General features: G+C 71.7%; 199 protein-coding genes, 15 tRNA genes, 1 other RNA gene, 1 pseudogene and 1 riboswitch (1 of these 217 cut by a window edge). Of the genes and pseudogenes, 110 read left to right on the forward strand and 106 right to left on the reverse strand.

Annotated elements, in window-relative coordinates; all coding sequences use genetic code 11:
- Positions 1–365: 365 nt before the first annotated feature.
- A complete protein-coding gene (locus IE177_RS15185; RefSeq protein ID WP_190015869.1) occupies positions 366–914 on the reverse strand; it encodes a MarR family winged helix-turn-helix transcriptional regulator in 549 nt (182 codons plus the stop codon).
- A gap of 122 nt (positions 915–1,036) precedes the next feature.
- On the opposite strand from IE177_RS15185, the gene IE177_RS15190 reads away from it, so the two are divergent.
- Positions 1,037–2,308 carry an MFS transporter gene (locus tag IE177_RS15190; RefSeq protein ID WP_190016208.1) on the forward strand — a complete coding sequence of 424 codons (1,272 nt, stop codon included), beginning with the start codon at positions 1,037–1,039 and terminating at the stop codon, positions 2,306–2,308.
- A 95-nt stretch (positions 2,309–2,403) separates the two neighbouring features.
- On the opposite strand, the gene IE177_RS15195 is transcribed toward IE177_RS15190, so the two are convergent.
- A complete protein-coding gene (locus IE177_RS15195; RefSeq protein ID WP_190015870.1) occupies positions 2,404–4,050 on the reverse strand; it encodes an ATP-binding SpoIIE family protein phosphatase in 1,647 nt (548 codons plus the stop codon).
- Between the two features lie 134 nt (positions 4,051–4,184).
- The gene (locus IE177_RS15200) at positions 4,185–5,564 is read right to left on the reverse strand and encodes an NAD(P)/FAD-dependent oxidoreductase (protein WP_190015871.1); all 1,380 of its coding nucleotides are present in this window, start codon (positions 5,562–5,564) and stop codon (positions 4,185–4,187) included.
- A 375-nt stretch (positions 5,565–5,939) separates the two neighbouring features.
- Between IE177_RS15200 and IE177_RS15205 the strand changes: the two genes are divergently transcribed.
- Both IE177_RS15205 and IE177_RS15210 read left to right on the forward strand, forming a co-directional pair.
- Positions 5,940–6,746 (forward strand): TetR/AcrR family transcriptional regulator, encoded by an 807-nt coding sequence (locus tag IE177_RS15205; protein WP_190015872.1) that lies wholly within the window; start codon positions 5,940–5,942, stop codon positions 6,744–6,746.
- A gap of 487 nt (positions 6,747–7,233) precedes the next feature.
- Entirely contained in the window at positions 7,234–9,219 is a 1,986-nt protein-coding gene (locus tag IE177_RS15210; RefSeq protein ID WP_190015873.1) for a sigma-70 family RNA polymerase sigma factor, read from the forward strand.
- 54 nt (positions 9,220–9,273) lie between these two features.
- Here the strand turns inward: IE177_RS15210 and IE177_RS15215 are convergent, their stop codons facing one another.
- Entirely contained in the window at positions 9,274–12,645 is a 3,372-nt protein-coding gene (locus IE177_RS15215; RefSeq protein WP_190015874.1) for an AfsR/SARP family transcriptional regulator, read from the reverse strand.
- A 424-nt stretch (positions 12,646–13,069) separates the two neighbouring features.
- Complete coding sequence (locus tag IE177_RS15220) at positions 13,070–15,148, reverse strand: asparagine synthase-related protein (RefSeq protein ID WP_190015875.1); 2,079 nt, start codon at positions 15,146–15,148, stop codon at positions 13,070–13,072.
- Between the two features lie 702 nt (positions 15,149–15,850).
- On the opposite strand from IE177_RS15220, the gene IE177_RS15225 reads away from it, so the two are divergent.
- The 4 genes from IE177_RS15225 (at position 15,851) to IE177_RS15240 (ending at position 20,815) form a co-directional block, all read left to right on the forward strand.
- A complete protein-coding gene (locus IE177_RS15225) occupies positions 15,851–17,275 on the forward strand; it encodes an NsdA family TPR-like regulatory protein (protein WP_190015876.1) in 1,425 nt (474 codons plus the stop codon).
- A gap of 82 nt (positions 17,276–17,357) precedes the next feature.
- Complete coding sequence (gene lhgD / locus IE177_RS15230; RefSeq protein WP_190015877.1) at positions 17,358–18,566, forward strand: L-2-hydroxyglutarate dehydrogenase; 1,209 nt, start codon at positions 17,358–17,360, stop codon at positions 18,564–18,566.
- A 37-nt stretch (positions 18,567–18,603) separates the two neighbouring features.
- Complete coding sequence (gene trmB / locus IE177_RS15235; protein ID WP_190015878.1) at positions 18,604–19,431, forward strand: tRNA (guanosine(46)-N7)-methyltransferase TrmB; 828 nt, start codon at positions 18,604–18,606, stop codon at positions 19,429–19,431.
- A gap of 79 nt (positions 19,432–19,510) precedes the next feature.
- Entirely contained in the window at positions 19,511–20,815 is a 1,305-nt protein-coding gene (locus IE177_RS15240; protein WP_190015879.1) for a PrsW family intramembrane metalloprotease, read from the forward strand.
- Between the two features lie 139 nt (positions 20,816–20,954).
- On the opposite strand, the gene IE177_RS15245 is transcribed toward IE177_RS15240, so the two are convergent.
- The 4 genes from IE177_RS15245 to IE177_RS15260 form a co-directional block, all read right to left on the reverse strand.
- Entirely contained in the window at positions 20,955–21,899 is a 945-nt protein-coding gene (locus tag IE177_RS15245) for an aldo/keto reductase (protein WP_190015880.1), read from the reverse strand.
- Between the two features lie 95 nt (positions 21,900–21,994).
- A complete protein-coding gene (locus tag IE177_RS15250; protein WP_190015881.1) occupies positions 21,995–23,029 on the reverse strand; it encodes a M23 family metallopeptidase in 1,035 nt (344 codons plus the stop codon).
- Positions 23,030–23,038: 9 nt separating this feature from the next.
- Positions 23,039–23,205, reverse strand: a riboswitch (cyclic di-AMP (ydaO/yuaA leader).
- Between the two features lie 323 nt (positions 23,206–23,528).
- Positions 23,529–23,602: transfer RNA gene (locus IE177_RS15255), tRNA-Met, on the reverse strand.
- A 90-nt stretch (positions 23,603–23,692) separates the two neighbouring features.
- Positions 23,693–24,826: a dihydrofolate reductase family protein gene (locus IE177_RS15260; RefSeq protein WP_190015882.1), complete on the reverse strand. Its 1,134-nt coding sequence runs from the start codon at positions 24,824–24,826 to the stop codon at positions 23,693–23,695.
- 76 nt (positions 24,827–24,902) lie between these two features.
- Between IE177_RS15260 and IE177_RS15265 the strand changes: the two genes are divergently transcribed.
- Both IE177_RS15265 and IE177_RS15270 read left to right on the forward strand, forming a co-directional pair.
- Positions 24,903–25,433 carry a MarR family winged helix-turn-helix transcriptional regulator gene (locus IE177_RS15265; RefSeq protein ID WP_190015883.1) on the forward strand — a complete coding sequence of 177 codons (531 nt, stop codon included), beginning with the start codon at positions 24,903–24,905 and terminating at the stop codon, positions 25,431–25,433.
- A 136-nt stretch (positions 25,434–25,569) separates the two neighbouring features.
- On the forward strand, positions 25,570–26,223 hold the full coding sequence (locus IE177_RS15270; RefSeq protein ID WP_190015884.1) for a GTP cyclohydrolase II: 654 nt from the start codon (positions 25,570–25,572) through the stop codon (positions 26,221–26,223).
- A 13-nt stretch (positions 26,224–26,236) separates the two neighbouring features.
- Here the strand turns inward: IE177_RS15270 and IE177_RS15275 are convergent, their stop codons facing one another.
- A complete protein-coding gene (locus IE177_RS15275) occupies positions 26,237–27,769 on the reverse strand; it encodes a DHA2 family efflux MFS transporter permease subunit (RefSeq protein ID WP_229816045.1) in 1,533 nt (510 codons plus the stop codon).
- 13 nt (positions 27,770–27,782) lie between these two features.
- Complete coding sequence (locus IE177_RS15280) at positions 27,783–28,415, reverse strand: NADPH-dependent FMN reductase (RefSeq protein ID WP_190016210.1); 633 nt, start codon at positions 28,413–28,415, stop codon at positions 27,783–27,785.
- A gap of 190 nt (positions 28,416–28,605) precedes the next feature.
- On the opposite strand from IE177_RS15280, the gene IE177_RS15285 reads away from it, so the two are divergent.
- Positions 28,606–29,301, forward strand: coding sequence for a TetR/AcrR family transcriptional regulator (locus IE177_RS15285; protein WP_190015885.1), 696 nt, complete (start codon positions 28,606–28,608; stop codon positions 29,299–29,301).
- Positions 29,302–29,396: 95 nt separating this feature from the next.
- Here the strand turns inward: IE177_RS15285 and IE177_RS15290 are convergent.
- The 4 genes from IE177_RS15290 to IE177_RS15305 all read right to left on the reverse strand — a co-directional run bounded on the left by IE177_RS15290 (position 29,397) and on the right by IE177_RS15305 (position 36,646).
- Positions 29,397–29,469: transfer RNA gene (locus IE177_RS15290), tRNA-Lys, on the reverse strand.
- Positions 29,470–29,568: 99 nt separating this feature from the next.
- Positions 29,569–31,083 carry an amino acid permease gene (locus IE177_RS15295; RefSeq protein ID WP_190015886.1) on the reverse strand — a complete coding sequence of 505 codons (1,515 nt, stop codon included), beginning with the start codon at positions 31,081–31,083 and terminating at the stop codon, positions 29,569–29,571.
- A 58-nt stretch (positions 31,084–31,141) separates the two neighbouring features.
- Positions 31,142–34,267 (reverse strand): FG-GAP repeat domain-containing protein, encoded by a 3,126-nt coding sequence (locus IE177_RS15300; RefSeq protein WP_229816046.1) that lies wholly within the window; start codon positions 34,265–34,267, stop codon positions 31,142–31,144.
- Between the two features lie 204 nt (positions 34,268–34,471).
- Positions 34,472–36,646 carry a DEAD/DEAH box helicase gene (locus IE177_RS15305; RefSeq protein WP_190015888.1) on the reverse strand — a complete coding sequence of 725 codons (2,175 nt, stop codon included), beginning with the start codon at positions 36,644–36,646 and terminating at the stop codon, positions 34,472–34,474.
- A 137-nt stretch (positions 36,647–36,783) separates the two neighbouring features.
- Here IE177_RS15305 and IE177_RS35580 point away from each other — a divergent pair, with 137 nt between their 5' ends.
- The gene (locus IE177_RS35580; protein WP_190015889.1) at positions 36,784–37,179 is read left to right on the forward strand and encodes a hypothetical protein; all 396 of its coding nucleotides are present in this window, start codon (positions 36,784–36,786) and stop codon (positions 37,177–37,179) included.
- A gap of 305 nt (positions 37,180–37,484) precedes the next feature.
- On the opposite strand, the gene IE177_RS15315 is transcribed toward IE177_RS35580, so the two are convergent.
- Positions 37,485–37,835, reverse strand: coding sequence for a metallopeptidase family protein (locus IE177_RS15315; RefSeq protein WP_190015890.1), 351 nt, complete (start codon positions 37,833–37,835; stop codon positions 37,485–37,487).
- 119 nt (positions 37,836–37,954) lie between these two features.
- Here IE177_RS15315 and IE177_RS15320 point away from each other — a divergent pair, with 119 nt between their 5' ends.
- The 9 genes from IE177_RS15320 to IE177_RS15360 all read left to right on the forward strand — a co-directional run bounded on the left by IE177_RS15320 (position 37,955) and on the right by IE177_RS15360 (position 46,067).
- Positions 37,955–39,538, forward strand: coding sequence for a metallophosphoesterase family protein (locus tag IE177_RS15320; RefSeq protein ID WP_190015891.1), 1,584 nt, complete (start codon positions 37,955–37,957; stop codon positions 39,536–39,538).
- Positions 39,539–39,618: 80 nt separating this feature from the next.
- Positions 39,619–39,691 (forward strand) — tRNA-Glu (locus IE177_RS15325).
- 37 nt (positions 39,692–39,728) lie between these two features.
- Positions 39,729–39,803 (forward strand) — tRNA-Asp (locus IE177_RS15330).
- Positions 39,804–39,827: 24 nt separating this feature from the next.
- Positions 39,828–39,901: transfer RNA gene (locus IE177_RS15335), tRNA-Phe, on the forward strand.
- A 328-nt stretch (positions 39,902–40,229) separates the two neighbouring features.
- On the forward strand, positions 40,230–40,655 hold the full coding sequence (locus IE177_RS15340) for a VOC family protein (protein ID WP_190015892.1): 426 nt from the start codon (positions 40,230–40,232) through the stop codon (positions 40,653–40,655).
- A 109-nt stretch (positions 40,656–40,764) separates the two neighbouring features.
- Positions 40,765–41,073, forward strand: a complete 309-nt coding sequence (locus tag IE177_RS15345; protein WP_190015893.1) for a hypothetical protein — start codon at positions 40,765–40,767, stop codon at positions 41,071–41,073.
- Between the two features lie 96 nt (positions 41,074–41,169).
- Positions 41,170–45,138 carry an ATP-dependent RNA helicase HrpA gene (gene hrpA, locus IE177_RS15350; RefSeq protein WP_190015894.1) on the forward strand — a complete coding sequence of 1,323 codons (3,969 nt, stop codon included), beginning with the start codon at positions 41,170–41,172 and terminating at the stop codon, positions 45,136–45,138.
- Between the two features lie 96 nt (positions 45,139–45,234).
- Positions 45,235–45,309: transfer RNA gene (locus IE177_RS15355), tRNA-Asp, on the forward strand.
- 554 nt (positions 45,310–45,863) lie between these two features.
- Positions 45,864–46,067, forward strand: a complete 204-nt coding sequence (locus tag IE177_RS15360) for a DUF6274 family protein (RefSeq protein WP_190015895.1) — start codon at positions 45,864–45,866, stop codon at positions 46,065–46,067.
- Positions 46,068–46,480: 413 nt separating this feature from the next.
- Here the strand turns inward: IE177_RS15360 and bldC are convergent, their stop codons facing one another.
- Positions 46,481–46,687, reverse strand: a complete 207-nt coding sequence (gene bldC / locus IE177_RS15365; protein ID WP_003949541.1) for a developmental transcriptional regulator BldC — start codon at positions 46,685–46,687, stop codon at positions 46,481–46,483.
- 518 nt (positions 46,688–47,205) lie between these two features.
- The gene (locus IE177_RS15370; RefSeq protein WP_190015896.1) at positions 47,206–48,048 is read right to left on the reverse strand and encodes a DUF8083 family protein; all 843 of its coding nucleotides are present in this window, start codon (positions 48,046–48,048) and stop codon (positions 47,206–47,208) included.
- A gap of 199 nt (positions 48,049–48,247) precedes the next feature.
- Between IE177_RS15370 and IE177_RS15375 the strand changes: the two genes are divergently transcribed.
- Both IE177_RS15375 and IE177_RS15380 read left to right on the forward strand, forming a co-directional pair.
- Positions 48,248–49,345, forward strand: a complete 1,098-nt coding sequence (locus IE177_RS15375; protein WP_190015897.1) for a Leu/Phe/Val dehydrogenase — start codon at positions 48,248–48,250, stop codon at positions 49,343–49,345.
- Positions 49,346–49,664: 319 nt separating this feature from the next.
- Entirely contained in the window at positions 49,665–49,913 is a 249-nt protein-coding gene (locus IE177_RS15380) for a DUF3073 domain-containing protein (protein WP_190015898.1), read from the forward strand.
- Between the two features lie 66 nt (positions 49,914–49,979).
- Here the strand turns inward: IE177_RS15380 and purM are convergent, their stop codons facing one another.
- The 7 genes from purM to purS all read right to left on the reverse strand — a co-directional run bounded on the left by purM (position 49,980) and on the right by purS (position 57,841).
- On the reverse strand, positions 49,980–51,047 hold the full coding sequence (gene purM / locus IE177_RS15385; RefSeq protein WP_190015899.1) for a phosphoribosylformylglycinamidine cyclo-ligase: 1,068 nt from the start codon (positions 51,045–51,047) through the stop codon (positions 49,980–49,982).
- Between the two features lie 35 nt (positions 51,048–51,082).
- Positions 51,083–52,612, reverse strand: a complete 1,530-nt coding sequence (gene purF, locus IE177_RS15390; RefSeq protein WP_190015900.1) for an amidophosphoribosyltransferase — start codon at positions 52,610–52,612, stop codon at positions 51,083–51,085.
- 201 nt (positions 52,613–52,813) lie between these two features.
- Complete coding sequence (locus IE177_RS15395) at positions 52,814–53,248, reverse strand: META domain-containing protein (protein WP_229816047.1); 435 nt, start codon at positions 53,246–53,248, stop codon at positions 52,814–52,816.
- 69 nt (positions 53,249–53,317) lie between these two features.
- Complete coding sequence (locus IE177_RS15400) at positions 53,318–54,115, reverse strand: maleylpyruvate isomerase family mycothiol-dependent enzyme (protein ID WP_190015902.1); 798 nt, start codon at positions 54,113–54,115, stop codon at positions 53,318–53,320.
- A gap of 521 nt (positions 54,116–54,636) precedes the next feature.
- Positions 54,637–56,895: a phosphoribosylformylglycinamidine synthase subunit PurL gene (gene purL, locus IE177_RS15405; RefSeq protein ID WP_190015903.1), complete on the reverse strand. Its 2,259-nt coding sequence runs from the start codon at positions 56,893–56,895 to the stop codon at positions 54,637–54,639.
- On the reverse strand, positions 56,892–57,572 hold the full coding sequence (gene purQ / locus IE177_RS15410) for a phosphoribosylformylglycinamidine synthase subunit PurQ (protein WP_190015904.1): 681 nt from the start codon (positions 57,570–57,572) through the stop codon (positions 56,892–56,894). Before purQ ends, purL begins: the two co-directional genes overlap by 4 nt.
- Positions 57,569–57,841 (reverse strand): phosphoribosylformylglycinamidine synthase subunit PurS, encoded by a 273-nt coding sequence (gene purS / locus IE177_RS15415; RefSeq protein ID WP_190015905.1) that lies wholly within the window; start codon positions 57,839–57,841, stop codon positions 57,569–57,571. Before purS ends, purQ begins: the two co-directional genes overlap by 4 nt.
- Before the next feature lie 310 nt (positions 57,842–58,151).
- Between purS and IE177_RS15420 the strand changes: the two genes are divergently transcribed.
- From IE177_RS15420 to IE177_RS15455, 8 genes are all read left to right on the forward strand, one after another.
- Positions 58,152–58,469: a histone-like nucleoid-structuring protein Lsr2 gene (locus tag IE177_RS15420; protein WP_190015906.1), complete on the forward strand. Its 318-nt coding sequence runs from the start codon at positions 58,152–58,154 to the stop codon at positions 58,467–58,469.
- Positions 58,470–58,637: 168 nt separating this feature from the next.
- A tRNA-Gly gene (locus tag IE177_RS15425) sits at positions 58,638–58,709 on the forward strand.
- Positions 58,710–58,791: 82 nt separating this feature from the next.
- A tRNA-Gly gene (locus IE177_RS15430) sits at positions 58,792–58,864 on the forward strand.
- A 142-nt stretch (positions 58,865–59,006) separates the two neighbouring features.
- A complete protein-coding gene (locus IE177_RS15435; RefSeq protein WP_190015907.1) occupies positions 59,007–59,945 on the forward strand; it encodes an ABC transporter ATP-binding protein in 939 nt (312 codons plus the stop codon).
- A gap of 319 nt (positions 59,946–60,264) precedes the next feature.
- On the forward strand, positions 60,265–61,065 hold the full coding sequence (locus tag IE177_RS15440) for an ABC transporter permease (RefSeq protein ID WP_229816048.1): 801 nt from the start codon (positions 60,265–60,267) through the stop codon (positions 61,063–61,065).
- Positions 61,066–61,093: 28 nt separating this feature from the next.
- The gene (locus IE177_RS15445) at positions 61,094–62,395 is read left to right on the forward strand and encodes a sensor histidine kinase (protein ID WP_229816049.1); all 1,302 of its coding nucleotides are present in this window, start codon (positions 61,094–61,096) and stop codon (positions 62,393–62,395) included.
- A complete protein-coding gene (locus tag IE177_RS15450; protein WP_190015910.1) occupies positions 62,392–63,006 on the forward strand; it encodes a response regulator transcription factor in 615 nt (204 codons plus the stop codon). Before IE177_RS15445 ends, IE177_RS15450 begins: the two co-directional genes overlap by 4 nt.
- A 23-nt stretch (positions 63,007–63,029) precedes the next feature.
- Positions 63,030–63,105: transfer RNA gene (locus IE177_RS15455), tRNA-Gly, on the forward strand.
- A gap of 67 nt (positions 63,106–63,172) precedes the next feature.
- Here the strand turns inward: IE177_RS15455 and IE177_RS15460 are convergent.
- The 6 genes from IE177_RS15460 to ffs form a co-directional block, all read right to left on the reverse strand.
- Positions 63,173–64,072, reverse strand: coding sequence for a phosphoribosylaminoimidazolesuccinocarboxamide synthase (locus IE177_RS15460; protein WP_190015911.1), 900 nt, complete (start codon positions 64,070–64,072; stop codon positions 63,173–63,175).
- A 137-nt stretch (positions 64,073–64,209) separates the two neighbouring features.
- A complete protein-coding gene (locus IE177_RS15465; protein ID WP_190015912.1) occupies positions 64,210–65,709 on the reverse strand; it encodes a N,N-dimethylformamidase beta subunit family domain-containing protein in 1,500 nt (499 codons plus the stop codon).
- A gap of 260 nt (positions 65,710–65,969) precedes the next feature.
- Complete coding sequence (locus IE177_RS15470; RefSeq protein WP_444545620.1) at positions 65,970–68,060, reverse strand: hypothetical protein; 2,091 nt, start codon at positions 68,058–68,060, stop codon at positions 65,970–65,972.
- 319 nt (positions 68,061–68,379) lie between these two features.
- On the reverse strand, positions 68,380–69,630 hold the full coding sequence (purD, locus tag IE177_RS15475) for a phosphoribosylamine--glycine ligase (RefSeq protein ID WP_190015914.1): 1,251 nt from the start codon (positions 69,628–69,630) through the stop codon (positions 68,380–68,382).
- A gap of 94 nt (positions 69,631–69,724) precedes the next feature.
- Positions 69,725–72,094 carry a DNA polymerase III subunit gamma and tau gene (locus IE177_RS15480; RefSeq protein WP_190015915.1) on the reverse strand — a complete coding sequence of 790 codons (2,370 nt, stop codon included), beginning with the start codon at positions 72,092–72,094 and terminating at the stop codon, positions 69,725–69,727.
- A 58-nt stretch (positions 72,095–72,152) separates the two neighbouring features.
- An RNA gene (gene ffs, locus IE177_RS15485) (signal recognition particle sRNA small type) lies at positions 72,153–72,247 on the reverse strand.
- A gap of 73 nt (positions 72,248–72,320) precedes the next feature.
- Here ffs and IE177_RS15490 point away from each other — a divergent pair.
- The 5 genes from IE177_RS15490 (at position 72,321) to IE177_RS15505 (ending at position 76,343) form a co-directional block, all read left to right on the forward strand.
- Positions 72,321–72,408, forward strand: a tRNA-Ser gene (locus IE177_RS15490).
- A gap of 1,273 nt (positions 72,409–73,681) precedes the next feature.
- Positions 73,682–73,921 carry a hypothetical protein gene (locus IE177_RS34795; RefSeq protein WP_373305092.1) on the forward strand — a complete coding sequence of 80 codons (240 nt, stop codon included), beginning with the start codon at positions 73,682–73,684 and terminating at the stop codon, positions 73,919–73,921.
- A gap of 882 nt (positions 73,922–74,803) precedes the next feature.
- On the forward strand, positions 74,804–75,211 hold the full coding sequence (locus IE177_RS15495) for a hypothetical protein (protein WP_190015916.1): 408 nt from the start codon (positions 74,804–74,806) through the stop codon (positions 75,209–75,211).
- Positions 75,212–75,371: 160 nt separating this feature from the next.
- Positions 75,372–76,049 carry a DUF6313 family protein gene (locus IE177_RS15500; RefSeq protein WP_229816051.1) on the forward strand — a complete coding sequence of 226 codons (678 nt, stop codon included), beginning with the start codon at positions 75,372–75,374 and terminating at the stop codon, positions 76,047–76,049.
- Positions 76,050–76,070: 21 nt separating this feature from the next.
- Entirely contained in the window at positions 76,071–76,343 is a 273-nt protein-coding gene (locus IE177_RS15505) for a hypothetical protein (RefSeq protein ID WP_190015917.1), read from the forward strand.
- 131 nt (positions 76,344–76,474) lie between these two features.
- Here the strand turns inward: IE177_RS15505 and IE177_RS15510 are convergent.
- Positions 76,475–76,636: pseudogene (locus tag IE177_RS15510) on the reverse strand (GNAT family N-acetyltransferase); the annotation flags it as partial.
- Positions 76,637–76,687: 51 nt separating this feature from the next.
- Here IE177_RS15510 and IE177_RS15515 point away from each other — a divergent pair.
- A complete protein-coding gene (locus IE177_RS15515) occupies positions 76,688–77,242 on the forward strand; it encodes an SMI1/KNR4 family protein (RefSeq protein WP_190015918.1) in 555 nt (184 codons plus the stop codon).
- 48 nt (positions 77,243–77,290) lie between these two features.
- Here IE177_RS15515 and IE177_RS15520 read toward each other — a convergent pair whose 3' ends face one another.
- Together IE177_RS15520 and IE177_RS15525 are read right to left on the reverse strand one after the other, a co-directional pair.
- Entirely contained in the window at positions 77,291–77,644 is a 354-nt protein-coding gene (locus tag IE177_RS15520; protein WP_190015919.1) for a transcriptional regulator, read from the reverse strand.
- The gene (locus tag IE177_RS15525) at positions 77,641–78,003 is read right to left on the reverse strand and encodes a hypothetical protein (protein ID WP_190015920.1); all 363 of its coding nucleotides are present in this window, start codon (positions 78,001–78,003) and stop codon (positions 77,641–77,643) included. The genes IE177_RS15520 and IE177_RS15525 overlap by 4 nt, the downstream gene beginning before the upstream one ends.
- A 463-nt stretch (positions 78,004–78,466) precedes the next feature.
- On the opposite strand from IE177_RS15525, the gene IE177_RS15530 reads away from it, so the two are divergent.
- Positions 78,467–79,231, forward strand: a complete 765-nt coding sequence (locus tag IE177_RS15530; RefSeq protein ID WP_190015921.1) for a dienelactone hydrolase family protein — start codon at positions 78,467–78,469, stop codon at positions 79,229–79,231.
- A 76-nt stretch (positions 79,232–79,307) separates the two neighbouring features.
- Here IE177_RS15530 and IE177_RS15535 read toward each other — a convergent pair whose 3' ends face one another.
- The 4 genes from IE177_RS15535 to IE177_RS15550 all read right to left on the reverse strand — a co-directional run bounded on the left by IE177_RS15535 (position 79,308) and on the right by IE177_RS15550 (position 85,411).
- Positions 79,308–80,186 (reverse strand): DUF2637 domain-containing protein, encoded by an 879-nt coding sequence (locus tag IE177_RS15535; RefSeq protein WP_190015922.1) that lies wholly within the window; start codon positions 80,184–80,186, stop codon positions 79,308–79,310.
- 394 nt (positions 80,187–80,580) lie between these two features.
- Complete coding sequence (locus IE177_RS15540) at positions 80,581–82,371, reverse strand: copper resistance CopC/CopD family protein (protein ID WP_229816052.1); 1,791 nt, start codon at positions 82,369–82,371, stop codon at positions 80,581–80,583.
- 336 nt (positions 82,372–82,707) lie between these two features.
- Positions 82,708–83,295 carry a GNAT family N-acetyltransferase gene (locus IE177_RS15545; protein ID WP_190015924.1) on the reverse strand — a complete coding sequence of 196 codons (588 nt, stop codon included), beginning with the start codon at positions 83,293–83,295 and terminating at the stop codon, positions 82,708–82,710.
- Positions 83,288–85,411 carry a penicillin acylase family protein gene (locus IE177_RS15550; RefSeq protein WP_190015925.1) on the reverse strand — a complete coding sequence of 708 codons (2,124 nt, stop codon included), beginning with the start codon at positions 85,409–85,411 and terminating at the stop codon, positions 83,288–83,290. Before IE177_RS15550 ends, IE177_RS15545 begins: the two co-directional genes overlap by 8 nt.
- A gap of 109 nt (positions 85,412–85,520) precedes the next feature.
- Here IE177_RS15550 and IE177_RS15555 point away from each other — a divergent pair, with 109 nt between their 5' ends.
- The 4 genes from IE177_RS15555 (at position 85,521) to IE177_RS35410 (ending at position 87,453) form a co-directional block, all read left to right on the forward strand.
- Positions 85,521–86,114, forward strand: coding sequence for an HhH-GPD-type base excision DNA repair protein (locus IE177_RS15555; RefSeq protein ID WP_190015926.1), 594 nt, complete (start codon positions 85,521–85,523; stop codon positions 86,112–86,114).
- Positions 86,115–86,204: 90 nt separating this feature from the next.
- A complete protein-coding gene (locus IE177_RS15560) occupies positions 86,205–86,873 on the forward strand; it encodes an HdeD family acid-resistance protein (RefSeq protein WP_190015927.1) in 669 nt (222 codons plus the stop codon).
- Positions 86,874–86,950: 77 nt separating this feature from the next.
- Positions 86,951–87,277 carry a hypothetical protein gene (locus tag IE177_RS15565; protein WP_190015928.1) on the forward strand — a complete coding sequence of 109 codons (327 nt, stop codon included), beginning with the start codon at positions 86,951–86,953 and terminating at the stop codon, positions 87,275–87,277.
- A 50-nt stretch (positions 87,278–87,327) separates the two neighbouring features.
- Positions 87,328–87,453, forward strand: coding sequence for a hypothetical protein (locus IE177_RS35410; RefSeq protein ID WP_268253163.1), 126 nt, complete (start codon positions 87,328–87,330; stop codon positions 87,451–87,453).
- Between the two features lie 20 nt (positions 87,454–87,473).
- On the opposite strand, the gene IE177_RS15570 is transcribed toward IE177_RS35410, so the two are convergent.
- Entirely contained in the window at positions 87,474–89,069 is a 1,596-nt protein-coding gene (locus IE177_RS15570; RefSeq protein ID WP_190015929.1) for a helicase HerA-like domain-containing protein, read from the reverse strand.
- A 114-nt stretch (positions 89,070–89,183) separates the two neighbouring features.
- Here IE177_RS15570 and IE177_RS15575 point away from each other — a divergent pair, with 114 nt between their 5' ends.
- Both IE177_RS15575 and IE177_RS15580 read left to right on the forward strand, forming a co-directional pair.
- Positions 89,184–89,480: a type II toxin-antitoxin system VapB family antitoxin gene (locus tag IE177_RS15575; RefSeq protein WP_004943146.1), complete on the forward strand. Its 297-nt coding sequence runs from the start codon at positions 89,184–89,186 to the stop codon at positions 89,478–89,480.
- A gap of 98 nt (positions 89,481–89,578) precedes the next feature.
- Positions 89,579–90,229, forward strand: a complete 651-nt coding sequence (locus IE177_RS15580; protein WP_229816053.1) for a LytR C-terminal domain-containing protein — start codon at positions 89,579–89,581, stop codon at positions 90,227–90,229.
- Positions 90,230–90,614: 385 nt separating this feature from the next.
- Here the strand turns inward: IE177_RS15580 and upp are convergent, their stop codons facing one another.
- Positions 90,615–91,250 (reverse strand): uracil phosphoribosyltransferase, encoded by a 636-nt coding sequence (upp, locus tag IE177_RS15585; protein WP_190015930.1) that lies wholly within the window; start codon positions 91,248–91,250, stop codon positions 90,615–90,617.
- Positions 91,251–91,354: 104 nt separating this feature from the next.
- On the opposite strand from upp, the gene IE177_RS15590 reads away from it, so the two are divergent.
- From IE177_RS15590 to IE177_RS15605, 4 genes are all read left to right on the forward strand, one after another.
- Positions 91,355–91,594 carry a hypothetical protein gene (locus IE177_RS15590; protein ID WP_373305103.1) on the forward strand — a complete coding sequence of 80 codons (240 nt, stop codon included), beginning with the start codon at positions 91,355–91,357 and terminating at the stop codon, positions 91,592–91,594.
- Positions 91,595–91,918: 324 nt separating this feature from the next.
- Complete coding sequence (locus tag IE177_RS15595; protein ID WP_190016213.1) at positions 91,919–92,452, forward strand: tRNA adenosine deaminase-associated protein; 534 nt, start codon at positions 91,919–91,921, stop codon at positions 92,450–92,452.
- Positions 92,453–92,511: 59 nt separating this feature from the next.
- On the forward strand, positions 92,512–92,943 hold the full coding sequence (tadA, locus tag IE177_RS15600; RefSeq protein ID WP_229816076.1) for a tRNA adenosine(34) deaminase TadA: 432 nt from the start codon (positions 92,512–92,514) through the stop codon (positions 92,941–92,943).
- A gap of 45 nt (positions 92,944–92,988) precedes the next feature.
- Positions 92,989–93,073: transfer RNA gene (locus IE177_RS15605), tRNA-Ser, on the forward strand.
- Positions 93,074–93,239: 166 nt separating this feature from the next.
- On the opposite strand, the gene IE177_RS15610 is transcribed toward IE177_RS15605, so the two are convergent.
- The 15 genes from IE177_RS15610 to IE177_RS15680 all read right to left on the reverse strand — a co-directional run bounded on the left by IE177_RS15610 (position 93,240) and on the right by IE177_RS15680 (position 104,099).
- The gene (locus IE177_RS15610; RefSeq protein ID WP_190015933.1) at positions 93,240–93,839 is read right to left on the reverse strand and encodes a beta/gamma crystallin domain-containing protein; all 600 of its coding nucleotides are present in this window, start codon (positions 93,837–93,839) and stop codon (positions 93,240–93,242) included.
- Positions 93,840–94,240: 401 nt separating this feature from the next.
- Positions 94,241–95,503 (reverse strand): tyrosine-type recombinase/integrase, encoded by a 1,263-nt coding sequence (locus tag IE177_RS15615; protein WP_190015934.1) that lies wholly within the window; start codon positions 95,501–95,503, stop codon positions 94,241–94,243.
- 83 nt (positions 95,504–95,586) lie between these two features.
- Positions 95,587–95,820, reverse strand: coding sequence for an excisionase family DNA-binding protein (locus IE177_RS15620; protein WP_190015935.1), 234 nt, complete (start codon positions 95,818–95,820; stop codon positions 95,587–95,589).
- Positions 95,821–96,000: 180 nt separating this feature from the next.
- Positions 96,001–97,149: a DUF3631 domain-containing protein gene (locus IE177_RS15625; protein ID WP_190015936.1), complete on the reverse strand. Its 1,149-nt coding sequence runs from the start codon at positions 97,147–97,149 to the stop codon at positions 96,001–96,003.
- Positions 97,146–97,574, reverse strand: a complete 429-nt coding sequence (locus IE177_RS15630) for a hypothetical protein (protein WP_229816054.1) — start codon at positions 97,572–97,574, stop codon at positions 97,146–97,148. Before IE177_RS15630 ends, IE177_RS15625 begins: the two co-directional genes overlap by 4 nt.
- The gene (locus IE177_RS15635) at positions 97,571–98,476 is read right to left on the reverse strand and encodes a bifunctional DNA primase/polymerase (RefSeq protein ID WP_190015937.1); all 906 of its coding nucleotides are present in this window, start codon (positions 98,474–98,476) and stop codon (positions 97,571–97,573) included. The genes IE177_RS15630 and IE177_RS15635 overlap by 4 nt, the downstream gene beginning before the upstream one ends.
- A gap of 91 nt (positions 98,477–98,567) precedes the next feature.
- Positions 98,568–98,741 carry a hypothetical protein gene (locus tag IE177_RS15640; protein ID WP_229816055.1) on the reverse strand — a complete coding sequence of 58 codons (174 nt, stop codon included), beginning with the start codon at positions 98,739–98,741 and terminating at the stop codon, positions 98,568–98,570.
- Positions 98,742–98,767: 26 nt separating this feature from the next.
- The gene (locus tag IE177_RS15645; protein WP_190015939.1) at positions 98,768–98,956 is read right to left on the reverse strand and encodes a hypothetical protein; all 189 of its coding nucleotides are present in this window, start codon (positions 98,954–98,956) and stop codon (positions 98,768–98,770) included.
- A gap of 410 nt (positions 98,957–99,366) precedes the next feature.
- Complete coding sequence (locus IE177_RS15650) at positions 99,367–101,445, reverse strand: cell division protein FtsK (protein ID WP_190015940.1); 2,079 nt, start codon at positions 101,443–101,445, stop codon at positions 99,367–99,369.
- Positions 101,446–101,535: 90 nt separating this feature from the next.
- Complete coding sequence (locus tag IE177_RS15655) at positions 101,536–101,736, reverse strand: DUF6257 family protein (protein ID WP_190015941.1); 201 nt, start codon at positions 101,734–101,736, stop codon at positions 101,536–101,538.
- Positions 101,737–101,817: 81 nt separating this feature from the next.
- Entirely contained in the window at positions 101,818–102,201 is a 384-nt protein-coding gene (locus tag IE177_RS15660) for a DUF6251 family protein (RefSeq protein WP_190015942.1), read from the reverse strand.
- The gene (locus IE177_RS15665; RefSeq protein ID WP_190015943.1) at positions 102,201–102,539 is read right to left on the reverse strand and encodes an RRQRL motif-containing zinc-binding protein; all 339 of its coding nucleotides are present in this window, start codon (positions 102,537–102,539) and stop codon (positions 102,201–102,203) included. The genes IE177_RS15660 and IE177_RS15665 overlap by 1 nt, the downstream gene beginning before the upstream one ends.
- Positions 102,536–103,537, reverse strand: a complete 1,002-nt coding sequence (locus IE177_RS15670) for a DUF2637 domain-containing protein (RefSeq protein WP_190015944.1) — start codon at positions 103,535–103,537, stop codon at positions 102,536–102,538. Before IE177_RS15670 ends, IE177_RS15665 begins: the two co-directional genes overlap by 4 nt.
- On the reverse strand, positions 103,534–103,836 hold the full coding sequence (locus tag IE177_RS15675; RefSeq protein ID WP_229816057.1) for a DUF6303 family protein: 303 nt from the start codon (positions 103,834–103,836) through the stop codon (positions 103,534–103,536). Before IE177_RS15675 ends, IE177_RS15670 begins: the two co-directional genes overlap by 4 nt.
- Positions 103,833–104,099 carry a DUF6284 family protein gene (locus IE177_RS15680; protein ID WP_190015945.1) on the reverse strand — a complete coding sequence of 89 codons (267 nt, stop codon included), beginning with the start codon at positions 104,097–104,099 and terminating at the stop codon, positions 103,833–103,835. The genes IE177_RS15675 and IE177_RS15680 overlap by 4 nt, the downstream gene beginning before the upstream one ends.
- A 458-nt stretch (positions 104,100–104,557) precedes the next feature.
- On the opposite strand from IE177_RS15680, the gene IE177_RS15685 reads away from it, so the two are divergent.
- The 6 genes from IE177_RS15685 to IE177_RS15710 all read left to right on the forward strand — a co-directional run bounded on the left by IE177_RS15685 (position 104,558) and on the right by IE177_RS15710 (position 109,132).
- On the forward strand, positions 104,558–105,316 hold the full coding sequence (locus IE177_RS15685) for a GntR family transcriptional regulator (protein ID WP_190015946.1): 759 nt from the start codon (positions 104,558–104,560) through the stop codon (positions 105,314–105,316).
- Positions 105,313–105,882, forward strand: a complete 570-nt coding sequence (locus tag IE177_RS15690) for a P-loop nucleotide/nucleoside kinase family protein (RefSeq protein ID WP_373305093.1) — start codon at positions 105,313–105,315, stop codon at positions 105,880–105,882. Before IE177_RS15685 ends, IE177_RS15690 begins: the two co-directional genes overlap by 4 nt.
- Before the next feature lie 451 nt (positions 105,883–106,333).
- Positions 106,334–106,513, forward strand: a complete 180-nt coding sequence (locus IE177_RS15695; protein ID WP_190015947.1) for a hypothetical protein — start codon at positions 106,334–106,336, stop codon at positions 106,511–106,513.
- 10 nt (positions 106,514–106,523) lie between these two features.
- Positions 106,524–106,817: a Dabb family protein gene (locus IE177_RS15700; protein WP_190015948.1), complete on the forward strand. Its 294-nt coding sequence runs from the start codon at positions 106,524–106,526 to the stop codon at positions 106,815–106,817.
- Between the two features lie 174 nt (positions 106,818–106,991).
- Entirely contained in the window at positions 106,992–107,828 is an 837-nt protein-coding gene (locus tag IE177_RS15705) for an RNA polymerase sigma factor SigF (RefSeq protein ID WP_308431565.1), read from the forward strand.
- Positions 107,829–108,175: 347 nt separating this feature from the next.
- Positions 108,176–109,132 (forward strand): RNA polymerase sigma factor SigF, encoded by a 957-nt coding sequence (locus IE177_RS15710; RefSeq protein ID WP_190015950.1) that lies wholly within the window; start codon positions 108,176–108,178, stop codon positions 109,130–109,132.
- Positions 109,133–109,327: 195 nt separating this feature from the next.
- Here the strand turns inward: IE177_RS15710 and IE177_RS15715 are convergent, their stop codons facing one another.
- A complete protein-coding gene (locus IE177_RS15715; RefSeq protein WP_190015951.1) occupies positions 109,328–109,525 on the reverse strand; it encodes a hypothetical protein in 198 nt (65 codons plus the stop codon).
- A 204-nt stretch (positions 109,526–109,729) separates the two neighbouring features.
- Between IE177_RS15715 and IE177_RS15720 the strand changes: the two genes are divergently transcribed.
- The 3 genes from IE177_RS15720 (at position 109,730) to IE177_RS15730 (ending at position 113,702) form a co-directional block, all read left to right on the forward strand.
- A complete protein-coding gene (locus IE177_RS15720) occupies positions 109,730–110,233 on the forward strand; it encodes a MarR family winged helix-turn-helix transcriptional regulator (RefSeq protein ID WP_190015952.1) in 504 nt (167 codons plus the stop codon).
- Positions 110,234–110,315: 82 nt separating this feature from the next.
- A complete protein-coding gene (locus IE177_RS15725; protein WP_506005054.1) occupies positions 110,316–112,778 on the forward strand; it encodes an MFS transporter in 2,463 nt (820 codons plus the stop codon).
- Positions 112,779–112,880: 102 nt separating this feature from the next.
- Positions 112,881–113,702, forward strand: a complete 822-nt coding sequence (locus IE177_RS15730) for a YceI family protein (RefSeq protein WP_190015954.1) — start codon at positions 112,881–112,883, stop codon at positions 113,700–113,702.
- 72 nt (positions 113,703–113,774) lie between these two features.
- On the opposite strand, the gene IE177_RS15735 is transcribed toward IE177_RS15730, so the two are convergent.
- Positions 113,775–114,425 carry a GAF and ANTAR domain-containing protein gene (locus IE177_RS15735; protein WP_229816059.1) on the reverse strand — a complete coding sequence of 217 codons (651 nt, stop codon included), beginning with the start codon at positions 114,423–114,425 and terminating at the stop codon, positions 113,775–113,777.
- Between the two features lie 239 nt (positions 114,426–114,664).
- Between IE177_RS15735 and IE177_RS15740 the strand changes: the two genes are divergently transcribed.
- Positions 114,665–115,135, forward strand: a complete 471-nt coding sequence (locus IE177_RS15740) for a PPOX class F420-dependent oxidoreductase (RefSeq protein ID WP_190015956.1) — start codon at positions 114,665–114,667, stop codon at positions 115,133–115,135.
- 22 nt (positions 115,136–115,157) lie between these two features.
- On the opposite strand, the gene IE177_RS15745 is transcribed toward IE177_RS15740, so the two are convergent.
- The 8 genes from IE177_RS15745 to IE177_RS15785 form a co-directional block, all read right to left on the reverse strand.
- On the reverse strand, positions 115,158–115,913 hold the full coding sequence (locus IE177_RS15745) for a TetR/AcrR family transcriptional regulator (protein ID WP_190015957.1): 756 nt from the start codon (positions 115,911–115,913) through the stop codon (positions 115,158–115,160).
- Between the two features lie 148 nt (positions 115,914–116,061).
- Positions 116,062–118,434, reverse strand: a complete 2,373-nt coding sequence (locus tag IE177_RS15750) for an ArnT family glycosyltransferase (protein WP_190015958.1) — start codon at positions 118,432–118,434, stop codon at positions 116,062–116,064.
- Entirely contained in the window at positions 118,431–119,948 is a 1,518-nt protein-coding gene (locus IE177_RS15755) for a bifunctional glycosyltransferase family 2/GtrA family protein (RefSeq protein ID WP_190015959.1), read from the reverse strand. Before IE177_RS15755 ends, IE177_RS15750 begins: the two co-directional genes overlap by 4 nt.
- A 13-nt stretch (positions 119,949–119,961) precedes the next feature.
- Positions 119,962–121,614, reverse strand: coding sequence for a sensor histidine kinase (locus IE177_RS15760; protein WP_190015960.1), 1,653 nt, complete (start codon positions 121,612–121,614; stop codon positions 119,962–119,964).
- Positions 121,611–122,351: a response regulator transcription factor gene (locus tag IE177_RS15765; RefSeq protein WP_190015961.1), complete on the reverse strand. Its 741-nt coding sequence runs from the start codon at positions 122,349–122,351 to the stop codon at positions 121,611–121,613. The genes IE177_RS15760 and IE177_RS15765 overlap by 4 nt, the downstream gene beginning before the upstream one ends.
- Before the next feature lie 101 nt (positions 122,352–122,452).
- Positions 122,453–122,809 carry an antibiotic biosynthesis monooxygenase family protein gene (locus IE177_RS34810; RefSeq protein WP_229816060.1) on the reverse strand — a complete coding sequence of 119 codons (357 nt, stop codon included), beginning with the start codon at positions 122,807–122,809 and terminating at the stop codon, positions 122,453–122,455.
- Between the two features lie 84 nt (positions 122,810–122,893).
- Positions 122,894–123,766, reverse strand: coding sequence for a DUF2797 domain-containing protein (locus tag IE177_RS15780; RefSeq protein WP_190015964.1), 873 nt, complete (start codon positions 123,764–123,766; stop codon positions 122,894–122,896).
- 78 nt (positions 123,767–123,844) lie between these two features.
- A complete protein-coding gene (locus tag IE177_RS15785) occupies positions 123,845–124,195 on the reverse strand; it encodes an HGxxPAAW family protein (RefSeq protein WP_190015965.1) in 351 nt (116 codons plus the stop codon).
- Positions 124,196–124,276: 81 nt separating this feature from the next.
- Between IE177_RS15785 and IE177_RS15790 the strand changes: the two genes are divergently transcribed.
- Positions 124,277–124,768, forward strand: a complete 492-nt coding sequence (locus IE177_RS15790; RefSeq protein WP_190015966.1) for a MarR family transcriptional regulator — start codon at positions 124,277–124,279, stop codon at positions 124,766–124,768.
- 642 nt (positions 124,769–125,410) lie between these two features.
- On the opposite strand, the gene IE177_RS15800 is transcribed toward IE177_RS15790, so the two are convergent.
- Together IE177_RS15800 and IE177_RS15805 are read right to left on the reverse strand one after the other, a co-directional pair.
- Positions 125,411–125,483, reverse strand: a tRNA-Arg gene (locus tag IE177_RS15800).
- A gap of 197 nt (positions 125,484–125,680) precedes the next feature.
- Positions 125,681–125,771: transfer RNA gene (locus tag IE177_RS15805), tRNA-Ser, on the reverse strand.
- A gap of 194 nt (positions 125,772–125,965) precedes the next feature.
- Here IE177_RS15805 and IE177_RS15810 point away from each other — a divergent pair.
- On the forward strand, positions 125,966–126,445 hold the full coding sequence (locus IE177_RS15810) for an SSI family serine proteinase inhibitor (protein ID WP_190015967.1): 480 nt from the start codon (positions 125,966–125,968) through the stop codon (positions 126,443–126,445).
- A 244-nt stretch (positions 126,446–126,689) separates the two neighbouring features.
- The gene (locus IE177_RS15815; protein WP_190015968.1) at positions 126,690–131,402 is read left to right on the forward strand and encodes a PAS domain-containing protein; all 4,713 of its coding nucleotides are present in this window, start codon (positions 126,690–126,692) and stop codon (positions 131,400–131,402) included.
- 96 nt (positions 131,403–131,498) lie between these two features.
- Here IE177_RS15815 and IE177_RS15820 read toward each other — a convergent pair whose 3' ends face one another.
- Entirely contained in the window at positions 131,499–132,080 is a 582-nt protein-coding gene (locus IE177_RS15820; protein WP_190015969.1) for a TetR/AcrR family transcriptional regulator, read from the reverse strand.
- A gap of 133 nt (positions 132,081–132,213) precedes the next feature.
- On the opposite strand from IE177_RS15820, the gene IE177_RS15825 reads away from it, so the two are divergent.
- Positions 132,214–133,473, forward strand: coding sequence for an MFS transporter (locus IE177_RS15825; RefSeq protein WP_190015970.1), 1,260 nt, complete (start codon positions 132,214–132,216; stop codon positions 133,471–133,473).
- A gap of 309 nt (positions 133,474–133,782) precedes the next feature.
- Here the strand turns inward: IE177_RS15825 and IE177_RS15830 are convergent, their stop codons facing one another.
- The 3 genes from IE177_RS15830 to IE177_RS15840 form a co-directional block, all read right to left on the reverse strand.
- The gene (locus IE177_RS15830) at positions 133,783–135,438 is read right to left on the reverse strand and encodes a long-chain fatty acid--CoA ligase (protein ID WP_190015971.1); all 1,656 of its coding nucleotides are present in this window, start codon (positions 135,436–135,438) and stop codon (positions 133,783–133,785) included.
- A 129-nt stretch (positions 135,439–135,567) separates the two neighbouring features.
- Entirely contained in the window at positions 135,568–136,164 is a 597-nt protein-coding gene (locus IE177_RS15835) for a SigE family RNA polymerase sigma factor (RefSeq protein ID WP_190015972.1), read from the reverse strand.
- Between the two features lie 530 nt (positions 136,165–136,694).
- On the reverse strand, positions 136,695–136,919 hold the full coding sequence (locus IE177_RS15840) for a hypothetical protein (protein ID WP_190015973.1): 225 nt from the start codon (positions 136,917–136,919) through the stop codon (positions 136,695–136,697).
- Between the two features lie 347 nt (positions 136,920–137,266).
- On the opposite strand from IE177_RS15840, the gene IE177_RS15845 reads away from it, so the two are divergent.
- Positions 137,267–138,163 (forward strand): bifunctional DNA primase/polymerase, encoded by an 897-nt coding sequence (locus IE177_RS15845; protein WP_190015974.1) that lies wholly within the window; start codon positions 137,267–137,269, stop codon positions 138,161–138,163.
- Between the two features lie 17 nt (positions 138,164–138,180).
- Here the strand turns inward: IE177_RS15845 and IE177_RS15850 are convergent, their stop codons facing one another.
- On the reverse strand, positions 138,181–138,873 hold the full coding sequence (locus IE177_RS15850) for a hypothetical protein (RefSeq protein WP_190015975.1): 693 nt from the start codon (positions 138,871–138,873) through the stop codon (positions 138,181–138,183).
- 400 nt (positions 138,874–139,273) lie between these two features.
- On the opposite strand from IE177_RS15850, the gene IE177_RS15855 reads away from it, so the two are divergent.
- The gene (locus IE177_RS15855) at positions 139,274–139,876 is read left to right on the forward strand and encodes a GNAT family N-acetyltransferase (protein ID WP_190015976.1); all 603 of its coding nucleotides are present in this window, start codon (positions 139,274–139,276) and stop codon (positions 139,874–139,876) included.
- 140 nt (positions 139,877–140,016) lie between these two features.
- Here IE177_RS15855 and IE177_RS15860 read toward each other — a convergent pair.
- Positions 140,017–140,103: transfer RNA gene (locus IE177_RS15860), tRNA-Ser, on the reverse strand.
- 249 nt (positions 140,104–140,352) lie between these two features.
- Here IE177_RS15860 and IE177_RS15865 point away from each other — a divergent pair.
- From IE177_RS15865 to IE177_RS15880, 4 genes are all read left to right on the forward strand, one after another.
- Complete coding sequence (locus tag IE177_RS15865; RefSeq protein WP_229816061.1) at positions 140,353–140,793, forward strand: hypothetical protein; 441 nt, start codon at positions 140,353–140,355, stop codon at positions 140,791–140,793.
- Positions 140,794–140,911: 118 nt separating this feature from the next.
- Positions 140,912–142,204 (forward strand): WXG100 family type VII secretion target, encoded by a 1,293-nt coding sequence (locus IE177_RS15870; protein WP_229816062.1) that lies wholly within the window; start codon positions 140,912–140,914, stop codon positions 142,202–142,204.
- A 29-nt stretch (positions 142,205–142,233) separates the two neighbouring features.
- A complete protein-coding gene (locus tag IE177_RS15875; protein WP_190015978.1) occupies positions 142,234–142,731 on the forward strand; it encodes a hypothetical protein in 498 nt (165 codons plus the stop codon).
- Between the two features lie 2 nt (positions 142,732–142,733).
- A complete protein-coding gene (locus IE177_RS15880; RefSeq protein WP_190015979.1) occupies positions 142,734–143,255 on the forward strand; it encodes a hypothetical protein in 522 nt (173 codons plus the stop codon).
- Between the two features lie 73 nt (positions 143,256–143,328).
- Here IE177_RS15880 and IE177_RS15885 read toward each other — a convergent pair whose 3' ends face one another.
- A complete protein-coding gene (locus IE177_RS15885; protein WP_190015980.1) occupies positions 143,329–144,750 on the reverse strand; it encodes a S1C family serine protease in 1,422 nt (473 codons plus the stop codon).
- A gap of 268 nt (positions 144,751–145,018) precedes the next feature.
- Between IE177_RS15885 and IE177_RS15890 the strand changes: the two genes are divergently transcribed.
- The 3 genes from IE177_RS15890 (at position 145,019) to IE177_RS15900 (ending at position 148,017) form a co-directional block, all read left to right on the forward strand.
- Entirely contained in the window at positions 145,019–145,846 is an 828-nt protein-coding gene (locus IE177_RS15890; protein ID WP_190015981.1) for a glycerophosphodiester phosphodiesterase, read from the forward strand.
- Positions 145,847–146,053: 207 nt separating this feature from the next.
- Positions 146,054–146,692 carry an ATP-binding protein gene (locus IE177_RS15895; protein ID WP_190015982.1) on the forward strand — a complete coding sequence of 213 codons (639 nt, stop codon included), beginning with the start codon at positions 146,054–146,056 and terminating at the stop codon, positions 146,690–146,692.
- A gap of 335 nt (positions 146,693–147,027) precedes the next feature.
- Positions 147,028–148,017, forward strand: a complete 990-nt coding sequence (locus IE177_RS15900; protein WP_190015983.1) for a DUF5926 family protein — start codon at positions 147,028–147,030, stop codon at positions 148,015–148,017.
- A gap of 258 nt (positions 148,018–148,275) precedes the next feature.
- Here IE177_RS15900 and IE177_RS15905 read toward each other — a convergent pair whose 3' ends face one another.
- Together IE177_RS15905 and IE177_RS15910 are read right to left on the reverse strand one after the other, a co-directional pair.
- Positions 148,276–148,911, reverse strand: coding sequence for a hypothetical protein (locus IE177_RS15905; RefSeq protein WP_229816063.1), 636 nt, complete (start codon positions 148,909–148,911; stop codon positions 148,276–148,278).
- A 54-nt stretch (positions 148,912–148,965) separates the two neighbouring features.
- Positions 148,966–149,631: a bifunctional DNA primase/polymerase gene (locus IE177_RS15910; RefSeq protein WP_190015984.1), complete on the reverse strand. Its 666-nt coding sequence runs from the start codon at positions 149,629–149,631 to the stop codon at positions 148,966–148,968.
- Positions 149,632–150,242: 611 nt separating this feature from the next.
- On the opposite strand from IE177_RS15910, the gene IE177_RS15915 reads away from it, so the two are divergent.
- From IE177_RS15915 to pdxR, 3 genes are all read left to right on the forward strand, one after another.
- A complete protein-coding gene (locus tag IE177_RS15915; protein WP_190015985.1) occupies positions 150,243–151,655 on the forward strand; it encodes a SpoIIE family protein phosphatase in 1,413 nt (470 codons plus the stop codon).
- A gap of 147 nt (positions 151,656–151,802) precedes the next feature.
- Positions 151,803–153,287: an aminopeptidase P family protein gene (locus IE177_RS15920; protein ID WP_190015986.1), complete on the forward strand. Its 1,485-nt coding sequence runs from the start codon at positions 151,803–151,805 to the stop codon at positions 153,285–153,287.
- Between the two features lie 95 nt (positions 153,288–153,382).
- Positions 153,383–154,753 (forward strand): MocR-like pyridoxine biosynthesis transcription factor PdxR, encoded by a 1,371-nt coding sequence (gene pdxR, locus IE177_RS15925; protein ID WP_190015987.1) that lies wholly within the window; start codon positions 153,383–153,385, stop codon positions 154,751–154,753.
- Between the two features lie 97 nt (positions 154,754–154,850).
- Here pdxR and IE177_RS15930 read toward each other — a convergent pair whose 3' ends face one another.
- Both IE177_RS15930 and IE177_RS15935 read right to left on the reverse strand, forming a co-directional pair.
- Positions 154,851–155,414 (reverse strand): GNAT family N-acetyltransferase, encoded by a 564-nt coding sequence (locus IE177_RS15930; protein ID WP_190015988.1) that lies wholly within the window; start codon positions 155,412–155,414, stop codon positions 154,851–154,853.
- A gap of 46 nt (positions 155,415–155,460) precedes the next feature.
- Positions 155,461–155,907: an ATP-binding protein gene (locus tag IE177_RS15935; protein WP_190015989.1), complete on the reverse strand. Its 447-nt coding sequence runs from the start codon at positions 155,905–155,907 to the stop codon at positions 155,461–155,463.
- Positions 155,908–156,093: 186 nt separating this feature from the next.
- Between IE177_RS15935 and IE177_RS15940 the strand changes: the two genes are divergently transcribed.
- The 9 genes from IE177_RS15940 (at position 156,094) to IE177_RS15980 (ending at position 166,084) form a co-directional block, all read left to right on the forward strand.
- Positions 156,094–156,936, forward strand: coding sequence for a hypothetical protein (locus IE177_RS15940; protein WP_190015990.1), 843 nt, complete (start codon positions 156,094–156,096; stop codon positions 156,934–156,936).
- Between the two features lie 164 nt (positions 156,937–157,100).
- A complete protein-coding gene (locus tag IE177_RS15945) occupies positions 157,101–157,868 on the forward strand; it encodes a YcnI family copper-binding membrane protein (protein ID WP_190015991.1) in 768 nt (255 codons plus the stop codon).
- Between the two features lie 89 nt (positions 157,869–157,957).
- The gene (locus tag IE177_RS15950) at positions 157,958–158,611 is read left to right on the forward strand and encodes an SCO family protein (RefSeq protein WP_190015992.1); all 654 of its coding nucleotides are present in this window, start codon (positions 157,958–157,960) and stop codon (positions 158,609–158,611) included.
- Positions 158,608–159,093: a copper chaperone PCu(A)C gene (locus tag IE177_RS15955; protein WP_190015993.1), complete on the forward strand. Its 486-nt coding sequence runs from the start codon at positions 158,608–158,610 to the stop codon at positions 159,091–159,093. Before IE177_RS15950 ends, IE177_RS15955 begins: the two co-directional genes overlap by 4 nt.
- Positions 159,094–159,106: 13 nt before the next feature.
- Entirely contained in the window at positions 159,107–161,149 is a 2,043-nt protein-coding gene (locus IE177_RS15960) for a copper resistance CopC/CopD family protein (protein WP_190015994.1), read from the forward strand.
- 8 nt (positions 161,150–161,157) lie between these two features.
- The gene (gene efeB, locus IE177_RS15965; protein WP_190015995.1) at positions 161,158–162,441 is read left to right on the forward strand and encodes an iron uptake transporter deferrochelatase/peroxidase subunit; all 1,284 of its coding nucleotides are present in this window, start codon (positions 161,158–161,160) and stop codon (positions 162,439–162,441) included.
- A 98-nt stretch (positions 162,442–162,539) separates the two neighbouring features.
- Positions 162,540–163,472 carry a prephenate dehydratase gene (gene pheA, locus IE177_RS15970; protein WP_190015996.1) on the forward strand — a complete coding sequence of 311 codons (933 nt, stop codon included), beginning with the start codon at positions 162,540–162,542 and terminating at the stop codon, positions 163,470–163,472.
- A gap of 540 nt (positions 163,473–164,012) precedes the next feature.
- On the forward strand, positions 164,013–165,290 hold the full coding sequence (gene serS, locus IE177_RS15975; RefSeq protein ID WP_190015997.1) for a serine--tRNA ligase: 1,278 nt from the start codon (positions 164,013–164,015) through the stop codon (positions 165,288–165,290).
- Positions 165,287–166,084, forward strand: a complete 798-nt coding sequence (locus tag IE177_RS15980; RefSeq protein ID WP_190015998.1) for an HAD family hydrolase — start codon at positions 165,287–165,289, stop codon at positions 166,082–166,084. Before serS ends, IE177_RS15980 begins: the two co-directional genes overlap by 4 nt.
- A 273-nt stretch (positions 166,085–166,357) precedes the next feature.
- On the opposite strand, the gene IE177_RS15985 is transcribed toward IE177_RS15980, so the two are convergent.
- The 6 genes from IE177_RS15985 to IE177_RS16010 form a co-directional block, all read right to left on the reverse strand.
- Positions 166,358–166,442, reverse strand: a tRNA-Ser gene (locus IE177_RS15985).
- 262 nt (positions 166,443–166,704) lie between these two features.
- Positions 166,705–166,947 carry an SGM_3592 family protein gene (locus IE177_RS15990; RefSeq protein ID WP_190015999.1) on the reverse strand — a complete coding sequence of 81 codons (243 nt, stop codon included), beginning with the start codon at positions 166,945–166,947 and terminating at the stop codon, positions 166,705–166,707.
- A gap of 100 nt (positions 166,948–167,047) precedes the next feature.
- Entirely contained in the window at positions 167,048–167,767 is a 720-nt protein-coding gene (locus IE177_RS15995; RefSeq protein WP_190016000.1) for an ABC transporter permease subunit, read from the reverse strand.
- An 11-nt stretch (positions 167,768–167,778) separates the two neighbouring features.
- Complete coding sequence (locus IE177_RS16000) at positions 167,779–168,690, reverse strand: ABC transporter ATP-binding protein (RefSeq protein ID WP_190016001.1); 912 nt, start codon at positions 168,688–168,690, stop codon at positions 167,779–167,781.
- 52 nt (positions 168,691–168,742) lie between these two features.
- Entirely contained in the window at positions 168,743–169,654 is a 912-nt protein-coding gene (locus IE177_RS16005; RefSeq protein ID WP_190016002.1) for an ABC transporter permease, read from the reverse strand.
- Entirely contained in the window at positions 169,644–170,609 is a 966-nt protein-coding gene (locus tag IE177_RS16010) for an ABC transporter ATP-binding protein (RefSeq protein WP_190016219.1), read from the reverse strand. The genes IE177_RS16005 and IE177_RS16010 overlap by 11 nt, the downstream gene beginning before the upstream one ends.
- Positions 170,610–170,917: 308 nt before the next feature.
- On the opposite strand from IE177_RS16010, the gene IE177_RS16015 reads away from it, so the two are divergent.
- From IE177_RS16015 to IE177_RS16035, 5 genes are all read left to right on the forward strand, one after another.
- On the forward strand, positions 170,918–172,672 hold the full coding sequence (locus tag IE177_RS16015) for an SDR family oxidoreductase (protein WP_229816064.1): 1,755 nt from the start codon (positions 170,918–170,920) through the stop codon (positions 172,670–172,672).
- A gap of 170 nt (positions 172,673–172,842) precedes the next feature.
- On the forward strand, positions 172,843–173,415 hold the full coding sequence (locus IE177_RS16020; RefSeq protein ID WP_190016003.1) for an RNA 2'-phosphotransferase: 573 nt from the start codon (positions 172,843–172,845) through the stop codon (positions 173,413–173,415).
- Positions 173,412–173,882, forward strand: coding sequence for a hypothetical protein (locus tag IE177_RS16025; RefSeq protein WP_190016004.1), 471 nt, complete (start codon positions 173,412–173,414; stop codon positions 173,880–173,882). The genes IE177_RS16020 and IE177_RS16025 overlap by 4 nt, the downstream gene beginning before the upstream one ends.
- A 42-nt stretch (positions 173,883–173,924) precedes the next feature.
- Positions 173,925–174,827, forward strand: coding sequence for an LLM class flavin-dependent oxidoreductase (locus IE177_RS16030; RefSeq protein ID WP_190016005.1), 903 nt, complete (start codon positions 173,925–173,927; stop codon positions 174,825–174,827).
- Positions 174,828–174,925: 98 nt separating this feature from the next.
- The gene (locus IE177_RS16035) at positions 174,926–175,813 is read left to right on the forward strand and encodes an HAD-IIB family hydrolase (RefSeq protein WP_190016006.1); all 888 of its coding nucleotides are present in this window, start codon (positions 174,926–174,928) and stop codon (positions 175,811–175,813) included.
- A 93-nt stretch (positions 175,814–175,906) separates the two neighbouring features.
- On the opposite strand, the gene cydD is transcribed toward IE177_RS16035, so the two are convergent.
- The 4 genes from cydD to hisC form a co-directional block, all read right to left on the reverse strand.
- A complete protein-coding gene (gene cydD, locus IE177_RS16040; protein ID WP_190016007.1) occupies positions 175,907–179,590 on the reverse strand; it encodes a thiol reductant ABC exporter subunit CydD in 3,684 nt (1,227 codons plus the stop codon).
- Positions 179,591–179,640: 50 nt separating this feature from the next.
- Positions 179,641–180,660: a cytochrome d ubiquinol oxidase subunit II gene (gene cydB, locus IE177_RS16045; protein ID WP_190016008.1), complete on the reverse strand. Its 1,020-nt coding sequence runs from the start codon at positions 180,658–180,660 to the stop codon at positions 179,641–179,643.
- 15 nt (positions 180,661–180,675) lie between these two features.
- Positions 180,676–182,184 carry a cytochrome ubiquinol oxidase subunit I gene (locus IE177_RS16050; RefSeq protein WP_190016009.1) on the reverse strand — a complete coding sequence of 503 codons (1,509 nt, stop codon included), beginning with the start codon at positions 182,182–182,184 and terminating at the stop codon, positions 180,676–180,678.
- A 257-nt stretch (positions 182,185–182,441) separates the two neighbouring features.
- Positions 182,442–183,521 carry a histidinol-phosphate transaminase gene (gene hisC / locus IE177_RS16055; RefSeq protein ID WP_190016010.1) on the reverse strand — a complete coding sequence of 360 codons (1,080 nt, stop codon included), beginning with the start codon at positions 183,519–183,521 and terminating at the stop codon, positions 182,442–182,444.
- Between the two features lie 446 nt (positions 183,522–183,967).
- On the opposite strand from hisC, the gene IE177_RS16060 reads away from it, so the two are divergent.
- The 3 genes from IE177_RS16060 to IE177_RS16070 all read left to right on the forward strand — a co-directional run bounded on the left by IE177_RS16060 (position 183,968) and on the right by IE177_RS16070 (position 187,505).
- Positions 183,968–185,080 carry a LacI family DNA-binding transcriptional regulator gene (locus IE177_RS16060; RefSeq protein ID WP_190016011.1) on the forward strand — a complete coding sequence of 371 codons (1,113 nt, stop codon included), beginning with the start codon at positions 183,968–183,970 and terminating at the stop codon, positions 185,078–185,080.
- Positions 185,081–185,366: 286 nt separating this feature from the next.
- Positions 185,367–186,446, forward strand: a complete 1,080-nt coding sequence (locus IE177_RS16065; protein WP_190016012.1) for a metallophosphoesterase — start codon at positions 185,367–185,369, stop codon at positions 186,444–186,446.
- A 180-nt stretch (positions 186,447–186,626) separates the two neighbouring features.
- Positions 186,627–187,505 (forward strand): hypothetical protein, encoded by an 879-nt coding sequence (locus IE177_RS16070; protein WP_190016013.1) that lies wholly within the window; start codon positions 186,627–186,629, stop codon positions 187,503–187,505.
- Positions 187,506–187,571: 66 nt separating this feature from the next.
- On the opposite strand, the gene thiC is transcribed toward IE177_RS16070, so the two are convergent.
- Entirely contained in the window at positions 187,572–189,374 is a 1,803-nt protein-coding gene (gene thiC, locus IE177_RS16075) for a phosphomethylpyrimidine synthase ThiC (RefSeq protein ID WP_190016014.1), read from the reverse strand.
- A 250-nt stretch (positions 189,375–189,624) separates the two neighbouring features.
- On the opposite strand from thiC, the gene IE177_RS16080 reads away from it, so the two are divergent.
- Positions 189,625–191,052 carry a YibE/F family protein gene (locus IE177_RS16080; RefSeq protein WP_190016221.1) on the forward strand — a complete coding sequence of 476 codons (1,428 nt, stop codon included), beginning with the start codon at positions 189,625–189,627 and terminating at the stop codon, positions 191,050–191,052.
- Between the two features lie 103 nt (positions 191,053–191,155).
- On the opposite strand, the gene IE177_RS16085 is transcribed toward IE177_RS16080, so the two are convergent.
- From IE177_RS16085 to IE177_RS16100, 4 genes are all read right to left on the reverse strand, one after another.
- Complete coding sequence (locus IE177_RS16085) at positions 191,156–191,593, reverse strand: SsgA family sporulation/cell division regulator (RefSeq protein WP_190016015.1); 438 nt, start codon at positions 191,591–191,593, stop codon at positions 191,156–191,158.
- Between the two features lie 99 nt (positions 191,594–191,692).
- Positions 191,693–192,634: an IclR family transcriptional regulator gene (locus IE177_RS16090; RefSeq protein ID WP_308431559.1), complete on the reverse strand. Its 942-nt coding sequence runs from the start codon at positions 192,632–192,634 to the stop codon at positions 191,693–191,695.
- A gap of 197 nt (positions 192,635–192,831) precedes the next feature.
- The gene (locus IE177_RS16095) at positions 192,832–193,044 is read right to left on the reverse strand and encodes a DUF5326 family protein (RefSeq protein ID WP_190016016.1); all 213 of its coding nucleotides are present in this window, start codon (positions 193,042–193,044) and stop codon (positions 192,832–192,834) included.
- 134 nt (positions 193,045–193,178) lie between these two features.
- On the reverse strand, positions 193,179–193,496 hold the full coding sequence (locus IE177_RS16100; protein ID WP_190016017.1) for a cupin domain-containing protein: 318 nt from the start codon (positions 193,494–193,496) through the stop codon (positions 193,179–193,181).
- A 59-nt stretch (positions 193,497–193,555) separates the two neighbouring features.
- Between IE177_RS16100 and IE177_RS16105 the strand changes: the two genes are divergently transcribed.
- The 6 genes from IE177_RS16105 (at position 193,556) to IE177_RS16130 (ending at position 198,257) form a co-directional block, all read left to right on the forward strand.
- On the forward strand, positions 193,556–193,933 hold the full coding sequence (locus IE177_RS16105; protein WP_190016018.1) for a phage holin family protein: 378 nt from the start codon (positions 193,556–193,558) through the stop codon (positions 193,931–193,933).
- Positions 193,934–193,940: 7 nt separating this feature from the next.
- Positions 193,941–194,432 carry a low molecular weight protein-tyrosine-phosphatase gene (locus tag IE177_RS16110; protein ID WP_190016019.1) on the forward strand — a complete coding sequence of 164 codons (492 nt, stop codon included), beginning with the start codon at positions 193,941–193,943 and terminating at the stop codon, positions 194,430–194,432.
- Positions 194,429–195,577 (forward strand): cystathionine gamma-lyase, encoded by a 1,149-nt coding sequence (locus IE177_RS16115; protein ID WP_190016020.1) that lies wholly within the window; start codon positions 194,429–194,431, stop codon positions 195,575–195,577. Before IE177_RS16110 ends, IE177_RS16115 begins: the two co-directional genes overlap by 4 nt.
- Positions 195,578–195,814: 237 nt before the next feature.
- Entirely contained in the window at positions 195,815–196,720 is a 906-nt protein-coding gene (locus tag IE177_RS16120; protein ID WP_190016021.1) for a LysR family transcriptional regulator, read from the forward strand.
- Between the two features lie 77 nt (positions 196,721–196,797).
- Positions 196,798–197,280 carry an NUDIX domain-containing protein gene (locus IE177_RS16125; RefSeq protein WP_190016022.1) on the forward strand — a complete coding sequence of 161 codons (483 nt, stop codon included), beginning with the start codon at positions 196,798–196,800 and terminating at the stop codon, positions 197,278–197,280.
- A 113-nt stretch (positions 197,281–197,393) separates the two neighbouring features.
- Positions 197,394–198,257, forward strand: a complete 864-nt coding sequence (locus tag IE177_RS16130) for a GNAT family N-acetyltransferase (RefSeq protein ID WP_190016023.1) — start codon at positions 197,394–197,396, stop codon at positions 198,255–198,257.
- 74 nt (positions 198,258–198,331) lie between these two features.
- Here the strand turns inward: IE177_RS16130 and IE177_RS16135 are convergent, their stop codons facing one another.
- Both IE177_RS16135 and IE177_RS16140 read right to left on the reverse strand, forming a co-directional pair.
- On the reverse strand, positions 198,332–198,751 hold the full coding sequence (locus tag IE177_RS16135) for a GlcG/HbpS family heme-binding protein (protein ID WP_190016024.1): 420 nt from the start codon (positions 198,749–198,751) through the stop codon (positions 198,332–198,334).
- An 85-nt stretch (positions 198,752–198,836) separates the two neighbouring features.
- A complete protein-coding gene (locus IE177_RS16140) occupies positions 198,837–200,045 on the reverse strand; it encodes an MFS transporter (protein WP_190016025.1) in 1,209 nt (402 codons plus the stop codon).
- 141 nt (positions 200,046–200,186) lie between these two features.
- Between IE177_RS16140 and IE177_RS16145 the strand changes: the two genes are divergently transcribed.
- Complete coding sequence (locus tag IE177_RS16145; protein ID WP_190016026.1) at positions 200,187–200,645, forward strand: MarR family winged helix-turn-helix transcriptional regulator; 459 nt, start codon at positions 200,187–200,189, stop codon at positions 200,643–200,645.
- 10 nt (positions 200,646–200,655) lie between these two features.
- Positions 200,656–201,108 carry a GNAT family N-acetyltransferase gene (locus IE177_RS16150; RefSeq protein WP_190016027.1) on the forward strand — a complete coding sequence of 151 codons (453 nt, stop codon included), beginning with the start codon at positions 200,656–200,658 and terminating at the stop codon, positions 201,106–201,108.
- A 66-nt stretch (positions 201,109–201,174) separates the two neighbouring features.
- On the opposite strand, the gene IE177_RS16155 is transcribed toward IE177_RS16150, so the two are convergent.
- Both IE177_RS16155 and IE177_RS16160 read right to left on the reverse strand, forming a co-directional pair.
- Positions 201,175–202,560, reverse strand: a complete 1,386-nt coding sequence (locus tag IE177_RS16155; protein ID WP_190016028.1) for a serine hydrolase domain-containing protein — start codon at positions 202,558–202,560, stop codon at positions 201,175–201,177.
- Between the two features lie 81 nt (positions 202,561–202,641).
- Positions 202,642–203,346, reverse strand: a complete 705-nt coding sequence (locus IE177_RS16160) for a TetR/AcrR family transcriptional regulator (protein WP_190016029.1) — start codon at positions 203,344–203,346, stop codon at positions 202,642–202,644.
- 70 nt (positions 203,347–203,416) lie between these two features.
- Between IE177_RS16160 and IE177_RS16165 the strand changes: the two genes are divergently transcribed.
- On the forward strand, positions 203,417–204,532 hold the full coding sequence (locus IE177_RS16165; protein ID WP_190016030.1) for an FAD-dependent oxidoreductase: 1,116 nt from the start codon (positions 203,417–203,419) through the stop codon (positions 204,530–204,532).
- Positions 204,533–204,757: 225 nt separating this feature from the next.
- Here IE177_RS16165 and IE177_RS16170 read toward each other — a convergent pair whose 3' ends face one another.
- Together IE177_RS16170 and dnaB are read right to left on the reverse strand one after the other, a co-directional pair.
- Positions 204,758–205,273 carry a GNAT family N-acetyltransferase gene (locus tag IE177_RS16170; RefSeq protein ID WP_190016031.1) on the reverse strand — a complete coding sequence of 172 codons (516 nt, stop codon included), beginning with the start codon at positions 205,271–205,273 and terminating at the stop codon, positions 204,758–204,760.
- A gap of 405 nt (positions 205,274–205,678) precedes the next feature.
- Positions 205,679–207,157, reverse strand: coding sequence for a replicative DNA helicase (dnaB, locus tag IE177_RS16175; protein WP_190016032.1), 1,479 nt, complete (start codon positions 207,155–207,157; stop codon positions 205,679–205,681).
- Between the two features lie 482 nt (positions 207,158–207,639).
- Here dnaB and IE177_RS16180 point away from each other — a divergent pair, with 482 nt between their 5' ends.
- Positions 207,640–208,977 carry an MATE family efflux transporter gene (locus tag IE177_RS16180; RefSeq protein ID WP_190016033.1) on the forward strand — a complete coding sequence of 446 codons (1,338 nt, stop codon included), beginning with the start codon at positions 207,640–207,642 and terminating at the stop codon, positions 208,975–208,977.
- A gap of 114 nt (positions 208,978–209,091) precedes the next feature.
- Here the strand turns inward: IE177_RS16180 and rplI are convergent, their stop codons facing one another.
- The 4 genes from rplI to rpsF all read right to left on the reverse strand — a co-directional run bounded on the left by rplI (position 209,092) and on the right by rpsF (position 210,797).
- Positions 209,092–209,538, reverse strand: a complete 447-nt coding sequence (rplI, locus tag IE177_RS16185; protein WP_190016034.1) for a 50S ribosomal protein L9 — start codon at positions 209,536–209,538, stop codon at positions 209,092–209,094.
- A gap of 18 nt (positions 209,539–209,556) precedes the next feature.
- On the reverse strand, positions 209,557–209,793 hold the full coding sequence (rpsR, locus tag IE177_RS16190) for a 30S ribosomal protein S18 (protein ID WP_003949403.1): 237 nt from the start codon (positions 209,791–209,793) through the stop codon (positions 209,557–209,559).
- A 57-nt stretch (positions 209,794–209,850) separates the two neighbouring features.
- Positions 209,851–210,432: a single-stranded DNA-binding protein gene (locus tag IE177_RS16195; protein WP_190016035.1), complete on the reverse strand. Its 582-nt coding sequence runs from the start codon at positions 210,430–210,432 to the stop codon at positions 209,851–209,853.
- A 74-nt stretch (positions 210,433–210,506) separates the two neighbouring features.
- Complete coding sequence (gene rpsF / locus IE177_RS16200; protein WP_009189556.1) at positions 210,507–210,797, reverse strand: 30S ribosomal protein S6; 291 nt, start codon at positions 210,795–210,797, stop codon at positions 210,507–210,509.
- A 276-nt stretch (positions 210,798–211,073) separates the two neighbouring features.
- Between rpsF and IE177_RS16205 the strand changes: the two genes are divergently transcribed.
- From IE177_RS16205 to IE177_RS16215, 3 genes are all read left to right on the forward strand, one after another.
- A complete protein-coding gene (locus IE177_RS16205) occupies positions 211,074–211,391 on the forward strand; it encodes a hypothetical protein (protein ID WP_190016036.1) in 318 nt (105 codons plus the stop codon).
- Positions 211,392–211,563: 172 nt separating this feature from the next.
- On the forward strand, positions 211,564–212,685 hold the full coding sequence (gene femX, locus IE177_RS16210) for a peptidoglycan bridge formation glycyltransferase FemX (RefSeq protein ID WP_190016037.1): 1,122 nt from the start codon (positions 211,564–211,566) through the stop codon (positions 212,683–212,685).
- Between the two features lie 82 nt (positions 212,686–212,767).
- Entirely contained in the window at positions 212,768–213,799 is a 1,032-nt protein-coding gene (locus tag IE177_RS16215) for an alanine racemase (RefSeq protein ID WP_190016038.1), read from the forward strand.
- Between the two features lie 82 nt (positions 213,800–213,881).
- On the opposite strand, the gene IE177_RS16220 is transcribed toward IE177_RS16215, so the two are convergent.
- On the reverse strand, positions 213,882–215,441 hold the full coding sequence (locus tag IE177_RS16220) for a glycosyltransferase family 87 protein (protein ID WP_373305094.1): 1,560 nt from the start codon (positions 215,439–215,441) through the stop codon (positions 213,882–213,884).
- A gap of 132 nt (positions 215,442–215,573) precedes the next feature.
- Positions 215,574–218,252 carry a transglycosylase domain-containing protein gene (locus IE177_RS16225; RefSeq protein ID WP_190016040.1) on the reverse strand — a complete coding sequence of 893 codons (2,679 nt, stop codon included), beginning with the start codon at positions 218,250–218,252 and terminating at the stop codon, positions 215,574–215,576.
- Between the two features lie 395 nt (positions 218,253–218,647).
- Between IE177_RS16225 and IE177_RS16230 the strand changes: the two genes are divergently transcribed.
- The 3 genes from IE177_RS16230 to IE177_RS16240 all read left to right on the forward strand — a co-directional run bounded on the left by IE177_RS16230 (position 218,648) and on the right by IE177_RS16240 (position 221,838).
- On the forward strand, positions 218,648–219,331 hold the full coding sequence (locus tag IE177_RS16230; protein WP_190016041.1) for a PadR family transcriptional regulator: 684 nt from the start codon (positions 218,648–218,650) through the stop codon (positions 219,329–219,331).
- Between the two features lie 44 nt (positions 219,332–219,375).
- Positions 219,376–220,458: an inositol-3-phosphate synthase gene (locus IE177_RS16235; protein ID WP_190016042.1), complete on the forward strand. Its 1,083-nt coding sequence runs from the start codon at positions 219,376–219,378 to the stop codon at positions 220,456–220,458.
- 102 nt (positions 220,459–220,560) lie between these two features.
- The gene (locus IE177_RS16240) at positions 220,561–221,838 is read left to right on the forward strand and encodes an MFS transporter (RefSeq protein ID WP_190016043.1); all 1,278 of its coding nucleotides are present in this window, start codon (positions 220,561–220,563) and stop codon (positions 221,836–221,838) included.
- Positions 221,839–221,921: 83 nt separating this feature from the next.
- Here IE177_RS16240 and IE177_RS16245 read toward each other — a convergent pair whose 3' ends face one another.
- Positions 221,922–223,364 (reverse strand): CCA tRNA nucleotidyltransferase, encoded by a 1,443-nt coding sequence (locus tag IE177_RS16245; protein ID WP_190016044.1) that lies wholly within the window; start codon positions 223,362–223,364, stop codon positions 221,922–221,924.
- 252 nt (positions 223,365–223,616) lie between these two features.
- Between IE177_RS16245 and IE177_RS16250 the strand changes: the two genes are divergently transcribed.
- The 3 genes from IE177_RS16250 to IE177_RS16260 form a co-directional block, all read left to right on the forward strand.
- Complete coding sequence (locus IE177_RS16250; protein ID WP_190016045.1) at positions 223,617–225,989, forward strand: DUF6049 family protein; 2,373 nt, start codon at positions 223,617–223,619, stop codon at positions 225,987–225,989.
- 45 nt (positions 225,990–226,034) lie between these two features.
- The gene (gene murJ, locus IE177_RS16255) at positions 226,035–228,422 is read left to right on the forward strand and encodes a murein biosynthesis integral membrane protein MurJ (protein ID WP_190016046.1); all 2,388 of its coding nucleotides are present in this window, start codon (positions 226,035–226,037) and stop codon (positions 228,420–228,422) included.
- A 118-nt stretch (positions 228,423–228,540) separates the two neighbouring features.
- Positions 228,541–228,811, forward strand: the beginning of a protein-coding gene (locus tag IE177_RS16260; protein WP_190016047.1) for a protein kinase family protein. The gene runs 1,436 nt beyond the window's last position; the window shows 271 of its 1,707 coding nt (coding positions 1–271); its start codon is at positions 228,541–228,543; its stop codon lies off the right edge, out of view.

The following is a 228,811-nucleotide window of genomic DNA, read 5'->3' on the forward strand; positions in this document are numbered from 1 at the left end:
TTTCCAGGTTCCCGCTTTCGCGTTTCCCTTTCCGGCGGTTCCGACTCTATCAGATCCTTTCGGCGTCTGACTCCCAGTCAGGGGGGTTTGTCCTCGCGGCCGTTGGGCCGTTCCGACGTCTCAAACCTTAGCGGATCCGCTCGGCGATTCCCAATCGGGGCACCGTGTCCCTATTCGAATTGAATTCCGGCATGCCGAAATCAGCCCGTCGGGAGATCCTGCTTTGGTGTGAGGTGCCGCTCGCGGCGGCGGAGTGTCACCGGAGAACCGTTACGGCTCCGTGGCAACCCGAAGAACTTTACGGATCGGACAGGGGGGTGTCAAGCGACCCTGTCAAGATCTTTTCAGCTGGACCCGGGGGTCCTTCAGTCCAGGTCGCTGAGCCGGCCGCCGGCGTCCGGCTGGGCGTGCTCCACCCTGCGCAGGAGCCGGGTCAGCACCTCCCCGAGGACCGTGCGCTCCGCCTGTGTGAGGTCCTGGAGCAGGTCCTCCTCGAAGACGGTCGCGAGCCGCATGGCCTCCAGCCACTTCTCGCGGCCCTCGGGTGTCAGCTCGACGATCACCCGTACGCGGTTCGTCTCGTCGCGCTCCCGGGTGACCAGGCCCTCCGTGACCATGCGGTCGATCCGGTGGGTCATGGCGGCCGGAGTGAGACCGAGCCGCTTGGCGAGCTCGCTGGGCCCCATGCGATAGGGGGCGCCGGAGAGGACCAGCGCCTTGAGCACCTCCCACTCGGCGTTGCTGATGCCGAGGTCGGCCGTCTGGCGGCCGTACGCGACGTTCATACGGCGGTTCAGCCGGGACAGCGCCGACACGATCTTCTCGACCTGGGGGTCGAGGTCCTGGAACTCGCGCTGGTAGGCGGCGATCTGTTCTTCGAGCGTCGGCTCGGTGACGCCGGGAGTGTCGGCCATGGCGGCAGTATCGCACGGCGCTGCTTTGCCTTGAAGTCCTTCACTGTGTACTCTTTAGCTTCGAACTTTAGCTTTGAAGTCTTCAGGTCTAACTAGTGAGAGAGGTGAACGTGACCAGGGCGATGGGCGCAGCGATGCGCCGGATCCACGTGGGCAACGCACTCAGCGCATTCGGGCTCGGTTTCACGGTCCCCTACCTGTACGTCTACGTGGCGCAGGTGCGGGGGCTGGGGGCCATGACGGCGGGAACGGTGCTCGCCGTCTTCGCCGTGGCCGCGCTGATGGTCCTGCCGTTCGCCGGCCGGGCGATCGTGCGGCGCGGCCCGCTGCCGGTCCTGCTCGCCGCCCTGGTGACCGCCGCTCTGGGCGCGCTGGGCCTCGGGCTCGCGGGCGGTGCCGTGAGCGTGCTGCTGGCCGCCGCGACGCTCGGCGCCGGGCAGGCCGTGACGCAGCCGGCGCTGGCGACGATGATCGTGGACTGCTCGTCGGCGGACACGCGCTCGCGGGCGTTCGCGACGCAGTTCTTCCTGCAGAACCTGGGGCTCGGCGTCGGTGGTCTCATCGGCGGTCACCTGGTCGACACCACGCGCGTGTCGTCGTTCACGCTGCTGTTCGCCATCGAGGCGGCGATGTTCCTGCTGCTGGTCGTCGTGATGGCCACGGTGCGCATGCCGTATTCGCCCCGACTGGCGGACGCCCCCGCGGCGTCGGTGAAGGGCGGCTGGAAGCAGTTGCTCGGAAACCGGGCGATGGTGCAGCTGTCCGTGCTGGGCTTCGTGCTGTTCTTCGCCTGCTACGGCCAGTTCGAGTCGGGCCTGAGCGCCTACGGCGTGGAGGCCGCCGGGATATCCACCTCCGCGCTGGGCACCGCGCTGGCGGCGAACACGCTGATGATCGTGGTCGCCCAGTTCGCCGTGCTGAGGTTCGTCGAGCGGCGGCGGCGGTCCCGGGTGATCGCCGGGGTCGGTCTGATCTGGGCGGTGGCCTGGCTGGTCGCCGGGTACGCGGGCCTGGGCCACGGCAGCCAGGAGATGGCCACGGCCGCGTTCGTGTCGACGTACGCCCTGTTCGGGCTGGGCGAGGCGATGCTGTCGCCGACGGTCGCCCCGCTGGTGGCCGATCTGGCGCCGGAGGGCATGGCCGGGCAGTACAACTCGGCTTTCGCGCTGGTCAAGCAGCTGGCGCTGGCGGTGGGTCCGGCGGTCGGCGGACCGCTGGGGGCGTCGCTGCACGCGCCGTACGTCGTGACCTTCCTGCTGTTCTCGCTGGGTATCACCGTGCTGGCGCTGCGGCTGGGCCGCCGGCTCACGGTCGCGCAGGACCAGCCGTGGGTCGCGGCCAGGAGCCGTGTGGTGGCCCGGGGCGGAGCACCCGCGGAGAGCCTGGCCGCGTAGGGGCAGCGCCTCCGGACGGCGCGCACCCCTCCTTCTCGGGCATGCGCGCCCCCAGGGCCTCTGGTTCGGATCAGGCCTGATCCGAACCAGAGGCCCTAACCCTTGGGCAGCAGGAACTCGCACCACACCGCCTTGCCGCCGCCCGGCGTCCTGCGGCAGCCCCAGCTGGAGGCGATCGTCGCCACGATGGCGATGCCCCGGCCCGACTCGTCGCCCGGTTCGGCGCGGCGGCGGCGCGGCAGGTGGTCGTCGCCGTCGGTGACCTCCACGATGAGCCGGCGGTCGGTGCGGCGCAGCCGCAGCCGCATGGGCGGCGTGCCGTGCTGGAGGCTGTTGGCGACCAGTTCGCTGGTGGCGAGGACGCCGAGGTCGTGCAGCTCGGCGGGGAAACGCCAGCTGGTGAGGACGCCGGAGGCGAAGGCACGCGCGCGTGGGGCCGCCTCGACACCGCCGAGGAGTTCCAGGGCCGCGTTGTGGAAGAGCTCGCCGTCGGGGCCCTTGCGGGCCGGGTGCTGGAGGACGAGGACGGCCACGTCGTCGTCGTGGTCGGCGGTGACGCCGGCCGAGCGGACCAGGCGGTCGCAGACGACCTGCGGGGTGCCGGTCGCGCCCGCGAGGGCTCTTTCCAGGGCGGCGATGCCCTCGTCCAGGTCCTCGTCGCGGCGCTCGACCAGACCGTCGGTGTAGAGAACCGCCGTGGCGCCCGGGCCGAGGGCGATGGAGCCGGAGGCGTGCATCCAGCCGCCGGTGCCCAGGGGCGGGCCGGTCGGTTCGTCGGCGCGGGAGACCGTGCCGTTCTCGTCGCGGACCAGGATCGGCAGATGGCCCGCGGAGGCGTACACCAGCCGGCCCTCGTTCGGGTCGTGGACGGCGTAGACGCAGGTGGCGATCTGGTTCGCGTCGATCTCGGTGGCGAGGCCGTCGAGGAGCTGGAGCACCTCGTGCGGGGGAAGGTCGAGGCGGGCGTACGCGCGGACGGCGGTGCGCAGCTGGCCCATGACGGCGGCGGCGCGCACGCCCCGGCCCATGACGTCGCCGATGACCAGGGCGGTGCGCCCGCCGCCGAGCGTGATCACGTCGTACCAGTCGCCGCCGACCGCGGCCTCCGTGCCGCCGGGCTGGTAGGTGGCGGCGATGCGCAGGTCGTCGGGCTGCTCCAGCTCCTGCGGGAGCAGGGAGCGTTGCAGGGTGACGGCGGTCTCGCGCTGGCGCCGCTCGCTGGCGCGCAGGCGTTCGGCGGCCTCCGCGTGGTCGGTGACGTCGGTGGCGAAGACGAGTACGCCGCCGTCGCGGTCGCGGTCCTCGGACACGGGCGTGCAGGTGAAGGTGTAGGAGCGGCCGTCGACGGCCTTGCGGGACTTCAGGGTGCGCGGCCTGCCGCTGCGCAGCACCTGGTCGAGGAGCGGGAGCAGGCCCAGTTCGGCGAGTTCGGGCAGCGCCTCGCGCGCGGGTTCACCCGTGGTCCGGGGGCCGAAGGCCGCCGTGTAGGCGTCGTTGACGTAGGCGATGCGGTGGTCGGGTCCGTGGACCAGGGCGACGAGGGCCGGGACACGGTCGAGGACGTCACGGGTGGGCAGTTCGTCGACCGCGGGCACCGCGGGGGCGTCCCCGGGCCGCTGTGCCGCGCGGGCCGCGGGCACGGAGCCGTCCCCCCGCCGGTCCGGGGGGACCGGGGTGTCGGGCCGCGCTGCGGCGCGGCGCTGCGTTCCGGGGAGCCGGGCGCTCCAGCGCGTGAAGTTCACAGTGGGGCAGGCCTCGTGGGTGCTGAGGGAGGGCGGGCGGGTGACCCGCCCGAGGACGTGGGCAGTCTGGCAGGGAGCGGGCCGTGGCGGCATCCGTCAGACGCCTGTGCGGTCCGTGGAGTTCCTGGGTCCGGTCAGGACGACCCCTTCGGGCCGTCCGAGGGGCCGGGGGAAGGCTTTCCACCGGCCGCCAGTTCGAACTCCGCACGCGGATGTTCGAGTGATCCGAGCGAGACGATCTCCCGTTTGAAGAGCCCTGCGAGGGTCCATTCGGCGAGCACCCGGGCCTTGCGGTTGAAGGTGGGCACGCGGCTGAGGTGGTAGACGCGGTGCATGAACCAGGCAGGGTAGCCCTTCAGCCGGCGCCCGTAGATCTGTGCGACCCCCTTGTGGAGGCCGAGTGCGGCGACGGAGCCGCCGTACTTGTGCGCGTACGTCTCAAGGGGTTCGCCGCGCAGCGCGTGGACGATGTTGTCACCGAGGACCTCGGCCTGGCGGAGGGCGTGCTGGGCGGTGGGGGCGGTCTCGGTGCCGGGTTCGGCCGCGGTGACGTCCGGGACGGCCGCCGCGTCGCCCGCCCCCCAGGCGTGCTCCACGCCGTCGACGGCCAGCCGGGCGGTGCACCTGAGCCGGCCGTGTGCGGTGAGCGGCAGGTCGGTGGCGGCGAGCAGGGGGTGCGGTCTGACGCCGGCCGTCCACACGACCGTACGGGTCGGGAAGCGCTGGCCGTCGCTGAGGACGGCGACGCGGTCGGCGCAGGAGTCCAGGCGGGTCTCCAGCAGCACCTGGATGTTGCGGCGGCGCAGCTGGGTGACGGTGTAGCGGCCCAGCTCCGTGCCGACCTCGGGGAGGATGCGGTCGGATGCCTCGACGAGGATCCACTTCATGTCCTCGGGACGGACGTTGTGGTAGTAGCGCGCGGTGTAGCGGGCCATGTCCTCCAGTTCGCCGAGGGCCTCGACGCCCGCGTAGCCGCCGCCGACGAAGACGAAGGTGAGGGCGGCGTCGCGGACCGCGGGGTCACGGGTGGAGGAGGCGATGTCCATCTGCTCGATGACGTGGTTGCGCAGCCCGATGGCCTCTTCGACGGTCTTGAAGCCGATGCCGTACTCGGCGAGCCCGGGGACGGGCAGGACGCGGGAGACCGAGCCGGGGGCGAGCACCAGCTCGTCGTAGCCGAGGAGTTCGGCAGCCCCGCCCTCCTCCGCGGTGGCGAGCGTGGTGACGGTGGCGGTGCGCGTCGCGTGGTCGACGGCGGTCACCTCGCCGATGACCACGTGGCACCGGTGCAGGACGCGGCGCAGCGGTACGACGACGTGGCGAGGGGAGATGGCGCCGGCGGCCGCCTCCGGGAGGAACGGCTGGTACGTCATGTAGGGGTCGGGGGTGACGACGGTGATGTCGACCTCCCCCCGTCTGAGCTCCCCCTTCAGCCTTCGCTGCAGGCGCAGGGCCGTGTACATCCCGACGTAGCCGCCGCCGACAACGAGAATGCGCGCACGTTCCTTCACCATCCCATGACGCACCCGTCTCTGTTGTTTGTCCACAGCCCCGGCAAATTGTGTGACCGGCGGCCGGAAGTGCGCGGAGGCGGGCGGGCTGTTCGGGCGGGACGAAAGGGGGCAGGTCAGGGGGTGCGGACGACAGGGTACGAAGGTGCGGTATCGGGACGTACATGACCCGTACTCCGATCGGGGGGCGCACTGTGCGGAATCTGCCCCTTCTGAATTGACGCCCTCTCAACTATGTTCATGTGTCGATGGGGTGTAGGGACTGTGATCGAGCGGGGCCACGACGGGTGGGTCCGGTCGGGACCGAAGTCAGTTGCCCGCATTCCGGACTCAGGCGGGGAGAGTCTCCGGGGGGAGACGTCATTACCGGGGGAACACATGCATGTTCAGGACACGCACTGGTCATCCGCAACCGCTGTCGCGCCTCATGGCGGCGCGATGGGCGCGGCGGGCAACGGACGCGCCGACGGGGCGCGTACGACGCCGCTGCGCGTGGACGCACAGCGCAATCTGGAGCACGTGCTGCGTGCGGCACGTGAGGTTTTCGGCGAGCTGGGGTACGGCGCGCCGATGGAGGACGTGGCGCGGCGCGCTCGGGTCGGTGTCGGCACGGTCTACCGGCGCTTCCCGAGCAAGGACGTGCTGGTCCGGCGGATCGCCGAGGAGGAGACGTCGCGGCTGACCGAGCAGGCGCGGACGGCGCTCGGACAGGAGGACGAGCCGTGGTCGGCGCTTTCCCGGTTCCTGCGGACGTCCGTGGCGTCGGGGGCGGGGCGTCTGCTGCCGCCGCAGGTGCTGCGGGTCGGCTCCGCCGGTTCGGCCGAACCGGGGGGCCCGGCCGGCGGCGTCGGCTCCGGGGAGTCCGTGGGCCTGGCCGGCCCGGTCGAGGACGCCCGGGTGCCCCAGCAGCGCACGCAGTCGGGGGCCGGCGAGCTGCGGCTGGTGCCGGAGGAGGCTGCTGGGGTGGCCGACGACGCCGGAGCCGGGGCGCTGCTGGAGGTCGTCGGTCAGTTGGTGGAGCGGGCGCGGGCGGCGGGTGAGCTGCGCGCGGACGTGTCCGTGTCCGACGTGCTGCTCGTCATCGCCACGGCGGCCCCGTCGCTGCCGGATCCGGCGCAGCAGGCGGCGGCGTCCGCCCGGTTGCTGGAGATCCTGCTGGAGGGGCTGCGGTCGCGGCCGGCCTAGGCACCGCCGCTCGCCCCGGATTCGTCCGCGCGGGATGCCGTCACCACCCGCGTCACCCACGCCGCCACCGCGGCCGGGTGGCGCGGGTGGTCCGCGTTCGGGGTCGGGCCCCTTCGCCTTCCCGGCTCCCGGGTGGGGACCGGGGCGCCCGGCGAACCGTGTCAAGCCGCTGATCGCTGACCGCAGTCGCGCGTGGACGGTGGCGCGGGGCGGCGGTGCGGGGCGGTGGCGCGCCCTCGGCGGCGGAAGGCTGTCCATCCCCGGGGGCTCGGCGCCGGTGGCTGTGGGGGAGTTCCCATTCGCCGTCGCCCGGTCGCGTCTGGCCCCGAGTGCTTCCAGTTCACCCGTTCGGGTGCGGCTGTCCGGTGTGCGGCGCGTTCGCCAGGACGAGTGGATGAGGGCGTGAGGGGGGCGTCGGGGACGCGGTTGTGTGTCACGCTGAGCCGGTGACGGAACGGGGTGGGCCTGGCGTAGGGGGCGTTCCGCGATGAGTGTCGACAGGCGGGACGGGCCCCTCGGTGACGGTGAGCCCGACCGGGCCGGCGCGTCCTTACCCCAGGTGCCGGGTCAGCGTGGCCGCGGAGCACGCTCCGGTCGGCTCGGCGACGCGGGCGTGCCCGCGCAGCGCGCCGGAGACGTGCCTCCGCCGGCGCCGGGCGCGCCGCCCGCCGACGGTGAGCTGATCGCTCGGATGCGCGGCGGTGACGACTCCGCGTACGAGGAGCTGTACCGGCGGCACGCGGACGCCGTACGCCGGTACGCGCGAACCTGCTGCCGGGACGCCCACACCGCCGACGACCTGACGGCGGAGGTCTTCGCCCGCACACTGCAGGCCGTCCGCGGCGGTTCGGGACCTGAGCACGCCGTGCGCGCGTATCTGCTGACGTCGGTGCGCCGGGTCGCCGCGCACTGGACCGCTTCCGCCCGGCGCGAGCAACTCGTCGACGACTTCGCCGCCTTCGCCCAGCAGGCCGCGCGGCCCTCCGGGGGAACCGACGGCACCACGGCTGCCGGTTCCCTCGGAGCGGGGCCGGACGCGGGCGCCGACGTGCACGCGATGCACGAGGCCGAGCGGTCCATGGCCATGCGCGCCTTCCGCTCGCTGCCGGAACGCTGGCAGGCCGTGCTGTGGCACACCGAGGTCGAGGACGAGTCGCCGAGCGAGGTGGCCGTCCTGTTCGGGCTGGACGCCAACGGCGCCCGGGTGCTGGCCAGCCGCGCCCGTGAGGGCCTGAAGCAGGCCTACCTCCAGGCCCACGTCAGCGCCGGCCTCGCCGACGGCGGCGAGGAGTGCGCCCGCTACGCCGGCCGGCTCGGCGGCTACGCCCGCCGCAAGCTGCGCATCCGCGCGGAACGGGGTCTGCGCGCGCATCTCGAGCAGTGCGCCCGGTGCCGGCTGGCGGCCGCGCAGATCGAGGAGGTCGCGCACGGTATTCCCGCTGTCGTCCCGGTCGCCGTCATCGGCTGGTTCCCGGCCGCCGGGTACGCCAAGGCGCTCGGGATCGCGGCCGGAGGCGGCGGGGCCGCAGGTGCCGCGGCGGGGGCCGCCGCCGGTGCCGGATCGTCCGGTGGCGCGGGGACCGGCGGCGGGGCGGCCGCCGCTTCGGAAGTACTCGGGGCGCCGGTGAAGGCGGGTATCGCGGCCGGTGTGGTCTCGGTGGCCGTCGCCGTCGTGGCGCTGGCCCTGGCCGGCGGCAGCCATCCGGCCAAGGACGTGGCCGGACCGTCACCGTCCGCCCCGGTCGTGCGGTCGGAGCCACCGCTGTCCGCGCCGACGGTGGCCGATCCGACGGTGGCCGATCCACCGGTGGCCGATCCGACGGTGGCCGATCCACCGAAGAAGAGACCGGCGCCGAAGCCGGTGGAGCTCGCCCCCGAGCGGGCCCGGACGCCGTCACCGTCCCCCACGCCCGCCTCACCCCCCACCGCGCCCCGCACGCCCGCACCCGAGCCCACCCCGCCCCCGACGCGTGCGCCGACGGCCACACCTACGCCGGAGCCCGACCCGGCCCCGACGCCCCCGATCCCGCCGGCCCCGGCCGTCTACGAGTTGGGCGGCCTGCGCTACGACGTCGTCGGGGACGGCACCCGGCCGGAGATCGCACTGCGTGGGAGCAGCTGGGTCTGGCAGCGCCACGGCATGCGGATCGACGGCCGGCGGTACGCGGGCGGGGCGACCGTCCACGGCGAGTCCTCCGTCACCGTCGCCCTCAATCGCCCGTGCACCGCCTACGACGCGCTGGCCGGCGTGGACGACCTGACGCCGGGACCCGGAAAGGTCCTCTTCTCGGTCTACGCGGACGGGGTCCGGCTGTGGCGGTCCGGGACGGTCGGGGCCCGCGACCGGGCCGTCCCCGTCCATCTGGACCTCACCGGGCGCAGCACCGTCCGGCTCGTCGTGGAACCGCACGGCAGCGCCTTCGACCGGGTGGCCCTGGCGGACTGGGCGGAGGCCCGGTTCACCTGCCGGTAGCGGCGGCGAACCCGGACCTGTCCGGCGGACGAGGCCGGAATCGCGGGCCCGGCCCTACCGGCCTTCGGCGGCGGCTGCCGTCCTCGCGCTCAGCTCGCGCAGGACGCCCGCCACGTCGAGGGTCGCCCCTCGCGCCCGCTCGGCGGCGAACCGCTCGGCCGGCAGTGCCGCGCGGGCACCGGCGAGCACCCGTGCGGCCTCGCTGTGCTCCGGCTCGGGGCGCGGATGGCCGTCGCGCCAGCTGTCCGAGGCGGCGTACAGCCGTAGCGCGCCCGGCAGGTCGCCGAGGCGGGCCAGCAGCCCGGCGGCGGTGTCCACGAGCCCCGCCGTGATCGATTCGGCGCACCGCCTGTCGCCGGCCTCGCGCAGCGCCTCGGCGACGACCGGAAGCCCGTGCGCCGGGCCCGACTCGTCGGCGGCGAGGAGCGCCTCGACCCCGCGCAGGGCGGCCAGGAACTGGGGTGGCGGGGTACCCCCGTCCGCCATCGCGCACGTGGCCTCGTACATCTCGCGGGCCTGCGCGGTCCGCCCGTCGTGCAGCGCGATGTGGGCGCGCAGCAGCAGCACGAAGGCCCGGGACTCCAGCACCGCGTACCGGTCGGCGGCCGCCCCGGCCTCGTCCAGGGCGGTCAGCGCGGCGTCCCGGTCGCCGGAGCGGTAGGCGATCTCGGCGAGTCTCGCCATCAGGAACGGCGACTCGGCGTACGCCCCCACCTCGTAGGCGAGGCGCAGTGCCTCCTCGTACTCGGCGCGCGCCTCGTCGAACCGGCCGCGCGCCATGGCCGCCTCGCCGGCCGCGCTGCACACCTGCGCCCGCATCCAGCGGTCCCCGACGCGCCGGCTGAGCGGCCGCAGCTCGGCCAGGGACTCGTCCACGCCCCGCAGGTTGCCCGGGGAGTCGACGGTGACGTGGGTGCGGTACATCAGGCACACCCCGATCTCCCACTCCCCTCCGTACACACGGCAGTTGGCGACGGCCGCGGCCATGTCGGGGCCGCTGTCCGCCGGGTCGCCCAGGTAGTAGGTGGTCATCGGCCAGATGAGGCCCGGGAGCCGGGCGGCCTGCGGACCGCCCCGCTCGTAGGCGGCCCGGATACGCGCGACGTACCGCGGGGCCCGCTCGTCGGACCTCAGGTGTTCGCTGCCCAGCTCCGACGTCAGCAGCAGGTCGAGCATCCGCAGGTCCATGCGCAGCCAGCGCAGTGGATGCCCGCCCTCCCCGTCGGGGGCGGTGAGGAGGGCGTCCACCGGGTCGGCGGACTCCATCCGCTTCTCCAGGGCGTCCGGGGGAGCCCCCGCGGGCAGGCCGTCCAGGGCCACCCCCAGGCGGAGTACCAGCCGGACCCAGGCCACCGCCTCCTGCCGGTAGTTGCGCAGCCACCAGAACCAGCCCATGGCCAGGGCGATCGCGCCCGCCTCCGGCTCGTCACCGGTGCGCACGGCACGGTCGAGGGCCGCGCGGATGTTGTCCAGTTCGGTCTCCAGGCGGGCGATCCAGGGCAGCTGGGCCGCGGAGCGCAACAGCGGATCGGCCTCCTCGACCAGCGCCCGCACCCACGCGCGGTGCCGGCGCTCGGCCGCGGCGCGCAGACCGGGGACCTCGGCCGCACGCTCGGTGGCGTACTCGTGGATGGTCTCCAGCATGCGGTAGCGCATGCCGCTCGCAGCGGCGTAGCCGTCCGGTCCGTGCGAGGCGACCACCAGGGACTTGTCCACGAGGGCCCCGATCAGGTCGGCCGCGGGGCCGGTGCACACGGCCTCGGCCGCCGCTAGGTCCCAGCCGCCGGCGAACACGGACACCTCGCACAGCACCGTGCGTTCCCGCTCGTCGAGCAGCTCCCAGGACCAGTCGACGACCGCGCGCAGGGTCTGCTGGCGGGGCAGGACCGTGCGGCTTCCGGTGGTGAGCAGGCGGAAGCGGTCGTCGAGCCGGTCGGCGATCTGGCGCGGGGTCAGCAGCCTGAGCCGGGCGGCGGCCAGCTCGATGGCGAGCGGCAGACCGTCCAGGCGGCGGCAGATCTCCCCCACGGCCTCGGTGTCGCCGAGCACGGCGCCGGCGTCGGGACGGACGGCCTCGGCGCGCTCGGTGAACAGGCGGTGCGCCTGCTCCGGGACGAGAGGTTCGACCGGGCGCACCGACTCACCGGGGACGCCCAGGGGTTCCCGGCTGGTCGCGAGGATCGTGAGCGCGGGGCAGTGGGTGAGGAGGGTTTCGGCCAGGACGGCGGCCGCATCGATGACGTGCTCGCAGTTGTCGAGGATCAGGAGGTGGTCGCGCGGGGCGCAGTGCTCGATCAGCAGGGCGGTGGGGTCGGTCTGACCGATCGCCATGTCGCTGGTGTGCAGCACCGTCTCGCGCAGGCCGAGCGCGCTGACCACCGCGCCGGGCACCGCCTCCGGGTGGTCGAGCGGGGCCAGTTCGACCAGCCAGGCCTGGGGGAGCCCGGCGGCGGCCTCCTCGGCGAGGCGGGTCTTGCCCGAGCCGCCCGGTCCGGTCAGGGTGACCAGGCGGGACCTGTGCAGGTCGGAGCGTATGGCCTCGAGTTCCGGTTCCCGGCCGACGAAGGACGTCAGGCGGGGGCGGAGGTTGCCGGTGCGCTCGGGGGGCCGGGGGGCGGGAGGCGGCGGCGTCGGTGACTCCGGGGACGTGGGTGTCCGCGGTGTCGGCGGTGTCCTCGGGAGCTGCGGTGTCCGCGGGAGCTGCGGTTCCTCCTGCCGGAGCAGCGAGGTGTGCAGGGACCTCAGTTCCGGGCCCGGGTCGGTGCCGAGGGTGTCGGCCAGGGTGCGGCGGGCCGACTCGTAGGCCGCGAGGGCGTCGGCCGGACGGCCGGTGTCGCGCAGGGCGCGGATGAGGAGGGCGTGCAGGGGTTCGTCGTAGGGGTGGGCCGCGGTCAGCTCCTTCAGCTCCGGTACGGCGTCCTGCGCGCGGCCGAGGTCCAGGGCCGCGGCGGCGCGGGCGCGGGTCGCCTCCAGGCGCAGGGCCTCCGGACGGGCGGCGGCGGTGCGGTCGGGGAGGTCGGCCAGGGCCGGGCCGTGCCAGAGGTGGAGGGCCTCGGTGAGGGTGCGGTGCGCGGTGGCGGGGTCGCCGGCGGCGAGTGCCTTGGTGCCGGTGTGCGTGAGCCGCTCGAAGACGTGCAGGTCGACGTCCTGCTCGGTCGCCTCGAGGCGGTAGCCGCCGGGGGCTGAGGCGATGGCGTGCCTGCCGAGGGCGCGGCGGAGGCGGCCGATCAGGGCCTGGAGGGCGGCGGGGGCGTCCTGGGGCGGGTCGTCCGCCCAGACCTCGTCGATGAGGGTCTCGGGGGTGGTGGTGCGGCCGGGGCGCAGGGCCAGGGCGGCGAGGAGCGTGCGGAGGCGCTGGCCGCCTATGGGGAGGGGGGTGTCCTGGTCGTCTGACGCTCGGGTCGGGCCGAGGATTCTGTACCGCACCGGGTCATTGTCGCGGGGAGGCGGGGGCGGGGGCACGGGGGTTTCGGGGGGCGGTGCGGTTCCGGTGCCCTGTGCTTCGGCCGGGCGGGGGTCAGGTGGCCCGCGCGTGCGGGGTGCCGCCGCGCCCACCCGTGCCGCCCCGGCGGCACGGGTGTCCGCGGCTGGGCCGGCACGGCTGCCGGAAGCTACGGCGGCATACGGACCCCCGTGCCCACAGCCCCCAGGGGCGCGGGAAACTGCGCGACCAGCCACGACGAACCCGCAGGCGAAGCATCACCGATCACGCGCCGAAGACCAGCGCCCGGCTGGGCCGGCACGGCTGCCGGAAGCTACGGCGGCATACGGACCCCCGTGCCCACAGCCCCCGGGGGCGCGGGAAACTGCGCGACCAGCCACGACGGAGCCGCGGGCGTGACGTCGCCGGTCACGCGCCGGAGGCCAGCGCTCCCCTTCTCGGCGGGATGCCGGAGGGCACCGCGCGGGCTCGTGCCGGGGTGCCGGTCCAGCAGGTGCCGCGGCGAGCGAGGAGGCGGCGGAGCCAGAGTTCGAGGGAGATCAGCTCGGCGAGTCCGTCCAGCGGAAGAGGTTCACCGGCGGCCGCCGCACGCACCGCCTTGCGGACGACGCGGGCCTCCACCAGGCCGGCGTCCGCCAGCAGCGGGGTGGAGAACAACTCCAGCAGCGGGTCGGCCGACAGACGCAGGCCGGCGCGCGCGGCGGCCGCCGAGGTGGCGTGCGAGGGTGCGCCCCAGCCGGGCGGCAGATCGGTGACGCCGGCGCCCTCCAGAACCGTACGGAGGATGGCCGCGCGGGCGCCCGGCTGGACGCGCAGGGCCTCCGGCAGGTCACGGCAGGCGCGGACGACCTGGTTGTCGAGGAAGGGCGCGTGCAGGCGCTGGGAGCGGATCTCCGCGGCCTGCTCCAGCACGCGCAGATCGGCGGCGTGCCGGGCGAGGGCCGCACGCGCGCGGTGGTCACCGGGGCGCCGGTCGGGACCGGTGGCGGAGCGGTCCGCCGCGCCCTGCAGCAGAACCGATACTTCAGCCAGTGCCTCCCCCGTCAGCCACCGCGCGGCCGGCCCGGGGCCGGCCCAGGTCAGCGCGGCGAGGGACGCACCGACCGCCCCCTTGGGCTCGTCGAAGCGGCGCCGCATCAGCCCTTCGGCCAGCACCTCCAGACCCGCCCGGTAGGGCATGCGGGCCAGGCGCCGGGCGGCGCCGTACACGCGCGCGGGGACCATCACCGAGCCGTCGGCCCGGGCCAGGGCGGCGACCGGCCGCACCAGATGGCGCCGTCGGCGGTCCATCAGGAGGTCGGCGAGGCGGGCGGGGTGGGCGTCGAGGACCTGGCGGGCGCCGTGGCCGGTGAAGTGGTCGGCGCTGCCGGCGGCGAGCCGGGCACGGTGGCGGGCCGCCGTGACCAGTGAGGGCCCGGGCTCGTCGGTGAGGGGGCCGTCGAGGTCGGCGTAGGGCAGGGTCTCCTCGCCCCCGGTGACGACGACGTGGTGCAGCCGGGGATTGGCGGCGAGGGTGCCGGCGCGTTCGAGTTCGGCCTCGCGGCCGCCCACGGCGAGGTCGTTGAAGGTGACGGCGGAGAGCCGCTCGCCCGCGCCCGTGCCGTGGCCGAGGAGCGTGCCCGGTCTGCCGGGCAGCCCCGCCGCCAGCAGCGCGAGGGTGCCGGAGGCCGGTCCGCCGGACAGGTCGGCGCCGATCCCGGGCACCGGCATCCCACGTGCCGCCCGCCGCTCGGCGGGCCCCATGCCGGGCACCGGCCCGGGGTCGAGGTCGGGTACGTGCCGGGGCGCCGCGAGCCGGGTGCGGACCGCCTCCACCAGGGCGTCCCGTACGGCGTCCACGGCGCGGTCGGGGTCGGCCGGCGGCGCGGCCACGGCGAGGGAGGCGACGGGTTCGTACCCGGCGATCTCCCGGGCCCCGGCGCGCAGCACCAGCGCGTGCCCGGGCGGCACGCGCCGTACGCCGTCGTACGGGGTGGTGTCGCGCAGCGCGGCGGGCACGTCGGGGGCGGCGAGCAGGGCGGCCAGGTGACCGAAGTCCAGGTTGGCCTCGACGAGGTCGGCGAGGGGGAGCGCTGCGGTGGCGTAGGCCGTGCCGCCGGCCCAGGGGGTGTGGAACACCGGGCGGGCGCCCGCCAGATCGCCGCAGACGGTGATGCGGCGGCCCACCTGGACGACGGCCGTGTAGCTGCCGGACCAGGTCGTCAGGTGGCGCAGTGCGCCACCGCGCGCGGTGAACAGGGCGCGGCGCAGCTCCTCGTCGGAGGCGCCGCAGATGCCGAGGACCGCGATCCGGGTCTGTCCGTCGGACCGCACCACGCGCACCTCGTCCGGGCGCCAGTCGCCGACGGCCCACAACGGGTCCGGGTCGCCCCACAGGAGCTGGGAGCCGACCGGCTGCAGGCTCTCGCCGTCGTGGCCCACCGCGCCCGCGGAGCCGGTCCCGGCGGTGCCCGCGGCGGTGCTGCTCCACCCCACCAACCACCGCATCGACGCCTCCACAGGCTGTGGACCACCAGTGCACCGCACGAACAGGGTCCCCATGCTGCCATGAAGGACGCGCTCCCGAGGCTCCGTGGCGCCGCCTTCGATCGAGGGAATGCGCTCACGCGCGCGTGCCCGGCAGTACGCGAACTCCCGTACGATGCAAGGTCGGCGCGACGTGAATGCGCCCCTGAACGCGCCGTTTTGCCGCCCTTCGCGCCCTCAACTGCCGTGGTGAGGCACGGGGTCACCCGCGGGAGGCGGGGTCGATTTTCGGCCAAATCCGTGGCGGAGGGCGGGATGTGCACACGCTCCGTACAGGCTTCGCGTCGAGCGCGGGCGGCGCGTGACGCGCACAGTCCGGGAGGCGGGCCTCGCCTCCCGGACCGGTCCGCCACCCGCGGGGATGAAGGTGGCGGTGTCCCCCAGCCCACTGGATCCAGTACAGCGGGCCGACCCACGCAAGAGCCATGGAATCGCTCCCCCGATGGCCGGAGAAGAGCGCACGGACGGGCGCACGGCCACACGGCCGGGGGCACGTGAAGGCCCGCCGTGCACGGTGCGTACAGGGACGCACTCGCGTACGGACCACAATCCCGCCAACCGGAACAATGCCCCTTAACGCTTGGGATGCGGCGAACTACGCTGGGTTTACGAATGCCGCGTGGTTATGCCAGCGCGGCGGCCGTCTGTGTCGAGGGGTGGCGCATGTCCAGGGAGCAACGCGGGCCGAACGAGAAACTCGGCACCGTTCTCGCCCTCGCGGGAATCAGCAACGCAGGGCTCGCGCGACGCGTCAACGACCTCGGCGCCCAACGCGGATTGACTCTTCGCTACGACAAGACCTCCGTGGCGCGCTGGGTGTCGAAGGGGATGGTGCCGCAGGGTGCGGCCCCTCACCTCATCGCCGCCGCCATCGGGCAGAAGCTCGGCCGCCCGGTACCGCTGCACGAGATAGGACTGGCGGACGCGGACCCCGCGCCCGAAGTGGGCCTCGCCTTCCCCAGGGACGTCGGGCAGGCGGTGAGATCGGCGACGGAGCTGTACCGTCTCGACCTCGCAGGGCGCCGGGCCGGCTCCGGCGGCATCTGGCAGTCCCTCGCCGGATCGTTCGCAGTGAGCGCATACGCAACGCCCGCCTCCCGGTGGCTGATAACCCCCGCCGACAGCTCGGTCGCGCGCGAGACCGGCTCCATGGAGGGCTCGGGCGCACCGCTCAAAGTCGGCCACAGCGATGTGCAGAAACTGCGGGAGGCCGCCGAGGACGCCAGGCGGTGGGACTCCAAGTACGGGGGCGGCGACTGGCGTTCGTCGATGGTGCCGGAGTGCCTGCGGGTCGAGGCGGCGCCGCTGCTGCTCGGCTCCTACTCCGACGAGGTCGGCCGCGCCCTGTTCGGCGCCTCCGCCGAACTCACCCGCCTCGCCGGGTGGATGGCCTTCGACACCGGGCAGCAGGAGGCCGCGCAGCGGTACTACATCCAGGCGCTGCGGCTCGCGCGCGCGGCGGCCGACGTGCCGCTGGGCGGGTACGTGCTGGCCTCCATGTCGCTGCAGGCGACGTACCGGGGCTTCGGCGACGAGGGGGTCGACCTGGCGCAGGCCGCCCTGGAGCGCAACCGGGGACTGGCGACCGCCCGCACCATGAGCTTCTTCCGGCTCGTCGAGGCGCGGGCCCACGCGCGCGCGGGCGACGCGCAGGCCGCCGGCACGGCGCTGAAGGCCGCCGAGGGCTGGCTGGAGCGGTCCAGGGAGGGGGACAACGACCCCACCTGGCTCGGTTTCTACGGCTACGACCGGTTCGCCGCGGACGCAGCGGAGTGCTACCGCGACCTGAAGCTGCCGCGTCAGGTCCGGCGCTTCACCGAGCAGGCGCTGTCGAAGCCGACGGAGGAGTTCGTACGGTCCCACGGGCTGCGGCTGGTGGTCTCCGCGGTCGCCGAGCTGGAGTCCGGGAACCTGGACGCGGCGTGCGAGCAGGGCGTGCGGGCCGTGGAGGTGGCCGGGCGGATCTCGTCGGCGCGGACCGCGGAGTACGTGAAGGACCTCCTGCACCGGCTGGAGCCGTACGGGGACGAGCCGCGGGTCGTGGAACTGCGGGAGCGGGCCCGCCCGCTCCTGATGGCGATGGCGTAGGACCGCGCCCGCGCCGCCCGCCGGGCGGGTTTCCCGGGTTTGAAGCGGTTGTCAGTGGCGCAGTGCACTATCGACGGCGGAGGTGGTGCAGGTGCGGACCGGGGCGTACGACTGTGATGTGCTCGTGATCGGCGGTGGGATCGTCGGGCTGTCGACGGCGCACGCGATCACGCGGTCCAGGCCGGGTACGCGGGTGATCGTGCTGGAGAAGGAGCCGGGGCCGGCCCGGCACCAGACGGGACGCAACAGCGGTGTCATCCACAGCGGCGTCTACTACCGGCCGGGCTCGCTCAAGGCGCGGTACGCGGTGCGGGGCGCCGCCGAGATGGTGAAGTTCTGCGCCGAGTACGGCATCGCGCACGCCGTCACCGGCAAGCTGATCGTCGCCACCGAGCGGGAGGAGCTGCCCCGGCTGCACGCGCTGGTGCAGCGGGGGCGCGAGAACGGCATCCCGGTGCGGGAACTGGGTCCCTCGCAGATCACCGAGTACGAACCGGAGGTGCGGGGCCTCGCCGCCATACACGTCGGGACGACCGGCGTGTGCGACTTCGCGGGGGTCGCCGCGCAGCTGGCGCGGGCGTCCGGGGCGGAGGTCCGCTACGGCGCACAGGTCGTGCGGGTGGACCGGCGGCCGGAGCGGGGCGTGGCGGTGCTCACCGCGGGCGGAGACGTCGTGCGCGCGCGCGTCATGGTGAACTGCGCCGGGCTGCACTGCGACGAGGTGGCGCGGCTGACCGGGGACGAACCCGGGGTGCGCATCGTGCCGTTCCGCGGGGAGTACTACGAGCTGGCGCGGCCGGAGCTGGTGCGGGGGCTGGTGTACCCGGTCCCGGACCCCGCCTTCCCGTTCCTCGGCGTGCATCTGACCCGGGGCGTCGACGGGGGCGTGCACATCGGGCCGAACGCGGTGCCGGCCCTCGCCCGGGAGGGGTACGGCTGGGGGGTCGTGCGGCCCCGGGAGCTGGCCGGGACCATGGCGTGGCCGGGGTCCTGGGCGATCGCCCGGCGGCACTGGCGGTACGGGGCGGGTGAGCTGCGGCGGTCGGTGTCCAAGGGGGCCTTCCTGGAGGCGGTGCGCAGACTGCTGCCCGCGGTGGAGGCCGCCGATCTGGTGCGGGCCCCCGCCGGGGTGCGGGCGCAGGCGGTGCTGCGGGACGGGACGCTGGTGGACGACTTCCTGATCCGGGAGGGGGCGCGGACGGTGCACGTGCTCAACGCGCCGTCCCCGGCCGCGACCGCCTCCCTGCCCATCGGGCGGGAGGTCGCACGGCGGGTGCTCGGTCTGCTGTGAGGGCACCGTCCGGCCGCGCCGTAAAATCTGTCTTACTGTGTCTGACTCCCTGAACACCACCCCCGAAGCCCTGGCCTCGGCACCGCACGTGCCCGGGGTCTCCGTCCGGCACACCCGGGCCAAGGGCGAGCCGCGGTTTCCCGACGGGCCCAAGGCCGATCCGGCCGGATCACACTTCGAGCGGCGGATCCGCAGCTTCCAGCCACGGCGCAGCCGGGTGACGGCCGGGCAGGCCGACGCGCTGCAGCGGCTGTGGCCCCAGTGGGGGCTGGACATCGACGGGCAGCGGGTCATCGATCCGGCGGAGCTGTTCGGGAACGCCAACCCGGTCGTGCTGGAGATCGGCTTCGGGATGGGCGAGGCCACCGCCCGGATGGCCGCCGCCGACCCGGACACCAACATCCTCGCCGTGGACGTGCACACCCCGGGGCAGGGCAACCTGCTCAACCTCGCCGACCGGGACGGTCTGACGAACGTCCGGGTGGGCAACGGGGACGCGATCATCCTGCTCCGGGAGATGCTGCGGCCGGACGCGCTGGACGGACTGCGCGTGTACTTCCCCGACCCCTGGCCCAAGAAGCGGCACCACAAGCGGCGGCTCATCCAGCCCGAGTTCCTGACGCTCGCCGCCACCCGGCTGCGGCCCGGGGCGATCGTGCACTGCGCGACCGACTGGGAGCCCTACGCCGAGCAGATGCTCGAGGTGCTCGACGCGCACCCCGACTTCGAGAACACGCAGGCCGGGGGCGGTTTCGCGCCACGCCCCCAGTTCCGGCCGCTGACCCGTTTCGAAGGTCAGGGACTGGACAAGGGACACCTGGTGAACGATCTGCTCTTCCGGCGCGTACCGCACCAGAGCCGGTAACCGCCGGCAGCCCGGGCCGGCGCCGCGGGTCCCCCCGACCGCTCCAGAACCCCGCACCGTCACCGTTAGGGTCGATGCCGTGGCCACCAGTCTTCCGTACCCTCCTCCGCCCTCCAGCCCCGGTGCGGGGACGCTCCGTCACCCGCGCTGGTGGCAGCGCGGATGGGTGCGGTACGGAGCGCTGATCTCGTTGCTGGCGCTGTCCGGGCTGGTGATCCTCGCCCTCGTGCGGCGGCAGACCGGCACGGAGGGGCTCCTGGTCGGCTTCGGTCTGGCCGTGCTGCCCGTGCCCTGGCTGATGGCCGCCTTCCGGTGGCTGGACCGGGTGGAACCGGGACCCTGGCGCAACCTCGTCTTCGCCTTCGCCTGGGGTGCCTGTGCCGCGGCGCTGATAGCCATCGTCGCCAACAGCTTCGCGACGAAGTGGATCGCCACCGCCACCGCCGACCCGGCCGGCGCGGACACCCTCGGCGCGACGGTGATAGCGCCGATCGTCGAGGAGTCCGCCAAGGCCGCGGCCGTGCTGCTGGTGTTCCTCTTCCGCAGACGTGACTTCACCGGGATCGTGGACGGCGTGGTGATAGCCGGGATCACCGCCACCGGGTTCGCGTTCACCGAGAACATCCTGTACCTCGGCACGGCCTTCGGGGCCGACCAGGTCACCGGTGGCCGCGGCATCGCCTCGGTCACGGCCGCCACGTTCTTCGTGCGCGTCGTGATGTCCCCGTTCGCGCACCCCCTGTTCACCGTCCTCACCGGCATCGGCTTCGGCATCGCCGCGCTGTCGGCGCAGCGGCAGCACGCGCGGCGCGTGCTGCTGCCGTTGTGCGGGCTGCTGCTCGCCATGGGCATGCACGCCTTCTGGAACGGCTCCTCGACCTTCGGCCCGTACGGCTTCTTCGCCGTCTACGGCGGCTTCATGGTGCCCGCGTTCGCGCTGGTGACCTGGCTGGCGATCTGGACGAGGCAGCGCGAGCTGCGGACCGTGCGGGCGGAGCTCCCGGCGTACGTGCTGGCCGGATGGCTGGGACCGGGCGAGCCGTTCGCGCTCGGGTCGATGCGGGCGCGGCGGATGGCCCGGGAGTACGCCCGGCACCACTTCGGGGGCCGGCCGGCGGCCCAGACCGTGGCCCGGTACGAGGCGTGCGCGACCTCGCTGGCGTTCCTGCGGCACCGCGGGCGGCGGGGGCGGGCCGGGGCCGACTTCGTCGTACGCGAGCGGGAGCTGCTGACCGAGCTGTGGGCGCACCGGGCGATGGCGCGGCCGGCCCTGGAGTACGCGGCCAGGGCCTCCGCCCAGATGCCCCTCCACTGGGCGGCGGCACCGCCGGCGTACGGATATCCGGCGGCGCCGTTCCCCGCGTACAACCCCTACCGGACCTAGGGTCTTTCTTTCGGACCAGGCCGGCTCCGGTCGACGGCGGCTTCCGACCGACCCGAGCGGGGTCCGGGGCCGAAGGGGGCCCGGGGCCGCCGGCTCGTGCGCCGTCCCGGAGGCGGCCGGCGGCGCACGCCGGGCGAGGTCAGGCCGACGCCTCCGTCAGCTGCTTCAGTTCCGTGTCCGTCAGGGTCAGCTCCGCCAGGCCCAGCAGGGCCGGGAGCTGACCGGCGGTCCGGGCGGAGGCGATGGGGGCCGTGATCGTCGGCTGCGCGGCGAGCCAGGCCAGGGCGACCGTCGCGACCGGGGCCCCGTGGGCGGCGGCGATCTCGTCCAGGGCCGCCAGCACACGCTGCCCGCGCTCGGAGTCGGCGTGCTTCTGGGCGCTGCCTGCGCGGGCGCTGTCGACGGCCGCACCGGGGCGGTACTTGCCGGTCAGGAAGCCCGAGGCGAGGGAGAAGTACGGGACGGCGGCGAGGCCCTCGCGGGCGGCGAGGTCCTGGAGCGGGCCTTCGTAGGTGTCGCGCGAGACCAGGTTGTAGTGGGGCTGGAGGGCCACGTAGCGGGCGAGACCCTCGCGGTCGGAGAAGTCCAGGGAGGCCCGCAGCCGCTCGGGGGTGATGTTGGAGGCGGCGATGTGCCGGACCTTGCCCGCCTTCACCAGCTCGTCCAGGGCGCCGATGATCTCCTCGACCGGCACCTCGGGCTTGTCGAAGTGGGTGTAGTAGAGGTCGATGTGATCGGTGTCCAGGCGGCGGAGCGAGGCGTCGGCCGCCGCCTTGATGTTGGCCGCGGACAGACCCGGGTACTCCGGGTGCTGGCTGACCTTGGTGGCGATGACGACGTCGTCGCGGTTGCCGCGGGCCTTGACCCACTTGCCGATGATCGTCTCGGACTCGCCGCCCTCGTTGCCCTCGATCCAGGCGGAGTAGGAGTCGGCGGTGTCGACGAAGTTGCCGCCCGCGGCCGCGTAGGCGTCGAGGACGGCGAAGGAGGCCGCCTCGTCGGCGGTCCAGCCGAAGACGTTGCCGCCGAGGCAGAGCGGGAAGACCTGGAGGTCGGAGGAACCGAGTGTGCGCAGAGAGGTCATGCCTGACGTCAACGCCGGCGGTGGATGATCGCATTCCGCCGCCGGCGCCGGGTCTCCCCGCCGGGATGCCGCCCGGGGCTGCCGGGCGGGACGGGTCAGGGGTTGAGGCCCTTGCCGTGCAGCCACGCCATCGGGTCGATGCCGGTGGCGTCGCCGTTCGGGTGGACCTCCAGGTGGAGGTGCGGGCCGGTGACGTTGCCGGTGGCGCCGACACGGCCGATGACCTCGCCGGTGGAGACCTTCTGACCGACGCTGACGCTGATCGAGGACTGGTGGCAGAACCACAGCTCGGTGCCGTCGTCCAGGGTGAGGACCGTGCGGTAGCCGTAGGAGCCGGCCCAGCCCGCCTGGGTGATCGTGCCGCTGTGGATGGCCTTGATGAGGGTGCCGGTGGGAGCGGCGAAGTCCAGGCCGGTGTGGTGGCCGGAGGACCACATCGAGCCGGCCTCGTTGAAGGTCGAGGTGATCGTGTACGCGGACGTCGGCAGCGTGTACTGCTTGGCCAGCTCGGCCAGCCGCTTCTCCTCGGCCGCCTTCTCGGCGGCGGCCTCCGCCTTCTCCTTGGCCGCGGCGGCCTTGGCGGCGGCTTCCTTCTCCGCCTTGGCGGCGGCGGCCGCGGTCTGCTTCTCGGCGGAGGCGAGCGCGGCGGCGGTGGCCTTGCTCTCGGCCTGGCCCTTCTGCTGCTCGGCCTGGGCCATGATCCGGTTGCGCAGGGCCTCACCGGCGTCGGTGTCCTGCTCGCCGTCGGTGGAGGTGACGCCGACGGCGCTGAGCGCGGTGGTGGTGGCCTCGGGCGCCTCGGCGGCGTCGCCGTCGTCGAAGAGGGAGCCGACGGAGGGCAGGTCCGGCAGGGAGATGGAGACCGGGGGCTTGCCGGTGTTGGCGCTGGCCATGCCGCCCGCGCCGACCGCGGCGATCACGCCGACGCCGAGGACGGTGGAGCTGCGGGCGAAGCCGCCGCGCTGCTTGGCGACGCGGTGCCGGCCGCGGACCGGGGCGACGGACTCCTCGGTCGGGTTCCACTCCTCCCAGGGCCCCTCTTCGGCGCGGTAGGAGCCGTAACCGAAGGTGTCGGTCTCGCGCTGCGCGGGTATGAATGGGGCTTCGGGGACAGGCCGGTTGGACGCCACGCGGGCGTACTCCTTTCCTTCCTCCGCCTACCGGGTTAGCTGACGGGTTCGGAGCAGGAAGGTCTCCTACGCGCGTACACCGGCCGTGGACACAAGTGGTTCACGGCGGCGTTCGCGAGATTCACCCCAAGGTGGTGGTTCCCCGGTTCCCTCACGGGATTCGGCGCGTGCGCACGGAGCCGCCTTCGGTGACGGCTGGGACGACCGCGCTGCGTTATCGAACGTTAATAGACTTGCTGGTCACTTTCCAAGCTGTTCGGCTTGATCACTTGGGTTCGGGCGCGGGGACTTAACCGCCAGGAACACCGCGAAGCGGGCGAGTTGGCCGGTATTCAGGAGCCTCGGAAGTTTTGATGGTGACTCAGGTGTGATGCGGGCGGCGGTCGCCCGATCACCGTTCGTGAGGGCGGCGGAGGCGCCCCCCGGCACGAACCGCGCACGAACCGGGGCAACACTCAGGGCCGGAATCCAGTACTGGATTCCGGCCCTGAGCCTTCAGTAGCGGGGACAGGATTTGAACCTGCGACCTCTGGGTTATGAGCCCAGCGAGCTACCGAGCTGCTCCACCCCGCGTCGTTGTGTCTCTACTGTACGCCATGCGCGGCGCCGAATGCACATCGGTTTCCCGCAGGTCCCGTGGGCGGGGTCCCGGAGGGGCGCGGCTCAGCCCGTCAGATGCGCGTTCGGAGCCTTGGCGAGCGCCTCGAACTCCGGCAGGACGACGACCTCGGCTCCCCCGCCGCGCAGCACGCCCGTGCCGTCGGCCGCCGCGACGAAGGTGTCGGGCTCCCGCCAGGCGGTGACCACCCGGCGCGGCCCGGCCCGCAGGATCAGCTCGGCGCAGGGCGCGGGGCGGGAGGCGCGGCGGGCGCACGGCTCCAGGCTGCTGTAGACGGTCGCGCCGGCCAGCCGCGGGTCGGCCGGGTCGGTCTTCGCCAGCGCGGCCTCCTCCGCGTGGACCACGGGGTCGTCGCCCTCCCGGGAGTGGCCGCGGGCCAGCTCGGTGCCGTCGGCGGCGACCACGACGGCGCCGACGCTGAAGGCCGTCGCGGAGGGCGGACACAGGGCGGCGAGCTCACACGCGGCGCGCAGCCAGTGGCGGTCGGCCGCGGTGACGGCCGGGCCTTCGCCGGGTGCCGTGGGCTCGTAGCGCATGAGGACGACGTCCTCGATGCGGCGGGTCTCGGTCAGGCGCAGCCGGCCGCCCTGGTACGGCCCCGGCCCGAACAGCCGCGGGGCCGCCGGATCGCCGACGAACAGCGGGGCCAGGACCAGCTGCAACTCGTCGGCGAGCCCCTGCTGGAGGAGCTGGGTGTGGACGGTCCCCCCGCCCTCGACCATCAGGCGGCCGACCCCGCGCACGTCGTGCAGGTGCTCCAGCAGGGTCCGCCAGTCGAGCACGGGGCCGAGCGGGACGACGTCGGCGGTGGCGCCGAGGAGGCGGGCGGCGCGTTCGGCGCCCTCGTCGGTGGTGCAGACGAGCTTCTCGCCACCGGTGTGCCAGAAGTTGGCGTCGGGGTCGAGGTCGCCGGAGGCGGTGACGGTCACCTTGAGCGGGTACTCCGGCCTGCCCTCCCGGACACGGGCCGCGCGCCGCTCGGCGGAGTTGACCAGCAGGCGCGGATTGTCGGCGCGGATCGTGCCGGCGCCGATCAGGATGGCGTCGACGGAGGCCCGTACCGCGTCGACCCGGTCGAAGTCGGCCGGGCTGGAGAGCAGGAGACGCTCGGGGCCGGTGTCGTCCAGGAAGCCGTCGAGGGAGACGGCGGCGGACAGCAGCACGTACGGCAGGGGCATCGGCGTACTCCCTCGCGGCGAACCGGCGGGCCCGCCGAGTCTTGGTTAAAGTTTTAAACAAACTTACACTGGCAACATGACGACCCGCTGGCTCACCCCCGAGGAGCAGCGCGCCTGGCGCGCCTACATCGCCGCCTCCCGGCTCCTGGAGGACGCGATCGACCGGCAGCTCCAGCAGCAGGGCGGCATGCCCCACCTGTTCTACTCCGTGCTGGCCAACCTCTCCGAGGCGCCCGACCGGCGGCTGCGCATGACCGATCTCGCGGAAACGCTGAAGATCACGCGCAGCAGGCTGACGTACGCGGTGACCCGGCTGGAGCGGGACGGGCTGGTGCGCCGGGAGGACTGCCGCTGGGACAAGCGCAGCAGCCTCGCCGTGCTGACCGACGAGGGCATGACCGTGCTGGAGCGTACGGCACCCGGGCACGTCGAGACGGTGCGCACCACCCTCTTCGACCGGCTCACGCCGGAGCAGGTGGGACAGCTCGAGGAGATCTGCACGGGGATCGCGCGCGGGCTGCAGGGGGAGGACGACGACGAGCGGGCGGCCACGGAGGACGTGCCGTGGCGGCGGCGGTCCTCGTGCTCGGGCTCCGGGCCCGAGTGAGCCGGCCCGTGCGGGCCGCCCGGCCCATAGTTCGTTGCTTTAACTTTGAAGCATGAGATAGGGTCCCGAACCTGACTGACTTCTGCTTCAAATCTGAAGCAGAAAGCCCGGTACGGCCAGGACCCTGGAGACCCGCATGCCCGACACCCCCGCCGCCAGCCCGCGCGCCCGCGTCCGGGTACCGCTGCGTTTCCACGACGGCTACAGCGCCGACGCGGAACTCGTCACCTTCCACGGGCTCACCGACGGCCGGGAGCACGTCGCCGTCGTCCTCGGCGACCCCGGCCCGGTGCCGCTGGTGCGCCTGCACTCCGAGTGCCTGACCGGCGATGTCCTCGGCTCGGCGCGCTGCGACTGCGGGCCCCAGCTGCGCGAGGCGGTCGAGCGCATCGCCGGCCGCGGGGGCGTGCTGCTCTACCTGCGCCAGGAGGGCCGTGGCATCGGCCTCTACAACAAACTCGACGCCTACGCCCTGCAGGACCAGGGCCTCGACACGTACGAGGCGAACGCCGCCCTGGGCCTGCCGGAGGACGCCCGGGACTACACGGCCGCCGCGCAGATGCTCACCGCCCTCGGCATCGGCGAACTGGACCTGCTGTCCAACAACCCCGACAAGGCGGAGCAGTTGCGCGCCCGGGGCGTCGCCGTACGGGACCGGGTGCCGACCGGCGTCTTCACCACGGCCCACAACGTCCGCTACCTGCGCGCCAAGGTCCTCCAGACCCAGCACACCCTGCCCCTGGCCGAGCTGGACGAGCCGGCCGGCCTCGCGGAGGTCTGCGCGGGCTGAACCGGCGGCCGGGTCACGGTTCCCGCCGGCCGGCCGGGAGGCGGAGGGCCGGGAGGATCGCGAGGCTCAGCATGACCGCGGCCAGGGCGTAGGCGATGCGGAAGCCCGCCGGGTCCGCGCCCGCCGAGCCCAGCACCACCGACAGCACGGCCGTGCCGACGGACGCGGCGATCTGCGAGTTGATGCTCAGCGCGGTGCTCGCCCCGGCCAGCCGGTCCACGGGCAGGTCACGGGTCGCCGTGGTCATCGTCGGCATCAGCGTCATGCCGACGCCGGCGCCCATGACCATGCCCGCCGCGACGATCCGCCAGGGCGCCACGGCCGCCGTGCCGGTCTGCCAGGCCGTCAGCGCCATCCCGAGGGCCGCCACCGCGCACCCCACCACGATCACCCCGCGCGGCGACACGCGGTCGATCCGCCGCGCAGCGACCTGCATCGTCGTACCGACCACGAGCCCGACCGGCGCCCCGAGCAGCCCGGCCGCCGTCGCGGTCATGCCCCGCTCCTGCTGCCAGTACAGCGGCCCGAGCAGCATCGCCCCGAAGTAGCCGCAGGTGAACGGGGCGAGGGTGCGAACGGCGGCGCCGAACGTACGGTCCCGCAGCAGCCGCAGGTCCAGCAGCGGGGCGCGGACGGTCAGCGCCCGCCGCACGAAGGCCACCGTGAGGGCGGCGCCGGCGAGCGTCGGTACCAGGACGGCCGGTGCCGCGAAGTCGCCGCGCTCGCCGCCACGGGCGAGGCCGTACAGGAGCAGGGCGAGACCGGGCGAGAGCATCAGCAGGCCCGGGACGTCCAGCCGGGGCGGGTCGGCGCGACGGGTGTCCGGGGCGTCCTCGGGCAGGAGCCGGACGGCGAGGATCAGGGCCAGGACGCCGACGGGCAGGTTGATCAGGAAGATCCAGTGCCAGGAGGCGGCGTCGACCAGCCGGCCGCCGAGCACCGGGCCGGCCACCGGGCCGACCAGGATGGGCAGCCCCAGCAGGGCCATCGCCCGGCCGAACCGTTCCCGGTCGGCGACCCGCATCCCCATCGCCATGCCGACCGGCTGCAGCAGTCCGCCACCCAGCCCCTGCACCGCGCGGAAGGCGATGAGGCTGCCCGCGCTCCAGGCACAGGCGGCCAGGAGGGAGCCCAGCGTGAAGAGGGCGAGGGCGGTCACGTACGTCCGCCTGGCGCCGAGCCGGCCCATCGCCCAGCCGGCGGTCGGGATGACCGCGGCGAGCGCGAGCGTGTACGCGGTGGCCGTCCACTGGATGGTCTCCAGCGGGGCGCCGAAGGACTCCGAGAGGCGGCGCATCGCGACGTTGACGATCGTCATGTCGAGCACCGCCATGACGGTGCCGAGCACGACGACGGTGATGACGCGGTAGAGGACGCCGGGCGGTGCCGCGGGGACGGTGCCGGTGGCCCTTGATCCGGAGGTCTCGGCGGGCTCGGCGGGCTCGGCGGGCTCGGCGGGCTCGGCGGGCTCGGCGGGCTCGGCGGGCTCGGCGGGCTCGGAGAGCCGCGCAGACCGCGCAGACCGCGCGGGTTGAGGGGCGCTCATCGTTCCGTCCCCCTCAGCCCGCGTAGGGGTGCTCGGCGCGGGCGGCTCGCAGAACCCGTCCCCACCAGCCGAGCTGGCCGAGCATGCCCTTAGCGGCGCCGGCGCACAGGGCGGCGTCGCGGGGGATGCCGTCCTTGTCCAGGCCGGACCACGGCCCGTGCAGGCTGACCGAGTCGCGCACGGTCACCGCGTGCATCTCCGCGAAGACGAGCCGGAGCTGCTCGACCGCGCGCAGACCGCCGCCGAGGCCGCCGTACGACACGAAGCCGACCGGCTTGGCCTGCCACTCGGCGCGGTGCCAGTCGACGAGGTTCTTCAGAACGGCCGGGAAGCTGTGGTTGTACTCGGGCGTCACGATGACGAACGCGTCCGCTGCGGCGAGCCGCGGCGAGACCTCCCGCAGCGCCGCGGCGGCCCGCGGATCCGGCGCGCCGCCCCAGCCGGGCATGACCAGCGGCAGGTCCACGTCTGCCAGGTCGATGACGTCGAGGTCGAAGCCCGCCTCCTCACCGGCGGCGGTGAGGAACCAGTCGGTGACGGCCCGGCCCTGCCGGCCCTCACGCACGCTGCCGACGACGACGGCGACGCGCAGCGGGACCTCCTCGGCGCGGGCGGCACCGGTCCCGGCCTCGGTCTCGGCCTGGATCTCGGTCTCGGTCTCGGTCTCGGTCACGGTCACGGAAAAAGTGGACGCAGGAGCGGACACGGGTATCCCCCATCAGTTGGCGGGCGGCCGCTCCCGGCGGTCGCCTCGTCAGCAAACTACAACGCTCGTTGTAAAAGTTACAACGTCCGTTGTAGTTCGGTTAGAGTGGCTGCTCGAGAGGGAGGCGGATGTGGGCGAAACGAACGAGAAGCGACTGGAGCGGGCGCGCCGCGAAGTCTCACCGCGCAAACTGGAGAAGCAGATGGCCATCGCGAGCGCGTCCTGCACGCTCTTCGGCCGTGAGGGCTACGCGCGCGCCTCGGTCGACGCCCTCGCCGCCGAGGCCGGCATCTCCACGCGCACGCTCTACAACCACTTTCCCGGCGGCAAGGCGCAGCTGTTCCAGACCGTGGTGACCTGGACGTCGAACGAGGTCCGCGACGCCCTGCTGTCCCGCCTGCGCGCCGTGCTGGACCCGGAGCGCCCGCCGCGCCCCGACGACCTCGAACGCGACCTGGTCTCCCTGGCCCACGCCTTCGTCGGCGCGATGAGCGACTACCGGGACCACTTCGCGCTCGTCCGCCACATCCACGCGGAGGCGGACCACGTGCCGCCGGAGGTCCTCGACGCCTGGCACGAAGCGGGCCCGGAACCGGTCGCCCGGGCCGTCGCCGCGGCGATGGCGAACCTCGCGGACGCCGGCCTGCTCGACCCCCACGGCGACGCGGAGCTGACGGCCGCTCATTTCATGGCCCTGACCTCACACACCATCGTCCAGTCCACCCACTACGGCGTCCTCCCCCTCCCCCCTGAGCAGACGGACCACCTGCTCAGGGGCGGGGTGAAGGCGTTCCTGCGGGCGTACGGCCCCCCGGGCCGGCCCTGACCACCCTGGTGAAAACGCCGCAGCGCCCGGGCCGACCGAAGTCGGCCCGGGCGCTGCGCAGCAGGTCGGAGGGGGTGCCCCCCGCCTGCGACCCGTAGGCCCTGTGGGACTCGAACCCACAACCAATGGATTAAAAGTCCACTGCTCTGCCAATTGAGCTAAGGGCCCGGGCGATGTTGCCTGTCCGAGCATAGCGGGACGCGGCCGTGTCTCCGATCGGGTATCGGGACCGGCCGCGTCGCGCGGTGCGGACGGCGCGGGTGTTGGTCACTTTTCGACCGGTTCGCGGGTGGGCGCGGGGGCCCGGCCGAGGAACCAGTGGCGGGCCGAGGCCAGCCACCAGGTCGCGGCGAAGCCCAGGACGACCAGGACGGCCACGGGGGCGTAGTTGAAGGTCTTCCAGGTGACCGGGGAGACCTGCGGGAGCATGAAGAGGACCGTGATCAGGCCGACCCAGGCGACCGAGACGACGCCGACCGGCTGCGACCAGCGGCCCAGGTGCCAGGGCCCGCGTTCGAAGGCGGCGCCCTTGCGGACGCGCAGGAACGTCGGGATGACGTACGCGATGTAGAGGCCGATGACCGCGATCGAGGTCACCGCCGCGTAGGCCGTCGAGTTGATGAGGTAGGGCAGGCCCAGCGCGAGGGCGGCCAGCGCGGCCAGCCAGACCGCCGCGACGGGGGTGCGGGTGCGCGGGCTGACGGTGTGCCAGAGGCGGGAGAACGGCAGCGCGCCGTCCCGGGAGAAGGCGTAGATCATACGGCTGTTGGCGGTGACGGACGCCATGCCGCAGAAGAGCTGGGCGCCGATCACCACCAGCAGGAGGAGCTTGCCGGACGTGGCGCCGAGGGCGTCCAGCAGGATCTGGGCGGGCGGCGCGCCCGTGGGGGACGCGAGCTCGTCGTCGTACGACTGGATCGCGAAGGTGAAGCCGAGGAGCAGGACGAAACCCGCGATCCACGAGGTCCAGATCGAGCGGACGATGCCCTTCGGGCCCGCCGTGGCGGCGTCGTGGGTCTCCTCCGTCATGTGGGCGGAGGCGTCGTAACCGGTGAACGTGTACTGGGCCATCAAAAGGCCTAGGAGGACGACATACGCGCCGCTGCCCCAGCCCGTCTCGTTGACGAAGTGCGTGAAGACGAACGACGCCGACCGGTGGTGGTCGGGGACGAGGGCGAGGGCGCCGACGATGACCGCGACGCCGAGGACGTGCCACCACACGCTGACGCTGTTGAGGAAGGCGACGATGCGGACGCCGAAGGTGTTCAGCAGGCCGTGGAGCAGGAGGATCGCCGCGAACAGCAGCACCGTGCGGCCCCGTGTCACCCCGAAGCCGAACTGCAGGTTCAGGTAGGCGCCGAGGAAGGACGCCGCGCCGAAGTCGATGCCCGCGGTCACCGCGACCTGGCCCAGCACGTTGAACCAGCCGGTGAACCACGCCCAGGCCGCCGCCGAGCGCGGTGGCGCGAGGCGGTGGGCCCAGAAGTACAGGCCGGCCGACGTCGGGTAGGCGGAGCAGATCTCGGCCATCGACAGGCCCACGAACAGGGTCATCAGGCCCACCGCGACCCAGCCCCAGGTGATCACCGCGGGGCCGCCGGTGGTCATGCCGAAGAGGTACAGGGTGAGGCAGCCGGACAGCACCGAGATGATCGTGAAGGAGACGGCGTAGTTCGAGAACGCCGACATGCGGCGGGCCAGGACCTGCGTGTAACCGAGCTGGGCCAGCCGTTCCTCGTCCGACAGGCCGGCCGGCCCGCTGGCGCTCGCGTCATCTGTCATGCCCCCAGCAATTCCCCCGCCGGGGGCGTGACATGCGTCACTTCGGCACCGGATGGCGCTAGAACAGGCCCTTGTAACCCTGCCAGCCGCTGCCGATCTTCACCCGGGCCCCGAACGACCCCTTGCCGTCACCGGCGTTGCGGTACAGGTTGCCCGCCGTGTCCCGCTCGACCAGGTCGCTCCTGCCGTCGCCGGTGATGTCGCCGACGCCGACGACCGCGTTGTACGAGGCGCCCCACGCGGAGAACACCTTCACGCGGTCCTTCAGCAGGCCGTTGCCCGCCCCGTTGTAGCGGTACAGCGTCCCCGCCTTGTCCCGCGCGAGGACGTCACCGATGCCGTCGCCGTTCAGGTCCCCGGCGCCGACGAGCTTCGTGTAGCCCGTCCACCCGGACCGGATCTTCTTCGCCGCCGCCAGCGTGCCGTCGCTCTTGGCCGCGAAGAGGTACACGTCACCGGTCGACGCCTTGCGGGCCAGCAGATCGGCCCGCCCGTCACCGGTGAGGTCACCCGGCGAGGTCAGCACGTCGTACGCGTTCCAGCCCGTGCCGAGCTTCTTGTACGGCATCGAAGGCTGCGGCGCCAGACCGCACTTGACCTCATAGCCGCGCAGCGAGCCGTCACTCATGCGCACCAGCACGTCGTTGCAGCGGTCCCGGTCGAGGTCGCCGAACGGCACCGCCAGCGCCTTGGTGGACCAGCCGCCGCCGGACTCCTTGCCGGAGAACGTGCCCTTCCCGGTGCCCTGCTGGAAGGTCAGCGTGCCCGAGGAGTTGAGCGTGAGCAGATCGGCGGCGCCGTCCGGCAGCCCGTCGGAGCCCGCGTGGTCGTGGCGCGCCGGGGCGCCGTGCTGCAGCCGGACCGTGCCGCGCACCTCCAAGGGGGCGCCGGTGCCGTCCGCGGGGGTCACGGTCAGGGTCCAGTCGTAGGAACCGTTCGGCAGGAACGCGTCCCCGGGCTTCGCCGGGTCGAGGCCGTGCCAGCCCACGGTCAGCTCGCCGCGGGCCGGCCCGCCGTCGCGGCCGTCCGTGTAGACCTTGCCGGTCGCGCGGTCGCGGACGGTCAGGTCCCACTTCGAGGACGGCTTGGAGAGCAGCACGGTGGCCAGGGTGTCCGGCACCGTGTCGTACTCGTGCCCCTCGACGGACGACGCCGTCCAGGCCGGCGCGAGCAGCCGCAGCGGCTGCTGCGGCACCCCGGACGGCACGAGGTGCACCCGTTCCTCGCCGTCCACGTACGCGGCGTTGCCGCCGGACTCGTCCACCGTCCAGCGGACGTCCCGCTGGGAGACGCCGGTGTCGGGCAGCGCGCCGATCACCCGGCTCGCCGGGGTGCCGTCGGCGAACGCGGTGAGGACGAGTTCGCCGGCCTGCTTGTCGTGCGTGACGACGTAGCCGTCGCCGAGCTTCGCCTCGCCGGCCGGGACGGACACGGATTCGCCCGCCGTACGGTCGAAGACGCCCGCCTTGCCGCCGTCGCAGGTCCAGTAGATCCAGCGGCCCAGTGCCTGCAGTTCCGTGGGCGCACAGCCGGCGCCGGTGTCGAAGGTCCCGGTGGCCTTCTTCGCGCTCAGGTCGTACGCGGTCACGGTGCCGGGGGCCGAGCCCGCGGTCCACAGCAGGTCACCGGAGAGGGCGGCGGCGCCCGGGGCGCGGGTGACGGCCGGGGTGCCGTAGTCGCCGATCTTGTACACGTACTGCTTGTCGGCGCCCGTGAAGAGGAGGTGGCGGCCCGAGACGTCGGTGATGCGCCCGCCTGTGGGAACGGTCCGCTCCCACAGGCCCCCCGTGGCCGGCCCGTTGACGCGGATGCGGTCCTCCGTGTCCGAGACGTGCTCCAGCCAGGCGATGCGGCCGTCGGCCGTGCCGTAGATCTGCGAGCAGGCCACGTCGGTGGCGTGGCAGCTGCCGATCAGCACGTCGGAGGAGAGCTGGGGCGTGAAGTCGGAACGCTCGCCGTACTCGGGCGTGCCGCCGGCGGCGACCGTCCGTACGTAGTCGTCCCGGCGGCCGCGCCGGCCGGCGTCGGTGACGACGAGCCTGCCCTGCTCCAGGGACAGTCCCTGGATCTGCGCGGGCGGCTTGGGCAGAGCCTTCACCTGGGTGACGACCGGCTTGCCGTCGGAACCGGGCTCGATGCGCTGCAGGCCCCAGTCGTCGGCGGTGGTACGGCCCAGGAAGACGGCGCCGCCGCTCGCCACGGAGATGCCGGGGTCGGACACGGCGAGCTTGACCGAGGGGCCGCCGGTGAGGGGCTCGGCCAGCACGGCGGTACCGCTGCTGGGCCGGTGCACCAGCCATTCGCCGACCACGGCGAGGTTCTGCGCGGGGTTCACGCTGTCACCGCCGGAGAGCGCGACCTCGGTCGCGGGTGCCGACAGGTCGGACCGGTCGAACACCAGGACCTTGGACTCGTTGATGTTGAACAGCACGACGTGGCCGCCGGTGACGTACCCGTTGAGGTACACCTTGCCGCGGGCCGGGGTCCAGCCCAGCGCCTCGCCCGTGCTCCGGTCGACCAGCACCGACACGTACTGCTGCCCCTGCACGGCGCTGAACAGCAGCCCGGAGGCGTCACCGCCCAGGGGCTTGAGCAGCTTCACCCCGTCGGGCAGCCCCGTGACCGGCACGTCGCGGGTGGTGCCGCCCGGCTCCGGGAACAGCAGGTGCATCTCCTTGCCGGCCGTGCCGTCCTCGCCGGTCACATTGCGGTACCCCACCGCGAGGTCGTCGTACGCCGTGTACAGCGCCTGGCCGGCGGGGACCTGGATCGTGCGGGTGGTGCCGTCGGCCGCGTTCCACAGGCCGACCCGGCCGCCCTCGTAGCGGTACGCGAGGACGTCGGCGCCGGTGCCCCAGGTGCCGAGGACGCCCTCGGGCTGCGTCACGGGCACGGACCGCCCGTCCGCGTACCGCGTCCAGACCAGTCCGGAGTGGCCCTCCAGCCGGTGGAAGACGCCCTGGGCCCCGGCGCCGTCGTGACCGCCGTACGTCGACGCGCTGAACAGCGAGGCCGACGTGTACGTGTCGCGCGGCGTGGCCGGCACCACCGTCTCCTGGGGCGCGCCCACCGCCGTGGCGGACGGCGCCAGCGGGCCGAGTCCGGCGGTCAGCGCGGCCGACGCGACGACGGCCAGGGCGGCGCGTCCCGTCCGGGTCGGGCGTCTGAGGGCGTAGCGAGCCAAAGCGGGTCCTCCCCGAGGATCGGTGGAGGGGACGTGCGCCGCTCGCGATCTCCCCGCCCGGCCTGTCATGTCCCCCACGGAAGTCGCCCGATAGTACATGCGTGTCGCGGCTTCCCGACCGGCCCGTCGGGCAGCCGCCGGTCAGGTACGCGGAAGGGCCCGCACGACCGAAGTCGTACGGGCCCTCCATCGCCTCACTCGGCGTCAGCCGTTGCGCTTCCAGCGCGGCTTGTCGTCGCGGCGGCCGAAGGAGCCGGTGCCGCGGTGGTCGTCACGACGGCCGTAGGGGCGCTCGTGGCCACCGGAGCGGAAGCCCGGGCGGTCGTCGCGGCGATCACGGTTGAACGGACGGTCGCTGCCCCGGTGCCCGCCGCGCTCGTCCCGGCGGAAACCGCCACGGTCGTCGCGGCGCTCGAAGGAACGGCCACCGCGGTCGTCACGGCGGTCGGCCCCGCGGTCGCGGTCGAACGGACGGCGCTCGTCACGGCGCTCGAAGGAACGCCCGCCACGGTCACCCCGGTCGTCACGGCGCTCGAACGAACGGCCACCGCGGTCGTCACGGCGGTCGGCCCCGCGGTCGCGGTCGAACGGACGGCGCTCGTCACGGCGCTCGAAGGAACGCCCGCCACGGTCACCCCGGTCGTCCCGGCGCTCGAAACCACGGTCACGGTCACGGTCGAACGGACGGCGGTCGTCACGGCGCTCGAAGGAACGGCCGCCACGGTCACCCCGGTCGTCCCGGCGCTCGAAACCACGGTCACCGCGGTCGTCCCGGCGGTCGTAACCGCGCCGCTCCTTGCGCTCGTAGGGCGCCGAGGCCGCCGGACGCTCCTCGCGCTCGGCCTCGCGCTGCGCCGGCTGCTCGGCGACGGCCGCCTCGCCCACGGCCTCCGCCGCGGCCGCCTGGGCCTGGGCCACCGCCTCCTCCGGGTCCTCACCGCGCTCGCGGGCGACCCGGGCGACCAGCCGGTCGGCCTCCTCGCGCAGCTCGGCCGCGCGACGCTGGGCACGCTCCAGCTGCTTGGTGAGCTGGGCGACGTCCCGCTCGGCCTGCTGGGCGGCGTTGCCCGCCGACTCGGCCTGGACCTCGGTCATGGAACGGGCGCCGGTGATCTCGGCGACCTCCGGGTCGAAGGCGGCACCGCCCTGGATGATGTGACGCGCGGCATCGACGCCCGCGTCCTCCATGAGGCGGAAGATCTGACGCCGCTGGTGCGGCAGGGACAGCGACACGACCGTGCCGGTGCGGCCCGCACGGGCGGTGCGGCCGGCCCGGTGCAGGTAGTCCTTGTGGTCGCCCGCCGGGTCCACGTTCAGTACCAGGTCGATGCCGTCCACGTGGATGCCGCGCGCGGCCACGTCCGTCGCGACCAGGACGTTGACGTAACCGTCCTTGAAGTCGGCCAGCGTGCGGGTGCGGGCGCCCTGGGTCATGCCGCCGTGCAGCGCGTCGGCCTTCACACCGGACTCGCGCAGCTGCTCGGCGACGCGGTCGGCGCCCAGCTGGGTGCGGACGAAGATGATCGTGCGGCCCTTGCGGGAGGCGATCGCGGCCGTGACCGGCGCCTTGTCCTTGGGCTTCACGATGAGGATGTGGTGCGACATGGTCGTCACCGCGCCCTGCGCCGCGTCCACCTCGTGGGAGACCGGGCTGTTCAGGTAGCGGTCCACGAGGGTCTGGATCTCGTTCTCCATCGTCGCGGAGAACAGCATCCGCTGGCCGCCCGCCGGAACCTGGTCGAGCAGCTCCGTGACCTCGGGCAGGAAGCCCAGGTCGGACATCTGGTCGGCCTCGTCGAGAACGGTGATGCGCACGTCGTCCAGGGAGCAGGCTCCGCGGTTGATGATGTCGCGCAGACGGCCCGGGGTGGCGACGAGGATGTCGACGCCACGCTCCAGGGCGTAGATCTGGTTGCCCATCGAGGTGCCGCCGCAGACGACCTTCATCTTCAGGCCGAGGACGTCACCGTACGGCTGGAGGGCGTCGGCGACCTGCATGGCCAGCTCGCGGGTCGGGGTGAGGATGACGGCACGGGGCCGCTTCTTCTCCGTGCGCCCGCCGGCCAGCGTGGCCAGGGTGGGCAGGCCGAAGGAGAGGGTCTTGCCGGAGCCGGTGCGGCCACGGCCGAGGACGTCCTTGCCGGTCAGGGCGTCCGGGATGGTCGCAGCCTGGATCGGGAAGGGGGTGGTGACGCCGTTCTGTGCGAGCTTGCGCACGATGCCCTCGGGAAGACCGAGGTCGGCGAAGGTGGTCTGGGGGGTGTCAGCGGCCTCGGGGGCCTCGGTGACCTCGGTCGTCACGTCGACGAGTTCCTGGTCGAGCTCGTTCTCGAACTCGTTCTCGGACACGACGATCTGGTCAGTACTGGACACGGACATGCGAATGCGAAACCTTCCGGAGTCTCGTCGGCACGCGCCCGTCAACTCCGTGATTCGCTCACGACCGCCTCAATGCGGTCCGCCACGGCAAGGGAGAGTACGCGCCACACGGCGCGCTCTGTGGTGGCGCCGGGCAAATGGGATCAAACGATCTACCACCATACGCACCCACCACCCCCAAAGGCAAACCGGCCGCATGCCCGGAGACCGGCATCACACCCCCGCAAGATCAGACCGGCACCCCCGCCGCGGGCGCCGGCTCGCGCTGGACCAGCTGCGGCCCCGTCTCCTCGTGCGCCGACGAGGACGGCTCCGCCGACGGCGGCTCCGACGCGGGCGGAGGGGTGGTGGAAGCCGGCGGCTCGGGCGGAACGGAGGTGGGCAGCGGCGTCGTCTCCTGCCCGGTCGACGCCGGCCCCCCGGGCTTCACGGTCCTGCCCGGCTTGGCGGGAACCGAGGAAGCACTGCCCTTCTTCCCGGACGGCGTGGCCGACGCGGACGCCGACCCGCCCCGCTTCGCCTTGCCGCCGTGACCATGTCTGCCGTCGGCCGCCGGACCGCCGCCGTACCCGAACCCGCCTCCGCCCCCGCCGCCCAGCGGGCCGCCGTCCGGAACACCACCGCCGTGCTGACCCGCCGAGCGGGAGGGCCTGGCCCGCCCCGCGTCGTCACCCACGTTCACACAGCCGGCGGCCGCGGCGACGGCCAGCACCGTGACAGCCAGACGGACGGGTACGTACAAGGGGCGCACGGCGGCCACCTCCGGGACAAGGAAAGGAGTCAACCTTCCCAACTCCCTTCGCCCGCAAGAGGACACGCGCCCCGTTCGAACCGCCGCTCAGCCGTAACCGAGGGCATGCAGCCGGGCGTCGTCGATGCCGAAGTGGTGAGCGATCTCATGCACCACGGTCACCTCCGCCTCCGCCACGACGTCCTCGCGCGTCTCGCACATCCGCAGCGTCGGCCCCCGGTAGACGGTGATCCGGTCCGGCAGGACACCTGCGTACCACTCACCCCGCTCGGTCAACGGGGTCCCCTCGTACAGGCCGAGCAGCTCTGGATCATCGGCGGGCGGTTCGTCCTCGACGAACACCGCGACGTTGTCCATGAGCCGCGTCAGCTCCGGCGGGATCCGGTCGAGCGCCTCGGCGACCAGCTCCTCGAACTCCTCGCGCGTCATCTCCAGCACACGGTCATTGTCGGGTACGACGGGCCTCAGCGCGGGGCCCCTGCGCACGCGGCCGCCGGCGGCCGCGCGGAGAACGGGACCGCCGCATATCCACACCCGGCCCCGGGCATACGGGACCAATGGCCCGCGCCCCCCTCGCAGCCCTGAACCACATGCTGGACCGGACCGTGCAGCGCAGACACCGCACGCGCACCCGCACCCGCGCAACACCGCGGGCCACACCGGAACTCGCCGCCCGCCCGCGCCCCTGGCTCCACGCCCTCGGACTCACCCTGGTCGTCCTCGCCGGAGCCTGGCTGGGCCTGCTGATCGTCGGCAACGTCCGCGCCCCGGTCGGCCCCATGAACACCACGATGGCGCTGCGCCCCTCCCTCACCGGCGGCACCAAAATCAACATCTCCCCCCTGGGCGCCCTGTCCCTCGACAGCCATGTCGCCCCCGTCCGCCTCGACGTGAACGTCGACCAACTGGACCCGCTGCGCTCCCAGGCCCTGGTCGACCACCCCGAGCGGATCTCCGGGCTCCAGGACGAGGTCGCCCACGACGTCGAGCACGGCACGCTCGACCTGGCCCTGCGCTCCTGCGTCGCCGTGGTCTCCGGCGCCACCGCCCTCGGCCTCGCCGTCTACCGCCGCCCGCGTCCGGCCCTCGCGGCCGGCGGCCTCGCCCTCGCCCTCCTCGCGGCCTCCGGAGCGTCCGCCTACGCCACCTGGAACCCGAAGTCGGTCCTGGAACCCAGGTTCTCCGGACTGCTCAGCTCGGCACCGTCCGTGGTCGGCAACGCGCGCAGCATCGTCACCGAGTTCGACGTCTACCAGCAGGAGCTGGCCCGCCTGGTGACGAACGTGACCAAGCTCTACGACGTCACGTCCACGCTCCCCGCCTACCAGCCCGACCCCTCCACCATCCGCGTCCTGCACGTGTCGGACATCCACCTGAACCCCGCGAGCTGGAAGATCATCGCCTCGCTGGTGAAGCAGTACAGGGTCGACGTGATCGTCGACTCGGGCGACACGATGGACCACGGCACGGCAGCCGAGAACGGCTTCCTCGACCCGATCGAGGACCTGGGCGCGCCGTACGTCTGGGTGCGGGGCAACCACGACTCCAAGAACACCCAGCACTACCTGGAGCGCATGAAGAACGTGCACGTCCTGGACGACGGACGGGCGCAGACGGTCGCGGGCCTGCGCTTCGCCGGGACGGGCGACCCGCAGTTCACCCCCGACCGCTCGGCGGTGCCCGGCGGCAACGCGTCGGAGGAACTGGCCGGCGACCGCCTGGCCAGCGCACTGCGCGATCAGCGCGACGCCGGCACGCCGGTGGACGTGGCGGTCGCCCACGAACCCTCGGCCGCCCGCGAGACCGACGGCGAGGTGCCGCTGGTGCTCTGCGGCCACCTGCACCACCAGGACACCGAGACGCTGAAGTACGGGACCCGGCTGCGCATGGAGGGCTCGACCGGCGGCAGCGGGCTGCGCGCGGTGGAGCGCCAGTACCCCGCCCCGATCGAGGCGTCGATCCTCTACTTCGACCGCGACAACCGGCGCCTGCAGGCCTGGGACGCGATCAAGCTGGGGGGCCTGGGCCTGACAACGGCCGAGGTCAGCCGTCACCTGGCCGACGAGAACCATCCCGAGACGTCCCCGGCCCCGACTGCCTCCACCACCCCGCCGGGGACGCCGTCCCACCGCTCGCCGTAAACCGTTTTGGCGATAGTCCTCGCCATCCCATATGCTTCTCACGTCCCCGACGCGCTGAGAAGCGCCCAGGCGGGCCGATAGCCCTCATCGTCTAGCGGCCTAGGACGCCGCCCTTTCAAGGCGGTAGCACGGGTTCGAATCCCGTTGGGGGCACGCAAGATCGTGTGCGACACTGTTGCACACAGAGCTTGGTCCTGTGGAGCAGTTTGGAGTGCTCGCCACCCTGTCAAGGTGGAGGCCGCGGGTTCAAATCCCGTCAGGACCGCTGAGGTTTCACGTGAAACCTCGTGGCTGGGTAGCTCAGTTGGTACGAGCGATCGCCTGAAAAGCGATAGGTCGCCGGTTCGACCCCGGCCCCAGCCACAAGAGCCCTCATCAGGGCAGGAGCCCCTCTCCGGCGTCAACGGAGAGGGGCTCTTTCGTGTCGCCTGCATCCACCGGCACGCCGACGGCCACGGCAAGGCCTCGGGCCAGCCGCGGACCGCGCTGTCCGGCATTGCCGTGACGCACGGTGAGGCACTAGGTTGATCAGGTGACTGCCGGGTCGGCCATGGGCCATTCAAGAGTGAGGCACCCGGCCTCGGCGTGAGCACGAGGCGGGCAAGAGGCCCGCCGTTTCTCCGTGTCTTCCCTTCCAGCGCCCACGCACGGCGCTCCCCGTCGGATCCAAGACCCGGAGACACGTCCACACATGTCACATGACCAGCAGCACCAGCAGGAATCCGCACTGCCGGCCACCGTCCAGCTGAACCACACCGCCGTCTACGCCACGGACCGGCAGCTGTCGGCCGAGTTCATCGCCGTCATCCTGGGCCTGGAGGTCGGGGCCCCCTTCGGGCCGTTCCTGCCCGTCGACCTGGGCAACGGCGTGACGCTCGACTTCTACGAGAAGCGCGACGCGGCGATCCAGTCGCAGCACTACGCGTTCCTCGTGCCCGACGAGCAGTTCGACACCATGATCACCCGCCTGGAGACGGTCGGGGTCACCTACTACGCCGACCCCGCCCACACCGAGCCCGGCCGGATCAACCGCCTGTTCGGCGGGCGCGGCGCCTACTTCGACGACCCGGACGGCCACAACATGGAGATCATGACGCGGCCGTACGCACGGCCGTAGCAGGCCGCCGGACAGCAGCCGGTCCCCCGCTGCCTCCGGCCGGTGGCACGGAGGGCCGGGCGGCGTTACGTTCTGGTTGCTGGAGCAGTTCTCGGAGGGCGGGGGAGACATGGGGCAGGACGTGGGCAGGGCTGGGCCGGACACTCAGCTGGAGAAGGACCGGGCGCGCTACGGGCTGCTCGCGGTCGTCGTCAGCAATCTGGCGATCGCCGCGGTCGCGATCGTCGGTGTGTGGCGGCTCGACGGCGACAAGGCGGTGGTCGTCGGCGTCCTCACCGCCGCGTTCACCGCGGTCAGCAGCATGACGACCGCCTATCTGGGCATCAAGGCCATCTCCAACACCGCCAGGTCGATCGCCCTCGGCGACGGCGCGGCCCGCAGGCAGTCCGACACCGCGTCGGCCCCGCCCGCTTCCTAGTGCTGTGGCCGGCCACAGCACTAGCCGGTGAACCGCGGGCGGCCGGCGTCAATTCGTTCGCGTGTTTTTCGCGGGGGGTGAGATCCTGGACCGCGTATGTCTACGCATCCCGCCCCCGCCTTCGGCACCCTCGCCCCCCGCCTGACCGAGCTGTCGCTGCGCGACGCGCACCGGATCGGCCGGCGGCTCGAGGGCGCGCGCAAGATCCGTAAGCCCGAGGCCCGTGCCGCCGTCCTCGCCGAGATCGACGGCGAGATCGACAAGGCCTCGGCACGCATGGACGAGCGGCGCTCCCGTGTGCCCGTCGTCGGCTATCCCGAGCAGTTGCCGGTCAGCCAGAAGAAGGACGAGATCGCGGCCGCCATCCGCGATCACCAAGTCGTCATCGTCGCCGGTGAGACCGGTTCCGGCAAGACCACGCAGATCCCGAAGATCTGCCTGGAGCTGGGCCGCGGGGTGCGCGGGATGATCGGGCACACCCAGCCCCGCCGGATCGCCGCCCGCACGGTCGCCGAGCGGGTCGCGGAGGAGCTGCGGACCCCGCTCGGCGAGGCCGTCGGCTGGAAGGTCCGCTTCACCGACCAGGTGAACCCGGACGCGACCTTCATCAAGCTGATGACGGACGGCATCCTGCTCGCCGAGATCCAGACCGACCGCGAGCTGCGCGCCTACGACACGATCATCATCGACGAGGCGCACGAGCGGTCCCTGAACATCGACTTCCTGCTGGGGTACCTGGCCCAGCTGCTGCCGAAGCGCCCGGACCTGAAGGTCGTCATCACGTCGGCGACCATCGACCCCGAGCGCTTCTCCCGGCATTTCGGCGACGCCCCGATCGTCGAGGTCAGCGGGCGGACGTACCCGGTCGAGGTGCGCTACCGGCCCTTGCTGGAGGAGGACGCCGAGGACGCCGACCGGGACCAGATCACGGCCATCACCGACGCCGTCGAGGAGCTGATGGGCGAGGGGCAGGGCGACATCCTCGTCTTCCTCTCCGGTGAGCGGGAGATCCGGGACACGGCGGACGCCCTGGAGAAGAAGAAGTACCGGTTCACGGAGGTGCTGCCGCTCTACGCGCGGCTCTCGCACGCCGAGCAGCACCGCGTCTTCCAGCCGCACACCGGGCGCCGGATCGTGCTCGCGACCAACGTGGCCGAGACCTCCCTGACCGTCCCCGGCATCAAGTACGTCATCGACCCCGGCTTCGCCCGCATCAGCCGCTACAGCCACCGCACCAAGGTGCAGCGGCTGCCGATCGAGCCGGTCTCGCAGGCCAGCGCCAACCAGCGCAAGGGCCGCTGTGGCCGTACGTCGGACGGCATCTGCATCCGGCTGTACAGCGAGGAGGACTTCCTCGGCCGTCCGGAGTTCACGGACGCGGAGATCCTGCGCACGAACCTGGCCTCCGTCATCCTGCAGATGACCGCGGCCGGCCTCGGCGACATCGAGAAGTTCCCCTTCATCGATCCGCCGGACCACCGCAACATCCGCGACGGCGTGCAACTGCTGCAGGAGCTGGGGGCACTGGACCCGGCCGAGAAGGACCCGCGCAAGCGGCTCACGCAGACCGGCCGCAAACTGGCCCAGCTGCCCGTCGACCCGCGTCTGGCCCGCATGGTGCTGCAGGCGGACACGAACGGGTGCGTCCGCGAGGTCATGGTCATCGCGGCCGCGCTGTCCATCCAGGACCCGCGTGAGCGCCCGGCGGAGAAGCAGGCGCAGGCCGACCAGCAGCACGCCCGCTTCAAGGACGAGACCAGCGACTTCCTGGCCTATCTGAACCTGTGGCGGTACATCCGCGAGCAGCAGAAGGAGCGGGGTTCGTCGTCCTTCCGGCGGATGTGCAAGCAGGAGTACCTGAACTTCCTTCGCATCCGCGAATGGCAGGACATCTACACCCAACTGCGGACGGTCGCCAAGCAGATGGGGATCCACCTCAACGAGGAGGACGCCCCCGCCGACCGCGTCCACGTCTCCCTCCTCGCCGGCCTCCTCTCCCACATCGGGATGAAGGATGTGAAGGACGGCAACAAGAACGAGTACCTGGGCGCCCGCAACGCCAAGTTCGCGGTCTTCCCGGGTTCGGCGCTGTTCCGCAAGCAGCCGAGGTTCGTGATGTCGGCCGAGCTGGTGGAGACCAGCCGGCTGTGGGCGCGGGTCAACGCGAAGATCGAGCCGGAGTGGGTCGAACCGCTCGCGGAGCACCTGCTCAAGCGGACGTACAGCGAACCGCGCTGGGAGAAGGACCAGGCCGCGGTGATGGCGTACGAGAAGGTCACGCTGTACGGCGTGCCGATCGTCGCGCAGCGGAAGGTGAACTTCGGCCGCATCGATCCCGAGGTCAGCCGTGAGCTGTTCATCCGCAACGCGCTGGTGGAGGGCGACTGGCGCACGCACCACAAGTTCTTCGCGGACAACCGCAGGCTCCTCAGCGAGGTCGAGGAGCTGGAACACCGGGCCCGGCGCCGGGACATCGTGGTCGACGACGAGACGCTGTTCGACTTCTACGACCAGCGGGTGCCCGAGCACGTCGTGTCCGGTGCCCATTTCGACTCCTGGTGGAAGCGCAAGCGGCACGAGCAGCCCGATTTCCTGGACTTCGAGCGGGAGATGCTCATCCGGGAGTCGGCGGAGGCGGTCACCAAGGCCGACTACCCGGACTCCTGGCGGCAGGGGAACCTGAAGTTCAGGGTCACGTACCAGTTCGAGCCGGGCGCGGACGCGGACGGCGTGACGGTGCACATCCCGCTCCAGGTCCTCAACCAGGTCACGGACGAGGGCTTCGACTGGCAGATCCCGGGCCTGCGCGAGGAGGTGGTCACGGAGCTGATCCGCAGCCTGCCCAAGCCGATCCGCCGCAACTACGTGCCCGCGCCGAACTACGCCAGGACGTTCCTGCAGAGGGCGGTCCCGTCGGCCCCCGGCAGCGCGACGGCACCGCAGGAACCGCTCACCGGGGCCATGGCCCGTGAGCTGAAGCGCATGGTCGGCGTTCCCTTCGAGGCGGACGACTTCGACTGGGCGAAGGTCCCGGAACATCTGAGGATCACCTTCAGGATCGTGGACGAGCGGCGCCGCAAGCTGGCGGAGGACAAGGACCTCGAGGCGCTGAAGCTGCGTCTGAAGCCGAAGGCGCGCAAGGCCCTCTCCCAGGCGGCGGCCGCCACGGCGTCGCGGGAGGGCGGTGAGTCCCTGGAGCGCGAGGGGCTGACCGACTGGACGATCGGCACGCTCACCCGGGTCTTCGAGACCCGCCGGGGCGGCCAGCCGGTGAAGGCGTACCCGGCGCTGGTGGACGACGGCGACACGGTCTCGGTGCGGCTCTTCGACACGGAGGCGGAGCAGGCCGAGGCGATGTGGAAGGGCACGCGCCGCCTCATCCTGCGCAACATCCCGGTGAATCCGGCGAAGTTCGCGAGCGACCGCCTCACGAACGCCCAGAAGCTGGCGCTGTCCGCCAACCCCCACGGCTCCGTCCAGGCGCTCTTCGACGACTGCGCGATGGCCGCGGCGGACAAGCTGATCGGGGACTTCGGCGGGCCGGTGTGGGACGAGGAGTCGTACCGGAAGCTGTTCGACAAGGTGCGGGCGGAGATCGTGGACACAACGGTCCGTGCGGTGGGCCAGACGCAGCAGGTGCTGGCCGCCTGGCAGGCCTGTGAGCGCCGCCTGAAGGCCGTGGGCAGCCCGGCGCTGCTGGCAAACCTGACGGACGTGCGCAAGCAGCTGGACGCCCTGGTGAGGCCCGGTTTCGTGACCTGGGCGGGCATGGGGCGGCTGCCCGACCTCATGCGCTACCTGGTGGCGGCGGACCGGCGCCTGCAGCAGATGCCGACGGGCGTCCAGCGGGACACCACGCGCATGGAGAAGGTGCACGAGATGCAGGACGAGTACGCCTGGTTGCTGGAGCAGCTCCCCAAGGGCCGTCCGGTGCCGCGGCAGGTCCTGGACATCCGCTGGATGATCGAGGAGCTGAGGGTCAGCTATTTCGCCCACGCGCTGGGCACGGCGTACCCCGTCTCGGACAAGCGGATCGTGAAGGCGATCGACGCCGCGGCTCCGTAGCCGTTCGCGTACAGGGGGTGAGTTCGACCAGGCGGCCCACCTCCTGTACAGTCTCTTTTCGCAGCGCAGAACGGCAAGCGAAGCGCCGCGAAACCTGGTCCTGTGGAGCAGTTTGGAGTGCTCGCCACCCTGTCAAGGTGGAGGCCGCGGGTTCAAATCCCGTCAGGACCGCAATGAGAGGCCCGCATCCGGCAACGGACGCGGGCCTCAGTCATGCACGGCACACAGCGCGCACCAACCCGTCGAGGAAGAGGCCGCGCCCGCGGCGGAGCCGCGATCGGGCACAGCAAATCCCGTCAGGACCGCAACGAGAGGCCCGCATCCGGCAACGGACGCGGGCCTCAGTCATGCACGGCACACAGCGCGCACCAACCCGTCGAGGCGGAGACCGCGCCCGCGGCGGAGCCGCGATCGGGCACAGCAAATCCCGTCAGGACCGCAACGAGAGGCCCGCATCCGGCAACGGACGCGGGCCTCAGTCATGCACGGCACACAGCGCGCACCAACCCGTCGAGGAAGAGGCCCGCATCCGGCGACGGACGCGGGCCTCCGTCGTGCGCGGACGCGGCGAGTGCCATCACGGCCGCATGCGGAGAGGCCCTCGGTCCGGGCCCTTCGCCGTTGCCGGTGTCCGGCGGCGCCGCCCGCTCCCTTGACGGCGTCACATTCGGTCGGTACCCAGAGAGCATGGCCCGTTCCTCCTGTGGGGCCTCTGGAGGTGGCGTATGGCGGCATCGGCCAGGCACGAGACGCGGGCGCTGCTGAGGGCGCATCTGTCGGCCGCGTCGTCCTACGGGCACCTCACCCGTCGCTGCGCCGTCTGCCGCCATCTGCAGCGGCTGGCGATGGACGGCGGCCCGGGCCCCCAGCAGGCGGAGGCGGAGGCGGACGACGGGCAGGCCGGGGACGAGCACCCCCGCAGCGCGTGATCAGTCCCACTAGCGCACCACGGCCGCCGGCGACAAGCCGGCTCGCCTGTGACGGGAGTCACCGCATGAGTTTTTGAAAGAGCGGTACTTACCCCCGCCCTACAACTGGTCAATTTTATATGTGCAATTGCACCTCGTTCAGAGGTCTCGCACAGCGCTTCCGACACCCCTCCCCAGACTCCGACAAGGCCGCTCACAGAGCACCGACCGGCCGCTGTCCGCGCACAAAAAAGATCGCACCGGACCCGGCGGAGTCCGGCGCGACCTACGACGCACCCTGTGCTGCTTGCCTACGACGTTCTCTTCGGCTCGGGAGAGGGGCCTGTTGGGGCAGGACCCGCGTCGGTCACAGCTGTGGTTCCGGGCTCGGCGGCCAGTTGGGGGACCGACCGTTTCGCCCGGTATTCAGTTGTTCAGGCCTCGCTGCGCTGCTGCGGGATGCCCGCGAGCAGAGCGCGCACCTCGGCCTCGCGGTAGCGGCGGTGCCCGCCGAGCGTGCGGATGGACGTGAGCTTGCCGGCCTTCGCCCACCGCGTGACCGTCTTGGGGTCGACGCGGAACATGGTGGCGACCTCAGCCGGGGTCAGCAGCGGCTCGGCATCAGGGGTGCGAGCGGTCATGAGCGGCCTCCTCGGGAGAACCGAACCTTCTCGGTTCTTTCCTCTAAATTCTGCACCTTGACCCGCGTTGCCCGAAATGGCGGACGCGAGTCGAGTCGGTTATAGGACGAACGGCTTGTCCTCGGCACTACAACTACACCATCTGTCCAGCCGCGTCGGCCAAACCGATGGAATTGCCCTCCCAGGTGTTCATCAGCGACGGAAGCCGATGGACCATGCCATAGCGGACAGTCACGCCACTGTGACGATCAGTCACAGGACAATCAGGAGCCACCAGACCCCCCAAAGCGTGCAATGCTGAGAATCCACCCACAATGGAGCATAGTTGGGCGGACGGAGCCCTCCCCGGACTCCTTGTCCTATTTTGGCATGAGGGGCGGCAAGAGGCGCAAGGGCCGTGTAAGTGCCGTCCATCACCCTTGAGACAAAAGTCCAGATCGGGGCCAACATCCCGTCAAAGGGTCAAGTGCCGTAGACCGTACGTCGTTCGACGCCGTTCGAGCCGTGATGTACGTCACTCAGTTGGCGGATCGTCGGTCACGTACCGCCCGCCACCGCTCCACGAGGCGCCCGTACGCCTCCGCGGCCGCCGCCCCGTCACCCGTGCGCAGCGCCTCGATCCCCTCGGCTACGTCCGCCGCCGAGCGGTCGCCTTCCAACTCGCCGGCCGGCAGCACGTGCACGAGGCCGCCGTAGTCCAGTTCCACCAGCGAGCGCGGGTGGAACTCCTCCAGCCAGCGGCCGACGTCCACCAGCCCGTCGATCAGCGGGCCCTCCTCGACGGCGTCCTTCAGCGTGCGCAGCGCCCGCGCCACCCTGCGCCGGGCCTGCACCATCGGCGTGCGGTAGCGCAGCGCCGGGGGCTCCTCGGCGGTGCCCTTGCCGTAGTGGCGCTCCTCGTCGGAGACCAGTACGAACCAGTTCAGCGGCACCTGCCACGTCGCCGTGCGGATCCAGGGCCGGGCGTCGGGATTGCCGGCGAGCCAGCGCTCGTAGTCCTTCTCGGCCTGCCGGCGCACGACCGGCGGCAGCGCCGCGTCCAGCACCGGCGGCGGCAGCTCCTCGGCGAGTCCGCCCAGGGCCTGCCAGCCGCGCAGCCGGGTACGCCAGGGGCACACGCAGGTCACCCCCTCGACCTCCAGCACGAAGGCGTCACCGCTCTCGTGCACCGGCACCGCGATCGGCGGAGTGGGCAGCAAGTCGGCCAGGGAACGGCGCAGTTCGTCCTGACAGGAGGGGCGGTCGGGCCGCCGGGCGTAGCGCTCCCAGTGACCGCGCTCCGGCTCCGGGAAGGCGCCCAGCGGCTCGTACACGCGCAGATACACGGCGTAGGGGACGACCACGGAGGACACCTTGGGCACGCCTGCTCCCTCCCCATAGGACCGGGCTCGAAACCACTGCAAATCGTGCCACGGCCATGCGTGCGCGAAGGGCACGCAAGAGTGATCCTTAACACTGCACGGATGGTGGTCGTGCCGAGGCTCTACTCTCATGCCACGGCACCCCGCCATCCGTACGGGGTCCACCCCACTCGCCGCTATTTACACAGGAGTCACCACAGTGACCGAGGTAACCGGCGCACCTGCTGATGTCCTGCACGCCCTGTTCCAGTCGGACCAGGGCGGCCACGAGCAGGTCGTGCTCTGCCAGGACCGCGCGACCGGCCTGAAGGCCGTGATCGCCCTCCACTCCACCGCCCTGGGCCCGGCCCTCGGCGGAACCCGCTTCTACCCGTACGCGACCGAGGCCGAGGCCGTCGCCGACGCCCTGAACCTCGCGCGCGGGATGTCGTACAAGAACGCCATGGCCGGGCTCGACCACGGCGGCGGCAAGGCCGTGATCATCGGCGACCCGGAGCGCGACAAGACCGAGGAACTGCTGCTCGCCTACGGGCGCATGGTCGCCTCGCTCGGCGGGCGCTACGTCACCGCGTGCGACGTCGGCACGTACGTCGCCGACATGGACGTGGTGGCCCGCGAGTGCCGCTGGACGACCGGCCGCTCCCCCGAGAACGGCGGCGCCGGCGACTCCTCGGTGCTGACCGCGTTCGGCGTCTACCAGGGCATGCGCGCCTCCGCCCAGCACGTGTGGGGCGACCCCTCGCTGCGCGGCCGCAAGGTCGGCGTGGCGGGCGTCGGCAAGGTCGGCCACCACCTGGTGAAGCACCTGCGCGACGAGGGCGCCGAGGTCGTCGTCACGGACGTGCGCGCGGACGCCGTCCAGCGGATCGTCGAGCAGTACCCGCAGGGTGTGACGGCCGTCGCCGACACCGAGGCGCTCATCCGGGTGGAGGGGCTCGACATCTTCGCCCCCTGCGCGCTCGGCGGGGCCCTGAACGACGAGTCCGTCCCGGTGCTGACCGCCAAGGTGGTGTGCGGCGCGGCCAACAACCAGCTCGCCCACCCGGGTGTGGAGAAGGACCTCGCCGACCGCGGGATCCTGTACGCGCCGGACTACGTGGTGAACGCGGGCGGGGTCATCCAGGTGGCGGACGAGCTGCACGGGTTCGACTTCGACCGGTGCAAGGCGAAGGCGGCGAAGATCTTCGACACCACGCTGGCCATATTCGCACGTGCGAAGGAAGACGGTATTCCGCCGGCCGCCGCGGCCGACCGGATCGCCGAGCAGCGGATGGCCGAGGCGCGCGCGGCGCGCTGAGCCGGGCCGTGCCGGCACCCCGGCCGGGTGCCCCCTCGCACGGGTGAGCGGTACCCGCCGACGGGAACTTAGAGAGAACTCTCACTTCCGTCGGCGGGTCGTACCCCGATAAGTGGTTAAAATCGCCACTGACCAGCGAGGACGGGGCGCCTCGAGGGTCCTGTGCACACGCGCGTGCTGCGGGCGACGTACCGTATGGGCGCGGGCTCAGGTACCGTGGAAGCCCTACGGACCGGCCTCTCCACGGAGGGCCCGTTCCGATCATGAACGCGTGTCAGACTCTGGGGCCGTCGAGCCCCGTCACCGAGGGGGTCGAGCCATGGGGCGCGGCCGGGCCAAGGCCAAGCAGACGAAGGTCGCCCGCCAGCTGAAGTACAACAGCGGTGGGACTGACCTGTCACGTCTGGCCAGTGAACTGGGCGCATCGACTTCGAGCCAGCCGCCGAACGGCGAGCCGTTCGAGGACGATGAGGACGACGAGGACGACCTGTACTCGCGCTACGCCGACCTCTATGAGGACGACGGGGGCGAGGACGACGGTCCTTCACAACATCGTCGCGGCGCTTGACCTTGCACTGAAGCATTTGTCCGGTCGGTGGCACAGCCACCGACCGGCTTCTGTGCTGTCCGGCGGTCAGACGGCGTAGTCCCCGACCAGCTCGGCGCCGCTCTCCTTGTCGCCGCGGCCGGTGATCTCGCCCGCGACCCACGCGTCGACCCCGCGGTCGGCCAGAGTGGTGAGGGCCACGTCCGCGGACTCCTCGGGGACGATCGCGATCATGCCGACGCCCATGTTGAGGGTCTTCTCCAGCTCCAGGCGCTCGACGCCGCCGGTCCTGCCGACCAGGTCGAAGATCGCGCCGGGGGTCCAGGTGGAGCGGTCGACCACGGCGTGCAGCCCGTCGGGGATGACCCGGGCCAGGTTGGCCGCGAGTCCGCCGCCGGTGACGTGGCTGTAGGCGTGCACCTCGGCGGTGCGGGTCAGCGCCAGGCAGTCCAGCGAGTAGATCTTGGTGGGCTCCAGCAGCTCCTCGCCGAGGGTGCGGCCCAGCTCCGCGATCTCCGTCTCCAGGGCCAGGCCCGCCCGGTCCAGCAGGACGTGGCGGACCAGGGAGTACCCGTTGGAGTGAAGACCGGAGGACGCCATGGCGATGACCGCGTCGCCCTCGCGGATGCGGTCGGCGCCCAGCAGCCGGTCGGCCTCCACGACGCCCGTACCGGCGCCGGCGACGTCGAAGTCGTCCTCGCCGAGCAGCCCGGGGTGCTCGGCCGTCTCACCGCCCACCAGGGCGCATCCGGCCAGCACGCAGCCCTCCGCGATGCCCTTCACGATGGCCGCGACGCGCTCGGGGTGGACCTTGCCGACGCAGATGTAGTCCGTCATGAACAGCGGCTCGGCGCCGCACACCACGATGTCGTCCATCACCATGGCGACGAGGTCGTGGCCGATGGTGTCGTAGACGCCCATGCGGCGCGCGACGTCGACCTTCGTGCCGACGCCGTCGGTGGCGGAGGCGAGGAGGGGACGCTCGTAGCGCTTGAGGGCGGAGGCGTCGAAGAGCCCGGCGAAACCGCCGATGCCGCCCAGCACCTCGGGGCGCCGGGTCTTCTTCACCCACTCCTTCATGAGCTCTACGGCGCGGTCGCCCGCCTCGATGTCGACGCCCGCCGCTGCGTAGCTGGCACCAGTTGTCTCAGACATGACTGTGAGAGCTTTCGTGTCGTACTGCAGGGGTGTTACGGGCGACGGATCGCGTCCGTGGCGGCCGTTGCGGCCGGGCCCGCGGCCAGCTCGGTCTCCAGCAGCTGCTTGCCGAGCAGCTCGGGGTCCGGCAGCTCCATCGGGTACTCGCCGTCGAAGCAGGCGCGGCACAGGTTCGGCTTGGCGATCGTGGTCGCATCGATCATGCCGTCGATGGAGATGTAGGCCAGGGAGTCGGCGCCGAGCGAGGTGCCGATCTCCTCGATGGTCATCCCGTTGGCGATCAGCTCCGCGCGCGTGGCGAAGTCGATGCCGAAGAAGCAGGGCCACTTCACGGGCGGCGAGGAGATCCGGATGTGGACCTCGGCCGCGCCGGCCTCGCGGAGCATGCGCACGAGGGCCCGCTGGGTGTTGCCACGCACGATCGAGTCGTCGACGACGACCAGGCGCTTGCCCTTGATGACTTCCTTCAGCGGGTTCAGCTTCAGGCGGATGCCCAGCTGGCGGATGGTCTGCGAGGGCTGGATGAAGGTGCGGCCCACGTAGGCGTTCTTCACCAGGCCGGCGCCGAAGGGGATGCCGGAGGCCTCCGCGTAGCCGATGGCGGCCGGGGTGCCCGACTCCGGGGTCGCTATGACCAGGTCGGCCTCGACCGGGGCCTCCTTGGCCAGGCGGCGGCCCATCTCCACGCGGGAGAGGTACACGTTCCGGCCGGCGATGTCGGTGTCCGGGCGGGCCAGGTACACGTACTCGAAGACGCAGCCCTTGGGCTTCGCTTCTGCGAATCGGGAGGTGCGCAGGCCGTTCTCGTCGATGGCGACGAACTCGCCCGGCTCGATCTCCCGCACGAAGCTCGCGCCGCAGATGTCCAGGGCGGCGGACTCGGAGGCGACCACCCAGCCGCGCTCAAGACGGCCGAGGACCAGCGGGCGGATGCCCTGCGGGTCACGGCCGGCGTAGAGGGTGTGCTCGTCCATGAAGACGAGCGAGAAGGCGCCCTTGACCTGCGGGAGCACCGCGTGGGCGGCCTCCTCGATGGTCAGCGGCTTGCCGTCCTCGTCGACCTGGGCGGCCAGCAGGGCCGTCAGCAGGTCGGTGTCGTTGGTGGCCGCGACCCGGGTGGAGCGGCCGTTGGTGTCCTTGGGCAGGTCGGCGACCATCTCGGCGAGCTGCGCCGTGTTGACCAGGTTGCCGTTGTGGCCGAGCGCGATCGATCCGTGCGCGGTGGCACGGAACGTCGGCTGGGCGTTCTCCCACACGGACGCGCCGGTGGTCGAGTAGCGGGCGTGTCCGACCGCGATATGACCCTGGAGGGAACCGAGCGAAGTCTCGTCGAAGACCTGGGAGACCAGGCCCATGTCCTTGAAGACGAGGATCTGGGAGCCGTTGCTGACCGCGATTCCCGCGGATTCCTGACCCCGGTGCTGGAGGGCGTAGAGCCCGAAGTACGTGAGCTTTGCGACCTCTTCACCCGGAGCCCAGACACCGAAGACGCCGCAAGCGTCCTGGGGGCCCTTCTCGCCGGGAAGCAGATCGTGATTGAGTCGACCGTCACCACGTGGCACGCCATCGAGTGTAGGCGAGGTCGACCACTGGTCCGAATTGGGGATGCTCGCCGGGGGCGGGCCGCAGTTGGCGATCACCTTGGGCGATTCTGCGTTTCCGCAGTTCAGGGACATTCTCGTGGCACCGGCCCGGGAGCTCGGACGCGTCGTGCGGACCGGTTGCGCACCTCCTGGCCCCATGCGTGAGTGAGGTGTCGCACATCAATCGGGTGCGCGGCGGCTGAGGTGGACACGGTCGCCGTCGCCGTCGGTGAGCGTCAGCCCGGCGCCGTCGGCCTTGGCGACGAGCGTGCCGGTGGTCAGCGTGCGGGCCAGCGCGCGCTCGAAGTCCATCCGCTCCCGGCCGCAGGCCATCCGCGTCGTCCGCAGGTCCCCGAAGGTGATCCGGTCGCCGTGCACGGTGACCCTGGCGCTGAACTGGTTGCAGCCGAGGTTGCCGCCCGCCTTGCCGTCCTCGTCGATGCGCAGGCGGGCGGGGGCGGGTGCCTGGCGGGTCGTACCTCCGACGGTGATGCCGTCGACCCGCCAGTCGATCCCGGTCACCGGTCGCGGGCCGCTCATCGCACCACTGTCCGCCTTCCCGTTCCCACAGGCCACCGCGAACGGGACGACCGCGGCGGCCACCGTCAGGGTCATGCGCTGCTTGTACCGGTTCATACGGGTTCGACGGGCCGTCGGTGCGACCGGTTCCGCCGTTCGCGCCGGCTACGACATCAGCGGCAGCAGGTTCCCGAGGTCCGCCCGCTCCCCGCTGGCGCTCACCTTCGCCTCTTCCAGGGCGTCCGGCCAGGCCAGGCGGCCGGTGGCGAGCCGGATCCAGGTCAGCGGGTCGGTCTCCACCACGTTGGGCGGGGTGCCGCGGGTGTGGCGGGGCCCCTCGACGCACTGCACGACGGCGTAGGGCGGCACGCGCACCTCGGTGGAGCCGCCGGGCGCCTTCACCGCGAGGGCGTCGGCGAGCAGCCGGGTGGCGGCGGCCAGCGCCTGGCGGTCGTACGGCACGTCGAGTCCGTCGACGGCGGCGTTGAGGTCGTCGGTGTGGACGACGAGCTCGACGGTGCGGGTGACGAGGTAGTCGTCCAGCGGCAGGGCGCCCGCGGTGGTCTCCAGCAGCCGGCTGCCGGGGTGCTCGTCGAGCAGGGCGCGCAGGCCCCGGTCGACGTCGGTCAGGTAGGCGTCGAGGTCGGGGTGCTCGATGGCGAGCTTGCGGGTGAACTCGGCGATCGCCGCGGAGCCGGCGGAGGTGGCGAAGGGCCACTCGGCCACCGTGACGTCCTGCCGGGGCGGGGCCGGGCGGTCCAGGGCCCGGTGGACGGCGGTGACCGCCATGCCGATGTGCGCGACCAGCTCCCGTACGGTCCAGTCGCCGAGCCGGGTGGGCAGCGCGAGTTGCCCGGGGGTGAGGCCGCGGACGGCCTCGCTGACGTGGGTGAACTGGGCGAGGACCGCGGCGCGGGTCCTGGCCGGGTCGTAGCTGCGGGCACGCTTCTTGGCCGGTGGCATGCCGGTGAGCCTATGCAGGCCCGCACCCGCACGGCGAGCGAATACGGGCGACGTTCCGGCCGGCGCCGGCGCACACCCCGCGGCCACGGCCCGGGCAGCGGGCACCCGGCCTCCCCGCACCGGCCGACAGCCACAGCCCCGGACACCGGCACCCAGCCACCGACACCCACGGACCACGGCGCGCCTCACCACCGGTCCGGGCCGGGAGTGCGCCAGGCCGCACGAGCGCGTCACGAGGATCCGGCCCTGCGGCAGCACACCCCCGGCGACGCCTAAACCCGCGCACACAGCGCTGAACCACCGCCGACAGCCGCGGGCACCCGGTCGCACCGGAAGGACCCGCGATTCCACGCCTTCACGTCGCCATCCGCCCAGGACCGCGATCCGCAGGCCTGCGCGGGCGGCCGACCGGCCGTCATGGGGGGGACACGCGCCGTGAGCGGCAAGCTGTCACGGACGCCCCTCCGCGCGCCGAAGGCCCTGCCCGCCCAACGGGCAGGGCCTTCGGCGGGGTGGGGCCGCTACGCGAGCAGCGCCGGGATCGTGCCCTCGTGCACCTCGCGCAGGTCGGCCAGGGTGAGGGCGAACTCGCCCTGGACCTCCACGGAGTCGCCGTCCACGACACCGATGCGGGTGGCCGGAAGGCCGCGCGCGCCGCACATGTCGTTGAAGCGGACCTCCTCCGAGCGCGGCACGGCGACGATCGCGCGGCCGGCCGACTCGGAGAACAGGAAGGTGAAGGCGTCCAGGCCGTCCGGGACGACCAGCCGCGCGCCCTTGCCGCCGAGCAGCGCGGACTCCACGACCGCCTGGACCAGGCCGCCGTCGGACAGGTCGTGCGCCGAGTCGATCATGCCGTCGCGGGAGGCGGAGATCAGGATCTCTGCCAGCAGCCGCTCGCGCTCCAGGTCGACCTTCGGGGGCAGGCCGCCGAGGTGGTCGTGCACGACCTGGGACCAGGCCGAGCCGCCGAACTCCTCGCGCGTGTCGCCGAGGAGGTAGAGCAGCTGGCCCTCCTCCTGGAAGGCGACCGGCGTGCGGCGGGCGACGTCGTCGATGACGCCCAGGACCGCGACCACCGGGGTCGGGTGGATGGCCGCCTCGCCCGTCTGGTTGTAGAGCGAGACGTTGCCGCCGGTCACCGGCGTGCCCAGCTGCTGGCAGCCGTCCGCCAGACCGCGCACGGCCTCCGCGAACTGCCACATCACCGCCGGGTCCTCCGGCGAGCCGAAGTTGAGGCAGTCGGAGACGGCGAGCGGCTTGGCGCCGGTGGTCGCCACGTTCCGGTAGGCCTCGGCCAGGGCCAGCTGGGCGCCGGTGTACGGGTCCAGCTTGGCGTAGCGGCCGTTGCCGTCGGTCGCGATCGCGACGCCGAGGCCGGTCTTCTCGTCCACGCGGATCATGCCGGAGTCCTCCGGCTGGGCGAGGACGGTGTTGCCCTGCACGAAGTGGTCGTACTGGGACGTGATCCACTTCTTGGAGGCCTGGTTCGGGGAGCCGACCAGCTTCAGGACCTGGTCCTTCAGCTCCTCGCCGGACGTGGGCCGCGGCAGCTTGTTCGCGTCGTCGGCCTGCAGGGCGTCCTGCCACTCGGGGCGGGCGTAGGGACGCTCGTACGTCGGGCCCTCGTGGGCGACCGTGCGCGGGTCGACGTCCACGATCTTCTCGCCGTGCCAGAAGATCTCCAGCCGGTCGCCGTCGGTCACCTCACCGACGACGGTGGCGATGACGTCCCACTTCTCGCAGATCTCCAGGAAGCGGTCGACCTTGTCCGGCTCCACGACCGCGCACATGCGCTCCTGCGACTCGCTCATGAGGATCTCCTCAGGAGACAGGGTCGAGTCGCGCAGCGGGACGTCGTCCAGGGTGACGCGCATGCCGCCGGAGCCGTTGGAGGCCAGCTCGGAGGTGGCGCAGGACAGGCCGGCCGCGCCGAGGTCCTGGATGCCGACGACCAGCTTCTCCTTGAACGCCTCCAGGGTGCACTCGATGAGCAGCTTCTCCTGGAAGGGGTCGCCGACCTGGACGGCCGGGCGCTTGCTGGGCTTGGCGTCGTCGAAGGTCTCGGAGGCGAGGATGGACGCGCCGCCGATGCCGTCGCCGCCTGTCCGGGCGCCGTAGAGGATGACCTTGTTGCCCGCGCCGGAGGCCTTGGCGAGGTGGATGTCCTCGTGCCGCATCACGCCGATGGCGCCGGCGTTGACCAGCGGGTTGCCCTGGTAGCAGGCGTCGAAGACGACCTCGCCGCCGATGTTGGGCAGGCCCAGGCAGTTGCCGTAGCCGCCGATGCCGGCGACGACGCCGGGCAGGACGCGCTTGGTGTCGGGGTGGTCGGCGGCGCCGAAGCGCAGCGGGTCGACCACGGCCACCGGCCGCGCGCCCATCGCGATGATGTCGCGGACGATGCCGCCGACACCCGTGGCCGCGCCCTGGTAGGGCTCGACGTACGACGGGTGGTTGTGCGACTCGACCTTGAAGGTGACCGCGTAGCCCTGGCCGACGTCCACCACGCCGGCGTTCTCGCCGATGCCGACGAGCATGGCGTCGCTCTGCGGGGCCTTCTCGCCGAACTGGCGCAGGTGGACCTTGGAGGACTTGTACGAGCAGTGCTCGGACCACATGACCGAGTACATGGCGAGTTCGGCGCCGGTGGGGCGGCGGCCGAGAATCTCCACCACCCGCTCGTACTCGTCCTTCTTCAGGCCCAGTTCGGCCCAGGGCAGCTCGACGTCGGGGGTCGCGGCCGCGTGTTCGACCGTGTCCAGAGGCGTCCGGCTCATGCGTTGACCAGCTTCTTGAGGATCGAGGTGAAGAAGGGCAGGCCGTCGGTACGGCCCGTACCGATCAGCGGCTCGACGGCGTGCTCCGGATGCGGCATGAGGCCGACGACGTTCCCAGCCTCGTTGGTGATGCCGGCGATGTCGTTGAGCGAGCCGTTGGGGTTGAAGTCGAGGTACCGGAACGCCACCCGGCCCTCCGCCTCCAGCTTGTCCAGCGTGTACTGGTCGGCGACGTACCGGCCGTCCATGTTCTTCAGCGGAATGTGGATCTCCTGACCCGCGCGGTAGTCGCCGGTCCAGGAGGTCTCCGCGTTCTCCACCCGCAGCTTCTGGTCGCGGCAGATGAAGTGGAGGTGGTCGTTGCCGAGCATCGCGCCCGGGAGGAGGTGGGCCTCGGTGAGGATCTGGAAGCCGTTGCAGATGCCGAGGACCGGCAGTCCGGCCTTCGCCTGCTCGATGAGGGAGTCCATCACGGGCGAGAAACGGGCGATGGCGCCGGCCCGCAGATAGTCGCCGTAGGAGAAGCCGCCGCACAGGACCACGGCGTCGACCTGCTTGAGGTCCTTGTCCTTGTGCCACAGGGCGACGGGTTCGGCGCCCGCGATACGGATCGCACGCTGCGTGTCCCGGTCGTCGAGGCTGCCCGGGAAAGTGACGACGCCAATACGAGCGGTCACTTGGCCGCCTCCGCGACTTCCGCCGGGTCCTCCACCTTGACGACGAAGTCCTCGATCACGGTGTTGGCGAGGAAGGATTCCGCAAGATCGTGGATGCGGGCGAGTGCGGCCTCGTCGACCGGCCCGTCAACTTCCAGTTCGAAACGCTTTCCCTGACGTACGTCCGAGATCCCCTCGAAACCCAGGCGCGGCAGCGCACGCTGGACCGCCTGGCCCTGGGGGTCGAGGATCTCCGGCTTGAGCATGACGTCGACTACGACGCGTGCCACTGGCACTCCCGGTGTGTGGTGCTGAGCAGGTTCCTTCAGACTACCCGCACAAAATTTCTACGCGAGTAGAGTTGTAGGAAACTACGTGAGGCGCATCACGATCGGGTGTCGAAGCCGTGCACCCGTGAAAAGTTCTGGGAAAGTTCGGGAGTCCGTCGGCGGCCCCTATTGTGCTCGGACACGCGGACGGATTTAGTCGGGCTTCACATTGCATTGCCGGGCACTGTACAAATGAATTGGCAATAGCCGATACTCGGCACATCAAGGCCGTTGAGCTGTATCGACGTGCCGCACGAAGGGACCGATATTCGTGGCGCAAAAAGTCGTGGTCACTCTCTTTGACGACATCGACGGCTCGGAAGCGGCCGAGACGATCGCCTTCGGACTCGACGGCAAGTCGTACGAGATCGACCTGAACGAAGCCAATGCCGGGAAACTGCGCGAGGCGCTCGCGCCCTACGTCGAGGCCGGCCGCAAGCGGTCGCGGTCCGGCAAGGCGTACAAGCAGACGGAGGTCGCCCCCGACCCGGCGGCCGTCCGCGCCTGGGCCCAGGCGAACAGGATGGACGTCCCGGCCCGCGGACGCATCCCCAAGAAGGTCTACGAGGCGTTCAGCGCCGCGCAGTGAAGCCCGCGAAGGGGCAGTCCTCAGGGTCCGTCAGCGGGCCCTGGGGGCCGTGCACTTGGGACGGGCGGAGGGCCGCCGGGGGAACCGACTTGCGCTACCCCCCTGCTGATCAGCTAATGTCTGGGACACGCCGAGGGGCGAGGCCGAGAGGCCGGATCCCGAGGACATGCGGGTGTAGTTCAGTAGTAGAACATCCCCCTTCCAGGGGGAAGGCGCAGTGTGCAATTCCTGTCACCCGCTCTGGCGCCGGCCGTCACGACCACTGTTGTGGATCAGGTAGGCTGGTGCTCGCACCGATCGGTGGGAGCCGATCGGAGGCAGTGCGGACGTAGCTCAGTTGGTAGAGCGCAACCTTGCCAAGGTTGAGGTCGCGAGTTCGAGCCTCGTCGTCCGCTCGGGAATCAGACCCCGGTCCACTGGACCGGGGTCTTTTCGTGTGCCCGTGTGCTTCCCCCGCCTCGGGGCTCTGACATTTGTCATGCCCGGCGATGACACCGCGCACTGCCGGGCCGCGCCCGGCGCCGGGACGCTGGTTCCATGGACAAGGACGAACACGAGCCCGTGATCGAGGTCACCGACCTCAGGCGTGTCTACGGGGGCGGGTTCGAGGCGGTACGCGGGATCACCTTCTCCGTGGCACGCGGGGAGATCTTCGCCCTGCTCGGCACCAACGGCGCGGGCAAGACCTCGACGGTGGAACTGCTGGAGGGACTCGCCGCTCCGGCCGGGGGCCGGGTCCGGGTCCTCGGCCACGACCCCTACCGCGAGCGGGCCGCCGTACGCCCCCGCACCGGCGTGATGCTCCAGGAGGGCGGCTTCCCCGCCGAACTCACCGTCGCCGAGACCGCCCGGATGTGGGCGGGGTGCACGAGCGGTGCGCGCCCCGAGCCGGAGGTGCTGGAGCTGGTCGGGCTCGCGGACAAGCACCGGGTGCGGGTCAAGCAGCTCTCCGGCGGTGAGCGGCGCCGCCTGGACCTGGCGCTCGCACTGCTCGGCGAGCCGGAAGTCCTCTTCCTCGACGAGCCGACGACCGGGCTCGACGCCGAGGGCCGCCGGGACACCTGGAAGTTGGTGCGGAACCTGCGCGACGCCGGTACGACCGTGCTGCTCACCACGCACTACCTGGAAGAGGCCGAGGGCCTCGCCGACCGGCTCGCCATCCTGCACGAGGGCCGCATCGCCGCGTCCGGGACCCCGGCGGAGGTCACCGCAGGCCGCCCCTCCCGGATGTCCTTCGAGCTGCCCGAGGGCTATTTCCCGGGGGACTTGCCGCCCCTCGCCGACCTCGGCGTCTGCGACCACGAGAGCGACGGCAGGACGGTGCTGCTGCGCACGGCCGAACTGCAGCGGACCGCCACCGCCGTCCTGGCGTGGGCCGAGCGCGCCGGCGTCGAACTGCGCGGCCTGGACGTGCGCTCGGCCTCACTGGAGGAGGCGTTCCTGGGGATCGCGCGTGAACGGGGGATGACGTCGTGAGCGGGGCTGGCGCGGGAACGGGGCGGCCCGGCGACGCGCCAACGGAGCGGCTCGGCAAGGAGGCTCTCGGCGCGCGAACGGCGGGGGCGGCGGGACCGGCGGCGGAACGGAAGGGCGCGGCATGAACAGGGTCGAGGCGGAACCGGCGGACGGCGGCCCCGGCGCGGAAGGGCCCGGAACGGAAGGGCCCGGAACGGAAGGGCCCGGAACGGAAGGGCCGGGCATGAGCGGGGTCGAGGCGGAATCGGCAGGAGGCGGTGTGAGCGGGACCGGCACGGGGGCGGGACGGGGCGGCGTCAGTGGGGTCCGTCGGCGAGCGGTGAGCGGATGGAAGGGCGGCCCGGGACCGGGGGCGCTCGCCCCCGTGGCGCGGCGGCTGCGGGCGTTGGCACGGGCCGAACTCGCCCTGCTCGGCCGCAACCGGGGAGCCGTCTTCACAGCGCTGGCCATGCCGCTCACGCTGCCGTTCGCCATGCGGCCCGCCCTCGACGATCTGGACCTGAAGAAGGAAGGGCTGGACATCGGCACGGTCCTGCTGACCACCGCGATCGGCTTCTCCTTCCTCTTCGCCGTCTACACCTCCCTGGTCAGCGCCTACGTCGCCCGCCGCGAGGAACTGGTCCTCAAGCGGCTGCGCACCGGGGAACTGTCCGACCCCGAGATCCTCACCGGCACCGCCCTGCCCGCGATCGCCCTCGGTCTGGCCCAGGCCGTCGTGCTGTCCGCCGGCTGCGCCGCTCTGCTGCACACCGGGGCACCGAAGGCGCCGTACCTGCTCCTGCCAGGCCTGCTCGCCGGGCTCGTGGTCAGCGCCGCGCTCGCCGCGCTCACCGCGTCGTTCACCCGGACCGCCGAGAGCGCCCAGGTGACCGCCCTGCCGATGGTGTTCGTGTCCATGGTCGGCTCCGGGATCACGGTGCCCACCGAGGTCATGCCGGAGCGGCTCGCCTCCGTCTGCGAACTCCTCCCGCTGTCCCCGGCGATCCGCCTCATCCGCGCCGGCTGGTCCGGTCAGCTGGGCACGCACGAGACCCTGGGCGCCCTCGCGACCGCGCTGGCCTGGACGATCGTGGCGGTGTTTGCTGTACGACGGTGGTTCCGGTGGGAGCCGCGGCGCTGAGGAGGGGGACGCGCGGATGCTCAGGCGCATGCGGGGATGGCAGCAGCGGCACTGGCGGGCACGGAGCAAGGCCGAACGGGTCGAGCTGTACACGGTCGTCACCTGGTACGTCACCACCTGGTTCTTCTCGCTCTGCTGGATGCTGCTGCCCCTGGTCGGCGGTCTCGACCACCGGCCCGTGGCGCTCGTCCTCGGCGCCTCGCTCGTCCTGGTCGCGGCCCTGCAGTGCGCCGTCTCCAACCGGCTCACCCGGCGCGCGCTCGACCACTACCTGGGACGCACCCGGCTGCCGGCCCGCGCGCACCGCACACCGGCCGTCCTGCTGGCCTCGGCACTGGCGCTGACCGTGGCACTCGCCGCGCTGGACGCGGCCGACCCGGTGACGATCCGGCTGGTGATCGGCGCCGCCCTGCTGCCGTTCGGGCTGCTCCTCGGACTCACGGTCCCGGTCCGGGTGTTCCTGCGCCGCTCGGCGGTGCTCGCGGTGATCCTCATGGGCGCTTTCGGGCTCGCCGACCGCGACGGCCTCGGCATCCTCGTGACCGGCGTGATGGCCGCCTTCCAGACGCTGTTCTCGCTGCTCGCCTGCCGCTGCGGCGCCTGGACCCTGTCCGTGCTCTGGGAGGCGGAACGGGCCCGCGAGACCGAGGCCCGGCTCGCCGTGGCCGAGGAGCGGCTGCGGTTCGGCCGGGACCTGCACGACGTGCTGGGGCGCAACCTGTCCGTGATCGCCCTCAAGAGCGAGCTGGCCGTCCAACTGGCGCGCCGAGGCCGCCCGGAGGCCGTCGAGCAGATGATCGAGGTGCAGCGCATCGCGCAGGAGTCCCAGCGTGAGGTCCGGGACGTCGTACGCGGGTACCGCGAGGCCGACCTCGGTGTCGAACTGCTCGGCGCGCAAGGCGTGCTGAGGGCCGCCGGGATCGACTGCGAGGTCCGCGCGGACGCCGGGCGGCTGCCCGGCGAGGTGCAGTCCGCGCTGGGCTGGGTGGTCCGCGAGGCGGCCACCAACGTGCTGCGGCACGGGGACGCCGGCCACTGTGCGGTGGGATTGCGGGTGCGAGAGGGGCTGGTGGTGCTGACGGTGGAGAACGACGGGGTGACCGATCCGAGTCGCGGCGCCGGCACCGGCGTTGAGCGGCAGGATGGGCCGGGCGGTGGTGGTGGTTCGGGCATCGCCGGGCTGCGGGAAAGGCTGGCCGCGGTGGACGGGACGCTGGAGGCGGGGGTCGTCGGCGAGGGCCGGTTCCGGGTCGTGGCCGAGGTGCCGCTGCGGGACGGTGGGACGTCCACGGCCGTCACGAGCGGGAAAGTGAGCGAAGTCACGTCATGAGCGGTCCGGTACGGCTGTTGCTCGCCGACGACGAACACCTGATCCGGGGGGCGCTGGCCGCCCTGCTCTCGCTGGAGGACGACCTGCTGGTCGTCGCGGAGGCAGCGAGCGGACCCGAGGCGCTGGCGATGGCCCGGGCGCACGCGCCCGACGTGGCCGTGCTCGATCTGCAGATGCCGGGCGCCGACGGTGTGAAGGTCGCCACATCCCTGCGGACCGAACTGCCCGGCTGCCAGGTGCTGATCGTCACCGGGCACGGGCGTCCCGGGCACCTGAAACGGGCGCTCGCGGCCGGTGTGCGCGGATTCGTCCCGAAGACGGTCAGTGCCCAGCGGCTCGCCGAGATCATCCGGACGATCCATGCCGGAAACCGTTACGTCGATCCCGAGTTGGCCGCCGACGCGATCTCCGCCGGGGACTCCCCGCTGACCGCGCGGGAGGCGGAGGTCCTGGAGCTGGCCGCCGACGGCGCGCCGGTCGCGGAGATCGCCGAGCGGGCCGCGCTGTCAGCCGGGACCGTGCGGAACTACCTCTCCTCGGCGGTCACGAAGCTCGGTGCGGAGAACCGCCATGCGGCAGTGCGTCTCGCACGGGAGCGAGGTTGGGTATAGTTGCTCTCGCGCCACGGCGCAGTGCGGACGTAGCTCAGTTGGTAGAGCGCAACCTTGCCAAGGTTGAGGTCGCGAGTTCGAGCCTCGTCGTCCGCTCCACGGAGAAGCCCCCGGTTCCGGCCGGGGGCTTCTCGCGTTCGCCCCGGCTCCCGCCGGGGCTCCCGCATCAGGACCAGCTGACGCCGGTGAGGCGCTCGTACGCCTCCACGTACTTCTGCCGGGTCGCCGCCACGACCTCCTGCGGCAGCGGCGGCGGGGGCTGCTCGCTCGCGCGGTCCCAGCCGGACTCGGCGGAGGTCAGCCAGTCACGGACGAACTGCTTGTCGTACGACGGCTGCGCGCGGCCCGGCTGCCACTGGTCGGCCGGCCAGAAGCGGGAGGAGTCCGGGGTGAGGACCTCGTCGGCGAGGACGAGGTCGTCGCCGACGAAACCGAACTCGAACTTGGTGTCGGCGAGGATGATCCCCCGCTCGCGGGCGATGTCCCGGGCGCGGGAGTACACGGCGAGAGTGGCCTGGCGCAGCTGGGCGGCGGTCTCCGCGCCGACCTGGCGGGCGACCTCCTCGTAGGACACGTTCTCGTCGTGCTCACCCACCTCGGCCTTGGTGGCGGGCGTGAAGATCGGCGCGGGCAGCTCGGAGCCGTCGACCAGGCCTTCGGGGAGGGCGAGGCCGCAGACCGTGCGGGACTCCTTGTACTCGGCCAGACCCGAGCCGGTGAGGTAGCCGCGGGCGACGCACTCCACCGGAACCATCCTCAGCGACTTGCAGACCAGCGTGCGGCCCGCCCAGTCGGCCGGGGCGCCCGCGGGCAGCTCGGTGCTGATGACGTGGTTGGGGGCCAGGTCGCGCAGCTGGTCGAACCACCACAGGGACAGCTGGGTGAGGACCCGGCCCTTGTCGGGGATCTCCGTGGGCAGCACCCAGTCGTAGGCGGACATGCGGTCGCTGGCGACCATCACGAGGTCGCCCGCCTCGTTCCGGTACAGCTCGCGCACCTTTCCGGTGTGCAGGTGCACCAGGCCCGGAACCTGGATCGGCTCGGGCTTTTCTACGAATCCGGACACGGTTCCTCCCCGTGGTTCTGTCCAACGCCTCGATTCTCCCTTATCGGAAGGATCGGTTTCGGTCAGGGGGGTCGGCCGCGGGCCGCCGGGGATCGGCCGGGGGTCGGCCGGGGCCCACCGGGGGGCAGTCGCGTTGGTCAGTCGCGTTTGCAGATGCGGTCCAGGAGGTTCGCCGTGGCGCGCTGGACGCGGGGGTCCACGTGGCCGGGGCGGTCCAGCGCCGGTGACCAGGCGAAGGTGCCGGAGGCGAACACCCAGGCGCCGGACGGTGCCCGGTACAGCGAGGTCTCCTGGTGGCGCAGGGCGCCGTCCCCGTCGGTGTAGGGCGAGTGCGCGAGCAGGATGCGCTCGTCGTGCGGGGGCAGCGGGGTGCGTGGGAAGTAGCGGTCGGCCTCGCCTGCGACGAGGCCCTCGATCTCGTCGCCCTCGTGCGCGCCGGTCGACTCCCACAGCCAGTGGCCGGCGTTGCGGACGATCAGCGGGTGCGGCTCGGGCACCCGGCCCGCGTACTGGATGCCGACCAGCTGCTGCTCGGGCCGGTCGATCTCCCGCCACAGCACCGGCCTGCCGGGGCCCTTGCGCTTGCGGCAGGTCAGCAGCCGGTCCGGGACCCCGGACGGCGACGGCCCCAACTCCACTCGCCAGTACATGGTGTTGGCGGACAGGAAGACCAGCGAGGTGCCGCGGTCGCGGGCGTCCTCGACGGCCCGGCGCATCGGCACCGACCAGTACTCGTCGTGCCCGGGGAAGACCAGGCCCCGGTAGCGGGTGGGGTCGATCCGGCCCGCGTGCAGGTCGCGGGCGTCGGCGTAGGCGAGGTCGTAGCCGTAGCGCTCGGCCCAGCGGATGAAGTCGTAGGCGTGGCCGACGTGCAGCGGCAGGCCCGCGCCCGCGTAAGGGCGGTCGAAGGAGACCGTGGTCGCCGCGTCGGCCTCGCCGAGCAGCCGGCCCTCCTCGTCCCAGGCGTGGTAGAGGCTGGCGCCGGTGTGGCCGTCCTCCGGGTAGAGGTTGTAGGCCTGCCAGGTGATGTCGGGCAGCAGCAGGAGCAGGTCGGCGGGGTGGTCGTCGCGGACCGTGAACGGCACGTGGGAGCGGTAGCCGTCGGCCGTGGTCAGAACGGCCACATAGGCGCCGATGCTCCAGTGCGAGGGCACCTGCAGGCGCCAGGAGAGCCACCAGTGGTGGCAGGAGACCGTCCGGTCGGCGGTGAGCGGCGGGGCCTGGACGATGCCGGACAGGCGCGGGCTGGTGGTGATCTTGGCGGCGCCGTCGCCTCCGTAGTGGCCGATCCGGTAGATGTCGACGCTGAACTCCTGCGGCGGGTCGACCGTGATGTGGAAGTCGATCGCCTCGCCGGGCGTGACGGCGCCGGTCGCGGTGAAACCCTTGATCTGGCGGTGCACGTCGTCAGCCGAGCGGGGCCCGGGACCGGCCGCCCGGGGCGCGGGCACCCGGGCCCCGCCCGCGGGGCCGAGCGGCTGCGGAGTCGGTTCGACGTACCAGGGCACGACGTGTCCCGTGTCGTCGAAGTAGGTCTCACTGCCACGCAGCCAGGGCACCGGGCCCTGGCCGAAGGGGTCCGTGACGGCGTGCGCGAGTGCTCCGGACTCCCAGCGGCGGATGTGGTCCGATGCCATGATCGCTCCCCTCCCTCGTGCCCTCGTGTCGTCTTCGCGGTGCTCGTGGTGCTTCTGATGTTCGCGGTACCGGCGGTGCTCGAGGTGCTCTGTGCTCGGTGTGCCGGGGTATGTCGCCAGCCTTTGCCAAAGGCGTGGGCTGTCCCCAGCACATCACATAACGCACGTGCCCGGTCACTAGTCGTTGCTAATTGACCTGAACTGGAAGTCGTTTTTCCGTTACGCCGGTCCGGGTGGGACGCACGGCGTGGGCGGGAGGGTCAGACGAGCCGTACGGGCTTCTCGGCGCGTATCCCGGACGCGCTCAGCCAGTCGCGCAACGGGCCCGGGTCTCCCTCTTCGATCAGACTGAGCACCCTGGGCGTCAGGTCGGTGGCCCGCTCCCCGCCCAGCAGCAGGGACGGGCCGTCCAGCCAGTCCAGGGCCGGGATCGCGCCGGCGGTGTCGACGGCCGCGCAGCACACCATCGCCTTCACGTGATCGGCGAGCAGTTCGCGGGCGGTGCGCGGGGGCTGCAGGGGGACCAGCGGCAGGCCGCCGTCGTCCCACAGGGCGCTCTCGGGGCTCTGCCCGACGGCACTCGCCCCCCTCGGCACACCGGCCTCCTCCCGGGCCAGCTCGGCGCTCAGCCCGGCGGCGAGAGCGGAACTGCGCTCGGTACCGGGGTCGGCGTCGTCTTCTTCGTCGTGGAAGGCGGAGGGGTCGTCGAAGACGGAGGCGTCGTGATCGGCGAAGGAGCCGTGATCGGCGGCGGTGTCACGATCGGCGGAGGAGCCGTGATCGGTGGAGGAGTCGCGATCGGCGGAGGAGCCGTCGAAGGGGAGGGAGGGGCCGGTAGCGGCGGAGGTGTCCCGGGACTGCGCCGCCTCGTCGGCGTGGGGCGCGGTGGAGGTGCGCGGGGTGTCGGTGTGCGGGGCGTGGGTGTCGCCCGGGCCGACGTTCCCTGAACCGGTGCCTTGAAGGACGGTGCCCTCCAGGCCGGTGTCTCCGAAGCCGGTGTCCCCCGGCCCGGCGTCTTCGAGGCCGGTGTCCTCGATCCCCGTGTCTTCGAGGCCGGATCCTTCTCGCCCGGTGCCGTTCGCCGGGGCCGGTTCGGTCAGGTGGTCCAGGACGCGGGCCAGGGTGGGGCCGCCCGGGTCGGGGGTCCTGGGGTCCAGGGAGGGGCGGACGCCGAGGGCGTCGAGGACGCGGTGCAGGCGGGCCGCGTCGGCGCGCCAGGTGCGGTCCACGACCTCCTCCGGGTACGCCGGCCAGTCCACCGGGGCCCAGTCGGGGCCGCACTCGGCGGGGCCGCCGTGGAAGAGGCGCGCCGCGAGCAGCGAGGCCGCCTCGTCCACCACGCCGGGCTCCTCCAGCAGGTCGCACGCGGGGCGCTCGCCGAGCCGGGAGGTGAAGCCCTCGGCGAGGCGGTCGCGCCGGGACAGTTCCGTGAGCGCCGCCACCACGCCCGCGTCCAGGCGGGACGGCCAGCGGCCCATGCGCCAGGCGGGCAGCGCGACCCGGGTCAGCAGCCGGTCCCAGCCGGCGTAGGCGAGGCCGACCTGCTCCTGGGCGACGATCCGCAGGCCGTAGTCCACCGCCTGCGCCCGCTCGGCTGCCGCCGCGGCGACCCCGCGCTCCATCAGCGCCGCGTGTTCCCGGCAGCCGCTCAGCAGCAGCCGGGCCACCCAGCCGAGGGCCGCGCAGACTCCGCGGGTCAGCGGGCAGCGGCCGGGCGTCGCGGCGACGGCCACCGCCGCGTCCAGCCCGCGCACGAAACGGCGGGCGGCGGCTATGTCCGGGTGCGCGGACGGGCCCGTACCGGCGACGACCGGGGCGAGGACCGCACGCAGTTCGCCGACCCTCATCCACCACAGGAACGGTGAGCCGATGACGAGGACCGGTGCGACGGGGGTGCGTCGGGAGGCGTGCGGGCCCGGGTCCGCCGGCTCGCCGGACGCCGGACCCGGCGGGGGTCCGTGGGCCGAGTGCGCGCGGTCCTCCAGCCAGCTGTCGCAGTCCGGCGTGAGCGCTATGGCCGACGGGGCCGGCACGTCCAGGCGGTCGGCGAGGTCGCGCACCATCCGGTACAGGTCGGGGGCGGACTTCTCCGGGACCGGCACCGTGGGGCTCACCGCCGGACGGGCCCGGGCCACGACCAGGGCGATACCGGTGGCGGCCAGCAGCACCAGTACGGCGAGCACGCTCACGATCCAGCGGGCCGCGTCCCAGCCGGGGCCGACGAGTTTGCCCGTGGAACCGCCGCTCAGCAGGATCACCGCGGCGCCTGCGGGCAGCAGGGCCACCGCCAGCGCCCGGCCCCGGACCCGCAGCACGGCGAGGGCCCTGGAGCGCGCGGCCTGCGCGCCCATCTCCACACCGATTCCGGTCACGTGCCGACCTCACCCCCTCCCTGCCGGTGCCGTGCCGTCCTGGTCTTGCTCACTCCCCCACTGTGGCACCCGCCACCGACATCGCAATGCCGGTGGGCCAAGTGCCGGAACGCTTGCGCGGCACCCTAGTTGGGGCTTCGGCCCACGTCAGCCGGATGGGGGATTGCTCACTCGATGGAATGGCTTTGGTCAGAGCTGGGTGACAGAAAGCAAAGATCGGGCCCCGGATTCGGTTCCGGGGCCCGATGGGGTGCGGGGGCGGGCGTCGTGCCCGCAGGCGTAGCCTCGCGGGTCCGGCCTAGGCCTGCGCCGCCTTCGCCGCGATGTCGGTGCGGTGCTGCGAGCCGTCCAGGTGGATCCTGCCCACCGCCCGGTAGGCCCGCTCGCGTGCCTCCGCGAGGTCCTTGCCGGTGGCCGTGACGGACAGCACGCGCCCGCCGGCGCTGACGACCGCGTCGCCGTCCTGCCTGGTCCCGGCGTGCAGTACGAACGCGTGCGGGGCGTCCTGGGCGGCCACCTCGTCCAGTCCGGTGATCGGGTCGCCGGTACGGGGGGTGCCGGGGTAGTTGTGCGAGGCGACGACGACGGTGACGGCCGCGTCCTCGCTCCAGCGCAGGGGTGCCAGGTCGGCGAGGTTCCCGGTGGCGGCGGCCATCAGGACACCGGCCAGCGGGGTCTGCAGGCGTGCCAGCACGACCTGGGTCTCCGGGTCGCCGAAGCGGGCGTTGAACTCGATGACCCGGACACCGCGCGAGGTGATCGCGAGCCCGGCGTAGAGCAGACCGGAGAAGGGCGTACCGCGACGGCGCATCTCGTCCACGGTGGGCTGCAGCACGGTGTGCAGCACCTCGTCGACCAGCTTGGGGTCGGCCCACGGCAGCGGGGAGTACGCGCCCATGCCGCCGGTGTTGGGGCCCTCGTCGCCGTCCAGGGCGCGCTTGAAGTCCTGGGCGGGCTGCAGCGGGACGACCGTCTCCCCGTCCGTGACGGCGAACAGGGACACCTCGGGGCCGTCGAGGAACTCCTCGATGACCACGCGCTCACAGCCGGCCGCGTGTGCCTTGGCGGCCTCGACGTCGGAGGTCACCACCACGCCCTTGCCCGCGGCGAGCCCGTCGTCCTTGACGACGTAGGGGGCGCCGAAGGCGTCGAGGGCCTCCGCGACCTCCTCGGCGGTGCTGCAGACGTAGGACCGCGCGGTCGGCACCTCGGCCGTCGCCATGACGTCCTTGGCGAAGGCCTTGGAGCCCTCGAGCTGCGCGGCCTCGCCGGACGGGCCGAAGACGGGGACGCCAGCCGCGCGCACGGCGTCGGCCACACCGGCGACCAGCGGGGCCTCCGGGCCGACGACGACCAGGTCGGCACCGAGGCCGGTGGCCAGCCCGGCCACCGCCGCGCCGTCGAGCGCGTCGACCTGGTGCAGCTCGGCGACCTCGGCGATGCCGGCGTTGCCGGGGGCGCAGTGCAGCGCGGTGACGTCGGGGTCGAGGGACAGGGAGCGGCACAGGGCGTGTTCGCGGGCGCCGCTGCCGATGACGAGGACCTTCACGGGGGTCAGCCTATCGGCAAGGTTGCCGAAGGCCGGGCGCCGGGGAAGCCGTACGTTCCTACAAGGGCCCTTCTGGGGCTGCTCGCGGAGCGGGCTACTCGTTGGAGAACTCCTCGACCACCGTCGCCCCCAGTTCCCGCACGATCAGGTCGTGACCGGAGAGGGCCGACTCGTCGAGGTCGGGGTCGTCGTCCTCGGGGATGTCGTCCTCGGGGGCGACCGGAGGCGGCTCGGGGGCGGCCGTGGACCGTGGGGCGGCGGGGGGCGCCGCCAGGGCTGAGGCGGGGCCGCCCTGCGCGGAGGACGGCTGCGCGGAGGCCTGCTGCGGGGAGGACGGGGCGGCCGCGGGCCGGGGCGCGGCCGGGGCGCCGTAGCCACCGCCGCCGGTGGGAGCGCCGCCGTAGCCGCCACCGGCCGGGGCACCGCCGTAACCGCCGCCTCCTCCGAAGCCCGACGAACCGCCGGCCGACGGGGCCGAGCCGCCGCCGGACGGGTCGACGACCGGCTCGATCTTCCACTGCACGCCGAACTGCTCGGCCAGCGCCTGCCGCAGCACGTCCTCGCTGCCGCTGCCCGCGAAGTTGTCGCGGGCTCCGGCGTTGACGAAGCCGATCTGGAGGGTGGTGCCGTCGAAACCGGCCACATGGGCGTTCTGGCTGAGCAGGATCCAGGTGAAGCGGCGGCGGTTCTTGACGGCCTCCAGGATGTTCGGCCAGAGGGCTCGGGGGTCCAGGCCGCCGGCGGGAGCACCCGCGGGCGGGGGCGGAGCGGAGGCTGCCTGGTGCTGCGGCTGCGCGGGGGCCGGGGCAGGGGCCGAGCCGGAGGCAGGAGCGCGGCCGGGGGCCGGGGCCTGCCCCTGCTGGGCACCGGCCGGGGCCGCCGCCGTGGGCCAGCCCCCGGGGCGCCGCCCGCTGCCGGCGGAGGCGGCGGCGGCGGCGGGCCAGGATCCGGGGGCGGCGGCAGGGGCCACGGAGGCCGCTGGAGGCTGCGCTGCGGGTACGGGGGCGGGGGCCGGTGCTTCCCTCTCGGCCGCAGGGGGCACCGCAGTGGGCGCGGGGGCCATGGAGGCGGCCGGAGCGGCGGCAGCGGCCCCGGAGGCGGCCGGAACGGAGGCAGGGGCGTCCGGCGCGGAAGGCGTGGCGGGGCCGCCGGCTCCGCCCGCGGGGCCGCCCGTGCCCCGTACCGCCGCCCGGGCGGCAGCGGGTCCGCCCCCGGCCGGTACGGGTGGTACGGGTGCACCGGCGCCATGGGCCTCGGGACCGGGCACGTACCCCATGGCGGGCGCGCCGGCGCCGCCGGAGAAGTTGACGCCGCGCTCGAGACGGTCGAGGCGGGCCATCACGGACCGCTCGTCGCCGTAGGCGGCGGGGAGCAGCACGCGCGCGCAGATCAGTTCCAGCTGGAGGCGGGGCGAGGTCGCGCCGCGCATCTCGGTGAGGCCCTCGTTGACGAGGTCGGCGGCGCGGCTCAGCTCGGCCGCGCCGAAGGTGGACGCCTGGGCCTGCATGCGCTCCAGGACGTCGGCGGGGGCGTCGAGGAGCCCCTTCCCGACGGCGTCCGGCACGGCGGCGAGGATCACCAGGTCCCGCAACCGCTCCAGCAGGTCGGCGACGAACCGGCGCGGATCGTTGCCGCCCTCGATGATCCGGTCCACGACCTCGAAGGCCGCGGCCCCGTCACCGGTGGCGAAGGCCTCGACGACCGAGTCGAGCAGGGACCCGTCGGTGTACCCGAGCAGGGAGGTCGCCATGGCGTACGTCACGCCCTCCGCGCCCGCGCCGGCGAGGAGCTGGTCCATGACGGACATGGAGTCACGCACCGACCCGGCGCCCGCGCGCACGACGAGCGGCAGCACGCCTTCCTCGACCGGGATGTCCTCCCGTCCGCACACCTCGGCGAGGTAGTCGCGCAGGGTCCCGGGCGGCACGAGCCGGAAGGGGTAGTGATGGGTCCGCGAGCGGATGGTCCCGATGACCTTCTCGGGCTCGGTGGTGGCGAAGATGAACTTGAGGTGCTCCGGGGGCTCCTCCACGACCTTCAGCAGCGCGTTGAAGCCGGCCGAGGTGACCATGTGGGCCTCGTCGATGATGTAGATCTTGTACCGGCTGCTCGCGGGCCCGAAGAAGGCCTTCTCCCGCAGCTCACGGGCGTCGTCGACGCCACCGTGCGAAGCGGCGTCGATCTCGATGACGTCGATCGACCCCGGGCCGTTCCTCGCCAGGTCCCGGCACGACTGGCACTCCCCGCACGGCGTCGGGGTGGGACCCTGCTCACAGTTCAGGCAGCGGGCCAGGATGCGCGCGCTGGTCGTCTTCCCGCACCCACGCGGCCCGCTGAACAGGTACGCGTGATTGACCCGGTTGTTCCGCAGCGCCTGCTGCAGCGGGTCGGTGACATGCTCCTGCCCGATGACCTCGGCAAAGGTCTCCGGGCGATAGCGGCGGTACAGCGCGAGAGACGACACGCATACGAGGTTAATGGCGCCCACCGACAACCGGCCCCGCCCGAGGACGGCCGGGAACGCAAGGGCCCCCCACGCACCCGCCAGAGCCGACCTACCCTTGCTGCCTTCCGGCCCTGGGGGAGTTCAGTCAGATAGCGCCGCGTGAGGGGCTGCGCCCACAGTACCCGATCCGGGCCTGCGGCAACGAGTTCGCGAGCACTCCCCTCGGTCATGTAATGTTTCCGGCGGAGGATTCGCCTAGAGGCCTAGGGCGCACGCTTGGAAAGCGTGTTGGGGGCAACCCCTCACGAGTTCGAATCTCGTATCCTCCGCCAGTGCCTCACCGGGCACGATGTCGAAGGGCCCCACTGTTCGCAGTGGGGCCCTTCGACGTCGTCCGTCTCGGTCTGCGTCTCAGCCGGTCTTTCCCTCGGCCGGGCGGCACCCGGAGCGCGTCGCCGACCTGCTGAGCGACCTTGCGGAGCATGACTCCCGTCACATTCACCCGCATGCACCGGGCTCGCACGCGGGTCACTCCCCCGAGCTCCACGCCCGTGATCGAGTCGATCACGACTTGCGGACACCGAGGATCAGGAGGACGGCCGCGGCGGTGTGCCGAGCGTCGTACAGACGGCCGTCCCGGCCACCACCGTCCCGAAGCAGCCGCTTCCAGGCGTGAAAGTCGGTGTTCGGGCTCGGCGGCCCTGAGGCGAAGACGTACCCCTTGCCCTCCCAGTCGGCGCCGGCCGCGCTCCTGGTGCTGGCACAGGGTCTTGATCAGCGGCCGCGACCGTCGTGGTAAGCGCGTGCGCCGACGTCCTGGGACTCAAGGCCGTGTGCGGGACACCTGCCGACGCAGCCCCCATGCCCTGAACCGGCCGCTCACGAAGATGCCGACGCCGGCGGACAGCGCGATCAGCACGACGGAGGCCCCGCCGTCCACTGTGACGTGGTGACCCCGGGGCGCCGAAGCCGCCAGAAGAGCGCCGCTCCCAGCAAAAGCCACGGCGGCTACGGCAAACCCGATCGCCATTTCAGCCCACCACATTGCCTGCGTCGGTCGATTCGCCATGGCGTGGTTGTACCTCACGCCTTCCCGCGGTACCGCAGCGAGGTACTTTCCCGCTCGCAGGTCCTGCGGAAGCTGACATCAACAGATGGGGACGCGGGCGGTCAGACGCGGTTCTCAGCGGCAGTTCAGCCGAGACCGGCAGCGAGTTGGCCGCTGTCCTCAGCTTCCCCTGATCGACCTGATGAGGATGAGGCAACACCTCCAAGCCGTTCCGCCGACCGCGCTTACACTGCCACTCACAAAGCCGAGGAGCAGAGCATGGAGGACGACAGCATGGCGGATGTGTCCAGGTTCCCTGGGCGAACAGGTCGCGTCGTAGTGCTCGCCTTGGTGTCTTGCGGTTGGGTGGCCGCCCCGATCTCCACATTCATAGAGATGCCCCACATCACTTGGCCCGGATCGGTCCTGTTTCTCGTAGTCGGCGCGTTTCTTGCCCGGGAGTGGCGACGTGTCTGGCGTCGAGAGGCCCCGTACGACGTGCAGCGGCGGGCTCTCAAGTTTCCGAACTGAGACCGGTCACCCGTGGAACCGGGCGGATGAGTCGCCGCAGAGGGAACCGCAGGATCGCCGCAGCCGTGACTGCGTCTGTGCGTGAGTGGAGGGACGAGGAGGGTTGGGGTGTCCTCGATTCGCCTGAGACGCCCGGAGGGTGCCTCGGCCACTACGCCGACGTACAGGCGCCCGGCTTTCCCACACTGCCCACGGCGCGAAGCCTCCTATGGGCTTCCACTGCAGGTCCCACAACCCGTTGGGGCGCAAGAATCGCTATCTGGTAACGAAGTTCAGGTACTCCGCCCTCCCGATACGCCGCGCCGGCGTGGCGAGCACGCTCGTCAGCATCGAGGTCGATTGAGCTGCCGATGTGTTTGAGTTCGTTCCGCGTTCGGGTTAGCGCCGACAGGTAATCCCCGTACAACTGTCGTCTCAGATCGAACAGCCTGGTCGACTGATCGCGCTTCCAGCGAATTCGATCAGCAAGCAGTGTGGAACCGACGCCCATAACCGCGCCGAGGCCGGTCCCCCAGAGCGTCCCCCAATCCATGCAAGCCCCCCGTTCGCCGGTTCCGACGTCTGCCCACCACTTCGCCGGCTCTGTTCACTACGAGGGTGTGAAGCCGGCGGACCGGTCGAGGTGGAACGCGGGGCCCGTAGCCGTCGGAGTCCACCCCTCACACAGGGCAAGCCGAACGGCCGCAGCCACACCAGACGGCAGTACAGGCTCAGCCTCGCGACCGATCCAGTTGCTGGGATGCGGCTGACTGGTGGTGACGACGAGCGTCCTGCCTGGCGTGTCCACGTGCTCGACCGCGAATGTGCACGGCGACCAGGCCAGGCCCTGGTGGTACGTCGGCCTGCCTCGCAGACGCCAGCGGTAGGCCGTGCCATCGACAACGATCTGTCGTGATCCCTTGCCGGCCAACGCCATGACGCCCCCTCCAACAGTGGCGATGCTGGCGAACTCGGCACCACCGTCCGTCTCAGTTTCCGTCTCGTCCAGCGCCGTTCACGGACGTTCAGACGAGACCGGAGGCGGTAGCCGGTCAGACAACCGGCCGCCCATGAACGCGGGTGAACGGCCCCCCCGTCCGGGAGCGAGCCGCGCGGGCATCGCCGCCTGTAGGCTCGCCCACCCGCCGCTGGTGAGGAGCAGGAGTGTCATGGAGCTGGCGCCGTCGACGCTGAACCGTCTCGCGAACAGCGTCCTCGGGGCGGCCCCGGCGGCTGGGGCCATCGCATGCGCGGTGCAGGCCGACGGCGCCCTTTCGCGACTCGCGGCTTGCCTCGGCGCGATCGGGTTCGCGGTGATCGCTGTCAGGGATTACCGGCTCGGCGTGAGCTGCCGGCGCGCGACACTGGTGATCCGCGGATATCTGCGCACACGTGTCATCCCCCGAGAAAGCATCACGGGGATAACGGACTTCCCGGCGGTCAGATGGACGACTCACAGGGGGCGCAAGCGGTGGACCCCCATCACGGCGTTCGTGACGAGTACGGACGAGATCTCGGCAACCCGGCTTCACAAGGAGCGCGCTCTCGGGAAGCTGCAGCGGTGGGCGCGACCGTAGGGGCCTGGCCCCGACAGCCATGAGCCCCTGCGGCCTGGGTGCCCCATCGGCCAGCAGGTCTCGATGTTCCTGCAAGTCCCCGCCGGACGCTGCAACCACGGACCGCATGGGAGCGTCACTTGCGGTGACCGAGCCCTGTCGCCTCCTTGGAGGGCATCCGTTGTCGGTACCGCCTCTGCCGCCGTCCCTGCTCCCGCCGCGTGGGCAGTCCATGGCGGTGTGGATACGGCGCACGTTCCGCTCGCGCAAGGCGTTGTCGGGCGTCACCCAGTGGTTCATCGACTGGGGCATACCGATCTTCCTGGTCATCGGATTCGTCTGGGTGTTCGGCGCCGGCCGCTCCGAGAAGGGCTGGAGCGGCATCTACAGGGTGTTCACGCTCATCGACCGGCCCGTGCACGTATCGTCCTGGGGCGCATCGATACTTGGCTGGCTGCTGGTACCAGCGCTGATCGGTGGAGTGGCAGGTCATGTGATCGCCGCCCGGATGCAGCGGGTCAAAGAGATCGCGACCAACCAGCTGTTCCAACGAAGGGGCCTGAAACGCCGCCTCAAGCCACCGGGCAGGATCACCTTCCTCGAGTCACTGCATCTGAAGAGCGCGGAGGACCAGGAGTTCCTGGACCGCTACGTCAGACGGGCGCACCGGGGAGACTGGAAGAAGGCTCAGGACCACTGGGAGGTCCTCGTCCGAGACGTGCTCTGCACGGTCGAACTGGCGGAACTGGATCGCAACGAGGCGCTCGAATCCGCCGAGAGTGTCGCCCGCGCGGTGATGTGGGTGACCGGCTACCAGGACAAGTGCCTCGTGTGCACCGCACGCGCCCACCAACCATGACCCTCCGGAAGGACCGTTCCGATGCAGACACGAAGCGTCGTGGAGATCGCTCGCGCCGCCCTGCGCGAGATCTTTCCCACCGCTCCCGAGGACGGCCTTGACGAGGGGGCACGTCACCTCGCCCGCTGGGGAGTCGAGGGTCACGGAACCGGGCTGGGCAGCTCGGCGGCTGCGCTCATGTACATGGACCTGGCCGGTGCGGCCCAGGAGAGGCACGTGCCCGACGACGTCATCGCGGCCGGCGAGGTTCGCGCCGGCACCCGGACCTGGCGTGCCCCATCGCAACTGGGCTGACCATGAGAGCCTGATCAGCTGGTCCGGGGGAGGCCGATGGAGCGCCGTCCCGCGCGGGACCCGGCGAGGCCGAGCGCCCGGGTGAGGACCCGTGTGAGGGCCCAGCGCGCACTGTCGTGGTGGACCGGACGTCAGAGGTCGAGCTGGTACTCGAACGTCGTGTGGGTCGGCGCATAGCCGAGCGCGTCGTTGATGCGCGTCATGTGCGGGTTGTTGTCGGCGGTGTCCGTCAGCAGGCCGCCGAGACCGGGGTGCCGTTCCAGGGCGTGCCGGACGGAGACGGCCTTCATCCAGGGTCGGCACGACGACCAGTGCTTAAGGATTGCTCCATGTGGGTTCAGCGAGTGATCGAACTGACCGGGTGGGAACCGCTCGGGATCTCCGTCGACTGGGCGGCGGTCGAGCAGGAGCTGGGGGTTCCGCTGCCGGCGGACTACAAGGAGCTGTACGAGGCGTTCGGCGGCGGCGTCTTCGGTGATTCCGTCTACTTCCTGGGGCGCGACGAAGGCCTCGGGACGTTCGACTTCCTGAGACAGTGGCGGGCCGACCTGTCGGTCGACCGGGACGCCGGGTTCGGGGCCGTCTCCGCCGTCGCGCCCTATGCGATCTACACGCCGGGGGGCAAGGGGCTGGTCGAGTGGGGCTCCACCGAGTGGGCCGACGAGTACTTCTGGCTGCTCGATGCCGAGCGGCCGGGCGATCACCCCATCCTTGCGCGGTCCAACGACGTGGGCGGATGGAATCGGTACGACATGTCGACGTCCGAGTTTCTCTACCGCGTCCTCGCGGAGGCCGATTTCCGGCCTTTCGGGATCGCGCAGTACGACCTCGGCGCGACGTTCGAACCCGGATCCGGCGGTCTTTCCGGGGACGGCCCGACTGAACCGTCAGTCCCGTGAACCGTCAGGCCCGTGCACGGTCGCGCGTCACGCCCCGGACGGTGCCGCTCAGCCGTCGCGACCGCTCGCTTCCGCCTTAGCCCCCGCCCCCGCCCCCGCTTCCTGCGCCGCGTCGGCGATGGCCTGCAGTGCGGCGAGGTGGCGTTTCAGGGCCGTACGGCCGGCCGGCGTCACGGAGAGCCACGTGCGCGGGCGCCGGCCGACCGCTCCCTTGCGGATCTTGAGGTACCCGGCCTCCTCCAGGGCGGTCGCGATGCGGCTGACGCTCGCGTCGGAGACCTGGCAGTAGTCGCGGACGGCGGCGAACTCCGCTTCGGCACAGCCGGCGAGGAAGGCCATCATGGTCAGCCGTGTCGGATGGTGGATGACCTGGTCCAGTGCCGGCGGCACGGCGGGGTTCATGCCGTGCGCTCCGACGCCTCGAGCGTCGCCGCCGCCTCGGAGCGGAGGGCGTTCCTGCGGGACTCCCGCCACCACAGGGAGCCTCCCGCGAGGACGCCCAGCGCGATCGCGCCGACGCTCCGTCCGAACGCGAGGAACGCCAGGCCGGCGACCGCGTAGGCGAGTACCGGCAGTCCTTCGAGGAGGAGACGCTGCCCCTTGCTTCCGCGCGATGGCCACGCGCGCACCCGCATACGCAGCGCGCGCACCGCGCACATGACCGGGAAGGCCGCGAGCGTCGTGATCATGACGACCAGCAGTGCGGGCCGCCACGCCGCACCATTCGCCCCGTACAGGAGCGGGGCGGTGGCCAGGGCCATGCCGATTCCATGGGTGACGCCTGCCAACGGGGCCCACCACGATGCGTAGGGGGGCGGGGTGCTGGCGGTCAGCCTGGCCCGCTGAGCCATCCGTAGATCGGCCGTCGCCCTGAACGCTCCCGTGTACTCATCGCGTGACACGTGTCCCCCATCTCCCCGTGGTCCCGGAGTCGTTCGACTCCTCGGCTCTCATCAGTGTCGCACGTACTTTTGTAATGCAAAAGTACTTACGGACTTACGGACTGGCAGGCTGACGGACCGACAAGCACCAGCCGGCTGAAAAGCGATGGGCCGCAGGCCGGTCCGGCTGGTAGCTTTCGTGCGGCCGTGAACCGCCCGAGGAGGTGAGACCCATGAACGCTGTATCCGTATGGGTGCTCCCCCTGTTCGCCACGGCCGGGCGATCGACATAGGTGTCGCCGGGAGCGCCTCACGAGCAAGGCACTCCCGAAAGGCACTACCTATGCACTCTCTCCGTTTCACGGCCGAGACGTCGTCGGACGGCGTGGTCGAGCGCGACTTCACCGTGGGCGAGGTCCCCGGCGTGCTCTGGTCGCCCGTGTCCGGTCCCGGACGGGCACCCCTGGTGCTGATGGGTCACGGCGGCGGCACGCACAAGAAGTGGCCGGCGATGAGCGGCCGTGCGCACCGCTTCGTGACCGACTGCGGCTTCCACGTCGCCGTCATCGACGCGCCCGGCCACGGCGACCGGCCGCGTACCGCGCACGACGAGGCGGAGATCGCGGCGCTGTACCGGGCGCGGGCGGCGGGCGAACCGGAAGGCCCCGTCGTGGTCCGTTACAACGCCCATCTGGCGGAGCGCGCCGTACCCGAGTGGCAGGCGACCCTGGACGCGCTCCAGGAACTCCCCGAGATCGGCCCGGACGGACCGGTCGGCTACTTCGGCCTGAACATGGCCACCGCGATCGGTGTGCCGCTGACGGCCGCCGACCCCAGGATCCGCGCCGCGGTCTTCGGCCTGCACTGGCCCGATGCCCTGGCCGAGGCGGCGAGCCGGATCACCGTCCCGGTCGAGTTCATGCTCCAGTGGGACGACGAGCACATCCCGCGCGAGTCCGGTCTCGCGCTGTTCGACGCCTTCGCCTCGAAGGAGAAGACGTTGCGGGCCAACGCCGGCCGGCACAAGGAACTGCCCAGGTTCGAGGTCGGCAGCGCGGTCCGGTTCTTCGCCCGGCACCTCGGCCGGGCGGTCGCCCCGGCCGCCTGACAGGAGCGGTGGGACGCCCGGCCTGACGGAAGCGGTACTGGCGCCCGGCCCGCCGGCCGGGCGCCGCCGTCGTGTCTCAGGCCGCTCGGCCAGGCCGCTTCCCGGGTGCCGCCACGGCGGCGGCCGCCTCGGCCACGTGTACCCGGTGCCGGGGCAGCGCCCTCCGGGGCGGCCTGGTCATGGTGATCTGGCGGACCACCTGCTGGAAGCAGGCCAGCGAGGCGAAACTCGGCAGGGCGGCGACCGCCGTGTCGACGACGTTCTTCGGCGCCGGTGCGACGCAGAGCGTCATGGCGATGGCGGAGAAGGCCAGGAGCATGCACCAGGAATGGAAGGCCCGGCGCTGGTGCAGCGCCGCACGGAAAATGGCGAGCGCCGCCACGAGCCAGGGGCCGAACACCAGAATGGGCCACCAGGAAACGACGTCACTGTGCGACTGGGAAACCGCCACGATACGCAATGGGTCGTAAGCGATGAGGCCGCCGAAAATACTCACGGCGGCTGCGACGACGGTCGCCAGTGCGGCGATGCAGTAGCTGATGACCCGGATTCCGCTCGGACGCTGCCGTGCGCGGACCTTGCGATGCCCTCGGCGAGGCCTGTTCACCGGGGGCAGTTCCGCTGTGATTTCCTCGAGGATCTCACGATGGCTTTTCGGGACCGGATCGCCGAGGTGGTCCTCCTTGCGGGCGGAGGGGATCCTGGGCTGCTGCTCCTCGATGGCGTCCCGCAGCATGAAGGCCAGTTCCTCCGCGGGATCCCAGCTCGCTTCCGGCGGGATCAGGGGCGCGTTCGAAGGCGCGCCCAGAGGAGAGTTCAGGGGGGAGCCGAGGGGGGAGTTGAGAGAGTGGTAGAACGTCTCGGTGGGCGTCCAGTGCCCGTCCCCGACGCTCTGGTAGCCGTCCGAGTAGTCGGCGGCCGGATCAGGGTAGTACCCCATTCGTTCGTGATACATGACGCGAATGGTCATTCCGCCCGTGTGCCACTGAACCAGTATTCCGTGCTCGCCCAGCGTCTCGACAGGTCCCTTTCCAAGGCGCTCATGGTATCCATGAATTCCTGAAGAACGTCCTCGGTCACCTCGAGTGTCACGGGGAGGCCACCGTTCGACAAGGTCCCTTTCGCGGCTGCGGGATTGGACGCAGACAGATACGTGTAGGGGCCCAGCCGCCCCCTCATGGCCTTGGTCATATTCGCACTAACGCGGTCGCGTGATGATGGGGTGCGGGCCGAACGGGTGAACAATTAGCAGGACAAGTAACTTCGTCATGTATCGGGTCGTGGGCCTATATGCAGCTGTGGCAGCCGTGGCAACTGTATGGAGACCGAGCCGCGGACCCGGGGCCCGGCTACCGCGTCACCCGCACCGTCCTGGACACCGTCACCTGGTCCACCTCCGACACCCGTACCGTCACCTTCATCGTCCACGTCCCCGGCATGGGCAGGTCGAAGGAGTCGGCGGCCCAGTAGCCGCCGCGGTCGGTGACCTTGGTGTCCAGGGGGCCGACCCGCTGGGCGGGCAGGGTGAGGGAGAGGCGCAGTTCGGGCACCGCGGACAGGCCGCCGTCGGGGCCGTAGACCACCGCCTGGACGGAGTTCCTGCCGACCCGGCCGGGGTCCAGGGTGATCTGGACCGTGCCGCGGCCGCCGGACGCGCCGACGTCGAACGGGACCGTGACGACGGAGGCCGCCGGGACACCGGTCGTCACCGCGTCCTCGGTCGCCGCCTCGGTGGCGGCACGGCCGGGCACCGTACTGGTCAGCAGCGTCGTCAGGACCAGGACCACCACGCCCACGGCCGCCTCGGCCAGCACCGAGCGGCGCAGGAGGTGCACGGAGGCGGCGGGCGCCGGGGCGGGCGGGGACGCCTCCGGTTCCGGAGGGAGCGGCGGGCCGGTGGCCGGCTCGGGGACGCGCGCCGGAGCGGTCGCGCCGGGCGCGGCCGCACGCACCAGGCGGGTCGTCCAGGTGCGGGAGCAGGCCGCCGCCAGCAGCAGCGCGGTCACCGCCGCCAACTTGGCCAGCAGGGTACGGCCGTACGTCGTGCCCGTGAGCGCCTGCCAGGAGCCGAGGCCGCGCCAGGACTGGTAGACGCCGGTCACGACCAGGACCGTCACGGAGGCGAACGCCAGGCGGGAGAAGCGGACCAGGACCGTGGCGGACACCCGTGGGGTGCGGTGCAGGGTGCGCAGCAGCGCGGCCAGGCCGCCGAGCCAGGCGGCCATGGCCAGCAGGTGCAGGGTGGCCGAGGTGATCGCCAGCGGGACCTGGATGCCCGCCGAGGCGTGCTCCGCCGCCGACCAGGTCAGGGACAGCACCACGGAGAAGACCGCCACCGCCGGCAGGACGACCCGGCGGGGGAGCCTCTCGCGGCGGGGTCTGAGCAGCACGGTGACGGTCCCGGCCATCAGCAGCAACACCAGCCGGGCGAGCAGGAGTTCGCCGGGACGGGTGGTCAGGGTGTGGGTGAGGGCGGAGAGCGAGAGGGCGTCCGACGGGGAGGTGCCCTCCTCGTACGGGCCGCGCAGCAGGAGCAGGGCCGCCGTCGCGGCGAGGAGCGTGCCGGTGGCGGCCAGGGCGGGGGCGCGCAGCGGGGCCGACGTGGACGGGCGGCAGTACGCGACGAACGCCGCCGCGCCCAGGAGGAGCGCCGCGGCGAGGTAGGCCAGGTAGCGCGCGATGTTGTACAGGGCCGTCGTGGCCGGGTCGCCGGCGGCGTCCGGTGCCGCGCTCGGCGTCGTCGCCGTGCGGTTGCCGACGGAGAAGGTGAACGCGCCGGACACCGGGTGGCTGTCGGCCGACACCACCCGCCAGGCGACCGTGTACGTGCCCTTGGCCGCTTTGGCGGGCAGGGAGAAACGGGCCGTGTCGGAGCGGCCGGGGGCGTGGTCCGCGGGGCCTGTGCGCACGCGGCGGTTGTCGGGGTCGTAGAGGCGGAAGGAGTCGGTGAGCAGGCCGACCGACTCGGTGAAGGTGAGGGTGACGTGCCGGGGTGCCGTCCTGAGGACCGTGCCGTCGGCCGGGTCGGTCTCGCGCAGTGCCGCGTGGGCCGAGGCGGGGGCCGCCGTGCCGAGCAGCGACAGCAGCAAGCCCGCGCAGAGCAGCGTCAGCCGCCGCACCCATCGGTGTCCGTCGCGCACCTGGACCTCCCCGTCATCCGCCGCCCACGGCCTCCCCATACGTACGGACGGACCGGCCGCCGTGCTCACCACGGCGGCCGGTCGGTCGCGGATCCGGTCGGTCGCGACTCCAGGCGGTCGCGAATCCGGTCGGTCGCAACTCCAGGCGGTCGCGAATCCGGTCGGTCGCGGATCCGGTCGGTCGCCGCGACGGCCGACGCGGCGGGGGCGGACGCGGCAGCCGGAGCGGCGGCGGGCCGAGGCGCGCACAGCCCGGCGGGCCCCGTCGGTCCCCCGTCTCCGGTCCCCCGTTCCCTCGGGCGCCGCATCGGCGGGTGCCTGTCCGTCCGGGCCCCGTCACCCGGGGAAGGCCGTCTCCCGTTCGAGGAAGGCCAGTTGGGCGTGCTTCTCCGGCAGGTACACGTCCGGGACGTCCACCTCGGGGAGGACGACCACCGGCCCGCGCTCGAAGCCCTGGCGGTCGAAGCGGTCGATCGCCCTGGTGTTGCGGACGTCGGGGTCGACGACGATCCGGCGCCGGTCCAGGGTCAGCAGCGCGTACGACGCGATCGCGGTCAGCAGGGTTCCGCTCCAGCCCGGACGCGGGCCGCCCGCGCCCACGGGAGCGAGGAGGAGGTGGATGCCGAGGTCGCCGGGGCGCACGGGGTAGCACTCGCCCACGCGGTCGGCGGCCGGCTCGTACGTCTGGAGCAGGGCGGCCGGTTCGCCGTCCTTGGTGACCAGGTGGGCGTGGTGGGTGTCGAGGGTGGCCATATGGGCGTAGATCTCGGCGACCTGGGGGCGGGTGAGGCCGTTCATCCCCCAGAAGACGGCGCGTTCCTCGCTCACCCAGGCGTGGACCACATCCATGTCGCCGTCCGGGTTGAGGGGGCGGATGCGTACGGTGCCGTAGCCAGGTACGTGCTGTTCGTGCGCGTCAGTCATCGGTTTCCTCGGTGCGGTGGAGAAGGGACCAGTCGGTGACGATCGGGGCCAGTTCCCCCTTGAGCCACAGGGGGAGCTGGTCGTGGTGGTGGACGGCCCCGGGGACGCCGTCGGCGCCGAAGGGCACCACCCAGCGGCTGCCGGCGCGGTCGGCCAGGTCCCAGACGTAGCGGGCGGCCGGACCGCGCGCCGCGCGGTCGGTGAGGCCGGGGACGGCGGAGGTGCACAGCACGCAGTCGTGGTCGCCGGCCAGGCCGGGCCCGTCGTCCGCGCGGTCGGGCAGCGCTCGCCAGGGAGCCAGGCGGTGGGTGTCGGACCAGGTGCCGGCGGGCGGTGCGGCGGCCGTCGCCTCTAGGGCGGCCCGGACGATCGCGGGGCGGTCGATGCCGTACAGCTCCTCGGCCCGTAGAAGGTGTTCGAGGGCGTGGCCGATGCGCGGTACGAGGGCCAGCCACGGGAGCAGGACGTCCGGGTAGGCCGGGGGCTCGGTGAGCGGCGCGAACACCGGGTGTGCGGCGAGGCGGCGGACGACGGCCGTGCGCAGTGCCGCGTAGGCCGCCGCGTCGGCGCTGTCGGCGTCCATGCGGCGGTTCCAGGCGAGCAGGCGGTCGCGCAGGAGGGTGGCCGAGTGGGTGAGGCCGTCCAGGGCGGCGACGTGGTCGAGGAGGGGGCCGGCGGAGGCGAGGTGCGTGTCGGTGTGGATCGCGGACATCCCGTCCGCGCTCCAGGTCCGGCGCGCGTCGAGGAGGGCGCGGATGCGGGCGGCGCGGTGCGGCGGGGCGAACTCGACGCCGAGGGGGCCCGCGGGGCCGCGCTGGTTGGCCATCACCGCGACGCCGTCGGTGAGACCGGCGTACGGCGTCTCGTGCGTGCCGTGCCACTCGTGGCCCGGCTCCCAGGCGGGGACGGGACGGACGCGGTTGGCCTCGGCGCGGAGCGGGACGCGGCCGGCGACGCGGTGCAGGGTGCCGCCGGCGGTGTCGGCGGCGTGGACGACGTTGACGGGCTCGGCCCAGGCGTCGAGGGCGCGGTCGACGTCGGCGACGGTGCGGGCGCGCAGGAGCGGCAGGAGGGCGCCGAAGCCGAGGTCCTCGGTGACGCGGGGCGGGTAGCGCAGGGCGAGGGCCTGGGCGTCGTCCGCGAGGAGGGTGCCGTCCCCGCCCGCGCCGCCCGTGCCGGTGCCCGCCTCCAGGCCCTCCGGGCCGCCCGCGATCACCGGGCCGCGGTCCGTCTCGATCAGTTCGATCAGGACCGGGGTCTCCCCCGCGATCTCCACGGTCTCCGTGTGCCGGGACGCCCGGTGCCAGGCGCCGTCAGGGCCGAGGGCCTCGACGCCGGCGCCGGTGCGGCGCAGCCGCTCCCGGTAGAGGTCCTGGTAGTCGGCCATGGCGTTGGTGATCGCCCAGGCGACCGTGCCGGTGTGGCCGAAGTGGGCGATGCCGGGGACGCCGGGCACGGCGAGGCCGACCACGTCGAACTCGGGGCAGGACAGACGGATCTGCTGGTAGACGCCGGGGTCCTCGATGAACCGGTGTGGGTCGCCCGCGATGAGGGCGTGCCCGGACTCGGTGCGGTCGCCGGAGACGAGCCAGCCGTTGCTCCCGGCGGTGCCCGGGCCGTCGGTGGCGAACAGGCGGACGGCGTCGGCCCCGAGGTGCCGCACCGCCTGCTCGCGCCAGAGCTTGGCGGGGAAACCGGCGAAGAGGATGTGCGTGGCGAGCCAGACGCCGAGGGGGGTCCAGGGCTGCCAGCGGCCCGGGAGGAGGCCGGTGCGGGCGAATTCGGGGGCGCGGCGGGCGCCGGCGCGCAGGCCCGCGTTGACGCCGTCGGCGTACGCCCGGACCCAGTCGGCCGTCTCGGCGTCCCGGCTCTCCAGCGCCGCGAAGCAGCGGCGGGCCGTGTCGTCGAGGCGGGCCCGGCGGGCGAGGACGTCCCAGGGGAGGGCGTCGGCGCCGAGGAAGGAGGCCGAGGTGCCCCGGGCGCGGTGGCGTTCGGTCTCCAGCTGCCAGGCCCGGTCGTGGGCGGTCACCCGGCCCTGTGCGTGAGCGAGTGCACGGGCACTGGACGCCCGCAGGTGGGGAACGCCCCAGGCGTCGCGGTAGGTCTCGACGGTCACCTGACCCCTTTAGGTTAGCCTTGCCTAAGTTCAGTCCAGGGAATCGTACGCGATGTACGCAGCCGTCCACCGGCGCGCGCACCGGGCGGGGGCGCGGGACCATCGACGCATGGACGTCACCGTGCACCTCGCCCAGGACCCGGAGGCCGACGCGCTGCTCGGGCGCTCCCCGCTCGCCGCGCTGGTGGGCATGCTGCTCGACCAGCAGGTGCCGATGGAATGGGCGTTCAAGGGGCCCCGGACCATCGCCGACCGGCTCGGCGCCGAGGATCTGGACGCGCACGAGATCGCCACGATGGATCCGGAGGCCTTCGCGGCGCTGCTCTCCCGGAAGCCCGCCGTGCACCGCTACCCGGGTTCGATGGCCAAGCGCATCCAGCAGCTGTGCCGGTACCTGGTCGACCGGTACGACGGGGACCCGGAGGCCGTGTGGCGGGGCGCCGGCGGCGGGGCCGAGCTGCTGCGGCGGCTGGAGGACCTGCCGGGCTTCGGCAGGCAGAAGGCCCAGATCTTCCTCGCACTGCTCGGCAAGCAGCTCGGGGTCGCGCCCCAGGGCTGGCGGGAGGCGGCGGGCGCGTACGGCGAGGCCGGGTCCTTCCGCTCCGTCGCCGACATCACGGGCCCCGAGTCGCTGGCCAAGGTGCGCGCCCACAAGCAGGAGGTGAAGGCGGCGGCGAAGGCCGCCAAGGCCGCGGGCACGTAGCGGACGCGGCCGGGACGGGCGGCGGCGCCAGGGTCCACCGGCCGGCCCACCCGGGTGGCGCGGCCGTCCCGCGCGTTCCCAGCATGGACCATGACCGAGGCACCGAACAGCGGACCCGCGTGGGGCCACGAGTACGACGACCGGCGCGTCCACTCGGCGCACCCGCCGGGCGGCCACCACGAGCCCGAACCACCGCTCGAGGGCCCCCTGCACGCCCTGTCCCGGGCCGCCTGGCAGGTCGTCCTGATCACCGGCGTCGTCTCGCTGGTCCTCGGTGTCCTGGTGCTGGTCTGGCCCGGCCCCTCCCTGCTCGCGGCCGGCGTGATCTTCGGCCTCTACCTCGTGATCAGCGGCGTCTTCCAGCTGGTGTCGGCGTTCGGCACGCACAAGGCGACCTCACTGCGGGTGCTGGCGTTCATCAGCGGCGCCCTGTCGATCCTGCTCGGACTGTTCTGTTTCCGCGGGCCCATGCAGTCGATCCTGCTGCTCGCCCTGTGGATCGGCATCGGCTGGCTGATCCGCGGGATCACGCAGACCCTGGCCGCTGTACACGACTCCCGGATGCCGGCCCGGGGCTGGCAGATCTTCCTCGGGATCGTCACCTTCGTCGCCGGCATCGTGCTCATCGACTCGCCCCTGGAGTCGGTCGCCGTACTCACCCTCGTGGGCGGCGCCTGGCTGGTCGTGGTGGGGATCGTGGAGATCGTCACCGCCTTCCGCATCCGCGGCCGGGCCGGCCGGGTGCCGCGAACGGTGTGACCCGGCCCGTACGCCGAGTCGGCGAATTCCGTGCCCCGCGTGCTGGGCGTCGCCTCCGCGCCGGGCAGACACCTGCCGTGAGCAGGACCGCGCGCAGCCCCCGGACCCGTACCTGGCCGCGGGTGCTCGTGCTGCTGCTCGTCCTGTGGGTGCCCGGCGCCCACCTGCAGGCCCAGGCGGCCCCCGCGCCCGCCGCGGCCGCCGGGACCACCGAGCACGACGTCCCGGACGCCGCCCTGCGGCCGCCGGCCCGTGCCGCGCACCGGGCCGGCGTACCCGGACTCCGCACGCCCCGGTCCGGTCCCGGCCACGCCCCCGCCCGGCCGGCGGCGCGTACGTGCGCCGGCCCGCCCGGGGTGCCGTACGCCCCGTCGCCGCCGCGCACGGTGGTCCTGCGCTGCTGACAGACCCGTGCCCCGCACAGGTCAGTCGGCTCGACGCAAGGAGCACAGCCATGCCCACGGATCCCTACGCCGTCCTGCGCGCCCTGCTGCGCGCGGAGGCCCGGCGCGCCACGGCGCCCGAGCCGGACCGGCGACAGCCGCAACCGCAGCGGCCGCCCGGGGGACGGGAGCGGTGACGCGGACCCGGCGGAGGCGGCTACCGCCTCCGCCGGGCCGTGCCGAACAGGGAGCGGGTGATCTCGCGGCCGATCTGGGTGCCGACCGAGCGGGCCAGCGACCTGAACATCCCGCTGCTCACGACCTGTTCGACCAGTGACTGCTCCTCCTCGGGCGCCTTCCGGCTTCTGGCGCCCCGGGTGCTCCTGGGCGCCTCGGCCGTCTCCGGCTCCTCCGCCCGCTCGCCCGGCCGCTCGCCCAGCCTCTCGTAAGCCGACTCGCGGTCCACAGCCTGTGCGTAACGCTCGTGGAGCGGGGAGGCGCGGACCGCCTGGTCCAGGCCGTCGGCGTCCAACGGACCCATCAGCGACCGCGGGGCGCGCAGCCGGGTGGCGGCGACCGGGGCCGGCGCGCCGGTCTCGCTGAGCACGGTCACCACCGCCTCACCGGTGCCGAGGCCGGTCAGCACCTCCTCCAGGTCGTACGCCGACCTCGGGAAGGTCCGCACCGTGGCCGTGAGGGCCTTCTGGTCGTCGGGGGTGAACGCGCGCAGGGCGTGCTGTACGCGGTTGCCGAGCTGGCCCAGGACGTCGCCGGGCACGTCCTTCGGGGTCTGGGTGACGAAGAAGACGCCGACGCCCTTGGAGCGGATGAGCCGTACGGTCCGCGTGATCGAGTCCAGGAACGCCTCGGAGGCGTCGTCGAACAGCAGGTGCGCCTCGTCGAAGAAGAAGACCAGCCTGGGCTTGTCCGCGTCGCCGATCTCGGGCAGGTCGTGGAAGAGATCGGCCAGCAGCCACATCAGGAACGTGGAGAACAGCCGCGGCTTGTCCTGCACCGCCGGGAGCTCCAGCACGGAGACGACGCCGCGCCCGTCCTGTGCCGTGCGCAGGAAGCCGGCCGTGTCGAACTCCGGCTCGCCGAAGAAGTCCGTCATGCCCTGCGCCTCGAAGGCCGTGAGGGAGCGCAGGATCACCCCGGCCGTGGCGGCGGACAGCCCGCCGATGCCCTTCAGCTCGGTCTTGCCCTCGGCGGAGGTGAGGAAGGTGACGACCGCGCGCAGGTCCTTGAGGTCGACCAGCTCCAGACCCTTGGTGTCGGCGTAGTGGAAGATCAGGCCGAGCGACTGCTCCTGCGTCGGATTGAGCCGGAGCACCTTGGACAGCAGAACCGGGCCGAAGCTCGTGACGGTGGCGCGCACCGGGATGCCGTGGCCGAGGCCGCCGAGCGCGAAGAACTCCGCCGGGAAGGCGGCCGGCTCCCACTGCTGACCGACCTCGGCGGCCCGCCCGCGCACCCGGTCGTCCGGCCGCCCGGGGCGTGCGATGCCGGACAGGTCGCCCTTGACGTCCGCGAGGAACACCGGCACGCCCTGTGCCGACAGCTGCTCGGCGATCAGCTGCAGGGTCTTGGTCTTGCCGGTGCCGGTGGCACCCGCGATCAGTCCGTGCCGGTTGAGCACGGGGAGCGGCACCCGGACCGGCGCGCCGGGGTGGCAGTGCCCGTCCCACAGGAGGGCGCCGAGGTCGAGGGCGGGGCCCGCGAAGGCGTACCCGGATGCGATCTCCCGCGCTTCGGAGGGGAGCGCGGGGGCGCCTTCGGGGGAGGCGGACGGCGCGGCGCCGCTGTCACTCATCTGGAGCCCCCGTTCCCGGTATCGGACCGTATGACCCTTATGCAGGATCTTTTCAAGCCTCGCACTCGGCCGCCATGGCTGCGCCTGGAACGTCTTGACCGGTAGGCTTTCCGTGTGATCTTCAAGCGCATCGGAAACGGCCGGCCGTACCCCGACCACGGCCGGGAAAGCACCCGGCAGTGGGCGGACGTCGCGCCGCGCCCGGTCCGCCTCGATCAGCTCGTGACCACCAAGCAGCAGCTCGATCTGGAGACTCTGCTGGCGGAGGACTCGACGTTCTACGGCGACCTCTTCGCGCACGTCGTGAAGTGGCAGGGCGATCTGTACCTGGAGGACGGTCTGCACCGAGCGGTCCGTGCGGCCCTCCAGCAGCGCCAGGTGCTGCACGCACGCGTGCTCGAACTCGACTGACCCGGCGCGACACGGTCGTTGACCCTTTCGGGTTCCGCCGGGCGGCATCGACTGATCATCTAATAGGCATCGCCGCCCGGGCGCACTACGCTGCGCCCATGAGCATGCTGACTCCCCCCGGCATGGGCGGCAAGTACCGGATCACGGGGGGCAAATACCCTCGGATGCGCCCGCGCCGGCGCAACGGCAGGCTCGTCGCGGTCGTGGTGGCCTCCTTCGCCGCGCTCGGTCTCATCGGCTGGGGCACCCTGCAGCTCATCGACGTCTTCACCGGCGGCAAGAAGCCGACGGCGGGCGGCGCCGCGGCCCACTGCCGTACCAAGGCGGCGACGGCGGCCCCAGCGGCCCAGGTGAGCGACGTGCCGCGGCCGGGCCGGATCACCGTGAACGTCTACAACGCCACCAAGCGCACCGGGCTCGCCAAGCAGACCGCGGACGAGCTGAAGAAGCGCGGCTTCCGGATCGGTGACGTGGGCAACGCGCCCAAGGAGTTCGACAAGAAGGTCAAGGGCACCGGAGTCCTCCTGGGCCCCGCCGCCGCGCGGAACACCTCGCTGCCGGTGCTCGCCACGCAGCTCACCGGCGCCGAGCTGCGGACGGAGGCCGGCCGCAAGGGGGCCGACCTCGACCTGGTCCTCGGGGACGGGTTCAAGGGACTGGCCAAGCCCGCGGCCGCCGCCGAGGCCCTGACCGCGCTGAGCGCGCCGGCGCCGAAGCCTTCACCGGACGCGCCGAAGAAGGGCTGCTGAGGCCCCGCCCCGCCGAGGGCCGACGCCGCGTGCCGCCCTGCGGGCCGGACACGCGTGCGTCACGCCTGACGCGTTACGCCTTTCGGGTCGGACGCGGGAGCGTCGCACCGGCCTGCGGGTAGGCCCCGGACGCGACACGCCCTGTGCGTCACATCCTGCGCGTCGGACCCGGGCGTTTCATCGCGGCCCGCGGCTCGGCCCCGGACGCGACACGCCCTGTGCGTCACGCCCTGCGGGTCGGAACCGAGTGTGTCGTCGCGGCCCGCGTTCGGGCCGGGTGTCACGGATCGGCGCGCGGTCCCCGCGCCCCTTGCGGGGCGCCGCCCGCCCGGCGCCCAGCCGGCGCTCGCCCGGCGCCCACCCGGGGCCCGGCCGGCCGATCCGTCTATTCGGCCGCGCCGTACAGCCGGTCACCCGCGTCGCCGAGGCCGGGGATGATGTACCCGTGCTCGTTGAGGTGGTCGTCCACCGCCGCCGTCACCACCGTCACCGGGGTGCCCGCCAGCTCGCGCTCCATGACCTCGACGCCCTCGGGGGCGGCCAGCAGGACCACGGCCGTCACGTCGTCGGCACCGCGCTTGATCAGCTCCTGGATCGCCGCGACCAGCGTGCCGCCGGTGGCCAGCATGGGGTCGAGGACGTACACCTGGCGGCCCGAGAGGTCCTCCGGCATCCGGGTGGCGTAGGTGGAGGCCTGCAGGGTCTCCTCGTTACGGATCATGCCGAGGAAGCCCACCTCGGCCGTCGGCAGCAGCCGCACCATGCCGTCCAGCATGCCGAGGCCGGCGCGCAGGATCGGCACGACCAGCGGGCGGGGCCGGGCGAGCTTGACGCCGGTGGTGGTGGCCACCGGCGTCTCGATGTCGACGGCTTCGGTGCGCACGTCCCGGGTCGCCTCGTAGGCGAGCAGGGTGACCAGTTCGTCGGCGAGCCGGCGGAAGGTCGGGGAGTCCGTGCGCCGGTCGCGCAGCGTGGTGAGCTTGTGGGCGACCAGAGGGTGGTCGACGACGTGGAGACGCATGCCCATAACGGTACCTGCGCCCCGCACCGCATCGCGCTGGCGTCAAACCGCCCGTGCGAGGGAAGGTGGGGAGGGACGGACTGGGGTGGTGTGACGTGTCTGACCTGCCTGACCTTCCTGACGACGCGCCCGGAGACGCCGAGAGGCCGGCAAGGCCCTCGGCGCCCGGTCCCACGCGCTCCGGCCGCCCGCACCCCGAGACGGACGCCGAGCGCCGGCGCCGCCGCGCGCAGTTCCTGCGCGACCTGGCCGAGGCCCGCGCGCTGCGCGCCCGGGTCCAGCCGCGACGCGCCAAGGTCGCGCGACTGCGCCACGCGATGCGGATGAGGACGTTCCGCTGGTAGGGAGGGAAGCCGTGAGCACGGCCCGGTGAACGAGTCCGCGGGGCGAAGACTCCGCGCCCGCTTCGGCGTTCGGGTGGCGGGCATGCGTGAGCGCCCGTGAAATCCGCGTACGATCCGCAGGTGGCGGCAATGAGCGTCCTGCTGAGCCGATGCCGGATCCTCGATCGAAACAGCCGGACACAGGGAGCCGAAGACGTCCCCTGAACGCTTTCTTTCTGCCACGATTCCGAGTGGGTGGGGCTCGGAGCCCGAGCTCTCCCCGCCCACGTACCTCCGCCGGGGGGACCCCCAACCGGCACGCCTATGACCAGTGGGAGAGTCACGGTGTACTTCGCCGCACTGCTCGCGCGCACCGAAGACGGGTGGGAAGCGAGCGACACAGAGCTGGACGATGTGGAGACCCTGTCGGATCTCGCCGACCTGGCCCGGGAAGCCTCTCCCGACGAGGACACGGTGCTCGTCCTGATCGAGCAGGAGGACGCCTGGTTCGGCGTCGTCCGCGTGGACGGCGAGGACGACCCTCGCATCTACGTCTCGGACGCCGCGGCGGCCGCCCGCAGCGCCTACGGTGAGCTGCTGCTCACCGACGAGCTGCTCGGCCGGGAACCCGGCGCCGACGACGGCCCCGACCTGGACGCGCTGAACCTCGACGGCACCGAGGACGGCGAGTCCGAGGACGACAAGGAGGAGGAGGGCGCGGCCGCCGACGCGGTGCCGCACAGCCCGGTGGGCGACCGCGAGATCCTCGACGACCTGGGCATCGGCGAGAAGGAACTGCGCGCCCTGGACGCCGACGACGCGCTGAGCTCCATCGCCGAGGCCCTGGGCGCCTCGGAGGTGCTGGAGACCGTCCGCTGACCGCCCACGACACCGCCACCGGCCCGCCGGACCCGGTGCGCGACCCGTGGCGGGCGGCGATGCGGCTCGCCCTGGACGAGGCCGGACGGGCCGTCCGGGGCGGTGACGTCCCCGTCGGCGCCGTCGTGTTGTCCCCGGACGGTACGACGGTGCTCGGCGCCGGGCACAACGAACGCGAGGCCACCGGCGACCCCACGGCGCACGCGGAGGTCCTGGCGATCCGGCGGGCCGCCGCGCGGCTCGGGGAGTGGCGGCTGACCGGCTGCACGCTCGTGGTGACCCTGGAGCCCTGCACCATGTGCGCGGGAGCCATCGTCCAGTCCCGCGTCGACCGGGTGGTCTACGGCGCCCGGGACGACAAGGCGGGCGCGGCCGGCTCCCTGTGGGACGTGATCCGCGACCGCCGCCTCAATCACCGGCCGGAGGTCGTCGAGGGCGTGTCCGCGCCGGAGTGCGCCCGCCTCCTCACCGAGTTCTTCAGAGACCGCTGAATACCGATTTCGGACCATGCCCCACCTTGCTGTAAGGTCTCCCTCGGTAGCGTGTCCGAGCGGCCGAAGGAGCTCGCCTCGAAAGCGAGTGTGGCGCAAGTCACCGAGGGTTCAAATCCCTCCGCTACCGCAGGTAGACGAAGGGCCCGGTCCGATGGACCGGGCCCTTCGTGGTCTTCCGTCTCAGTTTCCGTCTCATTCAGCTGAGTGACGGTCACACGATGAGGTGGATCGTCGCGGTTGCCGTGTTCGGTGCGAAACGCCGGCACCCGGCCGGTCCGGGGATGCTCCGGTCCCTACACCTCGGTGAGCTTGAAGGTGAACTGGTTGCGACCGTCTCGCGAGTAGTCCAGGTTCTCGGGGACGTTCGAGGCGTCGGCGACGTCGATCGACTTGGTCCCCGAGTTCCAGGCGAAGTAGATGGCCCCGAGGGCAACATATTCGCCGGACAGCTCGTTGCGGACGTAGATGGCACTGGTGACCGGCGGGCCGTCCTCGGGCATGACGCCGACGAGCCCGTACTCCGGGTCGCCGGAGCGGACGACGGTGTCCCCGACGTCGTAGGAAGCGACCTTCAGGCTGTACCGCCCGGGCTGAGATCCGGTGAGGTCCTGGAGCCGGACCGCGATGGGCAGCGTGGTGCTCTCGACGACCTTGAACCGGGTCAGCCCGCCGATGTCGGAGATGTCCGGCTGGTCGACCTCCCACTCCCGGTACTTGCCGGTCTGGTTGGCGTGCTGCCATGCCAGGACCTTGGCCTTCCGGCCGACCCTGACGGACCGGAACCTGTCGTTGAGTTCGCCCGGGTGCAGGTTCTCGTTCGCTCCCACCGCGTAGGTGTGGCCGTCCCCCGTGTAGCTGGGCCGGGCGTAGAAGGTGACTTCCTGTTCGCTCATGCGCCTCTCCGCAATTGATCGTTTGGACGGATTGATGACAGATAGTTACCATATAAATACGCTTAGTCACCGCGAGACAGGGTTGTGAAGGGGCACCGCATTGGGGTGTCACGCGCCTGTACGCGCCCTCGTCCGCCGCTCACGAAGCGTTTGTAAACCGCACTCTCAACCCGAGGGAGACAGCCATGACCACGGTTGCGGAACTCCAGCCGGACCCGAACAAGAAAATCCGCATCGTCAGCCACCGCGAGAGCAAGAACGGCGTGTACTACGACGGGATCGTCCGATCCCTCACCAGCGCGAAGCTGCACGAGGGATGTTCGACAGCTAACCGGGCCAATCCGCCACCGCCCTGTGTGTACGAAGGGGCAGCTGTCACGGGCCGCCCCTTCGTCCCGGCTTCAGCCAGTAGGAACAAGCGCGCCGGCGAGACCACCATCGTCGTCATCCGGCTTCCAGATCAGCCCGTCGACCTGTCGGGCGACGTCGCTGCGCACGGAGTCCACCATGTGCTGGTACCGCGCGGCCATGGCAGTCGTGGACCAGCCCATGAGCCCCATGACGGCACGCTCCGAGACCCCGAGGATCAAGAGGACGGTTGCCGCGGTGTGGCGCGCGTCGTGCAGTCGGCCGTCTCGGACTTTCGCGTCGGCAAGCAACTCCTTCCAGTCGTCGTAGTCCGTCCGGGGTGATGTGCCGCGCCCGGTCGGCGTAGCGAAGAGCCATCCTTCGTCCACCCAGTCGCCGCCGGCCGCCGCGCGCTCGGCCTGCTGCTTGGCCTGGTGGGTGCGCAGGAGGTCTACGAGCTGGGAGGGCAACCCCACGGCTCGCCGTCCGGCGCGAGACTTTGTGTCAGCCGTCTCCGGGTTGGTCCGCTGACGCTCCGGGCAATACCCGGCTTTCCTCCCGCAAGTCTCCCCGCATCCGTGGGCGTAGCGCGGCCGACGGCGGCTCCGCCGGACCATCAGGACGCTCCGGTCCAGGTCCACATCCGACCACTTGAGGCCGAGTGCCTCGCCCTGCCTGAGGCCGAGGGCGAGCGCGACCGCCCATCGTGCGGAGTTCCGCCGGTCATCGGCCGCTCGCAACAGCCGTTGCACCTCTTCGACGGTGTAGGGCTCGATCTCCTCTTCGCTGACGCGGGGCGCCTTCGCCAGTTGGACGGGATTCCGGGCGAGGTGGCCACGCCGTACCGCCTCGTTCAGCGCCGTACGGAAGGTCCGGTGAATTTGGTGGATCGTGCCCGCCTTACGACCGTCGGCGACCATGCGCCCGTAGAAATTCTCGATGTACTCCGGCCTCAGCTTGTCCAGCCGATGAGCGCCAAGGGCGGGGATCAAGTGCTTCCGCACGGCGACGCCGTACCCGACCATGGTGTTCTCGTTCACCGCGAGCGGGGCGATGTTCTCGACCCAGTGAGTGAGCCACGTCTTGACGGTCCACGGGCGGCCCGCCTTCCTGATGGCTTTCGCGTCGCGCTGTCGCTCCAACTCACGGACTGCAGCGGTCACCTCAGCGCGGTTCTTGCGTTCGACGTGGCGGCGGTCCGGCTTGCCATCGTCACGGATGCCTACGGTTACGCGGCCGTGCCACTTACCGTCACTGCCCTGGTAGATGGAGCTGCGGCCGTTGGGCTGTCGGGTGCGCTTCTTGTCTTCCGCCACGGGCGGACTCCCTTGAGGTTGAGGCGAGCGAAAACGACCGGAGCGCCACCCCACGTGGGCAGCGCTCCGGTGAGAGGGATAGGTCAGGCCGCCTGCCGCTCAGCGCGACGGCGGGCAAGGTAGGCGGCCGGAGCGTCGGCGGGGACGCGCCTCAGTCCGCCGACCATCAGAGACTCCAGCTCCCCGGTGCGGATGAGGGAGAAGCAGGTGGTCCGACCGATCCGGAGGCAGCGGGCGGCTTCTTCGACGGTCAGGAGAACGGGGGCCGTGTCGTTGGCCTCAGCGAGAGGCGTGGTGTCCACGATGGCGATGCTCACGTGAGGTCTCCTCTGGGTTGGTCCTTCGGGGGGTACCTCTGAGAACCGCTACTTCCGCTACCGCCGCTACCTCGCAGGTCAGGGGCCCTGTTTGAGGTAGCGGGACAGGTAGCGGTAGCGGATGGGTAGCGGCGCGGTAGCGGCTCCGGATGCCCGTTGCCGCTACCGCGTTGTTGCTGGTCAGGCGGCGTTTTCGGTGCCGGGTAGCGGAGGTAGCGGACTTTCCGGGGGCGGGGGGCAGTAGCGGGCCCATGCGTCCCAGAGATCGGCGGCGTAGTAGCCCTTGAGGACGCTTCCGGCGGCCTTGATGTTGCGGGAGGCGATGGGCTCGTTGTCTGCCGTCATGTACTCCGCGAGCATCTTGGACAGGCGCCGGCTGTCGAGCGGTTTACCTCCGAGGTCGGCCCATGGCGCGTCGTCCATGGCGTTGAGTCGGTCAAGGATGGCGACCGTGGGCAGGCGATCGATGCCGACCAGTACCTGGTCGCGCAGGTCGGTGAGCAGGCGAACGCCGATGCTGCCTTTGTCGTTGGCCTTGGACGCGGTGACCAGGGACACGCAGGCGGCGCGGGCCCGCTTGGGCCAGTCCCCTCCGGCGGCGTCGGCGACGGCGAGCAGGGGTTCCCACACGTCCGCCGGCCGGTCGGTCACCCCGTCGGGCATGTTCGGCCACGCGCCCAGCACGGACCCGCGGGCTTGCTCCGCCCACGTGGCGAGCCGGTCACGGAGCTTGTGTCCCTCCGCTTCGTGGATGCGGGCCCGGAAGGGCTCCACCTTTTCGTTCCTGGCGCGGCGCCGCATGCGGATGATGACGGACCGACTCAGGATCGTGTCGGGCAGGGAGCCGAGACCGGCGACCGCGACCGCGCAGTACGACGGGAACGCTTGTACGGTCTGCTGTCCGCCGTCTCCGATGCACCGGTAGGTGACTCCGGTCCGGCGGTGTCCGGCGTTGAGGAACCCGCGCAGCTCCTCGTTGTCCCCCGCCTTGGGGCCGAAGACGGTGTCGATCTCATCGAACAGGATCGTCGGCTTGCCGTTACCGCTGGAGACGGAACGGAACAGTGCGGCGGCGGAGGCGTTCACCGCCGTCATTGGCTGCGGCACAAGGGTTTCCACGATCTCCAGTGCCCGCGTCTTGCCCGACCCCGGTTCGGGGGACAGGAAGGCAATGCGGGGAGTGGAGTCGAAGCAGTCGAGCAGGTGGGCGTGCGCGTCCCACAGCGCGACCGCGACGAACGCGGCATCGGTGGGGAAGACGTTGAAGCGGCGGTGGAAGGCTTCCACCTCGTCCAGCAGCGCGGCCCCGTCGATGGGCGTGGGGGTCATGCGGCGTCCTTCCCTTCCGTGGGTGCGGCGGGCTCTCCGGTACAGGCGGACTTGTGGGCCTCGTACTCAGCGACCAGCGCCGTTACGTCGCGGGTGCCGGTGGCGATGCCGGTCTGTCCGCAGGCGCAGGCGTAGGCGGCGGTGGGGGTGTCGCCGGGCCGTGTGGACCAGCGGGCGCCGTCCCAGTGGTGGCGGTAGACCGGTGGGGCGTAAATGCGGATACCGGGCCGCTCCGCAGTGGGATCCTCCGCGTTGCGGCGTGCCTCGTCGCTCTGGAACCGGTCAGAGCGAAAGGCAGTTACGACGCCCTTGCGGGCGGCGCCCTTCGGCCCGCCCACGGCCGGGCGGGGCGCGGCCGGTTCGGCGGCGGGCGTGGCGGGGGTGGCGGTGATGCTCTTCAGGCGGGGGCGGGGAGGGGTGCTCATGCCGTCTCCCGGTGTACCTGGTTGTGGGCGATGGACCAGTTCAGAGCGCTGCGCAGGGTCGAGCGGCACTCGGCCGGCGACAGTCCCACGGACTCCCCCGCCTCCTGAAGAGCCTGCTCGACCACGTGCCGGGGGAGGTCGCCCCACGCGACGAGCCGCCCCAGAGCGCGCGCGGCACGGAACAACTTGCTTTCACGCTCGCCAACTTGGGCCATAGCCACGTTTCGCGCTTCATTGGCGAGCGCCCTGTCCGCGTATCGGCGGGATTGCCCCACTACAGCCACCGAAGGCGTCTGAGACGCCCTGGGGGCCGGTTGCAGGATGGCTTGCAGCCACGGGGGCAGTACGGCCGTCTCAGGGGCGCTCAGCGCCTCGTACTTTCCGGCGGGGGTGGTGCTGCCGGCGGCTACGACGTATCCGCCCCATGCGCGGGTGTCGACCGAATCGGCGACGGTGCCCGCGGTGTTGCCCAGCCTCACCCCGGCAGGGGCGGTGAAGTACAGGTGCTCACCACCGCTCGCGGTCCGCACCCGGTAGGTGTCGGGGACGGCGTGCCCGGCGCGCTCGCAGAGCGCTGCAAAGGTTGTCGCGCCGCTAGGCGCGTCCGAACTGCTCTTGTCCTTGGGCAGGTCCAGGTCGACCACGACCAACCCCGAAGGGCCCGTGGCGATGCCGACGTTGAACGGCGCCCGGGACCAGGCGGCACGGATGCGGCCGGAGTCGGTGGTCGCCCGCTGTTCCCATTTCACGTGCCCGCGGGCGCACTCGCCCGTGTGGGTGCACGACTTCTCGCCGTGCAGGGCGGGGGGCTTGCTGCCGGGACGGAGGGGGAAGACGTGCCAGCCGCGCTCGGCAGCGGTTAAGGCTGCACGGAACAGCGCGGCTTGGGTGTCATGGGTCATGCTGGATGCCTCCAGTTCGATTTGAGCGGGCTGGGTGACAAGGGCGGCCCCGTTTCTTTGGCGAGAGGGGGGCCGCCCTTGGTCGTGCGGTCTAGTGGTCCGACTGTGCGAGCCGCTGTGTCGGGGTGGGCGCCCGGTCGGTGGCGGTGAGGTAGAGCCGAATGCGTGTGCGGTCCCGGGTCGGATAGGCCCGTGCCGGACCGGTGGTGAACGCGCCGGCGAGGGCGGCCGTGATGCGGTCGATGTCCTCGGGGGCACAGATCACGCGGATTTCGAACGTGCCGGGCGCGGTCACCGGCTGGGGATGGCGTGGACGATGGCGGCGGTCATCTCGTTGATTGGTCCGGCCGCGCCGGAGGAGGCGAGGAAAAAGCCGAACATCACGGCGGCGAACGCCGCGCCCGGGGTGAGGCTGTGGGAGCGCAGCAGAAAGAATAGGACCAGGCCGAACACGGAGACGAGCGAGACGGTCACGGCCATGACGTGAACCCCCTGTCGGAGTTGTGGCGGTGGGTTCGTCGGGTGCCGGCGCGGTGGATGTCGCGTCCGGTGTTGTGCAGGCGGCGGCCGATGCGGAGCCGGTAGCGCTGCCCACGGCAGCGGCGGCACAGCTTGACCGTGCGGCGGGCCTGCCGGACGCCGGTCCCGGAGCACTTCCGGCACGGCGCGAACGGCTTGACCACACATAACACTGCGTAACCGGCGAGGGTTAGCAGGATGGTGAGGCTAGCGAGAGCCACGGGGGCTCACATCCCTTCCCAGGGCAGTTTCGGGGTGTTTTCGCAGGTGGGCCGCTAGGCGCTAGTGCGCTGATCAGTGGCCCGATAGGGCGCTAGTGGGGTTGCTAGACCTAGCGGTGGCGGCTGCTAGGTCTAGCAGCGTTGCTCGGGTTAGGCGGCGGCCCGATCGGCGTTACGCCGTGTAATCGCGGCGGTGATGTCGGCGCGCTTGATGCCGCGCCGGTTGGCGCCCTCGCCGTCGTCGGTCTGCCCCCACACCTGGCCCGGTTTGATGCCCCAGGGCTTGAGTGCGGCGGTGACGTTCTCGCCTTGCCATCCGGCGTAGGTGTCGGGGCGGGCGGCGGTGAGTCGGACGGCGATGCGCTCGCACCACACGGCCTTCTCGTCGTCGGCGATGACGTCCAGGACGTCCGCGAGGATGTCGGACCCGGTCCCGGTGGTCTCCGGGCCCTTGCCGATGGCGTGGCCGGTGACGTTGCCGTAGTCCTCGCGGGCTTTGCGGGCACGGGCGACGATGCGTTCGGCGGCGACCGCGTCCACGAACGCGGACGCGACGATGCGCGGGTCGTCCCCTTCCCCGGCCATCCAGCAGATGCCTCGGTCGGAGCGGGAGAACATCGTCGCCCGGTACCCCGACTTGTACATCGACGTGCCCAGCACCATGTCGTTGGCGGGCTGCCCCATGACCTTCAGGCAGAACCGCAGGACGGCGTTGGCGCTGATCCCTGTCGGGAGGGACTTGGCGTCGGGGCGCTGAGTGCCGAACATGGCCACGATCCCCAGGGCGGGACCGCGCTTGACCAGGTCGGTGCAGATCGCCTCGATCTCCTTGCCGTACTCCTCGTGCTCGAACGGCACCTGGCACTCGTCGAACCCGACCACGATCGGGTGCAGACCGAGACTCTGGTCACCGGCGAGTTCGGGGGTGACCTTCGACTCCGGGCACCGCGTACGGGGCAGTGACTTGATGACCTTCGCCCGGCGTCGCAGTTCCTCTTTCAGCTCCCGCAGCGATTCGAGGACATACTCGATGTCCTCGTCTTCCTCGCCTGCGCGGTAGCGGTGACAGACCGGTTCCAGCGCGCCGAAGTCGCCGGTGCCCTTGAAGTCGAACGCGTGGACTTCGGCGCGCGGGTCGAGTGCGGCGATCAGCAGGAACAGCCGCATGAGGAAGGTCTTGCCCATTCGGGGGATGGAGCCGACGACGACGGACGCGAACATGAGGGTCACGGACACATCCCGCATGCGCTGGTCGTTGCCGAACACCACCGGCCGGAACAGATCCACCGTCCCGGACTTAGCCAGCGGCCAGGCGGGTTTGGTGGTCTCGTTCATCGGCTTGTCCCCCACCCACAGCACCAGGCGCCCCTCATGCTGCTCGGGGTCGGGGGAGGGCCACACGCAGCCGGTCTTACGACGCAGGCCGGACGCCAGCGGCTTGCGGGCCTCCATGATGTCCTCCGGCGTCACGCCGTAGGGAAGGTCCAGGTCGGCGCGGTAGCCGGGCCCGTCCCGGACAATCTCCGAGACGAACCGCAGGCCGTTCATGTCACCGCCCTTCTTAATCGCGGCGGTGATCTTCGCGTTGCCGATGGAGTCCAGGCCGCGCAGGACGATGGAGCCGGTGAGCTTTTGCACCTCGGTCTTCAGCACCGCCGGGCCCACGACCGGGGCGTCAGGCTGCTGTCCACCCATGCCGAGCAGCAGCACCCCGCCGGCCGCGAACGCGTACAGGTAGGCGGGGGCGAGGACGTACAGGTAGAGGGCGAAACCTAGACCGAACACGGTCGCGACCAGTGTGACCAGGCCACGCAGGCGGATGCGGCCCGATCGGAGCCGGGCCAGGCGCATGTACTCCTCAACGTCCTCCGTACGGACGGCGAACTCCCGCAAGGGAGCGGCCTCGCGGTCCCACACCCACCGGTTCGTCGCCGCGACGAACCGGCACGCGCCCCGGGGAGCCATGAGGGCGAGGCGTCCGGCATACACCGGCACGCGGACCCCGTGATAGAGAGCGGCGTATCCGACGTTCGCGCCGGTGTGGCGGGCGGTGGCGAGGAAGTCGCGCCGGTTGGTGAGCCATCCGGCAAGGACCGGCTTGCGCTTTTCCACACGGACCTTCGGGTCCGGCAGTGCCGGGTTATCGACCGCGACCGGAGCCACCGGGACGTCGTCGGGGTCGGTGTCGGGTACGGGCCGCAGGTGCGGGCCCGACGTGCTGTCAGCCATGCTTGGTGCTCCCTGCTGCTCAAAAGAGGGTGGTGGGTGGCCCGGGGGCGGCCTGTTTCCTTGGCCGGGACGACCGCCCCCGGGGCGTTGCTACTTGCCCTTGCGGGCGCGCTCCTCGCGCTTGCGGGCCTGCTCGATGACGCGGTCGAACTTGCGCTGCAGGTCGCTCTGGTCGACCCGGCCGCCGTACTGGCGATCGTCGGCAATTCCGCGCTTGGCCATCCGGGCGACGTACCAGGCGAGCTGAGCCTTTTCACCGGCGGTGAGGCGGGGCTGCTGGTTGCTGCTCACGGCTGCATCTCCGTTCCGGGCCGGGCTGTCCGGCTCCCCACGGCCCCCGGGGACGCGTCTCCCGGGGGCCGCAGGCAAGCGTCAGCGACGACCGCGGGCGCGACGGAGGCTGCTCGCGGCACGCTTGCCGTCCTCGCCGCCCACCGAGCGGACGACGGTGACGACACCCCACGCGCACACGGCCGCGATCAGGGCCAGCAGCGCCAGGTTGGCGGCCATGGCAGTGAGGACACCGACCAGCAGCGGACCGAAGTAGACCCCGGCGGCCACCGTGCCGGCCCCGACCCCGGAGCCGAGCGCGATGCGCTGCACGGTGCGGTCCGGCGGTGCCTGGTGGATGTGTTGCACCACCACAGACGGAACTGCCTGGTGCTGCGGGACGACAGGGGTGGGAGTGTCGTCGTAGACGAATCGGCCGTCCGGTAGGCGGATGACGCCAGGGACGGGAAGGCGCTCGGAGTCCATCAGGAACCTCCCACGGGCGAAGTGTCGGCGCAGGGCACGCAGGTGCCGAGCGCGGCGGGGATGACGTATCCGGCATCGCGCCGGCAGGTGGGGCAGGTGCGTCGTGCGCGGTTGGCCTTGGCCAGTGCCTCCATGCGGGCCGGGGTCATTGGGCGGATGGGTCGGGCGCGGTCGACGCGGTAGAGGTAGGCGACCAGCGGTCCCCGCCCACGGCGAGGCCGCTGAAGTTCGGCGGCCACGTCCTGACCACCGGGCCGCAGCCCCATCGCACGGAGCTGCCGACGAGTGGCCAACCCATCCGGGGCGAGCCGCCACCGGTAGACGGGCAGTGCGCTCACGACGACGCGGTCTCAAGGACGAGTCCAGTGCCGTCGCGGTGCTCGGCGTAGCGGGCGGAGACCCAGCCAACCGACCAGCCGCACAGCTCCGCCGCCGCCCGCACCGGCAGCCCTTCACCGAACGCCGCATGCACCACCATGCGGGCCCGGTCCTCGGGAAGCTTCTCGCTCACCGGCCCGGCGGACAGCAGCGCGGCGCGTTCACGGCGTTCACGCTCGGCCCGCTCCTGCTGCTGCCGGCGCGCTTCCTTCTCGCGCTCCAGCCGCTCACGTTCACGACGCTGAGCGGCCTCCCGCTCGACGCGTTCACGCTCGCGCTGCTGCTGTTCACGCTCTCGCTCACGGCGTTCACGAGCCTCCCGCTCCGCCCGCTCCCGCGCCTCCCGCTCGGCCCGCTCCGCACGGCGGGCGGCTTCCTCACGCTCGGTCTGCTCACGGGCGAGCCGGGCCTCATGCTCACGCTGTTCACGCAGCAACTGCGCCGCGTGCTCGCGTTCCTCCCGGGCCCGCCGGTCCGCCGCCTCACGGTGCTCGACTGCGGCCCGTTCCCGGGCTTCCCGCTCGGCGCGCTGCTCGGCCTCCAGCCGCGTCACGGCGGCGGCGATCGCGCGTCGGTAGGCGAGCCCGGTCTCGGCGGTGACGATGAGCAGGAGCGGCGCGACCGCGTGCACGGCGACGCCTACCAGGTCGTTTTGGAGGGCGGAGTCTGCGACGTTAAGGGCCAGGGTCATGCAGCCGGTCATCCACCGCAGGGCGATGGGCCACCGGCCGCCGTGTCCCCCGAGCCGGGCGAGCACCGCGTCCAGCCGGACCACGATGACCACCGCGGCGTCCACCACCAGCGGCAGGATCGGCGCGGTCCAGTCCCACCGATCCGGGGTGTGCTGGGCCGCGAGCGGGGTCACGGTGAGGACCGAATACAACATCGCTCCCGCCACGATCAGCCACGTCCCGGCCGACAGGGCCCGCTCGGCTGAGCGGACGGGCTCGGCGTTCACGCGACCACCCCCGCCCATGAACGCACCCGGGTGGCGGCGATCAGAACGACCACGGTGGTGGGGTCGTCGGGAATCTCGCTGTCCTCCGACCACGCCCACTCACCGCCCACGACCGGTTCGAACCCGAGTCGGTTGAGCGCCCGTGAACGCTCGGTGAGTGTCGGCACCGGGCGGCGCCGGCCGAACGTGACCTCCGGCCACCGCTCGGTCGTGCCGAGAAGCACGACGTACAGCCGCCACCGGCCGTCCCGTACGGACATCTGCGCGGTGAACTCCCGCGCCGCCTCCTGCTCCCTCACGCCGCACCGCCCCGGCCTGCGTCCGCAGCGTGGTTGGCCAGCGCGCGACGCGCGGCCAGCACCCGGCGGCGGGCCCGGCGGATACGGCGGGCGTCCAGCTCGGTCGGGGTGCGGTCCAGGGTGGTGATCTGCGCGTCGAGCAGCTCGACGTCCGCGAGGATCGCGGGCATCTCCAACTCGATCGCGTCCAGCTCCGCGTCCGTCGGCTCCATGAAGTCGGCGAACGCAGTAACAGCGTCCTGAACAGTAACGATGTGGCTCATTGGGTCTGGTTCCTCTCACACAGGAACGGCCCGAACAGCGGCCCCGGTGTTCGAGCACCGGGGCCGCGCGCCGTTGAAGTCGGAACATCCGGCTCCCCTCAGCGCTGCTCGTACGAGACGAGCAACGGAGGCAACCGGCCGCAGCGGCAAGCACTGCGGAAGTCGTGGTGGTGCTGGTGTCTCCTTCGGGAACACGGGCTCCCGTTTCAGGCGTATGGAGACGTGACCTTTCGGTCTGAGCCCTCCGGTTGACCAGGGGTCCGGGTCCCTCGGCCCGCTCTGTCCCGGGCCCCTTGGCCCCGACAAGCCCGGATTGCAGCCAGGCACGTCGAGGTCCGACACCCGCCGGTCTGGAAAGACCGCCCGACGGGCACATCCCTAAGGTTCCCTAGGGTTCCCTGCGGTGTCAAGCGGTAAGCTAGGGAACCTCAGGGAAGTCACGACAGGGAGCGGGCGACATGGCAGGCCAGGCCGACAATCGGGCGCCGTACGCGAAGATCGCAGCCCACTACACGGAGCTGATTGCGTCTGGTCAGCTACAGCCGGGGGCACTTCTGCCGAGCATCAAGAACCTGGCGGAAGAGTGGAAAGTAAGCACCGCCACCGCTGAGAAGGCACTGCGCAAGCTGCGCAACGACGGCCTTGTACGAGGTATCCACGGCATCGGGACAGAGGTTCTGGACCGACCTACTTCGATGTCGTCAGGGTCCCAGCGCCAGGACCGAGGACGCCGAACCGGTTCCAGTTGGGGGCAGGGTGAAAGGTCAGACTCGCATCAGGCCGCCGTGGTGCCGGCACCCGCCGAGGTGGCCCAAGCTCTGGACATTGAGCCGGGGTCCGACGTGGTTCGTCGGAGCCGGGTCTACAGAGACCGCCACGGAATCGTGGCCCACAGCACGTCCTGGATCCCCGCTCGGTACGGGAAGCTGATCCCCCAGCTAGCGGCGAGTGAGCGCCTGACGGGGGGAACGTCACTACAGCTCATTGCCCAAGCGACCGGCCACCCCATTAGTCACCGCATCGACACCGCATCGGCCCGACTCCTTACGCCGGACGACGCACGGCTTCTGGAGCTTGACCCGGATGACCTGTCAGCGGAACCAGTAGTCGTGATGACAGCGCAGTTCGTTGACGCTGAGGGCAACATCGTGGAATACGGCGTGGACCTCGGAGGTCCGGGCCGCACCTGGCGCACGGAATCGGAGGTAACCACGTGACGGTCACGGGTGGCACACCACGTCCGCCGTTCTGTGTCCTGATGGCCGGCCTCCCCGGCTCCGGTAAAACCACCCTCTCCCGCGCACTCACCGCCCGTGGCTTCGTGCGGCTCTGCCCGGACGAAGAGATGTACCGCCGGCATGGCGTCTACGGCGTGGACTTCCCCCGCGGCACCTTCCCCACCCTTGAGCGTCCGGTCCTCGAAGACGTGGCGGCGGAGCTGCGGGAACAGCTCAAGGCTGGACACGACGTCGTCGTTGACCACGGCTTTTGGACCCCCGAGGATCGGAACAAGTGGCGAGCCATCGCCACCGACGTCGGCGCCGTTCCTGTACTCGTCTACCTCGCAGCGAGTCACGATGAGCTTTGGGCCAGGATCAGCAAGCGCAACGAGTTCCACGAGGATGATCCGAACGCCATCTACTTCTCAGAGAGCGACCTCCAGCGGTACCGCACCCGGTTCATCCCGCCAGAGGCAGACGAACCGCACCTGCTGTACGACGGCGATACGGCGGCCGTAATCGCGGCCCTGGACGCCTCACACTCTCGGCACTCAACCGACTGATGCGCAGGTCAGCCGGGTGGCGCTCCGTCTCAGTTTCCGTCTCATTCACCCCCGTCCGGAGCCGTCCATCTCAGTCCGCGCGACGGGCGAGAGTACGGGAATGAACGAGGCTGAACGCCCACGGATAGCGCTCTGACCAGCACGAACAGACCTCGAAAGCGAGTGTGGCGCAAGTCACCGAGGGTTCAAATCCCTCCGCTACCGCTCCGACGAAGGGCCCGGTCCGATGGACCGGGCCCTTCGCGTGCGCCCTGGAGTCCCGTCCCGTCGCCCTGAACTCACCCCGGCTCGGCCCTGATTCCGGTGGACCGCAGGCCGGGGCCGGAACGCGGCCCCGCCCCGGCGCTCCGCGCTCGCACACAGCACCCTCACCGGAACGGACGATCGGGCGGATAAACTCACCGCCGGCGGCAGGCGCCGAAGATTCGCAGCAGGCACAGGGGAGGCCGCGGTGGCGGTGAACGCCAAGAAGATCGCCGTGTACGCGCTGGCGGTCTTCGCGCTGTACGTGATCATCACGGATCCGGCCAAGGCGGCCGATTACGTACAGGTAGGCTTCGAGGGCATCTCGGACGCGGCCAAGGCCATAGGCGACTTCATGACCTGGGCCGCCAACGGAGGAAAGAGCTGAGGTACTCCCCATGATCCGCCACCTGGTCCTCTTCAAGCTCAACGAGGGCGTCGAGCGCGACGATCCACGGGTCGTGGCGGGCGTGGAGGCCTTCCGGGCCCTCGGCGGCCAGATCGAGGAGCTGCGCTTCTGGGAGTGCGCCTGGAACATCAGCGACCGTCCGATCGCCTACGACTTCGCGATCAACTCCGCCGTCGAGGACGCCGACGCGCTCAAGCGCTACCTGGAGCACCCGGCGCACCAGGCGGGCGTCGCGCTGTGGCGCGAGTTCGCCACCTGGGTGATCGCCGACTACACGTTCTGAGTCTTTCGGCCCGTCGGCCCCCCGCCGTGACGGCGGGGGGCTTTTGTGTGTCCCGGGGCCCAACTTGGCGCAATTTGAACCCAACACGGCGTTATGCGGTGCTTGCACACAGCGGACCTGTCTTGTGATGCTATGACCGCTTTTGACGGATGATTGACCGATGAAGAGGTGGCGTTGACCGTGTCGGCCAGTACTGCGCCACCCCAGGAGGATGCGCCCGCCCCGGCCCCTCCAACCCCCGGAAAACGCCGCGGGGCCGACACTCGGGCCCTCACCCAGGTGCTCTTCGCCGAGCTGAAGCAGCTCAAGCCGGGAACGCCGGAGCACGACCGCGTACGGGGGGCGCTGATCGAGGCCAACCTCCCGCTCGTCCGCTACGCGGCCGCCCGCTTCCGCTCCCGCAACGAGCCGATGGAGGACGTGGTCCAGGTCGGCACCATCGGGCTGATCAACGCCATCGACCGCTTCGACCCGGACCGGGGCGTGCAGTTCCCGACCTTCGCGATGCCCACCGTGGTCGGCGAGATCAAGCGGTACTTCCGGGACAACGTCCGCACGGTCCACGTACCGCGCCGGCTGCACGAGCTCTGGGTGCAGGTCAACAGCGCGACCGAGGACCTCACCACGGCCTTCGGGCGCTCACCGACGACCGCGGAGATCGCCGAGCGGCTGCGGATCAGCGAGGAGGAGGTGCTGTCCTGCATCGAGGCGGGCCGCTCGTACCACGCCACCTCGCTGGAGGCCGCACAGGAGGGCGACGGACTGCCCGGCCTGCTCGACCGCATCGGCTACGAGGACCCGGCCCTGGACGGCGTGGAACACCGCGACCTCGTCCGGCACCTCCTCGTGCAACTCCCCGAGCGGGAACAGCGAATCCTTCTGCTGCGCTACTACAGCAATCTCACCCAGTCCCAGATCAGCGCCGAACTCGGCGTCTCCCAGATGCACGTCTCGCGGCTGCTCGCCCGTAGCTTCCAGCGGCTGCGGTCCGCAAATCGGATCGACGCATAGCCGGCGTCGGACCGAAGCACGCCGGGCGTTCACCCGATGCATAGCGGGCGCACGGATGCACGGCCCCCACAACGCTGCATCGCAAACCTGAACGAGCCGTAACCGGTGCGAGCGAATCGCTCACCAGGGCTGTTGCCGACAGTTGTGGTCCGATAAAGCGTCAGACCCCTTCTTTCCAGGGCCGATTCACCTGTGACATGTCGACATGTCACTACAGCGTGTTGCCGACATGTGACATTCTGCCGGAAGCGCGTTTGCCGGGGCTCCGGCTCCGGTATTCAGGTGAAGGCTGCGTTGCTCGAAAAGGCAGCACCGCCGCGACCGTCCCGCGACCCAAAGGGGGTGGCATGTCCGCAGAACAGGGCAGCTCGAAGGTGCTGACGCCGACGAAGAGCGAGACAGCGCCCAAGGAGTTCGACGCTCTCGACGTGCTCGACGACGTCACGGCACTCGCCGCCGTGCCGGCCCCGGCCGTCCCCTCCGCCGCGCCCGTGGAGGCCGCCGCGCCCGTGGAGGCCGCCCCGGCCCTGCCGGCCCCGGCGGACATCGACACCCGCACCCTGTCCCGCTCCCTCTTCCTGCGGCTCGCCGCGCTCGGCGAGGACAGCCCCGAGCGGGCGTACGTCCGGGACACGCTGATCGAGCTGAACCTGCCGCTGGTCCGCTACGCGGCCGCCCGCTTCCGCAGCCGCAACGAGCCGATGGAGGACATCGTCCAGGTCGGCACCATCGGCCTGATCAAGGCGATCGACCGCTTCGACTGCGAGCGGGGCGTGGAGTTCCCGACGTTCGCGATGCCGACGGTGGTCGGCGAGATCAAGCGCTTCTTCCGCGACACCTCGTGGTCGGTGCGCGTTCCGCGCCGCCTCCAGGAGCTGCGCCTGGCCCTCACCAAGGCGAGCGACGAGCTGTCCCAGAGGCTGGACCGCTCCCCGACGGTGACGGAACTGGCCGCCGCGCTCGGCGTCTCCGAGGAGGACGTGGTCGACGGCCTCGCGGTCGGCAACGCCTACACCGCCTCGTCCCTCGACTCCCCGGCCCCGGAGGACGACGGCGGCGAGGGCTCGCTCGCCGACCGCCTCGGCTACGAGGACACGGCACTGGAGGGCGTGGAGTACCGCGAGTCGCTGAAGCCGCTGCTGGCCAAGCTTCCGCCCCGGGAGCGCCGGATCATCATGCTGCGGTTCTTCGCCAACATGACCCAGTCGCAGATCGGCGAGGAGGTCGGCATCTCGCAGATGCACGTCTCCCGGCTGCTCACCCGGACCCTGGCCCAGCTGCGGGACGGCCTGATCTCCGACTGAGACCCTCTGGCCCATGGCCGCCGGTGCGCCGTCACGGCAGCGCCGGCGGCTTCGTCCGTCCCCGCGCGGCAACGGCCGCCGGCCCGGACTGCGGTGGCCCGCCGGGACCGCGTCCGCGCACGCCTCGACGCCCGGCGTGCGCGGCTGGGCAGGCACGTCGGGCGCGGGACAGCTCCGTCCGGGGGGAAGCGGCCCCTACTTGAGGGCCAGCCAGGCGACCCCCGCCACCACGGCGAGCGCCACGACGATGCCGACGATCAGACCGATGCGGGGACCCGAGGAGGCCGCCGCCTGCTGCTGCCGCCCCTGGGGGGCCTCGTCGACGAACGCGCGGAACATCTGGGTGCTGCCGGCGGGGTCGTAGCTGCCCTGGGGGCCCTGGGTGTTAGCCATGCCCCGAGACACTAGCGAATCCGCGTGACCGGCCCAAGTGCGGGGCCACCGGGACAGACGGGGGCACGCCACCCCTGTCCACCTGCGCATTTACACAAGCAATGCTTGCCTTTGCCAACTTTTTACGCCCGCTCGCCCCTCTTTATTTGCCTGCAGCAACCAACCTATCTATGGTTGCCCTAAGCAACGAATACGGGAGGTGTGATGGCCGAGCAGGCGCAGTACGAAGAGCTGGTGCGTCAGTTCAGCGCCTTCGGAGCCGTGAAACGGGACCTGGGGCGGATCCTGCCGTCCGAGTGCCCGGCCGGCTCGGCCGCCGTGCTGACACTGCTCGGCCGTCACGGCGACATGCGCATGAGCAAGCTCGCCGAGCTGCTCGCCGTGGACATGTCGGTGACCAGCCGGCACGTCGCGCACGTCGCCGCACGCGGCTGGATCGAGCGGTCCCCGGACCCGGCGGACAAGCGCTCGCGCATCCTGCGCCTGACGCCCGAGGGGCTGGAACAGCTCGACGAGCTGTCCCGGCGGACCACGCACCTGCTCGCCGAGCGGCTGGCCGACTGGACCGACGACGAGGTCGGCCAGCTGATCCGGCTGATGGCGCGCCTGCGTGCCTCCTTCGGCGACTGCCGGTCCGCCCCGGTGCGGACCGCCTCCGCGGCCGCGCCCGTGTTCGAAGAGACCACCCGTACACCCGCAAGTACGTAAGCAAAGGAAGCCCATGGCAACGACCACACCAGCCGGTGTGCGGGCTCACGCCAAGCACGGGGGAGGATCGGGTCACGCCCCGATGACCCACCGGCAGATCATGGAGGCACTGTCCGGGCTGATGCTCGGCATGTTCGTGGCGATCCTGTCGTCCACGATCGTCTCCAACGCCCTGCCGGAGATCATCGGTGACCTGGGCGGCGGTCAGTCCGCCTACACCTGGGTGGTCACGGCCGCCCTGCTGTCGATGACCGCGGCCACTCCCCTGTGGGGCAAGCTCGCCGACCTGTACAGCAAGAAGGCGCTCGTCCAGATAGCGCTGATCATCTACGTGGTCGCCTCGATGGCGGCCGGCCTGTCGCAGAACCCGGGCATGCTGATCGCCTGCCGCGTGGTGCAGGGCATCGGCGTCGGCGGTCTGTCGGCCCTGGCCCAGATCGTCATGGCGGCGATGATCTCCCCGCGCGAGCGCGGCCGCTACTCCGGTTACCTCGGTGCCACCTTCGCCGTCGCCACGGTCGGCGGCCCGCTGCTCGGCGGTGTCATCACCGACACCTCCTGGCTGGGCTGGCGCTGGTGCTTCTACGTCGGTGTCCCCTTCGCGGTCATCGCGCTGATCGTGCTGCAGAAGACGCTGCACCTGCCCGTGGTCAAGCGCGAGGTCAAGGTCGACTGGAGCGGCGCGTTCTTCATCTCCGCCGCCGTCTCCCTGCTGCTGGTCTGGGTCACCTTCGCGGGTGACAAGTACGACTGGCTGTCCTGGCAGACCGCCGCGATGGTCGGCGGTTCGATCGTCCTCGGCCTGCTCTTCGTTCTCGTGGAGGCCAAGGCGAGCGAGCCGATCATCCCGCTGCGCCTGTTCCGCAACCGCACCATCACGCTCGCGTCGCTCGCGTCGCTGTTCGTCGGTGTCGCGATGTTCTCCGGCACCGTGTTCTTCAGCCAGTACTTCCAGCTGGCGCGGGACAAGTCCCCGACCATGTCGGGTGTCCTGACCATCCCGATGATCGCCGGCCTGTTCGTCTCCTCGACGGTCTCGGGTCAGTTCATCACCCGCACCGGCCGCTGGAAGTCGTGGCTGGTCAGCGGCGGCGTCCTGGTGACGGCCGGCCTGGCCCTGCTGGGCGGCATCCGGTACGACTCCGAGTACTGGAAGATGGCGATCTTCATGGCCCTGCTGGGCCTGGGCATCGGCATGATGATGCAGAACCTGGTCCTCGCCACGCAGAACCAGGTGGCGCCCTCCGACCTCGGTTCGGCCAGCTCCACGGTGACCTTCTTCCGTTCCCTCGGCGGCGCGGTCGGCGTCTCCGCGCTGGGTGCCGTGATGTCCCACCGGATCACGCACTACGTGACGGACGGCATCGCCTCCCTGAGCCCCAAGTACCAGGCCGCCCTGGCCGGTGGCTCCGGCTCCACCGACACCATCCCGGACATGGACAAGCTCCCGCGGCCCATCCGGACGCTGCTGGAGAGCGCCTACGGCCACGGCATCGCCGACGTCTTCCTCATCGCCTCCGCCCTCGCCGCGGTCGCCTTCCTGATCACGCTGTTCATCAAGGAGGTCCCGCTGAAGACCAAGGGCGCTCTCGCCCAGGCCGCCGAGGGTGAGGCCCCCGTGGCCGACCCCGTCGCCGCTCCGGTCGTCGCCGAGGCCCGGGCCGCCGAGCCGGTTCCGGCCGCGGCCGCCGCCTCGGTGTCCTCGGGAGCCGAGGACACGGCCACCGCGCAGACCGGCCGGCAGTTGTCCGCCGTCGCCACCATCGCCGGGCCCGGCACCGGTGGCGGCACCCCGGTCCACGGCTTCGTCCGCGGCGCCGAGAGCGTCCCGGTCCCGCAGGCCGCGGTGACCCTGATCTCGCTCTCCGGCCGCCAGCTGGGCCGCTCGGTCGCCCAGGCCGACGGTTCCTACGCGGTGGACGCGCCCGGCACGGGCAGCTACGTCCTGATCGCCTCCGCCGACGGCTACCAGCCGCAGGCCTCCACGATCGTGGTGGGCGAGGAGCCGCTGGCGTACGACATCCTGCTCAGCGGCACCAGCGGGCTGACCGGTGTGGTCCGGGCCGCCGGAAGCGCGCTGCCGGTCAAGGACGCGATGGTGATCGTCACCGACGTCCGCGGCGACCTGCTGGCCACCGCCGCCACCGGGGAGCAGGGCGAGTTCGCCCTCACCGACCTGGTGCCGGGCACCATGACCGTCGCGGTCAACGCGGACGGGTTCCGGCCGCGTGCGCTGCCGGTCGAGGTCGGCGCCGCCGGGATCACCCGGATCGAGGTCGACCTGGACGCCGGTGCCCGTCTCCAGGGTGTCGTCCGCGCCCCGCACGGTCCGCTGGCCGACGCCCGCGTGACGCTCGTCGACCAGGCGGGCAACGTGGTCGGCACCGCCACCACCGGCTCGGACGGGGCGTACGGCTTCGCCGACCTGGACGGCGGCGAATACACCGTCATCGCGACGGGTTACCCGCCGGTGGCGACGGCCCTCACCGTCTCCGGCCCGGGAGTCGACGGCCACGACATCGAGCTCGCCCACCCCGGCGAGTAGTACGGCCCACGGCCCGTGGCGCGCGCCGCCCCTCAGGTGCGGCGCGCGCCACGGGCCGATCTCATACGACCGATTCATATGCCTTTTCAGGGAGAAGACGGGATGGGACTGACCGCGAAGATCCGTACGCGGGACGGCTGGGCCGTGTCGCACGCGGTCGTCACGGTGACCGACATGACCGGTGCGCAGGTGCTGCGGGCCGAGGCGGACACCGAGGGGGCCGTACGGGACACCACCGAGCTGGCGCCGGGGGCGTACACGGTGATCGTGACGGCCGTCGGGTACGCGCCCGCCGCGTCCAGCGCGATCGTCACCGCGAGCGGCCGGGCCGAGGTCGGCACGGTCACACTGGCCCGGCAGGGCGGCACCGAGCTGCCGCCGCCCGGCCCCTGGACGATCGACCCGGTGCACTCCTCCGTCGCCGCGGTCGCCCAGCACCTGGGCATCTCCAGCGTGCACGGCAGGTTCACGGAGTTCGGCGGCACCATCGAGATCGCGCCCGACGACGTCACCAAGTCCCGCGTGGCGGCGGTGATCCGGGCGGCCTCGATCGACACCGGCAACAGCATGCGGGACACCCACCTGAAGTCGGCGGACTTCCTCGACGTCGAACGGCACCCGGAGATCGCCTACCACTCGACCGGTGTGACCGCCGCGGGCTCGGACCGCTGGACCGTGCACGGCGAACTGTCCATGCACGGTGTGGTGCGCCGGGTCGACCTGGACCTCGCCTACCTCGGCACCGGCGCCGACCCGTGGGGCGGCACCCGGGCCGCCTTCCGCGCCACGGCCGAACTGCACCGCGAGGACTTCGCGATGAACTACAACCAGGTCCTCCAGGCGGGCATCGCCGCCATCGGCACGACCCTGAAGGTCGAACTCGACATCCAGGCGGTCCAGGGGGAGTCCCTGCCCGCCGCCTAGGCCGTCGTCGAACTCCCGGCGTCACGGGGCAGGCGGGAGTTCGACGACAGGGCCTAGGGGCGGCCGGAGGGCCTAGTTCTCCGTCGCGCCCACGATGCGGCGGGCCAGGTCGCGGAGCTTGGTGTTCTCCCGCTGGGAGGCGCGCACCAGGCTCTCGAAGGCCGCCGCCGCGTCGATGTCGAGGCGTTCCATCAGGATGCCGGTGGCCTGGCCGATCAGGTCCCGGGTGTGCATGGCCTCCGTCAACTGCTCACGGACCGTCACCGAGTTCAGGGCGAGGCTCACATGGGCGACGAACAGCCGGCCCAGGCGGGCGGCCGTCTCGTCGAAGGCGTGCGGGGCGCGGGCGTAGGCCGTGAGCACGGTCAGCCGGCGTTTGTCGGCCCGCAGCCGCATGGACAGGACCGAACGCAGCCCGGGCCGCTCACCGTCCTTGCCGCCGCTGTCCGCCATGCGCACCACCGGCGAGGTCCACAGCCGCTCCCAGTGCGGCAGATCACGGGGCTCGGCCTCGCGCACGATGTCGTCGGTCCAGGCCACCGTGCGCAGCGTGTCACCGCGCTCCAGCTCGAAGACCCCGGCGTGTTCGGCGCCGGGGAGCAGGTGCACCGCCAGGCGGGCCGCCGTGTCCAGGGTGGCGTCCGGCGTGGTCGTCTGGTGCAGCTCACGCGCGGCGGCCGTGAGGGCCTCGGCCAGTTCGAGGCCGACAGCAGGACCGGACACATCGGAAAAGTCGGACGAAGCCACCACGAACCTCTCGGATGGCACGACCGCATGGCCGTGCACAGGAGAGCTCCGCAGCACATTCCCGACTGCGAGCACAGGACATCAGCACTTTAGCTGCTCCATTGCGGTGAAGTGACCTGCGCCCGGAGCGCGGGACGTCGTCGGCGCGCCGACGCGCCGAGCCTGTGCCCGGCAGGGTCAGGATGAAGCCGCGACCGCCCCTCTAGGCTGCGGCCATGGCACCGAACATCGCGACCAACACCCGGGTATCGCTGGACGAGCTGCTGGACTTCGTACGCCCCCGCCACCGCGCCCTGCTGATCACGCGCCGCGCCGACGGCGCGCCACAGGCCTCCCCGCTGACCTGCGGCGTGGACGACTCGGGCCGGATCGTCGTCTCGACCTACCCCGAGCGCGCCAAGACCCGCAACGCCAAGCGGGACGAGCGGGTCAGCCTCGTCGTCCTGAGCGACGACTGGAACGGCCCCTGGGTGCAGATCGACGGCACCGCCGAGGTCGTCGACGCACCCGACTCCGTCGAACCTCTGGTGGAGTACTACCGGAACATCGCCGGTGAGCACCCCGACTGGGACGAGTACCGGGGGGCGATGCTCAGGCAGGGCAAGTCCATCATCCGGGTGACGCCGCTGCGGTGGGGTCCGGTGGCCACCGGGGGCTTCCCGGCGCGACTCGCCACCGGGGACTGAACCGGGGCCGGTGCGCGGCGGGTCAGCCGCGCTCGACCATCGCCTCGATGCCGGCGATCAGCAGGTCCAGGGCGAAGGTGAAGTCACGGTCCATCATCTCGGCGACCGTGTCGCCGCCGCGGGCGTCCATGATCCGCCTGGCCTCCTGGACGAAGTCCGCGGTCGACGGGTCCTGGCCCGCCGAGTCCATCGCCTGCCGGTAGTAGTCGTCCGGGGTCAGGCCGGAGCCCTCGATCCGGGACAGGAACTGGGCCTCGACCGTGCCGTAGCCGTACACGAACTGGAAGACGGCCGAGATCGCGCTCATCACCCGGTGCGCGGGCAGCCCGGCACGGCCGAGGGTCCGCTGCACGCTGCGGGAGAACTCCCGCGAGTGGGGGCCGATGTTCAGGTACTGGCCGGCCAGCCGCGACAGCCACGGGTGGCGCACCAGCAGCGCCCGGTACTCGGCGGCCAGCGCCCTCAGCCGCTCCCGCCAGTCGGTCCCGTCCTCCTCGGCGGGCAGCCGCAGCTCGCCGTAGACCGCGTCCAGGGCGAGTTCGAGCAGGTCGTCCTTGGTGTCGACGTACCAGTACAGGGACATCGCGGTGACGTTCAGCTCGCCCGCCAGCCGCCGCATGGAGAACTTCGCCAGCCCCTCGGCGTCCAGCAGCCGCACGGACGCCGCGGTGATCCGCTCCCGGTCCAGACCCGTGGGCTGTCCGCCGCGCCCACCGCGACGGGCCGTCTCCTCCAGCCACACGCTGCTCCGCGCCGAGCGGCCCGCTGCCTTCGCCATCGGCGGCCCTTCCTCCGAGAGGTTCGCTGTTCCCGCACGCCTACCCATACCCCGCGGGTCAGGAAGCGACCACCGGCACGACCATGCCGTGCACCGCACAGCCGGGGCTGTGCGGTGCACGGCACGGGGACTTCTCGTCAGCCGCTCGTCAGCCGCTCGTCCTCCGCGTCAGGTCGTAGAAGGTGGCCGATCCGGCCGTCACCTTCTTGAAGTTGCTCTGCACCCACGAGCTGATCTGCGCCGACGTTCCGCTGTTGCCACCGCCCATGCCGCCGCCGGCGATGAAGTAGTGGATCCTGCCCTCCTCCACGTACTTCTTGAACTGGGCCAGGGTCGGGGACGGGTCGGTGCCGTTGAAGCCGCCGATGGCCATGACCGGGTCACCCGTGGCGAGCTGGTAACCGGCCGCGTTCTGGGAACCGATGGACGCGGCGACCCAGGTGTACTCGGACGCGCCCTTCTCCAGCAGCTTCCTGGCCGCGGAGGACACGCTCGCCCCGTTCAGCAGGCCGCCCACGCCTCCGCCGCCGCCCATGCCGCCTTCTCCCATGCGGCCCGCGCCGGGGAAACCGTTGCCGTTCTGCCGGCCCTGCTGGCCCTGCTGGCCTTGCTGACCTTGCTGGCCCTGCTGGCCCTGCTGGCCTTGCTGGCCCTGCTGGCCCTGCTGGCCTTGCTGGCCCGGCATGCCGCCGCCGAAGCCGCCGCCCGGGAAGCCGTTGCCGTTCTGCCGGCCCGGCTGAGCCTGTTGCCCCTGCTGCCCCTGCTGCCCCTGATGGTTCTGGCCGGGCATGCCGCCGCCGAAGCCGCCGCGCATCCCCCCTCCGCCGGGACCCCCGCCACCGGGACCGCCCATCCTGCTCGCCCCCGCGGGGCCGGCCGTGACGATCGAGCCGGTGTGGCCCTGCTGGAGCGTGCTGAGGGTGTACGCGGTCGGCCCGGCCAGCGCGGCCACGAGGCCGGCCGCCGCCGCGGCGAGGGCCACGCGCCGGGGTGTCTGGCCCGCGAAGACCAGGCCCAGCGCGGCGGCCAGACCGCCGACCAGCACCAGCCACTTCAGCCAGGGCAGGTAGTCGGAGGTGCGGTTGAGCAGCACGTAGCCCCAGGCCGCCGCCGCGACCACGGATGCGGCGAGGGTGATCGACGCCCACGGCTCCCGCCGCCTCTCCCACAGAAGCCCGGCGCCCATGCCGGTCACGGCCGCGATGTAGGGGGCGAGGGCCACGGTGTAGTACTGGTGGAAGATGCCCGCCATGTAGCTGAAGACGGCCGTGGTCATGAGCAGGGAGCCGCCCCAGACCAGGAACGAGGCACGGGTGACGGACGTCCTGCGGGCCCTGCGCGTGGCCACGAGACCGGCGGCCAGCAGGACCAGCGCGGCCGGCAGCAGCCAGGAGATCTGGCCGCCGACCTCGGAGTCGAACATCCGGTTCCAGCCGGTCTCGCCCCACATGCCGGTGCCGCCCCCGCCACCGCCGCCCCCGCCGCCGCCCCCGACGCTGCCGGTCTCGTCGCCGTTCAGCCGGCCGAGCCCGTTGTAGCCGAAGGTCAGCTCCAGGAAGCTGTTGTTCTGGGAACCGCCGATGTAAGGGCGGGAGGACGCGGGCCACAGCTCCACGATCGCGACCCACCAGCCGCCCGAGACGACCAGCGCGAGCGTCGCCGCGGCCAGCTGGCCGAGTCGCTTCCTCCACGGCACCGGCGCGCAGACCGCGTACACGATCGCGAGCGGCGGCAGGATCAGGAAGGCCTGCAGCGTCTTGGCGAGGAACGCGAAGCCGATCGCGACACCGGCCCACACCAGCCACTTCGTACGGCCGTCCTCGACGGCGCGGACCACCAGGCAGCAGGCCGTGGCCATCAGCAGCGCCAGCATGGCGTCCGGGTTGTTGAACCGGAACATCAGCGCCGCGACGGGTGTGAGCGCGAGCACCGCGCCCGCGACCAGACCGGCCGCGGGGCTGAACCGGCGGCGTACGGCGCCGTACACGACTGCGACGGTCGCCACGCCCATCAGCGCCTCCGGGGCGAGGATCGCCCACGAGTGGAGGCCGAAGATCCGGACCGAGAGCTCCATGGGCCACAGCGAGGCCGGGGGCTTGTCGACGGTGATGGCGTTGCCGGCGTCCAGCGAGCCGAAGAAGAACGCCTTCCAGGACGTGCTGCCCGCCTGCACGGCCGCCGAGTAGAAGGAGTTGGCGTAACCGGAGGCGCTCAGGTTGTACAGGTAGAGCAGGAGGGTGGCGGCCAGCAGGCCGAGGAAGGCGGGGCGCACCCAGCGGGGGTCCTCGGGGCGGCCGCGCCGGAGTCTGCGCACGAAGGGCTGCCGGGGCGCACCGGCCTCGGAGCCCGCGACGGCCGGGAGGCCGGCCGGGGAATGGGCCGCGGAGTCGGCCGGGGAATCGGCCGGGGAATCGGCCGGGGAGGCGTTTTGCGGTGCGCGCACCGTCGGGGGAGCGGTCGGAGGCGGACCCCACACGGCCGGGGATCCCTGGTGCGTCGTCGGGTCGGAGTGGGTGGTCATCGGGGGTCCCCCGGATCGGTGTCGTGGTGAGGGCGCACCGGCTGCAGGCGCATGGTGGCGTCCCTCCAGTTGCCGTCCGCGGCGGCCTCACCGGCGCGGACCTGGGTGGTCTGGTGGGTGGTCTGGTGCGACCGCGGGTACGACGGCTCGTACGCCTGCTGCCGGTCCGGTGCCGGGCGCGTCGGCAGCGGCCCGTACGGAGCCGTCGTGCGGTGGGCCGGCGAGGACGGGGTGAAGGCCATGACCACCGTCGGGTCGCCGCCGGAGGCCGACTCGCCCCGGTCCGGGAAGACCCAGGCGCGGAAGAGCAGGAACCGCAGCACGGTCGCCGCGAGGTTGGCCGCGATGAGCACCGCCAGCTCGGTGGAGTGCGCCGCACTGTCGGTGGCCGCGCCGAGGGCGGCCAGGGAACCGCTGGTCAGGGCGAGCCCGATGCCGAAGACGACGAGGCCCTGCGCCTGGTGCCGTACCGCCCCGCCCCGCCCGCGCACTCCGAAGGTGAGCCGGCGGTTGGCGGCCGTGTTGGCCACGGCCGAGACCAGCAGCGCGAGGGCGTTGGCGATCTGCGAGCCGGAGAACTGCCGGAAGGCGCCGTAGAGAACGAGGTAGAACAGGGTCGACAGGCCCCCGACCACGCAGAACCCGACGAGCTGGCGGGCCAGCCCCTTGGGCACGTCGGGCAGGTCACGGTCGCGTGGGTCGTCGCCGAAGGGCCGGGTCAGCCGGTCCAGCGGCAGCGAACCGGTGGCCAGCGCCCTGCCGATCCGCCACACGCCCCGCAGGTCGTCGGTGGCCGTCCGCACGATGTGCACGGTGGAGTCCGGGTCGTCGACCCAGTCGACCGGCACCTCGTGGATGCGCAGCCCCGCCCGCTCGGCGAGCACGAGCATCTCGGTGTCGAAGAACCAGCCGGTGTCCTCCACCAGCGGCAGCAGCACCTGGGCCACATCGCGGCGGATCGCCTTGAAGCCGCACTGCGCGTCGGAGAAGCGGGCCTGGAGGGAGCCGCGCAGGATCAGGTTGTAGGCCCGGCTGATGAACTCCCGCTTGGGGCCGCGCACGACCCGGGAGGCGCGGGCGAGCCGGGAGCCGATCGCCAGGTCCGAGTGACCGGAGATCAGCGGCGCCACCAGCGGCAGCAGGGCGTTGAGGTCGGTGGACAGGTCGACGTCCATGTAGGCGAGGACCGGCGCCTCGGACGCGGACCACACGGTCCGCAGGGCGCGGCCGCGGCCCTTCTGCTCCAGACGGAAGCTGGTGACCTCGGGGATCTCCGCCTCCAGCCGCGCCGCCACCAGCGGGGTGGTGTCCGTGGACGCGTTGTCCGCGACGGTGATGCGGAACGCGTAGGGGAAGGTACGGGTGAGGTGCTCGTGCAGTCTGCGGACGCACGGCCGGAGGTCCTTCTCCTCGTTGTAGACGGGGATCACTACGTCCAGGACAGGCGTTCCGGCGTCTGTGGCCGGGAGGTGCTCCCGCGCCGGCAGGGTGCCGGGAGAAGAGTCGGTTCGCATGCACCGACTCTGCTCAACCGCCCTGTCGCGCCCATGTGGTGGAACTGTGCTGTGCCTGTGAGTGCGGGGGCCGGTCCATGTCGGCGTCCGGGTGCGCCACGGCGGGGATGAGCACGGGCAGGTGCACGGTGAAAGCCGTCCGCCCCGGCACGCTGTCCACGGTCACCGCGCCCCCGTGCGCCGCCGCGACGGCCTGCACGATGGCGAGGCCGAGGCCGGTGGATCCGGTGGCCCGGGAGCGCGCGGAGTCCCCGCGGGCGAACCGCTCGAAGACGTGCGGCAGCAGGCCGGGCGGGATCCCCGGCCCGTTGTCCTCGACGTCGACGCACATCCAGGCACCGCGCCGCTGCACGCGCGCGGTGACGGTCGTCCCCGGTGGCGTGTGGTTGCGGGCGTTGCCCAGCAGGTTGACCAGCACCTGCTGCAGACGGGCCGCGTCCGCCGACACCAGGGCCGGTTCGTCGGGCAGGTCGAGCCGCCAGTTGTGGTCCATGCCGGCCGCCCGGGCGTCGCTGACCGTGTCGACGACGAGCGGGATCAGGTCGGTCCGCTGGAACTGCAGCGGCCGTCCGGCGTCGAGCCGGGCGAGCAGCAGCAGGTCCTCCACGAGGAGGGTCATGCGGCCGGCCTCGGACTCGATCCGCCCGAGGGCGTGCCGGGTGTCGGGTCCGACCTGCTCGCGCCCGCGCCTGGTGAGCTCCGCGTACCCGCGGATGGAGGCGAGCGGGGTCCGCAGCTCATGGCTGGCGTCGGCGACGAACTGCCGTACCCGGGTCTCGCTCCGCTGGCGGGCGTGCAGGGCGCCGTGGACATGGTCCAGCATGCGGTTGAGCGCGGCGCCGACCCGGCCGACCTCGGAGTGCGGGTCGCACTCCGACTCCGGGACCCGCTCGCTCAGGTTCACCTCACCCGAGTGCAGCGGCAGTTCGGAGACGCGGGTGGCGGTGGCGGCGACCTTGCGCAGGGGGCGGGTGGCGAGGCCGACGAGCACGTAGCCGGCGATGACGGCGGCGCCCAGGCCGGCCACGGTGACGCTGACCTCGACGAGGATCAGGGTGTTGATCGTGTTGTCGACCGACGAGGTGGGGACGGCGACGTAGAAGTCACCGTTGTAACCCGTCCGGTACTCGACCCGGTACTCGCCCAGCCCGGGGAGGTCGACGGTGTACTGCCCCCCGTCCACCCGGGGCACGGCCGCGAGGACGGCGCGCTGCGCCTTGGTCAGCGGCTTCGCGCTCATCTCGAAGTCGCTGGTGGACTTCACGCCACGCTGGGCACCGGTGATGACGCCGCCCTCGACCTCGGCGGCGGCGGTGCCCGGGAGCTGCGGGCCCTTGGTGACGAACTCGGCGAGGTCGGTGGGGTGCTTGAGCTTCCGGCCGTCCGGTGCGATGCCTCCCCCGGGCTGCTGCCCCGGCGGCCCGAAGGAGCCGGACGCGCGCGAGGCGGCCTCGTTCAGCTGGCCGTTCAGCTGCTCGTACAGGTGCGAGCGCAGGGCCAGCGTCGTCACCGTGCCGATCACGGAGCAGACCACGGCGATCAGCACGACGGACGCGACGACGAGCCGCGTCCGCAGGGTGCGCGGCTGGCCCGCCCGTCGCGTCCGCAGGGTGCCCGGCCGGCCTGGCCGCCGCTTCCGCCGACGCGGCCGTCGTCGCCCGCTCATGACACGGCGGGCTTGATCAGGTATCCGGCCCCCCGCCGGGTGTGGATCATCGGCTCGCGCCCGGCGTCGATCTTCCGCCGCAGGTAGGAGATGTACAGCTCGACGACGTTGGCCTGCCCGCCGAAGTCGTACGACCAGACCCGGTCCAGGATCTGCGCCTTGCTCAGCACGCGCCGCGGGTTGCGCATCAGGAAACGCAGCAGCTCGAACTCGGTGGCGGTGAGGTGGATGGAGTCACCGCCCCGCGCGACCTCGTGGCTGTCCTCGTCGAGCGTGAGGTCGCCGACGACGAGCACCGAGTCCGACCGGCGGTCGGCGGCGCCGGAACGCCGGATGAGCCCCCGCAGCCGCGCGACGACCTCCTCCAGGCTGAACGGCTTGGTGACGTAGTCGTCGCCGCCGGCGGTGAGCCCGGCGACACGGTCCTCCACCGCGTCCTTGGCGGTCAGGAACAGCACGGGCACGTCCGGCAGTTCGCGGCGCAGCCGGCCGAGGACGGCCAGCCCGTCCATGTCCGGCAGCATCATGTCGAGCACGACGGCGTCCGGCCGGAAGTCACGGGCCGTCTGGAGGGCCCCCTGACCGTCCCCCGCGCTCCTGATCTGCCAGCCCTCGTAACGAAGAGCCATGCTCAGCAGTTCGGTGATCGACAGCTCGTCGTCCACCACGAGCACGCGGACGGGGCTGCCGTCCGGCCTCAGCAGTTCGGTGCGCCCCTGGGGCGAGGTCGTGGTCATGGCGGACACCTTGTCGGGGCCCTCTGAGAAGACGCTTTCCAGAATCTGTGATTTCCCTGAGAAACCCACAGGTGCCTCTCAGGGAACCCCTGGGAAGCGCGTCAGGAGCGGTGGAAGGCGTGGCTGTGCTCGACCTTCGCGATGTGGATCGCGTACCGCTCGTACCAGTGTTCGCGCCCGTGCCGCTTGGCCGCGAGGTGCTCGGGGTGCTGCCGCCAGCGTTCGATGCCGTCGAGGTCCCGGAAGTAGGCGACGGAGATGGCGAGGCCGCCGGGAGTGTGGGCGGAGTCCTCGCCGAGGAAGCCGGGCACGTCCCGCACGAGGCGGGAGAGCCGGTCCGCGGCGGCGCGGTACCCGTCCGGGTCCTCGTCGGTGCGGTGCGCGGTGAACACGACCGCGTAGTAGGGCGGCTGGGGGACGGCGCCGGTCACGTCCGGCTCTGTTGCGTGAGGGCTCATGCGACCACGGTCGGCCGCGGGGCCGTCCGCGTCCACGGCGATTGCCGAAAGGGATCCGTACGGGATCCAAGTCTTTGCCCTCCCTCAGAAGAGCCCCTCCTGCTCCCTCCTGAACTCCCTGACGGGATGAGTGCACCCGCTGTCCCCCGAGTCGGTGGGCAGCAACCCCCAGCCGGTCATCAGCCGGGTGTCGAGCACGACCACCCCGCGTCCGCCGACGGCCAGATGCAGATCGGGCCCGGCGGCCGCGACCAGCTCACCGCTCACGCCGCCGCCGGGCACCAGCTCCACGATCTCCCCGACCGCGTCCGCGGCCCCCGCCAGCCCGAACACCCCCACGTGGTCATGGACCCGGCAGGGCTCCGGGCGCAGCGACTCCGGCCACCCGGTGAGCGCTGCGGCCCGCGCGTGCAGCTCCCGCACCTCGGCGGCGCGCTCCGCCGCCGTCCCCGGCAGCAGCGAACGCACCGCCCGCTTCCCGGCGTACGGGATCCGGTCCGGCACCCGCAGCGCGGCCCGCAGCAGTTCCTCGGTGCGCCGCGCGGCCATCAGCGGACCGGTGCCGAGCCAGCTGAAGCAGACGGCGCCCTGTTCGAGCAGCCGGGCCGGGCCGCGCTCGGCGGCGGTGATGCCGACCTTGACCATGCCGGGACCGAACCAGGCCAGGTAGACGCGGTAGGGCCGGGGGTCGTCGGCGATCGTGTCGGCGGCCACGGAGTGCGCCCGGTCGAGCCGCGCGCACTCCTCGCACCGGCCCCCCGTACCGCGCCCGGGCACCGTGGCCGACACGGGGCAGGCATGCCCCCTGGCCCCCACGCACGTCCGCCCGGCCCCCTCCGGCACGGCGAAGGCGACCCGCTTCCCCCGGGGCAGCGCACTGCGCCGCCCGCCGTCCCACACCAGCACGGGTCCGTCCGGCGACCAGCGCAACCCCGAGCACTTCCACACCTGTGCCATCACTCGTGAGGGTAGGGGGTGGGTCCGACAACGGGACCGGGCGCCCGGGACGGCCGTTCGCCCATGCGCCGGCGTCAGCTATGCGTCAGCGGCCCCCCTGGCGGGAACGGCCGCCACCGGGGCCGTGCTCACCCGCCGTCCCCGCCCCGCCAGCCGGCAGCTCACGCACCCGGGATGCCCGGAGCGCGCCCGGGCGTCACGCACGCGCATCCCCCACTGGTCCCGCGGCCGTACCCCCGGCGGCTTGCCCCAGCCGGACAGGTGCAGTGCCCACGTCACCAGAACGCTCACCGCCACGACGGCGAGCCCGGCCCACACCACCGGCAGCGAGGCCGTGCACACCCCCAGCCCCACCACACCGCATCCGACGGTGGCGATGCCGAAGCCGGTCCAGCCGGCGATCGTGTGACCCTCGTCGTACAGACTCATGGAGCCCCCCCAGGGAAGCCATTCCCTCACGGACTAAGAAGTTCACAGCCTAATATCTCACGAGCTAAGGGAATACGACAGATGCACGGCACGCCGCGACCGCCCGTCTCGCCGGCCCAGGCGCTGTCGGCGATGGACCACCTCATCGCCGCCCACCTGATCGGCCAGCAGGAGCTGGCCCGGCGGCTGGGCCTGACCGTCACCGACCTGACCTGCTTCGCCTTCGTGCTGGAGGCCGGTGAGGACCTGCTCACGGCCGGCGACCTCGCGGCCCGCGCCCACGTCACCACGGGCGCGGTGACCGGCATCCTCAACCGTCTGGAGCGGGCCGGTTACGTCACCCGCCGCCCCGACCCCAGCGACCGCCGCCGCGTCCGCGTGGCCGCCGTACCGGCCGCCGTCACGCGCGTCGAGGCGGTGTACGCGGGCCACTACGAGCGGCTGACGGCCCTGTTCTCCGACTACTCCGCGGGCGAACTGGCGATCATCACCGACTGGTTCACCCGCGCCACGGCCCTGGCCCACGAGTACCTGGAGAAGCTGAACCGGAACGATCCGCAGGAGGAGTGCTGAGCCGAAACCCGCACGGCGGCGGCCGCCTGACGGCCTGTCGCCCTGCCGCGCCCCGCCCCGTCCCGGGCGGACCCCAGGGCTGCACCGCGGCGCCTCGACGCCGAGCTTGATCAGCACGACACCCGTCACCCGTCGTCTGTGGCCTGTCGTGCGACGGGCACGGACCGACGACGGTGAGCACACCTCGGGCGCACCGTACCCAGCAACGCGAGAGGCCCGGGATCCCTCCGGGGCCTCTCGACTGTGTGCACTCGGCAGGCTTGCTGGATGCCGCAGAGGCTTGCCTCGTGCTCAAGACCGCCCGCTCCCGCCGCCTATACGCCTGTGGGCTTCCGCCCATGTCCACGGCCTGCGGCGGTGAGGCCTCGCCCTCACGTGGGCGGATGTTGATCTCCCCGACATACGTGTGGAGACGCTCGGGCACAGCACGATCACGATGACGCTCGACACGTACGCGCACATGATGGGTACGACGCTGCGGGCGGCTGCGGATCGGATGCACGACGCGCTGGGCGAGGATCCAGAGGAGATCTCGTAGGCGGATGCCTTCGTCACGTCGTCCGGTCGGCCAACGTGTGCGTTGATGTCACCCGCTGATGTCAGAGGCCCCGCCGGTCGAACCGGCGGGGCCTCTGATCTATGTGCACTCGGCAGGATTCGAACCTGCAACCTTCTGATCCGTAGTCAGATGCTCTATCCGTTAAGCTACGAGTGCTTGTTCTTTTGTTTCTTTGTCTTCGCTCCCGGTCCTTTCGGCCCGCTCGCGGCGACAGGAAGAACATTACATGACTGCCGCCGTCATGTGAAATCCGATCCGTGCACCCCTTGTGACCTGCGGAAACGTCCAGAGCAGGGTTGCGGGCCGGGAACGCCGAAGCCCCGGTCCTGGGGACCGGGGCTTCGGGATCGGTGCGGAGGCGGAGGGATTTGAACCCTCGATGGGCTTTAAGACCCAAACCGCATTAGCAGTGCGGCGCCATAGACCGGACTAGGCGACGCCTCCAGCACAACCGCTCACGCGAGCGCGCGATCGGTGCGTTGCAGATGATGACACAGTCGGGTGCGGTGTCACCAATCGCCCCCCACGGTACTAGGCAGTCGGGTCGCAGGGCAAAGGGCTTCGCCCGGCGCGGCGAAACGGCGGCGGGGCGCGGAGGTGGCGCGCAACGTGCGGCGCGTTCGGGCGTTGGACAGGGCATGATCTCCGCTCTGTCGATCGCCGGGCGGCGCGTCCTCGTGTCGTCGCTCGCCGCCGTCGCCTGCCTCGTCCCGCTCACCGCCGTGCCCGCCGCGGCGGCCGGTGCCATGCCGCCGCCCGTCCGGCCCGAGGACCAGCCCGCCGGCGATCACCTCACCGTCGTCGTCCGGCACGCCGGGACCGGACGGGACGGGACGTACGAGGTGTTCTGCCACCCGGACGGCGGAGGGCACCCGGACGTGGCCGGGGCCTGCCGGGCGCTCGACTCGCACGCCCGGTGGGGCCGGGACCCCTTCGCCCCGGTGGACCCCGACAGCGTCTGCACCCAGCTGTACGGCGGTCCGGCCACCGCCCGCGTCACCGGCAGCTGGGCCGGGCGCAGGGTCGACGCCACGTACGACCGCGGCGACGGCTGCGAGATCGGACGGTGGGACCGGATGGTGCCCCTGCTGCCCCGGCTGGGTCCGCCGGCCACCTGAGCGCGCCGGCCCGGGCGGAGGGGTCCCCGGTGGAACCAACCGTGACGTAAAGGTCCCGCGAAGGTCTCGCGGAGCCAAGGGGTGCGCTCACGCGTTCGTTGTCACTTCCCCGTGGGACCTCCCTCTCATCCGGCGTCGCGAACGCAACCCGTGCCCTTAGACTCCCTCGCGTGACACGTCGCGGGCCGGTTGGCAAGATGGCCCGAGCGGTCGGCAAGGTGCGGTAACAGGGAGGAAGCGTTTCGTGAGCAGCAGGCCATCCCGAGGCGCTGCTCGCCTCGCTGCCATACTCGACGCGCTGCCGGACGCGTTGGTCCTGGTCAACGCCAACGGCACCGTCGTCAACGCCAACACCATCGCGTTGGAGGCCTTCGAGGCGCCGGGGACCGCGCTCGTCGGGCGCGGGCTGCTCGATCTGCTGCCGCAGTTCGACTCCAGGCTCATCCCCGGATCCATGCGGCGACCCGATCACATGGACCCGCGCGGGCGGACCAAGCCGACGCGGATGATCGCGCGGCGGACCGACGGGACCGAGTTCCCGGTCGAGGTCACGAGCGCGAACCTGGAGAACGGGCAGCAGGCGTACGACGGTTACGGCTACACCGGCGACGAGCTGCTGATGCTCGTGGTGCGGGACCTGTCCGGAACCGTCGACACCGAGGCCGAGCTGGCCCGGTCGCAGCGGCAGACGGAGATGATCCTGCGGGCCGCGTCGGAGGGTGTCGTGGGCACCGACACCGACGGGCGGATCGTGCTCGTCAATCCGGCCGCCGCCCAGATCCTCGGGTACCGGGCGGGCGAGCTGGGCGGCAAGGAGCTGCACACCCTCGTCCTGCACTCCCGCGCCGACGGCTCCCCCTTCCCCTACGACGAGTCGCCCCTCGCCGACACCCTGCGCTCCGGACGCAAGCACCGGGTGCGCGGGCAGGTGCTGTGGTCCAAGGGCGACGCGAAGGTCTCGGTCGACCTGACCACCGCTCCGGTGCGCGACGGCGATCAGCTCGTCGGCGCCGTCATGACCTTCACCGACCGGCGGCCCTACGACACCCTCGCCGAGGAGAAGGCCGCGCTGGAGAAGGCGCACGCCGACGAGCTGGAGCGGCTCTCCGAGGAGCACGCCTCCGATCTGACCGCCCTGCGCCAGGAGCACGTCACCGAGGTCGAGGAGCTGCGCGAGCAGCACGCGGAGGAACTGGCGGCCGGCGACGAGCGGTACGCCGCGCTCGCCGAGCGGGAGAAGGACCGGTACGAGGCCCTCGCCGGACGGCACGAGCAGCTGCTCACGCTGCTCGGGGAGTCGCTGCGCGGCCCGCTGGACGAGCTGCGGCGCGAGCTGGCCGCCCTCGCCGCGGACGACGCGGGACAGCTGTGGCCCGAGGCCAACCAGGTGCTGCACCACCTGTCCGCCGGGTACGCGCGGATCACCACCCTCATCGACAACGTCCTCGGCTACCAGCGGCTGGACTCGGGCGGTGAGGACATCGCCCGTACGAAGGTGATGCTGGACGCCGTCGTCGCCGCCGGTGTGGACGGGGCCGTCGAGCTGATCGGGCCGGGACGGGTGCAGTTCGCCGTGCACGCGCCGCCGATCGAGGCCGAGGTCGATCCGCAGCGGCTCGCCACCGCGCTGGCGCATCTGGTGGCGGACGTGGCGGGTGTCGACGCGACCGGCAACACCCCCGTCTCCACGGGCGGTTACCTGGACAACACCGTCGTGGTCGCCGCCGCGCAGCGCGGTGAGGTCGCGCGGATCGAGGTGCGCGGACCGTACTCCGGCGGGGATCCGGTGCACGAGCCGATCGTGCGCGGCATCGTGCGCGCCCACGGCGGGGTGCTGCAGACGCACGAGGTGCCGGGCATGAGCGGCAGCGCCTACGTCCTGGAGGTGCCGCTCGGCGGTGGCGCCGGGGCGGTCTCCGCGCCGCAGCTCCCGGCCGCCGTCGAAGTGGCGGCCGAGGGAGCGGGTGCGGGCGAACAGGGTGCCGTGGTCACCGGCGGACGGCGGCGGGCCCGGCGGGCCTCCACGGACGCCTTCCTGGAGAGTGACGTTGCCGGTGCGGGCGAGGCCCCCGGCGAGGCGGAGGCCGGCACGCCGACCGGCCGGCGCCGTCGGCGTGCCGGCATGCCCGCCGAGGAGGCCGCCGCGGTCGCGGCCGAGATCCCCGAGACCGCGTCCGGCGGGACCGGACGGCGCCGGGGGCGGCCCGCCGAGAGCGGCGCCGACGGTGCCGGCGCGGATGCCGGTGACGACGAGGGTGTGGCCGAGGGCGCCGTGGTGACCGCGGCCGAGCATGCCGCGGGAGCGGCCGCCTCCAACACGGCACTCGGCGGCGCCGTGCCGCCGCAGGGCGTGCCCGGGCCCGGTGGCCGCCGCGCCCGCCGTGACTCCGGCGAGCCGCAGGCCGCGCTGCCGCCCGCCCTGCCCGTGGCCGGCGCGGGGCCGGCGCCGGGTGCGGTGGCCGTCCCGGGCGCCGAGCCGGTTCCCGGTGGCCAGGCCGTCCCGGCCGAGGGCGCGCAGCCGACCGGACGGCGCCGGCGTGCGCTGGCCGCCGCGGCGGAGCGTGCCGCGGGCCAGGAGGCGGGCGGCGCCCGCACCGTCTTCGCCCTCCCCCCGGCCGAGGCCGACCGCTCACCCGAGTCCGGGCCCGCGTCCGCGGAGGCCTCCGCGACCGCGATCGGCGGGACCGGGGCACCTGGTGTGCCGGTCGCTCCCGCGGGCGCCGGTACGCCTGTGGCTCCGGGCGCGGGCGCGCCGGTCGGCCCCGACGCGGCGGCGGTTCCCGGCACCGGCGTTCCGGTCGGTCCGGGCGCCGTCATGCCCGGCGCCCCCGGCGTCCCAGGCGTCCCCGGCGCCGACGCCGCCTCGCCCGTGGGCGCCGGTGTACCCGGCGGTCCGGGCGCCGCCGTTCCCGGTTCCGTTCCCGGCCCCGAGGCCGGTGTCCTGCCCGGGCAGGTGCAGGTGCCCGTCCAGTCGCCGGTGAGCGCCGAGAACGTGCCCGGCGCCGACGGCCGGCACGACGCCGTTCCGCTCGACCAGGCCGCGGACCACACTCCGCCGCAGCCGCACCCCACCAGTGCTCCCACCGGTCGGCGCCGCCGGGCCGTGGCCCGGCCGGGCGAGGCCGCCCAGGCGGTGGCGCCGGGGACCGCCGCCGGGGAGGCGGCGCCCGGCGGACCGGCCGTACCGGCGGCGCCGGTACCCGCGCCCGGCGCGGCGATGCCGCCGGCTCCCGCTCGGCAGGACGCGGTGCCCGGCATTCCGGCGCAGGGTACGGCCGGACAGTCCATCCCCGTCCAGGCCGGCCCCGCGGGAGCCCCGGTCCAGGTGCCCGGTCAGGCCCCCCCTGTCCAGGTGCCCGGTCAGGCCCCGGTGGCCGCGCAGGCGGGGCCCGGCCCGCAGCCCGGCACCGCCCCCGGCGCCGCCGTACCCGGCCAGCAGGTGGGCGGGCCCCACCCCGTGGTGCCCGCCCAGGGCACCGCCGGCCGGCCCGTGACCGCGGCACCCCCCGCGCAGCCCGGCACCCCGCCCGCCGGCACTCCGGTGGCGCCCCCGGCCGCCCAGCCGCTGCCGGCGGAGTCGGCCACCGGTCAGGTACCGGCCGTGCCCGCGGCAACCGTCCCGCAGCAGTGGCCCGGCGCCGACGACACCTCCGGCGCGGGCATGCCCGTACCGCAGGCGAACCCGGGCACCCCGGCCGCCGGCACCCCGCTTCCCGTGGATCACACCGGTGCGCGGTCCCAGCGGGCCGCGCAGCCGCTGCCCGCCGAGGCCGCAGGAGCGGCCGGAGCAGCAGGAGCAGCAGGAGCCGCTGGCGCCGCGGTCGATCCCCACTCGACCCAGGGACGGGCGATCAGCGTCCGGACGCTCGGGCAAGGTGTGCCGTTCGCACGTCAGGCCGCCCAGGTGCAGCAGCCGACGGCGACCCCGCCCCCGCACGCGCCGGGCGGTTCCGGGCGCCGTCGCAAGCTCGGCACGCCCCCGGACCCGGCCGCGCGCCCCGAGTTCCAGCAGCAGGAGCAGGCCGCCCGACCGCATCCGCCGGCCGAACCGGTGCCCGCGCAGCCGTCACTCCCCGGTCAGTCCCGCCTCGCCCCGGGCACCGAGGGTGCCGGACGGTCGTACGCCATAGGCGCTCCGGGACCCGACGCCGCCGAGGGGCCCGAACCGCTGGACGGGCCCGGCGGTGCCGTCGAGGTGGCGGACACCCCGCGGCCGCAGCCGTTGGACGACGAGCTGCCCCCGGAGCCGCTGGACAACCCGCGCCGGCTGCTGGTGTGGCCCGCGCCGGACGTGACGACCCAGCAGGCGCTGAGCGACCGCGGCTACCGGCCGGTCATCGTGCACTCCCGGGAGGAGGTCGACGCCCAGATCGCGGCCTTCCCCGCCGCGCTCTTCGTGGACCCGCTGACCGGACCCATCACTCGTACGGCGCTGCAGTCGCTGCGCCAGGCCGCCGTGGCCGCCGAGGTGCCGGTGCTGGTCACGGCCGGGCTCGGGCAGGCGACGCGCGAGGCGGCGTACGGCGCCGACCCCGCCGTACTGCTCAAGGCGCTGGCGCCCCGGGACAGCGAGCAGCATCCGCCGCGGGTGCTGCTCATCGAGGAGCACGCGGAGATCGCGCTGGCACTGACCGCGACGCTGGAGCGGCGCGGGATGCAGGTGGCACGGGCCGCGAGCGAGAACGACGCGGTGACGCTGGCGGGACAGTTCCGGCCGAACCTCGTGGTGATGGACCTGATGCAGGTGCACCGCAGGCAGGCCGGGATCGTGGACTGGCTGCGCGCGAACGGGCAGCTCGACCGGACCCCGCTCGTCGTCTACACGGCCGCCGTCGACCAGGCCGACCTGCCCCGGCTGGCCTCGGGCGAGACGGTGCTGTTCCTCGCCGAGCGGTCCACCAGCACCGAGGTGCAGTCGCGGATCGTGGACCTGCTGGCCCGGATCGGCACCAACTAGGCAGCGGCAGGGGGTGCGTGCCGCCGCGCGGCAGCGCGCACCGCTCCGTCGGGGTCTCCGTCGGCATCTCCGTCAGGACGTCCGTCGGGGCTTCCGTCAGGGCGCGATCAGCCTGCGGGCCGCCTCCTTGATCGAGGCGCGCAGGCGGTCCTGGTCGCTGTCCTCGGCCCCGGTGAGGATGCGCCGCATCTGCGGCACGACCGAGGTCCAGTTGGCGAGCGCGACCAGCAGGAACAGCAGGTCTCCCGCCGGGATGGTGTCGGTGATCACGCCGCGGGCCTGGCCGTCGGCGACGGCGGCGACCTTGCCGGCGTAGTGCTCCTGGCGGGCGGTCTCGTCGGGCAGCTCCGCGGTGCCGTACTCGATGCCCTCCCAGAACAGCAGGCGCAGCAGTTCGGGGTGGGTGGCGTGGTAGTCGAGGACGCGGTCGATCCAGCCCTCGATGTCGTCGGGATCGACGGGGACGGCGGCCGCGAGGTCGACCATGCACGTGCCGAGAACCTGGGTGAACAGCTCGGCCTTGTTGCCGAAGTAGGCGTAGATCAGCTGTTTGTTCGCCTTGGCCTCGGCGGCGATGCGGTCGATGCGGGCGCCCGCGATGCCGTGCCGGGCGAACTCGGCGACCGCCGCGCCGAAGATGCGGGCCTTGGTGGCCTCGGGGTCCCTCACTGCTGCCATGAGGACAGGGTAGGGCGGCGAGGAGAGGTAACCAACTATTTGGTTGACGGGAATGCGAGGCCGGGGCAGGCTGTTGGAGAGTTCCAACCAACCAGTTAGTTGTGGAAGTCGACTCCGAGGAGCAGCTCCGCTCATGCCGTCAGCCACCACCGCCACAGCCCGCCAGGCCACAGCCCGTCAAGCCACAGCTCGTCAAGCGCGCGAGACCGGGGCCCCCTCCCCCGGGCGGCCCGCCTCCGGCTCACTCTTCCTCCTGCTCATCGCCGTCTGCACCGCCGTCACGGCCGCCAACATCTACCTCGCGGCCCCGCTGCTCCCGCTCATCGCCCACGACTTCGGCACGGTGCCCTCCGCCGTCACCTGGATCGCCTCGGTCGCCCAGTTCGGCTACGCGGCGGGGCTGCTCTTCTTCGCGCCGCTCGGCGACCGCGTCAACCGGCGCCGGCTCGTCGCCGGTCTCTCCGCGGCCACCGCGGTGGCGCTGGTCGTCGCGGCCGTCGCGCCCGGCACCACCGCCCTCGCGGCCGCCGTCTTCGTCGCCGCCGCGGCGACCGTCGTACCGCAGTTGCTCGTCCCCCTGGTCGCCGAGCGGGCACCCGCCGACCGGCGCGCCCGGCACGTCGCCGCCGTCATCGCGGGGCTGTTCACGGGCATCGTCGCCGCGCGCGTCGTCGGAGGTCTCGCCGGGCAGGCGTTCGGCTGGCGCTGGGTGTTCGCCGGGTCCGCCGTGCTGACCCTCGCCCTGGGTCTGGCCACCGCCCTGGCACTGCCGGCGGAGCGGCGCCCGCGGCCGGGCGGGCTGTTCTCCGGCATCGCCGAGCTGCCGGGGCTCGTCCGCCGCTCGCCCGACCTGTGGCGGGCGTGCCTGCGGCAGGCCGGGATGTTCGGCGCCTGGAGCGCGCTGTGGACGTCCCTGGCGCTCCTGCTGACGGGCCCCTCCTACGGCCTCTCGACCGCGACCGCCGGCCTGTTCGGCCTGTTCGGCCTGACCTCCAGCGCGGTGGCGCCGCTGGCCGGGGGGCTGGTGGACCGCTTCGGGGCCACGCGGGTCGTGCGCAACGCGTACGTCGTGGCGGCCGTGTCCGTGCCGCTGTTCTGGCTCGGCGGGCACGCCCTGGTGGCCCTGTTCGCCGCCGCGATCGCGATCCACGCCGCCCTGGTCGCCTCCCACGTCGCCAACCAGACCCTGGCCCTGACCACGACGTCCACCCCGGCCACCGCCAACACCGCCTACGTCGTCTCCGGCTTCGCGGGCGGCGCCCTCGCCTCGGCCGCCGCCGGCCCGGCCTTCGGCCACTGGGGCTGGACCGGGGTGTGCGCGGTGGCGGCGGTGTGGCTGCTGCTGGGCCGGCTGACGACCGCGTCCCGCGGGGGCCGGCCGGGCGGACGATGAGGCGACGACGCCCGGCGGCCCGCCGGGCGTCCGGGATCCCTGCGGCCGGCGGGCACCTGGTCGGTGACCGGATGTCCGCCGACCGCCGGAGGACGGCGGGCACCGGCCCCGGCAGACGGCATCGGCCTCGGCAGTGACCGCATCGGCCTAGGCAGACCTCACCCGCCTCGGCGGACGGCATCGGCTCCGGCAGACCGCAGCGCCTCCGGACGACGGGCGCCCGTCCCGGCACCGTGTCCGGCGGGCGGCCGACGGCTGCCCGCCCGCGAACGGGTGCGGTGTTCCCTCCGCCCGGCGTACCGCCCGGGGTCAGAGGCGGGTGACGTCCAGCTGACCGTCCGCGTACTGCCTGCGCAGCACCTTCTTGTCGAACTTGCCGACGCTGGTCTTCGGCACCGCCTCGACGATCGTCCAGCGCTCGGGCAGCTGCCACCTGGCGATGCGGCCCTCCTCGACGAGGAAGAGGCGCAGGGCCTCGAAGTCGGCGGTGGCACCCTGCCTGAGGACGACCGTGGCCAGCGGGCGCTCGCCCCACTTCTCGTCGGGCACGGCGACCACCGCGGCCTCGGCGACGTCCGGGTGGGACATCAGCGCGTTCTCCAGGTCGACCGAGGAGATCCACTCGCCGCCCGACTTGATGACGTCCTTGGCACGGTCGGTGAGGGTGAGGAAGCCGTCGGAGGAGATGGTGCCGACGTCACCCGTCTTCAGCCAGCCGTCCTCGCTGAACTTGTCGGCGGGGCGCAGTGGTTCGGCGCCGGGGCCGTTGTAGTAGGCGCCCGCGATCCAGGGGCCGCGCACCTCCAGCTCGCCCGCCGACTCCCCGTCCCAGGGCAGGCGTTCGCCGCCGGGACCGGTGAGCCGGGCCTCGACGCTCGCCGGGAAGCGGCCCTGGGTGAGGCGGTAGGCCAACTCCTCGTCGGTGCCGACCGCGTGGGCCGGCGGACGGGCCACCGTGCCGAGCGGCGAGGTCTCCGTCATGCCCCAGGCGTGGCAGACCCGCATGCCGAGTTCGTCGAAGGCCTGCATGAGCGAGGGCGGACAGGCCGAGCCGCCGATGGTGACCTGGGTCAGGGAGGAGACGTCACGGGGGCGTGCGGTCAGCTCGGCGAGCAGGCCCTGCCAGATGGTGGGGACGGCGGCCGCGTGCGTCGGCTTCTCCCGCTCGATCATCTCGGCGAGCGGTGCCGGCTGCAGGAAACGGTCCGGCATCAGCATGTTCACGCCGGTCATGAACGTGGCGTGCGGCAGGCCCCAGGCATTGACGTGGAACTGGGGGACGACCACGAGCGAGGTGTCCTGGTCGGTCAGGCCCATCGACTGGGTCATGTTGACCTGCATGGAGTGCAGGTAGATCGAACGGTGGCTGTAGACCACGCCCTTGGGGTCACCGGTCGTGCCGGAGGTGTAGCACATGGCGGCGGCCTGGCGTTCGTCCAGCTCCGGCCAGTCGTAGGTGGTGGGCCGGCCGGCGATCAGCTCCTCGTACTCGTGGATCCGGGCGTGCGTGCCGTGCAGCGGGGAACGGTCACCGGGTCCGGAGACGACGACGTGCTCGACCGTCGGCAGCTTCGGCAGCAGCGGTGCGAGCAGCGGGACCAGCGAGCCGTTGACGATGACGACCTTGTCGGCGGCGTGGTTGACGATCCACACGAGCTGCTCGGCGGGCAGCCGCAGGTTGAGCGTGTGCAGAACCGCGCCCATGGCGGGGATCGCGAAGTACGCCTCCACGTGCTCGGCGTTGTTCCACATCAGGGTGGCGACCCGGTCGTCCGCGCGGACACCGAGCTCGTCCCGCAGGGCGTTCGCCAGCCGCACCGCGCGGGCGCCGGCCTCGGCGAAGCTGCGACGCTGCGGCTCGTCCTCGCCGGTCCAGGTGATGATCTCGGACCGCCCGTGCGCCCGCACCCCGTGTTCGAGGATGCGTGTGACGGTCAGCGGTACGTCCTGCATGGTGCTCAGCACGGCGTCCTCCTGGGCGACATTGCCTTACGCGGTGGTAGAGGGTGCGCTGATTGTGCGCACATACCGCGCGGTATGTCACTAGGGGAAGCGAAATCGTGGCGTGGACCGGCTGGACCGTGCGGACACGGCCTAGCGGGCCAGCATCAGCTCGGGGTCGTCGCGGAGCTTGCCGAGCGCCCGGGAGACCGCCGACTTCACCGTGCCCACGGACACCCCGAGCACCTCGGCGGTCTGGGCCTCGCTGAGGTCCTCGTAGTACCGCAGGACGACCATCGCCCGCTGCCGGGCCGGCAGCTTGGTGATCGCGCGCCACATGGCGTCGTGCAGCGCCTGCTGTTCGGCGGGGTCGTCGGCGCCCGGCATGGGCTCCGGCTCGGGCAGCTCTTCGCAGACGAACTCGTCGACCCGCCGTTTGCGCCACTGCGAGGTGCGGGTGTTGACCAGCGCCCGGCGCACGTAACCGTCGAGCGCCCGCTGGTCCTCGATCCGCTCCCAGGCCACGTAGGTCTTGGCGAGCGCGGTCTGCAGCAGGTCCTCGGCGTCGCTGGGGTTGGCGGTCAGCGAGCGCGCGGCGCGCAGCAGGATCGGCTGGCGGGCCCGCACGTACGAGGCGAACGAGGGGTAGATCGGGGTCCCGCCGCCGCTCGTGCGGAGCCGGGGGTGGGGGAGGCTCTGCCGCCCTGGTGCGGCGGCCGCCGAGGCGCTGGTGCAGACGGGTGTGGTCATGGCCCCACGCTAGAAGTGGGCCCCGGTCCGGCGGATCGCCCGCAGGTCCCGAAGCGGTGTCCCCCTCAGGTTGTAGGGGTGGGGCTGGCTGCACCTCCTGAAGGTGGACGGCGGGTCCGACCCGACTGGGGGTCCGACCCTGACTCCGGGTACGGGTCCCGGCCCGCGACCCCGGTAATCCTGCCCCACACGGAGATCCGGCCCCGCACGGAGATCCCGCCGTGCGAGGAGATCCGGCCCAGCCCGGGGTGCGGGTCCGAGCCGGGGTGCGGGTCCCGCCCGCCACTCTCGCATCCGCACCGGGCACCGGGCACGGGTCCGGCCCGCGAGTCCGCGGATCGGGCCCGACTGGGGGTACGGTTCCCGTTTTCACCGCCGGCTCCCCGGTGCCGGTACTCCGGCGGCCCTCGGTGCCGGGGCTCCCGGCGGGCACGCCTGCGCGGCGGTACCGGAGCACCGCCGCGCGGACGCGTTGCGACCCTGAAGCACACCCCCGCGAGATCCCTCTCAGGAAAGACCCCGCCCGCCGCTCACCACAGCGGGGTGAAGTAGACGGCCACGTTCTCGGTGCCCTGCTGGACGGTCGTGAACGCGGAGCTGTCCACCTGCGCGGCATTGCTCCGGTTCGAGGCGCCCGAGCCGACCGCGTCCTGCAGTGTGGCGTTGTCCGCGGCCGCGACGCCGCTGAAGAGGGCGGCCGCGAGCGGTAGTGCGGCCACGGCGGCGAGGACGCGGGCGGTGCGGATGCTTGCCATGCTGTTTCCTCCAGTGAACTGCGGCAGGCGTCGGGGCGGTTGGCCGACCGCCCCGACTGTCGTGGACGACGTCACGCCCCCAGGGTTGCCCAGCACATTCCTGCTGAACCACCCCTTAAGCCGTGATTCGCACGCAAGCGTGATGACAAGTCGATAAACCCCTATCGCCGCTTTTCTCCCTCCTCGCCGCCGAAGCTGATCCAGCAGAAGGATCGCAAAGGGTCGCCACCCCCGGACGGCGCAAGGAGCGAATCGTTCCGGCACCTTTTCGGCCATTCCGCTCCCGCCCGGGCGCGCCGCGGCCATCCACCCTTCCCTTTTTCGAACATGAGTACGAACATGGAGCCATGGCCACCATCGACCGGCAGGCCACGACGCTGGCCCTCGCGCACGCCCTGTCAGCCGCCGAGCGCGGCCTGGCCGTCATCCCGTTGTCGCGGACGAAACTCCCGGCCCTGCGCTCCCCGCACCGCACCGGCCCCGACCCGGCAGGACCACGCCGCCCCGACCCGGCAGGACCGCACTGCCACGGCGAGTGCGGCCGCTTCGGCCACGGCGTGTACGACGCCTCCACCGACCCGGCCCGCATCCGCCGGCTCTTCGCCGCGGCGCCCTGGGCCACCGGGTACGGCATCGCCTGCGGGCTGCCCCCGTACCACCTGATCGGCGTCGACCTGGACACCAAGTCCGGCACGGACTCCTCGGCCGCCCTTCGCGAGCTGGCCCTCCGCCACCTGTTCACGATCCCGGAGACGGTGGTCGTCCTCACCCCGAGCGGCGGCCGGCACCTGTGGCTGTCCGGCCCACCGGACGTCGTCGTACCGAACTCGGCCGGCCGTCTCGCCCCCGGCATCGACATCCGCGGCGCCGGCGGATACCTCGTGGGCCCCGGCTCCCGCACCGGCCACGGCGTCTACGCGGCCGCCCCCGGCACCGCGCACCTGCCACCCGCCGCCTGCCCGCCGTCCCTGCTCCGCCTGCTCCTGCCCCCGCCCCGCACCGGCCGCCCGGCCCCGTCCGCGCCCGGCGACCACGGCCGCGGCCTGGTCCACTTCGTCCTCTGCGCCCACGAGGGGCAGCGCAACACGCGCCTGTTCTGGGCGGCCTGCCGGGCGTACGAGAACGGCATCGGCCCCGCCCTGGCCGACCCCCTGACCGAGGCGGCCCGCCACACGGGCCTGTCCGAACACGAGGCCCGGGCGACGATCGCCTCGGCGGCGCGGATGACGGGGCGCCGGCCCTGACGGGTGAGGAGTGGAGACTACGGCGCGTACACCTGCTCCAGCCGGTCGATGGAACCGTCCGCGCCGGTCTCGTACTTGAACACCAGGCCGGAGTCGGGGTGCGCCTTGACCCAGTCGATCAGCTCGTTCACGCCGATGCGCTGGTTCTCGCTGCTGTCGGTGACGGGGTTGGTGGCGGTGACGTACGCGGCCTGGTCGAGGGCCCAGCGGCTGTCCTCACCGGTGACGACGAACGGCGCGCCCTCGCCGTCCCCACCGGGGCAGCCCCAGGCGCCGTGCTGGATGACGAGGTTCACCTTGCCGGTGCTGCCGTCGAGTTCCTCTACGCGGTAGAGCGCGAACTCGTCGGGGTCGACGTGGTCCGGGTCCGGCGCCGTGGTGGCGCAGCCGGCCGCCGGTGCCTTGCTCTTGGCCCCTCCGGTGACCTTGGCGGCGGGTGTCGCGGCCGCGCCGCCTCCCGAGCCGGCCGTGGCACCGGACTTGCCCTTGCCCGCGCCCTCGCTCGGGCCGCCCTTGCCGCTGCCGGTCTTGCCGCCGCCGGTCTTCCCGGTGCCGGTCTTCCCGGTTGCGGCCGAGCCGGCCGTGGCGGCGGTGCTCGGCCCGCCGTCGGCTCCGGCGGCCGAGTCCTTCCCCTGGCACCCGGTGAGCACGGCGGCCAGCGCGACGGCAGCGAGCGTGACGGCGGCTGGTCTGAGGCGATGGGCATTCATTCTGTACGTCCCCCCTGATCGCGGGCGGCCCGACCGGCCGCCCCCGGATCCGGACCGTAACCCCGACCGCGGGCGACGGCACCACCGCGAGGACCTGTGTCACGCACTCGGGACAGTGCCGTCACCGGGCACGGACCATGTGACGCGAAGCCGGGCCGTGGGAACCTTCACGAAACCCCACGACCGCTGCGCCAACACGGAGGTGACGCCCCTCCGACCGAGCGCATCGCGGTCCGCTCCCGCACTTCCCGGTGTGGTGGGGCACGGCCGAGGAGGCGTCCGCCCATGCGGCGGCCCTCACGGGCTGAGCGGATAGGTCGTTCTGCCGGCCCGCCGGAAACCCGTTGCGAGTGACCGGCGTCGGATGTCTGAATGATCGGCCACCGACCAGGGAGGGAACATGAGGGCGTCGCTGCCCACCCCCTCGTTGCACACCGCTCGCCTTCGCCTGCGTGCCTTCGAAGACACGGATGCGAACGACCTCTTCGCACTGCACAGCAGCGCCTACGTGCTTCGTTACTGGGACTCGCCACCGTGGCGCGAACGCGCGCGCGCCGAGAGGTTCATCACGGCTTGCCGGCAGATGGCACAGGAGGGCACCGGGGTCCGGCTGGCCGTGGACCGTTCCTCCGACGGGGCGTTCATCGGCTGGTGCACCCTGGGCAGGTGGAATCCGGAGTACCGCAGCGCCTCGCTCGGCTACTGCTACGACGATGCGGCGTGGGGTCACGGCTACGCCACCGAGGCCGCGCGCGCTCTGCTGCGATGGGCGTTCGACACGCTGGACCTGAACCGCGTCCAGGCTGAGACCGACACGCGCAACGTGGCTTCCGCCCGCGTGCTGGAGAAGCTCGGCTTCGTACGTGAAGGGACGTTGCGGGAAGACTGCGTCGTCAACGGCGAGGTCTCCGACTCGTGGGTCTACGGGCTGATCAGGCGGGAGTGGCAGCCGTTGTCCGAGCCGGTTCCCGCCCACCGAGTCCCGCCCCCCGGTGCCGGCTGACCCCGAACAACGGATCGAGGCGTCTTGTCCTGCCCGATCGAGTGGGGGACCACGGAACACCGGGCAGTCACAGCACGTGGACATGGGAGCGGCCCCCGACCGGAACCACAGGTCGGGGGCCGTTCTCACTGTTCAGCGCGCGGAGGCGGTGGGATTTGAACCCACGGTGACATCGCTGCCACGACGGTTTTCAAGACCGTTCCCTTCGGCCGCTCGGGCACGCCTCCCCGCTGCCGCCGGAGACCAGCGGCGCGGGTACAGATTACCGGCCACGGCCGGTGTGTGGGGGCGCGGCTGCCGTGCGGGCGCTCCGAGCGGCCCGTCACGGGCCGGCGGGGACGGGGGCCGTCTTCCCTCACCGCTGTCACCCGACGGGTACGACGGGCGGGCCTGGGACGCACTACCGTACGTCTGGAGCACGGACGTGTGGTTGTCCTGAACTCGGGTGCCACACGGCGACACACGGGGAGACAGGCATGACAGACAACGGCCCGGGCCCGTCCGTCGGGATGCGGCTGAACCAGATCCCTTCCGACCCCGGAGGATCCGCGGGGCCCTCAGGGGGCGCAGGGGCGGGCGGAGGCCGGAAGGACCTGGCGTCCTCACCGGCCGAGAAGCAGGCCGCGGCCAAGGCCCTGCAGGACCACATCGAGCCGGACACCAGGAAGGCCGGCGACTGGGCGGACGACGACACCGGCGCCGCGGTGAAGGCGTTGCAGGCCAAGGACGGGGACGGCTGGCTCACTTCGGGAGCCCTGAAGGCCGCCCACAAGACGTGGGGCGAGCAGGTGCAGAACCTGATGAACCGGCTGTCGTCGGAGAAGGCGGCCCTGCGGAGCACCAACACGGTGTTCCAGGGCACGGACCTCGGGGTCGGCTCGCGCGTGCGCACCTCCTCCTCGCTCGACCAGTACTGACGGCACCGCGGCCGCACGGGCCGCCTCACCCACGCCTCCGCGCCCGCGACGGCGTACGCACGCGTGGCCCGGACACCATCACGCACAACGGGGACTCATGCCGACTTATCACGAGATCATGACGACGGACCTGTCCGCGCTCACCACTGCCGCCGAGCGCTGGGACGGCATGGCGAAGAAGTTCCATGAACAGGAGACGGCGTACCGCCGGGACGTCCACGGCATATCCATGGGCCCGAGCTGGATCGGCCTGAGCGCGGACGCCGCCAACAAGCGTTTCGACATCACGCTGAAGGAGTTCCAGAAGGCCCAGACCGAGGCGAAGGCCGTCGCATCCCTGCTCCGGGAGGCGCACACGCAGTTCACGAGCGCGCGCGGCAAGCTGGAGTCGGCCCGGAAGGACGCCGTGGAGGCCGGCATGAAGGTCTCCGACCAGGGCGTGGTGTCGTTCGACACCGCGAAACTGACCCAGGGCGAGCACACCGCCTACGTCCACGACCCCGACTACCAGGACAGCGTCCGCAAGTCCGTCACCTCCTGGCAGCAGCTGATCGACCAGCGGGTGAAGGACGCCGTGGACGCGGACTCCGACGTCAAGGCCGCGCTGGAGGGTGTGGTGCTCGACGGCGACATCGGCGACGGCACCCTCACGGGCTTCAACGGGCAGGCCAAGGGCGACGTCGACACCTACGCCAAACAGAAGCCCGTGCACACGAAGACCGACGGGTGGGTCACCGACGGCGAGTTCAAGTTCACCGGACCCGACGTCGGCTTCACCGTCACCCCCGGCCCCAAGAACGGCAAGGAGGGCTCGGTCAAGGCGTACGCCGACCTGTTCCACCTGACCGCGAAGGGCACCGCGACCAAGGGGAACTGGAAGCTCTCCGGGATCGGCGACGTCTACGGCGGAGCCCGGGCCACCGCCAACTACGGCTTCAACAACAAGGGTCTGGTCGCCAAGGCCGAGGCCTCCGTGGGAGTCCGGGACCTGGGGGAGGTCCGGGCGGAGTACGGGGACTACGGTGGCGTGTACGGCCGTACCGAGGGATTCGCGGGCGCCGAGGCCTCGGTCGGTGCGAAGCTGACCAAGGAGGAGGCCACGGTCAACGCCAAGGCCTTCTACGGGGCCAAGCAGAGCATCGCCGGGGGTGTGGAGTTCGCCGGCATCGGCATCGGCGGGTCGGCCGAGGGCGGCGTCGGTGAGGGTGTGGAGGCCTGGGCGGGCTGGAAGAAGGAGAACGGCACCTGGAAGATCGGCGCCGACGGCTTCGTCTCCGAGGCCATCGGCGCGGGAGCGGGAGTCGAGATCACCTTCAATCCGCACAAGTTCAAGAAGAGTGTCGGTGACGCCGCCGACGCGGTCGGCGACTTCGCCGGCTCCGTCAAGGACTCCGTCGTCGGCCTGTTCTGATCCGCTCCCCCGTGAAAGGAGGGCCCGAGATGCCCGCAACACTGCCCGTGCCGCTCGAGTTCCGGCCGCCCGAGGACTGGCTCGTGGCCCCGGCCGAGGAGAACGAAAGCCTCGGAGTGGCCTTCGCCGCGGTGCACCCGCGACCGGACGAGGGCTTCGCCGCCAACATCACCATCGACGGCGGCTTCCCGCTCGACGGGGTCACGCCGGCCCAGCTCGCCGACGCCTCCGTGGAACAGCTGCGTGAGGGCGCCGGGTCGGTGGAGGTGGTCGACCGCCGCGAGGTGGGCTCCGGGGACGCCCCCGCCCTGACCCAGCGGCTGGCCATCTCGGCCGTCGTCGACGGAACGCTCCGTGACCTCGTCCAGTCCCAGGTGTACCTGTTCGTCGTGGACGAGCGGGACCCGCACCGCCGCGGGCTGGTCAGGATCGCGCTGACCGCCACCGCGGCGCAGCACGACGCCGTCCTGGGGGACTTCCAGGAGTTCCTCCGCACCGTCCGGCCGGACGTCCCGGAGGAGGCGTAGCGATGGGCGGGCTGCGGGACCTGTGGGCCCGCTACCGGGACCGGCGGACCGGCACCAAGTACCCGGCCGGCGACATCACCCCGCTTCCCGCCGCGCAGGTCAGGGACGCGCTGCTCGCGCTCAACGGGACGGGCGTGCCGTTCCGCGTGCGCGCGGCCCTCGGGGCGGAGAAGGCGGATCTGGTGGCGGAGTGGCAGGTCGTGCTGCCCGCGCTGGGCGACTCCGTCGTCGGGGAGAAGGTGGAGCGGAACATGAAGGCCCGCATGCGCCTGGTCCCGGACGGGCGCGAGGTGCACGTCCTCGACGAGGTGCGGGAGGTGGCGCTGGTCGGCAATCCTCCGCGCAGGGGGGTGTCGCGCCGGTGGAGCCGCGGGCCGTACGTCAGGAAACAGTGGACGTACGAGCGGGGCCCGGACGGCCGCCGGCACAAGGTCGTCCTGTTCGACTCGCGTGACATGCGCGATCCCCTGCGGGACACGGTGCTCGCGGCCGGGTGGACCTGGCGGGGCGTGTTCAGGCTCTGAAGTGCGTGAAGGGGTGCCTCTCTCCGGTGTCCGGGAGAGGCACCCCTTCACGCGCGGGTGGCGGTCGGTCGGGTCAGCTGTCGCCCTCGCGGGCGCCCAGGGTCAGGTCCACCGTGTGCTCCTGGCCGCCGCGCTTGTAGGTGACGGTCACCTTGTCGCCCGGCTCATGGGTCCAGATCTCGCCGATCAGGGTCGGGCCGCTGTCGATGACGTGGTCGTCCAGCTTGGTGATCACGTCGCCGGGCTTGAGGCCGGCCTTGGCCGCGGGGCCGCCGGACTCGACCGCGGCGGAGCCTGCCGCCCCCTGGTCGGTGATCTTGGCGCCGTCGGTGGACTCCTCCAGGGAGACGGACGCGCCGATCTTGGCGTACACCGGCTTGCCGGTCTTGATGAGCTGCTGGGCGACGTACTTCGCCTGGTTGATCGGGATCGCGAAGCCCAGGCCGATCGAGCCGGACTGGCCGGAGCCGAAGCCGCCGCTGCTGGAGGACTGGATCGCGGAGTTGATGCCGATGACCGCGCCGGAGGCGCTCAGCAGCGGGCCGCCGGAGTTGCCCGGGTTGATGGACGCGTCGGTCTGCAGGGCGCTCATGTACGACGCCTTGCTGCTGGCGCTGCCGTCGCTGGAGGCCACGGGGCGGTTCTTGGCGCTGATGATGCCGGTCGTCACGGTGTTGGACAGGCCGAAGGGGGCGCCGATGGCGATGGTCTCGTCACCGACGGCCACCTTGTCGGAGTCGCCGAGGGCGAGCGGCTTGAGGTCGGACGGGGCGTTCTTCAGCTTGATGACGGCGACGTCGTAGCCCTGCGCGTGGCCGACGATCTCGGCGTTGTACTTCTTGCCGTCCGGAAAGGTGGCCGTGAGCTTGCCGCCGTCCACCGCGTCGGCCACCACGTGGTTGTTGGTGACGATGTGGCCCTGCTTGTCGAAGACGAACCCGGTGCCGGTGCCGCCCTCGCCGTTGCTGCTCTCGGCCTCGATGGTGACCGTACTGGGCAGCGCCCTCGCGGCCACGTTGGCGATGGTGCCGGGCGCGCGCTTGACCTGCGCGGCGCTGCCGTCGGAGGCGGAGACGGTGGTGGAGCCGCCGTTGTCGTTGTCCTTGGCCAGGGTGTAGCCGAGACCGCCGCCGAGGCCGCCCGCGACCAGCGCGGCCACCAGGACCGCGGCGACCAGTCCGCCGCGTCCGCCGCGGGGCTTGGGGGCGGGCTGCTGGTACGAGGCTCCCCACCCGGCACCGGCGGCGCCACCGGCACCGCCGTCGGTGTAGGACGGCGTGGCCGGCGGCGGGGGCGGCCAGGAGCCGTCGGGCGCAGGGCCGGGCTGGTGCGCGGCCCGGCCGTGTTCCGCGGAGGCCGGGACGGGCGGGAGCGGAGCCGTCGGCGCGTTCCCTTCGGGCAGGTGGCCCTGGGGGAAGGCGTCGGGGGAGGCCACCGGCACGGGAGGTGCGGACGGGGCCGGGGGTACCGCGTTGCCCTCGTTCTCGGTGCTCACAGCTTCTCTCCTAGATCCACGCCTGGGTCGTCGTCGGTCGCGTTCGTCTGCGGTCAGCTTTTCCCATGGGCCGTCAGAGCACCATAAGCGGTGGCTGTGGGTCCGGGAGTCCCCTTTATATAGGATGTTTGAGGCAAAAGTTATATAAGTAAAATTCAGTTAAACCGGTAGGGCGTATACCCTCGTCCGGCGCACGGACGCCCGTCGGACACTGCCGGACGCCGACCGCGCCGCCCCATGTACCCGGCACCGGTGGCACCATGACGCGGTGACCCACGCACTGCAGCACTCCGTCAAGGTCGTCGCCCACAGGGGCGCCTCCGAGGACGCGCCCGAGCACACGCTCGCCGCCTACCGGAAGGCCATCGAGGACGGCGCGGACGCCCTCGAGTGCGACGTGAGACTGACGGCGGACGGCCACCTGGTCTGCGTGCACGACCGGCGGGTGAACCGTACCTCCAACGGCCGCGGCGCCGTCTCCGCGCTGGAACTCGCCGATCTCGCCGCACTCGACTTCGGCTCCTGGAAGACGCGCGAGGCCTGGCGCGGGCGGGACGAGGAGCCCGACTGGGAGCATCCGCCGGAGGACCCGGCGGACACCTCCGTGCTCACCCTGGAGCGGCTGCTCGAGCTGGTCGCGGACGCCGGGCGGCGGGTGGAGCTGGCCATCGAGACCAAGCACCCCACGCGCTGGGCCGGGCAGGTCGAGGACCGCCTGCTGACGCTGCTGAAGCGTTTCGGCCTTGCCGCCCCGGCCTCCGCCGCCGAGTCCCCGGTCCGGGTCATGAGTTTCTCGGCGCGTTCGCTGCACCGCGTGCGTGCGGCGGCGCCGGCCCTGCCGACCGTCTATCTGATGCAGTTCGTCTCGCCCCGGCTGCGTGACGGGCGGCTCCCCGCGGGCGTGCGCATCGCGGGCCCCTCGATCCGGGTCGTGCGCAGCCACCCCCTGTACGTGCAGCGGCTGAAAGACGCCGGTCACCAGGTCCACGTGTGGACCGTGAACGAGCCCGAGGACGTCGACCTGTGCGTCGGGCTCGGCGTCGACGCCATCATCACCAACCGTCCGCGCGCGGTGCTGGACCAGCTCGGCCGCTGATCCGGGCGGGCACGGCACGGGCACATTCCCAAGAGGCGGGTGAAAGAGCCGTGCGCGGGTCTTGACCCGGCTGGCGGAAGTACAGGATCCTCCCGTCTCGGCCACACCACTTGTTTCCAGCCACACGTCGCCCGCGCGCACCGTCGCGGACGGCGGCACGTCACAGGGAGTGCTCCGGCGCGTTCGCTCCGTGCACGACCGTGTCGAATGCGTCAGCGGAAGAGGATTGGCCGGTTTCCGGTACAGGCCAATGGGGCATCCACACCGTGGCGTGGGGCAAAGGAGGTCTCGGGGGTGGCGTTGGTGGTGGCACAGGAGGTGCCCACGTCGTCGAGCATGGCCGTACCCCATGGCCCTGCGGGCGTGGGGGAGGCGCGGCACCGGATGCGCGCGCAGCTGCGCCGCGGGGGCGTCGCGGAATCGGTCATCGACGATGCCGTACTGATCCTTTCCGAACTCTTGAGCAACGCCTGCAAACACGGGCGTCCCTTGGGGAACATGCCGGCCGGCGACGGTGACGTCCTCGCCGCCTGGCGGGTCGATCCGCGGGGACGGCTCGTCGTGGAGGTGACGGACGGCGGTGGTCCGACCCGGCCCGCGCCCGCCACACCGTCGGTGACCGCGCACGGCGGCCGGGGGCTGAACATCATCACCGCTCTCGCCGACGACTGGGGCGTCCGGGACGACGTCCGGGGCGAGGTGACGGTCTGGGTGGTGGTCCACGACGACGTGCACGATCCCGACGCCGGGTGCCGACGCGACGGGTTCTCCCCGCGCGTCCCTGCCCCCGCGCTCGCGGACATGTCCGTCCTGGACTTCGCCGAGGCGTTCGAGGACCTGGACTGACCCCCGAAGGGACTGACCCCCGGACCGGGCCGGCCCGGCGACCCCGCGCCGAGCGGACGCCGACACACCGGGACGCGGGACGCGACGGGTGCGGGGGACGCGACGGGTACCGGAGACACACCGAGTGCGGGGGACCCACCGGGCAGGACGTACGGGCCACGGAGGCACCCGGCCGGGGACACACCCGGCCGGGGACGCGCCGGCGAGGTGAGACATCCACAGGTTCACACCAGTGGCGTCGAGCGCGGGGGCGTCGTCCACAGGTGCCCGTCGGTCGTGGCCTGAACGGCTAGGCTCCCGCCGTACGCGAAGAGCCGTAACCGGGAGACCCCACGATGGCCAAGAAGCGACCCCAGACGAAGGCCAGGCGGCCGCAGCTCAGCGGCGCGGCCGGCGCCGTAGGTGCTGATGGACAGGTTCCGGTTGTCGGCGCCCGTGAACCCTGCCCCTGCGGCAGCGGCCGCCGCTACAAGGCGTGTCACGGCCGGGCCGCGGCACACGCCGCGACCGAGCTGGTGCAGCGTCCGTTCGAGGGTCTGCCGGGCGAGTGCGACTGGGTGGCGCTGCGCGAGCTGGTCCCGGCCGCGACGGCCGAGCTGACCCTCAAGGACGGCCTGCCCGAGGGCGTCCCGTCGGTCACCCTCGCCACGGTGCTGCCGATGGCCTGGCCCGCGCTCCGCCGCGACGACGGCTCGGTCCTGATCGGCCTGCAGAACGACACGGCGTCCGGCGACATCAGCCGCGACCTCGCCGACACCCTCCTGCGGGCCCTCGAGGCGGAGCCCGGCACCCCGGTGCAGGGCCGCCGCGCCCCGGTGGACGGTCCGCGGCTGCAGGAACTGCTCGACGCCGAGGCCGGTCTGGAACCGGTCGTGCACAGCGGCTTCGAGTTCTGGGTGCCGGACGCCGAGAACGCCACACCCGAGGTGGCCGCCTCCCTGGAGCGCGCGAACGCCGCCGCCATCCCGACCGTGAAGCTGGCCGGTGTGGACGCCGCGTACTGGTGCGAGACCCCGGAGAAGAACCATCTGCGCTGGGTCATGCCGCATCCGGAGGAGCAGCTCCTGGACGCTCTCGCACGGCTGCACGCGGCGGGCCGCTCCCGCCTCGGGGAGGGCACCCGGCTCGTGGGTTCCTTCCGCGCCCACGGCCTCACCGTGCCGGTCTGGGACCTGCCGAGCGGCGTCGGGGCCGACGACGTGGAGAAGCCTGCCGCCGAGTTCGCCGAGCGCCTCGCCGCGGCCCTTGCCGTACAGGAGCCGCTCACGCCGGACGAGCGCCGGGCCCGGGGCGGACTGACCAACCGGCAGGTCACGCTCAGCTGACGCCCCGCGCGCACGTCACGGCTGACCGGTCGGTCAGCCGTGACGGCAGCCCGCACAACAGGTGACTCCTGTCACAACTCCCCGGCGTGACAGGGAAATCGGTGGCCGAATGCCCCGGACCGAATTTGCGAACCGGCGATCTCTTGTTACCGTTCCAGTAGCCCGGTTGCTGGTGCATCCCCCGTCGCCAGCAACCGGGCCATTCCATGTCCGCAAGCGCTTGCACGGCGCCGGCGAACGTCAACTCCTCATACAGGCCTATGAGTTGCTGCCGGAACGCAGCAGCAGTGCCCCGCCGTCCCCGCTCTCGGCGAACTCGGTGACGGCCGTGTAGCCTCCCGGGCCGCCCCGGCTGTGCTCACGGGGAGTCTCACAGGTGGCGGGTTCGTCGTCGGCGCCCGTGGCGCAGTGCATCTGCACGGTCCGGCCGCCCGGCCCCATCAGGCTCAGCACGGAGTCCAGCGGCCCGCCGGTGGCGTTGCGGTAGTAGGTGCGCGCCCAGGTGTCCGCGCCCTGGGTCAGGACGCAGGTCTGCGCCTCGATGCCCTCGGGCGAGGTGAGTGCCGGACCGCAGTTCGCGGCGGTGGCGAGGCCCAGGCCGAGGAGCAGCGGGGAGCGGCTCGGGGCGACGGTGGGGTCCTTGGCGTCGCCGACCCGCTTCGCGGTGGTGCCGACCTCCCGACCGTCCATCCGTTCTCCGGCACCGGCGCCCCCCGGGGACGTCGGTCCGGCCGCCGGTGCCGTGTCGCCCACCTGCCCGGCGGACGCCATGGCCAGCGGCAGCACGACCGCTGCCGCCACGACGCACACGAGGGCGAGCAGCCGGAGCCTTCGGGGGTCCGGCCCGCCGCGGGGCGGTTGTGGGGCGCGGTGGCCCCCGGAATGACGCACCATGTGCGGAAGATAACGAGCGCCGGGGCCCGTCCGGCCCGTCCGCGCCCGACACCCCTACAACTCGGGCGCGCTCACACCCGTACGAGTGAGGGCGTCGACCACGGCGTCCACCACGGCCTCCACGTCGGGCACCCACGGCGAGGACGAGCCCGGCAGCGGGGCGCGCTCCCAGCGGACGGCGCCCTGGCCGGTCTCGGACGGGGGCAGGGCGATGTAGCCGCCCTCGCCGTGGAAACGCAGGGATCCGGGCACGAAGTCCTTGGCGTAGAGCAGCTCGCCCAGCTGCTCCATGGAGTACGGCTTCACGAGCAGCGCCCAGCGGGTGGGCGAGGCGATCACCGGGCCGAGGCGCATGCCCCGCTTGTCGAGCAGGGCGAGGGCCCGGGACGCGGCGAGCGCCGGCAGGCTGACCGCGCAGGGCGCCCGGCCGCCCGTGGCGAGGATCACCGGCGCGCCCGGCCGGTTGGTCCACCACCAGCGCACCATGCGCGCGTCGGTGGAGGCCGCGAGCAGCCCGGGGTCGAAGGGATGGGCGCCGGGCACCGTGCACTCCGGGTCGGGGCAGGCGCAGCGGGCCCGACCTCGCGGGTCCGGGGCCACGCCCGGGAGCACCGGCCACTGCCATTCCGTCGCGAAGGTCAGGGCCGCGCTGATCGGCTCGGGCTTCCCATCGTTCCGCCTGGACAGGAGCCTGCGTCGCCTTTTGAGGATCTCGCGCATGAGCGCTCGTTCCTTTCCGTTGCACCGCTGGCAACACCGTGGATCACTTCACACCATGTGTCGATCACTTCACTGGGCGTACCTGTTGGCGCATCACACCCCCGCACACCGCGGGGGGAACCCCAAGGGGTCCGGCGTCGGCCGCGTCCGCTTCCGTGGTGCGACTACCGGAAGCTCGGGTGCGGCACGGGGGTGGCGAAGCCTGGCGTTTGCCGTCGCGCGTGTTTCTCTCCGCCTCCGCCACGGGAGGATGGGGCTCGGCCGTCGGTGGCTATGACGCCCGGGTCCGTCGCCAGGTTCCGGGTGGTCCCCAACCACCCCTGGCCTTCTCCGAGTACGTACCCATCACGACCGCTGTGACGCTCTGTGGAGCAAGGCCAGTCGACCGCAATGGACCGATACCTCAGGCAGTTTTCAGCCAACTTGGCAGTAAGGCAAGGGCTTAGCGGAAAACCCACGTCCCACTCACGGACACCAGTAATCCCGGCAGGACAATGCTGGACATCCCCTCACGAGTGCGTGTACATGTGGAGACACTGCTAGCGGCGCAGAATGACATGGGGGTTTGCGATGCTTTTCAGCAAAACGCACCGGTCTGAAAGCCGGACGCCATGAGCGCCCCGCATCCTTCGAAAGTGGCCGGAATCGACCCAGCGGTTCCGGCACCCGCACACACTGTCGCGCCCACTCCCGCCGCGCCCGGCACCGGTCCCTCCCCCGACCCGCATCCGGTCCCCACGACCGCCCCCGGTCCACACGCCCCCGCCCCCGGCACCCTCCTCCAGGACCGGCTCGCCGGCTGGGTCTCCGACCTGACCACCCTGCACGAACTCACCGAGCGCCTCTCCCGCACGGACGCGCTGGACCCCGCCCTGCACGAGCTGCTGCGGGCCGGTGCGGCCCTCGTCGGCGCCCGCCGCGGCATGCTCGTCCTGGAACCCGGCGACGGACTCGGCCCACGCACCACCGCCGGCCTCGGCCTCGGCCGCGCCGACCTCGGCCACATCGAGACCGTCCCGCACGGCGCGCTGCCCTACGACCTCGCCGGGACCGGCGAGATCCTCCACCCGGACCTGCTCGCCGAGGACGGACTCGACCCCCGCCACCGCGAAGTGGCCGCCCGCCTCGGCTACGCCGCCAGCTACGCCCTGCCCCTCGCCACCGACCACGCCGGCCGCCTCGGCGCCGCCGTCTGGTTCTACGACGAACCGGCCGAACCGCACGACCGGCGGCGCCACCTCGCCGGCCTCTACGTCCGGCACGCCACCGAGCACCTCGCCCGGCTGCTCGAAGTGGAACGCACGCGCGCGCGGGCCGCGACCATCACCGAGGAGCTGCTGCCCTCCCGACTGCCCCGGGTGGCCGGTGTGCAGCTCGCCGCCCGGCACCGCACCGGCCCGCGCGGCGGCGGCGACTGGTACGACGCGCTGCCGCTGCCGGACGCCGCCGTCGGCCTCTCGGTCGGTTCGGTCACCGGTTCCGGGCCGAGCGCGGTGGCCGCGATGGGCCGGCTGCGCGCCTCCCTGCGCGCCTACGCCGTGATGGAGGGCGAGGACCCGGTCGCCGTCCTGTCCGACCTGGAGCTGCTGCTGCGGCTGACCGAGCCCGCCCGCTCCGCCACCGCCCTGTTCGCCTACTGCGAGCCGGCCCTGCGCAAGGTCACCCTGGCCGGCGCCGGCCACACCCCGCCACTGCTGATCGGCGAGCGGCGCACCGAGTTCGCCGAGACGTCCGTCTCCGCGCCGCTCGGCATGCTCGCCTGCTGGGAGGCGCCCAGCGTGGAGATCCAGGCGGAGGCCGGCGAGACGGTCCTGCTCTACACCGACGGTCTGCTGCACCGCACCGGCGACGCGATGGACCGCGCCTTCGCCCGGTTGCACGCGGCCGCCGCGAGCGTGCCCCGCGCGCTGCGCCAGGACCCCGGCGCCGTCGCCGACCACGTCCTGCGCGCCGTCCTGCCGGACGGCCTGGACACGGCCGACAGCGTGGAGGACGTGGTCCTGCTGGCGGCGCGCTTCGACTGACCCGCCATGCGATGACCGGCCATAACAGCTCATCCGGCCCCGGTCCCACCTGGGTACGACCGTACGATGATGGAGGTCCCCGCTCGGCCACAAGCAGGAGCGTCGCGGGCCCCGGGGGAGATCACATGGCGTATCGAGGAGGATCACGTGTCCGACGAGCTCAACCCGGCTGTGCCCGACTCTGCTACCGCAGAGGGCCCCGAGACCGAGTCCGACGAGCCCATCAAGCAGCGGAAGAACGGCCTCTACCCGGGCGTCTCCGACGAGCTGGCCGAGAACATGAAGTCCGGCTGGGCCGACACCGAGCTGCGTGACCTGAAGCCGATCGAGCAGGCCGGGCACACCGCGCGCCGCCGCGCCGCACTCTCCGCCCGCTTCCCGGGCGAGCGCCTGGTGATCCCGGCGGGCAACCTCAAGACCCGCTCGAACGACACCGAGTACCCCTTCCGCGCCTCCGTCGAGTACGCGTACCTCACCGGCAACCAGACCGAGGACGGCGTCCTGGTGCTGGAACCCGAGGGCGACGGCCACGAGGCGACGATCTACCTGCTGCCCCGCTCCGACCGCGAGAACGGCGAGTTCTGGCTCTCCGGCCAGGGCGAGCTGTGGGTCGGCCGCCGGCACTCCCTCACCGAGTCCGAGGCGCTGTACGGCATCCCGGCCGCCGACGTGCGCGAGCTGCCCGACAGGCTGCGCGAGGCCACCGGCCCGGTGCGGGTCGTGCGCGGCCACGACGCCGGCATCGAGGCCGCCCTGACCGACAAGGTCACCGGCGAGCGCGACGAGGAGCTGCGCGTCTTCCTCTCCGAGGCACGGCTGATCAAGGACGAGTTCGAGATCGGCGAGCTGCAGAAGGCCGTCGACTCCACCGTCCGCGGCTTCGAGGACGTGGTGAAGGTCCTCGACAAGGCCGAGGCGACGAGCGAGCGCTACATCGAGGGCACGTTCTTCCTCCGCGCGCGCGTGGAGGGCAACGACATCGGCTACGGCTCCATCTGCGCGGCCGGCCCGCACGCCTGCACGCTGCACTGGGTGCGCAACGACGGCCCGGTCCGCTCCGGCGACCTGCTCCTGCTCGACGCGGGCGTGGAGACGCACACGCTGTACACCGCCGACGTCACGCGGACGCTGCCGATCGACGGCACCTACAGCGAGATCCAGAAGAAGATCTACGACGCCGTGTACGACGCCCAGGAGGCCGGCATCGCGGCCGTGAAGCCGGGCGCCGGATACCGCGACTTCCACGACGCCGCCCAGCGCGTGCTCGCCGAGCGGCTCGTCGAGTGGGGCCTGGTCGAGGGCCCGGTCGAGCGGGTGCTCGAGCTGGGCCTGCAGCGCCGCTGGACCCTGCACGGCACCGGTCACATGCTCGGCATGGACGTCCACGACTGCGCGGCCGCGCGGACCGAGACGTACGTCGACGGCACGCTGGAGCCGGGCATGGTGCTCACCGTCGAGCCGGGCCTGTATTTCCAGGCCGACGACCTGACGGTCCCGGAGGAGTACCGGGGCATCGGCGTCCGCATCGAGGACGACATCCTCGTCACCGAGGACGGCAACCGGAACCTCTCGGCGGGCCTGCCGCGCCGCTCCGACGAGGTCGAGGCGTGGATGGCGTCCCTGAAGGGCTGATATGACTACTGATGGCCGGGCACCGGGAAGGTGCCCGGCCATCGGCGTGTCCGTATACGTGTGAGGCCTTCACGTTGCCTGGGGGAACGGTGTTCGTGGACGACTTCTGGTCCGGTGTGGGCGTGGACCTGCATCTGGAGCCCGACGCGGCGGACGGCCGCCGCGCCGGGCTGGAGAGGGCCCTCAGGGACGCCGTGCGCGACGGACGGCTCGCACCCGGCACCAGGCTGCCCGCGACCCGGCGGCTCGCGGCCGAACTCGGCATCTCGCGCGGCACCGTGAAGGCGGCCTACGACCAGCTCGTCGCCGAGGGATACCTGACGGCACGCCAGGGCTCGGGCACCCGGGTCGCCTCCCTGCCCTCCGTCGGCTCCGAGGAACCGCAGGAACGGGTGCGCGCGCGGGCCCCGCGTTTCGACCTGCGCCCGGGCAGCCCGGACGTCGGCGCCTTCCCGGCGGCGGCCTGGCTGCGCGCACTGCGCCGCGCCATAGCGACGGCGCCCTCGCTGGCGTACGACTACGGCGATCCGCGCGGCCGGATCGAACTGCGCACCGCGCTCTCGGGCTACCTGGGGCGGGCGCGCGGCGTGCTCGCGCCTCCGGACCGGATCGTCGTGATCTCCGGGTACGTCCAGGGCCTCGCGCTCCTCACACGCGTCCTCGACGGCGCCGCCGTCGCCATGGAGGACCCGGGACTGCCCTTCCACCGCGAGGTGGTACGGCGCAACGGCGGGACCGTGCGGCCCGTGGCCGTCGACGCGCAGGGGGTGCGCCCCGTGGAACTCGGCGACGCGGCGGCCGTGGTGGTCACCCCGGCCCACCAGTACCCGACCGGGGTGACCCTGCACCCCGAGCGGCGTCGCGCGCTCACCGACTGGGCACGTGCGCGTGACGGACTGATCGTCGAGGACGACTACGACGGCGAGTTCCGCTACGACCGCCAGCCGGTGGGCGCGCTCCAGGGCATGGCGCCCGGTCAGGTGGTCTACCTCGGCACCGCGTCCAAGACCCTGGGACCCGCGCTCCGGCTCGGCTGGATGGTGCTGCCGCCGCACCTGGTCGACGCGGTCGCCGACGCCAAGCTGCACAGCGACCACCACACCGAGACCATCGGCCAGCTGGCGCTCGCCGACCTGATCGACAGCCACGCCTACGACCGGCACGTACGCGCGTGCCGGCTGCGCTACCGGCGCCGCCGCGACCAGCTCCTGGACCGGCTGGGACCGCACCGGAGCGTACGCGGGATCGCGGCGGGGCTGCACGCGCTGATCGAGGTGCCCGAGGAGGCGGAGGCGCTGGCCCGCGCGGAGGCGGAAGGTCTCGCGCTCGGCGCCCTCGGCGACCACTGGCACACCCCGGGCCCCGGACGCCCGCAGGGGCTCGTGGTCGGTTACGGCACGCCCCGTGAACGGGCGTATCCGGAGGCGCTTGAGGTGCTGGCGAAGGTCCTGGACGCGCCTTCGTGACGCCACGCGGACGCCGGCCCGTCCGCGGCGCACCGGCCGCCGCCCCCCTGCCGGGAGCGCCCCGGCCACCGTTCCCCGGTCGGGGGCGCGGCGGTCGTCAGAGGGCGGGGTCGCGGTCGTGCAGGATCCGCTGGAAGAGGCGGCAGTCCCGCCAGGCGCCGTTGATGTGCAGGTAGTGCGGGGCCATGCCGATCGGTTCGAACCCGCACTTGGCCAGCACCCGCTGCGAACCGGTGTTGCCGAGCAGCGTGGACGCCTCGATCCGGTGCAGTCCCACGTGGTCCCGCGCGATCCGGCACATCCGTGCCACGGCGGCACTGGCCAGCCCGCGGTTCTGCTGGTCGGCGGCGATCCAGTAGCCGAGATGGGAACTGCAGAACGGGCCCCGGGTGATCCCGGTCAGGGTGCTGGTCCCGACGATCCGGCCGTCCGCCGCGGCGAGGACCATGGGCACCGCGGCGCCCTCGGCGTACTGCCGCAGCAGCCCGTGCACGCGCTCGGACTGTCCCGCCGCCGTGAAGAAGGACTCGGGCCTGACCGGTTCCCAGGGTTCCAGGTGCCCGCGGTTCGCCACATAGGCGGCGCACAGTGCGTCCACGTCCTCGCGCGCGAGCGGCCGCAGGGTCACGCCGGCCGCTATCTCCTCGGTGTCGATGGGCATGCGCGCACCCTAGGCGGTCGCCGGGACTCCTGCCCGGCGGACGGCCTCAGACGGCCAGGGGCGACGCGTCCTCGCGCCACCTGAGCATCTTGTCGAAGCTGACCACCGTCCCGCGCAGACCGGGCATGGCGCCGACGTGGACGTGGTCGGCCAGTTCCCGGATGAGACAGAGCCCGCGGCCGTGCTCGGCGTCGGGGCGAGCGGGCCTGACCTCCTGGGCGCGGGCCGGTCCGGGTCCGGAGTCGGCCACCTCGATCCGGCACTTCTCGCCGTCGAGGTACGCGGTCACCCGGTACGCCTCCGAGGCGTCACCCGGCACCTCGTCCCCTCCGTGCTCCACGGCGTTGGCGCAGGCCTCGCTCAGCGCGACGGACAGGTCGTAGGAGACCTCCGGGTCGACTCCCGCCGTCTCCATGGTCCCCATCAGCAGGCGCCTGGCCAGAGGGACGCTCGAGGGCTCGCGGCGCAGATGGAGTGACCACCAGATGCTCATGCTCCAGCCTCCCGGCCGCGGCTCGACATACCGTTACGTATTGCCGCCCATAGGCGGCCATAAGCACTCGGCGGACGTGACTCCGCCCATCCGGTCGCCGTGCCGCGGGAGGAACCCGGACATGAGGGACGCGTCCGGCGACCTGCCGCACGCCGCCGGCCGGGGCAGTGCGATGATGAGCCCGCCATGTCTGCCCCCCACCCGCGCACGGCGCGCCCCGGAGCCGGGCTCCGGATCCTGCGGGCCGCGGCTTTCGCCGCGGTCTGTGTCGTGCTGGCCGCGGTCGGGCACTCGCTGGCCTCCTGCGCGAGCGTGCCGTTGTGGACGCTCGGCGCCGGCTTCCTCGGCTCCCTGCTGCTCGTGGCACCGCTCGCCGGGCGGACCCGCTCGCTGCCGGGCATCGCCGTGCTCCTCGCGCTCGGCCAGACCGTGCTGCACACGCTGTTCGGGCTGGGCCGGCACGGGGCCGCCATGGCCTCCGCCGGCATGCCGACGGGGGCGGCGAACGGGCCGCTGAGCGACGCCGCGCTCGTCGAGCGCGCGACCCGCCTCGTGTGCGGCTCCGGCCCGTCGGTGCTCACCCCCGGGCACGCCTACCGTCTGCTGCTCGACGCGCACCTCATCGACCCCTCGGGCCGGGCGGTCGGCGCGATGCCGCACATGCACCACATGGCCGGCGTCACCGGCTCCGCGGCACCGGCGTCGCTGCTGCCCTCGCTGCCGATGCTGCTCGGCCACGTCCTCGCCGCCGTCGCCACGGGCTGGCTGCTGCGCCGGGGTGACCTGGCCGTGCTGCGGCTGATCGAACTGTCGGCGCACGGGGTCGCCGAGGGCGCGCTCATGCGGTCCCTGCGCGGGGCACTCGCGCTGGCGCACGCCCTGTGCGCCGGGCTGCTGCCCGCCACCGGGCCCGTCCCGCACGGCCGTCGTACCGCCCCGGAGGCGGTACCGGCCCCCCACACCACCGCACTCCAGCACACGGTGATCCGGCGCGGCCCGCCGGCCGCGGCCTTCCGCCTCGCCGCCTGACGCGACCGCAGACCACTCCACACCGCCGGTGGGAGAGCGGCCGCCGTCGCGCGGCACGCGCGTGTGCGCACGCCGAACCCGACGAGTGGCACGGCCACGCGCACGCGTACCTCCCACCACACCGTGACCCTCACCGGTCCTCACCCAGAGTGGAGTGCTCTTCCATGCAGGTTTCCCGCGTCGTCTCCCGCCGCACCGCCTCCCGTGCCGTCGCCGCCGCCGCCGTCGCCGGCACGGCCGTCCTGACCCTGTCGGCCCCCGCCTTCGCGCACGTCTCCGTGCAGCCCGAGGGCACCGCGGCCAAGGGCGGCTGGGCGGTCGTCGACTTCAAGGTCCCCAACGAGCGCGACGACGCCTCGACCACCAAGCTCGAGGTGACCTTCCCGGCCGACCACCCGCTGGCCTCGGTCATGCCCGAGCCGGTCCCGGGCTGGACCGCGAAGGTCACCAAGTCCAAGCTCGACAAGCCGCTCACGATGCACGGCGAGAAGATCGACGAGGCCGTCACCAAGGTCACCTGGACCGCCGACGGCAAGGGCATCGAGCCGGGCTTCTTCGAGAAGTTCCCGCTCTCCGTCGGCGCCCTTCCCGAGGACACCGACCAGCTCGCGTTCAAGGCGATCCAGACGTACTCCAACAAGGAGGTCGTGCGCTGGATCGAGGTGCCGCAGAAGGGCCAGGACGAGCCGGAGAACCCGGCTCCCGTGCTCCAGCTGTCCGCCGCGACCGATGACCACCACGGCGCGGCGGGCGCCGAGGACGCCTCCGGCGAGAGCGCCGGCAAGACCGCGAAGACCGCTGCCGCCACCGACTCCGGCTCCGGCGGCGGCAGCGACACCACCGCCCGCGTGCTCGGCGTCGTCGGCATCGTCGTCGGCGCCGCGGGCGTGGCCTACGGCGTCCTCGCCGGTCGCCGCCGGACCGCCGCCTGAGTCCACGTTCCGTCCGCGCACCGGGGCCGTGCGACGCTGTCGTACGAGCCCGGTGCGCGCCGGAGTCATCACAACTGGGACATTTCTCTATGCGCAAGAAGACGTTCGCCGCGGCCGCGCTGCTCGCCGCCGCCACCCTGACCCTGTCCGCCTGCGGCGGCGGGACCGACAGCGGGGCGCCGGTCTCCGTGGTCTCGGAGGAGTCCGGCCCGGACAAGGCGGCCACCGTGCTGGACCAGCCGTTCGAGAAGCCGGACCTGGTCCTCACCGACACGCACGGCGCGAAGTACGACCTCCGCAAGGAGACCGAGGGACACCCGACCCTGCTCTACTTCGGCTACACGCACTGCCCCGACATCTGCCCCACGACGATGAGCAACATCGCCGTCGCCAAGAAGTCGCTGCCCAAGGCCGAGCAGGACGACCTCAGGGTCGTGTTCGTCACCACCGACCCCGGCCGTGACACCCCGGCCGAGCTGGGCAAGTGGCTCAAGGGCATCGACTCGCGGTTCATCGGCCTGACCGGCGACTTCGCCACCATCAAGGCCGGCGCCCGCTCGGTGGGCATCTCCGTCGAGCCGACGGCGAAGGACAAGAACGGCAAGCTCGTCTCGGTGCACGGCACGCAGGTCATCGCGTTCTCCCCGAAGACCGACGCCGGGTACGTCCTCTACGGCGAGTCCGCCTCGGTCGACGACTACACCAAGGACCTGCCCAAGCTGGCCGAGGGGGCGAAGCCGTGAGGCGTTCCCTCCTGGCCCCGGCCGTTCTGGCCGGCGCCCTCGCGCTCGCGGGCTGCTCCGGAACGGACTCCGATTCCGGCTCGGGTTCCGGTGCCGGTTCCGGTGCCGGGAAGGCCGACCTGTCCGTCGGCTCCCCGTACATGCCCGAGCCGGTCTCCGCCGACATGGCCGCCGGCTTCCTGACGATCACCAACAAGGGCGCTGCCGGGGACGAGCTGACCTCGGTCACCAGCGACCTCGGCCAGGTCACCATGCACAGCACGGCGGGCGGCGCCATGGCGGAGAAGTCCTCCTTCGCCATACCCGCCCACGGCCGGCTGGAGTTCCGCAGCGGCGGCAACCACCTGATGTTCGAGAAGCTGAAGCACCGGCCGAAGCAGGGCCAGACGGTCACCGTGAAGCTCACCTTCACCGAATCCGGGCCCCTCACCGTCGAGATGCCGGTGAAGTCCGCCACGTACAACCCGTCGACCGGCCACTGAGGGAGGGACCACTGTGACGCGGACCATCGCCCCCCGCCTGCGGATCCTGGTGCTGCTGTTCCTCGCCGTCACCGGCACGCTGCTGTCCGGTGCCGCACCGGCGTCCGCCCACGCAGCGCTGACCGGCAGCGACCCCGCACAGGGGGTGGTGGTCAAGAAGGCACCCACGCAGGTGTCGCTCACCTTCTCCGAGAAGGTGGCGACGAACGACGACTCCCTGCGGGTCCTCGACCCCAAGGGCAAGGCCGTCCAGACGGGCGGGGCCACCAACGTGAGCGGGACGACGTACGCGGTACGGCTGAAGAGCGGCCTGGCCAAGGGCACCTACACGGTCACCTACCAGGTCGTCTCGGCCGACAGCCACCCCGTCTCCGGCGCCTACACCTTCTCCATCGGGGCGCCCTCGCAGACCGTCGTCTCCGGCGCCGGACCGGCCGCGGGCGGCGGAGCCGTCGGGGCGCTGTACGCCTTCGGGCGGTACGTCTCCTACGCCGGCTTCATCGTGCTCGCGGGCGGCGCGGCCTTCGTGCTCGCCTGCTGGCAGCGCGGCGCGGGGGTACGGGCCCTGCAGCGGCTGGTCGTCGGCGGCTGGCTGGCGCTCACCGCGGCCACCCTGTGGCTGCTGCTCCTGCGCGGCTCCTACACCACCTCGGGCAAGGCCGCCGACATCTTCGACCTCGACCTGCTCGGCCAGGTGCTGCAGACCAAGACCGGTGCCGCGCTGGTCTCCCGGCTGCTGCTGCTCGCCGCCGCCGCGCTGTTCGTGGCCGTCCTCTTCGGCGCCTGGACCCGGCGCGAGGACGGTGAGGAGAAGCGTGACCTGACCTTCGGGCTGGCCGTCGGCGGGGTGGTCGTCGCCGCCGGGCTCGCGACCAGCTGGGCCATGGCCGAGCACGCCTCGACCGGACTGCAGCCGGGCATCGCCATGCCGGTCGACGTCGTCCACCTGCTCGCCGTCGCCGCGTGGCTCGGTGGTCTCGCCGCCCTGCTCACCGCCCTCTACCGGGCTCCCGCCGAGACCCCGGTGGAGGCGGCCGCCGTGCACCGCTTCTCCCGGCTGGCCTTCGGGGCCGTCCTGGCACTCGTCACGACCGGCGTCTACCAGTCCTGGCGGCAGCTCGGCTCCTGGTCGGCGTTCACCGAGACACGGTACGGACAGCTCCTGCTGGTCAAGATCGCCCTGGTGGCGGTGCTGGTCGGTATCGCGGCGGTGTCGCGGCGGTGGACCGGACAGCTGGCGGCCGGCACGGCCGCGACGGCCCCGGCCGGACGGGCTGGGAAGAAGCAGGTCGAGGAGGAGCACGCCGAGAAGGAGCGGATCGAGAAGGAGCGGGCCGAGAAGGAGCGGGTCGTCCCGGCCGCGGCCGGGAAGGCGGCCCGGACCTCCCCCGAGCCGTCCCTGGACGGGAAGGCCGATGCGGACGGTCCCGGTGACGGCGGCAAGGGTGCCGCGGGCCCGGGTGACTCCCGACGGGCCGCCCAGCTCGCCCGGCAGCGGGCCGCGATCGACGCCGCCCGGCAGAAGCGGCTGCGGGACTCCGACCCGGACCGGTTCGGGCTGCGCCGCTCGGTGCTGGCCGAGGCCGGCGTCGCGGTCGTCCTGCTCGCCGTCACCACCGCGCTGACACAGACCGAACCGGGCCGCACGGAGCAGGACGCCAAGGCAGCGACGTCCGCGTCCTCCAGCTCGTCGTCCTCGTCCTCCGCCGCTTCCGGCGCGCTGACCCTGACCATGCCCTTCGACACCGGCGGCACCGACGGCAAGGGCGTCGTCAGCATCGACCTGGACCCCGCCCGGGTGGGCGGCAACGAGATGCACGTGTACGTCCAGCGGTCCAACGGCCGGGCCTTCGACGTCCCGGAGGTAAAGGTCTCCCTCACCCTCGAAGCGAAGAAGATCGGCCCGCTTCCCGTGACCCCCGACCACATCGCCACCGGCCACTGGTCGGCGAGCGGAGTGCAGATTCCCATGGCCGGCGACTGGAAGGTGGCCGTCACCGTGCGCACCTCCGACATCGACCAGGCGACCGTCTCCAAGAACGCGCAGATCGGCTGAACCACACCATGCCCGACCAGTCCGTCCCCCAGGCCCGCGCCCCCGAGCCCGCGGTGCGGGAGTCCGCACCCGGCAGCGAGCGGGGCGTCTCCCGCCGCGCGCTGCTGGGCACCGCGGGCGCCACCGGTCTCGTGCTCGGCGCGGGCGGCGGAGCCGTGGGCTATGCCGCCGCGCCCGCGCAGGCCACCGCGCTGACCTCGGTGGGCTCCACCCGGGCGATGTTTCACGGGAAACACCAGCCCGGCATCACCGAGGGGCTTCAGGCCCGCGGTCATCTCGTCGCCTTCGACCTGGTGGCGGGCGCGGGCCGCAGAGAGGCGGCAGCCCTGCTGCGCCGCTGGTCCACGACGGCGGAGCGGCTGATGGCGGGCGAGGCCGCCCCGCACCACGACACCGACGTGGCGCGGGACGCGGGTCCTTCCTCCCTGACGGTCACCTTCGGCTTCGGGCGCAGCTTCTTCGACAGGACCGGTCTGCGGGCACAGCGGCCGGCCGCCCTCGATCCGCTCCCCGACTTCTCCTCCGACCACCTGGACAAGACGCGCAGCGACGGCGATCTGTGGGTGCAGATCGGCGCGAACGACGCCCTGGTCGCCTTCCACGCGCTGCGCGCCATCCAGCGCGAGGCCGGCTCGGCCGCGCGGGTGCGCTGGCAGATGAACGGCTTCAACCGCACGCCGGGAGCCACCGCGCACCCGATGACGGCGCGGAACCTCATGGGCCAGATCGACGGCACCCGCAATCCAAGGCCGGCCGACGCCGACTTCGACCGGCGGATCTTCGTGCCCGCCTCGGGCGAACCCGCTTGGATGGCGAACGGCTCCTACGCCGTCGTGCGCCGTATCCGCATGCTGCTGGACGACTGGGAGAAGCTGTCCCGCTCCGCCCAGGAACAGGTCATCGGGCGCCGCAAGGCCGACGGGGCGCCGTTGTCCGGGGGCGACGAGACGACCGAGATGGATCTGGAGAAGACCGACGCCAAGGGCGAGTACGTCGTACCCGTCAACGCGCACGCCCGGATCACCCGGCCCGACCGGAACGGTGGCGCGGCCATGCTGCGGCGCCCGTTCTCCTACCACGACGGCATCGACGCGGACGGCACGCCCGACGCCGGTCTGCTCTTCGTCTGCTGGCAGGCGGACCCGCTGCGCGGCTTCGTGCCGGTGCAGCGCAAGCTCGACCGGGGCGACGCGCTCTCGCGGTACATCCGGCACGAGGCGAGCGGTCTGTTCGCCGTGCCGGGTGGGGCGGCGAAGGGCGAGTACGTGGGACAGCGGCTGCTGGAGGGCTGATTCGCCCTTCTGCGGGCGCCAAGGGTTCAAACCACCCGGAAGAGTGGTCGTCGTGAGACAGCCGCGCCGGGTCGGCGGGCGGCCATTAGGGTGAGGGCATGCCAGCGAGCTATGCGTATCTGGGCCCCGAGGGCACGTTCACCGAGGTCGCCCTGCGGACGCTCCCGGAGGCGGCCACCCGGGAGCTGGTCCCGTATGTGTCGGTGCAGTCCGCGCTGGACGCGGTGCGGGCCGGCGAGGCCGAGGCGGCGTTCGTGCCGATCGAGAACTCCGTCGAGGGCGGCATCACCACCACCCTCGACGAGCTGGTCGCCGGCGAACCGCTGACGATCTACCGCGAGGTGCTGCTGTCGATCACCTTCGCGCTGCTGGTCAGGCCGGGTACGACGCTCGCGGACATCAAGACGGTCTCCGCCCACCCGGCGGCCCAGCCGCAGGTGCGCAACTGGCTGCGCACGCACCTCCCGGACGCGGTCTGGGAGTCGGCCGCCTCCAACGCGGACGCCGCCCGCCTGGTCCAGGAGGGCCGCTACGACGCGGCCTTCGCGGGCGAGTTCGCCGCCGCCCGGTACGGTCTGCGGGCCCTGGAGACCGGGATCCACGACGCGGAGAACGCGCAGACGCGGTTCGTGCTGGTCGGCCGCCCGGCCCGGCCCGCCGCGCCGACCGGAGCCGACAAGACCTCGGTGGTGCTGTGGCAGCGCGACGACCACCCCGGCGCCCTGCGCGACCTGCTGGGCGAGTTCGCCTCGCGCGGCATCAACCTCATGCTGCTGCAGTCGAGGCCGACAGGTGCCGGGATCGGCAACTACTGCTTCTGCATCGACGCCGAGGGTCACATCTCCGACCGTCGGATGGCGGAGACACTGATGGGTCTGAAGCGGATCTGCCTCCAGGTGCGCTTCCTCGGGTCCTATCCGCGTGCCGACATCACGCCGGACACTGCGCCGCCGACGCTGCCGGGTACCTCGGACGGGGAGTTCATGGCTGCGGCCGACTGGGTGGCGCGCTGCCAGGACGGCCGGTTCTAGCCGGTCGTACCCGCATATCATCGTTATCCACAGGCGTTATCCACAGGTACTCTTCTCGACCTGGGGACAAGTCGACACCCAAGGGGCATCCAGTCGACAAATCGCCCTACGGCCCACAGATGCGGTCACTGTCGCCTGGGTCACCCTTCGTCCACCCGTTTCCTGCGGTTCATCTTTTGGGGCGACCGTTTCCCACCCGATCGTGGGTATCGATGGGGTTTGACCGGGGAATTCTCCAGCCGGTCCGACGCTTCCGGAGTGATCAATTCCGAAATCCACAGACCTTCCACACAGCCTGTGGATAACTCTCCGGCAGGCCGCTCCCGCTGTGGACAACCGAGCGCCCAAGTCCCGGTCCGCACAAGGAAGTCCGGTCAACCGGAAGCCGGGGGCGCAACTCGTCCCAGGGAGTGAGACACTTTTCCTTGACACGCCCTGACACATTCGGCAATTACCGCACAACGGAACGTAAGCCGCGAATCAGAACTCCCCGGAATAGTGATTCGTGAGCGGCAACCGCGCACCGGTAGCCTTGGCCCCGTGATTGACCTTCGCCTGCTCCGTGAGGACCCCGACCGTGTGCGCGCGTCCCAGCGCGCCCGTGGAGAGGACGTCGCGCTCGTCGACTCCCTCCTGTCTGCCGACGAGCGGCGCAGGTCCTCCGGCGTCCGCTTCGACGAACTGCGGGCCGAGCAGAAGCAGCTCGGCAAGCTGATCCCCAAGGCCACGGCCGACGAGAAGGCCGAGCTGCTGGGACGTGCCGAGCAGCTGAAGGCCGACGTCAAGGCCGCCGACGCCGAGCGCGACGCGGCCGACGCCGAGACCCAGCAGCTGCTGCTCCGCCTCGGCAACCTGGTCCACCCCGGCGTGCCGGTCGGCGGCGAGGAGGACTTCGCCACGCTGGAGACGCACGGCACGATCCGCGACTTCGCCGCCGAGGGCTTCGAGCCCAGGGACCACCTGGAGCTGGGCCAGCTGCTCGGCGCGATCGACGTCGAGCGCGGCGCGAAGGTCTCCGGCTCCCGCTTCTACTTCCTCACCGGCGTCGGCGCCCTGCTGGAGCTGGCCCTGGTCAACGCGGCGATCGCACAGGCCACCGCGGCCGGCTTCACCCCCATGCTGACCCCGGCGCTGGTGCGCCCGCAGTCCATGGCGGGCACCGGCTTCCTCGGCCAGGCGGCCCAGGACGTCTACCACCTCGACAGGGACGACCTGTACCTGGTCGGCACCTCCGAGGTACCGCTGGCGGCCTACCACATGGACGAGATCATCGACGCCGACCGGCTGCCGCTGCGGTACGCGGGCTTCTCGCCCTGCTTCCGCCGCGAGGCCGGCTCGCACGGCAAGGACACGCGGGGCATCTTCCGCGTGCACCAGTTCGACAAGGTCGAGATGTTCTCGTACGTCGCCCCCGAGGACTCCCAGGCCGAGCACCAGCGCCTGCTGGAGTGGGAGAAGCAGTGGCTGACCTCGCTGGAGCTGCCGTTCCGCGTGATCGACGTCGCCACCGGTGACCTCGGCGCCTCCGCCGCCCGCAAGTTCGACTGCGAGGCGTGGGTCCCGACCCAGGGCAAGTACCGGGAGCTGACCTCGACCTCGGACTGCACCGAGTTCCAGTCCCGCCGGCTGTCGATCCGGGTCCGCGAGGGCAAGACCGTACGGCCCCTGGCGACGCTCAACGGCACGCTGTGCGCCGTTCCGCGCACGATCGTGGCGATCCTGGAGAACCACCAGCAGGCCGACGGCTCGGTCCGCGTCCCCGAGGTGCTGCGCCCGTACCTGGGCGGCCGGGAGGTCCTGGAGCCGGTGGCCAAGTGAGCTTCCCGTACGGGCTCATCGCCACGGACCTCGACGGAACGCTCCTGCGCTCCGACGAGTCGATCTCGCAGCGCACCCGTGACGCGCTCGCCGCGGCCACCGCGGCGGGCGCGGCGCACATCGTCGTCACCGGCCGGGCGGTCCCCTGGACCCGGCACGTCCTGGACGACCTCGGCTACGACGGCCTCGCCGTCTGCGGCCAGGGTGCGCAGGTCTACCACGCCGGGGAGCACCGCCTGCTGACCTCGGTCACCCTGGACCGGCAGCTGGCGGGGGTGGCCCTGGCCAAGATCGAGGCCGAGGTGGGCCCGCTGTACCTGGCGGCCAGCCGCGACGGCCTCGACGGCGAAGTCCTCGTGGGCCCGGGGTACGCGGTCACGGGCACGCTGCCCGCAGTCCCGTTCACGGACGCGTCCGACCTGTGGACCGCCCCGCTGAACAAGGTCTACATACAGCATCCGACGCTCGGCGACGACGAGCTGGCGGACACGGCCCGACGCGTGGCCGGCGGTCTCGTCACGGTGGCCATGGCGGGCGCCGGCATCGTGGAGCTGCTGCCGCTCGGCCTGTCCAAGGCCACGGGCCTGTCCCTGGCCGCCCGCCGCCTCGGCCTGAAGGCCGCGGACACGATCGCCTTCGGGGACATGCCCAACGACATCCCGATGTTCGCCTGGGCAGCCCGGGGAGTGGCCATGGCCAACGCCCACGAGGAACTGCGGGCCGTGGCGGACGAGGTGACGCTCTCCAACGAGGAGGACGGCATCGCGGCGGTGCTGGAAAGACTGCTGGGCTGAGACCCCGGCCGCCGTGCGATCACGCGGCACCACAAGGCCACCGGTCCAGGGGCGTCGGAGACGCCGGAATCAGGGCGCCGCCGAGTCACAGGACCGCCAGGTCACCGGGCGCCGGAGACGTACGAGACAGGGCAACGCCGAGTCACAGGACCGCCGGGTCACCGGGCGCCGGAGTCAGGGTGACGCCGGGTCACAGGACCACCGGGCCACAGGACCACCGAGTCACAGGACCACCGGGCCACACGACCGCCGAGTCACAGTGACAACGTCTCGCGGAGGATGCACGGATCGAACGTGCGCGGGGTCGCCCCCGACCACGGCTTAGCAAGCCGGTGCCTTACCACTCGGCCAATCCTCCGGGTGGGCGGCCCACGCGAGAGCGACATCGCGTGCTCGAAGCGGCCGCCCCGGGCAGTCCCCGAGCTTCACGGAGGAGTGGCGATCACTCCGGAGCCCGCCTCTGACCGCCCTGTCGGGAGCTGGGCGTACTGTCGTGCATGGACATCGCCCGGCTCCTCTCCCAGTCCGTCGCGCCGGGTTCGTCCCGGCGGGTGGGGCACGACCACTTTGCTCCGCCCGGGAGTCGGGCGCCACTGAATTAACCGGGGCCGGGCGCCGTCCTACCGGCGCCGCCACCGGCGGCGACGGGCCTTGCCGAAGAACCAGCCGGCCGGCGGCTCATCGGAGCGCCACGGCCGCGGCTGCGGCTCCTCGGCGCGCCAGCGGGCGGCGAGCATCCGGGCCCGGGCGGACGGTTCGGAGGTTCCGGCGGCCCGTACGAACGCCTCGTCCAGGACGATGTCGTCCCAGCCGTCACCGTCGGACCGGTCCCGTCCTTCGTGCTGCGGTATCTCCTCACCCATCTGCGGCCTCCTAGCCGTACTCCTGTTCGCCCAGTCTGCTCCGGGCGGGGTGAAGTCCCCGTCAAAGCCGCCCGCGCCCTCCTCCTCGTCGCCCCGCGGCCTACTCCTCGCCCGCCAGCGTCAGCGACCGCAGCTTCCGGCCGGCGTACCAGGTGGCCAGGACGGTGACGGCCACCAGCAGCACGGTCGCCGTCGGCAGTCCCACGTCGGAGGTCACCAGCTCCCCCTCGGCGACCTTGTGGGCGACCGCCAGCGACCACTGCTGGACGCTCAGCGTGCGGGCGCCGGGCACCAGGGAACCGAACAGCGCCTCCCAGACCAGGGCGTACACGAGCCCGAGGACCACCGCGTGCCGGGAGACGGTGCCCAGCAGCAGGAACAGCGCCGAGTAGGCGATGGAGGCGACCAGGGCGGCGATGGTGTAGGCGACGGCGATCTGCTGGCCGTTGCCGTTGAGGACGAGTCCCGCGATCATCGTCGGGACCGCCGAGAACACCATCGTCACGGCGATGGCCACGATGAGCTTGGTGAAGATGATCACGGGTCGCTTCAGCGGCTTGGACAGCAGGTAGACGACGGAGCCGTCGTCGATCTCCGGGCCGATCGCGCCGGTGCCGGCGATGACGCCGATGATCGGCACCATGGTGGCGAGCGCGAAGCCGCCGAGCACGTCGGACGCCGTCTGGTCGTCGGCCCCGGTCAGGCCGCGTACGGCCACGGAGATCACGATCAGCAGCAGCGGCAGCGCGCCGAGGATGAGGGCCCGGCGGCGGCCGAGCAGGGCCCGGTAGGTGAGCCGGGCGACGGTGGGGTCGTACATCTTTCGGCCTCCTACGCCGCGACCAGGTACGAGAAGACGGACTCGAGGGACTCGTCGGACGGCGAGACCGTCAGCAGCCGGATCCCGTGCTCGCGGGCGACCTTCGGCAGCAGGGTGGTGAAGCGGCCGAAGTCGACGGCCTGGACGCGCAGCGCGCCCTCGGCGACGTCGACCTCGATGCCGGACGTGGACGGGTCGGCGATCAGCGCGGCCGCGAGCGTGCGGTCGTCGCTGGAGCGCACGAGGTAGCGGTGCGGGCGGTCGGTCATCAGGCGGCGGATCCGGCGGAAGTCACCGCTGGCCGCGTGCCGTCCGGCGACGACGACCTCGATGTGCCGGGCGAGCTGTTCGACCTCTTCGAGGATGTGCGAGGAGAACAGCACCGTGCGGCCCTCGTCGCCCATCCTGCGCAGCAGGTCCATGAGCTGCATCCGCTGGCGGGGGTCCATGCCGTTGAACGGCTCGTCGAGCAGCAGCAGGGACGGGTCGTGCACCAGCGCGGAGGCCATCTTCACGCGCTGCCGCATGCCCTTGGAGTACGTGGAGATCTGCCGGTCCTGCGCGTACTCCATCTCGACCGTGGCGAGCGCCCGCGCGGCGGCCTTGGCGCCGAGTCCGTGCAGCTCGGCGTTGGCGACGACGAACTCGCGCCCGGTGAGGAAGTCGTACATCGCCTCCCGCTCGGGGACGACGCCGATGTGCTTGTAGACGGCCTCGTTGCGCCACACCGGCCGCCCGTCGAGGGTGACCGTGCCGGTGGAGGGGGCGAGGAAGCCGCCCATCATGTTGATGAGGGTGGACTTCCCGGCGCCGTTCGGGCCGAGCAGGCCCGTCACGCCGGGGCCGATGGTCATGGTGACGTCGTTGACGGCGACCACGTTGCCGAACCAGCGGGAGACGTGGTCGATGGAGAGAGTGCTCATGGGCGCAGCCCGTTCCTTGGAAGGGTGGTGGCGGGCGACGGGCCGGGCGTGGTCACAGTCCCACCTTCTTGTAGCGGCGGACGAGGAGGGCGTAGCACGCGGCGACCAGGCCCAGGGTGAGCAGGACGTACACCGCGCCCTGCCCGTGGGAGGGGACGATCCCGTCGGGGAAGGAGGAGTCGCCGCCGAGGAGGGCGGACTGCACACCGTCGATCAGCGTGACGGGCGAGAACAGGCCGATCCACGGGACGGCGCCGTCGCTGCCCTGGACGTGGGCGATGGCCTGGAGGGTGGAGACGGCGCCGTAGGAGATGGTGAGCACGGCGATCACGGCGGCGATGCCGAAGCCCCGGCGCGGGGTGACCGCGGCGATGACGAGGCCGACACCGGCGAACAGCAGCGAGAGCAGGGCCACGGAGACCAGTCCCTGGGCGAACTGCCCGGTCTGGTGGGCGAAGCCCATCTTGGCGAGCAGCGAGCCGAGGTACATCACGATCAGCGGGGCGCCGGTGAGGACGAACAGGGCGGACGCGAGCGCCGCGAACTTCGCCAGGACGTAGTCGGCGGTCTCGATGGGCCGCGAGAAGTACAGCGGCACGGTCTTGAAGCGCAGGTCGCGGGAGACGGACTGGGGCGCCTGCGAGGCGACGTACAGGCTGATCACGGCCTGCATGACGATCGCCCAGCGGGTGTAGGCGTGGGCGAGCGGCAGCTCGTGCGCCTTGGTGGTCACCGCGACGGCCACCATGATGGCGGCGGGCACGCACATGACCGCCAGCAGCAGCATCGGCAGCACCTTGGACTTCACCGAACGGCCGAGGCCGTAGGCGCCGCGCAGGGACTGCGAGTACAGCGAGCGGCGGGCGTAGGCGCGGCCGAGGCGGGGTCCGTCGTAACCGCGGTAGCCGATGTCGTGGATGCGGGTCTGGTCGCCCGCGGGGGCGAGGGGGTGCTCAACCGCCATGGCCGGCGGCCTCCTTCCGCTGCTCGTCGCTGCTGCTGAACACCTCGGAGATGTGGTGGCGGCGCTGTTCCATGCGCACCAGGCCGAGGCCGAGGTCGGCCACCACGTCCCGGACGAGGTCGTAGGTGTCCTCGCCCGTGGCGGTCAGCAGCAGGATGTGCCCGGCGCCGGGCAGTCCGCCCGCCTCGGCGTTCGTGTCGATCCCGCGCGCGTGGAGCGCGTCGCGGACCGCGCGGGTGCCGTCGGGGTGGGCGTCGCTGTCGGTGACCTCGATCGCGAGGGTGGTCGTGGTCTGGGTGAAGTCGGTGGTGGAGCTGGAGCGCAGCAGCTTGCCGCCGTCGATGACGACGACGTGGTCGCAGGTGCGTTCCAGCTCGCCGAGGAGGTGGGAGGTGACGAGGACCGAGATGCCGAAGTCGCTGTGGATGCGGCGGATCAGGCCGAGCATCTCGTCGCGGCCGACCGGGTCGAGGCCGTTGGTCGGCTCGTCCAGGAAGACCAGCCTCGGGTCGTGCACCAGGGCCTGGGCCAGCTTCACCCGCTGCTTCATGCCGGTGGAGTAGCCGCCGATGGGGCGGTAGCGCTCCTCGTACAGGCCGACGTGGCGCAGGGTGTCCGCGGTGCGCTCGCGCGCGGCGGCGGGCGGCAGGCCGGACATGCGGGCCATGTGGACGACGAACTCGGTGGCCGAGACGTCGGGCGGCAGGCAGTCGTGCTCCGGCATGTAGCCCACGCGCTCGCGGATGGCGGCGCCCTCGGTGGCCACGTCCAGGCCGAGCACCGCGGCGCGGCCCTCCGTGGCGGGGGACAGACCCAGCAGGATCTTGATCAGGGTGGACTTGCCGGCGCCGTTGGCTCCGACGAGTCCGGTCACACCGGGCCCGATGTCCACGGACAGCCGGTCGAGCGCGGTCACCCGGGGGAACCGCTTGCTCAGGCTTTCGGTCACGATCACAGTCACGGCTACGACGGTAGTGACACGGAGCAGGCCGGTCGTCAGACCGTGGAGGCGTCTTCACGTCAGACTCGAGTAGTACGGGACCCTGAGGGAACCCCGTCCCAGGTCTTGCCCCGGTCGTGCGCCGGGCGTCGTCCGCGGCCCTTGATCGACCCTATTGACGTTCTCTCTAACAACTGCCACATTCGCGAGTGTCACGTTACGGACGCGTACCGCGGCCGGCCGGCGTGACGCCCGGCGGGACGGCGGCCGGACACAGCGGACTCCCCGCACATCGCGGGTGGGCGGCGACGGGCGGAGGAACGGTGACCCTGGAAGGTGCGCGCGAGCGCCGGGTGCGAACCGGCGGGGTCGAGCTGTGCGTGGCCGAGCTGGGTGATCCCCGGCAGCCGACGGTGGTGCTGGTGCACGGCTACCCGGACAGCAAGGAGGTCTGGTCCGAGGTCGCCGCCCGTCTGGCGGACCGCTTCCACGTCGTCCTCTACGACGTCCGGGGCCACGGCCGCTCCACGGCGCCGAAGCCCCTGCGCGGCGGCTTCACCCTCGCCAAGCTGACGGACGACTTCCTGGCCGTGGCGGACGCGGTGAGCCCGGACCGCCCGGTGCACCTCGTCGGTCACGACTGGGGCTCGGTGCAGGGGTGGGAGTTCGTCACGACCGGCCGCGCCCAGGACCGGGTGGCGTCCTTCACCTCGGTGTCCGGACCGTCCCTCGACCACTTCGGGCACTGGATCGACGCGCGCGTGAAGCGTCCGACGCCCCGCCGGGTGGCACAGCTCCTCGGCCAGGGCGCGAAGTCCTGGTACGTGTACGCGCTGCACACGCCCGCCCTGCCGGAGCTCGCCTGGCGCGGCCCGCTCGGCAGGCGCTGGCCGAGGATCCTGGAGCGGACCGAGCGCATCCCCCGCGGCGACTACCCGACCTCCTCCCTGCCCTCCGACGCCGCGCACGGCGCCTGGCTGTACCGCGACAACGTGCGCGCCCGGCTGCGCAGGCCGCGCCCGGACGCGCACGCGCACGTGCCCGTGCAGCTCATCACGCCGCTGGAGGACGCGTTCCTCTCGGAACGGCTGTACGACGACCTGGAGCGGTGGGCGCCCCGGCTGACCCGCCGTACCCTGCCGGCCGGGCACTGGGTCCCGCGCACCCGGCCCGACCAGCTCTCGGCCTGGATCGCGGAGTTCGTGCGGTCCGTGGAGGACGGCCGTCCCGTGCCGAAGGCCGCCGGCCGCCATGCCGACCGGTTCGGCGGTCAGTTGGTGCTGGTCACCGGCGCCGGCGGTGGCATCGGGCGGGCCACCGCGTTCGCGTTCGCGCAGGCCGGCGCGCGCGTGGTGGCCGTCGACCGCGACAGCGCGGCCGCGGCCCGCACGGCCGGACGGTCCCGGCAGCTCGGCGCCCCCGAGGCCTGGGCCGAGACGGCCGACGTCTCCGACGAGCAGGCCATGGAGAAGCTCGCGGAGAAGGTCCACCGCGAGTACGGCGTGCTGGACGTACTCGTCAACAACGCGGGCATCGGCCTGGCGGGCTCCTTCTTCGCCACGACGACCGACGACTGGCGCCGGGTTCTCGACGTCAATCTCTGGGGCGTCATCCACGGCTGCCGCCTGTTCGGGGCGCGCATGGCCGAGCGCGGCCAGGGCGGCCACATCGTCAACGTCGCGTCCGCGGCCGCGTACCAGCCCTCCCGTGCCCTGCCGGCCTACAGCACGTCCAAGGCGGCCGTGCTGATGCTCTCCGAGTGCCTGCGCGCCGAACTCGCCGGACGGGGCATCGGGGTGAGCGCGATCTGCCCCGGCCTCGTCAACACCGGCATCACCTCCACGGCCCGCTTCGCCGGCGCCGACGAGGCCGAGGAACACCGCCTGCGGCGCAGGGCGACCCGGCTGTACGGGCTGCGCAACTACCCGCCGGAGAAGGTGGCCGCGGCCGTCCTGGACGCGGTGGCCCGGAACACGGCGCTCGCACCGGTGACCGTCGAGGCCCGCGGCGCACGCCTCCTGTCCCGCTTCCTGCCGGGGGCACTGCGCCGGATCGCACGGGTGGAACCCAGGCTGTGAGGGCACGGGCGGACGCCCTTCCGCGGCGGCGTCGGCGAACACCTCGCGAACGAGGGCCAGTTGTCCACAGGGACGCGGAACACGCCTGTGGACAACCGGGCTTGGCTGTGGATCAAACCCGCCGGTGAAAAGAACCTGCGTGATCCTCGTCTCTGCCGCACGCTGGAGCCATGGACGAAAGACGCACCGTCAAGGTGTCGAAGTACCTCTCCAAACACCTGCGCCACCAGCCCGAGCGCATCGGCCTCACACTGGACCCGGGCGGCTGGGTGGAGGTCGACACGCTGATCGCGGCCGCGGGCGCCCACGGCTTCCGGATCACCCGTGAGGAACTGGACCACGTGGTGGCCACCAACGACAAACGGCGCTTCGTGATCGAGGGCGCCAGGATCCGCGCCAGTCAGGGCCACAGCGTCGAGGTCGACCTCGGCCTGCCCCCGGCGCCCCCACCGCCGTGCCTCTACCACGGGACCGTCGCCCGCAATCTGGACGCGATCCGAAGCGAGGGCCTCAGGCCCATGAACCGGCACGACGTCCACCTCTCCGCCGACCGGGACACCGCCACCCGCGTCGGCGCCCGCCGCGGCCGGCCCGTGGTGCTGACCGTCGACGCCGCGGCGATGCACCGCGACGGCTACCAGTTCCAGGTCAGCGCCAACGGCGTCTGGCTGACGAAGGCCGTACCGCCGTGCTACCTCCTCTTCCCCGGTCCCGCTGAACACGGACCGCCCCAGGAGTCATGATCATCGGTATGGACTCTTCCTCCGGGCACCTGCCGACCACCGAGGCCGCTGTCACCGCCCTGCGCGCCCTCGCCGTCCACCACGCGCGCGAGATCGAGGTGACCCACGACATCGGCGCCGACCAGACCTCCCGCCGCAGCGCCGCGGGCGTCGGTGTGACCACGGACCCCGACGGCTCGCTCCCGCACGAGGCTCATGTGACGTTCGGCGGCACACCCCGCGTGGACGTACGGCTCTACCCGGAGGACGACGCGCTGGTCACCGTCGAGGGCGTCGAGTGCCACGACATCCCGCGCGACGACGTCCCGGCGTTCGTCCGCTCCGTCTTCGAAGGTCTCGCCCACGTCACCGCGCGCCGCTTCCCACCCGGCTACCGCCTGGTCGTCCCGCTCCCGGGTGACCGGGCCCACAAGGAGTACCTCCCCGGCGTCCTCCTCACCCCATGGCTGAGCAGCCGCATCAGGTGACCGTTTCGCCCGTGGCCGGCGGTGCCGCTTACTCTCGGACGCATGAGTCTGCGTCTGAGCACCGTGATCCTGCCCCACCGCCGCTGGAACGAGGGCGGCCGTTCGGCCTGGGTGCGCGCCGAGCAGCTCGGTTTCCACACCGCGTACACCTACGACCACCTCTCCTGGCGCAGCTTCCGCGACGGCCCGTGGTTCGGCGCGATCCCGACGCTGACCGCCGCCGCGGCGGCCACCGAGCGGCTGCGGCTCGGCACGCTGGTCACCTCACCGAACTTCCGGCACCCGGTGACGCTCGCCAAGGAGCTGATCTCCCTCGACGACATCTCCGGCGGCCGGGTCACCCTGGGCATCGGTGCCGGCGGCACCGGTTTCGACGCGACGGCCCTCGGCCAGGAGCCCTGGACGCCACGCGAGCGCGCCGACCGGCTCGCCGAGTTCGTGCCGCTGCTCGACCGGCTGCTCACCGAGGACACGGTGTCGTACGAGGGGGACTTCTACTCGGCCCACGAGGCGCGGAACATCCCGGGCTGCGTGCAGCGGCCCCGGCTGCCCTTCGCGGTGGCGGCCACCGGCCCGCGCGGCCTCAGGCTGGCCGCGCGGTACGGGCAGGCGTGGGTGACCACCGGCGACCCGAAGCTGTACGAGACCGGCACGCCCGAGCAGTCCGTCGAGGCACTGCGCGGGCAGGCCGGCAAGCTGGCTGAGGCCTGCTCGGCCGTCGGGCGGGACGTGACGGATCTGGAGAAGGTCCTGCTCACCGGCTTCACCCCGGACCGCGGCCGGCCGTTGCAGTCGCTGGACGCCTTCGTGGACTTCGTCGGCCGGCACCGGGAGCTGGGCTTCACGGAGATCGTGATCCACTGGCCGATCCCGGACTCCGACTTCGCCGCGGACCAGAAGGTCTTCGAGCGGATCGCCATGGAGGCCGTCGCCCAGCTGGGCTGACGCACGGTGCCAACGGGCCGCCCCGGCCACGGGGCTTCCGCGTGCCGAGCGTCATCTGTGTCTCATCTGTGCGCACTTCCGCACGACCGTGCGGGCATATGCGCGAGAATGACCGGGTGACCTCAGCGACCAGACAGCCCGGGACCCCCGCCGCCGGTATCCAGCCGCGGCTGATCGCCACCGACCTGGACGGCACGCTCCTGCGTGACGACAAGTCGGTCTCGCCCCGGACGGTCGCCGCGCTGGCCGCCGCCGAGGAGGCGGGCATCGAGGTCTTCTTCGTCACGGGCCGCCCGGCGCGCTGGATGGACGTCGTCAGCGATCACGTCCACGGCCATGGCCTGGCGATCTGCGGCAACGGCGCCGCCGTGGTCGACCTGCACGGCGGTGCCGGCGCCCACCGCTTCGTCAAGGTGCGCGAACTGGCCCGCGAGAACGCTCTGGACGCCGTGCGCGCGTTGCGCGAGGCGGCACCCGGCACGGTGTTCGCGGTCGAGCAGACGTACGGCTTCCACCAGGAGCCGGACTATCCCAAGCTGCACATGGAGATACCCGACCACCTCCGGCCCGCCGAGGAACTGCTCGCACCCGACGGTCCGGACGCCGACCAGCCCGTGCTCAAGATCCTGGCCTACCACCCCTCCCTCGACCCCGACGCCTTCCTCACCCTCGCCCGGCTGGCGGTCGGCGACCACGCCAACGTGACCCGCTCCAGCCCCAGCGCGCTGCTGGAGCTCAGCGGCTGCGGCGTGTCCAAGGCCAGCACCCTCGCCCTGTGCTGTGCCGAGCGCGGTATCTCGCACGAGGAGGTCGTGGCCTTCGGTGACATGCCCAACGACGTCGAGATGCTGACCTGGGCCGGCCAGTCGTACGCGATGGGCAACGCCCACCCGGACGTCGTCGCCGCCGCTTCGGGACGTACGGTCGCGAACAACGAGGACGGCGTGGCCGTGGTGATCGAGCAGTTGCTGGCGGACCGCCTCTGAGACACCGCGATCCGGCGTGACCGCCCGGCGAGCACGGCTCACACCGCTGCCGGCGGCCACCACGATCGACGGAACCGCCCGGCGAGCACCGGCTCACACCGCTGCCGGCGACTCCGCCTCCGCCTCGCGCCGTGCCATCGCCCGCAGGGGTCCGTCCACCGCGACCAGCTCCGTGTACGGCCCCCGCTGCACCACCCTGCCCGCGTCGAGCACGACCACCTCGTCCACCGACTCCAGTCCGGCCAGCCGGTGGGTGATGAGCAGCGTCGTACGGCCCTCCGTGGCGGCCAGCAGATCGGCGGTGAGCGCGTCGGCCGTCGCGAGATCCAGGTGCTCGGCGGGCTCGTCCAGGACCAGGACGGGGAAGTCGGCCAGCAGCGCGCGGGCCAGCGCAAGCCGCTGCCGCTGGCCGCCGGACAGCCGGGCCCCGTGCTCGCCCACGAGCGTGTCCAGGCCGTCGGGCAGTCCCTCCACCCAGTCCAACAGCCGGGCCCGGGACAGTGCCGAGCGCAGGTCGGACTCGGTGGCGTCCTTGCGGGCCAGCAGCAGGTTCTCGCGCACCGAGCTGTCGAAGAGGTGCGCGTCCTGCGCACACAGCCCGACGAGCCGCCGCACGTCGTCACCGGCCAGCGCGCCCGCGTCCACGCCGGCGAGCGTGTACGAGCCGGCGCACGGGTCGAGGAAGCGCAGCAGCACCTGGGCCAGGGTCGTCTTGCCGGAGCCGGACGCGCCGACCACCGCGATCCGCCGTCCTCGTTCCAGTGTGAGATCGAGACCGGCCAGCGCCTCCCCCCGCTGCCCCTCGTACCGCGCGGCCAGCTGCCTGACCACCACGGGGAACGGGGAGGCGGGTGCCGGCCGGGGCCGCTCGGGCTCCCGGACGGGCTCCGGGGCGTCCAGCACCTCGTACACGCGCTCCGCACTGCGCCGCACCCGCTGCCGGTACCGCACGGCGAGCGGCAGCCCCAGGACGGCCTCGAAGGCGGCGAGGGGAGTGAGGACGACCACGGCCAGCGCCACCCCGGAGAGCCGTCCGGCCGCCACCGCCTGGACGCCGAGCAGGGCCGTGGCCACGAGCGTCAGCCCGGAGACCAGCGCGGTGAGCCCGTCACCGAGCGCGGTGACGGTGGCGGCGCGCGAGGCGATCCGGGTGAGGGCGTTGTCAGCCCGCCGGGCCGCGTCCGTGCGGGCGGGCAGTGCGCCGGCGACGGTCAGTTCCGCGGTACCGGTGAGCAGGTCGGTCACGCGGGTGGCGAGCACTCCGCGGGCGGGCGCCAGTCGCCGCTCGGTGCGCCGGGCGACGGCCGCGGTCACCAGCGGCACGCCGGCACCGGCCGCCAGGAGGCCGGCGGCGAGAGCGGCACCGGCCTCCGGCAGCAGCCAGGCGGTGAAGCCGACGGAGGCGGCGGAGACGGTGAGGGCGACCGAGGCCGGAAGCAGCCAGCGCAGCCAGTAGTCCTGCAGGTCGTCCACGTCCGCGACCAGCCGGGTGAGCAGATCGCCGCGACGGGCGGTGCGCAGTCCGGCGGGTGCGAGGCGTTCCAGCCGCCGGTAGACCGCGACCCGGGTGTCGGCCAGCGTCCGCAGCACGGCGTCGTGGGAGACCAGCCGCTCGGCGTACCGGAAGACGGCCCGCCCGATGCCGAAGGCGCGGGTAGCCGTCACGGCCACCATCAGATAGAGCACCGGCGGCTGCTGCGAGGCCCGCGAGATGAGCCACCCGGACGTGGCCATCAACCCGACGGCACTGCCGAGCGCCAGGCTCCCCAGCACCAACGCGAGCCCGAGCCGCCCCCGCCGGGCCCCGCCCAGCCCCCGCACCCGCGCGAACACCGACGACCCCCCACCCCTGCCCCCTCCACCAGACCCGTCTCCCAGCCGGCCCTCCTCACCCCCGACTTCCAGCCGACCGACCCGGGCCTCCTCACCCCCGCCATCCAGCGCCCCGAGCCACCCCGCATCACGTTCATCTGCCGGCTTCCCGAGCCGGGCGTCCTCCGCCCCGCATTCCAGCTCCGCGAGCCGGTCCTCCTCGCTCCCGGCATCCAGCCGACCGAGTCGGGTGGCGGGTGGGCGAGGCCGGGGGTCCAGGGGGCGGAGCCCCCTGGTGGTCCGGACGCCCCCCGGGCACTCCACCGGCTCCGCCCCCAGCCGCACCACCCGGTCGGCCACATCCAGCAGTGCGGGCCGGTGCACGACGAGCAGCACCGTCCGCCCCACCGCGAGCCGCCGCACCGCCGCCACGACCTCCGCCTCCGTCGCCCCGTCCAACGCAGCCGTCGGTTCGTCGAGCAACAGCACCGGCCGGTCAGCGAGAAACGCCCGCGCGAGAGCGAGCCGCTGCCGCTGCCCCGCCGACAGGCCGGCCCCGTCCTCACCGAGCACCGTCTCCGCGCCCTGGGGCAACACGTCCACGAACGACAGCGCGCCCGCGTCGCGGAGAGCGCGGCGAACGGCGGCGTCGTCGGCACCCGGCCGCGCCAGCCGGACGTTCTCCGCGATGGTCCCGGCGTACAGGTGCGGCCGCTGCGGCACCCACGCGATCCGCGACCGCCACTCCTCCAGGTCGAGCCCGGCGAGATCGGCTCCCCCGACGCGCACCCGGCCCGCGGTGGGCCGTACGAACCCCAGCAACACGTTCAGCAGCGTCGACTTGCCCGCACCGCTCGGCCCGACGAGTGCCACGGTCTCGCCGGCCCCCACGCTGAAGGACACCTCCGTCACCGCGTCCGCCGAGCGCCCCGGGTAGCGAACGGTGACCCCTTCGAAGGCCACCGCACCCGCCGGCACCGCTGCCGTACCGCAAGCGGGGACCGGCGTCTCCAGGACGTTGAAGATCTCCTCCGCCGCGGCGAGCCCCTCCGCCGCCGCGTGGTACTGCGCGCCCACCTGCCGCAGCGGCAGATACGCCTCGGGCGCCAGCACCAGGATGACCAGGCCGACGTGCAGGTCCATGTCGCCGTGGACGAGCCGCATGCCGATCGTGACGGCGACCAGCGCCACCGACAAGGTGGCGAGAAGCTCCAGTGCGAAGGAGGAGAGGAAGGCGATCCGCAGGGTCCGCAGCGTGGCCTGCCGGTACTCGCCGGTGATCCGGCGGATGGAGTCCGCCTGCGCCTTGGCCCGGCCGAACACCTTGAGCGTGGGCAGACCCGCGACCACGTCCAGGAAATGACCGGACAACCGGGAGAGCAGGCGCCACTGACGGTCCATCCGGGACTGGGTCGCCCAGCCGATCAGCATCATGAAGAGCGGGATGAGCGGCAGTGTGACGACGATGATCACCGCCGACACCCAGTCCTCGGTGACGATGCGCGCCAGCACCGCCACCGGCACGACCACCGCAAGCCCCAACTGCGGGAGATAGCGCGAGAAATAGTCGTCCAGGGCGTCCACGCCGCGTGTGGCCAGGGTGACCAGCGAGCCGGTCCGCTGCCCGCTCAGCCATCCGGGACCGAGCGCCGCCGCACGGTCGAGGAGCCGCCCCCGCAGCTCCGACTTCACCGCCGCGCTGGCCCGGTGGGCGAAAAGCTCGGTGGACCACGCGACAACCGATCGCCCAGCGGCCACGGCGGCCAACAGCAACAGGGGAGTACGCAGATCAGTGACCGACTGTCCCTGCTGGAACGCCCCGACGACCACCTCGGCGACGAGCATCGCCTGAGCGATGACCAGCCCGGCACCGACGGCACCCAGACCGACGACCGCCACGAGGAAGAGACGGGTGTCGCGGGCGTACCGCAGCAGGCGTGGATCGATGGGTTTCACGTGAAACATGCCTCTCGGCCCAGAGGGTGTGTTTCACGTGAAACACACCCTCGGCGGACTCAGTGCGCGGCCCCGGCGGCAGCGTCAGGTGCGATGTGCTGCGTGCCGATCCGCTTGCGGAAGACCCAGTAGGTCCAGCCCTGATAGAGCAGAACGATCGGTGTGGCGACCGCCGCGCACCAGGTCATGATCTTCAGGGTGTACGGGCTCGACGAGGCATTGGTGACCGTCAGGCTCCAGCCGCCGTCCAGCGTCGATGGCATGACGTTCGGGAAGAGCGACAGGAAGAGCATGGCCACCGCGGCCACGATGGTGACGCCGGACAGTGCGAACGACCATCCCTCACGGCCGAGTTGATTGGCCACGAGAGCCGCTGCCAGCGCGCCGACCGCCACGACGAGCGCCACCAGACTCTTCCCGTCACCGCTGTCGGCCTGCGTCCAGAGCAGGAACGCGAGCGCCACGACGGCCGTGACGAGACCCACCCACCGGGCCAGGTTCCGGGCGCGTGTCCTGATGTCCCCCACGGTCTTGAGCGCGGTGAACACCGCACCGTGGAAGGTGAAGAGCGACAGCGTCACCAGGCCGCCAAGCAGGGCGTAGGGGTTGAGCAGGTCCCCGACGCTTCCGACGTACTCGAAGTGCCGGTCGATCTTCACGCCCCGCACGATGTTCGCGAAGGCCACGCCCCACAGGAACGCCGGGAGCAGCGATGTCCAGAAGATCGCCGTCTCCCAGTTGCGCTGCCACTTCTCCTCGGGTCGCTTCGCGCGGTACTCGAACGCGACGCCCCGCACGATCAGGCAGACCAGGATGAGGAGCAGAGGCAGGTAGAAGCCGGAGAAGAGCGTGGCGTACCACTCCGGGAAGGCGGCGAACGTCGCGCCGCCCGCCGTGAGCAGCCACACCTCGTTGCCGTCCCAGACGGGTCCGATGGTGTTGATCAGCACGCGCCGTTCGGGCCGGTCGCGGGCCAGGAGCCTGGTGAGGATGCCGACCCCGAAGTCGAAGCCCTCCAGGAAGAAGTAGCCGGTCCACAGGACGGCGATCAGGACGAACCAGACGTCGTGAAGTTCCATGACTGTTCCCTCGGCCTAATACGAGAAGGCCATCGGCTTGTCGGCGTCACGGGTGTCGCCGCCGATCTTCGTGGGCGGGTTGAGGTCGGCCTCGGTCAGCTCCGGCGGGCCGGCCTTGACGTACTTCGCGAGCAGCTTGACCTCGACGACGGCGAGGATCGCGTACAGCGCGGTGAACACGGTCATCGAGGTGAGGACCTCGCCCTGGGAGACACCGGGGGAGACCGCGTCCCGGGTCTGCAGGACACCGTAGACAGCCCACGGCTGGCGGCCCATCTCGGTGAAGATCCAGCCCCAGGAGTTGGCGATCAGCGGGAAGGCCAGCGTCCATATCGCGATGCGCCAGTACCAGGTGGTCAGCTTCGGACCGAGCGCCTTGTTCCTGTAGAGGACCAGGTGCGGCACCTCGTCGTCGCCGACCCTCAGATGCTGCGGAAGCATGAACCTCTTGCGGGTCAGCCAGAGCCCGGCCAGGCCGATCGCGAAGGACGCCATGCCGAAGCCGATCATCCAGCGGAAGCCCCAGAAGGTGACCGGGATGTTGGGCCGGTAGTCTCCGGGTCCGAACTGCTGCCGCTCGGCCTTGTTGACGTCGTTGATGCCCGGGATGTAGGACGTGAAGTCGTCGTTGGCGAGGAACGACAGCAGGCCCGGGACCTCGATGGCGACGCTGTTGTGGCCCTTCTCCACGTCGCCGTAAGCGAAGACCGAGAACGGCGCCGGCTCCTGGCCGTCCCACAGTGCCTCGGCGGCGGCCATCTTCATCGGCTGCTGCTTGAACATGACCTTGCCGAGCACGTCACCGCTGACCGCGGTGAGCAGACCGGCGATGACCACGGTGATCAGACCGAGCCGCAGCGAGGTCTTCATCTCACGGACGTGCTTCCTGCGGGCCAGGTGGTAGGCGGCGATGCCCACCATGAAGGCGCCGCCGGTCAGGAAGGCCGCGGACAGGGTGTGGAAGGCCTGGCTGAGCGCGGTGTTCTGGGTCAGCACGGCCCAGAAGTCGGTCAGTTCCGCGCGGCCCCTCGCCTTGTCGATCTTGTAGCCGACGGGGTGCTGCATCCAGGAGTTGGCCGCGAGGATGAAGTAGGCCGACAGGATCGTGCCGATCGAGACCATCCAGATGCAGGCCAGATGGATCCTCTTGGGCAGCTTGTCCCAGCCGAAGATCCACAGGCCGATGAAGGTGGACTCGAAGAAGAACGCGATCAAGGCCTCGAAGGCGAGCGGGGCACCGAAGATGTCACCGACGAACCGCGAGTAGTCCGACCAGTTCATGCCGAACTGGAACTCCTGCACGATGCCGGTGACCACGCCCATGGCGATGTTGATCAGGAAGAGCTTGCCCCAGAACTTGGTCGCTCTGAGGTACTTCTCGTTCTCCGTGCGCACCCAGGCCGTCTGCAGCCCGGCTGTGAGAGCGGCCAGGGAGATCGTCAGCGGGACGAACAGGAAGTGGTAGACGGTGGTGATGCCGAACTGCCAGCGCGCCAGTGTCTCCGGCGCCAGAGCCAGGTCCACGTCGTCACTCTCCTCACTCCGCCGAGACGCATCGGCGGTTTGCCCCTTTTGTTGCACACGTAAGGAGCAATCGGGACGCGCTTGTGAACGCGTTCACATTCACAAGCCATTATGACGCACACATATCCGCCAATCGAAGGGGGGTCCGGGTGACGTGGAGCGCATCCCGAAAAGACACGGGCGGGGTCGCCGTACGTCCTGATGACCGTACGGCGACCCCGCCCGAGCGGAACTGGTCGAGAACCAGCGCTGCCCGTCTAGAGCTCCTTGCGGAACGCCTCCGCCGCCTTGAGGAAGATGTCGTTCGCCTCGGTCTCCCCGACCGTCACCCGCACGCCTTCGCCCGGGAACGGCCGGACCACGACACCGTGCCGCTCGCACGCCTGGGCGAACGCGAGCGTCCGCTCTCCCAGCCGCAGCCACACGAAGTTGGCCTGCGTCTCCGGCACCGTCCAGCCCTGGGAGCGCAGCGCGTCGACCACGCGCTTACGCTCGCACACCAGCGAGCCGACCCGGCCCAGCAGTTCGTCCTCGGCCCGCAGCGAGGCGATCGCCGCCTCCTGCGCGAGCTGGCTGACCCCGAACGGCACCGCCGTCTTGCGCAGTGCCGCCGCGACCGGCTCATGGGCGATCGCGAAACCGACCCGCAGGCCGGCCAGCCCGTAGGCCTTGGAGAAGGTCCGCAGCACGCAGACGTTGGGCCGCTCCCGGTACAGCTCGACGCCGTCGGGCACCTCGGGGTCGCGGATGAACTCCCGGTAGGCCTCGTCCAGCACCACCAGCACGTCACTCGGCACCCGGTCGAGGAACCGCTCGAGCTCGGCCCGCCGCACCACCGTGCCGGTCGGGTTGTTGGGGTTGCAGACGAAGATCAGACGCGTCCGGTCGGTGATCGCCTCGGCCATCGCGTCCAGGTCGTGCACATCGCCCGGGGTGAGCGGAACCTGCACCGACCGGGCGCCGCTGATCTGCGTGATGATCGGGTACGCCTCGAAGGACCGCCAGGCGTACATGACCTCGTCGCCGGGTCCGCTGGTGGCCTGGATCAGCTGCTGGGCGACGCCCACCGAACCGGTGCCGGTGGCCAGGTGGGACAGCGGCACACCGAAACGCTCGGACAACTCGTCCATCAGCCCGCTGCAGGCCATGTCCGGGTAGCGGTTGAAGTCGCAGGCCGCCGTGGTCACGCTCTCCATCACACCGGGCAGCGGCGGATACGGGTTCTCGTTGGAGGACAGCTTGTAGGCGACCGGCCCGCCGGCCGCGGCGGGCTTGCCCGGCTTGTAGGTGGGGATACCCTCCAGCTCGGCGCGCAGCTTGGGGCTCGTCTCGCTCACCGCAGTCCTCCTCGCGACCACCGGCGGACCGTCGACGCCGCCGGCTTCCAATACTGCTTACCTTATGAGGATTCGGCCCCGGTGCGTACAGGTGAGGGCCGCGGAATACCGAACTCTCGCCGGCTCCTCCGTCTCGCCGGCCACACCGGCATCAGGGGCATCACTACGCGAAGGCGTACGTATCGGGGGCGCGCCGCACATATATCTACGCGCCGGTGGCTCGCGCCGTGGCGCGCATCCCCCGTGAAGGTGAGTTGAGACCTCTTCGAGACATCGGGCACTTGGCAGGTCCATACGCGTCAACAAGACACGTCTTCACCCAGGGACCAGTAAGTGCCTTGTAATCCAAGGCAGTTGACCCATGCCGACCATGCAGAAACGTGCCTGTCAACGCGTGCATATGCGTCCGCACTACCCCACCGCATGAGCCCTACTATCGGCTCGCCATGACAGCAGCAGGGAAGCACCAGGTGAGCCGCGCGGAAACCTCACGTCGAGGCAGCCGGCCGGGCCGGGCGGGCATCAGAGACGTGGCCGCCGCCGCCGGGGTCTCCATCACGACCGTCTCCGACGCCCTCAACGGCAAGGGCCGGCTCCCGGACGCCACCCGGCGCCATGTCCGCGAGGTCGCCGACCGGCTGGGGTACCGTCCCTCGGCCGCCGCCCGCACCCTCCGTACCGGCAAGTCCGGTCTGATCGGCCTGACCGTGACGACGTACGGGGATGAACCTTTCACCTTCACCGAGTTCGCGTACTTCGCCGAGATGGCCCGGGCCGCCACTTCGGCCGCCCTCGCCCGCGGCTACGCGCTCGTCATCCTCCCGGCGACCTCCCGCCACGACGTCTGGTCCAACGTCGCCCTGGACGGCACGGTCGTCATCGACCCCTCCGACCAGGACCCGGTCGTGAGCGAACTGGTCCGCCAGGGGCTGCCGGTCGTGTCCGACGGGCGCCCGGCCGGCTCGCTCCCGGTCACCGCCTGGGTCGACAACGATCACGAGGCCGCCGTACTGGGCATCCTCGACCACCTCGCCGCCGCCGGCGCCCGCCGCATCGGTCTGCTCACGGGCACCACGACGGACACGTACACCCACCTGTCGACCACCGCCTACCTGCACTGGTGCGAGCGCGTCGGCCAGGATCCGGTCTACGAGGCCTACCCGGCGCACGACCCGTGCGCGGGCGCCGTCGCCGCCGACCGGCTGCTCGCCCGCCCCGACCGGCCCGACGCCGTCTACGGCCTGTTCGACCCCAACGGCACCGACCTGCTCGCCGCCGCCCGCCGCTACGGGCTCCGTGTCCCCGACGACCTGCTGCTGGTGTGCTGCAGCGAGTCCACGGTGTACGCCAGCACCGAGCCGCCCATCACCACCCTCTCCCTGAAGCCGCGCCGTATCGGCACCGCCGTCGTGCAGTTGCTCATCGACGCCATCGAGGGCGTCGAGTCGGACCACCCGGTCGAGCAGGTGATACCGACCGAGCTGATCGTGCGCACCTCCTCCCAGCGGCGCTCCCCGCGCACGACGGTCAGCCCGCCGCGCACACCGGACGACAAGTAGCGCGCCGAAGCGGCTCCCTGAGGCACCTACCGGTGCTCCGGGGCGCGGAGGCCGGGGACCGGTGACCGGCAAGCGGGCGACGGCGGCCGCAGGGGGCCGGCCGCCGTGCGAACATCTGCCCAAACGGGGCGAAAGCCGCAGCGTGCCGCAGTCTTGTTCCGATTCACCACCCCTGGGTCATCACACGGCGCGACGAGCGTTCCTATGATGGGCCCACGACACCGTGGACCGCTGCGACCAGGCAGTCCGAAGCGGTGCAGCTGCGGCGCGATGGTGGAGGGGTCTGATGACTCAGGGGGCCGGTCAGGGACCCGAGGTGGAGCGGACGGCGACGCTGCGCGACTTCCGGGTGCCGGCGTACGTCCACGAGACCGGTCCGTTCGTCCGAGACGTGCATCCGGGCGACACCGCCCCGCCCGCCGACGAGGTGTACTCCGAGGGCTACACGCCCACCCAGCGCGACCTGCCCGTCATCAACCGCGGCGACACCGTCCAGGTGCCCGTCGAACCGGTCCCCGCCGCCCCGGCGCCGCCGCCGGCCACCGGCCCCGGACCGCTGTACGTCGTCGGTGACGTCCACGGCTACCTCGACGAACTGCTCGCCGCCCTGCAGGAGCAGGGGCTGGTCAACGCCTCGGGCGAGTGGTGCGCCGGCACCGCCCGGCTGTGGTTCCTGGGCGACTTCACCGACCGCGGCCCCGACGGCATCGGCGTCATCGACCTGGTGATGCGGCTGTCCGCCGAGGCGGCCGCGGCCGGCGGCTACTGCAAGGCCCTCATGGGAAACCACGAGCTGCTGCTCCTCGGGGCCAAGCGGTTCGGCGACACCCCGGTCCACTCCGGCGCGGGCACCGCCACCTTCCAGGCGGCCTGGCTGCTCAACGGCGGCCAGAAGACCGACATGGACCGCCTCCAGGACCACCACCTGCAGTGGATGGCCCGCCTGGACGCCGTCGAGGAGGTCGACGGCTACCTGCTCGTCCACTCCGACACCACCGCCTACCTCGACTACGGCGACTCGATCGAAGCGGTCAACGACACCGTCCGCGAAGCGCTGACCCGCAACGACGCCGACGAGGTCTGGGACCTGTTCCGCAAGTTCACCAAGCGCTTCTCCTTCCGCGACGAGGGCGGGGCCGACGCCGTCCGCTCCCTCCTCGATACGTACGGCGGCAACCGGGTCGTTCACGGACACAGCCCCATCCCCTACCTCCTCGGCGAGGTCGGCTCCGAGGACGGCGAGGAGAACAGCGGCCCGGTCGTCGAGGGACCCCACGTGTACGCGGGCGGGCTCGCCATCGCCATGGACGGCGGCGTGACCATGGCCGGGAAGCTGCTGGTCCGGCAACTTCCCCTGGACAACTGACCGTTCCCGCGACAGGCCGTCCCCGGCGCGGTACGCGCGCAGGCGGAACGCAATTTCCGGCAACCCCCTGTCACCGTGTACCGCCACGGCTCTACCATCGGTTGTCCGTAACAGGCTCCCCTCCGTTTCTGCCCGACGGCTCGCCGGCGTGCGAGCCCCAGCCCTACGGAGCATCGGGGGATGCACATGAACAGCGTTCCGCAGCACCTGCAGAGCGAGGACCGCCAGGAGTTCGAGCGGCTCCTCGATGAGGCGCTGCGCTCCGCCCCGCACCGGCCGGAGCCGGCCGCTGCCGGACAGCGGCTCGGCCCCGGACAACTGCGCACCATGGCGCTCGACGCCATGGCCCTGATCACCGAGGCCGCGGCGGCCGAGTACCAGCACTACGTGCAGATCCGCGACGAACTGCGCCAACCGGCGCTGTCCGCGCCCCCGGTCCCCGGCGACACCGCACCGGCGGACTCGGTCCCGGCCACGGCGACTCCCACCGCCCCCCTCGGCACGCCGGCCGCTGCCGGCGAGGCCACCGGCGCGGGCGCGATCGCGGTCGTCGCCGTACTGGCACCGGTCCTGTCCGGGACCGCTGCGGCGATCTTCCTGCTCGTCGGCTGGATCCTGAAGATGCTGGACGCCGGGCAGCCCGTCGCCAGGACCATGCTCACCGTGGGCTGGGTGTTCGGCGCCGTCACCGCCGCCGGGATCCTCGTCGCCGCCGCCGGACTGCTCCTCACCGCCCTGCGCAACGGCGCCGGCACTTCGGCGGAGAGCCGGGCGCGGGACGCGGCGCACGAGGAGCTGGCCAGGGCCAGGGAGGCCTGGCGGAGCGCTCTGCTGGAGCGGGGCATCCTGCCGTTCCTGCAGGAGGCCCTCGCCGAGTCCGGCCCCGCGGCCCCGCACCGGACGGCCCCGCCCGCCACGACCGGCCGCATGCCGCGCCTGGGATACGACCGCCCCGGTTTCAGCAGCCCCGACGACGGCACCGGCTCCGGCCGGCCGAGCTTCTCCAGCCCCGACTACACGAGCCCGGACTTCGGCGGCCCCGAGCACCTGCCGGAGTGAGACCGGTGCCGGTGGACAGGGGCGGTGCCGTCCAGCGCGCTCGGCCGGGCACCGCCCTCGCCCCCGTCAGTCGGCGATCGGCAGGTAGACCCGGTTCCCGCTCTCCGCGAACTCCTTGGACTTCTGGAGCATCCCCTCGGCGATCTCCTCGGAAGACGCCCCGTCGGCCGCCGCTCCGCCGAACCGCTCCGTGATGCTCTGGCTGATTTTCATGCTGCAGAACTTGGGCCCGCACATGGAGCAGAAGTGGGCCGTCTTGGCAGGTTCCGCCGGGAGCGTCTCGTCGTGGTACTCCCGTGCCGTGTCGGGGTCCAGAGCGAGGTTGAACTGGTCCTCCCAGCGGAACTCGAAGCGGGCGTCGGACAGGGCGTCGTCCCACTCCTGCGCGCCCGGATGGCCCTTGGCGAGGTCGGCCGCGTGCGCGGCGATCTTGTAGGTGATGACACCGGTCTTGACGTCGTCGCGGTTGGGCAGCCCCAGGTGCTCCTTCGGCGTGACGTAGCAGAGCATCGCCGTGCCCCACCAGGCGATCATCGCCGCACCGATGCCGGAGGTGATGTGGTCGTAGGCCGGCGCGACGTCCGTGGTCAGCGGGCCGAGCGTATAGAACGGAGCTTCGTCGCAGATCTCCTGCTGAAGGTCGATGTTCTCCTTGATCTTGTGCATCGGGACGTGTCCCGGGCCCTCGATCATGGTCTGTACGTCGAAACGCCTGGCGATCCGGTTGAGTTCCCCGAGCGTGCGCAACTCCGCGAACTGGGCGTCGTCGTTGGCGTCGGCGATCGAGCCGGGCCGCAGGCCGTCGCCCAGCGAGTACGTGACGTCGTAGGCGGCGAGGATCTCGCACAGCTCCTCGAAGTTCTCGTACAGGAACGACTCCTTGTGGTGCGCCAGACACCACGCGGCCATGATCGAGCCGCCGCGCGAGACGATGCCGGTCTTGCGGTTGGCGGTCAGCGGCACATAGGCGAGCCGCACACCGGCGTGGACGGTCATGTAGTCCACGCCCTGCTCGGCCTGCTCGATGACCGTGTCCTTGTAGATCTCCCAGGTGAGTTCCTCGGCCCTGCCGTCGACCTTCTCCAGGGCCTGGTAGAGCGGCACCGTACCGATGGGGACGGGGGAGTTGCGCAGCACCCATTCGCGGGTCGTGTGGATGTTGCGGCCGGTGGACAGGTCCATGACCGTGTCGGCGCCCCAGCGGGTCGCCCAGGTCATCTTCTCGACCTCCTCCTCGATGGAGGAGGTAACCGCCGAGTTGCCGATGTTGGCGTTCACCTTCACCAGGAACCGCTTGCCGATGATCATCGGCTCGATCTCCGGGTGGTTGACGTTGGCCGGCAGCACCGCGCGGCCCGCCGCGATCTCCTCACGCACCACCTCGGGAGAGACGTTCTCCCGGAGGGCCACGTACTCCATCTCGGGGGTGACCTCCCCCCTGCGTGCGTACGCGAGCTGCGTGACCGCCTGACCCTCACGTCCGCGGCGCGGCTGGCGCGGGCGGCCGGGGAAGACGGCGTCCAGGTTCCGCAGGCCGCCTCGGGGCGCGGTGTGCTTGATGCCGTCGTCCTCGGGACGGACGGGACGGCCCGCGTACTCCTCCGTATCGCCGCGGGAGACGATCCAGTTCTCCCGCAGGGGCGGCAGGCCCCTGCGGACATCGGTGTCGACGAGCGGATCGGTGTACGGGCCCGAGGTGTCGTACAAGGTGACCGACTGCCCGTTGGTGAGATGCACCTGACGGACCGGCACCCGCAGGTCGGGGCGTGAACCCTCGACGTACGCCTTGTGCCAGCCGATGGACTTCCCGGCCTCCTGGGACGTGTCGTCCTGGGCGGAGGCAGGCGTGCGTGCGTCCTTGTTGGTCATGAGACCTACTCCCTACGCCGGCATTACCCGGTAACAGGTTCGGCGGTCGACGCAGCGGCTTCCGTCTGCTGACGTTTCACGTGGAACACCGTTCGTTCCCCATGAAGCATCGCGTGAACGGAGGTCAGCGCCCTCTCAGCCCGGTGCTCCGAGCTCCCGCGTGTGCAAAGGTGCCTCCACGCTAGCGTCATGTGTGGCGCGGTGAACAGTGGGCACCCGCCGGACTTGCGATGATCGGGCGGTGACCAGGATGGATCGGTACCCGTACCAGACGCCCGAGCCGCGCCACCCGGACCCCGTGTCCCCAGGTGGCGAGCAGGAATCCGGCAAAGCCGCCCCCGGTGCCGGCCACAGGCTTGGGCACGGTCATGGCCACGCGCACGGCCACGGCCACGGTCACGGGCCCGCCGCGCCCGTCTCCCAGCACTTGCGGAAGGTCATCGCGGCGATCCTGGTCCCGTTCACGGTGGCGGTCCTGGTCGGGCTGGTGGTGCTGTGGCCCGGGTCAGCCCCGTCGCACAAACACACGGGCGTCGGTTTCGACCGCCAGACGCAACAGGCCACGGTCACCAGGGTGGTCGAGGTGAGCTGCGGATCGGTGAGCGGCTCCAGTGGCACACCGGCGGGCGGCACATCCACCGCCGTGGGCGGTTCCGCGGTGCGGCAGGGCGGTGGTACCTGCAAGAAGGCGACCGTCCGGGTGGACACCGGCGAGGACACGGGCCGTACGTTCACCGAAATCGTGCAGCCGGACCAGACACGGCAGTTGCACCCGGGCGAGAAGGTCGTGGTCGCCTACGAGCCCTCGGCGCCCGAGGAGCTGCAGTACTCGGTGACGGACGTGGACCGGAAGTTCCCGATGGCACTGCTCGCGGGTGTCTTCGCGCTCGCGGTCGTCGTGGTGGGCCGGCTGCGCGGGGTCATGGCGCTGGTCGCGCTGGCCGTGAGCTTTCTGGTGCTGACGCTGTTCATCCTTCCCGCGATCCTGCAGGGGGCGAATCCCCTGCTGGTGGCCGTCGTCGGGTCTAGCGCGATCATGCTCATCGCGCTCTACATGTGCCACGGGCTGTCGGCCCGGACGTCGGTCGCGGTGCTCGGGACCCTGGCCTCCCTCCTGCTGATCGGCCTTCTGGGCTCCGAGTTCATCGACTGGGCGGCGCTCACCGGCAACACGGACGACAGCACCGGCCTGATCCACGGTCTGTACCCGTCGATCGACATGAGCGGTCTGCTGCTGGCCGGCGTCATCATCGGTTCGCTCGGCGTCCTGGACGATGTGACGGTGACGCAGACGTCGGCCGTCTGGGAGTTGCACGAGGCCAATCCGTCGATGGGCTGGCGGGGGCTGTACCGGGCGGCCATACGCATCGGCCGCGATCACATCGCGTCCGTCGTCAACACCCTCGTCCTCGCCTACGCCGGCGCCGCGTTGCCGTTGCTGCTGCTGTTCTCGATCGCGCGGAGCAGTGTCGGTGCAGTGACCAACAGCGAGTTGGTGGCCGAGGAGATCGTGCGCACGCTGGTGGGCTCGATCGGGCTGGTCGCCTCGGTACCGGTCACGACCGCCCTCGCCGCGCTGGTGGTGTCGGCCGACCGGCCGGTGCCGGCTGTCCCGGCCTCGGCGACGGCCCAGCCCGCTCCGGCCCGCACCGGCCGGGGGCGGCGCCGGAAGCGCTGAGCCCGGCGCCGCCCCCCACCGGACGCGCCCCCCTTGTGCAGAAGCGTTCCTGCACCGGTCCGTGCGACATGGCGGAGCGCCCGGCGCCCTGTGCCGTGACGTGTCAGCCCGCGCTCTGCTCCTCTGCCAGGATGCGGTCCAGGGCCTCGTCGAGATGGGCGTCGAAGTCGGCCAGCGCGCCCTCCTGACCGAGCGGGACGAGCTTGTCCGTCCGGTCGAGGAAGGCCACGAGCGGCGGCGCCGACGAGCGGAACAGCGCCTGATCGCTGCCGACCTGAAGGCGGATCAGCACCTCGCCCAGCACTCCCGCGTCGACGGGAGCGATGTGCACGTCCCCCTCCCCGCACGGCCGGCCCACTCCGTCGATCAGCAGTTCGCGGCCGAAGGCCCAGGTCACCGGCGCGTCACCAGGCAGATGGAAAGTGAGTCGCACGGCGTAGGGATCACAGGTCTCGTAGCGCAGCTCCACCGGGATGCGGAAGGAGAGCTCCTCCGACACGAGAAAGCTCATCATGACTTCTGCCTGTACGGACTCGCGCATCGCCTATCCCGTCATATGACATCGACTGGCCGGGAATGATCCCTTTGACCGTGGGGAAATCTTGCTGAAAGTGCACAGCAGATCACAAGGAGTAAGTTTTCAAATGCTGATAGAGAGGGTGAGCGACCCGAGGTGGCGCCCGATCTCCCGCTGCAACCGGTGGGCCGCTGGCAGCAGCCGGTCGGCCTGGCGGGCGGGCAGCGAGATGGCCATCGTGGCGGCGGTCGCGCCGACCGTGATCGGAACCGCCGCGCAGACCGTGCCGGGCGCGTACTCCTGACGCTCCACCACCGCCTCCATGCGCCGCATGCGGGCCAGGCGCCGCAGCAGGGCATCGCTGTCCCGCACGGTGTAGGGGGTGATGGCCTGTACGGGGTAGCGGGCGAGGTGGTCCCGCCGGGCGTCCTCGTCCAGCTGGGAGAGCAGGCACTGTCCGATGGCGTGGGCGTGGCCGGTCTCGCGGAAGTCGGCCCACTCCTCGACCGCGGGCGTCTCCGGGGAGTCGGCGACGCACAGGACATCGATCTCGCCGTCCCGGTACATGGCGTAGTACACCGGTACACCGATGGAATCGCGCCAGTGTGCCAGTGCGTCCGCCACCGTGCTGCGACGTTTCTGCTGTGCTCCGCTGCTGTTCAGCCGCTCTGTGGCCTCGCCGAGGAAGAACAGCCCCTTCTCCCGGCGCAGATAACCCTCGTGAACGAGGGTGCGCAGCAGGTGGTACGCGGTGGGCAGGGCGAGGCCGGTCTCGCGGGCGAGTTGCTTGGCGGTGGCGCCGTGACCGTGTGCGGCGACGCTCTCCAGCAGCCGCATGGCCCGCTGGACGGATCCGATGAGGGTCGCCGCGGCCGGCGGGCCGGGCGCGCCCCGGGGCGGCCGACGTCCGGTGACGTCCGTCGTGGGCACTTGCCCTGGGGGGTCCGCGCAGTGTGGCTGCCCGGGGACGACGACGGCGGGCGGCCGGGGGGCCGGGGGCGCGCAGGAACGGGGTGAGGCGGGGGGTGCGTGGGATTCTGCGGGTGCGGTGTCAACCGTGGCCAAGGGTCACTCCCGAAGCGCGAGTGGGGGCAGCCCGTGCGGGGGGTAGAGCACGGATGGGGTCTGCGCCGCCACGGGGCCGGGCCCCGTGGGGAGTTTCGGACTCTAATCGTCTGCCACCGCGTGCAGACGGCCCGACGGGGAAACTTCCCTCCCTTGAGGGAACCGGCGCCCGTTCTCGTTCACCGGTCCCCCGCGACTCACCAGTCGCTGCGCGACGAGGAACTCGACAGGAACTTGCGCACGATGTAGATCAGTCCGCCCACCAGCGCGACGAAGATCAGCGCCTTGAACAGCAGGCCGATGACGAATCCCACCACGGTCAGTATCAGACTGCCGAACACGACCAGGGCGATGACCGGCACCGCGACCCACTTCACCCACCACGGCAGCCCCGCGAAGATCTGTCGCATCGCCCTCGTCCTTTGCTCTCTCGTACGTTGTCGGAGTCTCTGCACTCGATGCTAGGGCCGCGGACGGGACCCGCGGGGGCTCCGCATCCCTTGTCTCCCCCTGACCCGTCCCCTAGGGAACCCCGGGTGGCGGCTCACGCCTCGGGGGGAGAGAAGACGACGAGCACCCTCAGGTCCTCGCTGATGTGGTGGAACTTGTGCGCGACTCCGGCCGGTACGTACACGACGCTGCCCCGCGCCACGTCGGTCGTCTCCAGCCCGACGGTGATCGACGCCCGGCCGCTGACCACGAAGTACACCTCGTCCTGGCCGTGCGGCTGCTGCGGGTCGTGCGCGCCCGCGTCGAGGGCGTACAGGCCGACCGACATGTTCCGCTCCCGCAGGAACTGCAGGTAGGCACCCTCGTTGGCGGCGCGTTCCGCCTCCAGTTCGTCCAGCCGGAATGCCTTCATCGCCGCTGCCGCCCTCATCTCACTGCTCAGTCACGATCCGGTCTGCCACGATCAGACACATGAAGAATTTTGTAGTCAAGACGATCGTCAACGCGGGCGCCCTGGCGGTCGCGGTGTGGCTGCTCGACAAGATCACCCTCACCGGTGACAGCACTGCCAAGAAGACCGGCACGCTGATCGTGGTCGCACTGATCTTCGGTTTGGTGAACTGGCTGGTCAAGCCGATCGTGAAGGTACTGACCTTCCCCTTGTTCATCCTGACCCTCGGACTGATCACCCTGATCGTCAACGCGCTGATGCTGCTGCTGACCTCCTGGGTGTGCGGCAAGCTCGATCTGAGCTTCCACGTGGACGGCTTCTGGACGGCCGTGCTCGGTGGCCTGATCGTCTCCGTCGTCTCCTGGGCGCTGCACGTCGTACTGCCCGACGAGGACTGAGCACGACATGACCTACCGCGTCTGCTTCGTGTGCACCGGCAACATCTGCCGCTCCCCGATGGCCGAGTCCGTCTTCCGCGCGCGCGTGGCCGAGGCCGGTCTCGAGGAGCGGGTGCGGGTGGACAGCGCCGGCACCGGCGGCTGGCACGAGGGGGAGGCCGCCGACCCGCGCACCGTCTCGGTCCTCGAGGAGCACGGCTACGGCACCGAGCACGTCGCCCGTCGGTTCGAGCCGTCATGGTTCGGCCTGCTCGACCTGGTGATCGCTCTCGACCGGAGCCATCTCAAGGCCCTGCGCCGTCTCGCGCCCACCGAGGAGGACGCGCGCAAGATCCGCCTGTTGCGGTCCTACGGTCCCGAGGGGGGCGACGATCTCGACGTACCGGATCCCTACTACGGGGGCCGGGACGGCTTCGAGGAGTGTCTTGAGATGGTGGAAGCGGCGAGCGACGGCCTGCTCGCCGCCGTACGGGAACAACTGGAGGGACGGGCCGCATGAGCGACACCACCGAGGACGCGGCGACCGCCGGCGACGGCACGCGCGCCGTACGGGCGGGACTGCCCGAGCCGGTCAAGCACGAGCCGACCCTGCCCGGACCGGTGTTCGCGGCGCATTTCCACCTGCCGGGCGAGGTGACGGGACCGTACCTGTACGGCCGTGACGACAATCCGACCTGGACGCTGCTGGAGCGTGCCATCGGCGAGCTGGAGGCGCCCGGTCACGAGGACGTCGAGACGCTGGTGTTCGCCTCCGGCATGGCGGCGATCTCCGCGGTGCTGTTCTCCCAGCTGCGCGCCGGGGACGTGGCCGTACTGCCCTCCGACGGCTACCAGGTGCTGCCGCTGGTCCGCGCCCAGCTGGAGGCCTACGGCGTCGAGGTGCGCACGGCGCCCACCGGCGGCGACGCTCAGCTGGAGGTGCTCGACGGTGCGCGGCTGCTGTGGATCGAGTCCCCGTCGAATCCCGGACTCGACGTGTGCGACATCCGGAGGCTGGTGGCGGCGGCCCACGCCGGCGGCGCCCTGGTGGCCGTCGACAACACCCTCGCCACCCCGCTCGGGCAGCGTCCGCTCGAGCTCGGAGCCGACTTCTCCGTGGCCAGCGGCACCAAGCAGCTCACCGGGCACGGAGACGTCCTCCTGGGCTACGTCACCGGCCGCGACGCGGAGGCGATGGCCGCCGTACGCCGCTGGCGCAAGATCGTGGGGGCCATCCCGGGGCCCATGGAGGCCTGGCTCGCGCACCGGTCGATCGCGACACTGCAGCTGCGCGTCGACCGGCAGAACGCCACCGCCCTGCGGGTCGCCGAGGCCCTGCGGCGACGGCCCGAGGTGTCCGGCCTGCGCTACCCCGGGCTGCCCGACGACCCGTCGCACAAGATCGCCTCGCAGCAGATGCGCCGCTACGGCTGCGTCGTCTCCTTCGAGCTGCCCACCCGCGCGCGTGCCGAGCGTTTCCTGCAGGCCCTGCGCCTCGTGGAGGACGCGACGAGCTTCGGCGGGGTCCGTTCCACGGCCGAACGCCGCCGCCGCTGGGGCGGGGATGCGGTCTCCGAGGGCTTCATCCGTATGTCGGTCGGTGCGGAGGACCCCGAGGACCTGGTGGCCGATCTGCTGCGGGCCCTGGACGAGTCCGCCGGCTGAGCGCGGACGCGCCGGCCGGGTGAGCCGGGAACGCGTCCACTCGCTGCCGCTGGACGACGGTCCGAGCCTCCCCCCTCGTGACTCGGACCGTCGGCGGTTCCGCGAGCGAAGAACCGTGTGACCAAGGCTAATTGACTCTCTGTCAGTGTCCAATCACGCTAGCGACAGCGACCTATCGACTTATTTATAGTTGGGACCTGCCCGGGGGCTGGAGGACGACAGGGAGAGGGGAGGACCATGGACCTGGCCTTGCTGCGGACCTTCGTCACCGTGCACCGGGCCGGTTCCTTCACTCGCGCCGCCGCCCTGCTCGGGCTTTCCCAGCCCGCGGTCACCTCACAGATCCGTACGCTGGAACGCCAGCTCGGCAGGCCCCTCTTCCTTCGCCAGGCCCGCGGGGTGACTCCGACGACCATCGGCGACGAACTGGCGCACAAGGCCGCTCCCCACCTCGACGCGCTGGTGGAGATAGCCGAGGGCGGTCTGGACGACGAGTCGTCCTTGAGGACGCTGCACCTGGCCGGCCCACCCGAGTTCACCGCCGAACGCGCCCTGCCGGCCCTCACCGAACTGGCCGGCGACGACGGCCAGGGCTTCGCGCTGCGCGCCTCCTTCGGCACCGCGGAGGAAGCGCTGGAGGGGCTCGCCGCCGGACACCATGATCTGGCCATCAGCACGGCCCGGCCCCGTGGGGCCCTGCTCACCGCCACGCCACTGTGCGACGAGGAACACGTGCTGGTCGCCGCACCGCGCTGGGCGCGGCGGATCGGCCCGGACGCGCTGCGGCTGAAGGGAGCACCCGCCCTGGAGAATCTCCCCGTCGTCGAGGTCCACGAGTCGCTGCCCTTCGTCTCGCGGTACTGGGCCTCCGTCTTCGACTCCCGCCCGGCCACCTCCGGCACAGTCATCGTCCCGGATCTGCGAGCCGTACTCGCCTGTGCGATCGCAGGTGCCGGGCTGGCGGTGCTGCCCCACTATCTGTGCCTCCCCGCCATCGACCACGGCGCGATCGTCACCCTGCACGATCCGGCGGTGCCTCCCCTGCGCACGTACTTCCTGGTCACACGCACCGGAACGCTGGCCATGCCGCATGTGGCCCGGGCGCACGAGTGGCTCCAGCGTGCGGCCGTGACGTGGGGCTGAGCCCCGATCCCGGTTGGATACGCACTGGGGTCGCGGGCCGATGTTTCACGTGGAACCAGCCGGGCCACATTTCTCCCATGACCGTCCGACCCGTGGTCAAGCGCACCGCCCGTGCCGTTCTCCTGGACGGTGACGACCTGATCCTGATCAAGCGCACCAAGCCCGGCGTCGATCCCTACTGGGTCACGCCCGGTGGCGGGGTCGAGCCCCGGGACTCCACCGTCGTGGACGCCCTGCATCGAGAGGTGTACGAGGAACTGGGGGCCAAGATCGCCGATGTGGTGCCGTGCTTCGTGGACACCGTCGAGCACATCGGCGAGGACGGCGGCGCCACCGGTGTGAAGGTGCAGCACTTCTTCGTCTGCCGGCTGGAGTCCATGGACCCGTCCCTGCGCCACGGCCCCGAAGTGGACGAGCCGGCGGGTGAGTACGAGATCGTCCGTATCCCGTTCACCCGTGTCGGCATCGCCTCCGTCCATCTCGTCCCGCTCTCGCTGCGCCACTACCTGGACGGCAATATCGAGGGGGTGCGCGCCATGCACGCTCCCGACCTCGGGTAGCCCTGTTCCGAAGCTGCCGCGGGCTGGCGCACGGCTGCGGCATGGCGAAAAGCACGTGCGTTTGCATCGAAACAGGTGGACGCCGGGGGTCCCGGTCGGACAGCCTGACCTGCGTGCCTACTCCTTCTCTCGCCGCTCTGCCCATCCGCCGTCTGACGCTGCGCGATCTCCCCGCGTGTGCCGACCTGTCCGAAGACAGGGGGTGGCCACGCGAAGAGCACAAGTGGGGCTTCCTCCTCACGGCCGGAAAGGGCTTCGGCATCGACGACCCCGAGGGGGGCCTCGTGGCCGCGTGCGTCGTCACCGAGTACGGCTCCTGGGACCGGCTGGAACTGGCAGCCGTCGGCATGGTTCTGGTGGCCGCACGTCATGCCCGTCAGGGTGTCGGGCGTCGCCTGATGCGGCACGTCGTGTCCGCCATGGGAACCACCCCGCTGACCCTTCACGCCACCCCGTACGGCCGTCCCCTCTACGAGGAACTGGGCTTCAAGGTGACCGGCCGGGCGGAAATGCTGACCGGCCTCTTCACCGGTGAGCCCGAGTCCGGGGTGGCGACACGCGCGGCGACCGCGGAGGACCTGCCCGCGATCCTGCGTCTGGACGAGGAGGTGTTCGGCGCCGACCGCACGCCCCTCATCACCCGGCTGCCCGCCTTCGCCGACCAGTTGCGGGTCGCCGAGGAGGACGGCCGGATCATCGGATACGCGGCCGCGTGGCCCAACATGGACACCCATGTCGTCGGCCCGCTGATCGCCCGGGACACGGAGACCGCCAAGGCCCTCATCGCCTCGCTGGCCGCCCGTACCGACCGTCCGCTGCGCACCGACATCGACGTGCGTCACGAGGAACTGCTGGCGTGGGTGAAGGCGCGGGGACTGGCGTCCGTGACGTTCAACGCCGTGATGACCTACGGCGTCCCCGACCTTCCCGGGGACTGGACGCGTCGGTTCGCCCCGCTCACCGTGGCCGCGGGCTGAATCCTGGCACGCGAACGCCGGCCCCGCCGCCGCGAGCTGTGGGACCGGCGTTGTCGGTCCGGCCGGCCGTGGGATCAGGCGAGCGCCCTCACCGCCGTGGTGGCGAAGCCGTGGTCCTGCTGCGGCGCGCCGCCACCGACGCCGAGCGAACCGATCAGCCGACCGTCGCGGTGGACGGGGACACCGCCCGCGATGAACAGCAGGGGCCGGTCGAGGGCCGTGGGCAACGTGTGGAAGAGGCCGCCCGGCTGTACGGCGTCGACCAGATCGGCGGTGGGCGCGTTCAGCTGGAGAGCCGTGTAGGCCTTGCGGGTGCTGGTCTCGCCGGAGATCAGTACGGCCCGGTCGTCCCGTCGGAAGGCGAGCAGATGCCCGCCCGCGTCGAGGACGGTGACGCTGACGGTGACTCCGGCGTCCTCGGCCGCACTGCGAGCCGTGGCGACGAGCAGCTCGGCGTCCTCGATGGTCAGCGGGGCGACGGCGGTGGTGCTCATGGGCTTTCTCCTCGGTGGGGGTGAGCGGGTGCTTGCCGTACCGGGGCGTCCCCGGGTACGGGTGTCTGCGGGGTGAGCCGGGGGCTCAGTGGGGGACGGCGGTCCGCTGCCCGGCAGGCGTCACGGAAGGGGTCGCGGCACCGCGCGCGCTGTCACGGCGCTCCAGGGCCGCCGAGAGGACGGCGAGGGCCAGGGCGGCCGCGGCGAGGGCGGCGCCGACCCAGTTGGGCGCGGTGTAGCCGAGGCCGGATGCGATCACCATGCCGCCGAGCCATGCGGAGAGGGCGTTGCCCAGGTTGAAGGCTCCGATGTTCACGGCGGAGGCGAGCGTCGGGGCGCCGTGCGCCTGGTCGAGCACCCGCTTCTGCAGCGGCGGGACGGTGGCGAAACCCAAGGCGCCGATCAGGGCGATGGTCACCGCAGCCGCGATCTTGTTGTGGGCGGTCAGTGTGAAGAGCGCCAGGACCACGGCCAGGGCGCCGAGGGAGACGTAGAGCATCGGCATCAGGGCGCGGTCGGCGAACTCGCCGCCGAGGAGGTTGCCGCCGACCATGCCGAGTCCGAACAGCACCAGCAGCCAAGTGACCGAGCCGTCGGCGAAGCCGGCGACGTGGGTCATCATCGGCGCTATGTAGGTGATGGCAGCGAAGACACCACCGAAGCCGAGCACGGTCATCGCCATGGCGAGCAGGACCTGGGCGTTCTTGAACGCGGCCAGCTCGTGCCGCAGGTGCACGCCTTCGGACCGCGGCATCTCGGGCACCAGTCTGGCGATGCCGATGAGCCCGACGACGCCGAGGGCGGCGACGATGCCGAAGGTGACGCGCCAGCCGACGTCCTGGCCGATGAGGGTGCCCAGCGGGACACCGATGACGTTGGCGACGGTCAGGCCGGTGAACATCATGGCGATGGCGCCGGCCTTCTTGTGGGGCGCGACCAGCTCGGCCGCCACGACCGAGCCGATGCCGAAGAAGGCTCCGTGGGCGAGCGAGGCGACCACCCGTCCGATGAGCATCACGGCGAAGGCGGGGGCCACCGCGGAGAGCAGGTTTCCGGCGATGAACAGTCCCATCAGCAGCATGAGCATCCGCTTGCGGGAGACCTTGGTGCCGAGCACCGTCATCAGCGGGGCGCCGATGACCACGCCGAGTGCGTAGCCGGTGACGAGCAGGCCCGCCGTGGGGATGGAGACCCCGAACTCGGCCGCGACCTCGGGCAGCAAGCCCATGACCACGAACTCGGTCGTTCCGATCCCGAAGGCCCCGATCGCGAGGGCCAGAAGCGCGAGAGGCATGTGGGGACACCTTCCCAGACGATTGCATGAGCGCTTTGCGTGCTTCGACAATAGTTGCAGACGCTGGTTAATTGCAAACGCGGGCTATTGCGGGATTGCTCTACCCTTGTGTGCAGCCGCTCCGGGACGGAGGAGAAAGCCATGACAGCGACGGACCCCGCACTCACCGCCCTTGCCCAGGGCTGGTGCGCTCTCTCTGCGCTGCACGGGAGGATCGAGGCGCGCATCGAGCGCGCCCTGCAGACGAAGCACGATCTGAGCGTGCGCGAGTACTCCTTGCTCGACGTACTCAGCAGGCAGCACGACGGCGAGGGCGGACACCTGCAGATGAAGCAGGTCGCCGACGCGGTCGTCCTCAGCCAGAGCGCCACCACGCGCCTGGTGACCCGCCTGGAGGACCGCGGCCTGCTGGAGCGCTACCTGTGCCCCACCGATCGGCGAGGCATCTACACCAATGTGACCGAGGCGGGCCTGCGGCTGCTGGAGGAGGCGCGGCCCACCAATGACGCCGCCCTGCGGGAGGCCCTGGACGAGGCCTCCCGGAGCACCGAACTGGCGCCGCTGGTCAGGGCCGTGAAGTCGCTGAACGTGCCCGCGTAGGGTGCGGGGCATGGGAGATCTTGAAATACGTGACGCCACCGCCGCTGACCTTCCGGCGATCGTCGCGATGCTCGCAGACGACCCGCTGGGCGCCCAGCGGGAGTCACTTCACGACCTGACTCCGTACCGAACCGCGCTTCAGCACCTGGAAGCGGACCCGAACCAGCACCTCGTCGTCGCCGTACGCGAAGGCCGCGTCATCGGCACCCTTCAGCTCACCGTCATTCCGGGACTTTCTCATCGAGGGGCGACCCGTGCGCTCATCGAAGCCGTGCGTATCCACGCCGACGAGCGGGGTGGCGGGCTGGGCAGCCGGCTCATCGAGTGGGCGATCGGCACATCCCGGGACCTCGGCTGCCGGATGGTGCAGCTGACATCCGACAAGACCCGCACCGATGCCCACCGATTCTACGAGCGGTTGGGGTTCACTGCTTCACACGAGGGCTTCAAATTGCGGCTCTGACAGCTTCCCGAGGCCGATCGCCAGGCGGTGTGTTTCACGTGAAACACACCGCCTGGTGCCTACGGGCTAGCGAATGCCCCGCCATCCTTCGGGATCCACTCCGCCGGGTACGGGAGCACCGGTGTCGTACGGCTGCCGTGTGAAGACGAACGAGCCGAGGTCGAGGTGGCTCAGGGAACCGTCCTGGCGTCGCACAGGCCGCAGCAGTTCTCCGGCGTAGTAGCCCTCCAGCCCCGTCCAGGTGCCGTCCCCGTTCGAGCGGAAGCGGGCACGACGTCCGGCACCGGTCAGCGGTCCCAGCGCGACAAGCCCGTCGGCGCTCACCCGCAGGCCGAAGGCTTGAGTCCCCCAGTACCACTGCCCCGCCAGCTCAAGGACCGCCGGATCCACCTCGCGCAGCGGATGCCACGGTTCGGGGATCCGGGGTTCCGCGTCGGCGACGATCCGCACGAGGTCAGCGCCCACCGCGCCCAGCAGCGGCCCACTGGTGCAGTTGGCGAGCACCACCGCGGCCACGTCGTCCTCGATGCCGATGGTGAGGTTCGCCAGAAAGCCCGGCAGCGAACCGGAATGCCCGACGAGCAACCGGCCGTCGCGGCGCTGGATCTGCATACCCAGGCCGTAGCTGGTCCCGTCCACCACGTCCGCGGCCTCGGCGGGTGCCGCGGGGGTCCGCATCTCGCGTACTGACTCCGAGCTCAGCACCCGGTCGTCGCCCCGGGCCAGGAACGCGGCGAACCGTGCCAGGTCCCCCGTGGTCGACCAGAGCTGCCCGGCCGGTGCCATCAGGCCGAGGTCCTCCAGCGGCTCGGGCAGCATGGCGTCGGCCCATGGGTGCACCGCCCATCCGCCCGCGTGCGGCGACTGCGGCCGCGTGCTCGTCCGGTGCAGGCCCAGCGGCTCGAGAATCTCGCTGCGCAGCACCTCTTCCCAGGGAGCGTCACGCAGCTTCTCCACCAGCGCGCCGAGCACCGTATAGCCCGGGTTGGAATAGTGGTGCCGGCGGCCCACGGGATGAAGCAGCGGCTCCTCACCGAGCACGTCGCTCAGCTCCGGCCGCAGGGAACCGGGGGTCCGTTCCCACCAGGGCGCCGGCGACTCGGCCGCCAGACCGGCGGTGTGGGCGAGCAGTTGGGCGATGGTCGCCTCTCCCGCACCGGTGCCCGGCAGATGCTTCTCCAGCGCATCAGCGAGATCGAGCAGTCCCTCGTCGCGCAGACGCATCACCAGTACGGCGGTGAAGGTCTTGGTGATGGAGCCGACCCTGTACTGCACGTTCTCGTCCGGCCCATGCCCCTCTACCGAGGTGCGCGCGCCGTGCCACACGGCCCGTCCGTCCCGTACCACGGCGGCGACGAGCGACGGCGCCCGCCCTTCGGCCTGCGCGACCGCGATCCGGTGCAACAGGGCACGTCGGGTGCCGGGGAGCAGTGCTTCCTGCGATGTCGTCATGGGCCCAGTTCACCGGCTGCCGCGACGGACGTCGAATGCATTTGCCTGCGTCGCTCCAACGCGTCAGCGCCGAAGCCGGTATCACGGCCGTCCTTCTGCCGCACGCCCCCCTGAGATGCGGGCGTCGATGCCGTCGAGCAGGAAATCGAGGCCCATCCGGAAGGTCTGGTCGGCGTCCAGGTGTGCGGCATCGCGTACCACCGTGGCCAGCGCGGGCAATCGGCCGGTGGCGAAAGTCCGCTCCAGGTAGGGCCCGAGTGAGGCCTGCCAGCGCTTCTCGTCCATCCCGGTGGCCCGCTCGGCACGCCGCTCGGCGATCTCCCGGCGTACCGCGCCGATCACGTACGCGTTGACCGCCGCGACCACCGGCATGACGGCGTCCACGTGGACGTCGCCCAGCGCGGACACCACGGCTTCCCCGCTGGCCAGCGCGTGCGGCCCGAGCTGGGGTCGGCCACCCAGCAGATCGGCGAGCCATTCGTGCTCGTGAGCGGCGTGCCGGGTGGCTTCGGCGAGGGACCGGAGCACCTCCCGCCAGGCGTCCCCGACCGGCCGGATCTCGGCGTAGGCGGCGTCGACCATCAGGTCGAGCAGCTCCTCCTTGCTGGCGATGTAGCCGTACAGCCGCATCGGACGGACGTCCAGTGCGGTGGCGACCTTGCGCAGCGAGACCGCGTCCAGGCCGTCCGCGTCGGCCAGTCGGATCGCCGCTCGCACGATCCGCTCGCGGCTCAACGGGGCCGGCACGGGTCGATTCGGCGGCTCCGGCCTTTCCCACACCAACATGCCGCTCACAATACTCCGCATCGAGCGATACAGTGTATCGACCGATACGCCGTATCGAAGGGAAGCGGCCATGAGCATCGCCATCGTCGGAGCTGGCCTGGGCGGCCTGGCTCTCGCCCGCGTACTGCACGTGAACGGCATGGATTGCGTCGTGTACGAGCGCGACCCGTCGCGCGACGTCCGCGGCCAGGGCGGCATGCTCGACATCCACTCGGGGCAGCGAGCGCTGCGCGAGGCCGGTCTGGTCGACCAGTTCCATGCGATCGCCCGCGGCGAAGGTCAGGACATGCGGCTCCTCGAGCCGGACGGCACCCTGCTGTTGCAGGAGGACACACCGGAGGGGGCCCCGCTCGAACGCCCCGAGGTGGACCGTGCCGATCTGCGGGACCTGCTGCTGGACTCCCTCCCCGAGCACACGGTGCGCTGGGGGCGCGCGTTCGAGTCCGCCGACACCGGTGTGCTGCGCTTCGCCGACGGCAGCAACGCGACGTACGACCTGCTGGTCGGCGCCGACGGCGCGAACTCCCGGGTCCGCGCACTGCTCACCGACGCCCGGCCTGCGCACATCGGCCAGAACGTCGTCGAACTCCGCATCGCGGACATCGACCGAACCCACCCCGATCTCGCGTCGATGGTCGGGCGCGGCAACTACTGGGTGCTCGGCAACGGGCGGTCCCTGGCGGCGCAGCGCAACGGCGACGGCTGTGTACGCATCGGCCTCAGCTTCTACAACACCGCCGAGGACTGGTTCGCCACCAGCGGGATCCCGTTCGACGACCCGGCCGCCGTCCGGACGCGGCTCGTCGAGGAGTTCACCGGCTGGGACCCACGGTTCACCGCACTGATCGCGGCCTGCGACGACACGGTCGCGCCGCGGGCGATCACTGCTCTCCCGGTCGGCCTGACCTGGCCGCCGACGCCAGGCGTCACGCTGCTCGGCGACGCCGCACACCTGATGCCGCCGGTGGGGGAGGGCGCCAACATGGCCTTGCTCGACGGGGCCCTGCTCGGCCTCGCGCTGGCGGCGCACCCGGACGACTTTCCCGCCGCGGTCGAGGCGTACGAACGCGAGATGTTCGAGCGCACCAGCGCGGCCGCCCGGATGTCCGCGGACATGCAGGAACTGCTGATGTCGCCGGACGCCGCCCGGAGGATACTCGCGTTCTTCCGGCCCGACGGAGTCTGACAGCCCCATGACCGGTCGGCTCGGCCGCGGGGACCGGGCTCGATGGCCCGCGCGGCCGGCGTCGGAACAGGACGTGCAGGTTCTCACCGCTCGTGACATCTGCCCATGCCGTGACCTGAGGTTTCTCTGGTTGTCTCACGGCTTGGCCGGAGCGTTCTGTCTCACGGCCGTGTCATTTCCTCTGCGGCGGTGTGGGGCCGACGGCATCCCGCCGGCCCCAAGGAATCACCGTTCGTGGTGGGCCGGCTTCGTGATCCTGAAGCGGGCCGTGTTTTCCTCAGTGGCCCATCGGCGGAAGCCGGCCTTCTCCAGGACGCGGACGGAGGCCGGGTTCGACAGCTCCACGTTGGCGAACACGGTATGGACGCCGGGGGCGGTGAGGGCGAACTCGGCGAGGGCCCGGGCGGCCTCGGGGGCATAGCCCAGACCGCGGCGGGACGCCACGATGCCGTATCCGATTTCGAGGGTTCCCTCGCTGGGCGGCCAGAACAGGCCGATCGAGCCCACGACCAGGCCGCTGTCGCGCTCGATGATCAGCCGGTGGCCGTGCTCGCCGAGCCAGGCGGGGAACTGGCCGAAGAGGCCCGCGACGACGCGGTCGCCTTCGGCGGGGAAGTCGTCCGCCCAGTCGGCCGACCTGGTGTTGTCGAGGACCGCGGTGGCTTCGGCCGCGGTCCAGGGCCGGAGAACGAGGCGGTCGGTGGTCAGCTGGATGTGGGCTGATGAAGTGGAGGAAGTCACGTGTCATTCCTGGTCGTTGGAACGACCGGACCGCGCTCTGCTAACGCGCGGGCCGGACAAGGGCATGCTGAAGACGGCCGACGGCGGCCATATTCATCAACCTCCCTGTCCCATGATCACGCGCCTCTCGCGCTGGCGTGACGGTAGCAAGCCTCCCTGGCCTGGGCAATGCGTTTTTGGTCGGAAACGGATTCCGGATGGCGGCGGCCACGCGTTTGCCGAAGGGGGTCGGTTTCATGGCTCTGCCACGTTCAGCGCGCTCAAGCAAGGGGTGGCCGAGGTCCTGTCACTCGAATGAGGTACGGCAGCGACCTGCGAGTCCCAGCTCAGTGTCGGATCCGACTTCGATCCGACAGGGACCGTGAGATTCCGACACGAAACTTGAGACCCTACGGGACGGCCGGGTCAGGTCTGTGCCATGTCCACGAAGCGGGAGTAGTGGCCCTGGAACGCGACCGTGATCGTGGCCGTCGGGCCGTTTCGGTGCTTGGCGACGATGAGGTCGGCCTCGCCCGCGCGCGGGGACTCCTTCTCGTAGGCGTCCTCACGGTGCAGCAGGATGACCATGTCGGCGTCCTGCTCGATGGACCCGGACTCGCGCAGGTCGGACACCATGGGCTTCTTGTCGGTCCGCTGCTCCGGACCACGGTTGAGCTGGGAGAGCGCGATGACCGGGATCTCCAGCTCCTTAGCGAGCAGCTTGAGGTTACGGGACATGTCCGAGACCTCCTGCTGACGGCTCTCGGCGCGTTTGGAGCCCCCGGACTGCATCAGCTGGAGGTAGTCGATGACGACCAGCTTGAGGTCGTTGCGCTGCTTGAGACGGCGGCACTTGGCACGGATCTCCATCATCGACAGGTTCGGGGAGTCGTCGATGTAGAGGGGCGCCGCCGAGACGTCCGGCATGCGGCGGGCGAGCCGGGTCCAGTCCTCGTCGGTCATCGTGCCCGAGCGCATGTGGTGCAGGGCGACCCGGGCCTCTGCCGACAGCAGGCGCATCGCGATCTCGTTGCGTCCCATTTCGAGCGAGAAGATGACGCTGGGGAGGTTGTGCTTGATCGAGGCGGCCCGCGCGAAGTCGAGGGCGAGGGTCGACTTACCCATGGCCGGGCGGGCCGCGATGACGATCATCTGGCCTGGGTGCAGGCCGTTCGTCAGGGAGTCGAAGTCGGTGAAGCCCGTGGGCACACCCGTCATCTCACCGCTGCGCGAACCGATGGCCTCGATCTCGTCGAGGGCGCCTTCCATGATGTCGCCGAGCGGCAGGTAGTCCTCGCTCGTGCGCTGCTCGGTGACGGCGTAGATCTCGGCCTGGGCGCTGTTGACGATCTCGTCCACGTCTCCGTCGGCCGCGTATCCCATCTGCGTGATCCGCGTACCGGCCTCGACCAGGCGGCGCAGGACGGCCCGCTCGTGGACGATCTCCGCGTAGTACTCGGCGTTGGCCGCCGTCGGCACGGTCTGGACGAGGCTGTGCAGATACGCGGCGCCGCCGACCTTGTTGATCTCTCCGCGCTTGGTGAGTTCCGCGGCGATGGTGATCGGGTCCGCAGGCTCGCCCTTGGCGTAGACGTCCAGGATGGCCTGGTAGATCGTCTCGTGCGCGGGCTTGTAGAAATCGTGGCCCTTGAGGATCTCGACGACGTCGGCGATGGCGTCCTTGGACAGCAGCATGCCGCCCAGCACCGACTGCTCGGCGTCCAGGTCCTGCGGTGGCACTCGCTCGAAGGACGCCCCTCCGCCGTCCCAGGCGCCGTTCTCCCGGCCCCGGTCGTGCTGTTCCTCACGACCCCTGCCGCCGTCGTTGCGCCGACGGGCGGCCGGCAGACGATCACTGGGTCCACTGTCGGCCCACGGATCGTCCAAGGGCTCGGAAATGCTCACCGAGCCACCTCCTCCCGTCCGCAGGGCGGACCTCGCCGTGTCCTCTTTTGTAGGGCACGACACTGACAAATAAGAGGCCCTGCTCCAGTTCTGGGACGTCGGGTTTGTGACGGTTCCAGGGGCCACGGGAAAGACGTGTTACGGGCCGGGGGAAGGAGCGGGCGCCGGACCACCGTAGGCCCGTCGGCAGCGTCAGCCAATCTGGTTATCCACAGGCCATGTGGACGACCACCCCGATGCTGTGGAGAACTCCCCGAAACCTGTGCACGACCCGGTGGACAGCGCTGTGAACAAGCCCTCGATCCTTTCCGGAGAAAGCCTCTGACCTGCTGCTTCACAGTCCACCGGCTGTGCAGAAGAAAAACTTCCCCAGTCGGACCAAGATCGCTTCGAACGGTGCGCGAAAGGAGGCAGCCCATGGCACACAGTAAGGGGCAGACATGACTTGCAGCTCTTACCTGTGGACGATTAGATTAGTGCTCATGACACAGGCTCCCGCGCTCCCCAAGGCCGCCCGGCGACGGCACGACCGAGAAATCGTCGCGCTGGCCGTCCCCGCCTTCGGCGCCCTCGTCGCCGAGCCTCTCTTCGTCCTGGCGGACAGCGCGATCGTCGGTCATCTCGGCACCGCCCAGCTTGCCGGCCTCGGGATCGCCTCCGCCCTTCTCACCACTGCCGTCAGCGTCTTCGTCTTCCTCGCCTACGCCACCACGGCCGCCGTGGCCCGTCGCGTCGGCGCCGGTGATCTCCAGGCCGCCATCCGTCAGGGCATGGACGGTGTCTGGCTGGCCCTCCTGCTCGGCATCGCCGTCATCGCCGTCGTCCTTCCACTGGCGTCCGGCATCGTGGACCTCTTCGGCGCCTCCGCGACGGCAGCCCCGTACGCCACGACGTACTTGCGTATCTCCTCGCTGGGCATCCCGGCCATGCTCATCGTCCTCGCCGCGACGGGAGTGCTGCGCGGACTGCAGGACACCCGGACCCCTCTCTACGTCGCCATCGCCGGCTTCATCGCCAACGGCGCGCTCAACGCAGGGCTCGTCTACGGCGCCGGGCTCGGTATCGCCGGTTCGGCCTGGGGCACGGTCATCGCCCAGTGCGGCATGGCCGCCGTCTATCTGGCCGTGGTAGTCCGTGGGGCCCGTCGGCACGGCGCTTCCCTCCGACCGGATGCCGCCGGCATTCGGGCCTCGGCACAGGCCGGGGCCCCACTTCTGGTCCGCACGCTCTCGCTACGGGCGATCCTCATGATCGCCACGGCGGTCGCAGCACGCCTCGGCGACGCCGACATCGCCGCCCATCAGATCATCTTGTCCCTATGGAGCCTGCTGGCGTTCGCACTGGACGCCATCGCCATCGCGGGACAGGCGATCATCGGCCGGTATCTCGGGGCGGACGATGCCCAGGGCGCGCGCGAGGCCTGTCGCCGCATGGTCCAGTGGGGCATGGCGACCGGTGTCGTGCTGGGCCTGCTCGTAGTGACCGGCCGGCCGCTCTTCCTGCCCCTGTTCACCGGTGATTCGGTGGTGACGGACACGGCACTGCCCGCGCTGCTGGTGGTGGCGCTGTCACAGCCCGTCTGCGGAATCGTCTTCGTCCTGGACGGCGTCCTGATGGGCGCGGGCGACGGTCCGTACCTGGCCTGGGCCATGGTGGTCACCCTGGCGGTGTTCGCCCCGGCGGCACTGCTCATCCCGGCACTCGGTGGTGGCCTCACCGCCCTCTGGGCGGCGATGACGCTGATGATGACGGTCCGCCTGCTGACGCTGTGGCTGAGGAGCCGGTCCGGCCGGTGGATCGTGACCGGCGCGACGCGCTGACCGTTTCACGTGAAACATGCCGTGGTGCCTCAGCATCCACAGGAAAAGGGGTCGCACCCATACCGGGTGCGACCCCTTTCACTTGCTCAGACGAGCGTAGTGATCACGCGGCGATCAGGCCGCGACGACCTCGATGTTGACCTTGGCGGCAACCTCGGGGTGCAGACGCACGGACGTCTCGTGGGCGCCCAGGGTCTTGATCGGAGCGGTCAGCTCGATGCGGCGCTTGTCGACCTCGGGGCCACCGGAAGCCTTGATCGCGGAAGCGATGTCGGCGGGGGTGACGGAGCCGAAGAGACGACCGGCGTCGCCGGAGCGGACGGCCAGACGGACCTTGACGCCCTCGAGCTGGGCCTTCACAGCGTTGGCCTGCTCGATGGTCTGGATCTCGTGGATCTTGCGAGCACGACGGATCTGCTCGACGTCCTTCTCGCCACCCTTGGTCCAGCGGATAGCGAACTTCCGCGGGATCAGGTAGTTGCGAGCGTAGCCGTCCTTGACGTCGACGACGTCGCCCGCGGCACCGAGGCCGGAAACCTCGTGGGTGAGGATGATCTTCATGAGTCGGTCACCCTTCCCTTAGCGCGCGGTGGACGTGTAGGGCAGCAGCGCCATCTCACGGCTGTTCTTGACGGCCGTGGCGACGTCACGCTGGTGCTGCGTGCAGTTGCCGGTCACGCGGCGGGCACGGATCTTGCCGCGGTCGGAAATGAACTTCCGCAGCATGTTCGTGTCCTTGTAGTCCACGTACGTGACCTTGTCCTTGCAGAAAGCGCAGACCTTCTTCTTCGGCTTGCGCACAGGCGGCTTCGCCATGGTGTTTCTCCTGTGTGATCAAGAAGTTGGGATAAGACCCGCCTCCGGCCCGAAGGCCTAGAAGGGGGGCTCGTCCGAGTAGCCGCCACCGCCGCCGGAGCCACCGCCCCAGCCACCGCCACCCTGGTTGCCACCGGCGGGAGCGCCGGTCGCCCACGGGTCGTCGGCAGGAGCGCCGCCACCCTGCTGGCCGCCACCGGGGCCGCCGCCCCAGCCGCCGCCACCCTGCTGGCCGCCACCGCCGCCGTAACCGCCCTGGCCACCGCGAGCGCCGCCGGCGGTCTTGGTGACCTTTGCCGTGGCGTTGCGCAGGCTGGGGCCGACCTCGTCGACGTCCAGTTCGTAGACCGTGCGCTTGACGCCCTCACGGTCCTCGTAGGACCGCTGCTTCAGCCGGCCCTGCACGATGACGCGCATGCCTCGCTGGAGCGACTCGGCGACGTTCTCCGCCGCCTGACGCCAGACCGAGCAGGTCAGGAAGAGGCTCTCGCCGTCCTTCCACTCGTTCGTCTGGCGGTCGAAGGTGCGGGGAGTGGACGCGACGCGGAACTTCGCGACCGCCGCACCGGACGGGGTGAAGCGCAGCTCGGGGTCGTCGACAAGATTGCCGATGACCGTGATGACGGTCTCGCCTGCCATGGGGGAACCTCTCGGCGGGTTTGCTGCTGGCTGCTTGGTGCTACTCGGATCCCGAGATCAGCTGAGCTGCGAGCTCAGTGGGTCTCGGGGCGGAGGACCTTGGTCCGGAGGACCGACTCGTTCAGGTTCATCTGGCGGTCGAGCTCCTTGACGACCGCAGGCTCGGCCTGCAGGTCGATGACCGAGTAGATGCCCTCGGGCTTCTTCTTGATCTCGTACGCGAGACGACGACGGCCCCAGGTGTCGACCTTCTCCACCTTGCCGCCGCCATCACGGACGACGGACAGGAAGTTCTCGATCAGCGGGGAGACCGAACGCTCCTCGAGATCGGGGTCGAGGATGACCATCACCTCGTAGTGACGCATGTGGAACCCACCTCCTCTGGACTCAGCGGCCACGGTCGTTCCGTGGCAGGAGGGTTGTGATGCGTACGCAACGGTATCGGCCGCCACTGACAATCGGAGGGGTTCCGCAGAGGATCCCGCAGTGTGACCGCAGCAGACCTGGGCAGACACCGGTGCAGACGGTACAGACTACCTGCACACCGGCTTCCGGTTGAAATCCGCCGGTGGGCACCCCCAGTCTGTACACATCGGGTGTGTAGGGCGCTACCGTGCGCCGCGATCCGCAGGAGGTGCCTCATGGCACAGGCGTTGCAACCCAATACCGCCGGATCCCTGTTCGCCACCGACGGAAAGCTCCATCCGCTCCAGGACGGCCTGACGGCAGTGACGCTGGTCCTGGGCCTGCTCTCCTTCATCACGGCCTTCTTCCACAGCCTCCATCTGCTCACGTCGTGGGCGGGCCTGGCGGCGCTCGTCATCGGCGCGTACGGCCAGTGGATCTCGGTGACCACGCGGCAACGCTTCGGACTGGTCCTGGGGCTCGGCTTCGCCGGGGTCGGTTTCATGCTCGGCATGGCCCACGGCGGGCTGTTCGGCGGACTCGTCAGCAGCTGAGCCCTCCGCTCCTCGCACGCTCCCGGCACCGGGTGACGCCCCGGCCGCACCACCGGCCGGGGCGAAGGTGCCGTACGCCCAGTCGGTGCGTGCGCAAGGGGCAGTAGGCTTCGGCGCGAGAGCCGGAGCCCCTGAACCCATGGGGACACACCAGCCCGAGGAGCGCCCCGACATGAGCCTGACCCTGAGGACCATCAGCCGCGAGCAACATCTGGCCTACATCCAGAGCCTGCCGGCGGCGAGCCACATGCAGGTCCCGGCATGGGCCGATGTGAAGGCGGAGTGGCGCTCGGAGAGCCTCGGCTGGTTCGACGAGCGCACGGGCGAGATGGTCGGCGCGGGCCTGGTCCTGTACCGCCAGCTGCCCAAGATCAAGCGCTACCTCGCCTACCTTCCCGAAGGTCCGGTCATCAACTGGTTCGCGCCGAACCTGGACGACTGGATCCAGCCGATGCTGGCGCACCTGAAGCAGCAGGGTGCCTTCTCCGTGAAGATGGGCCCGCCGGTGATCATCCGCCGCTGGAACGCGGAGACGATCAAGAAGGGCATCCAGAGCCCGGACGTGAAGCGCCTGCGCGACATGGAGGCCGACTTCATCGAGCCGCGCGCCTTCGAGGTGGCGGACAAGCTGCGCCGCATGGGCTGGCAGCAGGGCGAGGACGGGGGCGCCGGTTTCGGCGACGTCCAGCCCCGCTACGTCTTCCAGGTGCCGCTTGCGAACCGCTCCCTGGAAGAGGTCCACAAGAACTTCAACCAGCTGTGGCGCCGCAACATCAAGAAGGCCGAGAAGGCCGGCGTCGAGGTCGTCCAGGGCGGCTACCAGGACCTCGCCGAGTGGCAGCGGCTGTACGAGATCACGGCCGTGCGCGACCACTTCCGGCCCCGCCCGCTGTCGTACTTCCAGCGCATGTGGACGGCCCTCAACACCGAGGACCCCAACCGCATGCGGCTGTACTTCGCCCGCCACAACGGCGTGAACCTGTCGGCCGCGACGATGCTGATCGTCGGCGGTCACGTCTGGTACTCCTACGGCGCCTCCGACAACATCGGCCGTGAGGTCCGGCCCTCGAACGCGATGCAGTGGCGCATGCTGCGCGACGCCTACGCCCTCGGCGGCACCGTCTACGACCTGCGTGGCATCTCCGACTCGCTGGACGAGACGGACCACCTGTTCGGCCTGATCCAGTTCAAGGTCGGCACGGGCGGACAGGCCGCCGAGTACCTCGGCGAGTGGGACTTCCCGCTGAACAAGCTGCTCCACAAGGCCCTCGACATCTACATGTCGCGCCGCTGACCCGCGCGCGTTTGATTCCATAGCCTTCACAGCTCTCACCCCCTGATACACCGCAGCCCCGAGAAAGGTCCCAGGTCCGGCCATGGCGCTCACGCTCTACGTCGACACCGCGCGCTGGCGGGCGCACCACAAGCACGTGCAGGAGCAGTTCCCGGGGCTCGTCCCGGTCTGCAAGGGCAACGGCTACGGCTTCGGACACGAACGGCTGGCGGAGGAGGCCACACGACTCGGTGCGGACCTGCTCGCCGTCGGCACGACGTACGAGGCCGCGCGCATCAAGGACTTCTTCGGCGGGGACCTGCTGGTGCTGACGCCCTACCGGCGCGGCGAGGAGCCCGTACCGCTGCCCGACCGGGTGGTCCGCTCGGTGTCGTCGGTCGACGGTGTCTACGGCCTCGTCGGAGCCCGTGTCGTCATCGAGGTGATGTCCTCGATGAAGCGGCACGGGATCAGTGAGCAGGACCTGCCGCAGCTGCACCAGGCCATAGAGAACGTCCGCCTGGAGGGCTTCGCCATCCACCTGCCGCTGGACCGCACCGACGGCTCGGACGCCGTCGAGGAGGTCATCGGCTGGATGGACCGGCTGCGCGCGGCCCGGCTGCCGCTGCACACGATGTTCGTCAGCCACCTCAAGGCCGATGACCTCGCCCGGCTCCAGCAGCAGTTCCCCCAGACCCGCTTCCGCGCCCGTATCGGCACGCGGCTGTGGCTGGGGGACCACGAGGCGACCGAGTACCGCGGTGCCGTCCTGGACGTCACCCGTGTCGCCAAGGGCGACCGGTTCGGCTACCGGCAGCAGAAGGCGGCCTCGGACGGCTACCTGGTGGTCGTGGCGGGCGGTACCTCCCACGGGGTGGGCCTGGAGGCCCCGAAGGCACTGCACGGCGTCATGCCGCGTGCCAAGGGCGTCGCCCGGGCCGGCCTGGCCACGGTCAACCGGAACCTCTCACCGTTCGTCTGGGGCGGGAAGCAGCGCTGGTTCGCCGAGCCGCCGCACATGCAGGTGTCGATCCTCTTCGTCCCGTCGGACGCGCCCGAGCCCCAGGTCGGCGACGAACTGGTGGCGCACCTGCGGCACACCACCACGCAGTTCGACCGCCTCGTGGACCGCTAGGGCCTCAGGGAGTCGTACAGGAAGGCCGTACACGCGTCGCTCGTGTACGGCCTTCCTCATGCCTCGCTACAGGGGTGTTCGCTCAGGGCGAACGGTCCTCGTGGGAGAGCAGCTCGGGCTTGCCCCAGTCCACTTGAGGACCGTCGAAGTCGAAGTGGACGGCGTGCCGGGGCGGGTGGGCCGCCGCGCCGAGCACGAAGATGTCCGCCGCGCCGTCCAGCACTCCGCCTGAGGGGTCGTCGTCGCCGGACCTGCGCACCACGTCCCGCTCCGGCATGAGGATGTCCCGTACGACGACGGCGCACAGGTACAGCGTGCCCGCCAGGTGCAGCACGATCGCCCACTGGTAGCCGTGCGTCGGCAAGCCCTTGTGGGCATCGCCGCTGGTCGTGTAGGCGAGGTACATCCAGATACCCAGGAAGTACGCCACCTCGCACGCCTGCCAGATGATGAAGTCCCGCCACTTGGGCCGCGCGAGGACCGCCAGGGGCACCAGCCACAGGACGTACTGCGGCGAGTAGACCTTGTTGGTGAGGACGAAGGCCGCGACCATCAGGAAGGCCAGCTGGGCGAAGCGCGGCCGGCGGGGCGCGGTGAACGTCAGCGCGCCGATGCCGAGGAAGCACAGCACCACCAGGACCGAGGCCGCGGTGTTCACGAAGTCGATCGTGGGCGGGTGGCTGGAGTTCTGCGCCCAGATCAGCCAGAAGGAGCCGAAGTCGACGCCGCGCTCCTTGCTGAAGGTGTAGAACTTCGCCCAGCCCTCGCGGATGTGGAAGCCCGTCGTATCGTGCGTGATCATCACCGGCAGGTTGACCGCGAGCCAGGCACCCACCGCGCCGCCCAGGGCCTGGAAGAACTCCCGCCACTTACCGGCCCGCCAGCACAGGAGGAGCAGCGGCCCGAGCAGGAAGGCGGGATAGAGCTTGGCGGCTGTGGCCAGCCCCAGCAGGATGCCGAAGGCGAGGGCCCGGCTCCGTGACCACATCAGCATCGCGGCGGCGGTGAGGGCGACCGCGAACAGGTCCCAGTTGATGGTCGCGGTCAGCGCAAAGGCGGGCGCCAAGGCGACCAGCAGGCCGTCCCAGGGGCGCCGGCGGTGGGTGCGGGTCACGCAGACGGCGATGACCGCCGCGCACACCATCAGCATCCCGGCGTTGACGAACCAGTACCACTGCTCCTGGTGCTGGAAGCTTCCGCTGTGCGGGGTCAGCCAGGAGGCCACCTCCATGAACACGCCCGTCAGCACCGGGTACTCGAGGTACTCCATATCGCCCGGGAGCCTGTCGAAGTACGGCACGAGATGATCGGCGAACCCACGTCCCTGGTAGAGGTGCGGGATGTCCGAGTAGCAGGCGTGCGTGTACTGGCTGCTCGCGCCGAAGAACCAGGCGCTGTCATAGCAGGGCGCCTTCTGGACCAGGCCGAGGGCGAACATCCCGATCGCCACGAGCACGATGACCCGCACCGGGGTCCACCAGGAGGTCGCGGGCAGGGCACGCCACCCGAGGGGGCCGCCGATCAGCTCACTGCCGGCCGCGGCGACCGCGTCCTCCTGGGTGGGATGCACCGGCTCCGTCGTGGCGGGCCGCACGGACTCCGGCTCGTGCGCACCGGTGGGCGTCATCTCTGCACTGGGCATGTGGCACATCCTGCCGTACCCGTCCGGGAATACGCCGGGGGCCGCCGCACCTCGTCGGTGCGGCGGCCCCGTGTTTCACGTGAAACACCCGTGGCGGGCGATTTGGACGTCAATCGGTCGGGGTATCGGCGGCTAGCCGGTCTGGCCGCCGAAGATGCCGCCGCCTCCATTGCCGTTTCCTCGGGTGGTGCCGGTGCCGGAGGTGTCCGTCGCCGTCGGCGTCGGCGTGGTGCCTCCGTCGGTTCCGCCCGTGTCCACGCCTCCGTTGCCGTTGCCGCCGTTGTCGTTGTTGCAGTTGTTGCCCCAGCCGAACTGACAGGTCTCGCTCGGCGTGGGCGTCGGCGTGGTGGCCGTCTCACTCGGCGTCGGGCTCGGGGTGTCACTCGGCGTCTGGCTCGGCGTGACGCTGACGGTCGGGGTCGGAGAGGGCGCGCCCGACTCGTCGTGGATGCCGCCGATCTCGGTCGCCTTCTCGAAACCGAGGTCGGACTTCCCCTTGAGCGCGGCCTTCATGTACTCGGTCCACACCAGGGTGGGGATGTCACCACCGTGGATGGAGTCCTTGCCCGCGGTTCCGTTCATGGACAGCAGCTTGTGGTCCTTGGGGTTCTCGCGGAACATCGTCACCGACGTCGACAGCTGCCGGGTATAGCCGACGAACCAGGCCGACTTGTTCTTGTCCGTCGTACCGGTCTTGCCCGCCGCCGTACGCCCGAGGGCCTTGGCGTTGAAACCCGTGCCGTTCTGAATGACGTTCTCCAGGACGTCCGTGACGTTGTTGGCGATGTTCGGGTCAATCGCGTCCTTGGGAGCGGGCTTCGGCTTGACGAAGCTGGGCGCGTCCGCGCCGTTGACCTTCACGGCGGTCACCGAGTACGGGTCGGCCTGCTTGCCGGAGGCCGCGAACGTGGCATAGGCGTCCGCCATGCGGATCGCGCTGGGAGTCGACGTACCGATGGCGAAGGACGGGTTGAGGTCCTGCGACATGCTCTGGTTGAGGATGCCCGCCGACCTGGCCATGTCCCGGACGTGCGTCATGCCCACATCGACACCGAGCTGCACGAACGGCGTGTTGACGGACTGCTCCATCGCCTTGCGGAGGGTGATGTACCCCCAGGGCCGAGGGCTCTCGTTCTTCTGGTAGAAGGGCGAATTGTCCTTGTTGAGATAGAACGACCCGTCCGGCTTGTAGACCTTGAGGTGGTCGTTGCCGTTGTACTTGCTCAACGGCGACACACCTTCGCCGTCCGACTTGGCCGTTCCGTATTTCATGGCCGCGGCCAGCACGAACGGCTTCCACGTCGAACCGACGGGGACACCGGAGGTGTCGGCGTTGTTGGTGAAGTGCCCGTTCTCGTAGCCGTCACCGCCGTAGAGGGCGACGATCGCACCATCGTTGGGCACCACCGAGGCCGCTCCGAACTGGACGTACTTGTCCAGGTCGTGGCGCTTCGGGTCGAGGCGCGACTTCTGGACGTTCTTCACGGCCTTGGCCAGCGCGTTGACCTTGCCCTTCTGGAACGTCGTGTAGATCTGGTAGCCGCCCCGGTCGAACTGCGCCTCCGTGATGTCGGAGTGGGCGAGGACGTACTTCTTCGCCGTGTCGGCCAGGTAGCTGATCTGGCCGGTCATTCCCTTGGTCGCCTTGCGGCCGTCCGGCTCGGGGTACTTCGCGATCGCCTTCTGGTAGTCCTCGTCGGTGAGGTGCTTGTCCTTGTGCATCTCGTTGAGGATCCACGCCCAGCGCGCCTCGGACCGCTTGCGGTTGGCCTGCGGGGTCGCGGTCTTGTCGAGGTCCACGTTGCCGGCCGGGTCGTAGTACGTCGCTCCCTTGAGCAGAGCGGCCAGGACGGCGCACTCGCTCGGCCTGAGGTCGACCGCGTTCTTGCCGTAGTAGGTCTGCGCCGCCGCCTGGATGCCGTAGGCGCCGCGCCCGAAGTACGAGGTGTTCAGGTAGCCCTGCAGGATCGTGTTCTTGTCGAGCTTCGTGCCCACCTTTATGGAGATGAACATCTCCTTGAACTTACGGGTGAGGGTCTGGTCCTGGCTCAGGTACGTGTTCTTGACGTACTGCTGGGTGATCGTCGAACCGCCCTGCGTCTGGCCGCCCCGCGCCATGTTCAGCACCGCGCGGGCGATGCCCGCGGGGTCGACGCCGGAGTCGTCGTAGAAGGTCTTGTTCTCGGCGGAGATCACCGCCCAGCGCATCGCTTCGGGGATCTGGTCGATGTTGACGTTCTGCCGGTTGACGCCTGTACCCGAGGCCACCATCTGTGTGTGGTCGGCCCAGTAGTAGACGTTGTTCTGGGACTTCGCGGCGATGTTCTCGTTCGGAACCTCGACCATCGCGAAACCGATGCCGACCATCGCCACCAGGCTGCCGAGGAAGCCGATGCACAGTCCGGAGACGAGCTTCCACGACGGCACCCAGCGGCGCCAGCCGTACTTGCCGGCCCGGGGGTAGTCGATGAACCGCTTCTTCCCGGGTGCGGCTGCCGGGCGGCCCCGGCCGCGGCCGGGGCCGCCCGGGTCGCCACGGCGTCCGGCAGGGCCCGCGTTGTCGGCCGGCCTGCGTCGGCCGCCTCTCTGCGCCGCGCGGCGCGCCTCGGCGCGGCTGCCGTAGGCGCGCTCCTCACCTCCCGAGTCATAGGAATCCGCCCCGTGGGAACTGGACCCATAAGAGTCGGCAGGAGACCCGGTGGCGCCTCGCGGTGCCGCACGGCGGCCGGAGGACGGGCCGGACTGACCGCGTCGGGCCGCGGCACGTCCGCCTCCCTGCGGCTGCGGCGGTTTGCGACGGTGCTCGCTCATCGAACGATTACTCCTCGGGCAGGCGCACCCCTGCGCGCCTGGAACGGCGGCTGTTTTCCGGTCCCCCCGAAGTACGGATGTGGTCGGTTCTGCATTCACCCGTACTGCACCGGGGACGACGACGCTCCCCAGACGTCACGCGGTTCCCGGTGGTGTGCATGCCGCACAGACTACGCACCCCCAAAACCCACCGAGCCCTGAAGTTCACCCCAAATCGGGCAAGTTGCCTCCAACGAATCGGTGATGTGATCCCGTTCACCACCTTCCCTCTTGTCGCACACGGAAGGCCGTTCTATCGTCGTGATGTATCGAGTCGATACATCAGCGCGAGATAGAGGCGCTGCAAGGAACTGCGGGACCAGCGGTCCGATCTGCGGAGACGAGGGGAGGCGACAATGAGCCGGCGCTCCGGCATCCTCGAGTTCGCCGTGCTCGGCCTGCTCCGCGAGTCCCCCATGCACGGCTACGAGCTGCGCAAACGACTCAATACGTCACTGGGTGTGTTCCGTGCGTTCAGCTACGGGACCCTGTACCCCTGCCTCAAGACGCTGGTCACCAACGGCTGGTTGATCGAGGAACCGGGAAGCACCCACGAGGACGCCCTCGCCGCGCCCCTGGCCGGACGCCGCGCCAAGATCGTCTACCGGTTGACGGCGGAAGGTAAGGAGCATTTCGAGGAACTGCTCTCGCAGACCGGCCCCGACGCGTACGAGGACGAGCACTTCGCCGCGCGCTTCGCCTTCTTCGGTCAGACGTCGCGGGACGTGCGCATGCGCGTCCTGGAGGGCCGGCGCAGCCGCCTGGAGGAGCGCCTGGAGAAGATGCGCGCCTCCCTGGCGCGCACCAGAGAGCGCCTCGACGACTACACACTTGAGCTCCAGCGCCACGGGATGGAGTCCGTGGAGCGCGAAGTGCGCTGGCTGAACGAGCTCATCGAGAGCGAGCGGGCCGGGCGGGACCGGAAAGGTTCCGCGCCCGGGGGGTCCGCTCAGCAGGACATCACCACTGGATCGACGGGCGGCCTGCCCCGTACCGGAGACGACTCCGGCACGGATACGCCCGGCGACACCGCCACGTGAGTGCCCAGTCAGGGCCTCACTCGTACACACAGGGAGCAACCGGAATGGGTTCGGTTCGCGTAGCCATCGTCGGCGTGGGCAACTGCGCCGCGTCGCTGGTGCAGGGCGTCGAGTACTACAAGGACGCCGACCCGGCGTCGAAGGTCCCCGGCCTGATGCACGTGCAGTTCGGTGACTACCACGTGCGCGACGTGGAGTTTGTCGCGGCGTTCGACGTGGACGCCAAGAAGGTCGGTCTCGACCTGGCCGACGCCATCGGCGCCTCCGAGAACAACACCATCAAGATCTGCGACGTGCCCAGCACCGGTGTCACCGTCCAGCGCGGCCACACCCTCGACGGCCTCGGTAAGTACTACCGCGCCACCATCGAGGAGTCCGACGCCGAGCCGGTCGACGTCGTCCAGATCCTGAAGGACAAGCAGGTCGACGTCCTGGTCTGCTACCTGCCCGTCGGCTCCGAGGACGCCGCGAAGTTCTACGCCCAGTGCGCCATCGACGCCAAGGTCGCCTTCGTCAACGCCCTCCCGGTCTTCATCGCCGGCACCAAGGAGTGGGCGGACAAGTTCACCGAGGCCGGTGTGCCGATCGTCGGTGACGACATCAAGTCGCAGGTCGGCGCCACCATCACGCACCGCGTCATGGCGAAGCTGTTCGAGGACCGCGGTGTCATCCTGGACCGCACGATGCAGCTGAACGTCGGCGGCAACATGGACTTCAAGAACATGCTCGAGCGCGAGCGCCTGGAGTCCAAGAAGATCTCCAAGACGCAGGCCGTCACCTCCCAGATCCCCGACCGGGACCTCGGCGAGAAGAACGTCCACATCGGCCCCTCCGACTACGTGGCCTGGCTGGACGACCGCAAGTGGGCCTACGTCCGCCTCGAGGGCCGCGCCTTCGGTGACGTCCCGCTGAACCTGGAGTACAAGCTCGAGGTCTGGGACTCCCCGAACTCCGCGGGTGTCATCATCGACGCCCTGCGCGCCGCGAAGATCGCCAAGGACCGCGGCATCGGCGGCCCGATCCTGTCGGCCTCCTCGTACTTCATGAAGTCCCCGCCGGTTCAGTACTTCGACGACGTGGCCCGCGAGAACGTCGAGAAGTTCATCAGCGGCGAGGTCGAGCGCTAGAGCGCCCAGAGCGCCGCTCGCACGAGAACGCTCCTGCCAGGGCGGTGAAGGTCCCCGGGTTTCCCTACCCGGGGACCTTCCGCATGAGTGAGGGTGTGACCCATGCCAGTCGTACGTGACCTGCGCGTCCTGCTGCGCCTGCGGAACTTCCGGCGCCTGCTGTACGTCCGCCTGCTGTCGCAGGGGGCCGACGGCGTCTACCAGGTGGCGCTCGCCGCGTACGTCGTCTTCTCACCGGAGAAGCAGACCTCGGCGTCCGCGATCGCCTCCGCGATGGCGGTGCTGCTGCTCCCCTACTCGGTCGTCGGCCCCTTCGCGGGCGTCCTGCTGGACCGCTGGCGACGCCGGCAGGTCTTCGTGTACGGCAACGGACTGCGCGCCCTGCTGGCCGTGGCCACAGCCGTGCTGATGATCAGCCGTGTTCCGGACTGGCTCTTCTATGTGTCCGCGCTCTGTGTCACGGCCGTCAACCGCTTCGTCCTCGCCGGGCTGTCCGCCGCCCTGCCCCGTGTGGTCGACACCGAACGCCTGGTGCTGGCCAACTCACTGTCGCCGACGGCCGGCACGCTCGCCGCGACCGCCGGCGGAGGTCTCGCCTTCCTCGTGCGCCTCGTGGCATCGGGCTCCGACGCCGCGGTGGTGCTGTTGGGCGCCTTCCTCTACCTGTGCGCGAGCCTGGCGTCCCTGAGTATGGCCCCCGGGCTCCTCGGCCCCGACCGGCAACCGGCACGGCCGCACCTGACCACCGCACTCGCCGACACCGCACGGGACCTGCTCGCGGCGGTCCGGCACCTGGCCGCCCCCCGGCGCAGGGAAGCGGCCTGGGCGCTGGTCGCCATGACGCTCATGCGCTTCTGCTACGGCGCACTCCTCGTTCTGCTGCTCATGCTGTGCCGCTACGCCCTTACCGTCGGCACCGAGGAGGGCCTGCGGCTGCTGGGCCTGGCGCTTGCGCTGTCGGGTGCCGGATTCTTCACCGCGGCCGCGGTGACGCCGTGGGCGGCGGGGCGCCTCGGCCCGGGCCGCTGGATCGTGGTGTGCTCCGGGGCTGCCGCGGTACTGGAGCCCGCCCTCGGCCTTGCGTTCGCCACGGGGCCCCTGCTGATCGCGGCCTTCGTTCTGGGTCTGACCACCCAGGGAGCCAAGATCGCCACGGACACGATCGTGCAGGCCTCGGTCGACGACGGTTTCCGAGGCCGGATCTTCTCCGTGTACGACGTGCTCTTCAACGTGGCGTTCGTCAGCGCGGCAGGGGTCGCTGCCCTGATGCTTCCGCCGGACGGTCGCTCGGTCATGCTGGTGGTGCTGGTAGCCCTGATCTACGGCGGCGTCGCCGTGTCCCTGGCCCGCTTCCAACGACAGTGGGGCAGGCAGCGCTGAGGGTGATGTTTCACGTGAAACATCACCCTCAGCGCTGTGAACGCGGGACGTGTTTCACGTGAAACATCGCCCGCCGATCCGTCTCAGCTCTGCTCGGCCCACCAGTCCTTGAGAGCCGTCACCGCCGAGTCGTGGTCCATGGGCCCGTTCTCCAGGCGCAGCTCCAGCATGTGCTTGTACGCCTTGCCGATGACGGGCCCCGGGCCGACACCGAGGATCTCCATGATCTGGTTGCCGTCGAGGTCGGGGCGGATCGCGTCCAGTTCCTCCCGCTCCTGGAGCTGGGCGATGCGCTCCTCCAGGCCGTCATAGGCGCGGGACAGCGAGGCCGCCTTGCGCTTGTTGCGCGTGGTGCAGTCGGAGCGGGTCAGCTTGTGCAGGCGGTCCAGCAACGGGCCCGCGTCACGGACGTAGCGGCGTACCGCCGAGTCCGTCCACTCCCCGGTGCCGTAGCCGTGGAAGCGCAGATGCAGCTCGACGAGCCGCGAGACGTCCTTCACCAGCTCATTGGAGTACTTCAGAGCGGTCATGCGCTTCTTGGTCATCTTGGCGCCGACCATCTCGTGGTGATGGAACGAGACGCGGCCGTCCTTCTCGAAGCGCCGCGTACGCGGCTTGCCGATGTCGTGCAGCAGGGCGGACAGCCGCAGCGTGAGGTCCGGGCCGTTCTCCTCCAGCGCGATCGCCTGCTCCAGAACGATGAGCGTGTGCTCGTAGACGTCCTTGTGCCGGTGGTGCTCGTCACTCTCCAACCGCAGGGCCGGCAGCTCGGGCAGCACGTGAGCGGCGAGACCGGTGTCGACGAGCAGCGCCAGGCCCTTGCGCGGGTGGCGGGAGAGGATCAGCTTGTTCAGCTCGTCCCGGACGCGCTCCGCCGACACGATCTCGATCCGTGCCGCCATCTCCGTCATGGCGGTGACGACCTCCGGGGCGACCGCGAAGTCCAGCTGGGCGGCGAACCGGGCCGCCCGCATCATCCGCAGAGGGTCGTCCGAGAACGACTCCTCGGGCGTGCCCGGCGTCCGCAGCACTCGCCCGGCCAGGTCTGCCAGACCGCCGTGGGGATCGATGAACTCCTTCTCCGGCAGCGCCACCGCCATCGCGTTGACCGTGAAGTCGCGTCGGACCAGGTCTTCCTCGATGGAGTCGCCGTAGGAGACCTCGGGCTTGCGGGACGTGCGGTCGTACGCCTCCGACCGGTAGGTGGTGATCTCGATCTGGTAGCCGCCCTTGTGCGCGCCGACGGTGCCGAAGGCGATGCCCACCTCCCAGAGGGCGTCCGCCCACGGCCGGACGATCTTCAGTACGTCCTCGGGGCGGGCGTCAGTGGTGAAGTCCAGGTCGTTGCCGAGACGGCCGAGCAGCGCGTCGCGGACCGACCCGCCGACCAGGGCCAGGGAGAACCCGGCCTCCTGGAATCGACGGGCGAGATCGTCGGCGACGGGGGCCACCCGCAGCAGCTCGGTGACCGCGCGCTGCTGCACCTGGCTCAGGGCAGAGGGAGTGTCTTCGTTGGGGTTCGGCACAACAGAAGAGGGTACGTGCCTCGCGCCGCCGGAGGCGCCTCCATTAGGGCAGGGGCCGGCTCGGGCATACCCGCCGCAAGCACTGCGCTTGCGGCGTACGCCTGCTCTCCCGTCGATACTGGACATAGAGGACGCGTCACCATCGTGCTTCGATCTTGTGCGGCAGACCACGGCACTTCCCCTCGGCGCACATCGTTACCATGCGTGGACGCACAATCCGACGACCACTGATGACGAGGGACGGGCGAGCGCGTGGCCGAGGCGGCTGAATACCAGGGGCCCAGTCCCTCACCTGCCCGCCGGTGGCTGCGGCGCAGCGGCGCGGTGCTCGCCGGTGTGCCTCTGCTGGCCGGGCTGCTCCAGCTGCCCGCCGCGGCGCCCGCCGAGGCCGCCTCCTCCGGCACGGTGTCCGTCTCGCTGGACTCCCTCGGACCCAGTGCCCCGACGGACGGGGACACGCTGACCGTCTCCGGCACGGTGACCAACAAGGGCAAGCAGCCCGTCACCGACGCCCACGTGGGCCTGCGTGTGGGCGCCCTGCTGAACACCCGCGCGTCGATCGACGGCATCGCCCAGCACCCCGACGATCTGCAGGGCGGCACCGGTCCGGAAGTCGGCGGCAAGTACGTGGAGAAGTTCGCCAAGCTCGCCCCGGGGGTCGCCCAGCACTTCAGCATCTCCGTCCCGGTGGACAAGCTCGACCTCGGCGAGGACGGCGTCTACGAGTTCGGCGTCTCCCTGTCCGGCAAGACATCCGCCCAGTCCTGGGACCAGGTGCTCGGCATCCAGCGGACCTTCCTGCCGTGGCAGTCCTCCGAGGCCGACACCAAGACGAAGACGACGTTCCTGTGGCCGCTTCTCTCCACGGTCCACATGACGGCCAGGACGGGCGCGGGCGAGCAGCAGACGCCGATGTTCCTCAACGACGACCTGGCCAAGGAACTCGCGCCGGGCGGCCGGCTGGCGCAGATGGTGAACCTGGGCAAGGACCTCGACGTCACCTGGGTGATCGACCCGGACCTGCTGGCCTCCGTGGACGCGATGGCGTCGGGCACCTACCGGCTCCAGGGCGAGGGGGACACCAGCACGCCCGGCTCCAAGGAGAATCAGGCGCTCGCCAAACAGTGGCTGGCCGACCTGCAGAAGGCGGTGACGGGCAGGGAGGTCGTCGCGCTGCCCTTCGCCGACCCGGACCTGGCCTCCCTCGCGCACAACGGCACCAGCGTCACCGGCTCGCTCAGCCACCTCAAGGACGCGACCGACGTGGCCGCCATCACCGTCAAGACGGTGCTCCACGTCACACCGAGCACCGACTTCGCCTGGCCCGTGAACGGCGCGGTGGACCCCTCCATCGTGAAGGTCGCGACCTCCGCCGGAGCCGACCGGGTGATCGCCCGCAGCGACAGCCTCCAGGACACCGCGGCACTGACCTACACGCCCTCCGCCGCCCGCCCGGTCGGCGGAGGCACCACGGCGGTCGTGGCCGACGCCCGGCTCTCCACGGCCTTCGAGGGCGACCTGACGAAGGCGGGCTCGGCCACGCTCGCCGTGCAGCGGTTCCTGGCCCAGAGCCTTGAGGTGAACGCCCAGACCGACCAGCAGCGCAGCATCGTCGTCGCTCCTCAGCGCCTGCCCACGGCGGCCCAGGTGCAGGCGATGGCGGCAGCCGCGAAGGCACTCCAGGGCGGCACCTGGAGCCAGTCCCAGGCCCTCACCTCGGCGGCCAAGGACAAGCCCGACCCCAGCGCCACCACACGCATCCCGTCGACGTCCGCCTATCCGGTCTCGCTCCGCCGGCAGGAGCTGCCGAGGACGGCGTTCGAGCAGGTCGCGCTCACCCAGGACAAGCTCGACAACTTCCAGGTGATCCTCTCCAGGCAGTCCCGCGTGGTGACGCCGTTCGGACGGGCCATAAACCGTGAGATGTCCACGTCGTGGCGCGGCCGGAACGCGGAGGCGGACAGCTACCGCAGCGATGTCGAGACGTGGCTCGACGGCCTGGCCGACCAGGTGAAGCTGATCGAGAAGTCGGAGACCAAGCTCTCCGGCCGCAGCGCGACCATCCCGGTGACCGTCCAGAACAACCTCGTCCAGCCCGTCGGTCACCTGGTGCTGCGCCTGACGTCGACGATGCCGACCCGTCTGAAGATCCACGGCAAGGCCTACTGGGAGCAGCCGGTGGAGGTCTCCGGCGGGCACAGCCAGTCCGTGAAGTTCACCACCTCGGCCAACGCCAACGGCCGTGTCACGGTGATCGCCCAGCTGTTCACCCAGGACGGCCAGGAGTACGGCGACTCGGTCAGCTTCGACGTGAAGGTCACCGAGGTCACGCCCACCGTGATGCTGGTCATCGGCGGCGGCGTGCTGCTCCTCGTCCTCGCCGGTTTCCGCATGTACACCCAGCGCAAGCGCGCGTCCGCCCGGCAGGCCGGGGACGACGGCCCCGGCACGGACGGCGAGGGCACCGACGAGCCCGGGAACCCCGAGGCGCCCGGAGACCGTCTCACCGAGGAGTCCGGCTCCGCCTCCGGAGCAGACGGCCCGGAGCAGGCGAGTGACCCTGCACCGGACACCGCACCGGAAAACGCCGACCCGTCCGGGACGGGTGAGAGAGTGGACCGTTGAGCGATGTCGTGGCCGGTGGGCCCGGGACGATGAGGTGGGGTAAGCATGAACGCGCCGTACGACGGTGAACGCGGCCAGGGCGCGGCCGGCTCGGGCTACCCCGAGACGCCGCCCGAGCCCGGGCAGGTGCCGCCGCAGCACGCTGCGGACATGTACCTCCAGGACGCCTATGGGCAGGACCCCTACCAGGCGCACGACCTGACCGCCCAGGACCCGGTCGCCGAGGCGCTCTACGACCGCGCCGCGCACCCGCCGCCGCCCCCGGGCTCCTACGAACAGCAGCAGCCGCTGTACGCGCCGCCCGCCCAGTCTCCGTACGCCCCCGATCCGAACGTGTGGGCGCAGACCCCGGCGCCCGAGCCGGGGGGCGCGACCCTGCACCTGCCGTACGGCGAGGACCCGCGGACGACCCAGTTCGTGGGCGTGGACGATCTGGTGTCGCACTCCGGTGAGGAGCACCACGAGCCGGACGCCTTCGCGCACCTCTTCAAGGACCAGCAGCAGAGCGGCGGACACGCGCCCGCGAACTCCCCGGGCGTCCCGGGGCCGGCCACCGCCCCCGGCTACGGGCAGGCGGGCACGGGACAGCACCCGTCGCCGTACGACCAGGGACCTCAGCAGGGGAGCCCTTACGCCCAGGCCCCTTACCCGGCTGCTCCGTCCGCTGCCGGCACCCCGCCGCAGCCTCCGGTGCCGTCTCCGGCCGCCGCCCCGGACCCGGCTGGTCCGCGCGGCGCCGCGGCGGCCGGGGCGTCCGGGGCTCCCTCCGTACCCACGGCCGCGGCCGCCCCCGCGAAGAAGGGCGGCAAGGCCGCCGGGCTGCTGAAGTCCAGTGCCGTGATGGCGGCGGGCACGATGGTCTCCCGCCTCACCGGCTTCATCCGCTCCGCGCTGATCGCCGCGGCCCTGGGTCTCGGCTTCCTCGCCGACTCCTTCCAGGTGGCCTACCAGCTGCCGACGATGATCTACATCCTCACCGTCGGCGGCGGCCTGAACTCCGTCTTCGTGCCACAGCTGGTGCGGTCCATGAAGGAGGACGAGGACGGCGGCGAGGCCTTCGCCAACCGCCTGCTGACGCTCGTCATGGTGGCGCTCGCCGCACTGACCGGTCTCGCGATGTTCGCGGCACCGCTGCTGGTGCGCATGCTGTCCCCCACCATCGCCGACAACCCGGCGGCCAACGAGGTCGCGGTCACCTTCACCCGCTACTTCCTGCCGTCGATCTTCTTCATGGGCATCCACGTGGTGATGGGTCAGATCCTCAACGCCCGCGGAAAGTTCGGCGCGATGATGTGGACCCCGGTCCTGAACAACATCGTCATCATCGTCTCGCTCGGCATGTTCATCTGGGTCTACGGCACCGCCGCCAACTCGCACATGACCGTCACCAGCATTCCGGCGGAAGGTCAGCGGCTCCTCGGCGTCGGTGTGCTGCTCGGTCTGGTCGTGCAGGCCCTCGCGATGATCCCGTACCTGCGGGAGACCGGCTTCCGGATCCGCCTGCGCTTCGACTGGCGGGGCCACGGCCTGGGCAAGGCCGCGATGCTCGCCAAGTGGACGGTCCTGTTCGTGCTCGCCAACCAGCTGGGCGCCATGGTCGTGACCCAGCTGTCCACCGCCGCGGGCGACGGCTCCGGGGTCAAGGGCACCGGTTTCGCCGCCTACGCCAACGCCCAGCTGATCTGGGGTCTGCCACAGGCCATCATCACGGTGTCCCTGATGGCCGCCCTGCTGCCGCGCCTGTCGCGCTCGGCCGCCGAGGGGGACGGAGGGGCCGTCCGCGACGACATCTCCCAGGGGCTGCGCACGACCGCGGTCGCCATCGTGCCCATCGCCTTCGGCTTCGTCGCGCTCGGCATCCCGATGTGCACGCTGATCTTCGGCTCCGCGGGCATCGGCTCGGCCACCAACATGGGCTACATGCTGATGGCCTTCGGCCTCGGCCTGATCCCGTACTCGGTGCAGTACGTCGTCCTGCGCGCCTTCTACGCCTACGAGGACACCCGCACCCCCTTCTACAACACCGTCATCGTGGCGGCGGTCAACGCGGCTGCCTCCGGGCTCTGCTACCTCCTGCTGCCTTCCCGCTGGGCGGTGGCCGGCATGGCCGCCGCCTATGGCCTCGCCTACGCGATCGGCGTCGGCGTCGCCTGGCGGCGCCTGCGCAAGCGGCTCGGCGGCGACCTCGACGGCGCCCGCGTGCTGCGGACCTACGCCCGGCTCGGCCTCGCCTCGGTCCCGGCAGCCGTGCTCAGCGGCGCGGCCTGCTACGGCATCGGGCACACCCTCGGTCAGGGCATCATCGGCTCCTTCGCCGCACTGATCGTCGGCGGTGCCGTCCTGTTCGGCATCTTCTTCGTGGCCGCCCGCCGTATGCGCATCGATGAACTCAACTCGCTCGTGGGAATGGTCCGCGGGCGTCTGGGGCGCTGAGGCGGGGGTAGGCGCACAACCATCGTCCGCTGCCGTGTGTCGTGCATAGCGGCGGACTGTGGGCACAATTGGTTTCGGCGTCGGACAGCGTGCAACGGATGGGGAGGCAGGGACGACGGTGGCGGAACGGAGCACGGCTGCCGTCGACGTGGCAGACAACAGCGGTGAGCAACCGCTGACCGCCAAGGCGGACCAGGCCACGGCCGACGGGGTGGCCAACAACCCGGAGCGGGACACGGACAGCGCAGAGGCGCAGGGGAGCGGCGGAATCGACGGTCCCGGGCAGAACGCCTCTCCTCCCGAACTGCACAGCGGTCACAAGCTCGCCAGACGCTACCGGCTGGAGGAGTGCGTCACCCGTCTGGACGGATTCAGCAGTTGGCGTGCCG

This window comes from Streptomyces lucensis JCM 4490 (assembly GCF_014650035.1).
GTDB classification, from domain to species: domain Bacteria; phylum Actinomycetota; class Actinomycetes; order Streptomycetales; family Streptomycetaceae; genus Streptomyces; species Streptomyces lucensis.

Bases quoted from the DNA above. Each gene is read 5' to 3' on its own strand.
- IE177_RS16225 (WP_190016040.1), bottom strand. From the start codon at position 218,252: ATGAGCGAGCACCGTCGCAAACCGCCGCAGCCGCAGGGAGGCGGACGT.
- IE177_RS15610 (WP_190015933.1), bottom strand. From the start codon at position 93,839: ATGAGCGAACAGGAAGTCACCTTCTACGCCCGGCCCAGCTACACGGGG.
- IE177_RS15265 (WP_190015883.1), top strand. From the start codon at position 24,903: ATGACGACCCGCTGGCTCACCCCCGAGGAGCAGCGCGCCTGGCGCGCC.
- IE177_RS16105 (WP_190016018.1), top strand. From the start codon at position 193,556: ATGAAGAATTTTGTAGTCAAGACGATCGTCAACGCGGGCGCCCTGGCG.
- IE177_RS15635 (WP_190015937.1), bottom strand. From the start codon at position 98,476: ATGACCCATGACACCCAAGCCGCGCTGTTCCGTGCAGCCTTAACCGCT.
- IE177_RS15275 (WP_229816045.1), bottom strand. From the start codon at position 27,769: ATGAGCGCCCCTCAACCCGCGCGGTCTGCGCGGTCTGCGCGGCTCTCC.
- IE177_RS16000 (WP_190016001.1), bottom strand. From the start codon at position 168,690: ATGAGCACTCTCTCCATCGACCACGTCTCCCGCTGGTTCGGCAACGTG.
- IE177_RS15295 (WP_190015886.1), bottom strand. From the start codon at position 31,083: ATGACAGATGACGCGAGCGCCAGCGGGCCGGCCGGCCTGTCGGACGAG.
- IE177_RS16080 (WP_190016221.1), top strand. From the start codon at position 189,625: ATGGATCGGTACCCGTACCAGACGCCCGAGCCGCGCCACCCGGACCCC.
- IE177_RS15715 (WP_190015951.1), bottom strand. From the start codon at position 109,525: ATGGCTAACACCCAGGGCCCCCAGGGCAGCTACGACCCCGCCGGCAGC.
- IE177_RS15810 (WP_190015967.1), top strand. From the start codon at position 125,966: ATGATCTCCGCTCTGTCGATCGCCGGGCGGCGCGTCCTCGTGTCGTCG.
- IE177_RS15395 (WP_229816047.1), bottom strand. From the start codon at position 53,248: ATGACCCTGACGGTGGCCGCCGCGGTCGTCCCGTTCGCGGTGGCCTGT.
- IE177_RS15930 (WP_190015988.1), bottom strand. From the start codon at position 155,414: ATGCCCATCGACACCGAGGAGATAGCGGCCGGCGTGACCCTGCGGCCG.
- rplI (WP_190016034.1), bottom strand. From the start codon at position 209,538: ATGAAGATCATCCTCACCCACGAGGTTTCCGGCCTCGGTGCCGCGGGC.
- IE177_RS16030 (WP_190016005.1), top strand. From the start codon at position 173,925: ATGAGTCTGCGTCTGAGCACCGTGATCCTGCCCCACCGCCGCTGGAAC.
- IE177_RS15915 (WP_190015985.1), top strand. From the start codon at position 150,243: ATGAGCGCCCCGCATCCTTCGAAAGTGGCCGGAATCGACCCAGCGGTT.
- IE177_RS16070 (WP_190016013.1), top strand. From the start codon at position 186,627: ATGCACATGAACAGCGTTCCGCAGCACCTGCAGAGCGAGGACCGCCAG.
- IE177_RS16150 (WP_190016027.1), top strand. From the start codon at position 200,656: ATGGGAGATCTTGAAATACGTGACGCCACCGCCGCTGACCTTCCGGCG.
- IE177_RS35410 (WP_268253163.1), top strand. From the start codon at position 87,328: ATGCCCACGGATCCCTACGCCGTCCTGCGCGCCCTGCTGCGCGCGGAG.
- pheA (WP_190015996.1), top strand. From the start codon at position 162,540: ATGCCAGCGAGCTATGCGTATCTGGGCCCCGAGGGCACGTTCACCGAG.
- IE177_RS15935 (WP_190015989.1), bottom strand. From the start codon at position 155,907: ATGAGCATCTGGTGGTCACTCCATCTGCGCCGCGAGCCCTCGAGCGTC.
- IE177_RS15225 (WP_190015876.1), top strand. From the start codon at position 15,851: ATGTCCAGGGAGCAACGCGGGCCGAACGAGAAACTCGGCACCGTTCTC.
- IE177_RS15850 (WP_190015975.1), bottom strand. From the start codon at position 138,873: ATGAATGCCCATCGCCTCAGACCAGCCGCCGTCACGCTCGCTGCCGTC.
- IE177_RS15755 (WP_190015959.1), bottom strand. From the start codon at position 119,948: ATGCGAACCGACTCTTCTCCCGGCACCCTGCCGGCGCGGGAGCACCTC.
- IE177_RS15560 (WP_190015927.1), top strand. From the start codon at position 86,205: ATGACCGAGGCACCGAACAGCGGACCCGCGTGGGGCCACGAGTACGAC.
- IE177_RS15940 (WP_190015990.1), top strand. From the start codon at position 156,094: ATGTCTGCCCCCCACCCGCGCACGGCGCGCCCCGGAGCCGGGCTCCGG.
- IE177_RS15570 (WP_190015929.1), bottom strand. From the start codon at position 89,069: ATGAGTGACAGCGGCGCCGCGCCGTCCGCCTCCCCCGAAGGCGCCCCC.
- IE177_RS16195 (WP_190016035.1), bottom strand. From the start codon at position 210,432: ATGGCAGGCGAGACCGTCATCACGGTCATCGGCAATCTTGTCGACGAC.
- IE177_RS15340 (WP_190015892.1), top strand. From the start codon at position 40,230: ATGTCACATGACCAGCAGCACCAGCAGGAATCCGCACTGCCGGCCACC.
- IE177_RS16095 (WP_190016016.1), bottom strand. From the start codon at position 193,044: ATGCGACAGATCTTCGCGGGGCTGCCGTGGTGGGTGAAGTGGGTCGCG.
- IE177_RS15555 (WP_190015926.1), top strand. From the start codon at position 85,521: ATGGACGTCACCGTGCACCTCGCCCAGGACCCGGAGGCCGACGCGCTG.
- IE177_RS15945 (WP_190015991.1), top strand. From the start codon at position 157,101: ATGCAGGTTTCCCGCGTCGTCTCCCGCCGCACCGCCTCCCGTGCCGTC.
- murJ (WP_190016046.1), top strand. From the start codon at position 226,035: ATGAACGCGCCGTACGACGGTGAACGCGGCCAGGGCGCGGCCGGCTCG.
- IE177_RS16085 (WP_190016015.1), bottom strand. From the start codon at position 191,593: ATGCGCGAGTCCGTACAGGCAGAAGTCATGATGAGCTTTCTCGTGTCG.
- IE177_RS15745 (WP_190015957.1), bottom strand. From the start codon at position 115,913: ATGGCGAAGGCAGCGGGCCGCTCGGCGCGGAGCAGCGTGTGGCTGGAG.
- femX (WP_190016037.1), top strand. From the start codon at position 211,564: ATGAGCCTGACCCTGAGGACCATCAGCCGCGAGCAACATCTGGCCTAC.
- IE177_RS15660 (WP_190015942.1), bottom strand. From the start codon at position 102,201: ATGGACTCCGAGCGCCTTCCCGTCCCTGGCGTCATCCGCCTACCGGAC.
- IE177_RS16005 (WP_190016002.1), bottom strand. From the start codon at position 169,654: ATGGCGGTTGAGCACCCCCTCGCCCCCGCGGGCGACCAGACCCGCATC.
- IE177_RS15780 (WP_190015964.1), bottom strand. From the start codon at position 123,766: ATGGCACAGGTGTGGAAGTGCTCGGGGTTGCGCTGGTCGCCGGACGGA.
- IE177_RS15470 (WP_444545620.1), bottom strand. From the start codon at position 68,060: ATGGGCGCGCAGGCCGCGCGCTCCAGGGCCCTCGCCGTGCTGCGGGTC.
- IE177_RS15730 (WP_190015954.1), top strand. From the start codon at position 112,881: ATGGGACTGACCGCGAAGATCCGTACGCGGGACGGCTGGGCCGTGTCG.
- IE177_RS16240 (WP_190016043.1), top strand. From the start codon at position 220,561: ATGCCAGTCGTACGTGACCTGCGCGTCCTGCTGCGCCTGCGGAACTTC.
- IE177_RS16020 (WP_190016003.1), top strand. From the start codon at position 172,843: ATGGACGAAAGACGCACCGTCAAGGTGTCGAAGTACCTCTCCAAACAC.
- IE177_RS15210 (WP_190015873.1), top strand. From the start codon at position 7,234: ATGAGTGTCGACAGGCGGGACGGGCCCCTCGGTGACGGTGAGCCCGAC.
- IE177_RS16100 (WP_190016017.1), bottom strand. From the start codon at position 193,496: ATGAAGGCATTCCGGCTGGACGAACTGGAGGCGGAACGCGCCGCCAAC.
- IE177_RS15990 (WP_190015999.1), bottom strand. From the start codon at position 166,947: ATGGGTGAGGAGATACCGCAGCACGAAGGACGGGACCGGTCCGACGGT.
- rpsF (WP_009189556.1), bottom strand. From the start codon at position 210,797: ATGCGTCACTACGAGGTGATGGTCATCCTCGACCCCGATCTCGAGGAG.
- IE177_RS16060 (WP_190016011.1), top strand. From the start codon at position 183,968: ATGACAGCAGCAGGGAAGCACCAGGTGAGCCGCGCGGAAACCTCACGT.
- IE177_RS15185 (WP_190015869.1), bottom strand. From the start codon at position 914: ATGGCCGACACTCCCGGCGTCACCGAGCCGACGCTCGAAGAACAGATC.
- IE177_RS16145 (WP_190016026.1), top strand. From the start codon at position 200,187: ATGACAGCGACGGACCCCGCACTCACCGCCCTTGCCCAGGGCTGGTGC.
- IE177_RS34795 (WP_373305092.1), top strand. From the start codon at position 73,682: ATGAGTCGCCGCAGAGGGAACCGCAGGATCGCCGCAGCCGTGACTGCG.
- IE177_RS15190 (WP_190016208.1), top strand. From the start codon at position 1,037: ATGGGCGCAGCGATGCGCCGGATCCACGTGGGCAACGCACTCAGCGCA.
- IE177_RS16140 (WP_190016025.1), bottom strand. From the start codon at position 200,045: ATGCCTCTCGCGCTTCTGGCCCTCGCGATCGGGGCCTTCGGGATCGGA.
- IE177_RS15630 (WP_229816054.1), bottom strand. From the start codon at position 97,574: ATGAGCACCCCTCCCCGCCCCCGCCTGAAGAGCATCACCGCCACCCCC.
- IE177_RS15645 (WP_190015939.1), bottom strand. From the start codon at position 98,956: ATGGCCGTGACCGTCTCGCTCGTCTCCGTGTTCGGCCTGGTCCTATTC.
- IE177_RS15710 (WP_190015950.1), top strand. From the start codon at position 108,176: ATGTCCGCAGAACAGGGCAGCTCGAAGGTGCTGACGCCGACGAAGAGC.
- IE177_RS15835 (WP_190015972.1), bottom strand. From the start codon at position 136,164: ATGACCACACCCGTCTGCACCAGCGCCTCGGCGGCCGCCGCACCAGGG.
- IE177_RS15900 (WP_190015983.1), top strand. From the start codon at position 147,028: ATGGCCAAGAAGCGACCCCAGACGAAGGCCAGGCGGCCGCAGCTCAGC.
- IE177_RS16180 (WP_190016033.1), top strand. From the start codon at position 207,640: ATGACACAGGCTCCCGCGCTCCCCAAGGCCGCCCGGCGACGGCACGAC.
- IE177_RS15790 (WP_190015966.1), top strand. From the start codon at position 124,277: ATGCACGGCACGCCGCGACCGCCCGTCTCGCCGGCCCAGGCGCTGTCG.
- IE177_RS16215 (WP_190016038.1), top strand. From the start codon at position 212,768: ATGGCGCTCACGCTCTACGTCGACACCGCGCGCTGGCGGGCGCACCAC.
- IE177_RS15625 (WP_190015936.1), bottom strand. From the start codon at position 97,149: ATGACCCCCACGCCCATCGACGGGGCCGCGCTGCTGGACGAGGTGGAA.
- IE177_RS16035 (WP_190016006.1), top strand. From the start codon at position 174,926: ATGCGCGAGAATGACCGGGTGACCTCAGCGACCAGACAGCCCGGGACC.
- IE177_RS15700 (WP_190015948.1), top strand. From the start codon at position 106,524: ATGATCCGCCACCTGGTCCTCTTCAAGCTCAACGAGGGCGTCGAGCGC.
- IE177_RS15305 (WP_190015888.1), bottom strand. From the start codon at position 36,646: ATGTCCGTGTCCAGTACTGACCAGATCGTCGTGTCCGAGAACGAGTTC.
- IE177_RS16155 (WP_190016028.1), bottom strand. From the start codon at position 202,560: ATGACGACATCGCAGGAAGCACTGCTCCCCGGCACCCGACGTGCCCTG.
- IE177_RS15580 (WP_229816053.1), top strand. From the start codon at position 89,579: ATGAGCATGCTGACTCCCCCCGGCATGGGCGGCAAGTACCGGATCACG.
- IE177_RS15950 (WP_190015992.1), top strand. From the start codon at position 157,958: ATGCGCAAGAAGACGTTCGCCGCGGCCGCGCTGCTCGCCGCCGCCACC.
- IE177_RS16110 (WP_190016019.1), top strand. From the start codon at position 193,941: ATGACCTACCGCGTCTGCTTCGTGTGCACCGGCAACATCTGCCGCTCC.
- IE177_RS15495 (WP_190015916.1), top strand. From the start codon at position 74,804: ATGGAGCTGGCGCCGTCGACGCTGAACCGTCTCGCGAACAGCGTCCTC.
- IE177_RS15220 (WP_190015875.1), bottom strand. From the start codon at position 15,148: ATGCGGTGGTTGGTGGGGTGGAGCAGCACCGCCGCGGGCACCGCCGGG.
- IE177_RS16160 (WP_190016029.1), bottom strand. From the start codon at position 203,346: ATGTTGGTGTGGGAAAGGCCGGAGCCGCCGAATCGACCCGTGCCGGCC.
- purM (WP_190015899.1), bottom strand. From the start codon at position 51,047: ATGTCTGAGACAACTGGTGCCAGCTACGCAGCGGCGGGCGTCGACATC.
- IE177_RS15535 (WP_190015922.1), bottom strand. From the start codon at position 80,186: ATGTATCACGAACGAATGGGGTACTACCCTGATCCGGCCGCCGACTAC.
- IE177_RS15450 (WP_190015910.1), top strand. From the start codon at position 62,392: ATGAGCGGTCCGGTACGGCTGTTGCTCGCCGACGACGAACACCTGATC.
- IE177_RS15380 (WP_190015898.1), top strand. From the start codon at position 49,665: ATGGGGCGCGGCCGGGCCAAGGCCAAGCAGACGAAGGTCGCCCGCCAG.
- purL (WP_190015903.1), bottom strand. From the start codon at position 56,895: ATGAGCCGGACGCCTCTGGACACGGTCGAACACGCGGCCGCGACCCCC.
- IE177_RS15765 (WP_190015961.1), bottom strand. From the start codon at position 122,351: ATGACCACGACCTCGCCCCAGGGGCGCACCGAACTGCTGAGGCCGGAC.
- IE177_RS16165 (WP_190016030.1), top strand. From the start codon at position 203,417: ATGAGCATCGCCATCGTCGGAGCTGGCCTGGGCGGCCTGGCTCTCGCC.
- IE177_RS15200 (WP_190015871.1), bottom strand. From the start codon at position 5,564: ATGGTGAAGGAACGTGCGCGCATTCTCGTTGTCGGCGGCGGCTACGTC.
- IE177_RS15245 (WP_190015880.1), bottom strand. From the start codon at position 21,899: ATGACCTCTCTGCGCACACTCGGTTCCTCCGACCTCCAGGTCTTCCCG.
- IE177_RS15545 (WP_190015924.1), bottom strand. From the start codon at position 83,295: ATGACTGACGCGCACGAACAGCACGTACCTGGCTACGGCACCGTACGC.
- IE177_RS15720 (WP_190015952.1), top strand. From the start codon at position 109,730: ATGGCCGAGCAGGCGCAGTACGAAGAGCTGGTGCGTCAGTTCAGCGCC.
- IE177_RS15505 (WP_190015917.1), top strand. From the start codon at position 76,071: ATGCAGACACGAAGCGTCGTGGAGATCGCTCGCGCCGCCCTGCGCGAG.
- IE177_RS15865 (WP_229816061.1), top strand. From the start codon at position 140,353: ATGACAGACAACGGCCCGGGCCCGTCCGTCGGGATGCGGCTGAACCAG.
- IE177_RS16115 (WP_190016020.1), top strand. From the start codon at position 194,429: ATGAGCGACACCACCGAGGACGCGGCGACCGCCGGCGACGGCACGCGC.
- bldC (WP_003949541.1), bottom strand. From the start codon at position 46,687: ATGACCGCTCGCACCCCTGATGCCGAGCCGCTGCTGACCCCGGCTGAG.
- IE177_RS15525 (WP_190015920.1), bottom strand. From the start codon at position 78,003: ATGGCCCTGGCCACCGCCCCGCTCCTGTACGGGGCGAATGGTGCGGCG.
- IE177_RS15855 (WP_190015976.1), top strand. From the start codon at position 139,274: ATGAGGGCGTCGCTGCCCACCCCCTCGTTGCACACCGCTCGCCTTCGC.
- IE177_RS15825 (WP_190015970.1), top strand. From the start codon at position 132,214: ATGCCGTCAGCCACCACCGCCACAGCCCGCCAGGCCACAGCCCGTCAA.
- IE177_RS15875 (WP_190015978.1), top strand. From the start codon at position 142,234: ATGCCCGCAACACTGCCCGTGCCGCTCGAGTTCCGGCCGCCCGAGGAC.
- IE177_RS15320 (WP_190015891.1), top strand. From the start codon at position 37,955: ATGGCCCGCGCCCCCCTCGCAGCCCTGAACCACATGCTGGACCGGACC.
- IE177_RS15895 (WP_190015982.1), top strand. From the start codon at position 146,054: ATGCGTCAGCGGAAGAGGATTGGCCGGTTTCCGGTACAGGCCAATGGG.
- IE177_RS15845 (WP_190015974.1), top strand. From the start codon at position 137,267: ATGGCCACCATCGACCGGCAGGCCACGACGCTGGCCCTCGCGCACGCC.
- upp (WP_190015930.1), bottom strand. From the start codon at position 91,250: ATGCGTCTCCACGTCGTCGACCACCCTCTGGTCGCCCACAAGCTCACC.
- IE177_RS15785 (WP_190015965.1), bottom strand. From the start codon at position 124,195: ATGAGTCTGTACGACGAGGGTCACACGATCGCCGGCTGGACCGGCTTC.
- IE177_RS15685 (WP_190015946.1), top strand. From the start codon at position 104,558: ATGGCAGGCCAGGCCGACAATCGGGCGCCGTACGCGAAGATCGCAGCC.
- IE177_RS15465 (WP_190015912.1), bottom strand. From the start codon at position 65,709: ATGGCATCGGACCACATCCGCCGCTGGGAGTCCGGAGCACTCGCGCAC.
- IE177_RS16220 (WP_373305094.1), bottom strand. From the start codon at position 215,441: ATGCCCAGTGCAGAGATGACGCCCACCGGTGCGCACGAGCCGGAGTCC.
- IE177_RS15435 (WP_190015907.1), top strand. From the start codon at position 59,007: ATGGACAAGGACGAACACGAGCCCGTGATCGAGGTCACCGACCTCAGG.
- tadA (WP_229816076.1), top strand. From the start codon at position 92,512: ATGCGGCTCGCCCTGGACGAGGCCGGACGGGCCGTCCGGGGCGGTGAC.
- IE177_RS16025 (WP_190016004.1), top strand. From the start codon at position 173,412: ATGATCATCGGTATGGACTCTTCCTCCGGGCACCTGCCGACCACCGAG.
- IE177_RS15840 (WP_190015973.1), bottom strand. From the start codon at position 136,919: ATGGCAAGCATCCGCACCGCCCGCGTCCTCGCCGCCGTGGCCGCACTA.
- IE177_RS15650 (WP_190015940.1), bottom strand. From the start codon at position 101,445: ATGGCTGACAGCACGTCGGGCCCGCACCTGCGGCCCGTACCCGACACC.
- IE177_RS16205 (WP_190016036.1), top strand. From the start codon at position 211,074: ATGGCACAGGCGTTGCAACCCAATACCGCCGGATCCCTGTTCGCCACC.
- cydB (WP_190016008.1), bottom strand. From the start codon at position 180,660: ATGGAACTTCACGACGTCTGGTTCGTCCTGATCGCCGTCCTGTGGACC.
- cydD (WP_190016007.1), bottom strand. From the start codon at position 179,590: ATGTTTCACGTGAAACCCATCGATCCACGCCTGCTGCGGTACGCCCGC.
- IE177_RS16120 (WP_190016021.1), top strand. From the start codon at position 195,815: ATGGACCTGGCCTTGCTGCGGACCTTCGTCACCGTGCACCGGGCCGGT.
- IE177_RS15270 (WP_190015884.1), top strand. From the start codon at position 25,570: ATGCCCGACACCCCCGCCGCCAGCCCGCGCGCCCGCGTCCGGGTACCG.
- IE177_RS15870 (WP_229816062.1), top strand. From the start codon at position 140,912: ATGACGACGGACCTGTCCGCGCTCACCACTGCCGCCGAGCGCTGGGAC.
- IE177_RS15880 (WP_190015979.1), top strand. From the start codon at position 142,734: ATGGGCGGGCTGCGGGACCTGTGGGCCCGCTACCGGGACCGGCGGACC.
- IE177_RS16065 (WP_190016012.1), top strand. From the start codon at position 185,367: ATGACTCAGGGGGCCGGTCAGGGACCCGAGGTGGAGCGGACGGCGACG.
- IE177_RS15400 (WP_190015902.1), bottom strand. From the start codon at position 54,115: ATGCCACCGGCCAAGAAGCGTGCCCGCAGCTACGACCCGGCCAGGACC.
- IE177_RS15995 (WP_190016000.1), bottom strand. From the start codon at position 167,767: ATGTACGACCCCACCGTCGCCCGGCTCACCTACCGGGCCCTGCTCGGC.
- thiC (WP_190016014.1), bottom strand. From the start codon at position 189,374: ATGACCAACAAGGACGCACGCACGCCTGCCTCCGCCCAGGACGACACG.
- IE177_RS15905 (WP_229816063.1), bottom strand. From the start codon at position 148,911: ATGGTGCGTCATTCCGGGGGCCACCGCGCCCCACAACCGCCCCGCGGC.
- IE177_RS15260 (WP_190015882.1), bottom strand. From the start codon at position 24,826: ATGCCCCTGCCGTACGTGCTGCTGTCCGCCGCCGTCTCCCTCGACGGC.
- IE177_RS15750 (WP_190015958.1), bottom strand. From the start codon at position 118,434: ATGACCACCCACTCCGACCCGACGACGCACCAGGGATCCCCGGCCGTG.
- hrpA (WP_190015894.1), top strand. From the start codon at position 41,170: ATGTCTACGCATCCCGCCCCCGCCTTCGGCACCCTCGCCCCCCGCCTG.
- IE177_RS34810 (WP_229816060.1), bottom strand. From the start codon at position 122,809: ATGAGCCCTCACGCAACAGAGCCGGACGTGACCGGCGCCGTCCCCCAG.
- IE177_RS15520 (WP_190015919.1), bottom strand. From the start codon at position 77,644: ATGAACCCCGCCGTGCCGCCGGCACTGGACCAGGTCATCCACCATCCG.
- IE177_RS15530 (WP_190015921.1), top strand. From the start codon at position 78,467: ATGCACTCTCTCCGTTTCACGGCCGAGACGTCGTCGGACGGCGTGGTC.
- rpsR (WP_003949403.1), bottom strand. From the start codon at position 209,793: ATGGCGAAGCCGCCTGTGCGCAAGCCGAAGAAGAAGGTCTGCGCTTTC.
- IE177_RS15680 (WP_190015945.1), bottom strand. From the start codon at position 104,099: ATGAGCCACATCGTTACTGTTCAGGACGCTGTTACTGCGTTCGCCGAC.
- IE177_RS15345 (WP_190015893.1), top strand. From the start codon at position 40,765: ATGGGGCAGGACGTGGGCAGGGCTGGGCCGGACACTCAGCTGGAGAAG.
- IE177_RS16125 (WP_190016022.1), top strand. From the start codon at position 196,798: ATGACCGTCCGACCCGTGGTCAAGCGCACCGCCCGTGCCGTTCTCCTG.
- IE177_RS15910 (WP_190015984.1), bottom strand. From the start codon at position 149,631: ATGCGCGAGATCCTCAAAAGGCGACGCAGGCTCCTGTCCAGGCGGAAC.
- IE177_RS15740 (WP_190015956.1), top strand. From the start codon at position 114,665: ATGGCACCGAACATCGCGACCAACACCCGGGTATCGCTGGACGAGCTG.
- IE177_RS15760 (WP_190015960.1), bottom strand. From the start codon at position 121,614: ATGAGCGGGCGACGACGGCCGCGTCGGCGGAAGCGGCGGCCAGGCCGG.
- IE177_RS16230 (WP_190016041.1), top strand. From the start codon at position 218,648: ATGAGCCGGCGCTCCGGCATCCTCGAGTTCGCCGTGCTCGGCCTGCTC.
- IE177_RS15820 (WP_190015969.1), bottom strand. From the start codon at position 132,080: ATGGCAGCAGTGAGGGACCCCGAGGCCACCAAGGCCCGCATCTTCGGC.
- IE177_RS15445 (WP_229816049.1), top strand. From the start codon at position 61,094: ATGCGGGGATGGCAGCAGCGGCACTGGCGGGCACGGAGCAAGGCCGAA.
- IE177_RS16135 (WP_190016024.1), bottom strand. From the start codon at position 198,751: ATGAGCACCACCGCCGTCGCCCCGCTGACCATCGAGGACGCCGAGCTG.
- IE177_RS15205 (WP_190015872.1), top strand. From the start codon at position 5,940: ATGCATGTTCAGGACACGCACTGGTCATCCGCAACCGCTGTCGCGCCT.
- IE177_RS15360 (WP_190015895.1), top strand. From the start codon at position 45,864: ATGGCGGCATCGGCCAGGCACGAGACGCGGGCGCTGCTGAGGGCGCAT.
- IE177_RS15725 (WP_506005054.1), top strand. From the start codon at position 110,316: ATGACCCACCGGCAGATCATGGAGGCACTGTCCGGGCTGATGCTCGGC.
- efeB (WP_190015995.1), top strand. From the start codon at position 161,158: ATGCCCGACCAGTCCGTCCCCCAGGCCCGCGCCCCCGAGCCCGCGGTG.
- IE177_RS16235 (WP_190016042.1), top strand. From the start codon at position 219,376: ATGGGTTCGGTTCGCGTAGCCATCGTCGGCGTGGGCAACTGCGCCGCG.
- IE177_RS35580 (WP_190015889.1), top strand. From the start codon at position 36,784: ATGGGATCAAACGATCTACCACCATACGCACCCACCACCCCCAAAGGC.